Here is a 227,691-nt window from a genome sequence, read left to right as displayed (position 1 = left end):
GCCGGCGTGCGCCGCATTGCCGTCAATCGTGCCGACCCGGGGCGGCCCAAGCGTCGCGACCCGGCGGCAGCGGAACGTCGCGCTGCGGCGGTGGCAGCCGATACGGCGGAAAGCGCCAGTCGCACCAGCGATGGCCGTGTGGAGCCGGTGCGCCCTTCGGAATTCCTCGACTTCGCTCTGCCCGACCTGCCCTACCGCACCCGCAGCCAGCTGAAGCGCGGCCAGATCGCCTGGGAAGCAGGGCTGGATCTGCACGGCTACAGCCTCGACGAGGCGCGTCTGGAGCTGGAAAGCTTTCTCAAGGAGGCGGTGGGCAGTCGCATGCGCTGCGTGCTGGTGGTTCACGGCAAGGCGTGGGGCAGCACGGCGGATTACCCGGTGATCAAGAGCCACGTCAACACCTGGCTGCGCGAATGGCCGACGGTGCTGGCGTTCTGCTCGGCGCGGGAGAGCGATGGCGGCACCGGCGCCGTTTATGTACTGTTGCGCCGCCGTGGGCAAGCCTTCTAGCTTGCCTGCCCACCTCCCGACTCGCGGTCGACCGGCATCTGCGGCGGCTCGACAATAATACCGGCAGAACCGCCGTGGCCGGTATGCGTGCGCCCCTCGTAGCGGTCCAGCGCTTCCATGGCAAGGTGACGCCCCAGGCGAATCAGCGCCTCGGCGCGGTGAAACTCGAAGGCCCCGCATACCGTCTTGGGCACCTCGATCAGCACATCTGGGGGATAGCCTGCAATCTTGTACTTGGCCAGCGACGCCTGGGTGATGTCGAAAGAGGCCAGGATCATGTCGAGCCGGCCCCAGGCCCGTCGCCCGTTGGACGCGCGCTCGCTCTTGCCGTCCGCCATACTGGCTTCCTGATCCGCAGCGCCGAACCCTTCGAACAGCCAGCGCGTGGCACCGCGCACGTCCATCCAGCCCTTGGCCACGGCCTGCGCTTCCACCATCTCCTGCTCTTCGGTGGGCATCAGATCGTTCAGCGTCACCGGCCGGGCGCTGTGGGCGGTGACATTGACGGCCAGCATCATATCGGCATGAGACGATACCGTCGGCGTGATCGGCAGCGGGTTGAGCAGGCCGCCGTCCACCAGGGTGCTGTCGCCGATGTGCACCGGCGTGATGACCCCCGGTATGGCGATGGAGGCACGGATCGCACGCAGCAGCGGGCCCGACTGGAACCACACCTCACGCTGCCGCGCCAGATCGGTGGCGACGGTGGTCAGCGGGATCGGCAGCTCCTCGATCTGGATGTCGCCGATGAGCTCTTCGAGTTTGCTCATCACCTTGCTGGCCCGCATCGCCCCCATCGGGCTCCAGGTGACGTCGACCAGCTTGAGCACGTCGAAGTAGTCGAGCTTGCAGACCCAGTCACGATAGGCCTCGAGCTGCCCCGCGGCATGGACACCGGCGATGACCGCACCCATGGAGCAGCCGGAGATGGCAGCGATCTCGTATCCCCGCGCCTCGAGCACCTCGATCACGCCGATATGGGCGTAGCCGCGCGCCCCGCCGCTGCCCAGCGTCAGCGCCACGCGCTTGCCCTGTTCCACCACCTGACTGCTGCTCATCTCACCTCTCCCGGGATCATGTTCGACGCGGTTCCAGCCACGTCTCGATGGCTCGCGCCACCGCGGCCACGCTGTCAGGCTCCAGATGTAGATGGTGTCCGCCCGGCAATACCTGTCGCGTCAGATGAGGGACTGCCGCACGCGCCGCCTGGGCGTTCTCACGTTCGGCCAGTATGCCCTTCTCGCCCTCGATCAACAGCACCGGCGCCTGGATCGCACCGAGCAGGGCCAACACCTGCTCCGGACTCAGGCGTAGCGGTGAAGGCCACAGCAGCCTGCCATCGGTACGCAGACGCACGTGGCCATCGGCTTCCCACATCAGGTTGCGCTCCACCAGCGGCGTCGCGGTTTCGGCATCGATCGGTGTCACGCCACCGGCCACACGTGCCGCCACGGCGGTACTGCTATCAGGATAGCGCGGCGCTGCCGACCTCGGGCGTCTGGCGGCACGCAACCCCTTGCGCAGTTGAGTGGCGCTCTCCTCGGCAGACGTGGTGACGGCGCCCAGACCATCGATCAGGACCAGTCGCTCGATGCGCTCCGGCAGCGCCGCCGCGGTGAGACAGGCCACTCCCGCTCCCATGGAGTGGGCCAGCACGCTCACGCGCTCGAGGTCCAGCTCGTCGGCAGCATCCAGCAGGTCGTGGCAGTAGTCCCACAGGGCGTAGTCGCCTTCCCCATGCCGCGAATGGCCGTGACCGGAGAAGTCCAGCGCCACGATGCGCACATCGAGCCCAGCGCACAGCAGCGGTGCCAGGCGGGAGAAGCTCGCGGCGTTGTCCAGCCAGCCGTGCAGTGCCAGCCAGGTGGGTGCGCTCGGCTCACCCCAGGCGAGTGCCGCCAGGCGGCCGCCTGCCAGGGTCAGGGGTTGCGCCTCGCTCATACCTCACCCTCCAGCAGTTCGTCGAGCATCGCCAGCAGCGCCTGCCGCGTCTCCTCGGGGTGCTCCATGGGAAACATATGGGTACCCGGCACCGGTGCCAGCGGAATGCCGTGGGCAGCCAGCCGGCGGCGCCGCCTGGGCGTGATCAGATCGGAGTCGCTGCCGACCAGCACGCCGAAGGGAATTCTGAGCCGGCGCGGCAGGCGCGTCAGGTGATCGGGCAGGTTGCGGAATATCTCGGTCTCGATCGCCGGGTCGTAGATCAGTTCGGCACCGCCGTCGTCACGTAGCCGCGTGCCACCTTCCACATAGTCGTACAGGGCTTCAGGGGTAAAACGGCGGAACAGGCCGCGACGACGCAAGTGATTGACCATCGCCTCACGGTCGGGCCAGGATGCCCGGCGACCGTGGCTCTTGCCCGCCGGCGTGACCCGGTCGACGAAGCCAAAGCGCTTGGCCACCTTCATGCTCCAGGCATCGAGTCCCAGCATCAACGGCGGGTCGAGCATCACCACGCAGCGAAAGCGCTGCGGCGCATGCTCCGCCGCCATGGCCATCAGCACGCCGCCCATGGAGTGCCCCACACCGACGACGGGGCCGTCATCGTCGAGCACGTGCTCGAGCAGCTCATCGCGCAGCGCCAGCCAGTTGGCGCCGACCGGGTAGTCGGGATGATGACCCAGGCGGTCGACGGGGTGAATGTCGAAGCGCTCATGCAAGGGAGCCAGCAGGCTACGGTAGCTCATGCCGGGAAAACCGTTGGCGTGTGCGAAGACCAGGCGCGGTCGCGAAGCGGTGGAACGTTCAGTCATGAGGAGAATCCGGAGTCGGAGCTGGCCGGCAGTGGCGATAGCAGGCTAACGGGTTTACTCTATTCCGCCAAGTCGACCTCCGCTTCATACCGTTCGCCCTGTCCTGGAGTCCCGTCATGCCTCGCTCCCCTCGCGATACTCGTACGCGCAACCGTGTGTTCTTCGTCACCGTGACCGCCGCCATCGTCGTCGGCCTGTGGCTCGCACGCTGACATGGGCCTATACGAACTCTTTTTCGCTACCCTGGAGATCACCCTGCCGGTCTTCGCCATGGTCTTCATCGGCCTGGGCCTGAAGCGCCTGGGCTGGATCGATCAGGCCTTCATCTCCACCGCCTCGAGCCTGGTGTTCAAGGCCACCATGCCGACGCTGATCTTCCTCAGCATCATTCGCGCCGACCTGGATACCACGCTCAACCCCGCCATGCTGGCCTTCTTCGCCCTGGCCACGCTAGGCAGCTTCCTGCTCTCCTGGGGCTGGGCCATTCTGCGCGTGCCCTATGCCGACCGCGGCGTCTACGTACAGGGCGCGTTTCGCGGGAACTGCGGCATCGTCGGCCTGGCGCTGGCGGCCGGCATGTACGGCGACTACGGGCTTTCCGCCGGCGGCCTGCTGCTCGGTGTGGTGATCCTGACCTACAACGCCTTCTCGGTCATCGTGCTGGCCACCTATCAGGAAGGCAAGAGCGCAGACTGGCGCAGCATCGCCAGCCATATCGCCCGCAATCCGCTGATCCTTGCCGTGGTCGCCGCCATCCCGGTAGCGGCGCTGGAGCTGCGCCTGCCCGGCTGGGCGATGACCTCGGGACAGTACTTCGCCTCGCTGACGCTGCCACTGGCGCTGATCTGCATCGGCGCCACCCTGTCGCTGGGTTCGATCAGGGCCTCGGGCAGCCTGGCCATGGGCGCCAGCTTGATGAAGATGATCACCCTGCCCGTGGTCGCGATTCTCGCTGCCTGGCTGGTCGGCTTCGAGGGACGCGAACTGGGCGTTCTGTTCCTGTTCTTCGCCAGCCCGACGGCGGCCGCGGCCTTCGTCATGACCAAGGCGATGGGCGGCAATGCGGCCCTCTCGGCCAACATCATCGCCCTGACCACGCTGATGGCCAGCGTGACCATCACCCTGGGGGTATTTGCCCTGAAAGTCATCGGCTGGATCTAGCTATGTCTGAAAACTGCCTGCGCTTGGCCATAGAGCGTTAAAAATCGACCTCAGCAGAGGTCGTGAGGTGCCATGAAGCGCAGCAGCCGGGCGCACCCTGCCGCCCACACCTCGCTCTCGAGCTCGGCCACCGCGGCGGTGGGAAAAGCGAGACCGCGGTCGGAGCGCCCCTCCACCAGTTGCCCGGTAAGCAGCCCTACCAGCGGCATGTGGCTGACCAGCACGATGGGCCGGCCATCGCTCATGTCCAGCAGCCAGTCGCACACGGCGCCGGGCGAGTCGTCGGGGGTGATGATGGGGAGTTCCACGGCATCGATGCCAAGCGCCCCGGCGACGTGAACCGCCGTCTGCCGGGCGCGCCGGTAGGGGCTGCTGAAGAGCCGGGCGCCTTCCAGCGACTGCCGTGAGAACCATTCGGCCATGCGCCCGGCCTCGGCGTGGCCGCGGGCGGTCAGTTCGCGCTCGTGGTCCGGCCGACCCGGACTGGCTTCGCCGTGGCGCATGACATACAGACGAAGCATCATGGCTTCTCCTCGCCCGCTTCGACGCGCCGATGGGCCTGCTGCACGGCCTCCCGCGGCAGCACGAACTCCACGTCGCTGCTCTGCTCGCCGCGCATCAGCATGCGCGCCATCTCCCGCGCCGGCACGCCCTCGAACAGCACCTGATACAACCCCTCGGCCAGCGGCATGTAGACGCCGTCCTTGCGCGCCTTGTCGCGCACCAGACGCACCGTGTTGACCCCCTCGGCCACCTGTCCCAGCGCCTCGACCGCCTCGTCCAGGTTCTTGCCCTGGCCCAGGGCGTAGCCCACGCGATAGTTGCGCGAGAGCTGCGAGGAGCAGGTTACGATCAGATCGCCCACCCCGGCAAGGCCCAGAAAGGTCATGGGGTTGGCCCCGAGGCTGACGGCGAAACGCCCCATCTCGGCCAGCGCCCGGGTCATCAGCATGCTGCGAGTGTTCTCGCCCATGCCCAGCGCCGCGGCCATGCCGGCGGCGATGGCGTAGATGTTCTTCAGCGAGCCGCCCAGCTCCACACCGTAGCGGTCATTGCTGGCGTAGACGCGAAAGTAGTCACAGCTCAGCGCCTGCTGAACGCGGGTGCGGGTCAGTGCATCGTCGCTGGCCACCACGGTGGCGGTGAGCTGCTTCTGGGCGATCTCGGTGGCCAGATTGGGCCCGGAAATCACGCCGATATGGGCAAAGCCGGTCTCCTCCTCGAGGATCTGGCTCATCAGCTTGAAGCCTTCCTCCTGGATTCCCTTGGTGGTGCTGACCAGGATCTGGTCGGCGTTGAGCCAGGGCCGCGCCTGGCGCACCACGTCGCGAAAGGCCTTCGAGGGAATCGCCACCAGCACCAGCTCGGCCCCTTCGAGCACGGCCTGCATGTCGCTCGAGGCGCGCACCGCCGGGTTGATGGCGTAGTCCGGCAGGTAGCGTGAATTGCGATGCTCCCGATTGATCTGCTCCACAAGCTGCGGGTCCCGCAGCCATTGGCACACCCTGGCCCCGTTGTCGGCGGCGATGCTCGCCAGCGCGGTACCGAAGCTGCCGCCCCCCAGAACTGCTACCCGCATGGGTTCGTCTGCCATGTCTGCCCCGCGAAATCGGTCGATGGAACGGATGAAATTGCCCTGAGTGTAACGAAGAATGCCCCCTTTCGGGGGCATTCATACCAACGTTCGGTGCGGGATGACACTCCCGCGACCGACTCAGTCGATCAGCGATAGCAGGGAGTCGATGCTCTCCCGGGCGTCGCCGTAGAACATCCGCGTGTTCTCCTTGTAGAACAGCGGATTCTCGATGCCGGAGTAGCCGGTACCCTGGCCTCGTTTGCAGACGAACACCACGCTGGACTTCCACACCTCGAGTACCGGCATGCCGGCGATCGGGCTGTTGGGGTCGTCCTGGGCCGCCGAGTTGACGATGTCGTTGGAGCCGATGACGATCACCACGTCGGTCTTGGGGAAGTCGTCGTTGATCTCGTCCATCTCCAGCACGATATCGTAGGGCACCCTGGCCTCGGCCAGCAGCACGTTCATGTGCCCTGGCAGGCGCCCGGCCACCGGGTGGATGGCGAAACGCACCTCCTTGCCGGCGGAACGCAGCTTGCGCACCAGTTCGCTCACGGCGTTCTGGGCCTGGGCAACGGCCATGCCGTAGCCCGGCACGATGACCACGCTGTCGGCGTTGTTGAGCGTGCTGGCCACGCCCGCGGCGTCGATGGCCACCTGCTCGCCCTCGATCTCGGCGGCCGGGCCCTGGGTGCCGCCGAAGCCGCCCAGGATGACGCTGACGAAGTTGCGGTTCATCGCCTTGCACATGATGTAGGAGAGAATCGCCCCCGAAGAGCCCACCAGCGCGCCGGTGACGATCAGCAGGTCGTTGGAGAGCGTGAAGCCGATGGCCGCCGCCGCCCAGCCGGAGTAGCTGTTGAGCATCGACACCACCACCGGCATGTCGGCGCCGCCGATGCCCATGATCAGGTGCCAGCCGATGAAGAACGACAGTGCCGCGAGCAGCAGCAGCGTCCAGAAACCGGCCCCGTTGAGATAGAGTACTGCCAGCAGCAGACAGACCGCCGCGGCCCCGGCGTTGAGCAGATGGCCGCCGGGCAGCTTGTGCGGCTTGCCGTCGACCTTGCCGGCCAGCTTGCCGAAGGCGACCACCGAGCCGGTGAAGGTCACCGCGCCGATGAAGATGGCGAAGACCACCTCCAGTTGCAGGAAGGTGAGCTCGTCCGGCGCCTTGGTCGCCACCAGGGCGGCGAAGGCAGAGAACTCCTGATGCGCGGTATCCAGCGCCTGGGCGGCCAGCACTCGGCGCCGTTCGAGATCGGCGTTCCAGGCCACGAACACCGCGGCGAGGCCGACGAAGCTGTGCAGCGCCGCCACCAGTTGCGGCATCTCGGTCATGGCCACCTGCTTGGCCACCTTCCAGCCGATCACCGAGCCGATCACGATCATCGGGATCATCAGCCAGTAGTTGCCGATGCCGGGGCCGAAGGCGGTGAACAGCACCGCCACCGCCATACCGACGATGCCGTACCATACCGCCCGCTTGGCCTTCTCCTGATTGCTCAGCCCGCCCAGGGAGAGCACGAAAAGTATGCTTGCCGCGATGGCCGCGGCGGAAACAAAACCTTGTCCTAACATGTTCGTCACTCCGCCGCTCAGGATTTCTGGAACATGGCCAGCATCCGGCGTGTCACCAGGAAGCCGCCCACGATGTTGATGGTGGCGATCAATACCGAGATCGCCGCCAGAAGCACCACGATCCAGTTACCCGAACCGATCTGCAGCACGGCACCGAGCACGATGATGCCGGAGATGGCATTGGTCACCGCCATCAGCGGCGTATGCAGCGAGTGGCTGACGTTCCAGATCACCTGGAAACCGACGAAGCAGGCCAGCACGAAGACGATGAAGTGCTGCATGAACGAGGCCGGGGCGATCTGCCCGAGCAGCAGCATCAGCGCCCCGCCGATGCCGAGCAGCGTGACCTGACGCTTGGTCTGCTCCTTGAAGGTGGCAAGCTCCGCCGCGCGTTTCTCCTCGGGCGTCGGCTCCTTGACCTTCTCCTTGGGCTTGGCCGCGGCAATGGCCTTCACCTTGGGCGGCGGCGGCGGGAAGGTGATCTCGCCCTGGTGCGTCACGGTGGCGCCGCGAATCACGTCGTCTTCCATGTCATGCGCGATGGCGCCGTCCTTCTCCGGCGTCAGATCGGTGAGCATGTGACGAATGTTGGTGGCGTAGAGCAGCGACGACTGGGTCGCCATGCGCGACGGGAAGTCGGTGTAACCGACGATGGTCACGCCGTTGTCGGTGACCACCTTCTCGTTCGGCACGGTAAGGTCGCAGTTGCCGCCCTTCTCGGCGGCCAGGTCGACGATCACCGAACCCGGTTTCATCGCCTTGACCATGTCCTCGAGCCACAGCTTGGGCGCCGGACGACCCGGGATCAGCGCAGTGGTGATGACGATGTCGACCTCGGGGGCCTGCTCGCGGAACAGCGCCAGCTGCTTCTCGCGGAACTCGGGGCTGGAGGGCGCGGCGTAGCCGCCGGTGCCGGAGCCGTCCTGGGCCTCCTCGAAGTCGAGGAACAGGAACTCGGCGCCCATGGACTCGATCTGCTCGGCCACCTCGGGACGCACGTCGAAGGCGCGCACCACGGCCCCCAGGCTGGTCGCCGTGCCGATGGCGGCAAGGCCGGCCACACCGGCGCCGATGACCAGCACCTTGGCCGGCGGCACCTTGCCCGCTGCGGTGACCTGGCCGGTGAAGAAGCGTCCGAAATTGTTGCCCGCCTCGATCACCGCCCGGTAGCCGGCGATATTGGCCATGGAGGAGAGCGCGTCCATCTTCTGGGCTCGCGAGATCCGCGGCACCATGTCCATGGCGATCACGGTCGCGCCCTGGGCGCGACAGCGCTCCAGCAGCGCCTCGTTCTGGGCCGGCCAGAAGAAGCTGATCAGGGTCTGACCCTCGCGCAGCAGGTCGGCTTCCGCCTCGCTCGGCTCGCGCACCTTGATCACGATCTCGGCGTCGCGCCACAGCGCTTCGGCACTCTCCGCCACACTGACGCCGACGGCCCGGTAGGCCTCGTCGTCGAAGCCGGCGGCAACGCCGGCCCCGGTTTCTATCAAACACTCGTGTCCAAGCTTCTGTATGAGCTGTGCACTGTCAGGGGTGAGCGCGACGCGCGCTTCTCCCGTGGCGAGCTCCTTGGGTGCACCAATCTTCACGTTGGATCTCCCTTTATGGTTATTGAACTTTCTGGTTAGGCAATCCGACTATTCATACCTGACCTTACTGCGATGCACAACAGCAGCCCCGCCCTTTCCTTCCAGCTCGTGGGCAATACTATCCAGCTGAAATTGCGAAAAAAAAGCTTGCTGACGCTTACGTCAAGAGAGGGCGGGAAGACGCGAATAGATACGAAAAGGCCGCCCGAAGGCGGCCCAAAGTGCTATGTCGTCAGCCTTATGTCAGGCGGTCAACAGTGCGTTGAGGCGGCGTACGTAGGCCGCCGGATCGTCGAGGTGGCCGCCTTCGGCGATGATTGCCTGGTCGAGCAGTACCAGCGCCAGATCGCCGAAGCGCTCGCCCTCGGCGGCCTCGAGCCGCTCCACCAGGGCATGGCTCGGGTTGAGCTCGAGGATCGGCTTGACCTCGGGCATCTTCTGCCCGGCGGCCTCCATGATACGGCGCATTTGGAAGCCCATCTCGTGCTCCGGCAGCACCACGCAGGCCGGCGAGTCGGTTAGCCGGTGGGTCACCTTGACCTCCTGCACGGCGTCGCCCAGCGCCTCCTTGACCCGCTTGACCAGCGCCTCCTTGGCCTTGGCGGTCTGCTCCTGAGCCTTCTTCTCTTCCTCGCCCTCGATCTCGCCGAGGTCGAGCTCACCCTTGGCCACGTCGACGAAGCGCTTGCCTTCGAACTCGTGCAGGTGGCTCATCAGCCACTCGTCGATGCGGTCGTGCAACAGCAGTACCTCGATGCCCTTCTTGCGGAAGATTTCCAGGTGCGGGCTCGATTTCGCCGCGTTGAAGCCGTCGGCGACGATGTAGTAGATCTTCTCCTGCCCTTCCTTCATGCGCGCGACGTAGTCGGCAAGCGACTGGTCCTGGGTGGCGCTGTCGGTGTGGGTGCTTGCGAAGCGCAACAGGGCGGCGATCTTCTCGCGGTTGGCGAAGTCTTCCGCCGGGCCCTCCTTGAGCACGCTGCCGAACACGTTCCAGAAGGTCTGGTAGGCCTCCTGGTCCTTGGCCAGCTTCTTGAGCATGTCCAGCGCACGCTTGGTCAGCGCGCTCTTGATCTTCTCGACCTTGGGATCCTGCTGCAGCAGTTCGCGGGAGACGTTGAGCGACAGCTCCCGGGTGTCGAGCACGCCCTTGACGAAGCGCAGGTAGAGCGGCAGGAACTGCTCGGCGTCGTCCATGATGAAGACGCGCTGGACGTAGAGCTTCACGCCGCGGGAGCCGTCGCGCTCATAGAGGTCGAAGGGCGCGCGCCCCGGCACGTAGAGCAGGCTGGTGTATTCGAGCTTGCCCTCGACCTTGTTGTGGCTCCAGGTCAGCGGATCGCTGAAATCATGGGCCACGTGCTTGTAGAAGGCCTTGTACTCATCGTCGGAGATCTCGCCCTTGGAGCGCACCCACAGCGCGGTGGCTTCGTTGACGGTCTCCCAGGTGGTGACCTCGCTGCCTTCGATCTCGTTGCCCTCGTCATCCCTGGCGGTCTCGACCTTGGGCATGCGCACCGGCACCTCGATGTGGTCGGAGTACTTGCGTACCAGGCTGCGCAGGCGGAAGTCGTCGGCGAACTCCTTGGCGTCCTTCTTCAGGTGCAGCACGATCTCGGTGCCGTGCACCTCGCGCTCGAGGTCAGCGACGGTAAACTCGCCCTCGCCCTTGGAACGCCACTCGACGCCCTCGGCCTTGTCACTGCCCGCCTTACGGCTGCGCACCGTGACTTCGTCGGCAACGATGAAGCTGGAGTAGAAACCGACGCCGAACTGACCGATCAGGCGGGCATCCTTCTGCTGCTCGCCGGAGAGCTGCTTGAGGAACTCGGCAGTACCGCTGCGAGCTATGGTGCCCAGGTTCTTGATCACCTCCTCGCGGCTCATCCCGATGCCGTTGTCGCGCAAGGTCACGGTACGTGCCTTCTCGTCATGCTCGATCTCGATGCGCAGCTCGCTGTCGCCCTCGTACAGGGCGTCGTTGTCCAGCGCGGCATAACGCAGCTTGTCGCAGGCGTCGGCGGCGTTGGAAATCAGCTCGCGCAGGAAGATCTCCCGATTGGAGTACAGGGAGTGGATCATCAGGTGCAGCAGCTGCTTCACCTCGGTCTGGAAGCCGAGGGTTTCCTCGTGAGCGGTCGTGGACATGGATCGATTACCTCATCGCGTGAACCCACGGCGGTGCCCGGCGCACCGCCGCTACTGAACTGTTCAGCGATATGGGGTCCACATCCCGCTTTTCAAGCGTCGTTGGGCTCCGGCGCCCCCAGCACCAGGTGCAGGCGTGCGGTAGCCACCGGCTGGTCCTCCGCTTCCTGCCAGGCCGTGACCTGAACGTTGGCCAGTCGACGCCCCTCGCGCAGCAGCTGGCATCTGGCATGGGTGGTCACCACCCGGGCGGTGCGCAGATAGTCGATGGAGAAGTCGACGACACGGGGCAGGCGCGGCTCCCTGGCCGAGAGCATCAGGTCGAGGGTGCCCGCGGTTTCCATGAAGGCCGCCACCACGCCGCCATGCAGCGCCGGCAGCAGCACGTTGCCGACGTTGTGCTCGCGCGGTTCGAGATGAAAGATCAGGCCATCGCCGCTAGCGTCCGGCGTGGCCGTGACGCCGATGTAACGGGCATAGGGCAGCCGCTCGAGCCAGGCGGCAACGTCTCCTTCGGCGCGCGTCCTGGCCAGCCAGGCCACGTCGTGAAATCCTTCAGGCATGGTCGTCCTCCCCGAACAGCGCCTCGGCGAAACCCGGCGGCGTATTGCGCGGCCCGAGCCGCACGAAGTTACCGATGCCGCGGGCAATGGGCCGCTGCGGGTCCTGCCACAGCGTTCCTTCGGTGAAGACCATGGCACCGGTCACGCGCAGCACGCGAGCCTCGGCCATGATCGGCTGGCCGGCCAAGGCCGGGCGATAGTGATCGACCCGCAAATCGAGGGTGGGACAGACCTCCGGCGCGGGCAGCCCGCATAGCACTGCCGAGCCGCACACGGTGTCGAGCAGCATGGTCAGCACCCCGCCGTGCACCAGTCCGCGCTCGGTGTCGCCCAGCAGTTCGTCGCGCCAGGGCAGACGCATGTGCACCCTGGGCGGTGCGACTTCCAGCACCTCGAGGCCCAGCTCCCGGGTATGCGGTATGACGTTGACGAAACGGGTCAGGCCGGCTCGCCATCGTTCGGGACTTCGGTGTGCCGCGGCAGATTCCTGGCGCGACTCGTCAGATGCGCTCACTCTCTATCCTCCAACACTCACACCTCCAACAAGCGTTTGATCCAGTTTCGCAGACTAGACGCCGCCCGTCGGCGAGACAAGCGTTCCGATGACGGAACGTGAGATGCGCTGAACGAGAAAGCGACCACACGGTCTACTCAAAACGGCTCCAATGGGCCAGGATACAGAGGTTCGTCACCGCCCTTCCGGAGGCCGTTCAACATGCGCCATTTTTTCCCCTTGCACCGCGCGGCCGCCCTGCTCACCGCGGCGGCCTTGAGCTTTTCCGTCACCGCGCATGCCCAGCCCAGCGACAGCGCCATGCGCACGGCACTGGAGGCCGCGCGCAACCATCAATGGGATCGCATCGACCAGGCCGGCATCAGCGGTCATGTGCTGGAGGGCTATGTCGAGTACCATCGCCTACGCAGCCGCCTGCCCCAGGCCGAGCCTGGCCAGATACTGGAGTTCATCGAGCGCCACCGGGGCGCCCCCGTGGCCGACTGGATGCGCGGCCAGGCGATCGCCCGCTATGGTGCCGCCGGGCGTTTCGGCAGCCTGCTTGCCGTGGCCGATGGCGAGCCCAGCGGCACCGAACGGCAGTGCTACTACTACACGGCGCTACTCGGCAGCGATCCCCAGGCCGCCGCCGAAGGTGGCCGCCAGCTGTGGCACGTGGGCAGTTCCCAACCCTCGGCCTGCGACACCCTGTTCGACCACCTGCGCGCCAACGGCGAAATCAGCGAGCTCGATATCTGGGAGCGCAAGATGCTGGCCTGGGAGCAGGGAGAAACCGGCCTTGTCAGCTATCTGGGCCGTCTGTTGGGCAGCCGCTGGCAGGATGGCATCGACGCCGTGGAGCGCCTGCAGCGCAGCTACGCCGACGTCACCCGCGTCCCCTCCTGCATCGGCCCCGAGTGCCGTGGCAGCGGTCCGCTGTTCGTCTCGGCCATGCATGGCTTCACCCGTGCCGATACCGAAGCCGCCTACGAGGCGTGGCGCAAGATTGCCCCGCACCTTCCGGTCGAGGAGCGCCATCGCCACGCCATCGAGGAAGATCTGGCCTTCTACTCACTGGTGCGTGGCATCGATCACAACATGTACTGGGTCGACGAAGCCCTGCCGCGCATCGCTACCACGCGGGTCCTGGAGTTGCGCATTCGCCACGCCCTGGCCAACCGAGACTGGGCCGGTGTCCTCGATTGGGTGGAGATGCTGCCCGAGGACAGCCGTGACAACAGCCGCTGGCAGTACTGGAAGGCACGCGCTCATGAGCAGTTGGGTGACAGCGAGCGGGCCGAAGTGGCCTACGCGCAGGCCGCCCAGGGGCGCAACTTCTTCGGCTTCGCCGCTGCGGATCGCATCGGACGCCCCTACTCGCTGAACCTGGAGCGCAGCAACTTCGACGAGAGCTACCGCGCAGAGGTGGCCCGCTGGCCAGCGGTACAGCGCACCGAAGCCCTGCTGCGCATCGGTGAGGATGGGCTGGCCAACAGCGAATGGCTGCATGCGGTGGCCACCGCCTCGCCGCGCGAGGTCAGAGCACTGGCCGACTATGCCCAACGCCGAGGCTGGCATGCACGGCTGGTGCAGACCACCATCACCGCCCAGCTGTGGGACGCGCTCGACTGGCGTTTCCCCGAAGCCTATCGCGAGCATTTCCTCCACTGGGGACGGCAGACCGGGGTCGACCCCTTCCTGCTGATGGGCATCGCCCGTCGTGAGAGCGCCTACAATCCGGTGGCGCTGTCACCGGCCGGCGCCCGCGGCCTGATGCAGATCATGCCGGGCACCGCCACCCAGCTCAGCCGCCAGCTCGGCATCAGTGACCCGGGTCCCTATGGCGTACTCGACCCCGAGCTCAACATTCGCCTGGGCAGTACCTACATTCGCGACATGACCAACCGCTACCGCGGCAACCGCCTGGCCGCCGCCGCGGCCTACAACGCCGGCCCTGGCCGGGTGGACCGCTGGCTGCGCGACGCGCCGGAAGAGTTCGACCTGTTCGTCGAAGCGATCCCCTTCCGCGAGACCCGCGACTACGTACAGGCGGTGCTCTCCTACCGGGTGATCTTCGAGAGCCTGGCCAACGGTGGCAGCAGCGAGGGCGTGTCGATGCTCAGCCAGGCGGAGAAGACGGTACGCTACGACGCCTCCCTGCTGGCCCGTAACTGAGCCGTCGAGCCAACCACCACCGACACGGAATCAGGCTGGCTGCCGTTCCAGCGCCAGCCTGACACCGAAAAGAACCAGCACCGCGCCCGTTGCCCCATTGAGCGCCCGCGCAAAGAGACGGCTGCCCAGCCAGCGCCCCGCACTGCCGACCATGAAGACGATGGCGATCTGCCATACGTTGGCAATGACGAAATGCACCCCGGCCAACCACAGCGACTTGAGCAGCGCCGGATCGGTCGGTGCAATGAACTGAGGCAGAAAGGCCATGTAGAAGACCACGGTCTTGGGGTTGAGCACGTTGGAGAGCAGTCCCTCGCGCAGCGGGCGCCATAGCGGCACGGCCTGGCGCTCGCCCTGCACGGCCCCCAGCGGCAGTCCGGTGCCACGCCGCGCCGCCAGCAGGCCGTTGATGCCCAGCCAGATAAGGTACGCTGCGCCGGCCATTTTCAGTGCACTGAACGCCCAGGCCGATTGCAGCAGGATCAGCGAGATACCCAGCGCCGAGATGGTGGCATGCACGAACAGGCCGCAGCAGATGGCCAAGCTGGTTAACACGCCATCGCGGGTGCCGCCGCGGGCGGTGTTGCGGATGACCAGCAGGGTGTCTACCCCCGGGCTCATCGACAGCAGCGTGATGGCAATGAGAAAGGGCCAGAACTGGGCATCGACCATATAAGGACTCCGTTAAATATTGCCTAAGCAGGGCAATAGATTCTCTGGACGCTAGGAAATTTTCTATCTACAGTGGATTGAGCGGGCGGCCAGCCTGGGGCGAGCGACTCACTACAAACAGCGCCTTCTCCAGTGGCTTTCGCTGCGTAGGCTTGAAAGTGGAAAGACGTGACGCTGCAAGGCGAGCCAAGCATGGCGAGTCATGGTACACCCGAAGCGCACATTTTTCTCTTGCCACGCACTTCGGGCCCCGGTATTCCGAGTGCCCAGTACGATCAATCAGTAAGCAAGGAAAATCGACAATGGCAACTGGCACTGTCAAGTGGTTCAACGATACCAAGGGCTACGGCTTCATCTCTCCGGACGACGGCGGCGATGACCTGTTCGCACACTTCTCCGAAATTCAGGCTGAAGGCTTCAAGACCCTGCAGGACGGTCAGAAGGTGACCTTCGAAGTGACCCAGGGCAAGAAGGGCCTTCAGGCCTCCAACATCCGGATTGCCAACTGAGGCTCGTCCTCGGCTGGCCCTGATGTCTGCCTGACGAAAGGCCCACTCGTTCGAGTGGGCCTTTTTCGTCTTTCCAGCCGCAGCCTTTCCGGATCCGGCTGTTCAGTCCTCGATCTCGAAGCGCGGCGCCTCGCTTTCCGGTTCACGCCGCTCGGCTTCCTCGAACTGTGCCTCCAACTGACGCTGCGCTTCCTCGAAACGGCGCTCGGTCTCTTCGAGCCAGGCATCGATGTCGGACTGCGTCACCTCCCCGGTGCGCTCCGCCTCGCGATCGATTTCGGTCGTCGTATCGCGCTCGCCCCCACCTATCGGTTCGAGCCGGGTGCTGTAATCTTCGTCGCTCTCCATGGGCTCCAGGGCGGGTGGACTCTGCTCCACCTCCTCGAACTGCTGGTCGATCTGACGCTGCGCTTCTTCGAAGCGACGCTCGGTATCCTCGATGATGGCATCGATATCGGAGCGGGTCGGCTCACCGGGTAGTGCACCGCCCTCTTCGAGGGTATCGACCGGAGATTCCCCCAGCGTCTCGGCGTCGGCCTCGAGCTCGCCGTTGGCTTCCAGCTCGGCGGCGTCCTCTTCGGGGATGGCCGGCAACGACTCATCATCGGTCGGCACCTCTTCCTCGGCCGCCGGTGGCGGCGTCTCCGGCTCGTCCTCCGTCATCTCGATGTCAGGCTCGGCCTCGGTGGCCGGCTCTTCGGGCTGGGGTGTCGCGTCAGCCTCTTCGCCATTGTCGCCACAGCCCGCCAGCCCAAGGGCTAGCGTCAATGCCACGGCGGCAGGAATCCAGGGTGTCTTGGCCATCGGCTTTCTCCCATCCATATGAGACCAGCAAAAGGCCCCTATTCCAGCAGAGCCCGACAGCTGCTGCAAGCCACCGGGCCTTGCCCTCCTGGGGATTGGACAACGATAACGAGAAACGATCCCGCATCCGCCTCAATTCTGCACGGTGACCAGCGGCAGCGGGCACCCCAACGACCAGGCCACGGCCCGTAGCAGTTGGGCTTCTTCCGGCGCCACATGGCCGTCGTGCGTCACGCAGTCGAGCATGGCATCGAGCAGCCGGGCTCGCTCGGTGTCCGCCAGCCGCCGGCAGCGTGCCAAGGCGTCGTCGAGCGCCTGCGGCGAAGCCGGCTCCGGCCGCAGCGTCAGGTTCATGTCCAACCGTTCGGCCGCCTTGTCGAAGGCCGCTCTCGCCCGATCCTGTTCGTCGCTGCCTGCCAGAGCCAGGCTCGACAGTAGCAGCTCCACCGCGTCCCCAGCCTGCGCCAGCGGCAGGCGGCGACCACGCGGTAACGTCGCCCCCTGGCTGCCCACCGTCACCAGCCGGTGTAGCGCCCACTGCAGGGCGCCGGGGCGATGCTCGGCGGCCATCAGGCGCTCGAGGCATTCGTGCAGTCTTGCATATTGGGCCACCGAGAGCTGGCGCAGCATAGGTAGACAGAGTTCGATCAGCGCCAGTCGCTGACCCGGCAGCACGTCGCGCAGCGGTTGGTCGAGACGCTCAAGCTCCGCCAACACCTCCGGCATGGCAGCATCTACCAGCGCCTCGCGCTGTCGGGTTCGGCTCTCGGGCTCCGCTCCCATCAGAATGCCGTAGATGACGGCGCGTGCCGCATAGGGCTCGTGAACTGCCTCAAGCAGACGAGGATCGATCTCGGCCAGGATCCCTCGGGCGCCCTCGAGATCGGCATCGCGCGGCTCGCCGACTCGCTGTGACACTCCCCCGCCGGTGGCAAGAAAGGCGCTCCCGGTAACAGCCGCTGTCGCCGTCGCTGCAGCCGTCGCTGCAGCCGCCGTCCGCGGCGCCTGCAGCGCTTCATCGGTCCTGTCGTCCAGCGCCTGCCTCGGCTCGGGCAGCTCGCCGTCCCACTCGGGCTCGAGGCGGCGGATGCGGGTCGCCAATGGCGGGTGGGTGGCGGTCAATCCGCGCAGGCCGGACACACCGCGACCGAAGTAGAGATGACTGAACTCCTCGGCTTGCGCCGCGCGCAGCTCGGAGCCCTGCGCGTGCGCTGCCACGCGCTTCAAGGCGCCGGCCAGGCCGGCCGGGTTACGGGTGTACTGCACAGCGCTGGCATCGGCGAGAAACTCGCGCTGACGGCTGACTGCCGCCTTGATCAGATTGCCGCACAGCGTGCCGATGAAGCCCACCAGCATCAGCGCCAGGCCCGCTCCCAGCAGCACGACCTGGGCATTGTTCTGGCGCGAGCCGCGCACCATGCGCCGGGTCGCCGTTCCACGCAGCAACATGCGCCCCACCAGGCCGATCACCAGAATGCCGTAGAGCAGCGCAATCAGGCGCATGTTGAGACGCATGTCACCGTGCAACACATGGCTGAACTCATGGGCCACGACCCCCTGCAGCTCGTCCCGCGAGAGGCTCTGGATGGCCCCACGGGTGACGCCGATGGCGGCATCCTGCGGTGTGTGCCCGGCGGCAAAGGCGTTGATGCCTTCTTCTTCGAGCACGTAGACCAGTGGCACCGGCAGCCCCGAGGCAATGGCCATCTCCTCGACCACGTTGAGCAAGCGGCGCTCGTCGGGGTCACGGGTATCGGCGTTGATCGGCCTGCCGCCCAGCGCCTCGGCCACCGCCGCTCCGCCTGCGCGTAGCTGCATGTGGCGCGCCAGGCTGCCCGCCGACACCACCGCCAGGACCCCGAGGGTCACACCGCCAAGCAGCAGCGGATCGAAGGCAAGGGCCAGCGGGTCGGCTCCCGGCTGGCCGCCATCGAGCAGTGCCACTGCCAGGGTCACCACCAGGACGGTCACTACCACCATACCGATCACGGCCACCAACAGCAGAAACACCAACCACAGGGTCAAGCGGCGTGCTTGGGCCTGAGCGCCGAAGAAATCCATTGCGGCGCGCCGTCAGAAGCTGATGCGTGGCGCCGCCTGAATCTCGGCGCTGTCGTCGAACTCCAGCAGCGCCGCGTCCTCGCGATGCCCCAACGGGCCGGCCAGCAGCACCGGCGGGAAACTCTGCTTGTAGGTGTTGTACTGCATGACCGCATCGTTGAAAGCCTGGCGGGCAAAGGCCACGCGATTCTCGGTGCTGGTCAAGGTCTCGGAGAGCTGGCGCATGTTGTCCGACGCCTTCAGGTCCGGGTAGGCCTCCATCACCACGTTGAGCCGCCCCAAGGCGGCACCCAGGGCCCCTTCGGCACCGGCCAGCTCGGCCATGGCGCCGGGCTCGCCTGGCCTTGCCGCCGCCGACTTCAGCCCGGCAAGCGCAGCATTGCGCGCCTCGGTCACGGCGGTCAGGGTATCGCGCTCGTGGGCCATATAGGCCTTGGCGGTCTCGACCAGGTTGGGAATCAGATCATAACGCCGCTTGAGCTGCACCTCGATTTGGGCAAAGGCGTTCTGGTAGCGGTTCTTCAGCGCCACCAGGCGGTTGTAGATGCTGGCCCCGTAGATCACCAGCAGTGCCAGTACCACCAGAGCGACGATCACTGTCATGTTCATTCGCGTTCTCCTGTCCGCGGCCACCGTGCCCTGTTGATATAGGTCAAGATGGAGCCTGCATTAGCGCCTGCTAACTGTCATGGGCCGATGGTATAGTGTGGCAGCCACCCAGGCCAACCGCCTGATGCATCGCGCCACCAACGCTAGCCGCGACACCATAGCCCAACCGATATTGCCAGGGAGTCGGTCTTGGTAGAGCAATTCAAGGATTTTCTCCACGCATTGGCCCATGCCCTGCGCAACCTGCTGCCGATCATCATCGTGGTGTTGGCATTCCAGGCGCTACTGCTGCGCGAGTGGCCCGAGGGCGGGCTGAGCATGGCGCTGGGGCTGCTGATCGTCGCCCTGGGCGTGGCGCTGTTCCTGCAAGGGCTGGAGCTGAGCATCTTCCCGGTGGGCAAACGGCTCGCCAACCAGTTCGCCCGGCGCGGCTCGATGCCGCTGCTGATGCTGTTCGGTTTCGCCATCGGTTTTTCCGCCGTCATCGCAGAGCCGGCCCTGATCGCCGTGGCCGAGCAGGCCGCCATGATCAGCGAGGGGCGCATCGACGCCCTGACGCTGCGCCTGATCGAGGCCAGCTCGGTGGGCCTGGTGATGGCCCTGGGAGTGTTCCGCGTCATTCTCGGCCACCCACTGCACTGGTACATGATCGTCGGCTACGTGATCGTGGTGATGGTGACCTTCTTCGCCCCCGAGGAGATCGTCGGCCTGGCTTACGATTCCGGCGGCGTGACGACCAACATCGTCACCGTACCGCTGATCGCCGCGCTGGGCATCGGTCTGGCCGCCTCGATTCGCGGTCGCAACCCCTTGGTCGACGGCTTCGGCCTGGTGGCCCTGGCGGTGATGGTGCCGATGATCAGCGTGCAGCTCTACGGCATTCTGGTCTACGCCGATCCGGGTACCCTGGCCGGCGGGGCCGAGGTGCTGCGTGCCGAAGCCGACGCCGCCCCACCAGCCGGCTGGGTGACGATGATTCTCGACCTGTTCGGCATGCTGCGCGACGTGCTGCCGATCATTCTGGTGATCCTGTTCTTCCAGTACGCCGTGCTGCGCCACCCGCTGGCCAGCCCGCTCAGGGTGGGCGTCGGTTTCGCCCTGGTCATCGTCGGACTCTACGCCTTCGTGGTCGGCCTCAAGCTCGGCCTGTTCCCCATCGGCCAGAGCATGGCCGCTCAGCTGATCGGCTTCGATACCTGGCTGTGGGTCTATCTGTTCGCCTTCTGTATCGGCTTTGCCACCACCATGGCCGAACCGGCGCTGATTGCCGTGGGCCAGCAGGCCGAGGAGGCTGCCGCCGGCAAGATCCAGGGCAACGTCATTCGCATACTTGTCGCCCTGGGCGTGGCGATCGGCATTACCATCGGCGTGCATCGCATCATCAGCGGCGATTCCATTCACTACTACATCATCGGCGGCTATGTGCTGGTGATCCTGCTCACCGCCCTGGCGCCCCGCTACATCGTGGCGCTGGCCTTCGACCTGGGTGGCGTGACCACCTCCGAGGTGACGGTGCCGCTGGTCACCGCCCTGGGGATCGGGCTGGCCAGCCAGATCGAGGGTCGAAACGTGTTGATCGACGGCTTCGGGCTGATCGCCTTCGCCTCGATCTTTCCTATCGTGACCGTCATGAGCTATGCCATCGTGATGGAGAGAGTGGCAAAGCCGGGAGGCAAGACGAGATGAAGTTTTCGCTGTTGGTCGCCATCGTGCCGGAAGACCTCGAACAGGAGTGTATCGACGCTGCCACCGAGGCCGGCGCGGTGGGCATGACGCTGATGAACGGACGCGGCATCGGCGGCGAACGCAAGAAGACCTTCTTCGGCCTGACCTACGAGGGCAGCCAGAGCATCATGCTGCTGACCCTCGAGAAGGGGTTATCGCTAAGGGTGCTCAAGGCGATACGCCAGGTGCTCAACCCCACCGGCGAGGATTCGCGCGGCCTGGTCATGACGCTGCCGGTGGAACACCTGGGCGGCATCGACATGGCACAGGTCAAACGCTTCGAAGAGCGGCTCAGGCAAGACGTTTGAGCGACTGATTGACGGAGAGAACGAGATGCTGGTCAAGGACATCATGAACCGCGACGTGGTGACGGTATCCCCCTTCGCCACCCTGCGCGACGCGCTGAGTCTGATGAAGCGCCACAACATCAAGAGCCTGGTGGTGGAGCAGCAGGACCCCCACGATGCCTGGGGGTTGATCACCTACACCAATATCCTCAAGACCATCGTCGCCGAGAACGGCGACATCGACCTGATCAACGTCTATGACGTGTGCGCCAAACCGGCCATCGGTGTCGGTGAGTCGCTGGACGTGCGCCACGTGGCCAGCCTGATGACCGACAGCACGGTCAAGCGGGTACTGGTGCTGGATGACAACAAGTTGCTGGGCCTGGTCACGATGGATGATATCGTAGGCACCGTGCTCGACATGATCGAGTAAGCCGAACACGGATCTACGCATGCAAGAGTTCTTCTCCTGGCTGGGCGAAACCCTGGGCGAGATCATTCGCTTCGTGGTCGACCTGCTGATCGTCTTCTTCTACAACCTGGGCGCCTCCGCCCGGGGCTTCTTCGACGGCCTGGCTAGCGCGCTGGGCATCCCCGCCACCCTGGTCAGCCTAGCGGTACTGCTGCTGGGGCTGTGGCTGCTCTACCTGGCCCTGCGTGCCCTGCTGCGCCGGCGCATCGTCGCCACCCTGATCTGGGCGGTGCTGGGGGTAACAGTGCTGAGCTGGCTGATCTATTGATTGGGCGGTGGATTTGCTGCTGCGCTCGAGATCCTGGCCGCCGGCAGTGCTCGCTCTCCTCATGTAGCAGGCTACATTCCGGGAGCTGCGCTCCGGCGGCGACCAGCCTCTCATCGCTCGCGACGCAAATCACTCTCGCCCAATTACCTGCACATTAAGCGAGAGCTTTTTCGATCACTTCATACACATTCGGCGAGAGCTTCTCGGCGCGGATGCGTTCGAGTTCGCCCTTCATCAGCGCCTGGCGCGACTCGTCGAAGCGCTGCCAGCGAGTCAGCGGCGTGACCAGTCGCGCGGCGATCTCCGGGTTGAGCCGGTTGAGTTCGATCACCACGTCGCTCAGCAGCCGGTAGCCCTCGCCGTCGGCACGGTGGAAGTTGATGCGGTTCTGGTTGGCGAAGGCACCGACCAGGGCGCGCACCTTGTTGGGGTTCTTCAGCGAGAAGGCGGGATGAGCCATCAGATGCTTGACCCGATCGAGGGCATCCGGCTGGGGCCGGGTGACCTGAATGGTGAACCACTGATCCATCACCAGCGAGTCGTGAGCCCACTTCTCGCCGAAGGCGCGCAGCGCAGGGGTGGCCAGATCGTCGCGGCTGCTGTGGGTCAGCAGCGTCAGCGCGTGGCGCACGTCGGTCATGTTGTGGTCGGCCTCGAACTGTCGGCGCGCCAGCTCGATGGCCTGTTCGTCCTCGATGGCCATGAGATAGGAGAGGGCTACGTTCTTCAGGCTGCGCTGGGCGATCTGTTCGGGCTCCGGCGCGTAGGGCGCATCGCTCACGTTCTCCTCGTAGAGGCGCAGGAAGTCGTCGCGCAGGGTGGCCGCCAGTGACTGCTTGACGAAGTCACGCGCGGCGTGGATCGCCTCGACATCTACCAGCGGCTGCTGCTCCGCAATGTAGGCTTCGCTCGGCAGCGTCAGCATCTCGGCCAGCACCGCCTTGTCGTCGCCACCTCGCTCGAGCAGGGCACGGAAGGCCTCGACCACGCGCGGGTCCATGACCTTTTCCACGCCATTACGATGGGCGGCGATGAGGTCGTCCAGCGCCAGCATCGCCAGGCGCTGCCCTGCGTCCCAGCGGTTGAAGCCGTCCGAATCGTTGGCCAGCAGGAAAGCCAGATCCTCGCGGGCATAGGGAAAGCGCAGTTGCACCGGCGCCGAGAAGCCGCGCAGCAAGGAAGGTATCGGGGCCTCGGAGACGTCGGTGAAGACGTAGGTCTGCTCCTCTTCACGCAGATGGATAACGCCATCGCTGCCGAGCGACTCGCCGTTCAGCATCAAGGGCAGGTCGCGGCCGGTCTTGGTGCCCACCAAGCCCATGCGAATGGGAATGTGCAGCGGCTGCTTTTCCGACTGCCCCGGGGTCGCCGGCGTGCGCTGGCGCAGTGTCAGGTGATACTCGGCGTGGGCGTAGTCGTACTCGCCATAGGCATCGATCTCAGGCGTACCGGCCTGGGAGTACCAGTGCATGAACTGGGAGAGATCCTGCCCCGAGGCCTCGGCCATGCAGGCGACGAAGTCCTCGATGGTCACGGCCTGGCCGTCGAAGCGTTCGAAGTAGAGGTCACTGCCGCGGCGGAAGGCTTCCCAACCCACCAGGTTGCACAGCATGCGCACCACCTCGGCACCTTTCTCGTAGATGGTCAGGGTGTAGAAATTGCCGATCTCGATGTAGTGGTCGGGACGCACCGGGTGCGACGTGGGGCCGGCATCCTCGGCGAACTGGGCGGTGCGGAAGAAGGCCACGTCCTCGATGCGCTTGACCGGCGCCGAATTGACGTCGGCGGAGAAGCACTGATCGCGAAAGACGGTGAAGCCCTCCTTCAGCGAGAGCTGGAACCAGTCGCGGCAGGTGACGCGGTTGCCCGACCAGTTGTGGAAGTATTCATGGGCGACGATGCCCTCGACGCGCTGGAAGGTGGCGTCGGTGGCGGTATGCGGGTGAGTCAGCACCGCCGCCGAGTTGAAGATGTTGAGCCCCTTGTTCTCCATGGCGCCCATGTTGAAGTCGTTGACCGCGACGATCATGAACAGATCGAGATCGTATTCGCGTCCGTAGGTCTCCTCGTCCCACTGCATGGAACGCTTGAGCGAGGCCATGGCGTGGTCGGTCTTGCCCAGGTTCTCCTCCTCGACCCAGATCTGCAGGGTGACCTCTCGCCCGCTCATGGTCGTGAAGCGATCCTCGACTTTCTGCAGGTCACCGGCCACCAGCGCAAACAGGTAGCTGGGCTTGGGGAAGGGGTCGTCCCAGGTGACGAAGTGGCGCCCACCGGGCAGCTCGCCCCGCTCCACCGGATTGCCGTTGGAGAGCAGCACCGGCAGGCTCCCTCGATCGCCGATCACCGTGGTGGAGAAGGTGGCCATGACGTCGGGGCGATCCGGGTAGTAGGTGATACGACGGAAGCCCTCGGCCTCACACTGGGTGCAGTACATGCCATTGGAAAGATAGAGGCCTTCAAGCGCCGTGTTCTCCTTGGGCGCGATCTCGACTTCGGTGTCCAGGCGGAAACGCTGGGGCGGACGGTGTACGGTCAGCCCGCTCTCACCGAGCGTGTACTCGTCGCCGGCGAGGGGCTGACCATCGATGGCGATGGACTTCAGGATCAGTTGCTCGCCGTCGAGTTCGAGTGGCTCATCGAGCTCGCACTCAGGGTTGCGCTCCAGCTGCAGGCTCGCCTTGACGAGGGTCGCCGCGGGATAGAGCTCGAAGGTCAACCCGACATGGGTCACACGGTAAGCGGGGGGCCGATAGTCGTGGCGATACGTCGGCTTGGGTTCAGACATCGGGAAGACTCCTGTCCATGGTCGGCGCCCATTGTACGGTTGGCGGCTCCCCAACCTCAAAGGCGCATTGCGTCAGCGCCGCACGAAACGCGCCGAGTCGCCGTCCAGCCGAACGGGTTCGGGGCGCGTGGCGATCCACAGCCCCAGCAGCGCCAGACCGCTCACCAGCAGCACTTTCAGCCACACCGCACTGAGAGTGAAGAGGAGCACCAGGATCGAGAAAGCCAGCATGCCACCGGCAAGCCATTTGGCATGACGAGGAATCGCGCGCTCGCCCTCCCAGGCCACCACGGTGGGACCGAAGCGCGGGTGCTCGCGAATCCACCGAGCGAAGCTCGGCGAACCGCGAGAGGCCGCCCAGACGGCCAGGAGCATGAAACAGGTCGTCGGCATCAGCGGCACGAAGACGCCGATGACCCCGAGTCCAAAGCTGACCCATGCCAGAGCGATATAGAGAGCGCGTCGAAGCGAATGCATGCAGGTAGCTCCAATTCGGCGTTGCCAGCTCTCCTCATTGAAGCGCATCTCGGCAGTGCGAGCCAATCGGCCATCCCTATGGCCGCATTAGAAAAAAGAAAGCCCGCCCGGAGGCGAGCCGTCACTATGCACTAAGGACTAGCTCGAAGGACTAGCTCGAAGGGCTCAGTCGCGGAAATTGTCGAACTGAAGTGCCAGGTCGGGGCCGCCCTCGCCGCGCAGCATGGCGATCACGTCCTGCAGATCGTCACGCTTCTTGCCGGTGACGCGCACCTTCTCGCCCTGAATCTGGGCCTGTACCTTGAGCTTGCTGTCCTTGATGCGCTTGACGATGTCCTTGGCCTCCTTCTGCTCCAGCCCCTGCTTGAGCTTGACCTCCTGGCGGGCGCGCACGCCGGAAAGCTCGGGCTCCTGCACGTCCATGCAGCGCGCATCGATGCCACGGGCAATGAGGCGGTTGCGCAAGACGTCGAGCATCTGCTTGAGCTGGAAATCGACCTCGGCCTCGAGCAGCACCGTGTCGCCGTTCAACTCGAAGCTGGCCTTTACGCCCTTGAAGTCGAAGCGGCTCTGGACCTCGCGATTGGCCTGATCCACCGCGTTGCTGGCTTCGTGCTTGTCGTATTCGGAAACGATATCGAAAGAAGGCATGGCTTTTCCCTGTTTGCCCGGTACGCCGCAAAGTCTACCAGCCCCACGCGTCCCCTGCGCGTCTAGGAGGCTTCTTCAACCGGATCTTCGGCTGCGATGAGCGACTTGCCCATCTGCCAGCCGGCGCAGCCATCTTCGTAGTAATCAGCGAGCCAACGCTCCAGGCGAAACCCCATGCGGCGGTACAGTCCCAGCGCGATACGGTTGTCGGCTCTCACCTCGAGCCCCAGCGCCTCGGCTCCCTGGTCCACGGCCAGGCGTTCCAGCGCTTCGAGCAGGCGACGCCCCAGACCGCTTCCACGCGCCTCGGGGTGAACGCAGAAGGAGTAGAGCCGGGCACGACGGCTGCCGCGCCGGAACAGCAAGGTGCCGTAACCCAGCAGCCTTCCATTCTCCGCTTCGGCAAGCAGGTTCCCGGCATGAGCGCGATTCAACAGATGCCAAAGCTGCCGGCGGCTGAAGCGGTCGCCACTGAAAGCCAGCTGTTCCAGGCGATAGAGTGCGTCCAGATCCTGAGGACGGGCCTGACGCAACGTAACGCTCATCGAACTCTCCGCAACGGGCTGCAATCATCATGTGTCGTAGGCAAACGATCATGATCCCGACACTGCTATTGGAGAGTCGGGATCATGAAATCATTTCACCAGTCGATACGCTTGTCGACAGGAAGTTGCAACGGCATGCTGGCGGCATCTGGCAGCACCCTGCCGTCGTCTTCAACCGAAAGGAACTCACCCATGTGCCCCTTGCGAATCGTCGTCGACCGACAGGAAGACTGGCAGCCCTACTACCCCTCCGAGGATCTGATCAGCGCTGACGACTTCCTCGCCCTGGACCGCCGTCACCGCAGTGCCGCCGACCAGGATCGCAGCACCCATGTGATCAATCTGTGCGGCGAACTCGACTACCTGGGTACCGGTTACTACGTCTCGCTGCTCGCCCAGGCCCGCGGACAGCGGGTCCTGCCGAGCGTCGAGACCCTCAACGAGTTGTCACGCAAGGCGCTGGTCGATCTGCAATTGGATACCTTGGCCCCGCTTTTGGGTGAACTGGCCCGCCAGGGCCGCCTCGCCGGTGACAGCGTGACGCTGCGGGTGCTGTTCGGCGAATGTCTCGAGCCCGAGCTGGCCCGCCTAGCCCGCAAGCTGTTCGAGCGTCTGCCCTGCCCATTGCTCGAGGCACGCTTGGTGCGACGCCACGATCTGTGGCGCCTGGCACGCCTCAAGCCGGTGGCGCTGCGCGATCTCAACGTCGACGAGCAGGACCTGTTCGCCTCAGCGCTGAACCGCCACTCGCGCAAGGTATGGCGCACGCCCACGGCGCGCCGCCGCTATCGCTTCGATCTGGCCATCCTCGTCGACCCCAAGGAGGCCATGCCACCCAGCAACACCAGTGCTCTGAAGGCCTTCATTCGCGCCGGCCGCAAGCTGGGCATCGACGTCTCGCTGATCACCCGGCGCGATGCCGGCCGGCTGGCGGAATTCGACGGACTCTTCATCCGCGAGACCACCGCGCTGGACCATCACACCTACCGCATGGCCCGGCTCGCCGAACATGAGGGGTTAGTGGTGATCGACTCGCCGCGGGATATCCTGCGCTGCACTAACAAGGTCTACCTGCACGCTCTGCTTCGGGCGCGGGGGGTGCCGGCGCCCGAGGGTATCCTGCTCAAGCGCCGCGACCGACGCCCCCTGGCCGAGCGCGTCGCCGGCATGAGCTTTCCCATGGTGCTGAAGATTCCCGACGGCTCCTTCTCCCGCGGCGTGGTCAAGGTCGAATCGCTGGAGCAGCTCGAGCGCGAGAGCAAGCGGCTGTTCGATGACTCCGCCCTGCTGCTGCTGCAGGAGTGGCTGCCCACGGAGTACGACTGGCGTATCGGCGTGCTGGACGGCCAGGTGCTGTTCGCAAGCCGCTATTACATGGCCCGCGGTCATTGGCAGATCTACGACCACTCGGGAGCACGCGTAAAGAGCGGCGGTTTCACTACTCACGACCCGTCCGAGGTGCCACTTGCGGTCATCAAGGCGGCCTTGAAAGCCACTCGCCTGATAGGTAGTGGGCTCTATGGCGTCGACATCAAGCAGGCAGGAGAGCGGGTCGTGGTCATCGAGGTCAACGACAACCCCAACGTGGATGCAGGCATCGAGGATGCTCGGCTCGGGCGCCAGCTCTACGAGCGGATCATGGCCGTCTTCCTGGCACGCATGGAAGCCCGGGTAGCGGCCAGATCGGCCAGCGAGTAGGGCTTACTCAAAAAAACAAATTCCATCAATAGATTACTCGAACACCTTCTATCCTTGTCGCTGTTAGGAGACAGATCAAGCCCTTGATCTGCAAGGCTCAGTGAACTTTGCGCCTGAGATGTCTCCAAGTGGCGACACAATTGCGCCACCACTTCAGATAACAATTCTTTATCTTCACGCCAGCCCTCTGATTGGGAAGACTTTTTTCCAGTTGGCGTGGATGTTGCCTACCGTAGGGCACGCTAGCGAAGAAAACCCAGCCCTGTACGCCGTTAGCGTCGGTGAATACCGGCGCGATGGCGTTGATTGGATGAACAGGGCATTACTGCAAGGAGCGATGACGATCATGAAAATCACCATCTTCGGATCAGGCTATGTGGGACTGGTCACCGGCGCCTGCTTGGCCGATGTCGGCCACCAGGTCATGTGCGTGGATGTCGACCATGACAAGGTGGAACGGCTGAATGCTGGCGAAATCCCCATCTACGAGCCCGGCCTGGAAGATCTGATCGGCAAGAACAAGGCTGCCGGCCGTATCGAGTTCACCACCGATGCCGCCAAGGCGGTCGAATTCGGTCTGTTGCAGTTCATCGCCGTGGGCACCCCCTCCGACGAGGATGGCAGCGCTGATCTCAAGTACGTGTTGAAAGTCGCCGAAACCATCGGTCAGCACATGAACGACTACAAGGTCGTCGTCGACAAGTCGACCGTGCCGGTAGGCACGGCCAGCAAGGTGGAACGCACCATCGCCGCCGAGCTCGAGAAGCGCGGCGCGCGCCTAGAATTCGACGTCTGCTCCAATCCGGAATTCCTCAAGGAAGGTGCCGCCATCGAAGACTTCTCGCGCGGCTCGCGCATCGTCGTCGGCACCGGTTCGGAACGCGTCAAGCAGGCCATGCTGGAGTGCTATGGCCCTTATAACCGTCAGCGCGACAAGATGATGTTCATGGGCGTGCGCAGCGCCGAGCTGACCAAGTACGCCGCCAACGCCATGCTGGCGACCAAGATCAGCTTCATCAACGAAGTCGCCAACCTCGCCGAGCGCCTTGGCGCCGACGTCGAGGAAGTTCGCCATGGCATCGGCTCCGACCCGCGCATCGGCTACAGCTTCATCTACCCCGGCTGCGGCTACGGTGGCTCCTGCTTCCCCAAGGACGTCAAGGCTCTGGCCCACACCGCCGAGGAGATCGGTCATCCGGCCGAGATGATCAAGGCAGTGGAGCGGGTCAATGCGCGACAGAAGAACAAGCTGTTCGAGAAGCTCTGCCAGGCCTTCGACGGCCAGCTTGCCGGCAAGACCATCGCCATCTGGGGGCTGGCCTTCAAACCCAATACCGACGACATGCGCGAGGCGCCCAGCCGCGCGCTGATGGAAGCGCTGTGGGACGCCGGCGCGCGTGTCCAGGCCTACGACCCGGAAGCCTCCGACGAGTGTCGCCGTATCTATGGCGAGCGCGATGACCTGGTGCTGGCCGAACGTCGCGACGACACCCTGGAGGGCGCCCATGCACTGGTGATCTGCACCGAATGGAAGGCCTTCCGCACCATCGACTTCGCCGAGCTGCACGACAAGCTCGAGGAGCCGGTGCTGGTCGATGGTCGCAACCTTTTCCAACCCGATACCGTCAAGCGAGCCGGGCTCGCCTATTACGGTATCGGTCGAGGCGACTCCGTACGACCCGTGCTGGCGTGAGGAGCTGCAATGTCCTCTACTCCCCGCGACCACACCGTCGCCAGCCGAATCACGGAGCTGACTACCTTCGTGTTCGGCATGGCGCTGCTGATCCTGATCGTCAGCGAGCTGCCGACGGATGTGTTTTCGCCCGAGTCGCAGAACTTCTTCTTCGTCATCGGGACGATTGCCATCTGGCGGTACTCCTGGTGGGCAGTGCAGGCAATCCGCTCGGTCTGGTACAACCGGGTGATCTTCCCGCGCATGCGGGCCGAAGCCGATGCGGTGGACGAGCACGAAAAGCCTCCGGAGCTTTTCGTGCTGTGCACCTCGTTCCGCATCGAGGCTCGGGTCAACTTCCAGGTCTATGATGCCCTGGTCAGGGAAGCTCACGCCTACGGCGTGCCGACGACGATCTTCGCCTCCGTCTCGGACCGTACCGACGTGGATGTCATCACCCACGTCATGGACGAGCACGGCTGGCCGCAGAACGTCGAAGTGCGCTACATGTTCCAGAAGGGGGACGGCAAGCGCTCGGCCATGGCCGAGGTGCTGCGGGCGATCTCCCGGCGCCTGCCGGCGCCGGGATCGCTGCTGATCTCGATGGATGGCGATATCCGGCTCGAGCCGGGCACGCTGTCCCGTTCGCTCTCCTTCTTCGCGGCACAGGACGACCTGGGGGCACTGACTACCAACAACCGTGCCGAGGTCACCGGTAACGACGCCACCCGCGAGTGGTATGACCTGCGCTATGCGCAGCGCCACCTGATGATGAGTTCGATGTCGGTATCGCGTCGGCTGCTGGTGCTTACCGGCCGCTACAGCGTGTTCCGCGCCGACCTGGCGACCCAGCCCGACTTCATCGAGCTGATCGAGAGCGACCACGTCGACCACTGGCGCTTCGGCAACTTCAAGTTTCTTTCGGGGGACGACAAGTCGTCCTGGTACTGGCTGCTGAAGAACGGCTGGCGCATGCTCTACATTCCCGACGTCTACGTGACGGGGTTCGAGGAGCTGCCTGATCGGCGGCGTTTCTTTGCCTCGACCACCGACCTGATGCGTCGCTGGTACGGCAACATGCTGCGCACCAGTAACCGCGCCATTGCGCTGGGGCCTCGCCCGATGGGCATGTTCACCTGGTGGAGTCTGGTCGATCAACGACTCTCCATGTGGACGACGCTGGTGGGGCCCACTGTGGTGACCCTGGTATCGCTGTTCATCAGGCCCTCGTTCTTCTTCGCCTATGTGCTGTGGATCCTGATGACCCGCGGCATTGCCACTCTGATCCTTGCCTGGCAGCGCGGGCGCTTCAGCCTGCTGTGGATCCCGCTGATCTATTACAACCAGGTGTGGGGTGCGATGCTGAAGACCTATGTCAGCTTCCGCTTCAACCGTCAGAAGTGGTCGCGCCAGGGCATTTCGGCGGGCGAGCCGGACGATCCAGCAGCGGCCCGCAGGCAACGCCGAATGGGCCACCTGCTGCATGGCTTTGCCTACGGCGTGCTGCTGTTCGTGCTGATCCTGTCGACCGGTGTGATGGCCCCACCCGACCGCACGTCGCTGCATATCGCCCGGGACCAGACCTGGGAGCGCAATCAACAGCCGGAGAGGCTCGACCGCTGGATCGCCGCCGCCATGGCCGACAACAGAACGAGTGAAGCGGTGCAGCTCCCGCCAGGACACTTCCGCTTGGAAGGCGATCTGATCGACACCCTGCAGCAAAGCGCCCGGCCGAGCGACAGGCAGATCCAAGGCAATCGCCGCACCACGCTGGCGATATCGCCCGCCTTGGCGGAACTGATGCAGGGACCCGATGGCGAGCCGATCCAGGATGCCGTGCAGTGCACCGTGGATGCGTCCTGCCAGTTGGCTCTCGATGAACACAACCTGACCCTCGTCAACGTAAGACTCAGGGTCGAGCCCGCCGCCCAAACGGAAGTAGCGGCGACTCAACCCTGACGCAAGGAGCGACCTACGGATGACTGATCATTTTTCCAACGACGACCCCAAGCGACACGAGCCTACCCTCGGTGGGGATCGCGCAAGGAGGCAACCCGATGCTGCCGCCGAGCCGGGCGGCGTCGATCACGACAGCGCACGCTTGACTCGTGGCGACCGCCTGCAGCACGAACGGCGCGACGAGCGCGGCTACATTCGCGTTACCCTGCCCTTTCGCGTCGACCTGGGCGACAGCGATACGGAGCTGAGTGGCAACGACGTCTCCCTGGGCGGCTTTTCCGCCCACAGCCGGCGCGACTACCAACCCGGTGAGCGCATCTCCGCCTCGCTGCTGATGATGGCAGGCGCCACCGAGCTGATCGTCCCACTGAAGGCGGAGTGTTTGCGCACCACGCCCGCTGAGCGCGGCGAGGGTTACGACGTCAGCTTCGAGATTACCGAGATCGAGCCGCAGCACCGCGAGTTGCTGCGCCAGATCATCCGCAGCGCCCTCAGCGGCCGCTCGCCCAATGTCGAAGGATTGATTGGTGGCGAAGACCCGCAGACGCCCCGCAAGCGCCAGGCGTCCAGAGCGCTACCGCCGGCACGGCCGCCCAAGCCCATGGGGCGCTACATCCTGTTGTTTGCCGCCATCGGCGTGCTGGTCCTGGTAGGCGCCGCAACCGCCTACCGCAACTTCATGCTGATCGAGCCCAGCTTCGCCGCCGTGACGGCACCGCGCATCGACATTCGCGCTCCCAGCCCGGGCATTCTCGGCGAACATGAACTGGTGGCCGGCGACCAGGTCGAGCGCGACCAGCTGTTGACCAACGTGATCAATAGCGACCTAGAGTCCGACCTGATCCTTGCCGAGGCGGCGCTGGACTACAACAACCGGCTGCTCGACAACCTGCGCGAGCACATCGAAGGCGGCATGCAGGAAGTCAGTCTGGCCAACTCGGCCCAGCCGGCCAGCGGCGACACCATGACCTTCGAGTCCGTCTCGCCTGAGATCGCGCAGGCACGTATCGACCAGTTCGAAACGGTGCGCGACTACGAGAGCTCGCGTATCGCCGCCCTCGAAGCCCGCATGGCCAGCAACGACATCTACAGCCCCTGCGACTGCCTGGTGGCATGGGCGCTGAGCAGTGCCGACGGGGTCTACATCAACGAAAGCGAACGGATCATGACGCTGATCCGTACCGACGAGGACGACGTGCTGGTCGAGGCGCTGGTCCACATGAACGACATCAGCCGTATCGACCCCGACCAGCAGGCCTACGTTACCCTGGCCAATGCCAACCAGCCCATTCGCGCCCGAGTGCGCAACGTCGCTCTGGACGTCGAGCGCCAACCGCGCGCCGGGTTCCCCAGTTGGGTGCGACAGCAGCAGAACGTAGCCAGCGTGCTGCTGGTACCGGAGGAGCCGCTGCCGGCCGAGAGCGTCGGCCAGCCGGTGGACGTGCGCTTTACCGAAGCCCCGCTGCTGGGTGCCGCCTCGGAGCGAATCTGGCAGGGAGTACGCTCGGTCATCCAGTTCGGCGATGATATCTACCGCGCAGCCATGGAGGACAACGATGAAGTTACCGACGACAGCTAAGGAACGCGGTTCCGTCGGCATGCATTCCAGCCTGCTGCTGGGATGCCTGACCCTGCTACCGGTCGCGGTCGGCCACGCTGACGAGGGCGCAGAGGCCCTCGTCGACATTCCACAGGAGATAGCCTGCTCACAGCGCTACACGGCAATGGAGACGCCGCGGCCACGCCAGGCGGCGAATGCCACGGCTGCGGACGGCCATGCCGCCGTGCGCCAGAACTTTCATACCACGCGCCACTGGGGCACCGACGAGAACGTCGAGCGGCTGGGCGCCGGACAGACCGGCATCGGCGAACCCGGCCTACGCGTACGCTACCCCGCCGGCACCTCATCGCCGGGAGAAGAGCCCCGCGGTGGCGCCGGTTTCTACAGCGATCCGCCTTCTCTGCAGGGGGCCGACCGTGCCTGCCTGAGCTATATGGTCCGCTTTCCTGCCGATTTCGACTTCGTTCGCGGTGGCAAGCTGCCGGGGCTGTATGGCGGTGAAGCCCCCTCGGGCGGGGAAGAGGTCGACGGCGTGAACGGTTTCTCGATGCGCCTGATGTGGCGCGAGGAGGGCGAAGGCGAACTCTACCCCTATGTGGTCGGCTTCGAGGGCGCTTCGATCGGGCGCGGCTTCTGGCATTTTCCCCTTGGCCAGTGGGTGACCGTCGAGCAGGAGGTCGTACTCAACGATCCCGGCCAGGAGAACGGCGTTGCCAGGCTGTGGGTCGACGGTCGCCCGGTGCTGGAGCACCAGAACGTGGTGTTTCGCACCACGCCCGACCTCACCGTCGACGGCCTGATGTTCTCGACCTTCTTCGGTGGCACCGGCGAAGGGTGGCGCACGCCCCGCGATCAATACGTCGACTTTGCCGCGTTCCGTTTCTACACCCCCTGACACCCACGTTCGAGCGCCAATGGAGCGACGCCGATCATGCCCCTTGCCGTAGTAAAAGGACTTATTCGACACCCGCTGCTGCCGTTGCTGCCTGTCGCCCTGCTGGCGATGAGCGGCACCGCGGTAACGGCCGACACCCTCTCGCGAGAGGAGCGCATGGAACTCGACCTCTCCGAGTATCGCGTCAATGACACCGATGCCAGCTACTTCGACGTCGAGGCGCGCAAGGCCCTGCTGAGCGAGACCCGAAACCCGCTGCTGTTGCAGGTCGAGGAAGAAGCGGGGCTGGGAATCAGCTGTCGCCAGAAGCTGAACTACGAGCCGATCACCACTCGTGGCGGCATACCGGGCTTCTATCCCAGCCCCGACGAGTGGGAGCTCGCCACCGAACCGCTGTTCGCCTTCGAAGACAGCGTCTCGGAGTTGGCCGGGGCATTCGTTGCCACCGGCGACACCTTCTATGCCGACTGCCTGGTGAAATATCTGTACGGCTGGGCCAACGCCAAGGCGCTGACCACCTTCCGCTATGACTCGCTGGAACCCCAGGCGTGGTTCGCCTCGGAGTCGATGCTGTTCGCCGCGGCCATGGCCTACTCCGTCGTGCGCCCCTACGTGGAAGGGTTCGAGGAGGAGCGGGCAGAAGTGGAGCGGTGGCTGCACGGGCTCGCCCTGCAGCACTCGGCGATACCCGGGGAACCGGAAGAGAGCTGTTGCAACAACCACTTCTACCGCCGCGCGCTCTACGCCAGCATGGTTGGCGTGCTGGTCGAGGATGACGACTTGTTCCGCTTCGGCGTCAGCGCCATCTATTCCGCGCTGCACGACATGACCGAAAGCGGCGCGCTGCCCCTCGAGGTGGGCCGCGGCCGGCGCGCCATCCACTATCAGAACTACGCCCTCAACTATCTGATCACCAACATGCAGGTGATTCATCGCCAAGGCTACGACATCTTCGATCTGGAATACGAGGGTAGCACCATCCACGAAGCCATCGACTATCTGTTCGTGATTCTGGACGACCCGGCGGCGTTGGAAGACTACGCACCACTCGAGCAGTTCATGGGTTTCCTGCGTGACCCCCAGTACTTCACTTGGATGGATATCTACCTGGCCCACTACGAGCACGAACCGATGGCCGACTTCGTGACCCGAGTACGCCCCACCTACAACCGCAGTGCGGGCGGCTTCATCACCCTCTACTTCATGGCCCCCGATGCTCAGGAGCACATCTACATGGACGAGGAGCGCCGCAGCACCGAAGCGTTCCGCGGCTTGGGGAATTGAAACGGGGCCAACTGCTACACGATACGACGACACATAGAGAGGGGAACACATGGAACGAATAGCGAACAGGACTCGACTCATCCCCTCGCTGCGATTCACCGCAGCGATAACCCTGTCGGCCTGGCTGGCCGGCTGCGCCGTGACGCAGGGGACGCCGGGCGGCGAGCATGCCCAGCCCATACCCGAGGCACATGAAAGCTGGTTCTCTGGTGGCCTTGATACCAACATAGATTCGATGGACTGGGACCAAATCAATCGCGCCCAGGACCTGATCGAAACGGGCCGCTATGACGAGGCCATCGAGCACTTGCAGCCGTTGATAGAACGTTACGTGCCGCCCGCCTATTATGAGATGGCCAAGCTTTACGATCAGGGCCTCGGCGTCGAGCAAGATCCCTCTCAAGCTGCTCGCCTCTACGGTCAAGCGATTGAGCAGCCTTCGTCCATACGCGGCCATGCCTCGTTGAACCTGGGCCGCCTCTACCTCGAAGGCCGAGGCGTGGAGCGTAACGACTTACTCGCCTACTACCTGCTGTGGCAAGCCAAGGAGGCCGATCTCGACCGCAATGCCGAAGTGCTGCTGGCCCGCCTGCTGGCCGAAGGCGGCGAAGGCGTCGAGGCCGACCCCGAGCTGGCCCACCGGCTCTACAGCGAAGCGGCTGAGCGCGGAGAGCCTGAGGCCCTCGAGGCCCTGGCAGAAGCCCATGCCCCCGGCGGCTGGCTGGAAGAGGATCCGGCCCGCTCGATGGACTACGCCCAGCGCTACGCCGACATACTCGAAAGCGAGGCGGCCCAGGGCGAGGTCAACGCCATGTTGCAGCTGGCGTCGTTGCATAGCGAAGACGGACTGCTCGGCGACCAGCCCGATCAGCGTATCCACTGGTTGCAGCAGGCGGCCCAGGCCGGCGATCTCGATGCACTGGCCCGAGCCGGACGCGACCTGACCCGGGACGGGAATCGCCAGCAGGGTCTCGAGCTGCTGGAAGATGCGGCAAGCCAAGGCAGCGTCGATGCCATGACTCATCTCGGCCAGGCGCTGCTCGAGCCCGAAGCCGGCAATCCCGAACCGGTGCGCGCCGAGCGCTGGCTGCGCGAGGCGATCGAGGCCGGCTCGATCGATGCCCGAGTGATCCTGGGACGCGCCCTGGTGGAAGGCCAGGCCGGGCTCAACGACCTGCCCCGCGGCATGGGCCTGCTCGAGCAGGCCGCCGAGCAGGATCATCCGCTGGCGTTGGCACAGCTGGGCTCGCTCTACCTGAACGACGAGCGGATTGCCGGCCAGCCCTACATTGCCGTCGACTATCTCGAACGCAGCCATGAGCTCGGCCACCCCTGGGCCACCGAGCAGCTCGGCGGCGCCCTGCTCGAGGGGCGCGGCACGGCACCGGATCCCACTCGCGCCGAGGAGCTGCTGGAGCAGGCCGCCGAGCGCGGCCAGAGCGGTGCCATGCGCATACTGGGCGCCGCCTATCTCGCCGGCGAGGTGCTGCCGTATGACCCTGTCAGGGGGCGAGAGCTTCTCGAGCACGCCGCCCAGGCCGGCGACACCACAGCGCTGACCCAGCTCGGCGAAGCGTATCTGGATGGCAGCCTGGAAGGCGACCCCCGCGAAGGTATCCGACTGGTGGGTCAGGCCGCCCATGAGGGCGATGCCTATGCCATGGTGGTACTGGGCCGTGCCTATCGCCATGGCGACGGCGTGGAGCGCGATCTCGCCGAGGCCAATCGCTGGCTCACTCGCGCTCAGGAGGCGGGCCATGAGTCCGCCGACGACGCTCTGACCTATGTCCAGCGCGACCTGGGTGCCCAAGGCGATATCCAGGCCCTCGTGGCAGCGGCGGAAGACGGCCACCCCGGTGCCATGGCCGACCTTGGCCGTGCCTTCCTCAACGGTGAAGGCGTCGAACGCGATCAGGGCCGGGCGGAATACTGGTTGGGGCAGGCGCATCAGGCCGGCCATGCCGGCGCCGCCGCAAGCCTCGGCCGCCTGTACATGGATAGGGGTGACGACGCGACAGCCATCGAGTACCTGGAAGCCGCCGTGGCCCGTGGCCACACCGGCGCGCGAGCCAATCTGGGGGAGGCCTACCTGGCCGGCAACCATGTGGAGCAAGACGTCGACCGCGGGCTGGAGCTGCTGCAGCAGGCCGCCGATGCGGGCATGCCGAACGCCGCTTTCGCGTTGGGTGAGGCCTATCAGCACGGCGACGGCGTCGAGCAGAACGCCGAGGAGGCCGAGCGCTGGTATCAGCAGGCCGTCGACGCTGGCGCCGACTATGCAAGCGCCGGCCTGGGCCTCGCCCTGATACGCGGCGACGGCGCCATTGCGCAGGACGTCGAGCGCGGCTACGAGCTATTGCTCGCCGCCGCCGAACAGGGCCATCCCGGCGCTCAGGCCTCCCTCGGCCGTGAGTATCTGCGCGGGGTGAACGTGGACCGTGACCCGGAGCGAGGCGCCGACTACCTCTACGAAGCTGCCAGCCAAGGGCACCACAGTGCCCGCCTGGCCCTGGCCGAGGCCTATCTCACCTCCCGTGGCCTGCAGGCCAACCAGGAGCAGGCTCTGCTGTGGCTGGACAATGTCTTCGAAAGCGAAGGTCAGCTCGCCGTGGAAACGCTGCGCCAGCTGCTCTCCGACGAGGAGGCCATCGCTGCCGCCGGCGACGTGGAAATAGCAGAATGAACCGCTGACTCGTCAGCGAGCCGGCGCATCAGGCTCGCTGGCACTCGCCGCGGCGGCGCTTCGCGTAACGAACGAGGCCGGCGACTTGGCCGGCCTCGAATCGTTACTGCGTATACCGCACTGTCACGGTCAAGCGTCGAAGGGGTTGCGCAGCACGATGGTCTCGTTACGGTCGGGACCGGTCGAGACGATGTCGATGGAGGTACCCACCTTCTCCTCGAGGTAGCTGATGTAGGCGCGTGCATTGGCCGGCAAGTCCTCGATGCGCTTGGCCCCCAGGGTCGACTCGCTCCAGCCCGGCAGGTCCTCGTAGACCGGCTCCACCGCTTCGTAGCCCTCGGAGTCGACAGGGTTCTCCATTACCTCGCCATCCTTGCTGCGATAGCCCACACAGACGCGGATATTCTCCAGACCGTCGAGCACGTCGAGCTTGGTCAGACAGATACCGGAAACGGAGTTGATCTGCACCGCATGGCGCAGGGCCACGGCGTCGAACCAGCCACAGCGGCGCGGGCGCCCGGTGGTGGCGCCGAACTCGTGGCCACGTTCGGCCAGATGGCGGCCGTGCTCGTCGAACAGCTCGGTGGGGAACGGGCCGGAGCCGACTCGCGTAGTGTAGGCCTTGGTGATGCCGAGCACGTAATCGAGATAGAGCGGGCCGACGCCGGAACCGGTAGCGGTGCCGCCGGCGGTGGTATTGGAGCTGGTAACGAAGGGATAGGTGCCGTGGTCGATATCGAGCAGCGAACCCTGAGCCCCTTCGAACAGGATGTTCTCACCGGCGCGACGCAGCTCGTGGACCAGACCCACGGTATCGCAGACCATGGGACGCAGCTCTTCGGCCATCTCCATGGCCTCGTCGAGGATCTGCTGGAAGTCCACGGCTTTCTCGCCGTGATAGTTGACCAGCACGAAGTTGTGGTAGTCGAGCACCTCGCCCAGTTTGGAGGCGAAACGCTCACGATGCAGCATGTCGCCCAGGCGCAGGCCACGACGGGCCACCTTGTCCTCGTAAGCCGGTCCGATGCCACGCCCAGTGGTACCGATCTTGGCCACACCGCGGGCCTTCTCACGCGCCAGGTCGAGGCGCACGTGGTAGGGCAGGATCAGCGGGCACGCCGGCGAGAGACGCAGCCGCTCGCGCACCGGCACGCCCTTGGCCTCGAGTTCGCGAATCTCCTTGATCAGCGCCTCGGGAGAGAGCACCACGCCGTTGCCGATGACGCAGGTCTTGTCCTGGCGCAGGATACCGGAGGGAATCAGGTGCAGAACGGTCTTCTCGCCGTCGATGACCAGCGTGTGGCCGGCGTTGTGTCCGCCCTGGAAACGGACCACCGCCGCTGCGGATTCGGTCAGCAGATCGACCACCTTGCCCTTGCCTTCATCACCCCACTGGGTGCCCAGCACGACTACATTCTTGCCCATTGTGTCTCGTCTCTCGTGTCAGCGCCGCGTAAGTGCGCGTCGATGATCCGGCCCGCGGGCCGCGCTCGTGATCCGGCCCGCATGCCGGTGTCGTCCAAATCTGGCCTCGGCCACCGCGCCCAGGCCTAGAGTGCCTCCGTCTGCCAGCGCCCGTCGACCAGGCTCAGACGGCGGCTGCAGCGATGCACCTCGGGAGATGTCGTCTGCCCCGGCAGTGCCTGTACAACCCGCTGCCCGCCGTCGCGCAGCGCGGCAATCGCCTCGCTCAGCCCCTCTCCGGAGGCCGGCGCCCAGATGCCGTCGCAGGCCGGCTCGCTCTGCACCAGGGTAGCGAGCAGCTTGAGATCCATCGAGAAGCCGGTGGCGGGTCGGGCACGGCCGAAGGCGCGACCCGTATCGTCGTAACGCCCGCCTTTGGCCAGGGCCTGTCCGTAACCCGGCACGAAGGCCGCAAACATCATGCCGGTGTGATACTGATAGCCACGCAGCTCGGCCAGGTCGAAGTATATCTCGACCTCGGGATGCTCCTCGATCACGCCCTGATGCAGCGCACGCAGCTGAGCCAGCGCTTCGGCCACCGCCGCAGGGGCGCCGGCGAATGCCTCACGCGCGGCCTCCAGCACTTCGGCACCGCCATGCAGCCGCCCCAGCGCACGGAACATCTCTGCCAGCGCCGGGTCGGGTACGCTGACCTCGACCTGCTCGGCCAGGGCACCGGGCGACTTGAGTTCCAGCGCTTCGAACAACGCCCGCTCGCGGTCGTGATCCAGTGCTGCTGCCTGTACCAGGCTACGATAGATGCCGATGTGGCCCAGCGCCAAGTGCAGCTCGGCGGCCCCGGCCGCCTTGAGGCTCTGCAGCGCCAGGCGCAGGATCTCGAGGTCGGCTTCCAGGCCTGCGTGGCCGAACAACTCGACGCCGACCTGCACCGGGCTGCGTCCACCCTGATACTGGTCGGCCTTGGCACGCAGCACGTTGGTGCAGTAGCACAAACGCGCCGGCCCCTGGTGGCGCATGGAGTGCGCATCCATGCGCGCCACTTGGGGCGTCACGTCGGCGCTCACGCCCATTAGGCGGCCGGTGAGCTGATCGGTCAGCTTGAAGGTCTGCAGGTCCAGGTCGGTACCGGTACCGGTCAACAGTGAGTCGAGAAACTCCACCGGCGGCGGCATGACCTGGTCGTATCCCCAGCGGTAATAGAGATCGAGCAGCGTGCGGCGCAGCTCCTCCATGCGGCTCGCCTGGGGCGGCAGCACCTCATCCATGCCGTCGGGCAGCAGCCAGCGGTCAGCGATGGTCATATGGTCAATCCTGCAAGACGATTGGGCGGGGCGAAAAGGGTTCCGAAGGTAAAAAAGGCCCACAAAAAAACCGGGCCACGCCCGGTTCAAGGATTCTATCACGTTTGACGCCAGGTTGAACCCCGCCATGCGGGGGCAACGAGCGTCGGCCGGCCCGCGGCCGGCCGACGCTGCGGGTCACTCGTCGTTCTGGATCGCCGGGCTGCGCAGGTAGCGGAAGAAGTCGCTGGTCGGATCGAGTACCAGCATGTCCCGCTCGCCGTCGAAGCTCTCGCGGTAGGCATTGATGCTGCGCCAGAAGGTGAAGAATTCCTGGTTCTGGCCATAAGCCTCCGAGAAGATCGCTGCCGCTTCGGCATCGCCCTCACCGCGCAGGGTCTCGGCCCGCTCGGTGGCCTGGGCCAGCAGTACCTGGCGACGACGGTCGGCGTTGGCGCGAATCCGCTCGGCCTCTTCCTGACCCTGGGCACGCCACTCGCGCGCTTCCCGCTCACGCTCGGAGCGCATACGGTCGAAGACCGCAGCGGAGACGTCCTCGGGCAGGTCGATACGCTTGACGCGAATGTCGAGGATCGACACCCCCAGCTCCTCACGCATCAGCGCGTCGAGCTCCTGGGTCGGCCGGATCATCAGGTCGTCGCGACGCTCGGCGATGATCTGCTGCAGATCCAGACGACCGAACTCGTTACGCAGGCTCTCGTCGACCCGCGGCTGAATCAGGCGGATCGCCATCATCTCGTCGCCGGCGGTAGCCTCGTAGTAACGGGTGGGGTTGACCACCTGCCACTTGACGTAGGAGTCCACGATCACAGCCTTCTGCTCAAGCGTCAGGTAGCGGCTGGTATCGGTATCCAGCGTCAGCACACGGGTATCGAACTTGCGAACCGTCTGGGTGATCGGCACCTTGAAGTGCAGCCCGGGCTGGATGTTCTCTTCGATGACCTCACCGAAGCGCAGCTTGACGGCACGCTCGGTCTCGTCGACCACGTAGAGACTGTTGCTGGCCAGCCAGGCCACGGCAGCGAGGCCACCCACGATGATCAAGGAACGGTTGTTCACCATTTAGCGGCCCTCCCTGCGGATACCACCGGTATTGCCACCCTGCGCCGAGCTGGTCGTACGCAGGCGCTCGAGCACACGCGGGTCGAGTTCGCCGCTTTCGCCGCGAGCCGCCTCACCGTTGCCTTCGCCACCGCCAGTCTGGCCACCGGGGCGCTGGTCGAGCGGCAGGTACATCAGCGGTGCGTCGTCGCGCACGTCGATCAGCACCTTCGGTGTGCGAGCGAAGACGTCGGCCATGGCGTCGATGTAGAGACGCTCACGCATGATCTCCGGTGCGTTGCGGTACTGAGCCAGCAGCGCGTTGAAGCGGTTGACCTGACCCTGGGCTTCAGCCACCACCGACTCGCGGTAACCCTGGCCCTGCTCGACCAGACGCTGCGCCTGACCCTGAGCGGCCGGGATGATGGCGTTGGCGTAGGCCATGCCTTCGTTGATGGTCCGCTGACGATCCTCACGGGCCCGGATCACGTCGTCGAAGGCATCGATGACGGGTGCCGGCGCGGAGGTCGACTCGATGTTGATGGTCTGCAGGCGGATACCGGTACCGTAGCTGTCCAGGTAGGTCTGCAGGCGGCTCGCCACCGAGCTGCCGAGGATCTCACGACCGGAGGTCAGAATCTCGATCATGTCGGTGCCACCAACCACGTGACGCAGCGCGCTGTCCAGAGCGTTCTCGATGGAGAGCTCCGGGTTGCGCACGTTGAGCACGAAGTCGCGCGGGTTGTTGACCTGATACTGCGCCGAGATCTCGACCTCGACGATGTTCTCGTCACGGGTCAGCATCGACTGAGTCTGGGTCAGCGAGCGTACGCGGGTCACGTTGACCATGCGCACGTCGTCGATCAGCGGCGGATTCCAGTGCAGGCCGGGGCCGACGACAGTCTGGAACTCACCGAAGCGCAGGACCACACCGCGCTCGGCCTGATCGACCAGATAGAAACCCATCGCCCCCCAGATGCCCAGGGCGATGATCAGCAGCAGTCCTGGCAGCGCAAAGGTGTTGCGGGGCCGACCGCCGCCCTTGCCACCGCCGCCCTTGCCGCCGCGACCGCCAAGCATGCCGTTGAGCTTGTCCTGAAATTTCTTCAGGGCCTCGTCAAGGTCGGGTGGGCCCTGGTTGCCGCCACGGTTGCCACCGCCGCCCCCACTGCCGTTACCGCCACTGCCGCCACCGCGTCGGCCCCCACCGCTCCAGGGGTCATGCTGGTTGCCGCCACCCGGCTCATTCCAAGCCATACGTCGTCTCCACTCTGCGTTGCCTCTCTGTCGGCGCTTCGCTCAGCCGCACGGAGAAGCCGGTTGCCATCCTGTAGGGCGCCGGTAGGTTCCGCCGCCGTTATTTCTAGGGGAAGTCGATCCAGTCGATCAGGACACCGCAGTCGTCACGCATCCCATACTGGCCGCTCGTGCAGCTCGGACGGAAGATAGTCTTCCGCCCGCTCTCCCAGGCGAGCCATCAACTGCAGGAAATCACGGCGAGGCAGGCGCACGTCGAGCCGCACCTTGCCGCCTTCCTCGTAATGTTCTTCTTGTACGGCACCAAGCTCATGCATGCCTGCGCGCAGACGGCCCTGCTGCGGCGACAGCTGCATGCTGAACTCGATCACGTTATCCGCCAGACGCTCCGACAGCGCCTGGCCCAACAGCTCGAGCCCCCGCCCATCGCGGGCCGAGAGCCACACCACTTCGGGCCGACCCTGCCCGTCGCGCTCGATTCGCGGCGCACTGTCGAGCAGGTCGATCTTGTTCATCACCTTGAGCATCGGCACTTCCAGCGCACCGATCTCGTCGAGCACCTTCTCGACCTGCTCCACGTTGAGTTCGCGATCGGGATCGGCGGCATCGATCACGTGGACCAGCAGTGATGCTTCCGTTGCCTCCTGCAGGGTGGCCTGGAAGGCCTCCACCAGCTTGTGCGGAAGATGACGAATGAAACCTACCGTATCCGCCAATACCACCGGGCCGACGTCACCGACCTCCAGCCGCCGCAGGGTCGGGTCGAGCGTTGCGAACAGCTGGTCCGCCGCGTAGACCTTCGCCTCGGTCAGCGCATTGAACAGCGTCGACTTGCCGGCGTTGGTATAACCGACCAGCGACACGCTGGGAATTTCGGCTCGCTCACGGGCACGACGATTCTGGCTGCGCTGGCTGCGCACCTTGTCGAGCCGCTTGTGAATTGCCTTGATGCGCGCCCGCAGCAGGCGGCGGTCGGTCTCCAACTGGGTCTCGCCGGGCCCGCGCAGGCCGATACCGCCCTTCTGACGCTCCAGGTGGGTCCAGCCTCGCACGAGGCGGGTGGACATGTACTCCAGTTGCGCCAGTTCGACCTGCAGCTTGCCCTCGTGGGTGCGCGCGCGCTGAGCGAAGATGTCGAGTATCAGCCCGGTTCGGTCCAGCACCCGGCACTTGAGCTCCCGCTCCAGGTTGCGCTCCTGGGAGGGGCTCAAGCCGTGGTTGAAGATGACCAGCTCGGCACCGTGCACCTGCAGCGCCTCGCGCAGCTCCTCTAACTTACCGCTCCCGATGAAGGTACGCGAATCGGGGCGATGCCGGCTCCCGGTAAGCAACATGGCCGGGGCGGCTCCGGCGGAACGGACCAGCTCCAGGAACTCACCCGGATCCTCGCGCTCGCGATCGTCGTGAAAGTCCACATGAACCAATACTGCCGTTTCGCCGGCGTCGGGTCGTTCAAAAAACAATCAATACCTCACACGTTGCTGTCCGGCTGGGCCGCGGGATCCTGCGGCGGCAGCCGCACATTGCGCGAAGGTACCACGGTTGAGATGGCGTGTTTGTAGACCATCTGACTGACCGTGTTGCGCAGCAGAATCACGAACTGATCGAACGACTCGATCTGTCCCTGCAGCTTGATGCCGTTGACCAGGAAAATCGAAACCGGAATGCGCTCCTTGCGCAGGATGTTCAGGTATGGGTCTTGAAGGGATTGCCCTTTGGACATTTTACCTCTCCCTAAAACGTTCTCTTGAGGGGTGAAAGTTGTGTTCTTGGGTTGTCTGTCTCACGACATGACACCATGCCGGCTCGGCCTGGTCCCCCGGCCACTCGAAGCCATCATCTTACGCTAAGAGCCCGATTCACGCACGAATTTCAGGACTTGCTCCAGCGCCGACCGGTTCTGACTATCGACCCAGTGTAGCGCCGGCCAGCTGCGTAGCCAGGTCAATTGACGCTTGGCCAGCTGCCGGGTCGCCACGATGGTGCGGTAGCGCAGCTGCTCGACGTCACCCTGCCCGTCGAGGTATTCCCACACTTGACGATAGCCCACGCTCTTCATGGAGGGCAGGCCCGGGTGCAGGTCGCCGCGCGTACGCAGCGCCTCGACTTCTGCGACGAGACCGGCATCCAGCATGACCTCGAAACGCGCAGCTATTCGCTCGTGCAGCACGCGACGATCGAAAGGCGTGAAACCTATCGACAGCACTTCCCATGGGAAGGTTTCAGGACGTTGTCGACGCCACAGTTCGGTGAGGGTCGTACCGCTGGCGCGATAGACCTCCAGTGCCCGCATCAATCGCTGTGGATCGTTGGGGTGAATGCGCCGGGCTGCCTCGGGATCGACACGTGCCAGCTCCTCATGCAGATCCGCCAGGCCGCGCCGTTCGGCCTCTCTGGCCAGTTCGGCGCGAATGGCCGGATCGGCTGCCGGCAGGTTGGCCACCCCTTCGAGCAGCCGCTTGGCATACATCATGGTGCCGCCCACCAGCAGCGGGATACGTCCGGCTGCGGTAATTCGTCGCATCTCGCTACGCGCATCCTCGCGAAAATCCGCTGCCGAATAGGGCTCGGCCGGATCGCGAATATCGATTAGTCGATGCGGTGCGCGCGCCAGCTCCTGGGGCGAGGGTTTGGCGCTGCCGATATCCATGTCGCGGTAGACCATGGCCGAATCCATGCTGATCAGCTCGCAATCGAGCCGTTCGTGCAGCTCGATGGCCAGATCGGTCTTGCCGGCGGCGGTGGGACCCATCAGCAGAATGGCGAGAGGACGACGTTGCGACATCGGTAAGCGCTTCCTTACTACTGGCCGCGCAGGAACAGGCGGTCGAGCTGCTTGAGCGACATCTCGGTCCAGGTGGGGCGACCGTGGTTGCACTGGCCACTGCGCTCGGTGCGCTCCATGTCGCGCAGCAGCGCATTCATCTCGGCCACGCTCAGGCGCCGGTTGGCGCGCACGCTGCCATGGCAGGCCATGGTGGCCAGCAGCTCGTTGATACTGGCCTCCAGGCGATCGGAGCGACCGTAACGCTCCAGATCTCCCAGCATGTCGCGAATGAGGGGTTCGACGTCGGCATCGGCCAGCAGCGCCGGCACCTGGCGTACCAGCAGCGTCTCGGGGCCGGCCACGTCGAGTTCGACGCCCAGACGAGCAAACGCCTCGCGCTCGGCCTCGGCGGTGGCCACCTCCGCATGGCTCGCCGCCAGCGAGACCGGCACCAGCAGCGGCTGCGTCTGCAGCTCGCCGCCGTGGACCTGAGCCTTCATGCGCTCGTAGACGATGCGCTCATGGGCCGCGTGCATGTCGACGATGATCATGCCCTGGGCGGTCTGGGAAAGGATGTAGATGCCATGCAGCTGCGCGATGGCGAAGCCCAACGGAGGTATACCGCTGCCCTCTTCCACTACGGGCAGAGCCGGTGTCTGGCCCACACCAACGGCCTCCCGTACCGGCGGCGATGCCACGGCGGCATCCACCCCGGCCTCGGCCGGCTGCGGCGTCAGCAGGTGCTCCTCGTGCTCGGGGTGCAGCGCGCGATAGCCGTTCATGAAAGCGCGTACACGATCGGCCGTGACCCGCTCCGGCGACTCGCCCGTGGCATGCAGCGCCATGGGCTGCTGCTGCCAGCGCGGCGCGGGCTCGCGCACCTCAGCGGCATCGTCCTGCTCGGCTACAGCGTCATCGCCGTGGGCCTCGCGTTCCGCCGGGCGCGCCTCGGCCAGCGCCCGGTGCAGGCTAGAGAAGAGGAAGTCGTGCACCAGGCGGCCGTCGCGGAAACGCACCTCGTGCTTGGTAGGGTGAACGTTGACGTCCACCACCGTGGGGTCGACCTCGAGATAGAGCACGAACACCGGGTGCCGGCCGTGGAACAGCACATCGCGATAGGCCTGACGAATGGCGTGGGCCACCAACCGGTCGCGCACCACGCGCCCATTGACGAAGAAATACTGCTGGTCGGCTTGGGCGCGGGAGTGGGTAGGCAAGCCGACCCAACCCCACAGCCGCAGCCCGCCGGCGGCCAGATCCAGGTGCAGGGCGTTGTCGAGAAAACTCTTGCCCAGCAGCGCGGCGATGCGGCGCTCGCGGCGGGTCGGGTCATCGCCAGCCGGCAACTGGTGCACGGTCTTCTGGTTGTGACGCAGCACCCAGGTGATGTCGTAGCGCGACAGCGCTAGACGGCGAAAGGCCTCTTCCACGTGGCCATATTCGGTCTTCTCGGTGCGCAGGAACTTGCGCCGCGCCGGGGTATTGAAGAACAGGTCGCGCACCGTGACCGAGGTGCCGCGAGGATGCGGTGCCGGAGTGACGCGAGGCTCCATCTGACGCCCCTCAGCCACCACGCGCCAGCCGCCGCGCGGGTCATCCTCGACGTTGGCAACGAGCTCGAGGCGCGACACCGAACTGATCGACGCCAACGCCTCACCGCGAAAGCCGAGGCTGGCCACGCCTTCCAGGTCCTCAAGCGAGGCGATCTTGCTGGTGGCATGCCGCGACAGCGCCAGCGGCAGGTCCTCTTCGGCAATGCCGCTGCCGTCGTCGCGTACCCGGATCAGCCGGGCGCCGCCGGCCTCCAGCTCCACCTCGATTCGGCGGCTGCCGGCATCGATTGCGTTCTCGACCAGTTCCTTGACCACCGAGGCGGGACGTTCCACCACCTCGCCAGCAGCGATCTGGTTGGCCAGCCGGGGGTCGAGAACGCGGATACGCCGGGTAGCGTCGATCACCGTCATGAGCGAGGAATCCTCAACACCTGGCCGACGCGAATCACGTCACCGTTGATGTCGTTGGCCTGCTTGAGCTGCGCCACCGGCACCCCGTGACGAGCTGCGATCTGCGACAGGGTATCGCCGGGCTGGATGCGATACTCGTTACTGGAAGGCGTGCGTCGATTGTCGCGCTGCCAGGCGAGCAGGCTGGCCGGTGGCGGGTTGCTGCGGAAGTGCGCCTCGATGCCGGCGAAGATCGATTCGGCCAGCCGCTGCTGGTGCCCCGAGTCCCGCAGCCGGCGCTCCTCGTCGGGGTTTGAGATGAAGCCCGTCTCGATCAGCAGTGACGGGATATCCGGCGACTTCAATACCATGAAGCCGGCTTGTTCCACGCGTGAACGATGCAGACGGTTGACCCGGCCCAACTGGTCGAGCACCTGGCCGCCTATGGACAACGAGTCATTGAGGGTGGCGGTCATGGTCAGGTCGAGCAGCACACCGCGCAGCACCTCGTCCTTGTCGTTGAGCGAGAGATTGCCGTCGACACCGCCGATCAGGTCGGCTCGGTTCTCGCTGGCGGCCAGCCACTGGGCCGTCTCCGAAGTGGCACCGCTCTGCGACAGCGCGTAAACCGAGCTGCCGCTGGGTCGCGGGCTGTTGAAGGCGTCGGCGTGAATCGAGACGAAGAAATCGGCCTTCTGTTCGCGGGCGATGCGCGTGCGCTGGCGCAGCCCGACGTAATAATCGCCGTCGCGAATCATCACGGCGCGGAAGCCTTCAGCACCATCGACCAATCGCTGCAGGCGGCGGCTGATCTCCATCACCACGTCCTTCTCGCGGGTGCCGCCGGGGCCGATGGCACCGGGGTCCTCGCCGCCATGGCCAGGGTCGATGGCGATGATGATGTCACGCCTCGGATGCGGTGCTGCCGGCTGTTGCGCCACGACTTCGGGGTCGATGCGCGGCGTTTCGCTGGCCGCTTCGCCGCGATGCCGGTTGGCCGCCATCTCCTGCTCGCGGATCATCGCCTCGATCGGATCAATGGGGTTTTCCACCGCGCTTTCACCCGGGTACTCCATGTCCACCACCAGACGATGCCCGTACTGATCGTTGGGCGGCAGGGTGAAGTGACGCGGTTCCACTTCGCGGGAGAGTTCCAGTACCACTCGCAGGCCGCTGCCGTCGCGCACGCCGCTTCGCACGGCAGTGATGGCGCTGCCTTGCAGGTCGAGCGAGGCGAGGTCGGTATCGAGCCGGCTCTGCTCGAGATCGATCACCAGCCGTCGCGGGTTGTCCAGGGTGAAGACGCTGGCCTCGGCCTGACCGGATAGATCGAATACCAGGCGCGCATGGTCCGGCGCCGCCCACAGACGAATATTGTCGACCTGAGCCGCCTGTGCGGGCATGGCAAAGCACAACGACATCAACAGGAGCAAGCCGAGTGCACCGCGCAACATGGCGCGTAGCAGCCCATCTTGGCTCATCGGCGAGGGTCGGGTGAACATCACGGCGTATCTCGCTCTTCAGCGCTGATCAGTTCGGCCAACGCCGCCTCCTGTCGCAGCACGTCGAGCGCTGCCCGGCCATGTGCGGTATGTGCTTCGAGTACTGCCTGGCGTCCGGCGCCGTGCAGCGACAGGGTCACGTTGACATCCGGCAACGGCAACCAGCCGCGGCCTCGGCTCGGCCACTCGACGACGCACAGAGCCTCTTCGGCGAACAGATCACGCCCACCGATGAACTCGAGCTCCTCGGGATCGCCCAGACGATAGAGATCGAAATGGTAAAGGCGGCCGCTTGCCAATTCATAGGGTTCGACCAGCGTATAGGTGGGGCTCTTGACCGCTCCGGTATAGCCATAGGCACGCAGGATGCCGCGGGTCAGCGTAGTCTTGCCCGCTCCCAACTCACCTTCGAGATAGATGCGGCCGCGCCCCTGCAGGGCCCTACCCAAGCATTGCCCGAAGACGACCTGACGGTCTTCGTCCACGAGTCTTATGCGCATCAACGGCCCCCTGACAACGAATGAAGCCCCGGCTCGAAATCGGGGTTGACGATAACTCGGGCATAGGATGCCAGATCGGCCGCCAGCAGGCCACGTTCCCCCGCGTCGCGTACGGCCATGTCGGCGGCCAGGGCATGTGTCATGACCCCGACTCTGGCAGCCGCTTCGAGAGGCAACCCCTGAGCCAGCAGCGCGCCGAGCACGCCGGAGAGAACGTCGCCCATCCCCCCCGACGCCATGCCGGGATTGCCGTAGGGGCAGACCGCCAGGCCGGCGGGCCCCGCCACCAGGCTGCCAGCCCCCTTGAGTACGACCACGCCACCGTAACGCCGCTGCAGCTCGCGCGCCGCCGCGGGACGGTCGGCCTCCACCTCCGCCGCACGACATCCCAGCAGCCGCCCCGCCTCTCCCGGATGCGGGGTCAGGATCCAATCGTCACGCCGCTGACCGGTGAAGTGAGAGGCCAGCAGATTGAGCCCATCGGCATCCACCACCAGCGGACGTGAAGCAACCAACGCCGCCTGCAGCATGCCCTGCCCCCAGGCCCCCTGCCCCAGGCCCGGCCCCACCACCAGCACGTCGGCCTGCTCCGGCAGCTGGCCAAGCTCGGCGGCACCGCGCAGGCCATGCACCATCACCTCGGGACGATAGGTCAGGCAGGCCGTGACATGCGCCGGCGCCGTGGCCAGGCTTATCTTGCCGGCGCCCAGTCGCGCCGCCGCCTCGCTGGCAAGCAACGCCGCACCGCCAAAGCCCGGGGCACCGCCCAGCACCAGCACATGGCCCATGACGCCCTTGTAGGCATCGCGGGCTCGCGACGGCAGCCACGCCTTGATCAGCTCCTGATCGAGCAGCTCCGCCTCCGGCAGCAGGTCGGCATATTGGCGGGCATCGACGCCCAGGGAGCGAAAGTGGACCTCACCGACCAACGCAGGGGCGCGTCCGGTATGCAGGCCGACTTTGTCGCCGATGAAGGTGACGGTGCGGCTGGCCCGTACGGCCACACCGAGCTCCGCCCCAGTGTCGGCGGCAAGGCCACTGGGTATGTCGATGGCCAGCACCGGAAGCCCGCTGGCGTTGATCGCCTCGATGGCCTCGCGGAAAGCACCGCGCACCTCGCCGCTGAGCCCGGTGCCGAGCAGCGCATCGACGATCACTTCACCGTCGAAGGCGATACCCTGCCGCCAAGGCTCGCAGCCGACGCCGGCTGCCGTGGCCATCTCCGCGGCCCGTGCGGCATCGCCCTCGAGCTCCTCGAGGGGCTTTACGGCGATACGCTGCACCGCCACGCCTGCCACTGCCGCCAGCGCAGCCAGCACATGGCCATCGCCGCCATTGTTGCCGCCACCGCACAGCACGCTGAGACGCTTGATGCCGGGCCAGCGCGCCCTGAGGCTCTGCCAGGCGGCGGTGGCGGCGCGCTGCATCAGGGCGAAGCCCTCGATGCCCCCCGCGATGGTGCGCCGGTCGAGCTCACGCACCTGTTCGGCACGATACAACGGGCGCAGCGCGACCTGCGGTTCGCTTGAATGATTCCCGGACATCCCGTGTCTCCCTGCCGGCATTGCTTTATCATGGGAGTGTAAGCGCCGTGGCGCTTTCGCCAATCCCCCCGCTTCATTTTTGCCCGGTTTTTTCTCGATCATGACCCTTCCCGCGATCCTGGAAGACAGCGCGCTGGACCAGTTGGCCACCACCATCAAGACCTGGGGACGGGAACTTGGTTTCCAGCAGGTGGGCATCGCCGACGTCGACCTCTCCGAGGACGAACGTCATCTGCAGCGCTGGCTGGATGCCGGCTACCACGGCGAAATGGGCTTCATGGCCAAGCACGGCACCAAGCGCACCCGGCCCGAGGAACTGGTTCCCGGCACGCTGCGGGTGATCAGCGTGCGCCTGGACTACCTGCCGGCCGAGGTCGAGAGCGCCAAGGTGCTGGGGCAGCCGCAGACGGCCTATGTGTCGCGCTACGCGGTGGGCCGCGACTACCACAAGCTGATGCGCAAGCGCCTGGCCACCCTGGCCAAGTGGATCGAGGACGAGATCGGCCCTTTCGGCTACCGCGCCTTCGTCGACTCGGCGCCGGTGATGGAGCGCGCCCTGGCACGCAAGGCCGGGCTCGGCTGGGTGGGCAAGAACGCCATGCTGCTCAATCCCCGGGCCGGCTCGCTGTTCTTTCTTGGCGAGCTCTACGTCGACCTGCCACTAACCGTCGACCCGCCCTTCGACAGCGAGCACTGCGGCAGCTGCAGCGCCTGCCGCACGGCCTGTCCTACCGGCGCCATCGTCGAGGACAAGGTGGTCGACTCCCGCGCCTGCATCTCCTATCTCACCATCGAGCTGTTCGGCGCCATCCCCGAACGCTATCGCGAAGCCATGGGCAACCGCGTGTTCGGCTGCGACGACTGTCAGCTGGTCTGCCCCTTCACCCGCTTCACCCGGGCAACGCAAGAAGAGGACTTCGCCCCGCGCCACGACCTGGATCGCGCCAGCCTGGTATCGCTGTTCGCCTGGGGCGAGGAGGAGTTCCTCGACAAGACCGCCGGTAGCCCGATCCGCCGCATCGGCTACGAGCGCTGGCTACGCAATCTGGCGGTGGGGCTGGGCAACGCTCCCTGGAGCGAGAGCGTGGAGGCGGCACTGCGCGCCCGCCTCGCCTACCCCTCCGACCTGGTGCGCGAGCACGTTCGCTGGGCGTTGGAGCAACAGCGGGAGAAGCGTGACCGACTGATAGCAAGCGCCTGACCGTGGTGGGCCGCGCTTTACCGGCGACAGTCCTTCGATACGGCCGCGGCTTTACCGGCGACAGCCCTGCGAGGAGGCGCTGTAAACCCATCCCTGGGCGCTATATTTGCCCTGCTTCGCTCTCGCATCCTGCTCCGCTTGCAGGACCGGGGCTGGCCATCCATGGCCAGCCCGTTCGGCGGAATCCGCCTCACCCATGGCAAATAACCTCCTCTTCGAGCTGTCCCCGGCGCCGCTCACCCTTGGTGGTGCCAGCCTGGGGCGCTCCTACTCCTCTTCGTCGCGCTCGCTGCCGGCCAGGCGCAAAAAGGTATTGCGGTAGTGCGCCAGCTCCGCCAGCGATTCGCGGATGTCGTCCAGCGCCTGGTGAGTGTTGCGCTTGCTGAAGCCGGCCAGCGCCCCCGGGTTCCAGCGCTTGGCCAGTTCCTTGAGGGTGGAGACGTCCAGGTTGCGGTAGTGGAAAAAGCCCAGCAGCTCGGGCATCTCGCGTTCGAGGAAGCGCCGGTCCTGGTGCACGCTATTGCCGCACATGGGCGAGGAACCCGGGGCGACGTAAGCCTTGAGGAATTCCAGGGTCTGCCGCTCGGCCTCGGCAGTATCGATACGACTCTGCTTCACTCGCTCGACCAGGCCCGATTCGCCGTGAGTCTTCTGGTTCCAGTCATCCATCGCCGCGAGCAGGCTGTCGGGCTGGTGCACCGCGATCACGGGCCCCTCGGCCACCAGGTTGAGTTCGTTGTCGGTAATCAGGGTGGCCACCTCGATGATACGCTCGCGCTCGGGGTCGAGTCCGGTCATCTCGAGGTCGATCCACACCAGCAGGTCCTCGCGTGGTGCGGCAGTGTTGGGCATCGGTCAGGCTCCAGAGTTGAAGGGCGCGGCAGGACAGGCCGGACCACGCTGGGTACAATGACGCTATTGTAACGATCTTCGGGCGCCCATGAGCAAACGCAAGTTGAGCCGTCAGCAGCGCTGGCGAATCGAGAAGGTACAGGCCGAGCGAGCCAAGCGCGCCGAGCAGCGCGACGTCAAGGACTCGCAGAAGCTCGCCGCCGGCGAATACGGCTCCGAGCGCCCCGGGCGCGTCATTGCCCATTTCGGGCGCACCCTCGACGTGCAGGAGGACGGCGACGGGCCGACGGTGCGCTGCCACCTGCGCGCCAATCTCGAGGGGCTGGTGACCGGCGACCGGGTCATCTGGCGCGCCGCCGAGGACGCCGAAGGCAATATCACCGAGGGCGTGGTGGTGGCGCGCAGCGAGCGCCAGAACGTGCTGGAACGCCCCGACGCTCGCGGCCAGCTCAAGCCGGTGGCGGCCAACATCGACCAGATCCTGATCGTCTTCGCTGCAGAGCCGGCGCCGCACCCCAACCTGATCGACCGCTACCTGGTGGCCGCCGAGGCCACCGGCATCGCCCCGGTACTGGTACTCAACAAGATCGACCTGCTGCCCGAGGACGGCGGCGAGCTGCGCGCCCTGCTGACCCGCTACGAGGCGCTCGGCTACCCGGTGGTATCCACCACCACGGCCCGCGCCGAGGGGCTCGATGCGCTGCATGCGCGCCTGGCCGAGCGCACCTCGGTCTTCGTCGGCCAGAGCGGCGTGGGCAAGTCGTCGCTGATCGACCGGCTGCTGCCCGGCGAGTCGCTGCGTATCGGTGCACTGTCGAAGGATTCGCGCAAGGGCACCCACACCACCACCACCGCCCGCCTCTACCGGCTGCCGACGGCCGACGACGCCGAGCTGATCGACTCGCCCGGCATTCGCGAATTCGGCCTCGTGCATCTGAACGAACAGCAGGTGGCCGAGGGCTTCATCGAGTTTCGCGACCTGCTCGGTCACTGCCGCTTTCGCGACTGTCGCCACCGCCTTGAGCCGGGCTGCGCCCTGCTCGAGGCCGTTGAGCGCGGCGACATTCACCCCGAGCGTTTTGCCAGCTACCGTCATATCGTCGATAGTCTGAGCGAGACCTGATTCGGCCGCATCGCGACAACGAGATGCATCGCGACAACGAGATAAGGAGAGCGCCATGAGTTCCGAAGAGAATCTGCTACCGCTGATCATCGAACCCGAGCAGCTCGCCGAGCATCTGGACGACCCCCAACTGTTGATCGTCGACGTGCCGCTGAGGTCGGAGAGCCATGAGGAGGGCCACGTGCCCGGCGCCGTGTTCCTCGATTTCCGCCGCCTGATGCGCGGCGAGGGCGAAGTACCCAACGAGGTGCCGAGCCCCGAGGCGCTGTCCCGGCTGTTCTCGTCACTGGGCCTGACCCGCGACACTCACGTGGTGGCCTACGACGACGAGGGCGGCGGCTGGGCCGGGCGCCTGCTGTGGACCCTGGAGCTGATCGGACATAACCGCTACTCCTACCTCAATGGCGGCATCCACGCCTGGCGCCAGGCCGGTCAACCCGTGTCCCATGAGCCGAGCGCACCAACACCCAGCGAGTACGAGGCCGAATTCCTGCATCCGCAGGTCGCCATCGACCGGCTGGAGCTGCAGGAGCGGCTGGGCGAAAAGGGCTTTGCGGTATGGGACGCCCGTTCGCCGGCGGAGTATCGCGGCGAAAAGGGCGAGAACAGGCAGCTCGGGCACATTCCCGGCGCGGTCAACATGGAGTGGACCGAGGCCATGGACAAGGAGCGTGCGCTGCGCATTCGCGACTACGCCGAGCTGATCACCGAACTCGAGGCGCTGGGGCTCACCCCGGATATGGAAGTGGTCACTCACTGCCAGAGCCATCACCGCAGCGGCTTCACCTGGCTGGTGGGCAAGGCGCTGGGCTTCGAGAAGATACGCGGCTACGCCGGCTCCTGGAAGGAGTGGGGCAACCGCGACGATACGCCGATAGAGAAGTAAACTACGCCCTCATCGCTGGGCGGTCATGCGAGGCGATTCGCGACAATCGAGAACGAAACCCTGGCCTTCGGGAGCCGGGTGACGCGCCGGGCAGGATCAAGGTCCCTCTTGCCTGCCTTAAATCGACATCCCTATCGATTTGCGCTACCCGGCTCCCTCAGGCCAGCGTCCTCGATAAGGTCGCGTCACTGCCTCACAGACCGCGCAAAATTTGCCTGCATGGAATGGACTTACCTTGTCTCTCGCCAAGTTCTTCGCCCTGATTCAGTATCCGATTCCCCATCACCTGCTCTCGCGGCTGGTGGGCTGCCTTGCCGAAACCCGCGTGGCCTGGCTCAAGAATGCGCTGATCCGCGCCTTCATCAAGGTCTTCAAGGTCGACATGGGCGAAGCCGCCGAGCCGGATCCCACCGCCTACGCCACTTTCAACGACTTCTTCACCCGCGAGCTGAAGCCGGACGCCCGCCCGCTGGGCGATGGCCTGCTGTGCCCCGCCGACGGCAACCTGTCCCAGTTCGGCCCCGTCGAGGCCGACAAGCTGCTGCAGGCCAAGGGGCACCGCTTCTCGATGATCGACCTGCTGGGCGGCGACGCCGAGGCAGCCAAGCGCTACAGCGGCGGCAGCTACGCCAACGTCTACCTCTCGCCCAAGGATTACCACCGCGTGCACATGCCGCTGGCCGGCACCCTGACCGAGATGGTCTACGTGCCGGGTCGGCTGTTCTCGGTCAACGCCGCCACCACCGACCACGTGCCCAACCTGTTCGCCCGCAACGAGCGCTTGGTGTGCCACTTCGATACCGAGCATGGCCCCATGGCCGTGGTGCTGGTCGGCGCCATGATCGTGGCCGCCATCGAGACGGTGTGGGCCGGTCAGGTCACGCCGCTCTCGGGTCAGGTACAGCGCATCCGCTTCGACCAGCCGATCCACCTGGAGCGCGGTGCGGAAATGGGCCGCTTCAAGCTCGGCTCCACGGTGGTGCTGGCCTTCGGCGGCAAGGTCGATTTCGACGCCGCGCTGGCACCCAAGACCAAGGTCAGCATGGGTCAGTCGCTGGGCGGGGTGCCCGATCCTGGCCCGGAGTTCGTCTAGGCCCAGAACCGCTGAACAAATTGCCGAGCGAGATGAAGCGCAAGGCGCACGGAGCACAGAACCGAGCGAAGCGACAAACAGCCGTAGGCTGGCCCCGAAGGGGCGAGTAGCCGAAGGCTGCGAGTCAACCGGAGCATATGGGGTATATGTGAGGATTCCGCGCACCGCGCAACGCAGCGATTCGCTCGCGCAGGCAGTTGTGCAGTGGTTCTAGCAATTGGGCGTGGCAAAGGCCATCACCTCCGCCACGCTCGCTTTTCCTAGAGCCAGCTGAATCAGCCGGTCGATGCCCAGCGCCACGCCGCTGCCGGCCGGCATGCCGTGTTCCAGCGCCGCCAGCAGACGCCGGTCGATGTCCACTTCGGGCAGGCCCAGTTGTCGCCGGGTGGCGTTGTCCTCGGCGAAGCGTGAACGCTGCTCGTCGGCATCGGTGAGTTCGTCGTAGCCGTTGGCGAGCTCCAGCCCGGCGAGATAGACCTCGAAGCGCGAGGCGACCCACTCGCCGTCCTCCGGGTCGCGATGGCGCCGTGCCAGGGCCGCCTGACTCGCCGGGTAGTCCACCACCACGTCGATTCCATCGCGCCCCAGAGTGGGCTCGATGGCCAGGCTCATCAGCAGGTCGAGGCAGTCGTCGCGGGCGGCATCGCTCATGTCGAGCCCGCCGCGCTCGCCGGCCAATCGCCGCAGCTCATCGAGCTCAATGCCGAAGGGATCGAACCCCAGCCCCTCGCGGAACAGCTCGCGGTAGCGCCGTCGGCGCAGCGACCCCGCCTCACCCCCCAGTTCTGGACCAAGCACCTGACGAACTAGCGCCACGGTCTCCTCGATCAACTCGTCGAGGGAGAAGCCCGGGCGATACCACTCCAGCATGGTGAACTCGACGTTGTGGCGGCTGCCCACCTCGCCGTCGCGGAAGCTGCGCGCCAGCTGAAAGATCGGCCCTGAGCCTGCGGCCAGCAGTCGCTTCATATGAAACTCGGGAGAAGTCTGCAGCCACAGCCGCTCGCGCCCGGCAGGCGTCGTCGCCTCGAGCGACAGCGAAGCCAGGTGCACGTCGGTGCTGCCGCCGTGGCCTAGCACCGGCGTCTCCACCTCCAGCACGCCGCGCGCAGCGAAGAAACCCCGCACCTCGGCCAGCAGCCGCGCCCGCTCGCGCAGCGTCTCGATACTCGCCGTGGGGCGCCAGTCAGTTGCCATGACACGGTCTCCAGAACGATGAAGGCCACGCCGAATCAGCGTGGCCTACTTTGGGCGGCGTGGAACCGCGGCTTGCCGGCGACAGGGCTATACGGACACGCTGTGAACCCATCCCTGGGCGCTAACTTTTTCGTCCCTGAAAAAGATGTCCGCTGCGCCCTGTCCCCTATGCCGCTCGTGTCCCGGTAAAATCAAGCACGCGACACATACTCGCCGGAGCGAGTATCGACTTTCAGCACTTCACCCTGGTTGATGAACAGCGGCACCCGCACCACGGCGCCGGAAGAGAGCGTAGCCGGCTTGGAGCCGCCCTGGGCGGTGTCGCCCTTCAGGCCCGGGTCGGTCTCTACCACTTCCAGCTCGATGAAGTTGGGCGGCGTCACGCTGATGGCATTGTCGTTCCACAGGGTCACGGTGTAGACCACCTGCTCCTTGAGCCACTTGGCGGTATCGCCCAGCGCCTTCTTCTCCACCGCGTACTGCTCGAAGGAGCCGTCGGTCTTCATGAAGTGCCACATGTCGCCGTCGGTGTAGAGATATTCCATCTCCAGGTCCACCACGTCGGCACCTTCCAGGCTCTCGCCCGACTTGAAGGTGCGCTCCCACACGCGGCCGGTGATCAGGTTGCGCAGCTTCACGCGGTTGAACGCCTGGCCCTTGCCCGGCTTGACGAATTCGTTCTCGACGATCGCACAGGGGTCGCCGTCCAACATCACCTTCAGACCGCCCTTGAATTCGTTGGTAGAATAGTTAGCCATGTTACCTCTCGAATGATCGGACGCGCCGCAGCAGGCTCTGGGCGCGCAAAAGTACCGAATCGACGAGGATTCGAGCCCTCGCCCCATTGTGACTGGTGTGCCGCATGATAACCCGAAGCTCCGCCCTTTTGCAGAGAGCGGAATCGACCCCCGCCGACGTTGCCCCTCTGACGCTGCAGAGCCCCTGGCAGACCCAGCTGTCGCGGGCGGTCCGAGACCCACGCGAGCTGTGCCGCCGACTGGGGCTGGACGACACCTGGCTGCCCGGCGCCGAGGGCGGCCATGCCCTGTTCGAGGTGCGCGTACCCGAGGCCTTCCTGGCGCGAATGCGTCCCGGTGACCCGCACGACCCCCTGCTGCGCCAGGTGCTGCCTCTCAGTGCCGAGAGCGAGAGCGTACCCGGCTACGTGACCGATCCGCTGCAAGAGGCCGCGCACACGCCGGGGCCGGGGCTGATTCATAAATACGCCGGTCGCGTGCTGCTGATCGCAAGCCCGGCCTGCGCGGTGAACTGCCGCTACTGCTTCCGCCGCCACTTTCCCTACGACGACAACAGCCCCTCTCGCGCGCAGTGGGAGAGCTCGCTGGACACGCTGCGCAGCGACTCGAGCATCCGTGAGGCGATTCTCTCCGGCGGCGACCCGCTGGCCGCCAGCGACCGCCAGTTGGCCTGGCTCGTCGAGCGCCTCGAGGCGATTCCCCACCTCAAGCGCCTGCGCCTTCACACCCGCCTGCCGGTGGTGATCCCGGACCGCATCGATGACGCCCTGCTCGGCTGGCTCGGCAACACGCGGCTGCAGAAGGTGATGGTGCTGCACATCAACCATGCCAACGAGATCGATCAGGCGGTGGTCGAGGCCTGCGCACGGCTGAAGGCGGCCGGGGTCACCCTGCTCAACCAGAGCGTGCTGCTGCGTGGCATCAACGACTCGGTGGCGTCGCTGGCCGAGCTCTCGGAGCGGTTGTTCGAGGCCGGCGTGCTGCCCTACTACCTGCACGTGCTCGACCCGGTGGCGGGCGCGGCGCATTTCGACGTGCCCGACGAAGAGGCCCGCGAACTGGTCGCGGGCCTGCGGGAGGTGCTGCCGGGCTTCCTGATGCCACGCCTGGTCAGGGAGATCCCCGGCGAGGCAAGCAAGACGCCGCTGTAGCCGACAACCACGGCACAAGCAGCGTCGGGGACAGGTCGGAGAGGAGGTATTTTTCCAGGGAAGGAAAAAGTAGCGCCCAGGGATGGGTTTACAGCGCCTCCTCGTAGACCTGTCGCCGATCAAGCTGCGAGGCCAGGGCGGTTACTTTACGTCTGCTAAGCTCTCCGCCGTTACATTGGCGGCCGCCGGCTGGTTGGAGACATGGCGGTTGATGGCGCTCATCACCGCTTTCATCGAGGCGCTGGTGATGCTCTCGTCGGTGCCCACACCGAACACCGCCTTGCCGTCGATGCGCACCTCCACGTAGGCGATCGCCTCGGCGTCGGAGCCCTGACCGCGGGAGTGCTCGTGGTAATCGATGATCTCCACGTCGTGGCCAGCCGCCGCCAAAGCCTTGATGAAGGCCGCCAGCGGACCGTTGCCCTCGCCGCCGATGGCGCGCCGCTCGCCGTGCTCGTCGATGTTAGCCTCGAGCTTGACCCTCGGGCTATCGGCCTCGGAAGCGAGGCGATGGTTGATCAGCGCATAGGGTGAGGTGCGCTCCAGGTACTCGTCGGCAAAGGCCTGATAGATCATCTGCGAGGTGATCTCCTTGCCGGTACGGTCGGCCACCTCCTGCACCACCTGGCTGAACTCGATGGAGAGGCGGCGCGGCAGCTCGATACCGTGCTCCTGCTCCAGCAGGTAGGAGACCCCACCCTTGCCCGACTGGCTGTTGACGCGAATCACCGCCTCGTAGCTACGCCCCACGTCCAGCGGGTCGATGGGCAGGTAGGGCACCTCCCACATGGCCTCCGGATTGGCGCGACGCTCGGCCATGCCCTTCTTGATCGCATCTTGGTGAGAGCCGGAGAAGGCGGTGAAGACCAGATCGCCCACGTAGGGGTGGCGCGGATGCACGGGCAACTGGTTGCAGTACTCCACCTCACGCATGATCGGCGTGATGTTGGAGAAATCGAGCCCCGGGTGCACGCCCTGGGTGTAGAGATTCATGGCCAGGGTGACGATATCGACATTGCCGGTACGCTCGCCGTTGCCGAACAGCGTGCCCTCGACGCGGTCGGCGCCGGCCATCACGGTGAGCTCCGCCGCCGCCACGCCGGTGCCGCGGTCGTTGTGCGGATGCACGCTGACGATCAGGTGATCGCGGTTCTTGACGTTGCGACAGAACCACTCGACCTGATCGGCATAGTTGTTGGGCGTGGCCGCCTCCACCGTGGCCGGCAGGTTGACGATCATCGGCTTCTCGGCCGTGGCACCGTAGGCCTCCATCACCGCCTCGACCACTTCCTTGGCAAAGTCCATCTCGGTGGTGGTGAACAGCTCCGGCGAGTACTGGAAGGTCCAGTTGGTTTCCGGTGCCGCCTGCATCAGCTCGCGGATCTGGGTGGTGGCGTCCACCGCGATGCCGATGCACTCCTCCTTGCTGACGTTGAACACCACGCGGCGGAACACCGGGTCGGTGGCGTTGTAGACGTGCACGATGGCGTTCTTGGCGCCCTTGAGCGACTCGAAGGTGCGCTCGATCAGGTGCGGACGCGCCTGGGTCAGCACCTGGATGGTGACGTCGTCAGGAATCCTATTCTGCTCGATCAGAGCCCGCACGAAGTCGAAGTCGGTCTGCGAGGCCGAGGGGAAACCGACCTCGATCTCCTTGAAGCCGATTTTCACCAGCAGGTCGAAGAAGCGCTGCTTGCGCTCCTGATCCATGGGATCGATCAACGCCTGGTTGCCGTCGCGCAGGTCGACGCTGCACCACAGCGGCGGCGTCTCGATGCGTCGGTTCGGCCACTGTCGGTCGGGCAGATCGACGGCGACGAAGGGGTGGTACTTGGCGGCGGGGTTGTCGAGCATCATGGCGGTGGTCTCCCTAGCTGGCGGCTCTGATTCGGACAGACGGCATTCAGAAACGACGACGCCCCGGCTGCATGGAGCATACCGGGGCGTCGTGGCGATAGACGGAACGGTGCACGCGGCCCTTTACCATCATGGTAAATACGGTCACGGCAAAACGGCGTACGTAGCGGAAAGCAATTCGGTTGGTTGACATCTCGGTACCTCGACTGACCTGGACAAAAACGCGATGCGCAGCGCATCGCCCGACTCTCAAAGGCCGGGTAGTAGTCGTAGGTTCAGGCTGAGGTAGCAGAATGTCGTGTTCATGCTCTCTAGAAAATCAGCCTGCGTGATGCTTGTCAAGGGTCGCCCTCGTTTTTGGCTTCGTCATCGGCCCGCCGCCACCACTCGAGCAGCCCCTCGGGGAGCGCTTCCTCGGTCACCGTCAGGCTCCAGAGCGAAGCACCGCCGGCATCCTCCACGCTCAGGCAGAAGCGGCGCCGGTCGGCACCCTGCGCCTCTTCACGCCCCGCTGCCCGCCCCGCTTCCGCACTCGACAGCAGGCGCCAGAGCTCGTCACGCTGTGCCTCGCTGTAGCGGGCACAGCGGATACAGCGTGGGCGCGCCAGGCCGGGGAAATGCGCCACGCCCCCCTCTCGGCGCAGCCAAACCACACTGGCCGGCGTCAGGGGTGGCGGCTGGCTCACGGCAACACTCCCACGCGCCGCCAGCCTTCGCGTACCGCTGTCGCTTCCCGGCTTGCGGCACCGTAACGACGCTCGGCGTTGTCATGGGTCAGCGAGGCAAAGGTGACGAAGTCGCTATCATGACTCAGGCGGCGATCGACGAGGGTGTCGTACCAGATCCGTCCGGCCCGCTCCCAGGCATGACCGCCCAGCGCCATGGCCACGAGATGAAAGGCGTGATTGGGAATGCCCGAGTTGATGTGCACCCCGCCATGATCCGCTTCGGTAACCACGAAAGCCTCCATGTGATCGGGCTGCGGGTCGCGTCCCAGCAGCGGGTCGTCGTAGGCAGTGCCCGGCCTCGCCATGGAGCGCAGGGCGCGGCCGGCAACCCGCTCGGTGAACAGCCCCTTGCCGATCAACCAGTCCGCCTCATCGACGCTCTGCCCCAGTTCACGCTGCCTGACCAGACTGCCGAACACGTCGCACAGCGACTCGTTGAGCGCCCCGGACTGCCCCGCATAGGCCAATGCGGCTTCGTGCTGGATGACGCCATGGGTCAGCTCGTGGGCAATGATGTCCGGCGCGATGGTGAAGCGGTTGAACAGCTCACCATCACCGTCGCCGAACACCATCTGACGGCCGTCCCAGAAGGCGTTCTCGTAGTCACGACCGTAGTGAACCGTGGCCAGCAGCGCCATGCCGTCATCGTCGATGGAGTGCCGTTCGTAGACCTCCCAGAACAGCCGGTAGGTCGCTCCCAGGCCCCGATACGCCTCGTCGACGGCGGGTTCGCCGCTCTCCCCCTGCCCCTCGCTTCGCACCAGCCTGCCGGGCAGCACTTGGCGCTGCTCGGCGGAGTGGACGTAGCGGGCCGGCTCGCCGCGCCGGGCGCTGCCCTGCGGCAGGGCCACACTGCCCGCCCGGGCGCGAAAGCGGTCGTCCGCAAGCAGGGTCTGCCGAGCGCACTCCCGCTGGTGGGCCGAGCCGCTACTGGCGACGCGCTCGAGCAGATAAGGCGGCAGAAAGGTGCGCGCCTCCGAGGCTGAATGGTCGGTCATCCCTTACTCTCCTTCTGCCAGACGTTCTGCCACTTGTTTCTGCCACTTGGCTCGGCCACCGAGCCCGCTCATTTGAGCATAGCGGAAGCGCTATTTTTCGCGCCGCTCGAGCATCGCCTCCATGCGTGAAAGCTGATCGCGCAGCTGACGTACGTCGTTGCGCAGGCCGTGCAGCTCCGCCGCTTCGCCCTCGCCGCTCTCCAGCTCGATCTGGATGCTCTCCTTCTGCATCACGTCGAGCACGATGCCGATCATCATGTTGAGGAAGATGAAGGCGTTGAGAAAGATGAAGGTGAGGAAGAAGATCCAGGCGTAGGGGTAGTGCTCCATGGTGGGATAGAGCACCGCCGTGGCCCAGCTCTCGAAGGTGGCGACCTGGAACAGCGTGAGCATGGCCAGCGAGATGTTGCCCCACAGCCGCTCGTCGACGTCATGGAACAGGAAGCTGCCGATGGCCGCGTAGATGTAGAAGATGATGAACATCAGCAGCGCCACGTAGCCCATGCGCGGAATCGACTTGAACAGCGCCGCCACCAGCAGGCGCAGCTCGGGAATCATCGAGACCAGTCGCAGTACGCGGAAGATGCGCAGCAGCCGCGCCAGCAGCACCATCTCGGAGTCGTCCATGGGGATCAGGCTGGCGGTGACGATGAGAAAGTCGAAGACGTTCCAGCCCTTCTTGAAGAAGTCGGTCAGACGCCGCTCCGCCGCCATGCGGATGAGGATCTCCACCAGGAAGAAGATCGTGACCGCCACGTCCAGCACCCGCAACCATTGCTGGAAATGGGTGATCTCGTCGTAGGTTCTCGCCCCGATCAGCAGGGCCGAAAGCACGATGATCGCAATCACCGTGAGCTCGAAGATCTTGTTGGCCCGCAGCCGCTCGAAGCGCTCGCGCCAGGTATCGAAGGAAGCGCTCATGGACATTCTCGGAAACACGCTCTGTGAAACTCCAACCCGTTGCCACATGCCGGACCGCCGGCCGGGCGCAGCGATGGTATCACGAGCACGAAGCGCGCAACGCCCCATCGCGGCGAATGGCAACACCGGACGTTACGACAACGAAACCTTTATTCACGCTCCCCGCCTTGTCCTGCTTCCATCCTCCCGCCTACTTTCTATTCATCACGTGCAAGGGAAAAGGAGTCCAGCACATGAGCGAAGAGAAGCAACCCCCACAGGAGCAATCCCACCAGCCCGGCGCCGAGTACAAGATGGACCCGCAGCCGGAATACATTCGTGAGAGCTACCGCGGCGCCGACAAGCTCAAGGACAAGGTGGCGATCATTACCGGCGGCGATAGCGGCATCGGTCGTGCCGTGGCGGTGCACTACGCCCGCGAGGGTGCCGACTGCGTCATCGTGCACCTGGAAGAGGACACCGACGCCCGCGACACCCAGCGTCTCGTGGAAGCCGAGGGGCGCCGCTGCCTGGTACTCAAGGGCGACGTGGGCGAGCCGTCGTTCTGCGACGAGATCGTCGACAGGACCCTGGCAGAATTCGGCAAGCTCAACATCGTGGTGCACAACGCCGCCGAGCAGTATGACTGGGACGACATCACCGAAATCCCCCCGGATCAACTGCAGCGCACCTTCCAGACCAACGTGTTCAGCCACTTCTACCTGACCAAGGCGGCCCTGCCCCACATGGGCGAGGGCGATACCATCATCTGCACCTCGTCGATCAACGCCTTCAAGGGCAACCCGACGCTGATCGACTATACCGCCACCAAGGGCGCGATCCAGGGGCTGGTGCGCTCGCTGGCGGTGCCACTGGCCGAGAAGGGTATCCGCGTCAATTCGGTGGCCCCTGGGCCGGTGTGGACGCCGCTGATTCCGGCCAGCTTCGACGCCGAGAAGGTCGCCTCCTTCGGCGGCCAGGTGCCGATGAACCGTGCCGGACAGCCCTCCGAGATGGGACCAGCGTACGTCTACCTGGCCTGCGAGGAGTCCTCCTACATGAGCGGGCAGACGCTGCACCTGAACGGCGGTGTGGTGTTGAATACCTGAACCGAGCACCTGACGCGCGACGGCCGCCCGAATGGGCGGCCGTCGTCGTTTTGGGCGGATAGAATGGTCAGCCCGAGTGGTTCGCTCAGGTGGTCAGCTCGGCAGGATCCAGCAGTCCGGTGAGTTCCTGGGCGTGGTGAGCGGCCTCGCGCCCGCGCGGGGTGAGGTAGCCACCGTCGGCCTGGGTCACCAATCCCTTCTCATACAGCCGCTCGGCAGCGGCCACAGCGCCGGGAGATGCGCTACCGGCATGCACCTTGAGGCCTGCCTGGGTAGTATCGAGGTTGTACAGGCAGAGCAGGTTCAGCTCGTCCAGCAACTCGGCGGAGAAATGCGCTTGGGCCATGGCGACCTCCGATTCAATGGGGTCCTTCGAAGGTACGCCACTTCCCATGGCTTCACCAGTGTCCGCGCTTTACCCGTTTACGGTCAGCCCGCGCGGCTGTCGTCTTCCAGATCCCCTTCGCGATAGCCCATCAGGTAGAGCACGGCGTCGATGCCCAGCGTCGAGATCGACTGGCGCGCCTGGCTGCGTACCAGGGGCTTGGCACGGAAGGCGATGCCGAGGCCGGCGGCGGCCAGCATCTTGAGATCGTTGGCACCATCGCCCACGGCGATGGTCTGCTCCATGGCGAGTCCCTCTCGGGCGGCGATTTCGCGCAGCAACTCGGCCTTGCGACTGGCATCCAGGATCGGCTCGCGCACCTCGCCGGTGACCTTGCCATTCTCGATCACCAGCTCGTTGGCGTGAATCTCGTCGAAGCCGAGCGTCTCCTGCAGATGACGGGCGAAGTAGGTGAAGCCACCGGAGAGAATGGCGGTACGATAGCCCAGGCGCTTGAGGTGCTTCATCAGCCGCTCGACGCCATCCATCAGCGGCAGTTCCTCGGCAATCTCGGCCAGCACCGCTTCGTCGAGGCCCTTGAGCTTGGCCATGCGCTCACGGAAGCTCTGCTGGAAATCGAGCTCGCCGCGCATGGCCCGCTCGGTGACCGCCGCAACCTCCTCGTAGACGCCATGCCGGCGGGCCAGCTCGTCGATCACCTCGGCCTGGATCAGGGTCGAGTCCATGTCGAAGCAGACCAGGCGACGGTGGCGGCGCCAGATCGAATCCTCCTGAATGGCGATATCGACCCCGTGCATAGCACCCAGCGCCAGCGCCTTCTCGCGCAGGCTGTCGAGATCGATCTCTTCGCCACGCAGCCAGCACTCGACGCAGGAGCCGAAGCGCGGCACGCCACCATCCAGCGGCTCACGGCTGGAGAGGCGATGGATCAGCTCCACGGTGAGGCCGTGCTCGGCGGTCAGAGCCCCCATCTCGGCCAGAATACCGGCGGGCAGGTGCGGTGCCAGCAGCGTCAAGATCAAGCGCGGTTCGCTGGCCTGGCTGCTCCAGCGCTGATAGTCCTCGGCGCTGACCTGAATCGCCTGCACGTCGAGGCCCAGGCTGTCACCCGCCTCGTTGAGGGCTCCTTCCAGGTCGCTGTCGTGCTCGAGGCCGACCAGGGCTTCCAGCGAGACCATACCGAAGGTCACGCTTTGGTTGATGTCGAGCAGCCGTGCGCCGCTGCGCGCCAGGGCCTGGCCAAGGCCGGCCAGTTGGCCGGGTCGTGCCGCGCCGGTGGCGCGTATCAGCAGTCGTCGTGTCATTCCCCACACTCCAGGCGGTCGACCTTCTGCAGGCCGCGAGGCAGCTTGCTGCCGCGTCGACCGCGCTCGCCGCGATAATAGTCCAGTTCGGCGTCTTTCAGCGTCAGATGCCGCTTGCCGGCATGAATGATCAGTGACCCTCCTGCAGGCAGCAGCGCGATGTCACGCACCAGTTCCTCACGCCGCGCGGCGCGGGCGCCGGGAATATCGATCATCTTGTTGCCCTTGCCCTTGGCCAGCTCGGGCAGTTGCTCCAGCGGGAACAGCAGCAGCCGCCCTTCGTTGGAAACCGCCGCCACCCAGATGTCCTCACCTTCGGGCACGCGCACCGGCGCCATCACGCGACAGCCCTTGGGCACCGATAGCACCGCCTTGCCCGACTTGTTCTTGCCGATCAGCTCCTCGAGCTTGGCCACGAAGCCGTAGCCACCATCGCTGGCCAGCAGGTAGCGGTTCTCTGGCGGGGCCAGCATCAGCCCGGCCATGTGCGCACCGGCCACCACGTTAACCCACTTGGTGACCGGCTCGCCCTGGCTGCGGGCGCTGGGCAGGTTGTGGGCGGCCAGGGTGTAGGCACGGCCGGTGTCGTCGAGCAGCACCAGCGGCTGGTTGGTCTTGCCGCGGCCGGCCAGAGCGAAGCGGTCGCCGGACTTGTAGGAGAGACCTTCCGGATCGATTTCGTGGCCCTTGGCGGCACGAATCCAGCCCTTCTCGGAGAGCACCACGGTGATGGGGTCGGCGCCCATCAGCTCGACCTCGGAGAGCGCCTTGGCCTCCTCGCGCTCGACGATGGGTGAACGGCGCTCATCGCCGTGCTCACGGGCCGCCTCGCGCAGCTCCTCCTCGATCAGGTCGGTGAGCTTGGCTTCGCTGCCGAGCAGCTCCTTGAGGCGCTTGCGTTCGGCTTCGAGGGCGTCCTGCTCGCCGCGGATCTTCATCTCCTCGAGCTTGGCCAGGTGGCGCAGGCGCAGCTCGAGGATCGCCTCGGCCTGGCGGTCGGAGAGACCGAAGGCGGCCATCAGCGCGCTCTTGGGCTCGTCCTCCTCGCGGATGATGCGGATCACCTCGTCGATGTTGAGGTAGGCGGTCAGCAGGCCTTCGAGGATGTGCAGGCGATCCTCGACCTTGCCCAGGCGATGCTCCAGGCGCCGGCGCACGGTCTTGCGGCGGAAGGTGAGCCATTCGCCGAGCATGTCCGGCAGCGGCATCACTCGCGGCCGGCCGTCGAGACCGATCACGTTGAGGTTGACGCGAATGTTCTTTTCGAGATCGGTGGTGGCGAACAGGTGCGCCATCATCGCCTCGATGTCGACCCGGTTGGAGCGCGGTTCGATCACCAGCCGGGTCGGCTCCTCGTGGGTCGATTCGTCACGCAGGTCGGCCACCATGGGCAGCTTCTTGGCCTGCATCTGGGCGGCGATCTGTTCGAGCACCTTGGCCCCGCTGACCTGATAGGGCACGGCGGTGACCACCACCTTGCCCTCTTCCAGGGTGTAGCGAGCGCGCAGCTTCACCGAGCCGCGCCCGCTCTCGTAGAGTTTACGCAGGTCGTCGCGGGAGGTGATGATCTCCGCCGCAGTGGGGAAATCCGGGGCCGGCAGGTGCTGCATCAGGTCGGCGGTGGTGGCCTCGGGGTTGCGCAGCAGGTGACAGGTGGCCTCGACCACTTCATTCACGTTGTGTGGCGGGATGTCGGTGGCCATGCCCACGGCGATGCCGGTACCGCCATTGAGCAGCACGTGGGGCAGGCGTGCCGGCAACACCACCGGCTCGTTCATGGTGCCGTCGAAGTTGGGGGTCCAGTCGACGGTGCCCTGGCCCAGCTCGGCGAGCAAGACTTCGGCGAACTTGGAGAGCCGCGACTCTGTATAGCGCATCGCCGCGAACGACTTGGGATCGTCAGGGCTACCCCAGTTACCCTGGCCATCCACCAGCGGATAGCGGTAGCTGAACGGCTGCGCCATCAGCACCATCGCCTCGTAGCAGGCGCTGTCGCCGTGGGGGTGGAACTTGCCCAGTACGTCGCCGACGGTACGCGCCGACTTCTTGTACTTGGCGCTGGCGTTCAGCGCCAGCTCGCGCATGGCGTAGACGATGCGCCGCTGCACCGGCTTCATGCCGTCGCCGATGTGGGGCAGCGCCCGGTCGAGGATGACGTACATCGAGTAGTCGAGGTACGCCTTCTCGGTGTATTCGCGCAGCGAGAGGCGCTCAACGTCGCCCTCCGCCACCTGGATATCCATGGTCATACGATATGCCCTTGGTCAGGGTTCAATGTCTCTCGTTCCGGCCGCGGCTATCCCGGCGGCAGGCCTTCGCGGAGGCGCTGTGAACCCATCCCTGGGCGCTACATTTGCCATCCATGGCAAATGACCTCCGCTACGGCCTGCCCCCGGCGCCGCTCGTGCTGGCGCTATACTTCGATATCCGCCAGGTTGCCATAATCTTCGAGCCAGCTCTTGCGGTCGGCGGCGCGCTTCTTGGCCAGCAGCATGTCCATCATCTCCATGGTGCCGTCGCCGACCTCGCGGGTGAGCTGTACCAGGCGCCGGGTCTCCACCGCCATGGTGGTCTCGCGCAGCTGCAGCGGGCTCATCTCGCCGAGGCCCTTGAAGCGCTGCACGTTGGGCGTGCCGCGCTTGCCCTCGAGCTTGCGCAGGATCGCCGCCTTCTCGCTCTCGTCCAGGGCGTAGTGCACCTCCTTGCCCAGGTCGATGCGGTAGAGCGGCGGCATGGCGACGTAGACGTGGCCGGCGTCCACCAGCGCCGGGAAGTGGCGCACGAACAGCGCGCACAGCAGCGTGGCGATGTGCAGGCCGTCGGAGTCGGCGTCGGCGAGAATGCAGATCTTGTGATAGCGCAGTTGGCTGAGGTCGTCGCTGCCCGGGTCCATGCCCACCGCCACGGCGATGTCGTGGACCTCCTGGGAGCCGTAGATGTCGTGGCTGTCGACCTCCCAGGTGTTGAGGATCTTGCCGCGTAGCGGCAGGATCGCCTGGGTCTCGCGGTTGCGCGCCTGCTTGGCGCTGCCGCCGGCCGAGTCGCCCTCGACCAGGAACAGCTCGCTCTGGGCCGGGTCCTGGCCGGAGCAGTCGGCCAGCTTGCCGGGCAGCGCAGGGCCGGCGGTGACCTTCTTGCGCGCCACCTTCTTGGCACTCTTCTGGCGCCGCTGGGCAGCACTGATCACCAGTTCGGCCAGCGCCTCGGCCTGGTCGACGTGATGGTTGAGCCACAGCGAGAAGGCGTCTTTCACCACGCTCGAAACGAAGGCCGCCACGGTGCGCGAGGAGAGACGCTCCTTGGTCTGACCGGCGAACTGCGGGTCGAGCATCTTTACCGAGAGCACGTAGGCGACCCGCTCCCATAGATCCTCGGGAGTGAGCTTGACCCCCCGCGGCAGCAGGTTGCGGTATTCGCAGAACTCGCGCAGCGCCTCGAGCAGGCCCGAGCGCAGCCCGTTGACGTGGGTGCCGCCCTGGGGCGTGGGGATGAGGTTGACGTAGCTTTCCATCAGCGTCTCACCGCCTTCGGGCAGCCACTGCACTGCCCAATCCACCGCCTGATCGTCGTCGGCGAAATGACCGATTAGCGGCGAGGCAGGCAAGACTTCGAAGCCGTCTGTGGCCTGGGCCAGGTAGTCGCGCAGGCCGTCCTCGTACTGCCATACGCTCTCGGCACCGTCGGTTTCCACCAGGGTGACCTTGAGCCCCGGGCACAGCACCGCCTTGGCGCGCAGCACATGCTTGAGCCGGCCCATGGCGAGCCTGGGGCTGTCGAAATAGGACTCGTCGGGCCAGAAGCGCACCAGGGTACCGGTGGTACGCTTGGCCACGCTGCCGATCTCGGCCAGCTCCGAGACCTTGTCGCCGTGCTCGAAGGCCATGGCGTGGCGGGCGCCGTCGCGCATCACCTCGACCTCCAGGCGCCGCGACAGGGCGTTCACCACCGACACCCCGACGCCGTGCAGACCGCCGGAGAAGCGATAGCTGGACTGGGAGAACTTGCCGCCGGCATGCAGCCGGGTGAGGATCAGCTCGATTCCGGAGACGCCGTGTTCGGGATGGATGTCGATGGGCATGCCGCGGCCGTCGTCGGCCACTTCGATACCCCCATCCTCCAGCAGGCGCACGGTGACTTCCCGGGCATGCCCGGCCAGTGCCTCGTCGACGCTGTTGTCGATGACTTCCTGGGCCAGGTGGTTGGGGCGGGTGGTGTCGGTGTACATGCCGGGGCGCTTGCGCACCGGATCGAGACCGGAGAGTACTTCGATTGAGCTGGCACTGTACTGTGTCATGCGTGTCCCAAAGCCATTACGAATTCGATTGCGCTCCCAGCGTGACCTCTGCGCATCCCTGTCGCCCGCCCTGCTGCCGCTCGGTTCACCCCTGCCGGCATGATACCCGTTCCGGCGGCAGGCCGTGTCCACCATGGGCCATGATGGCCGGCAGATACGCCTCCAGGGCGCTGAACACATGATCGCCGCCCGGGTGCAGCACGGTCCTGGCGCCCCGGTAGAGCGCGAAGGCATACGCCGGATCCAGCGTCTCGTCGGCGCTACCCAGCAGCAGCAGGTAGCGCTCGGGCGTCACCCGCTGCGGCGTCAGCGCATCGAGCTCTTCCCGATGAGCGGTTTCGATGGTGAAGCGCTCGCCGGTATGCTCGTTGACGAAGGCTTCGCCGACCCACTCCGATACCAGCCGCGCCGGACGGACCGCCGGATTGATCAGCACGGCGCGAAGATCGTGACGCTCGGCCAGACAGCTGGCCAGAAACCCGCCCATGGAGCTGCCTACCATCAGCGGCCTCTCCCCCAGCCCCTGCAGCAGCGCCTCGGCCTGCTGTAGTGCCGCCCAGGGCCGATGCGGCAGCTGCGGCGTTTCGCAGGGTAGCGCCAGCGCCGCACAGGCGGCGCGCATCAGCACCGCCTTGGGCGAGCCGTAGCCGCTGTTGAAGCCGTGCAGATAGAGCACACCGCTGGCCGGTGGCGCTGTCAGCGGCGTGCTCAGCATACCCAAGCCACTGTATACATTACCAGCCCTACTGAGGCCTGATACGGATATCGCTTCAACGCTCGCCCCCCTGCTCGGCGCGCCACACCGCTTCGATCAAAGCCCGGCTTGAGGCATCCATCCTGTCGAGGCCGTCGCGCTCGGCCAGAATCCGCTCGGTCTCGCCGGCGATCTGCTTGCCCAGCTCCACGCCCCACTGGTCGAACGGGTTGATACCCCAGATGGCGGCCTGGACGAACACCTTGTGCTCGTAGAGCGCGATCAGCGCCCCCAGCGTGGCGGGCGTGAGACGGTCGAGCAGCAGCGTGGTGGAAGGCTGGTTGCCGCGGTAGCGCTTGTGTCCCGGTCGTTCGCCCGGCTCGTCGATGGCGTCGTCGCCGAGCATCAGCAGGCGCGACTGGGCGAAACAGTTGGCCAGCGTCAGGCGATGCTGGGCCATCAGGTGATCGCGGGTCGCCGCGTCCTCGACGTCGTCGTAGCGCGTGAGCGGCGCGATGAAGTCGCACACCACGGGCTGAGTGCCCTGGTGCAGCAGCTGGTAGAAGGCGTGCTGGGCATTGGGACCGAGCTGCCCCCACAGCACCGGACAGGTGGAGTAGCCGACCTGACGGCCGTCATGGGTGGCCGACTTGCCGTTGGACTCCATCTCCAACTGCTCGAGATAGGCGGCGAAGTGCTCCAGGCGGCCATCGTAGGGCAGGATCGAGTGGGCGCGGATATCAAGGAAATTGACGTTCCAGATCCCCGCCAGGGCCAGCAGCACCGGCAAGTTGTCGTCAAGCGGCGCCTGGGCGAAGTGCTCGTCCATGGCATGGGCGCCGGCCAACAGCTCGCGGAAGTTGGCCATGCCGATCACCAGGGCGATGGGCAGCCCGATGGCGCCCCATAGCGAATAGCGCCCGCCGACCCACTCCCAGAACAGCAGCTGGTTGGCCTCGGCGATGCCCCACTCGCTCATCTTCTCGGGCTTGGCCGAGACGCCGACGAAGTGCTGGCGCATCACCATGGCCTCGTCCACGTCCTTGCCATCCTCCACCAGCCGCGCCATCAGCCAGTCGCGGGCGGTACGTGCGTTGGACAGCGTATCGATGGTAGTGAAGGACTTCGACGAGATCACGAACAGCGTGGTCTCGGGGTTGAAGCGGGTGAGGTAGTCGGCAAGCTGCGAGCCGTCCATGGTCGAGGCGAAGTGCACTGCGACGTGATGGGCATCGGCGGGGCGGTAGTCTGCCAGGGCGTGAGTCACCATCAGCGGGCCCAGGTCGGAGCCGCCGACGCCGAGATTGACCACGTCGTGAATCGGCCGGCCGGTGGCGCCGCGCCACTGACGGGCATGCAGCCGCTCGACCATGGTCGCCATACGATCCAGGGAGGCATGCACGCCAGGCACCACGTCCTCGCCCTCGACGAGAAGCGAGGCCTCGGGGGGCAGGCGCAGCGCCGTGTGCAGCGCCGGACGATCCTCGCTGACGTTGACGTGCTCACCGCTCAATAGTGCCTGAATGCCTTCAGGCACCCCGGCCTCTCGCGCCAGGTCCAGCAGCAGCGCAAGCGTCGCATCGCTCCAGCGCTGCTTCGACAGATCGAGGGTCAGGCCCGCCGCCCGTCGCGTGAAAGCGCTACCTCGCGCTTGGTCGACGAACAGCTGGCGCAGGTGAGCGCCGCGCATCTGCTCGGCATGTTCCATCAGCCGCTGCCAGGCACCGGTCCGGTCGATGGGTGCTTGGTTCATGGCAATCCTCCTTGACGTCTTTGCGGGAGCCGCCGCATCTGGGAAGGCTCTCGTCGAAACCGGGCAAAGTTCCACCGCTCTCAGGCTAGCCTTGTATCCGCCTGTAAATCCACCGCTCCATCGCTGTGGCGCTATCCGTGCAGCCGGCCGGCAGCAAGCGTAGAATGTCCGCCTGTTCCACGCTACCGGCCTGACCTGCTCATGAGTGACGCATCTTATCGTGACGCGATCTTTTCGACACCCCTGGACCGGGTGGCGCGCTTCTCCTTCGACGAGCAGGTGGTGGCCTGTTTTCCCGACATGATCCGCCGCTCGGTACCCGGCTACGGCCAGATTCTGGGCATGCTGGGGCTGATCGCGGCACGCCATCTGCGCCACGGCGCTCACGTCTACGACCTGGGCTGCTCGCTGGGCGCCGCCAGCCTGGCCCTGGCCGGTCAGCTGCCGCCGGACGCCTTCCGGCTCACCGCGGTGGACATCTCCCCAGCTATGGTGGAGCGTGCCCGCGAGACCCTCGCCACGGAGTGTCCCGAGCATGCCATCGAGGTGATCGAGGGCGATATCCGCACCCTCGACTATCGCCCCTCGGGTCTGGTGATCCTCAACTTCACCCTGCAGTTTCTGCCCCCCGAGGATCGCGAAGCCCTGCTCACTCGGCTCTATGCGGCGCTGGAACCGGGCGGGGTGCTGGTGCTCTCGGAAAAGGTGGTCGATCCCGACGAGCGCGACAACGCCTGGCGGGTGGAGCGCTACCACGACTTCAAGCGCGCCAACGGTTACAGCGAGCTGGAGATCAGCCAGAAGCGTACGGCGCTTGAGAACGTGCTGGTGCCGGACACCCTGGAAGCCCACCATGCGCGCCTGGCGCGGGCCGGCTTCCCGCGCTCGCTGACCTGGTTCCAGTACCTCAACTTCGCCTCGCTGATCGCGTTCAAGGAGGCCTGAGGTGGCGATCCCTGCCGAACACCGCCCGCTCTATCGCGCCTTCATCGATCAGGGGCTGGACACTTGGCTCGCCCGCCTGCCGGAGCAGCTGGCCCGCGGCCTAGACCGCAAGCGCTACGGCGATCTGCCGGCCTGGGAGAAGGCGGTGGCCAAGCTGCCCGATCTGCCCGAGGCTCGCGACGTCCAGTTGGACGTCGATACCGTGACGGTGGACTGCGCCCTCGACGACAGCCGGCGGCGCCAATGCGAGAACCTGCTGCGCAAGCTGATGCCGTGGCGCAAGGGCCCCTACCGGCTCGCCGACATTCCTATCGACACCGAATGGCGCTCCGACTGGAAATGGCAGCGGGTCACCCCCCACCTGGCCCCGCTGAGCGGCAGGCGCGTGCTCGACGTGGGCGGCGGCAGCGGCTACCACGCCTGGCGCATGGCCGGCGCCGGTGCCGCCTTCGTGCTGGTGATCGACCCCTCGCCGCGCTTCTATTACCAGTTCCAGGCCCTGCGCCACTTCGTCGGCGATGCCGATGGCGGACGCACTCACTTCCTGCCGGTAGGCATCGAGGACGTGCCCGAACGGCTCGAGTTCTTCGACACGGTGTTCTCCATGGGCGTGCTCTATCACCGCCCTTCCCCACTGGAGCATCTGGTGCAGCTGAAGGACGCCCTGCGCCCCGGCGGTGAGCTGGTGCTGGAGACGCTGGTGGTGGAAGGCGACGCCACCACGGTGCTGCTGCCCGGCGAACGCTACGCCGCCATGCCCAACGTCTACTTCCTGCCGTCGTCCCTGGCGCTGTGCCAGTGGCTCGAGCGCTGTGGCTTCGTCAACGTGCGGGTGGTGGACGAAGCGTTCACGTCGCTGGAGGAGCAGCGTTCTACCGAGTGGATGACCTTCCAGTCGCTGGCCGACTTCCTCGATCCGACCGACCCCACACGCACCCGCGAGGGCTACCCGGCGCCGCGGCGGGCGGTGGTGATGGCGGAACGGCCACGCTGAGCCACAGGTCACCGCGGTAATAGCACGGCTTCTATGATCGACGCCTGCCCTGCTTCCCCACGACTCACTTGAGTCGTGGGGAATGCCTACGCATATATCTGCCGTGCGCACCCATAAAAGCGACGTTTCTTGCGGTTTCCCCCCCACGCATCGAAACCATCTGTTTGCAACCCCATGGTGTAATGGGTTTACGGCGCAAAGTGAATGACCCCATTCGTGAGGCATGCCTCGGGATACAACTGACGACGCCGAAGGGCTTTTTTTCACCATCGTAAAAAAACAGGAAACCCAACTCATGAGCACATTCAAGCCGAAGTACATCACCTTCGATTGCTATGGCACGATGACGAACTTCCAGATGGGCCCGTCGGCGCGCAGGATCTTCGCGGATCGCATCCTTCCGGAACAGATGGAAGCCTTCGTCGAAGATTTCCGCGTCTACCGCCTCGACGAAGTCCTCGGCGACTGGAAACCGTTCAAGGAAGTCGTTCACAACTCGGTCGAGCGCACCTGCCGCAAGTGGAAGCTCGAATTCCGCGAGGAAGAAGCACTGGAGATCTACAACTCCGTGCCGACCTGGGGCCCGCACCCGGACGTGCCGGCAGGCCTGCTGAAGGTCGCCCACGAAATTCCGCTGGTGATCCTCTCCAACGCCGACAACGACCAGATCTACCAGAACGTCGAAAAGCTCGGCGCCCCGTTCGCTCATGTCTTCACCGCCGAGCAGGCCCGCGCTTACAAGCCGCGCCTCCAGGCCTTCGAATACATGTTCGACCAGCTCGGCTGCTCACCGGCAGAGTGCATGCACGTCTCCAGCAGCTTCCGCTACGACCACATGTCCGCCTCCGACATGGGCTACGGCGCTCGAGTGTTGGTCGATCGCAACCATGAGCCGAACCTGGCGCCGAATTACGTGACCCACGTGATCAAGGACATGGGCGGCCTGGCCGGCCTGGTGGGTCTCTAAACACGAAGCCACCGTCCTCGACGCGACCCCACGCATCGCCCGGCGAAGCGTGGGGTCGTCGGTTATCGCACGTCGGTTATCGCAGGAAGTGAATATGTGGCCTTGCATGATGCGGCGAGGTTTCCACATGAGCTTCCACCGAGAAGACCTCGCGTAACAGGTCCCGCGTCAGTACCTCCTCGGGCACACCAGCGGCGACGACCTTTCCCGCCTGCATGACGATCAGCCGATCGCAGAACATCGCGGCGTGATTGAGGTCGTGGAGCGCGATGATGCTGGTAATGGGCAGGCTGGAAACGAGCCGCAGCAGGCCGATCTGATGCTGGACGTCGAGATGGTTGGTCGGCTCGTCGAGGATCAGCTCCTTGGGCGACTGTGCCAGCGCACGCGCCAGGTGGGTACGCTGCTTCTCGCCTCCCGAAAGGCTCTGCCAGGCATCATGGCGCTTCGCGCTCATCCCGGTGCGCTCAAGTGCCTCACTAACCGCCGCATCGTCTTCACGGCTCCAGCCGGAAAACATCGAGCGGTGCGGGAAGCGACCGAGCTTGACCACGTCTTCGACCTTGAGATTGGCATTGGTGGTGGCGTGCTGCTCGATGAAGGCGACCCGCTGCGCAATGGCACGACGGCGAAACTTGGAGAGGTCCCGATCATCGAGCATGACCCGCCCGGCATGCGGGCGCTTGAGCCTCGTCAGCAGCCGCAACAGGGAGGTCTTACCGGAGCCGTTCGGGCCCAGCAGCCCAAGCATCTTGCCCGGCTCCGCCTCGAAAGAGACGCCGTTGATGACCGTTTTCCCACCGATCTTCCAGACCAGATTGTCGGCCTTGATACTCATGATGCCCGCTGCATTCTGTAGAGGATGATGGAGAAGAACGGCACGCCCACCAGCGCCGTCACCACGCCGATCGGCAACGACTGCCGGGGAATGAGCGTGCGCGACGCAATGTCGGCCAACACCATGAAGATCGCCCCCACGATGGCGCAGGCCGGCAGCAGCCTTGCATGACGTGGGCCGACCACGAAACGCGCGGCATGGGGAACGACGAGACCGACGAAACCGATGGTGCCTACCATGCTGACGATGGTGGCCGTCATGACCGCGGTGAGGGCGAACAGGATGATCCGTGTTCGACCGACATTGACCCCTAGGGAAGCGGCAGCCTCGTCGCCGAAGGCGAAGGCATCCAGCACCCGCGCATAGAAAAGGCACGCCACCAGCCCCAGCCCGACCACCACCGATACCAGGAAGAACTCCGGCCAGCGCACGCCGCCGAAGCTGCCGAGCAACCAAAACATCACGTCGCGTGCCTGCTGAGCATTGCCGGCAGTGGTAACGATATAGGAGGTCGCGGCATTGAACAGCTGCGATGCCGCGACGCCGGCCAGTATCGTGCGGTCGGCCCCGCCGCGTGCACCGTTCGAGAGCAGTGCAACGAACAGGAAGGCGGCAAAAGCCCCGGCGAAGGCGCCCGACGAGAGCGATACCGCCCCGGCCCCCAGCCCCAGGATCACGACCAGGACCGCGCCGGTCGAAGCCCCGGCGGAAATGCCCAGCACGTAGGGTTCTGCCAGCGGGTTGCGCAGCATCGATTGCATGATGGCGCCGGCAAGGGCCAGGCCCGCACCGCACAACGCGGCCACCAGCGCCCGGCTCAAGCGATAATCCCAGACGATGGTCTCGTGGATACGGTTGAGTTCGATCGACGTCCAACCCAGCTTGTTGGTTATCGTGGCGAAGGTGGTGGAGAGCGGGATCGGCATATCGCCGATCCCGACGCTGATCCCGACGACCAGGGCGATGGCCACCAGTGAGGCCAACAGCAACCCGGCAGACCAGACGAACCGTGACAAGCGCTCATCTGGCCGGTTGACACTAACCGCCATACTCATCTCAGACCGAGCGCCTGCAGCTGTTCGGCCACCTGCTCCGCGCCGAAAATCGTCCTGAGCGTCGGGTCCATGGCATTACCGTCCATGACCACGATGGCCCCGTTCTTGACCGCTCTCATTTCGCGGGTGGCCGAGTCCGAGTTGAGATATTCGATCTTTGCTTCCGCCTTGTCCAACTCCCAGCGGTTACGGTCGACGCGGGCTACCACGATGACGTCCGGATCGGTCGCGATGATGCTTTCCCAGCCTAGCGCCGGCCATTCGGCCTCTGCGTCGATGGCGTTGGTGCCGCCCAGCACGTCGGCGATGAAGCCGGAAGCACCGTGCTTCCCACCCAGATAAGCGTCGGCAGAGGGCGCCGGGCTGGAGAACCAGAAGACATAGGAGAGCGGGTCTTCACCTTGAGGAGACTCGGCTCGCAGCGCGGCTTCACGGCGCCTGAGGTCCTCGATCAATGCCTGGCCCCGGTCGTTCACGTCGAAAATCTGGGCGAGCTCTTCGATCTCCTGGTAGAGAGAATCCATGCTCCAGAGCTGGGCACGATTGCCGTAACCGAACTTGTCCTTGTCCATACCCTCAGCGACGCAGGTGTTGGGTGACAGGTAGGTCGACACACCCACCCTGTCGAAGTCCTCCCGCGTCGCCACTCTGCTGGATGGGCCTATCAGGCTAGGCAGCGCCGCCGTTACGAAATCCGGCTCTTTGGCCAGAATGGACTCGAAGGTGGGGAACTCGACCGTCAGCACTTCCACCTTGGCATTGGCTTCGGCCAGCTGCGGCAAGACACTATTGGGCCAGAAGGCGGTGCCCACCATCTTGTCTTCGAGGCCAAGCATCAGCATGATCTCCGCACTGGCCTGGCCAAGGCCGACTGCCCGCTCCGGGGCCGTGTCAAAGGTCACCTCTGCGCCGCAATTATTCAGAGTAAGCGGATACTGCGTGGCGTCGGCAAAGGCAGGGCTCATCGTCAGACCAAGCGCCATGCCAAGTCCGGAGAGGGCAAGAAGACGTTTCATAGACCACCCATCGCTCTTTCGTTAAGAATCCCGGCCGGCCGTTGTGGCGTCCTGCCAGTCATGAATACGATTCCGCATGATCCTCGAGACCGGCACAGCCTCACCACCGGGGTAGCGACTACCAGAAATGAAGATACAGATACTACTGATACGCATTATCACACGCGGCGAAAAATAACCGCAAATCATGCTCGCTGCAATATGCTGCTCTACCGTTGTCGGAACAAACTTGCTCATTGCACTTCGAGCCGATGTTTAGCGCCGTCTGGCCACCCGCAGACAGCTTTCAGGCACAGCCCAGATGGCGTTCGACGAGCGCGGCATGCAGGCGGATTCCGGTCGCCAGTACCTCATCGTTGAAGTCGTACTGGGGATGATGCAACGGAACTTCATCGCCACCGCGGCCCTGCCCCAGCCAGATATAGGCGCCCTCGCAGGCCTGGAGAATGAAGCCGAAGTCCTCCGAGGTGAAGGCCGGCTGCGGTGCCAACTCCGTGCGGGCAAAGCCGGCCGCGGCAGCCAGGGCTGCCTCGGCGGCGTCCGAGCTGTTGATCGTCGCCGGATAGTAGCGATCATAATTCACGGCGATACGCGTGCCGCTGGCCAGGGCCACACCCTCGGCGACCTGGCGCAGGGCTTCCTCGATCCTGTCCTGTACCTCGATATCGAAAGTACGCACCGTGCCGACGACGCGCACGGCGGCGGGAAGCACGTTGTGCGAACTGCCGCCCTCGATACGGGTTACCGAAAGCACGGCCGTGGACATGGGCGGAATGCGACGGGATACCAGGCTGTTGAGCTGAGTCACGAGATCGCTGGCCGCCAGGATCGCATCCGGTGTCTTGTGCGGCATGGCGGCATGGGCACCGCGCCCCTCGACCACAATCTCGAACTTGTCCGCCGCCGCCATGATTGGGCCAGGGCGCGTCGAAACCGTGCCGGCCGGAAGATCCGGCCAATTGTGGAAGGCGAACACCCGGTCGCAGGGAAAACGCTCGAACAGTCCGTCCTCGATCATGGCCCGGGCACCACCCTGCCCCTCTTCGGCCGGCTGGAAGATGAAGTGGACCGTGCCGTCGAAGCGGCGGGTACGGGCGAGATAGCGGGCAGCGCCCAGCAGCATCGCCACGTGCCCATCGTGACCGCAGCCGTGGAAGACCCCCGGATTGCGGCTGGCATAGGGAAGCCCGGTCTCCTCATGGATGGGCAGTGCATCCATGTCGGCGCGCAGGCCGATAGTACGCGGAGAGTTGCCCACCTTCAGCGAAGCGACGATACCGGTACCGCCAATGCCGGTGTGCACCTCCAGGCCGAGCTCGCGCAGCGCCTCTTCGATCTTCTTTGCCGTACGGTGCTCTTGATACCCAAGTTCGGGATTGGCATGCAGGTCGCGCCGAAACGACACCAGCGGCGCCACCAGATCGTCGATTTCCACACTGTCACTGTTTTTCATGGCATGACTCGGATAAGTGGGTTGTCTACTTGAAAAACTCGTAGGGCGTACCGAGCCCCTTTTCCAGAGCTGCCTCGTACAGCATGGCAACCGTCACGGTGTCTTGAATGGCCATGCCGACCGAGTCGAAGATCGTTATCTCATGCGGGTTTTCGCGACCGGCCTTTTTCCCCAGCAGGATCTCCCCGATTTCCGCATGGATGTCTTCTGTCTTGATGATGCCTTCTTTAACGGCATGCTGGGTATCGCCGTACTTGATACACAGCTCGACAGCGTCGTTGACCACCTTGGCCTCTTTGAATATGTCGGCGCCAATCTCCTGCTTGCCCGGCATGTCGGAGCCAATGGCAACGATATGCGTACCCGGCTTCAGCCACTCCTTCTTGACGACAGGCCCTCTGAGGGCCCGCGTGGTAGTGACGACGACGTCGGCTGCGCGAACGGCTTCCTCCGCGGTTTCGCACTTCCGAATGTTGAGGCCCGTTTCCTCGGACATTTCCCGAACGTACTCGTCGAGCGCTTGCGAGGAAGCGTTCCACACCACAATCTCGTCGAAATCCCTCACCCGGATAATGGCCCGAAGCTGTCTGCGTGCCTGGTTTCCCGCACCGATGACACACAGCGTCCTGGCATCTTCGCGTGCCAGGTATTTCACCGATATGGCGCCCGCGGCGGCGGTACGACAGCCGGTGATCCAGGTGCCGTCCATGACGCACTTGAGGGCGCCGGTACTGGCATCGAACAGCAACACGGTGTTCATGCCCGTCGGCAGGCCCAACTCAGGATTTCCCTTGTATCCACCGGCAGAGGACTTGATGGTGATATACCCCCCAGCGAGGTCGAGGCCGCCCTTGAAATCGATGCACGCATGTGAGCCAGGGAGCTCTATGCTGATGAAATCAGGCTGAACGACTTTCCCGCTATTAAATGCTTTGTAGCCGTTTTCTACGGCTTCGAGCACCGCATCCAGGTCGATGAGCGATCCCACTTCGTCCTTGTTCAGCAGTAGCGTCTTCATATGCGATCTCTTCTTTAAAACCGCTAAAAAATGCCTGCCACACGCTCCCCCTTGAGGAGCTTGCCGATCATGTCTATACCCCAGTTACCGGAGGTAAGGACCACGCAGACCTTTTCATCCGGACGAGTCGTCACGGCACCTGATTGAAGGGCGGCGATTCCAACACAGGCCGAGGGCTCTGCGACGAGCTTGGCATCGTTTGCCACCATTCTTACCGCCTCCTCGATGGCTTCTTCCGAGACGGTGACGATGTCATCCACATACTTCTCGATGATGGGGTAGGTGTTGTTGCCGGGCCAGTCGCAGGCAAGGCCGTCAGCCAGGGTCTGCTTGACCGTTGCCTTGGTTCGCTCACCGTTTTGGCGACTCAAATAGTAAGGACAGCAGGCCTCGGCCTGAACGCCAATGACTCTTATAGAGGGATTGGTCTCTTTGATGGCGGTGGAAATACCCGAGATGAGCCCGCCGCCACCGATGGGAACCAGCACGGTTTCCACATCGGCCAGATCCTCCAGTATCTCGAGCGCAATCGTCCCTTGCCCGGCCATGACGTCGAAGTCTTCATAGTTGTGCACTATGGTGTAGCAATGCTCCTCGACCTCGGCATGAACCTTTTTCCAGCGCTCCGTATAGGCCCGGTCCCACAAGATGACATCCGCCCCCATCGATCTGGCATTGTCGACCTTGAGCTTGGGCGTGTCTTCTGGAACGATGACGGTCGCACGAATGCCGAGCACTTTTCCGGCATAGGCGCATGCCTGGCCATGGTTACCCGATGAGCTGGTGATGATGCCTCTGTCCCGTTCGGCCTGCGTCAAGGACAGAATCTTGCTCAATGCCCCTCTGACCTTGAAAGCGCCGGTCACCTGAAGCATTTCGGGTTTGACATAGACCTGGCAGCCCAGAGCCTCGTCCATATTGCTTTCTCTGAGCAGCGGTGTGCGGCAAATGTAAGGCCGGATACGCACAGCCGCGTTTTTTATGTCCTCGAGCGTTACCGCTGTCTTTTCCACGACTACCCCCTTGAGCTGCCGCCGGTTTCACTGACCTGCGGACTGTGTACAGCGCGTTCTGTATTGACGCGGGGTCATCCCGCAGAGGCGCTTGAAATGCCTCGCCAGATGACTCTGGTCGAAGAAGCCGGTTTCGCTGGCAATGTCCGTCGGTCGCAGCCCCTGCTCCATCATCGTTTGTGCCTGCCGGACACGCACCTGACAGACATAGCGATAGGGGGAAATGCCGAATCGCTTGCGAAACCGCTTGGCCAGACTGAAACGTGTCATGCCGACGAGCTCGGCCAGATCGTCGAGATTGATCGGCTCGCAGAAGTGCTCATCGATGTACTGCTTGGCCGTTGCCATCGCCACGGCCGTTTCGTCAGCGTCTCGCCGCCCGTCAGGGTCGGGCTCACCCGCTTGCCACATCGGGGAAATGCCGCTCTTGTCGTTCATGCTCCACACTCCCTACGCCAGCGCCCGTAGACCCGACACCGGCGTGACAGAACGCAACGTCAGTTGCTGACCGCCATGGCGGGCACAGGCTCGTCGAGCTGCCGCAGTTCGATATCGCTGTGGTGACAGAGGATCTCGTTGCCTTTGTCGAGCCGCACCCGCGGCGGCGAGACCTTGTTGCACTTGCCGTCGATCCTGACCGGACAGCGTGACAGGAACGGACAGAGTGGCGTCGCCGAGGCCGGTGGAGCGATCTGCGGCAGCGCACCGCGTCCCGCCCGGGTCTCCTCCAGCCAGCCCTGGTGCATCTCCGGCACCGACTCGATCAGCAGATGGGTGTACGGATGGTACGGCGGTGCCTGGAACGTCGAGCGCCCCCCCTGCTCCACCTTGTTGCCGGCATACATCACCACCACCTCGTCGCAGATCGCGCGTACCGTGCTGATGTCGTGGCTGATGAAGAGGTAGGTAACGTTCAGCTCCCGCTGCAGTTGCGCCATGAGTTCGAGGATTGCAGCACCGACCACCGTATCCAGGGCTGAGGTGACCTCATCGCAGAGGATCAAATCCGGCTCGGCCGCCAGCGCACGCGCCAGGTTGATGCGCTGCTTCTGGCCACCGGACAGCTCACTTGGGCGTCGCTTCGCCAGGCTCGCCGGCAGTTGCACCAGCTCCAGCAGCTCGGCCACCCGGCGGCGGCGCTGCACGCTGCGCATGCCGTGGTAGAAACGCAGCGGTCGCGCCAGGATCTCCTCGATGGTGTGCTGCGGATTCAGCGCCGTATCGGCATTCTGGAATACGTACTGGACGCGCCGGAACTCATCCCGCGTACGCCCCGACAACGACCTGCTGAGCAACTGGCCATCCAGCAGGACTTGCCCGGCCGAGGGCTCCACCAGGCCGGCAATGGCCCGAGCAACGGTGGTCTTGCCCGACCCGGATTCACCGATGATCCCGACCGTGGCTCCGCGACGGACCTTCAGGTCGATATTCTGCACGACCCGTTTGCTGCCATAGCAGATCTCGAGATCACGCACCTCGAGCAACAGATCCTCGTCGATATCGGAAGCTGCTGGCGCCGCTTCAGCTACTTGCCCCGTCGGTCTCATCGCTGCCAGCAGGCTGCGGGTATAGGGGTGCTCGGGCTCCACCAGGATCTGCTCGGTGCGGCTGTCCTCCTGGATCTCGCCGTTGCGCAGCACCACGATGCGGTCGGCCATCTGCGCCACCACCGCCAGGTCGTGGGAGACATATACCGCTGTGGTATCCAGGTCGCGCACCACCTTCTTGAACGCCCGCAGCACCTCGATCTGGGTAGTGACGTCCAGCGCGGTGGTCGGCTCGTCGAGGATGACCAGCGCCGGATCGGTGATCAGTGCCATTGCTGCCATCAACCGCTGCAGCTGCCCGCCCGACACCTGATGCGGATAGCGCGCGCCGATGTTCTCGGGGTCCGGCAGCGCCAGCGCCCGGAACAACTCGACCGCCTTGGCCTGCGCCTCTCGCCGCGACAGCACGCCATGGATCAGCGCACTCTCGATCACCTGCTCCATGATGGTCTTGGCGGGGTTGAACGCCGCCGCGGCGCTTTGGGCGATATAGGCCACGGTGCGTCCACGCAGCTTCGCCAGCTCACTATCCGACAGCTTCAGCACGTCGACGTCGCCGATGCGCACCGAGCCGCCAACGATACGACAGCCGGCGCGGGCATAGCCCATCAACGCCAGGGCGATGGTGGTCTTGCCGGAGCCGGACTCACCGATCAACGCCAGCACCTCGCCCTTCTTCAGAGTGAAATCGGCACCGTGCACGATCGGCACATCGACGCCGGCATCGTTACGCGCCGCTACGCGCAGCCCGCTGACCTTGACGATATCGTTCATCTCAGTTCTCCATCTCGCGCTTGGCCCGTGCACCGAAGCTGTCGATGATCAGGTTGACCCCGACGGTCAGGGTTGCGATGGCAACCGCCGGTGCCAATACGGCCGGAGCGCCTTCACCCAGGCCCTGGATGTTTTCCCGTACCAGAGAGCCCCAGTCCGCATCCGGCGGCTGTACGCCCAGACCGAGAAAGCTCATCGCGCTCAGCAGCAGCACGACGTAGACGAAACGCAAGCCGAAGTCGGTCAGCACCGGACGGAGCATGTTCGGCAGCACCTCGATGAACATGATGTACGGCATGGCCTCACCCCGCGCCCGCGCGACCTGAACGAAGTCCATCGTCATGACGTTGACGGCGACCGCACGCGCGATGCGGTAAGAGCCGGGCATATAGGCAAAGGCGGCCATGACCAGCAGCAGAGGCACCGAAGAGCCGAAGGCGGCCACCATGATCAGCGCGAAGATCTTGTTGGGAATGGCGATCAGGGCATCCTGAGTGCGACTGATGGCAGCATCGATCCAGCCACCGGAGGCTGCTGCCACCAGGCCCAGCACCACGCCGAACAGGCAGGCCAGTACCGTTGCAGCCAGTGCCACGCCGATCGTGTAGGGCGCGCCGTGCAACAAGCGACTGAGGATGTCCCGGCCCAGGAAGTCCGTGCCAAGCGGGTATTCCAGGCTGATTGGGCCGAATATCTCGAAGCTGACCAGCGCGTTGGCACCATGGGGCGCCAGCCAGGGGCCGACCAGGGCCATCAGCAGCCAGAACCCGACGATCAACAGCCCCAGGGCACCGCTGATCGGCCGCTTGGCACGGCGGCGCACGGCCTTCGGCGGCTGGTCGCCGAACGCCACATCGAGCGCGGCCTCGGCTCGAGCACCCGAGGTGCTCAATTTCGGTGACGGCGGAAGAGTGTTCGGGTTCATGTGCGCAGCCTCGGGTTGGATAGGATGGCAATGATGTCGGCGATCAGCACCAGCAGCAGAAAGCCCAGGGAGAACAGCATCACGCACGCCTGCACCAGCGGCATGTCGCGGGTCACCACGGCGTTCACCATCAGCGTCGCAATGCCCGGATAGTTGAAGATCGTCTCGACGATGACTACACCGCCAAGCAGATACGACAGGCTCAGCGCCACGGCATTGGCAATCGGACCGATCGCATTCGGCAGCGCATGCCGGAGCACCACCCGCATCGGTCGGGCGCCCTTGAGTACCGCCATTTCAACGTAGGGGGAGCTGAGCTGATCGATGACGGCCGCACGGGTCATGCGCGCCATCTGAGCGACCAATACGCAGCACAGGGTCAGCACCGGCATGGCATAGACACTGAGCAGCTGCAGGAAAGAGTCGACTTCCACAGAGCGCGACAGCGCTGAGAGCCAACCCAACTTGACCGCGAAGATCAGCACCGCGACGGTGGCAATCAGGAACTCGGGAACCGACACCAGAAACACCGCCAGCATGTTGGTATAGCGGTCGAAGATCGATCCGCGATACATCGCCGAGAGAATGCCGATGGATAGCGCCAGGGGCACGGCAATCAGAGCAGTGGCCGCTGCCAGCTTCAGAGAGTTGGGCAGCCGGCTCGCGATCAGATCGTCGACCGGCATGCCGTTGACCAGCGAAACACCGGGGTTGCCCGTCACCAGGCCACCCAGCCAGCTCAGGTAACGCATGTAGACGGGCAGGTCCAGACCCAACTTCGCACGCAGTGCCGCCACCGCTTCCGGCGTCGCCTCCTGGCCGAGCTGTTCCTGGGCCGCGTCGCCCGGTAATAGGCTGGTGAGAATGAAGACCACCAGCGAGACGATGAGCAGGGTGAGCACGCCGATACCCAGCCGGCCGATGATGAGCCGTGGAATGCTGCTGTTCATGGTTTGCCCTTCTTATTGTGGCGTCACCTCACTCCCGCCAAGGTGACGCCTTCATGGTTGAGTTGTCGTTAGAGGGATTCGCTCAGGCGTCCAGCCAGACGTGTTCGGCGAACATGTAGCCCATCAGGCCACCCAGCGGATGGGGGGTCAGCCCCCGCAGCTTGGTGTTGTGGCCGTCGATGCTGCTCCTGAACTGCGGGATGCCGATGCCGCCGTGCTCGTGGATCAGTACCTGCATGTCGCCGTACATCTGCTTGCGCTTGGCTTCGTCGGTCTCGCCGCGTGCCGCCAGCAGCAGCTGGTCGAACTGTTCGTTGCGCCAGCCCGACTCGTTCCAGGCGGCCTCGGACTGGAAGAACAGGCTGAACATCAGGTCGGCGGTCGGCCGCGCACTGATGGCGCCGAAGCCCAGCGGATGCTTCATCCAGTGGTTGGACCAGTAGCCGTCCGACGGCACCCGCCGAATATCGAGCCTGAGCCCGATTTGCTGTGCCGAGAGCTGCATCAGCTGGGCCATGTCCACCGAGCCGGTGGCGGCCTCGGAGGCCACCAGGGGAATCGAACGGTTCCCGATGCCGGCGCGCTCCAGGTGGTACTTCGCCCGGTCCAGGTCGAAGGTGCGCTGCGGCAGGTCGGCGAGGTGGTAGCGGTGGCTGGGCGCGATCGGCTGGTCGTTGCCGAGAGTGCCGAAGCCGCCGAAGGCGAGCCGCTGGATCTGCTCACGATCGAGCATGTACTTCATCGCCAGCACGAAGTCCGGGTTGTTGACCGGCCCCAGCTCGTCGCGCATCACCAGGTTGGTATAAGCGCCGGTCGGGGATTCCATCGCCGTGGCGTTGGCGCTGTTGAGGATGCGTGGGATCGAGCGCGCATTGACCGGGTTGATGAGGTCGACGTCCCCGGCGAGCAGGGCGTTGATGCGCGCGGCCTCGTCGGGGATCGCGAAGAACTCGATCTCGTCGAGGTAGGGCTGACCCGGCTTCCAGTAGCTGTCGTTGCGCACGGCGACCGAACGCACTCCCGGCTGGAACTCCGCGCACTCGAAGGGCCCGGTGCCGTTGGCGAGGCTGAAGTCCGTGGCGCCGTCGCGCACGATGAGGAAGTGGGAGGTGGCGAGGATCGCCGGCAGGTCGGCGTTGGGACTGGTGAGCCGGATGTGCACTTCATGCGGGCCGGCGGCGCTGACCTCTTCGAGCTGCTCAGCGACGCTGAGGGCGCGGGAGGCGGTATCCGGATCCTTGTGGCGGTTCAGCGAGTAGACCACGTCGGCCGAGGTGAACGGCTGACCGTCGTGGAAGACGACGTCCCGACGCAGCTTGACGACCCAGGTGAGGGCGTCGTCGGTGTCGAACGACTCCGCCAGCGACATGCGCGGCACCAGCGCCTCGTCCAGTGTGGTCAGGCCGTTGTAGAACATGAAGTGACGGCAGTAGTCGGTGTAGTTCGCCCCCTTGGCCGGGTCCAGCGTGTCGGCGGTCGAGCTGGTCGCACTCGCGACCTTGATACGTCCGCCGCGCTGGGGCGTCTGGGCGAAGGCGGACGACGCGCCGGTCATCAAGCCGCCGGCGGTGGCGGCCAACACGGTACCGGCGGCCATGCCGCGCAGCACATCGCGCCGGGTGAAGCCATGGCCGCCTTGGCCGGCTGTCCGCATCAGCTCCGTCATGGCCCGCCGATCATGGCCAGGGAAGTTCCTGTTCTTCATATCGTGCCTCCGTCTATCCGCTATCATTGCTTGCTGTTGTTATATCGGCGCGCCGTTATCCAGGGGGCTACTTCAGGCAATCCGGGGTATTACCGTTATCTCGCGTGACGCTTTCTGCCTAAGCCGATACTCTCGCTCCCGCCCTTCGTAACAAGCTGAAGACTCGACTCGCATGCCTCATCGGATACGAACAAGCCGTTGAAACAATTACAGCACCAATGCACAACGCTTTTGGTTCGTTTTGGCCCCACTCGCACATACAATCGTTGGCATTGGCCGCACCATACGGCAGAAGCTGCCGCACGCCCGAAGCCACCCCAGCGACAAGGCAGTCACACCGGCTGTGCAGCCTGGGAGAGGAATTTTCACTGGCCATAGCCATGCGCGCGGCATGATTCACCTGGCTTCGCGGTGCACCAACCTTACAGGTGCGGCAAGAACGTCCTAGTCATGACCGCTATCAGCTGCCAAACTGCCATTGCCAGGGAAAGCCACTTATGGAGAGCCAGGTGTCCAAAGAGACGTCAAAGCGCCTGCAGACTTATGAGCTGACGCTGCGAAACCTTCAGGAGAACGATATCGGCAAGCTGCATCAGCTGTCGGTGGGTGTCGGCTGGCCGCACCGGCCAGACGATTGGCGCATGCTGCTCAAGATTGGCAAGGGATTTGCCGGCTGCGACAAGATCGGCCGGATCGTCGGCTCGGCAATGTGGTTTCCCATGGGCAACGATTTCGCCACCATCGGCATGGTCATCACCACGCCACAGCTACAGGCCCAGGGCGGCGGCGGCTGGCTGATGGATCACGTGATGCAGCAGTGCCACGGCCGTCGTCTTCAGATCATTGCGCCCCGGGTCGCCTATCGTCTCGCCCATGCCCTTGGCTTCAAGGCCGTGAGCGTCGTGCATCAACACCAGGGCACGGCTATCGATCCAGACGAGGTTTCGCTGCCGGCCGACAGCCGGGTTCGCCCATTGAAAGCGACGGATCTCCCCGACATTGCCCACCTCGACCAGGCCGCCTTCGGCGCCGATAGAGCAGCCATCCTGGAAGAGCTGGTCGGCCGTTCCGCCGGCACGGTGCTCGAGCGGGAGGGCCGTATCGCTGGCTTTGCCCTGTGCCGCAGATTCGGCCGCGGGCATATCGTGGGACCGGTCGTCGCGAAAAGCTCCGCCGACGCCATCGCACTGGTCGCCCCTCATGTACAAAAACATGCAGGAAGATTTCTCCGGGTCGATACCACCCGACCCGAGGGCGACTTCACCGAATTTCTCGAACGCTGCGGAATGCAGGAGTATGAACAGGTGTCGGTCATGACCCTACCCACCACAAAGGAACCGGTGGATACCGAGGTCCATACGTTTGCACTGGTGAACCAATCCCTGGGTTAGCCGACTTTCCACAGCATCCCTGAACACGTGTCGCTCCGTCTGAAAAGACGCAGCATGTGTCGCCTGCTCAGCAGCAAGAAAAAGCCTACCCATATCGTGCTAAAAACACGGCTGAGGGCGGCACTATCCTTCGCTATGACTTCCCTCTGCAAACATTACTACCGAATTTTCCCGCCACCATAATCAGCCCTCCATATCGGCAAGAACATCCTAGTAATGCCCCTGTGCAGACGCCAGAGTACGAAGAGCTATGGAGGAACTTCTTATGGCAGTCCAGAACCTTGATACCGACATTACCTATCGGCCCATGTTGGGGAGCGACCTACCTGCCGCTCATCGACTCTCGCAAGCGGTACGCTGGCCACATCGCCTGGAAGACTGGCAGCTCGTGCATCGTCTCGGCAGCGGTTTCGTTGCCGAGCGCAATGGTGAGGTCATCGGCACTGCCATGTGTTGGAGTCATGGCAGCGACCATGCAACGCTCGGCATGATCATCGTATCGCCGGAAGCCCAGGGGAAAGGCATCGGGCGCGCATTGATGGAGTCGATTCTCCACCTGACCGGCGAGCGCAATACGCTCTTGCTCGCCACCCCAGAGGGTCAGCCGCTGTACGAGCGACTCGGCTTCAAGCCCATCGGCACGGTCCACCAGCACCAGGGCACCGTCGTTCAGCCCGAAATCGTTGCGCCACCGCCCGGTGAGCGCATACGGCCGGCAGGCGTGAACGATCGCGCCAAGCTGATCGAGCTGGCGACAGCCGGTACCGGCATGCCCCGGGCAGCGGCGCTGAACGAACTGCTTCAGGTCGCCGATGGCGTGGTGCTCGACAACCAGGGGGAGCTCACCGGATTCGCCCTGATGCGGCGTTTCGGCCACGGCTACGTGATCGGACCGGTAGTGGCATCCTCTGCCGAGCGGGCCAAGGCCATGATCAGCTACTGGATGGGGGCGCGTGTCGACTCCTTCATCCGCATCGACGTCCACGATTCCGGTCACCTGAGCCCCTGGCTGCAGGAGCTCGGCCTGTTGCAGGTCGATACCGTCGTTGCCATGGTCAAAGGCGAAGCACCGGTACCGGCATTCGGCCTGCAGCAGTTCGCCATCATCAACCAGGCGCTGGGCTGATCCGGAACGTCATCACTCATCACGGCCAACAGAAGAGGAGGTGGCGGATGCGCCCCTCCTCTCCTTTCTCGACACCGGCAAAAATCATTGGCGATTAGCGCTGCCCGGACATGCCATGACAGTGCAGGGACCTCTTGCATAGGGCACGGATCGATATATCAACAGCGGCACCGTTTTCGGTGTTTCCTGCCGCCTACCCCTCGAGTTTCGGCGACTCTACGGAAAACTAAAGCGCCATACTTCTTATCATGACGGGCCGCTGGCCCGGGAAACTCTCGATATCAATCCTCGCCTGATACTCGACGTGAGGCCTTCCCATGCACGAACGCAGCATCGCCGAACAGAGCACGTCCTTTTGGTGGGAAACGGCACCCGTCAAACCGCTGCCGCAACAAACACCGCTCAGGCAACTCGATGTGTTGATCGTGGGCGCCGGCTACGCCGGTCTGGCGGCGGGGCTGGAACTGGCACGCGCAGGTCGGTCGGTGGCAGCATTCGACGCCATGAGTCCGGGCGAAGGCGCCTCATCGCGCAACGGCGGGATCACCAGCGGCAGCATTCGCCCGGACTACGCCACGCTCAGCCGCCGCTTCGGCGAGCAGAAGGCGCTGGCCATCGAGGCGGAAGGCAAGCTCGCCCGGGAGTTTCTCTACGATTTCATCGCGACCGAAGGGCTCGACTGCGACCTCCAGCTCAGCGGCCTGTTCCGCGGTGCCATCGGCCATGAACAGTACGAGAGCATGGCCCGCGGTGCCGAGGCGCTGGCGAAGCGACTGGGCATCGAGTCCTACGCCGTTCCGCACGGCGAACAGCGCGACTATATCGGCACCGACTTCTACCGCGGCGGCACGGTCAGGATGGACATCGGCGGTCTGACCCCGGCCAAGTTCCATGCCGAACTGCTGCGCGTGGCATTGGCCGAGGGGCTGACGGTCCACTCACATACCGCCGTGACGTCGATAGCGCGGGAAGGCGCTGGATTCCGCGTCACGACCTCGGCCGGTACGGTTCAGGCGCGGCAGGTTCTGGTCTGCACCAACGGCTACACCGATGGCGCTACGCCCTTCCTGCGCCGTCGCCTGGTGCCGGTGCGCAGCCGCATCATCGCCACCGAGGAGCTTCCTCCCGAGCTGATGGCGCGGCTGATGCCCAAGCGGATGATGATGGGCGAGGGCCTGCAGCTGGGCTTCTATTACCGCCCCTCACCCGACGGCAGGCGCATCCTGCTGGGCGGCCGCGACAGCTCCCGGGTCGGCGACCCGACGGCACCGACGCTGCGCCTGCGCAAGGGGTTGGTGACGCGCTTTCCCGAACTCGAGAACGTGCGCCTCTCCCACAGCTGGTTCGGCAACGTGGCGATGAACCGCGACATGCTGCCGCGAATCTTCGAAAAGAACGGCGTGCTCTACGCCACCGGCTTTTGCGGCTCAGGCGTGGTCTGGGCACCGTGGGTTGGTACCCGCGCGGCCCACAAGCTGCTGCGAAGCAGCGAGCACGCCTGCTCGGCCTTCGACTTCAGGCCGCCGCCCTGCATCCCTTTCTATCGTGGCAATCCGTGGTTCATGCCGGCCGTCATCCAGGGCTATGGAATGCAGGACCGAATCGCAATGTGGCGCGCCAGCCGATGACTCGCACCGATGCAGTCATCCGCCGGCCCTGCCAGCCAGGCCTCGGGCTTCGTACGCCCCGGCTCACCCAACTGTCGAGAGAACTGTCGAGAGGATGTTGTCATGGAAAGCTTTGACCCGAACCGGATAACGGTACGCAGTGCACACTTCATCGGCGGCCGTTACATCGCCGGCAGTTCGAGTGCGATCGATGTGCAACGGCCTTCCGACGGCGTTACCTACGCAGGTCTGCCGGTGGCGGACGCCGACCTCGTCGACCGGGCGGTACAGGACTCGTGGAACGCCTACAAGTACAGCGACTGGGCACGCTGCGCACCGCGTGACCGCGCACGCATCCTGCGGCGCTGGGCGGATCTGATCGAGGCCGACGTCAAGACGCTGGCACCGCTCGAAGCCGTCGGCTCGACCCGGCCGATCCGTGATGCGGCAGGCTGGGACGTGCCATTTACCGCCGAGGGCATCCGCTTCTATGCGGAGTGGGCGGACAAGATCGGCGGCGAGGTGGCTGCGACACGCAACGACCATCTCGGCATGACGATCGCGGAACCCTACGGTGTCATCGGCTCCATCGTGCCCTGGAATTTTCCGCTGGTGACCTCCTCATGGAAGGTGGGCCCCGCCCTGGCCGCCGGTAATGCCATGGTGCTCAAGCCATCCGAGATGACGCCATTCAGCGTGCTGCGGATGGCGGAACTGGCCGTCGAAGCCGGCGTGCCGGAAGGCATCTTCAACGTCGTGCAGGGCGATGGTCTCACCACCGGCGATGCACTGTGTCGCCATCCCAAGATTGCCAAGATGACCTTCACCGGTTCGACCCGAACCGGCGCGGCCATCATGGCGGCATGTGCCGAGAGCGGTACCAAGGCGGTAACGCTGGAGCTCGGCGGCAAGAGCCCGCAGGTGGTCTTCGCCGACGTCCACGACCTGGAAAGAACGGCGCGCACCGTGGCGCGGGCGATCACCACCAACGCCGGCCAGGTATGCGTTGCCGGCTCGCGTCTGATCGTGCAGCGCTCCATCGCCGACAGGTTCATCGAGCGGCTCGTCGCCATCGTGGCGGAACTCAAGGCCGGTTACACCTGGGAGCCGGACACCACCCTGTGCCCGATCATCTCCAGCCGCGAGATGGAACGTATCGATGGCATCGTGCAGCGCAGCACAGCACAGGGGGCACGTATCGTCACCGGTGGGCAGTGCCTCTCGATGGGTAACGCTGGCGGGTTCTACCAGCCGACCATCCTGAGCGACGTCGACCAGCAGATGGAAGCCGTGAAGAACGAGATCTTCGGCCCGGTGCTCACCGTGCAGACCTTCGACGACGAAGAGGAAGCCCAGGCCCTCGCCGACCACCCCGAATATGGCCTGGCCGCCGGTGTGCATACCGCGGACATCGGCCGGGCCCTGCGGCTGGCGCGCGGCATCGAGGCGGGTACCGTGTGGATCAACCGCTATGGGCGTACCGCCGACTTCGTGATACCCACCGGCGGCTACAAGCGCTCCGGCATCGGCAAGGACCTCGGACGCCAGGCGTACGAAGCGAACCTCAGAATAAAGAGTGTGCTCGTCGACTTCTCGCAGGAGATGCAGCAATGAAATTCGTATCCTACTGGCACGACACCTCGGCTTCCTTCGACCAGGCCGCGGCTGGCCCTGTCTCGGGAGAGTTCGAGGTAGCGGTGATCGGCGCAGGCTTCACCGGCCTCAATGCCGCCCGGCAGCTGGCGAAATCCGGCCTCAAGGTCGCCCTGCTCGAGGCCGAACATGTCGGCTATGGCGCATCGGGACGTAACGGCGGGCACCTCAACAGCGGTCATTTCGCCAGCTTCGGCGCCATCAAGGCGCGTTTCGGCGACGCCCAGGCGCGCCGCCTGTGGCAAGCCTATGACGATTCGATCGACATGATCGAGGCGATCATCGACGAAGAGAAGATCGACTGCGGCTTCCGCCGGGGCGGCAAGATCAAGCTGGCCTCCAAGCCCTCCCACGTGAAGAAGCTGCAGGCCATGTGCGACGAGCTCCGCCGCGAGGTCGACCCCACGGTGGAGTGGCTGTCACGCGAGGACGTGCGCAAGGAGCTGGGCTCGGACGCCTTCCACGGCGGCGTGCTGTCGCCGAAATCCGCCATGATGCACATGGGACGCTACGTCACCGGCATGGCCCAGGCCGCCCATCGTCACGGCGCGACCATCTGGGAGCACAATCCCGTCATTGCCCGCGAGCGGGTACCGAACGGCTGGCGACTGACCACGCCGACCGGCTCCCTCGTCGCCCGGCAGGTCATCCTGGCCACCGATGCCTACACCACGGAGACCTTCGGCTATTTCCGTCGGCGGATGATGTCGGTCGCCTCCTTCATCATCGTCACGCGCCCGCTCACCGCGGAAGAGGTCGCGGCGACGATGCCGGGCAACCGCAACTACACGAACTCGCTCAACATCGCCAACTACTTCCGCCTCACCCCGGACAACCGCGTGCTGTTCGGCGGCAGGGCCCGCTTCTCCTCGGCGTCGAATCAGAAGACGGACGTCAGCTCCGGGCAACTGCTGCGCAAACAAATGCTCGAGGTCTTCCCGCAGCTGGCCGACGTGGAGATTGACTACTGCTGGGGCGGTCTCGTCGGCTGCACCCAGGATCGCTACCCGCGCGCCGGCACCGCCGATGGGGTGATCTACGGCATGGGCTATTCGGGACATGGCGCGCAGGTCTCGACCCTGATCGGCAACGTGCTCGCCGATATCGCCATGGGCCGCAAGGGCACCAATCCGCTCGAGGGCCTGTCCTGGCGAGCCGTTCCCATGCACACGGGCAAGCCCTGGTTCCTGCCCATCGTGGGTGCCTATTACCGCATGAAAGACATGCTTCCCTGAAGACTTCCACCCATAATCGATCCGAGGTTCTCATGCTGCACTCTCTCGACCCACGCCAGCTCGACTCGCGCCAGGCTTCCAGCCTGCCAGCCCACCCTTCCATCATCGACCTCCGCCAGTTCGCCAGGGAGGTCACTGCCGACACCGCTGGCCAAGCCGACGGCCAGACGGATGCCTTCCTGGCAAACCGCTACCCTCTGGCAATCCCCGCCTGTCCGGTCGAAATCGGCGCCATCCGGCTGGAAGCGGGCACGGGCAGCGTGGCCGAACTGCCTACCGACGAGTTCATCATTCTTTGCGACGGCAGCCTGACACTGAACCGCCAGGGCCAGACTCTCGCGCTGGCCGACAGCGCCAGTGCCGTGCTGAGTGCCGGCGCCGGCTTCGACTGGCACTGCCCGCAACCCACCACCCTCCTCTATATACGCTACCTGGGTGAAAGTGCCGGCGAGGGCAATCTGATCGCCGTCGACGAAGCGGCAACGTTGGAGCCCTCCGGCACTCCCCTGGTGGAGCTGCTGATCGGTCCGACGCCCTCTTGCCGCAACCATACCGACTACCGCTCCGCCGACGAGGAATTCATGTGCGGCACCTGGGATTCGACTCCCTACCACCGTCGTGCCATGGAATCGCGGCAGTACGAACTGATGCACCTGCTGGCGGGGGCCGTCACGGTCGTTGAGCAGAACGGTGCCACTCGTACCTACACCAAGGGCGACATCTGCCTGGTCGAGAAAGGGGCGGTATGGAGCTGGGAAAGCCGCGAAGATGTGAAGAAGGTGTACGCGATTTACCGCCCGGCCTGAGAATTCGTTACACAATTGGCTGCGCGCCAGCAATAAATATCCAGCGATAATAACCAGCAATAAAAAGAAGGGAGCGCCCAGTGTGGCCGCTCCCTTCTTCTTTCTCATTTCTCGCTTCTCACGTTCCACGCTTCACCGGGATGCCGACTCCTCAGGCATCCGGCTCCTCAGGCGTCCAGCCAGACGTGTTCGGCGAACATGTAGCCCATCAGGCCACCCAGCGGATGAGGGGTCAGCCCCTGCAGCTTGGTGCTGTGGCCGTCGATGCTGCTCCTGAACTGCGGGATGCCGATGCCGCCGTGCTCGTGGATCAGTACCTGCATGTCGCCGTACATCTGCTTGCGCTTGGCTTCGTCGGTCTCGCCGCGTGCCGCCAGCAGCAGCTGGTCGAACTGTTCGTTGCGCCAGCCCGACTCGTTCCAGGCGGCCTCGGACTGGAAGAACAGGCTGAACATCAGGTCGGCGGTCGGCCGCGCACTGATGGCGCCGAAGCCCAGCGGATGCTTCATCCAGTGGTTGGACCAGTAGCCGTCCGACGGCACCCGCCGAATATCGAGCCTGAGCCCGATTTGCTGTGCCGAGAGCTGCATCAGCTGGGCCATGTCCACCGAGCCGGTGGCGGCCTCGGAGGCCACCAGGGGAATCGAACGGTTCCCGATGCCGGCGCGCTCCAGGTGGTACTTCGCCCGGTCCAGGTCGAAGGTGCGCTGCGGCAGGTCGGCGAGGTGGTAGCGGTGGCTGGGCGCGATCGGCTGGTCGTTGCCGAGAGTGCCGAAGCCGCCGAAGGCGAGCCGCTGGATCTGCTCACGATCGAGCATGTACTTCATCGCCAGCACGAAGTCCGGGTTGTTGACCGGCCCCAGCTCGTCGCGCATCACCAGGTTGGTATAAGCGCCGGTCGGGGATTCCATCGCCGTGGCGTTGGCGCTGTTGAGGATGCGTGGGATCGAGCGCGCATTGACCGGGTTGATGAGGTCGACGTCCCCGGCGAGCAGGGCGTTGATGCGCGCGGCCTCGTCGGGGATCGCGAAGAACTCGATCTCGTCGAGGTAGGGCTGACCCGGCTTCCAGTAGCTGTCGTTGCGCACGGCGACCGAACGCACTCCCGGCTGGAACTCCGCGCACTCGAAGGGCCCGGTGCCGTTGGCGAGGCTGAAGTCCGTGGCGCCGTCGCGCACGATGAGGAAGTGGGAGGTGGCGAGGATCGCCGGCAGGTCGGCGTTGGGACTGGTGAGCCGGATGTGCACTTCATGCGGGCCGGCGGCGCTGACCTCTTCGAGCTGCTCAGCGACGCTGAGGGCGCGGGAGGCGGTATCCGGATCCTTGTGGCGGTTCAGCGAGTAGACCACGTCGGCCGAGGTGAACGGCTGACCGTCGTGGAAGACGACGTCCCGACGCAGCTTGACGACCCAGGTGAGGGCGTCGTCGGTGTCGAACGACTCCGCCAGCGACATGCGCGGCACCAGCGCCTCGTCCAGTGTGGTCAGGCCGTTGTAGAACATGAAGTGACGGCAGTAGTCGGTGTAGTTCGCCCCCTTGGCCGGGTCCAGCGTGTCGGCGGTCGAGCTGGTCGCACTCGCGACCTTGATACGTCCGCCGCGCTGGGGCGTCTGGGCGAAGGCGGACGACGCGCCGGTCATCAAGCCGCCGGCGGTGGCGGCCAGCACGGTACCGGCGGCCATGCCGCGCAGTACATCGCGCCGGGTGAAGCCATGGCCGCCTTGGCCGGCTGTTCGCATCAGGCTCGAAGCGAGCTGAGCACCGGGCAGTTTGTTGTTTTTCATCTGAATGCCTCCAAGTGTTTTTTCGTTGTACTGCTAACGTTTCACTATCATCATTGCGCTTCTAGCAGGGAAAGCCTCCTGGAAAACATTCCAATCGCTCCGTCACTCATTACAGCACCCACGTTCTGCATGACTGCCCCGTTTTCCGTAGGTTCAATCACACAATCCACGGCATTTAGGCCGCTTTCCGGCACATCATGCCGCCAATGTTCACTGAGCTTTGGCTAGACGTGTCATGCGAAACTGCAGGCAAGATTGTCCTAGTTTTGGTCATTCGATGTTGTCAGAGTTGATCGATCCATCACCTCTGACCAGATTGCATTGGAGACAAATTCATGAGCTTTCTCTACAAGTCAGAACCGGTTCGCGGCGCACGCTGGGCAGAGCTGTTCGCCGAGCGAGCGCCAGATATCGATTTCCATATCTGGCCCTCCATTGGCGATCCAAGACAGGTGCGCTACCTCGCCGCCTGGGAGCCACCGGAAGATATCCTGCAGACCTTTCCCAATCTGGAGCTGGTATTTTCGGTGGGGGCCGGCGTCGACCAGTTCGACCTTTCTCAAATACCGGAGCACATTCCGGTCGTGCGAATGATCGAGAGCGGTCTGGTCGCGGGAATGGTCGAATACGCCACGCTGGCCGTGTTGGCGGCCCACCGTGACTGGCTCACCTATGCCAACCAGCAGCGCAGCGGGATATGGAAGCCGATGCCGGTGCGCACGGCGAACACGCGCCGCGTCGGGGTACTCGGCATGGGCGTGCTGGGCCAGGCCGTGCTCGAGAAGCTGCGCGACTTCTGCTTCCAGTGTGCCGGCTGGAACCGTTCGGAACGCAGCCTCCCTGGCGTCGCATGCTTCACCGGCGAACGGGGCCTGGTGGATTTCCTGGCACGCACCGATATCCTGATCTGCCTGCTGCCACTGACCGCCGAGACACGAGGCATCCTGTCACAGGAGCTGTTCCGGCAACTGCCGCAAGGGGCCATGTTGATCAATCTGGGACGCGGCGATCACCTGGTCGAAGAGGACCTGCTGGATGCCCTGGACCGCAACCATCTCTCGACGGCAATTCTCGACGTATGCAGCGTCGAACCGCTGCCTGAGGGGCACCCCTTTTGGCATCACCCGCGCATCATGCTGACCCCTCATATTGCCAGCATGACCCAGCCGGACACATCCGCCGAGGCCGTGCTGGACAACCTGCGCCGCCACCGGGAAGGACTTCCATTGAAAGGGTTGGTCGATCGCACGCGTGGTTATTAGATGCATGCCGCAGAAAATGTCACGCAGGATTCAGATCGAAAAGGAAACTGCTCGAGTCTTGCGGCAATAAAGCATCGCCATGGATCTGGCCGCCATAGACTTGTCAGTGAACCCGAATGCCTGCCCCAGGCCACCACGATGAAGCGAGGTACGTGATGGTGGAGAATCTTACGCTTGCGACAGCGGCGCTGAGCACGGCAGTGCCCAACCTTGCACCCGACGAGGTAAGCGCACTGGTCAGACGCCTATACGGCATCCATGGCAGCATCAAATCACTGGTGGGCGAACGCGACCAGAATTGTCGCATCGAGACCGCCGACGGCAGGCGTTACGTTTTCAAGATCAGCAATCCATCCGAGCCGGTCTCGGTCGTCGATTTCCAGATCGCCGCACTCGACCACATCGCCCGCGTCACGCCGGGCCAGCCGGTGCCCCGCGTGGTACGGACGCTCGATGGACTGTCGCGGGATACGGTGACCTTGCCCGACGGGGTCCAGACCAGCGTACGGATGCTGACCTATCTCGACGGCACTCAGATTCGCGAGACGACCCGGACCGCCGCGCAGCGTCGGGCCATGGGGACCATGCTCGCCGAATTGAACCTCGCGCTGCGCGATGTCTCGCACCCTGGGGCAACGCATGACCTGCTGTGGAACGTCTCCACCGCGCACCGGTTGGTCGACAAGCTGGATGCCATCGTGGACGCCCCACGTCGTGCGCTCGCCGAGTCGTTCATGACACGCTTCACCGAGCATGTCCTGCCGCGTCTGGCCTCGGTGCGGGCTCAGGTCATCCACAACGATTTTCACCTCTACAACGTGCTGGTGGCGCCCGAAGATCATGAACGCATCGTGGGGATCATCGACTTCGGCGACATGCTGCATGCGCCACTGGTCGGCGAGGTAGCAACGGCGGCAGCCTTCCACACGGCGGGCCACACCGACCCGTTCGAGGGGGCGGCGCAGTTCGTCGGGGCCTATCACGCAACGCTGCCGCTTACCGACATCGAGCAGGAGATCGTTGCCGATCTGATGGCGACACGCCATCTCATCACCGTCTTGATTTCGGAATGGCGCGCCAAACGCTACCCCGAGAATCGCGACTACATCATGCGCCACAACCCCGCGTCCTGGGAGGCACTCTCCCAGATGGCCGACCTTTCCCGAGATGAGGCGCGCGACCGCCTGCTGGCCGAAGTACGAAAAGGAGAAAGTCGATGAAAAGCACCACCGACCTCAACATGGTCAACGCCTATATCCCCGGGCGCGCCGACGTGGGCCCCGTCACTGCGGCGATGATCGAGCGGCGCGACGCCTTGCTCGGCCCGGCCTATCGGCTGATGTACGAACATCCGCTGCATATCGTGCGCGGCGAAGGCGTGTGGCTGATGGATCCGGATGGCCGCCGCTACCTCGACATCTACAACAACGTCGCCTCACTCGGACACTGCCACCCGGCGGTGACCGAGGCGGTCTGCAATCAGGTGAAGGTTCTCGCGACCAACACCCGCTATCTGCACGACACGATTCTCGAACTGGCCGAACGTCTGCTGGCCACCGTACCCGAGACCGAACTTGCCCATCTCATGTTGACCTGTACCGGCAGCGAGGCGAACGATATCGCCTATCGCATCGCCCAGGTCCGTACCGGCGGCACCGGTGTGATCGTGACTGAAACCGCCTACCACGGCTTCACCGATGCGGTATCGAAATTCTCACCATCCCTCGGTACGACGGTCGACCTCGGCGCTCACGTGCGCACGGTCCCTGCACCGTGCCTCTATCATGCCGAGGGCGCCGATCTCGCCGAGCGCTTCACCCGCGACGTCGAGGCGGCTATCGCCGATCTCAAGCGTCACGGCATCAAACCGGCGATGCTCCTGGTCGACTCCGTGTTCACCAGCGACGGCATCCTCCCCGAGCCTGCGGGCTTCCTGAAGGGCACGGTCGATGCGATCAAGCGGGCCGGCGGCCTCTTTATCGCCGACGAAGTGCAGCCCGGCTTCGGCCGCACGGGCGAGCACATGTGGGGCTTCCAGCGTCACGGCATCTCGCCGGACATCGTCACCATGGGCAAGCCGATGGGCAACGGACAGCCCATCGCAGGGCTGCTGGCCACCGCCGATGCGCTGGCGGAGTTCGGCAAAAAATCACGCTACTTCAACACCTTCGCCGGCAACACCGTGTCCTGTGCAGCGGCGCTGGCGGTGCTGGATACCATCGAAAAGGAAGGCCTGATACAGCATGCCGCCAGAGTCGGAAAGCTCCTGCGTGACGGCATCGCCGAGCTTGCCAGCCGGCACGAGGCCATCGGCGACGTACGCGGCGTGGGCATGTTCGTCGGTGTGGAACTCGTCTCGGACCGTGCAACGCGCACACCCGACCGCGAACTCACTACCCGGGTCGTCAATCGCATGCGCGAAAAGGGCGTGCTGCTGAGCGCCTGCGCAATGGGCCACAATGTGCTCAAGATTCGACCGCCACTGGTGCTGTCAGCGGAACAGGCCGGGATGGTGATCGAAGTGCTCGACGAAGCGCTGAGCTTCGCGGCACGGGCACGGTAACCGACGGCCTCGAAGGTAATCGACCATGCGATCTGCAGCCTCCCTCGATCAGTTCGACATGAAGATTCTCGTGCATCTTCAGCGCGAGGGACGCTGCTCCAATGTCGAGCTGTCCGCGGCCGTCGGCCTCAGTGAAAGCCCATGCCTCGCCCGTACCAAGCGGCTTCAGGAGATCGGCGTCATTCGGGGCTACGGCGCGGACGTCGTGCTGGAGAAGTTGGGCAGTCACGTCATCGTGTTCTCCGAGGTGACCATCAGCAACCATCGGCCGCACGACTTCCGCAAGTTCGAAACCGGGGCCGGCAAGTACGACGAGATCGTCGAATGCTACAACGTCAGCGGCGGCTACGATTACCTTCTGAAAATCGTGGCGCCGGATATCGCGCATTTTCAGGCGCTCATGGAGCGGCTATTGGAAGACGACATCGGCATCGAGAAGTTCTCCAGCCGGGTCGTATTGCGCCGACCACTCGCTCAACGCGGAGATCCACTGACCGTTATCGCAACAGGAAAACCAAGCTGGGCATGACACTGGCCCGTTCGGCGCATGTACCGCCGTGCGCAGTGCATGAAGCAACGCGCGACAGCGGCCCGATGACAGCGATAGAGCGGTGCCGACAGTATCTTCCGAAACAGTGACGATTACGAAACTATCGGTTCCGGCGAAGCGAATAGTCGCAATAAAACGTTGCGCCCGGCTGACTATCATGGTCGTGGGTGCAGCGTGTCCACCGCCGAGGATAACTGGCAGGCCGACACCCGCGCCAAATCGGCGCGGCTCGCACCAGGCCCAACGTTCAGGAAGCGCTGAAGAAATCGGCGAGCGGAATGAAGCACTAGGCGCACGCAGCGCAGGCACCGGAGCCTATGGGGTATAGGTGAGGATGTCGAGCAGCGCGCAACGCAGTGATTCGTCCGCGCAGACATTTATGCAGCGTTTCCTTCATTCGATATTCGGCGGACTGACCATGCAAACTGATAATCTCGTCACCCTGGATCGCGACCACCTCGTCCATCCGGTCGTCAACTACCGTACCCATGAACAGCGCGGCGTAACGGTACTCACGTCGGGGCGCGGTGCCTACCTGCAGGACAGCAGCGGCCGCGAGCTCCTCGATGCCTTTTCCGGCCTCTGGTGCGTCAACACCGGCTATGGCCATGAGAGCATCGTGCGTGCCGCCGAGGAGCAGATGCGCCAACTGCCCTACGCTACCGGCTATTTCCATTTCGGCTCCGAGCCGGCCATTCGCCTGGCCGCCAAGCTGGTGGAATTGACCCCGGCATCGCTGCAGCGCGTCTATTTCACCATGGGCGGCTCCGACGCGGTGGACTCGGCGATCCGCTTCATCGTCAACTACTGGAACGCCCAGGGCAAAAGCGAGAAGAAGCACTTCATCACCCTCGAGCGCGGCTACCATGGCTCCTCGTCTCAGGGCGCGGGACTGACCGCCCTGCCGGTGTTCCACCGCAACTTCGATCTGCCGCTGCCCAACCAGCATCGCATTCCCTCGCCCTACCCTTACCGCAACCCGCTCGGCTCGGATCCCGCTGCCATCATCGAATCCTCCGTTGCGGCACTGCGTGACAAGGTGCATGAGCTCGGCGCCGACCGCGTCGCGGCCTTCTTCTGCGAACCCATTCAGGGCTCCGGCGGCGTGATCGTGCCGCCCAAGGGCTGGCTGAAGGCCATGCAGGAGTGCTGCCAGGAGCTGGGCATTCTGTTCGTGGTCGACGAGGTGATCACCGGCTTCGGTCGTACGGGGCCGATGTTCGCCTGTGAGGCCGAGGGCGTCACGCCGGACCTGATGACCCTGGCCAAGGGCCTGACCGCCGGCTATGCCCCCATGGGAGCCGTGATGATGAGCGACGCCGTCTACCAGGGCATCGCCGAAGGCGCTGCGGACCTGCCGATCGGGCATGGCCACACCTACTCCGCCCACCCCGTCAGTGCCGCCGTTGCCCTGGAGGTGCTGCGTCTGTATCAAGAGGGCGGCCTGCTGGAGAACGGCATCGCCCTGGCACCGCGCTTCGAAGAAGGCCTGCGCGCCATGCTCGACCATCCCCTGGTCGGCGATGCACGCAGTCGCGGCTTCCTTGGCGCTCTCGAACTGGTTGCCGACAAGCAGAGCAAAGAGCGCTTCGATCCCTCATTGAAATTGGCCGATCGCCTCTTTGAAGCCGCTTATGACAACGGCATCATCCTGCGGGCTTTCGCCGACAACGTCCTTGGCTTTGCCCCCGCACTTTGCTATACAAGTAATGACTTCGACTTACTGTTCGAGCGCCTCGAACGTACGCTGAATGCGGTGCTTGACCAGCCCGAAGTACGCCAGGCCCTGCGCTGACGGTCGCATGCGACGCACGCAGGTAATGGTGCGTCGCATTTTTCTGTCATTGCCGGACCGACAGACCGAACCACCGGAGCCTTGGATGATCGGCGCACCCAAACTGGACCGCCTCGACATACGCATTCTGAGCCATTTGCAGCGCAACGGCCGGATTTCGAATGTCGCTTTGGCAGACGCCGTCGGACTCTCCCCCAGTCCCTGCCTGACTCGTGTCAAACGTCTGGAAAAAGCCGGTTACATCATCGACTATGGTGCGCATCTGCAGCTCGAGAAGCTCGGCAGCATTCAACGGGTCTTTACCCAGCTAACGCTCTCCGATCACCGCCTCGAAGACTTCGCACGCTTCGAGGCTTATATACGCAAAGTGGATGAAGTTCTCGAGTGTCATCTGGTGAGTGGTGGCTTCGACTATCAACTGACTTTCCTTACCCGCAATGTCGTCCATTACCAGAGCGTCATGGAGGACATGCTCGAGCATAATATCGGCATCGACAAGTACTTCAGCTACATCGTGATCAAGTCTCCCGTGGTAAAAAAATACTACCCGATCGAGAAGCTGATCTCCGACCACGACTGACCCTGCCCTACCCCCTCACGGCATAAGCTTCCGTGCACCCCCTCGAAAACGTCCGAATCTGCGACGACAGGCCCCCATTACGAAAGCCTGCACCGGGGCGAGACGCCTAATATAGGTTCATTGCAGCAGCCGGCATCGTCTCGGGGCAAGGCTCTTTGGCTGCCCCGGCTTCGACATCCTAAAAACCAGCGAGGCAGCAGCCATGTCTTTCAACCTCGATCGCCCCGAACTCGTACGCTCCGACAACTTCATCGATGGCCGGTGGCAACCCGCTGTCACCGGCGAACACTACGCCGTCGACGACCCGGCAACCGGTGAAACCCTGATCAGCGTCGCCGACAGCACCGCCGCCGACGCACAGGCCGCCACCGCAGCCGCCTATCGCGCCTTCGACAGCTGGCGCCAGCAGCCGGCAGCGGCGCGGGCACGACTGCTGCGGCGCTGGCATACCCTGATCCAGGAGCACACCGAGGATCTCGCCCGCCTGATCTCCAGCGAGCAGGGCAAGCCCCTGGCGGAAGCGCGTGGCGAAGTGGCGTATGGCGCCTCCTACGTGGACTGGTTCGCCGCGGAAGCGGTGCGCAGCTACGGTGACATCATCCCCGCCGCGGTGGGCAGCAAGAGAATGCTGGTGACCAAGGAGCCGGTCGGCGTGGTGGCGGCGATCACACCGTGGAACTTCCCGCTGGCGATGATCGCCCGCAAGATCGCGCCGGCCCTCGCTGCCGGCTGCACCGTGGTCGCCAAGCCGGCCGAGGACACCCCGCTGACCGCGCTGGCGCTGGTCGCGCTGGCCGAGGAAGCCGGCATCCCCGCCGGCGTGCTGAACATCGTCACCTCCTCGCGGGAGCGGGTCGGCGATGTGGTCGGCGCCTGGCTGAGCGACTCCCGGGTGCGCAAGATCACCTTCACCGGCTCGACGGCGGTCGGCAAGCTGCTGGCCCGCGATTCGGCTCCCACGCTCAAGCGCCTCTCGCTCGAGCTCGGTGGTAACGCCCCCTTCATCGTGTTCGAGGATGCCGATCTCGACGCAGCGGTCGAGGGCCTGATGGCGGCCAAGTTCCGCAACGGCGGCCAGACCTGCGTCAGCCCGAATCGGGTCTATGTCCAGGAATCGGTCTATGAGGCCTTCGCCGACAAGCTGACGGCGCGCGTTCAGTCGCTTCGCGTCGGCCCCGGCGACCGTGACGACAGCCAGATCGGCCCGATGATCAACGCCCGCGCCGTCGACAAGATCGAACGTCACGTGCAGGATGCCCTGGCCCGCGGCGCCACGCTGCTCACCGGTGGCCAGCGCCTGAGCGGCGGCGTCACTGCCGGTCCCAACTACTACGCGCCCACCGTGCTCGGCGACGCCAGCCACGACATGGAGCTGGCCCAGGACGAAACCTTCGGCCCGGTGGTGCCGCTGTTCCGCTTCGCCGATGAAGAAGAGGTAGCAACGGCAGCCAACGATACGCCCTACGGCCTGGCCGCCTACTTCTTCTCCCGCGACGTGGCACGCATCTGGCGCCTCGCCGAGCGTCTGCAGACCGGCCTCGTCGGCATCAACGAAGGCGCGCTCGCCGCCGAATCGGCGCCCTTCGGCGGCATCAAGGAGTCGGGCTACGGTCGCGAAGGTTCGCGCTACGGTCTCGACGACTACATGGCGACCAAGTACCTGTGCCAGGGCAACCTCGCCTGAAGCGTCGCGTCACGGTCGTCCGTTCCGGCGAGCTGCAGGGCTGAACGGACGAATCGAGCATTGTCGCAGCTTACCGCTTTGGCGGCGCTGGCCGCATCGGCACGCTGAAGCGGTACAACCATCGATAGTCTGGCCAGGAGAAGCCCTCATGCCGGCTCCATTGTTAGCGATTCCATCCACGCCGGACCTGCCGGAGCGCGCCGATGCCGTGGTCATCGGCGGCGGCATCATCGGCGTATGTGCTGCCTATTACCTGGCCCGCCAGGGCGTGAGTGTGGCGCTGCTCGAAAAGGGCCGCATCGGCGCCGAGCAGTCCAGCCGCAACTGGGGCTGGTGCCGCCAGCAGAATCGTGACGCACGCGAGCTGCCACTATCGACCAAGAGCCTCGAGCTGTGGGAAGAGATCACCGCCGACCTCGGCGAGGACCTCGGTTTCCGCCGCTGCGGGCTGTTCTATCTATCGGACAGCCAAGCCGAGCTGGATGGCTGGGCCAAATGGCGCGACTTCGCCATCACCCAGGGGGTCACCACCCATATGCTGAGCGCCGCCGAAGCCACCGAGCGCGGCGCGATGACCGGAAAATCCTGGCTGGGGGGCGTGTTTTCGCCCACGGACGGCATCGCCGATCCGGCGCGAGCGGCGCCGCTGATCGCCAAGGGCGTCATCAAGCATGGCGGCACGATTCATCAGTTCTGCGCGGCACGCGGGGTCGAAACCGAAGCCGGGCGCGTGTCCGGGGTGATCACCGAGAAGGGCGTGATCAAGACGTCGCAGGTGGTGATGGCCGGCGGCGCCTGGGCCTCCTCCTTTTGCCGCCAGCTGGGCATCCGCTTTCCGCAGGCCTCGGTGCGCTCATCCATACTCTCGGTCATGCCAGGCGCCAAGGGCTTGCCCGATGCGCTGCACACGGCAGAGGTAACGGTCACCCGACGGGGAGACGGCGGCTATACGCTGGCCACCTCGGGGCGCGCCTGCCTGGACCTGACGCCGCAGCAGTTTCGCTTTTCGACGCATTTCCTGCCGATGTTCGCCAAACGCTGGCAACTGCTCTCCCCCGGCGACCTGCAGGGCTGGCAGTCCGGTCATGAAACGCGCAGGAAGTGGGCGCTCGACCGGCCCACGCCGATGGAGCGGGTGCGCATTCTCGATCCGCGCCCATCGGAGCGAATCCTGAGAGAAACCCTGGCCCGTGCGCGCCTACTGTTGCCCGCCCTGGGCAGCGTGCCCGTGCAGGCTGGCTGGGCCGGCTACATCGACAGCACGCCCGACGGCGTTCCGGTCATCGACGAGGCGGCGAACCTGCCCGGCTTTCTGCTGGCAGCCGGCTTTTCCGGCCACGGTTTCGGCATCGGCCCGGGGGCCGGCCGCCTGATCGCGGAAATGGTCACCGGCAAGACGCCGTTCGTCGAGCACCGTCAGTACCGGCTTGCACGCTTGAACAAGGGCGCCTGGGGCAAGGTCTCGGAGTTTTGAGGACCGGCCGGATCCATCCCTGGCATCAGACGCCGAAGGGATAGGTATCCGGCACCTCCTCCGGTCGCCACAGCTCGCCCTTGTCGAACGGCTCCACGGCGCGGGTCTCGTCGAGGTGGAACACGGCGTCGAACTGCTCGGCCACGGCAGCCTTGAAGTAGTGGCTGATGCGCTCCGACTCGGGTCGGTAAATCACGCCGATGGCGCGCTCCCATAGCGGCTCCTTCAACGGAGCGGCACGCTCGCCCAGCGGCAGGTAGAAGTCGCCGGGACCGCTGTCATGGAACAGCCGCTCGATGCTGCCTTCCATCGCCGGCCGAACCCGACGATGCTCCACCGGCCCACCCCAGTCGCGGGCCGCCGAGACGAAGCCGGTATGGGTGGTGAAGCCCACCAGCAGCGCCTGGTCGGCACCGAAGCGGTGGCGCACCAGTTGGCCGACGTTGTGCTGGCCACGATGCCAGCCCATGTCGGTGAAGGATGCGTCGCCCAGGTGGGAGTTGTGCGCCCACACCACCAGCTTGCCCTGCCCACCCTGCCGACGCAGATGCTCGCGCAGCTCGGCGAGAGTGTCGGTCATGTGCTCGTCACGCAGGTTCCAGGTATCCACCCGCGAGCCGAACATGGCGCGATAGTAGTGCTCCGCATTGACCACCACGCGGGCGTTCTGCTCGGCGAAGAACTGCTCGTCGCGGGCACTTCGACCATCCTCACGTAGATACTCGCCGGACTTCCCGAGCAGATCGGCGAGCAGGCGCACGGCAGCGTCCTCGCAGATACGGCTGAGACCGAAGGCGGCATCGTGGCCATAGCGTACCGGATCGCCGCCGTGGTCGAGGCAGGCGTAGCCCTCGCGGGCGATGCGCGCCTGCTCCGGGTCGATGCCATCGAGGTACTCGATCACCGCCTCCGCCGAGCGATGCAGGCTATAGATATCCAGGCCATGAAAGCCCACCTGCCCCGTCTCGCCCTGCCCGGCGTTGTGCCGTTCGAGCCAGCCGATGAAGTCGCGCACTTCGGTATTGCGCCACATCCACCGCGGGAAACGCTGGAAGTCGTCGAAGGCGCTCTTGAGGGTGTCGGCGCCGCTCCCGCGCACGTAGCGGTCGAGCCGCAGCGCGTCGGGCCAGTCGGCCTCGACGACCACCGCCTCGAAGCCCTTTTCGTGGATCAACCGTCGGGTGATCTCGGCGCGCATGCGGTAGAACTCGGCAGTGCCGTGAGAGGCCTCGCCGAGCAGCACCAGTGAGCGCTCACCAACCTGCTCGAGCAGGCGGTCGTAGTCACGGCTCTCGCCGGCAAGGGGGATGGCATGGTCGCGAACGTAGTCCTGAGGAGTCGTCATATTGCACCTCCTCCATGAAGGCAGAGACTGTCCCAAAACTGTAGAAACCGCTCCCGCTTACGCTCAAGGTTTGGAAGGGTCAGCGCCGTAGAATCACGAGCCAGCGCCCCAGATTGAGGATGCTCGCCAACGAGGCTGCCACGTAGGTGAAGGCGCAGGCCGTGAGCACATGGCGAGCGCCGGGCATGTCATAAGGCGGCACGTACTCGCGCAACAGCGGCAGGGCGCGATTGAAGCTGGCGTCGAACTCCACCGGCAGGGTTACCAGGTGCACCAGCGCTGCGGTGCCGAAACTGATCACCGCCATGACGATCACCATGGCCAGCCCCCCCGGCAGGCGGGTCAGGATGAACAGGAAGGGAGCGGCCATCATCAGCAGTGCGCCGATCTTCTCGGCCCGGTGCGCCACCCCCACCATGCGCGACCGGGCGATCAGCGGCGCATAGCCTTCGTGATGCTGAATGGCATGGCCGACCTCGTGGGCGGCCACGGTCACTGCGGTGAGCGAGCGGCCTTCGTAGTGCTCGCGGGAGAGCCGTACCCGGCGCGCCTCCGGGTCGTAGTGATCGCCCTGCTCGGTCATTTCCACCTTGACCCCTTCGATGCCCAGGCGTCGCAGCAGATGGTCGGCCAGCTCGGCGCCAGTGCCGGGATAGTCGTCCCGCCCTTTGGCATGGCGCGCCAGCACCCACTTGGCCCAGACGTTGGGCAGCACGAAGATAGCCAGCAGAAAGGCGATCAGCAGCACGATCATGGCGTTTGGGATCTCGCTTCAGCGTCTCGAATTTGGACCAAGCCTACCCGTTTCGGGTTCATGCGTCGCCCCAGGTCTTGATGCCGTTACTGACACCGGTACTTGACGCTGCCCCATGCCACAAACAATAATTATTCGCGTTTGATACAACAACCCATTCAGGCCGACACCATGTGCGCAACCTCCCCCGATCCGACCAAGGCCCGCGCGCAGGCCGCTGAGCCGTTCGATCCAGCGGGCCAACCCGGTTACGTCACCAGCAGCGCGCTGCTCGACGAGCGCGGCCAATTGATCATCGAGCATCGCGGCAAGCGTTACCAACTGCGCGAAACGCGTAATGGAAAACTGATACTGACCTCATAACTTCGACGAGAAGAACGCCAGCCAGGTAGCCTTCGCCACCCAGCCAGCCGCTCATCGCCTGATACGACAAGGGAACTTCAGGAACATGAAGCGAGCATCGAGCTGCACCGGCGCCCTGGCGCTGCTGGTACTGTCACCTATCACCCTGGCCCAGACGCCCACCGGGCCGGCCAGCGTGCCCGACCTTGCGCCCCTGGTGGTAACGGGCACGCGCACCCCCGCGGATACCTTCTTCGCCCCGCTGATCGTCGACACCATCGATCGCCACGACCCTACACTGGCCTCCGCTTCTCGGGTCGAGGACATCCTTGCCGACCAGCCCGGCCTGCATGTGGCCGGCCAGGGGCGGCGCAACGGCCAGACCCTGAGCCTGCGCGGCTTCGGCAGGAACGGCGTGCTGGTACGCCTCGACGGCGTGCGCCAGGACATCAATACCGGCCATCTCGGCAACTTCTATCTCGACCCTGCGCTGCTGCGCGAGGTGCAGGTGGCCCGCGGTGCGCTGTCAAGCCTCTACGGCAGCAACGCCATGGGCGGGGTGGTCAGCTTCGAGACGGTGGACGCCGCGGATCTGCTGCGCCCGGGTGAAAACAGCGGCGTGCGGCTTTCGCTGCGCGGCGCCACCGCCAACGACGAGCTCGGCGTCACGCTGAGCCTGTTCGGCAGGCGCGATCTGGCCGACGGCAGCAGCCTCGACGGCCTGCTCGCCCTGGGCCGCAGCGAGTCCGGCGACATCCGCCGCGCCGGCGGTCAGACCACACCGGAAGATGCCAGCCTCGACAGTCTGCTGGCCAAGGGTGGTTGGCAGCTCAACGACGACCACCGCCTGTTCGCCAGTTGGCAGCACTATGCCGAAGACGCCAACCAGCCGCCCAACCCCCAGCAGTTGGTGATCGAGAGCGAGCTGCGCGACCGCGACACCACCAGCGACAACCTGCAGTTGGGTCACCGCTGGTCGCCGGCACCGGAAACCCAGATCGACACTCGCCTGACCTTGAGCCGTCAGCAGATCGAGGAGCCTACGGCGGAGCGCACTTTGGAGCGCCTGGGCGTGCAGAGCGACGGCTACCACCGCCTGGATCACGGCTGGCTGTCGCAGACGCTGGCCTTCGGCGCCGAGGCGAGCCGCGCCACCCAGCGCCCGGGCGGCACGGCCTCGGGCTTCCCCGAAGCCGACATCGACAGCGTTGCGCTCTATCTCGACGACACCTTGACGGTGGGTCGCTATCTCGACCAGGGCGGCATCGGCGAGTTCGATCTCGGGCTCGGCGCCCGCCACGACGGCTACCGCGCCGAAGACAGCCAGGGCCGCGAGAGCGACCGTAGCCGGGTTTCGCCACGCCTGCGACTGGCCTGGCGCCCCAGCGGCGATCTGATGCTCTACAGCGGCTATGCCGAGGCCTTCCGCGCCCCCACGCTTTCCGAGCTCTACGCCGACGAGCGCCACTTCGGCGGCTTCTGCATGGGCCCCTTCGTCTGTGTGCCCGACAACTTCTGGGTACCCAACCCCGACCTGCGTCCGGAAACCAGCAAGAGCTGGGAGAGCGGCCTGGCCTGGCACTTCGGCGATTGGGGCCTGCGTGCCAGCTATTTCGACACCCGTGCCGAGGACTTCATCGACACCGAGGTCGACATCTTCGCCGGCACCACCCGGGCCACCAACGTCAGCCGCGCCCGGCTGTGGGGCTATGACGCCCGCCTCGACTGGTCGCCTTCGGACACACCCGTCACGGCCTTCCTGGGCCTGGCCGAAGTGAGCGGTCACGACCGCGACAGCGGTGACCCACTCGGCAGTCTGACCCCGCTGGAAGCGCTTACCGGCCTCGATTACCACCTGTCCGGCCCCGACCTGACTCTGGGTTGGCGCGGCCGCTTCGCCCGCTCCTTCGACAAGCAGGGCGAAGACGAAGCGCTGCCCGGCTACGGCCTGCACGACGTGCAGCTCGCCTGGCAGTTCTCGCCGCTGCTTTCCGCCTCGCTCAAGCTGCGCAACGTTGCCGACAAGGAGTGGTACCGCCCCGACGGCAACCTCGGCGACGGACGCAGCCTGCTCGCCAACGTCAGCCTTCAATGGTGACAAGGAGATACGCATGAACGCTTCGACCCAAACCCGCCAAGCCATCCTCGACGCCCTCGACGCCGCCCGCGAGGCCACCCCTCACCTGCCGGCGCTGGATATCGCCCGGCGCCTGGACATCAGTGAGGGTGAGCTGCAGGCCGCCCGCCTCGGCCGCGACGTGTTCACCCTGCCGCTGTCGCCCCATGCGCTGGCCTCGCGTTTTCACCAACTGGGCGAGGTCAAGGCGCTGACCCGCTCACGCCACGCGGTACTCGAACAGCAGGGGATCTACCCGACCCTGCGCGGCTCGGAGCAGGCTGGCCTGCTGCTCGCCCCGGGCGGGCTGGATCTGCGCCTGCACCTGAGCCAGTGGCATTGGGCCTGCCTGATCCGCGACCGCATGCCTAACAAGGAGAGCGGCACCGTCCAGCGCCTGAGCGTGCAGATCTTCGATCGTCATGGCATTGCCCTGCACAAGCTGTTCTCGCTGGCAGCGGAACCCCCCAGAACCTGGCAGGAACTGCAAGCACTGGGCAGCACGCAGGAGCCCGCTTTCACCCAGGCTGCCGAGCCGCTGCCACGCGCCCTGCCGACTGTGCCCACCCTGGCCGAGGAGTGGGCGCAGATGAGCGACGTGCATCAATTCTTCGGCCTGTTGAACCGCCACCAACTGCGTCGCCACGAGGCCAACGCCCTGATGGAGGGCCGCTTCACCCGGGCGCTGCGCCCCGGCGCCTGCGAAGCGGTGCTGAGCGAGGCCGCCAGCGGCGAGCTGCCGCTGATGCTGTTCGTGGCCAGCCCGGGCTGCGTACAGATCCGCACCGGCAAGATCCCGGCACCGCAGCGCATGCGCGGCTGGCTGAACCTGTTCGGCAAGGACTTCACCCTGCACCTGGACGATGCCAACATCGCCCGCGTGTGGCAGGTGCACAAGCCCAATCGCGATGGCGGCGTGACCAGCCTCGAGGCCTTCGATGCCCAGGGCGGGCTGGTACTGCAGATCTACGCCGAGCGCTGCGAGGGCCAAGGAGAACGCCTTGAATGGCGTCAGCTGCTGGACGGCCTAGATGCCCGCGAGGCCGCGGCATGAGGTTACCGTCCTGGCTGCCGTGGCTGGCCAGCCTGGCTTTGCTCATTTGGCACATGCAGGCGTCTGCCGCACCGCCGCGCACCGTAGTGATCGGCAGCGACGTGGCTGAGATCCTCGCTGCCCTCGATGCACTGGAAGGCGTGGTGGGACGCGACGACACCAGCCAGTATCCCGAGAGCGTGGCTGCACTGCCCTCGGTAGGCTACCTGCGGCAGTTGGCAGCGGAAGGCATCCTGTCGCTCGCTCCACAGCGCTTGATCGTTGCCGCCGCGGCCGGGCCGCGGGAAGTACTGGCCCAGCTCGAAGCCGTGGGCGTCGACGTGGTGCGCATCGAGCAAGGCGCCAATCTTGCCTCGCTGCCCGACAAGATTCTTGCGGTGGCACATGCCCTCGGCCGCACGGCCGACGGCGAAGCGCTGGTCGCCGACATCGAAGCACAGCTCGCCCAGCTTGCCGAGCTGCGTGAAGATGCGCCCGAACCGCCACCAAGTGCGATGTTCCTGCTCAGCCACAGCGGCATGACGCCCATGGCAGCGGGACGCGACACCGCCGGTCAGGCCGTGATCGAAGCGGCCGGGGGACGCAACGCCTTCACCGGCTTCAACGGCTACAAGGCGGTGGGGGCGGAAGCCCTGGTCGACGTGGCGCCCGAGGTGGTGATCGCGACCCGCAGCGGACTCGAGGGCATCGGCGGCGCGGCCAGGCTGTGGCAGCTTCCCGGCCTGGCCATGACCCCGGCCGGACGCGAGCGACGCCTCATCGTCTGCGACGATCAGGCACTGCTCGGCTTCGGGCCGCGTACGCCTGCCGCACTGATGGCGCTGTACGAGGTGCTTCATGGAGAACAAGAGCGCGCCGGGGCCGCCTGCGGGGAAGTAGCGTCATGAGTCGCACCCTGCCCTTGGCCGGACCCTGGCGACGCCGGGTGGAAGGGCGGCGAAAGCAGCCTCGCTCGCCCGGTCAGGTGCTCGCCCTGCTGGGCCTGGCGGTACTGGCGGCGCTGCTGGTGGCGGCGATGAGCGGCAGCGTCGGGCTCTCGCCCCGGGTACTGCTCGGCGAGTGGCCCAGCCCGCTGGCCTGGCAGGTATGGTGGCAACTGCGCCTGCCACGGCTGCTGCTGGCGGCGCTGGTCGGCGCCATGCTGGCCGGCAGCGGCGCGGCCATGCAGGGACTGTTTCGCAACCCGCTGGCTGACCCTACCCTGCTGGGCCTGGCCAGTGGCGCCGGCCTGGCCGTGGCGCTGTGGATCGTACTGTTGGGCGGTGCCGGCAGCAGTCTCGGGCTCTATGGACAGTTCCTGGCTGGCTTTCTCGGTGCGCTCGGCGTATGCGTGCTGGTGTTCGCCCTGGGCCAGCGCCAGCACGGCCAGGAGGCACTTTTCACCCTGCTGCTGGCGGGGCTGGCGATCAATACCCTGGCGGGAGCCATGGGCGGTGTGATGGCCTTCATCGCCAGCGACGAGCAGCTGCGCCAGCTCAGTCTGTGGGGTATGGGCAGCCTCTCACACGCGCTATGGAGCGCCACCCTTGGTGCTCTGATAGGCATCCCACCGGCGCTATGGTGGCTGCTGCGCTGCGCCCGCGGGCTCGACCTGCTGCAGCTCGGCGAGCTGACCGCCCACGGCGCCGGGCTCGATGCACCGCGACTCAAGCGCCACGTGGTGGTGGCCACCGCGTTGGGGGTTGGCTTGTGCGTGGCGCTGGCCGGGATCATCGGCTTTCTCGGTCTACTGGTGCCCCACTGCCTGCGCCTATGGCTGGGGCCAGGGCATCGCCTGCTGCTGCCCGCCTCGATGCTGGGCGGCGCCCTGCTGCTGATCGTGGCCGACACCCTGGCTCGCACCCTGGCGAGTCCGGCCGAGGTACCGGTAGGGCTGCTCACCAGTCTGCTGGGTGGCCCCTACTTCCTGTGGCTGCTGCTGAAGCGGAGAGCGCGATGCTGAGTCTGATCGAGGCCGGCTTCGCCCGACCGCCCACCCTCGCCCCGTTCAGCGATAGTCTGCAGCCGGGGGAGCTGCTCGCCATCGTCGGGCCCAACGGCGCCGGCAAGAGCACCCTGCTGTCGCTGCTTTCCGGTTTTCGCCGCCCCGAGCGTGGCTCCGTCTGTCTGGACGACACGCCGCTGTCGGGCTGGGAGCCCGCCGCCCTGGCCCGACGCCGGGCGCTGGTGGCCCAGAGCCTCACCCTGGGCTTCGACTGGCCGGTGCGTGAGCTGGTGGCCTTGGGCAGCGCAGCCACTGCGTCGGAAATCGACGCGGTACTGGCCCTGCTCGACCTCGAAGCGCTGGCCGAACGCGGCGCCATGAGCCTTTCGGGCGGTGAAGCCCAGCGGGTGATGATCGCCCGTGCTCTGTGCCAGTTGGGCCTGGGACGCAGCGAGCAGACCGAACCGGGCCAGGTGTTGCTGCTGGACGAGCCCACCAGCGCCCTGGACATCGGCCAGCAGCAACGCCTCATGCGTCTGCTGCGCCACCTGGCACAGGCACACCGACTGGCCATCGCCTGCGTGCTGCACGATCTCAACCTGGCGGCGCGCTATGCCCATCGCGTCTGGCTGCTGGAGCGCGGCCACCGCATTGCCGCGGGCACGCCGGCCGAAGTGCTAGACGGTCGCACTCTGGCCCGGGTCTTCGAAGCCGAGCTGACGGTGGGTAGCCGTCAGGACGATGGCTCACCGCTGGTACTGCTGGCGCCCTGAACTCAATCGCCATCGCCCAAACGCCGCCGCCCCGGCCAAGGGCCGGGGCGGCGTATGCAAAACAGCGCTTCAGGTCGTGACGGGGGTCGCTTCGACGTCGCGCATCAGGGCGTCGAAGGCCACCGAGGCCTTGACCCTGGGCGTGACCGACTGTACCTCACCACCGCTGTCGTGATCGCGGCCGATGGCGTACTGCACCGCCTCGACGGCGCTCTTGCCGTGGTCGATGGCAGCCAGCGCCCACTTCCAGCCGGTGCCGTAGGCGACGGGGCCATTGACGGGAATGCGTACCAGCTTGTTGAACATCTCGAAGACACCCTCGGGGCCGGCGATGATCATCTCGACCCGGCTGACGTTCGGCTTGTCGTTACGCGGCGCCCCGGCCTGGAGCCATTCCAGCACTTCCCACCACTCCTGCTGCTCGCCGGCGAAGGCAACCCACTCGCCGTTGTCGAGCTGGAACAGCTTCTGCGCATGGTTGTAAGTCGAGCCGTTGACACTGATCAGCGAATCCGTCGCAAGCGTCGTTCCATCCCATACGATTGTGGTCATGCTGGATACCTCGGGTGATGAAGGGCGCGGGCCTCAACGAGATTTAAACGAGGCCCTTGCATCAGGCGCAGGGTAGGAGCGAAATACGCAAGAAATCGACACACAGAATAACGGATTTGTAACCCACCAAAGCGATGTAGTAGCGCCCAGGACAGCGCCAGATCAGTCCCTGAGTACAACCTAAGACTGCGACGTCCGGCGCACCTGCTCAAGCCCCTCCTCGGCAATCAGCCCCTGAGCGCAGGCATGCTCGGCCATGGTGGCGCTGTCCTCGGCCAGCACCAGATCACAGCCGGTATGACGGATCTCTTCGCGCAGCGCATGAATGGCGCGTTCACGGTCAGGCTTGCGTTCGACCCGGCGAATGTAGACCGCACGAATGCGTTCGGGGTATTCGTGCACGATCCGCGCATAGACTTCCGGGTCGTGCTGCCCGCTGTCGCCGATCAGCACGCAGGGCAGCTCATCGCGCATCTCCAGCATGTGCTGGATCAGGTCGTACTTGTGGTCTTCCGCGCGACGCGGCCAGGGTTTGCGCCAGGAGATGCCCCACTCGCGCAGGAACAGTATCGGCCCGACGGGAATACGGTTGAGCTGGAAGAACTCCTCGAGCATCTCGTAGATGCTCCAGGGGCCGCGCGACACGTAGAGAATCGGCCTTTTAGCCTTGCCGCTACGGCCCACGTGCAGCGCCTGATAGAACGCCGCCACGCCGGGAAAGGCCATGCGCTGATGGGCCTGCTTGACGAACAGACGGTGCAACATGCGCAGCTTGTTGGCCACCCCGGTGTACATCACCGTGTCGTCGATGTCGCTGATCACCAGCAGGTCGGCTTCAGCCGGCGGAATGTACACCTCGGTGAACGATTGCACCGGCTCCACCCCCGGCAACACCACGTGCAGTTCCGCATGGTGCCAGGCGCTGTCTTGGGGCAGGGGGTGCTCGATAGGCAGGAGTACGTCGAAGTAGCCGTCACGGTCGGTGGACACGGTGGTGACGTTGTCCCCCAGGGTGACCTCGACGGTGACCTGCGGCAGGCCGCGGCGAAAGACTCGCCGAATCACATCGGCCAGATCGCGCAGTACGCCGTAGCGAGGTATCACGTCACCCAGCGCGGCCTGACGAAACACCCGGCCCATCAGCAGCACCTCATGCCGTGAGCCATAACCACGATAGGGGTGCACCACGTAGCCACCCTGCCCGCGGTCGCGCCGCATGGGGCGGGCAGCGATGTGCAGCAGACGCCGGAGAAAACCGCTCATGGGCCCCTCCGAATCAACCACAGCCGATCCTGGCAATACGTCATCGTTTCCTCCCTGAAACTCGACAGGGTCCGGCTTACGCCGGACCCTGTCTATAGTGTGGAGGATGTTTCAGCAGAATCAACCGCCTATGTATTGCTTAGTTACGCTCGGTCAACGCAGCAGGTCACGCACGTCCTTCGCCTCCCAGTGCGGGAAGTGGCGGCGCACCAGCGCATTGAGCTCGAGCTCGAAGGCGGCCCAATCCACCTGATGACCGCTGCCTCCCCCCGCCTCGGCAGTACTTCGCACCATGCCCGCGCCGACGGTGATGTTGGAGAGCCGGTCGATGACGATGAAGCTGCCGGTGCCCGGGCTCTGGTCGTAGCTGTCGAGTGGCACCTCCGCAGTCAGCTCGACCCGGCAGCGAGCGATGGCATTGAGTTCGAGCCGGTCGGCAGCGTGACGCTCCAGAGTGTTGACGTCCACCTGATGGTGAATGGCTTCCACACGACCGGCCACCGAGCGGCCGGCCAGACGAATGTCATACTGCCGGCCCGGCGTCAGCGGCTGCTCGTGCATCCAGACGATGTCGGCATCGAAGGCGTTGGTCAGCGTGACCTCGGCGTCCTCGGCGACGATCCAGTCGCCGCGGGAGATGTCGATCTCGTCCTCCAGGGTGACGGTCACCGCCTGACCCGGCCACGCTGCGTCCAGATCGCCATCGAAGGTCACCACACGCTCGACCCGACTGGTCTTGCCCGAAGGCAGCGCCTTGATCGCCTGCCCCGGGCGCAGCACACCGGCTTCCAGGGTGCCGGCATAGCCGCGGAAGTCGAGATTGGGGCGATTGACGTACTGTACCGGGAAGCGCAGATCGGTGAGGTTGCGGTCGCGGCTGACCTCGACACTTTCCAGCAGCTCCAGCAGTGCCGGTCCCTGTTCGCCCGCGACCCGGTACCAGGGCGTGCGGTCGCTGCGGTTGACCACGTTGTCGCCTTCCAGCGCCGACATCGGCACGAAGCGCAGGTCGTTGACCGAGAGCTGCTCGGCGAAGCGCCGGTAGTCGGCGACGATCTCGTCGAAGCGCGCCTCGTCGAAGCCCACCAGGTCCATCTTGTTCACCGCGATGACCAGGTGCTTGATGCCCAGCAGGTCGGCGATGAAACTGTGACGCCGGGTCTGGGTCTGCACGCCGTAACGGGCGTCGATCAGGATGATCGCCAGGTTGGCGGTGGAGGCGCCGGTGGCCATGTTGCGGGTGTACTGCTCGTGCCCCGGGGTGTCGGCGATGATGAACTTGCGCTTGTCAGTGGAGAAGAAGCGGTAGGCCACGTCGATGGTGATGCCCTGCTCGCGCTCCGACTGCAGACCGTCGACCAGCAGCGCCAGGTCCACGGCATCGCCGGTGGTGCCGCTCTTCTTGGAGTCGCGGGTCAACGCCGCCAGGTGATCGTCGAAGATCATCTTGGAGTCGTGCAACAGCCGACCGATCAGGGTCGACTTGCCGTCGTCGACGCTGCCGCAGGTAATGAAGCGCAGCAGGTCCTTGTTCTCGTGCTCGTGCAGGTACTGCTCGATGTTGTCGGCGATCAGTGTCGATTGATGTGCCATCAGAAATAGCCCTCGCGCTTCTTCTTCTCCATCGAGCCCGCCTGGTCATGGTCGATGGCCCGGCCGCTGCGCTCGCTGGTGCGGGTCAGCAGCATCTCCTGGATGATCTCGGGCAGCGTGTCGGCCTTGGATTCCACCGCGCCGGTCAGCGGGTAGCAGCCCAGGGTACGGAAGCGCACCCACTTCTCCTCCGGTACTTCGCCAGGGGCCAGCGGCAGGCGCTCGTCGTCGACCATCACCAGCATGCCGTCGCGCTCCACCACCGGACGCGGGGCGGCGTAGTAGAGCGGCACGATGGGGATCTGCTCGAGGTAGATGTACTGCCAGATATCCAGCTCGGTCCAGTTGGAGAGCGGGAAGGCGCGGATCGATTCGCCCTTGTTGACCCGGGCGTTGTACAGGTTCCACAGCTCGGGACGCTGGCTCTTGGGGTCCCAGCGATGGAACTTGTCGCGGAAGGAGAAGACCCGCTCCTTGGCGCGGCTGGCCTCTTCGTCGCGGCGAGCACCGCCGAAGGCGGCATCGAAACCGTACTTGTCCAGCGCCTGCTTCAGCCCCTGGGTCTTCATCACGTCGGTGTAACCGCTGGAGCCGTGATCGAAGGGGTTGATGCCGGCAGCCCGTCCCTCTTCGTTGATGTGCTCGATCAGCTCCATGCCCACCTCACCGGCCATGCGGTCGCGGAAGGCGATCATCTCGCGGAACTTCCAGGTGGTGTTGATGTGCATCAGCGGGAACGGCGGCGGCCCGGGGAAGAAGGCCTTGCGCGCCAGATGCAGCATCACCGAGGAGTCCTTGCCGATGGAATAGAGCATTACCGGGTTGCGGAACTCGGCGGCCACCTCGCGGATGATGTGGATCGACTCGGCTTCCAGTTGCTGCAGGTGGGTCAGCCGGCGTGGCGACACGACGCTCTTGTCGGCCGCCTGGGATACCGGCTGTTGCTCGGGAGCTTTGAGACTGGTCATCGGCCCGGGTACCTCGCATGACGATGGGCAGTAAGAATCATGCGGACAGGGTAACGCCGGGTCGATAATAACGTAAAAGAATGATTACCTATCTTTTTAGATCAAAAACGAATCGAAGCTTTAGATATCGACGCGCTCGATCCAAGTCAGCCACTCGTCGCCGTGGATGTCGAACACCCGATAGCCCGGGCGTGATGCCTCGTCGATGGCGAAGTCGTCAGAGCCGGCCAGGAACTGGTCGGTGGTGGAGGGACAACCATAGACCGTCACCTCGCCCTGCTCTAGCGGCTGCCGACCGACGAAGGCCTGGTGCACGTGCCCGCAGAGAATGGCCTTGACCTGCGGAAAGGGCAGCAAGGCCTGCCACAGGGCATCGCTGTCCTTGAGTCCGATCCCGTCGAGCCAGGCCGAACCGACAGCAAGCGGCGGATGGTGCATGACCAGCAGCGTGGGGCGCTCTTCTTCCGCCAGCCGCTCGACCAATTGACCGATCCGCTCCTGCCCCAGCTCACCGTGAGCATGACCCTTGACGCAGGTATCGGCGACCACGAACCGCCAATCGCCCAGATCGATGTCATCGTGAATGGCCTTGAGGTCCTTCATCAGCTCCTGGCGGTCGTGATTGCCACCCAGCCAGAACCAGGGACACTCCAGCGTCGATAGAACGCGATGGGCATGTTCGTAGGAGGCTGCAGTCTCATCCTGGCTGATGTCGCCACTTACGATGACGATATCCGGACGCTCGGTCCGAATCGCTTCCACCACGGCTTCGAGCTGGCGCAGCGGAAAGCCGGCGCGGGAGCGGGCGTGGGGATCGGCATGCAAGTGGCAATCGGTGAGCTGTACCAGGCGTGTCATCCCGGCAGTTCCGTCAGATTGGTGGGATGGCCGTGCTCCAGGCCGTGGGCCAGCCACTCACCGAGAAAGCGGTTGAGCTGCAGCTTCTCGTCGGGTTGGTACATGCGCACGTTGGGATAGCGATAGCGACCGTTGAAATGGCGCTCGCGCTGGAAGTCGGTGACTTCGGCCATGCGCACGTCGTGATAGAGGTGCACCCGCATGCGTGGCGGCTCGATGACGCCATCCATCAGGCTGCTCTGGCTGACCCGGGCAATGGTGGTATAGGGCGCCAGCTCGAGCACCGACAGCCACAGGGTGCCGAAGCGGCCGCGCTGGCCGGTCAGCTCCAGTTCGCGCGTCTCGCCCGCGCCAAGGTCACCCAGCAGCCGGGTCAGGCGCAGGTAGTTGGCGCTGCATTCGCCCTGCAGGCCTTTCAGATCGGTGACATAGGCGGTTCTCGCCACGCTACCCCCTTGCTCGTAGAGATGCCCGTTCGGCCGCCAACCAGTAGAAGGCAACCAGGCACATGGCATTGTCGAGTCTTCCGGCCTGCAAGAGTTCCCAGGCCCGAGTAAACGGTAACACGTGGACGCGGATGTCTTCATGTTCCTCGTCCAGGCCGTGCACACCGCCCAGCCCTTCGCAGTCGACCAAGCCACAGAACAGCGTGACCCGCTCCGTGCAGGCACCGGGACTGGGATAGTAGGTGTGCAGCTCGATCAGCTCATCGACCGTGCAGCCGGCTTCCTCCATGGCCTCGCGGCGTGCCACTTCGGCAGCGCTCTCGCCCGCTTCGACCAGCCCGGCGACGATTTCGAGCTTCCACGGCGATTCCGGATCGCCCAATGCACCGGCGCGGATCTGCTCCACCAGTGCCACGCAATCGCGCTCGACGTCGTAGAGCAGCACGCCCACGGCATCGTGCCGCACGTGCACTTCACGCGTCATCTCACGGCTCCAGCCGCCCTCGAACAGGCGATGACGCAAGTGCACCTCGTCGAGCCGGAAGAAGCCCCGATGCAGGCAGCGACGCTCGATCAGCTCGACATCGGCACCGCTGAAGGCGGGCAGGCGGGCGGCATCCCGGCCGCTATCGTGATTGTCGGTCATGCAGGCCTCCGAGTCTGCGAATGGCGACCATTATCGTGAGCGGAGCCGGGAATGCCAAGCGGTGCCTGCCGACGCCATGCGCTTCGCAGTCGAAGCGCATGGCGGGTGTCGGACTCGAAGCGATGGGAATCAGAGCTGGGAAAGAAGCGCCCTGGCCTGCTCGCGCAGCGCCTCGTCCGAGGCCTGACGATCCTCGCGGGCTGTGCCGTCTACGGCACGCTGCGCATGCTCGCGCGCCTCGTCCCGCCGGCCTTCGTCCTCGAGGAAGGTGGCGTAGTAGTAGTTGACGTCGATACCGTCGGGGCGAATCTGCAGCGCGCGCTGGAACATGCGCTCGGCGGTCGCGCTGTTGCCGAAGCCCACGGGGCGGCCCGGGGCACGGTCGTACAGTGCGCCCAGGGTGACGTAGGCCGAGCCGTTGCCGCCCTGGGGGTCGATCTCGATGGCACGCTCCAGCGCATCGCGGGCGGAACGCGCGCTGCCCAGCGCGCCCAGGCCACTGCGCTCACGGGCGTGCGAAGCCTCGATGATGCCGTACCAGATCAGCGGCTGCGCCTCGCCGGGGTTGGCCTGAACCAGCCGCTCGGCTTCGTCGGACAGCGATTTCAGCGAATGGCGGCGCTGTCCTTCCGCCCGCAGTGTGGTGATCTGCTCCCAGCGCTGCTTGAGCGCCTCGACTTCGCTCTCCCAGGCCTGGGCAACGGTGAAGGGGGCGATCAGAAGCGCAGTGCCGAGGGCGGCGGCGAGTAGCTGGCGTCGAAACATGTCCAGACTCCTTTCTCGAAAAGGATTGTTGTTGGATCCCGGCGTGGAGCCGTCACTCAAAATGTAACGAACGTTTGAATGATACGCCAGCCCGAACGGCGAGATACTGTCGCGTTAGCGACGAATGGCGTATGTTGCCCTTCTCGCCAAATCAAGGAGGCCGTGCATGAAGGGCCGCAACATGACGCGCTGGCGCGATCCCGCCAAGGATCCGCGCCAGGAACCCAGGAGCAATCTGATCACCGCCGAGGGGGCGGCGCGCCTGCGCGGCATTCTCGATCATCTCTCGCGGATCAAACGGCCGGAGCTCTCGGCCAAGGTGGGCGAAGCCGCGGCGCTGGGCGACCGCAGCGAGAACGCCGACTACACCTACAACAAGAAGGAGCTCAATCGGGTCATCGCGCGCATCCGCTACCTGACCAAGCGGCTCGACGAGCTGCAAGTGGTGGACCGCCTGCCGGCGGATACCGACAAGGTGTACTTCGGCGCCTTCGTCACCCTCGAGGACGAAGAGGGCGAAGAGATGCAGATCCGTATCGTCGGCCACGACGAGACCGACACCACCAAGCGCTGGATCAGCGTCGATGCCCCGCTGGCCAAGGCACTGCTGGGCAAGGCGCTGGACGATGAGATCACGGTAAGGGCCCCGGCGGGCGATAGCGTCTACATCATCACCGATATCGCCTATCGCACGCCGGGCAGTTGAGCTCAGGCTCTATCTGAAACGCCGGAATCAGTCTTCCAGCGCGTAATCCACTGTGGTCACCACCCGCACCCGCTTCACGTCCGGCGTGTAGCTGTCGAGATCCTCGATGGAGAAGTAACCTTGGGTGGCCTGGCGAATCTGCCCCACCCGACTGCCGGAGTCCTCGGCGAACTGCTGCGCGGCGCGGCGTGCGTCGGCGGTGGCCGCGGCGATCATCTCGGGCTTGATGGCATCGAGGCCGGTGAAAAGGTATTCGGTGCGGTATTCATAGTTGGGCGACAGCAGCACACCCTGGCGCACCAGCGCGGTGACCTCCGGCATTGCCGCCTTGACCCCCGCCACGTCCGGCGAGCGCAACAGCAGCGTAGCCTCACCGCGATAGCGCTCATCCGGGCGTTGGCCGCCATAGAGATTGCTGAACTGATCGGTGATACGCGGCGGCGTCACGCTGACGTGCTCGGGGTCGAAGCCGCGTTGGGCGAGAAAGTCACGAATCGTCTGCTCATCGCGCGAGAGGATGCGCTCCAGCTCTCCCAGCGTATCGGCGCTGGCGCTGTAGTTGAACGGCCATAGCACCAAGTCCGCCGGCATCTCACGCTCGGCCAGACCGCGCACGGTCACGCTGCGCGACGACTGCTGCCAGACCTCGGCCGCCTGCCTGATGAAGCTGCCTCCCACGATCAACCCCACCGCCAACAGCACACCCAGAACCGCTGCACTGCGCAGATTCCCCGCCATGACCGAATCACTCAGTTGAAGGCTTAGCGCCTGAGCGCATGATAAACCCGAAATCTCCGGTCGTCGGCAACAATCTGGAAGCCGCCGAAAGCGCTTTCGAGCAGGTCGGGATAGGGCAGGAAGGCGTTGGCGACGAGCCAAAGCTCACCTTCCGGCTGCAAGTGCCCCGGCGCCTCGCGAATCAGGCGTCCGGCGGGACCGTAGTCGATACTGCGCTCCTGATGAAATGGCGGATTGCTGACGATGGCGGCAAAGCGACTCTCGCCGAGCGCCGAGTAGACGTCGCTGGCCAGAGCCTGCCCTTCCAGCCCATTGGCCGCCAGGGTGCGCCGGGTGGCCTCCACGGCGAAGGCGTTGACGTCCACCGCCGTCACGGCATGGCCGCGGCGAGCCAGCCAGGCGGCGAGAATGCCGTCGCCGCAGCCCATGTCGAGCACGTCGCGTGCCCTCTCGGGCCCCGGCAGCCCAGCCTCGAGCTGCTCGAGCAGCAGCTTGGTACCGGCATCCAGCTTGCCGTGGCCGAACACGCCGGGATGAGTGGCCAGCACCAGCCCCTCGGCCTCGAAGGTGGTCCAGGCCGCATCCGGGTCGATGCCGACGTCACCGAGGCGGGTCTCGAACAGGATGCAACGCCGCGCGCTGTCGAGCTTGCGGCAGCCCAGCCCCAGCGCCGCCAGCACCTTGAGCACCCGCTTGATACCGCCCTGATTCTCACCCACCAGTTGTAGGCGCGTGCCCGATGGCAGGTTGGCGCACAGCCACAGCAGCCACCACTCACCCAGGGCATGAGCCTTGGGCCAGAACAGCACCGCCCCGGGGGGCTCGCCGACGGCGCCGGCATCGAACGGCGAGAAAGCCTCACGGCCATGCTCCCGCCAGGCCTCGAGCACGCCATGATCGGCGCTGACGGTGCTGCCCTGCCCCTGCTCGAGCCACGCATCCCGCGGTGGGGCCACCCACAGCCAGCCGCGATAGTCGCCGTCCTGACGCTCGAGCAACTGGCATACCGGCGTTTGCGCACTCATCGGGGGGTCTCCTCGGGCGAGCGTCTGTCGTGGACCAGCGTATAGAGCAGGTAGCGTCCCAGCCGCCAGTGCGGTTCGGCCTGGCAGTAGCGGCGCTCCAGCTCCACCAGGCGCTGCCAGTCGTCCTCGTTGGCCGGCGGGTGGCGCAGGTAGTCGTGAAAGACACGAATGCCCGCCACCGAGCGAATCGCCAGACCGCATTCGCGGCTCCAGGCGGCGACCTGCTCATGGCGCAACGGCGAGATGGGAGTCAGACGCTGACGCTTGCCGGTACCCTCGAGGCGGTCGTCCAGCGCCTTCTGCAGATTGCCCTTCACCACGTTGGAAAAGCGCAGCGCATCGCGGTTGAACACCATCAGCGACAGCTGGCCACCGGGAGCGAGGCGCTGCGCCAGGGTGGCAAAGGCCGCGTGGGGGTCATTGAGCCACTCCAGCACGGCGTGACAGGCGATCAGCGGCCAGGGACCGGCGGCATGTTCAGGAAGCGCCTGTAGCGGCGCCTGCACGAAGCTCACCGGCAGGCCGTCGAGGTTCTGGCGAGCCTGGTCGAGCATGTCCCCGGCCGGCTCCAGCAGAGTCACCGCATGGCCGCGCCGGGCAAACCAGGCGGATAGCTGACCCAGACCGCCGCCCACGTCCAGCAGCGGCTGGCCGTCGAGTACGAGCATGCGCGGCAGCAGCTCGTCGAGCAGGGCCAGACGCAGCTCACCGCGCGGGCCACCGTAGAGGCTGCCGGCGAACTTGTCTGCCAGGCCGTCGAAATGACGGTCCCCGGCAGGCGAAAGAGGAGCGGAGTCTGACATTTCCTGACCTGATGCAAGGCATGTGGCGCGCATTCTACCCGCCTTGCGCCACCCTGGGCAGATGCCGCTGCCACTGCACCTCGGCCTCGAGCTGGGCCGCCAGCGCCAGCAGGCGACGCTCGTCGCCCATGGAGCCCACCACCTGGACGCCGACCGGCAGGCCCTGTGGGGTGACGTGCAGCGGCAGCGACATGGCCGGCTGGCCGGTGAGGTTGGCCAGTTGGGTATAAGGCGTGCGTGACAGCGCATCCCGCGCCAGCTGACCGAGCATGCCCGCCTTGAGCGCCAGCCTGGGAAGGGCGGGAATGGCCAGCAGAGCCATCAGGCGCTGCTGCCATGCCGGTGGGTAGAGTTCGCCCAGGCGCGGCGCAGGTGCCGCCGTGACGGGCATCAGCAGCACATCAAAGCGGCGGTGGAACGCCCCCATGGCCCGCGCTGCCGCGTTCCAGTCGCGCTTGGCCAGTTCGTAGTCGCGTACCGGCAGGTGGTTGCCCAGACGGGCGATCGCCCGGGTCGAGGGCTCGATGTCCAGGCGTGACACGGGCACGCCGGTTTCGCGGGAGATCCAGGCCAGGTCGGCGGTAACATGCCCTAGATAGAGCGTCAGGTAGGCGTTGGCCAGGCGCTCGCCGTCGACGGGCGGATCGGCCCACTCCACGTGATGGCCGAGCCCCTCCAGGGTACGTGCGGCCTCTTCCACCGCCAGGCGCACCTCGGGATCGAGCCGGGTGCCCAGCGGCTTGCTCAACGGCTCGCCCAGCGAGACGGCAATACGCAGCGGCTCGGGTGGACGCTCCAGCGCGGCAAGAAAGCCCCGTTCACGGGGCACCGGGTAGGGACCGCCCTCGTCCATGCCGTTGATCGTCTCGAGCAACGCAGCACTGTCGCGCACCGAGCGGGTCACGGCGTGCTCTACCACGGCACCCCGCCACACCTCACCATGCAGTGGCCCCTGCGGCACGCGGCCGCGCGAGGGCTTGAGACCGAACAGCCCGCAGTAGGCCGCGGGAATACGGATCGAGCCGCCGCCATCACCGGCCATCGCCAGCGGTACCAGCCCGCCGGCCACCGCCGCCGCCGCCCCGCCGCTGGAGCCGCCAGGGGAGTGCTGGGGATCCCAGGGGTTGACGGGATGAGGAAAGGCACGCGGTTCGGTGATGCCCATCAACCCCAGCTCGGGGGTGGCGGTCTGCCCCAGGATGGCCAGACCCGCTGCCCGCACGCGGGCGACCAGGGTCGACTCCACCGGCGCCTTCCACTCGGCCAGGGCGGCACTGCCGAAGGCCAGCGGCTCGCCTTCCAGCGCCATCAACAGATCCTTGGTCAGGGTCGGCACGCCCGCCAGCGGGGCTGTGAGGTCGATGCCCTCCGCCTCGCTCCTGGCGCGTTCGAAGCGTGTCCGCACCAGCGCCCGCAGATGCGGGTTGTCGCGCTCGATGGCCGCAGAGGCGGCATCGAACACCTCGCCCCGGCTCACTTCACCACGCCGGATCAACTCGGCCAGCCCCAGGCCGTCATGACGACGGTACTCATCGACTTCCATGTGGACTCTCCTCGTTTGTCGTCACGGGTGACGCGTATCACCCTTCCCACCGCTCCCGGCCATGCTCCGCCAGGAGAGCAGCGCACCGATCAGCGAGAAGGGGATGAACGCCCTGACGATCAGCGGCAGGCTCCAGGAAGCGAAGCCCCAGGTCAGCACGGCGTAGATCAGCCCCAGACGATGACCCGGTAGATCAGCTACTGGCGCCTCCAAGGCATGACCTCTTGGGTATCGAGCATGCCGGGCAAGCTTGCAAGTGATCGTCGTAGGGAATCATAACGGTCACCTAGGAGCCTGTCGGGTTTGACCAATCGTCACGAGAGGCTTGGATTTCAAGACAAGTTTATCGATCTGTTGAGGCGGATAGCCCGCTATTTAGCGAAGCAGATCGAATGAAATTGGCCGAAAGGCCGGATATAGCAGTAGATCAGCGTTAAGTCCGACAGGCTCCTAGTCACTGCAATGCCCATCATGGCGCCACATGGCCTGAAGGAAAATCCGTGCTGTTTCGGGCAAGGACGCCAACTCATCCTGGCTGAACCTGGATGCACGAGCAGAAAACATCAACTCAGCTTTTCGAAAGCGCCGGCTTTGTAATCGCATGACCGTCAGTGCCAGTTGCGCCTGCTCCTGATCCAACTCTCCCTTTTTCACATAGTCATCGAGCGCCCAGCTGACGAAAAGAAAGGCCTTGACGCGACGTGAAAAGGAGAGCACCCCGATACCCGGCATCCTCGCAAGGCAATCCCGGGCAGCGCGCTCGGCGTCGGGCCACAACGCGGCCAGACGACACCGCTCCGCCGCCGACAGGCTTACCTGAGCCTGCATCTCTGCCAGAAAATCATCCAAGCTTGCCATGCCTACCCCTTGCCGAACATCCGGTGCGACCAAGTGGCCAACCCGGATGTCACACTACCAAAAAAATCCCCAGTGACCACCTCCGTTCCCCTGAAATGGAGGCGGATCATCTCCGCCACGACGGGTGACTTAGCCGTCCCACCTGTCACATAAATGGTATCGGGCCGAACCCCCGCTTGCGCCTCCACCTCACGCATCAAGGAGACAAACTTCCTGAGTTCTAGCTCGGCCGCGTCGCGCAGCTGACTGCGGGTGACAGGCACTGACAAGTCCCGTTCGATATCACTCAGGTGACTGGTGACCTCCTCCGCCTCGGACAGGGCAATCTTGGCCAGTTCCGCGTGACGCACCACGCTATGGCTGAGACGCTCTTCGCGCAACCGGATCAGACGCCCAACCTTCTGCTTGTCCGCGCAGATATTGTAATACCCCTGCAACTCGAGCGGCGTCGTCTTGGCATAGAACCGCGCCTGGGCATTGATATCGTTGACCATCAGGGCATCCCACAGAAAGTGGTTAGGGAACGGCAGGCCATTGTTGAGAAGTACGTCCTTGCCGAAACTGGGCATCAAGGCATTCATCGCCAGCTTGATATCAAAATCGATACCGCCGATACGGGTACCGGAAGAGCCGAGCAAACTCGACGCCCGGTCCCGGAGATGACGGTAACTGGGGCCGACCTTTATCATCGAGCAATCGGTGGTGCCGGCCCCGGCATCTAGCACCAGGACAATCCGATCTCTCTCCAGGGTGCGCTCATAGTCCAGTGCCGCCGCTATCGGCTCGTAGAGAAAGGCGGTCTCGACGAAACCTGCCGCGGTGGCGGCCTGCTCCAGAATCTGCACTGCTTGCCGGTTGCCCCGCTCCCCACGGGTACCGTGAAAATTGACGGGGCGCCCCACCACGACCCGGTCGAGGGGTTGCCCGGCAGACACCTCGGCCCGCTGCTTGATATGCGCCATCAGGCGCGTGATGATCTCGGTGAATAGGCCCAGCTGCCGGCCTTGCAGGTCGGCGCCCAGGAACGACTTCGGAGACTTCGCATAGAACCCATGCTGAGGATCGAACAGGTAATTGGCCAATGCCGCCTGACCGAAGACGATGTCGGGGTCGAAGTACAGCGGTGCATTATCACCCTGCTGTCGCCTGACCCGCTCGGCCATCTCTCGACGCATCCGCCCGCGTTGAATTGCCTCGGCCCGCTGCCGATCGGCAGCATCCCCGATCCCGCTCAGCACTTCCTGCCGGTCAAAATGGGGGACGGGAAGGGCTCCGTTGCTCGAATGCAAGGCCGAAAGCATGTGCGTGCCGTGATCCTCCAATGGAATCAACTCGGGCGCGTCATGATGCCAAATGGCGACGGCACAGCTTGAAGTGCCAAAATCCATACCCGCATACATCCCATTACCCTCTCATCTCCAATCTTTTCGCAAAAGCATCCGGTGTCGATGGCGGCCTCATTGCCGCGGGCCACACCGCTCACTCGCACGCCCTCGCCCCTCTCTCAGCGCCTCAATCACGCCGCGCGATCCAATAATGCACGACACTGAAAATCGGCCCCATCAAGCCGTTGATCATGAATACCCTGGCAAGGTGAAAGGCAATAACCAGCTGGAATTCGGCACCTAGCGATACCGCGGTGACCGCCATTTCCACCGACCCGGCAGGTGACATGGCAATCACCGATGTGATCCCATCCAGATCGAATAGCCAGCTCAGATACAGGGCAATCGTCAGGCTCATCGACATCAATAGTGCCGTGACACTGACCGCCGGCAAGGCATATGTCTGCAGGGCCGACATGCGCTCACGGGTAAACTCCATGGCCAGGGTGGCTCCCAGCAGCACCTGCCCGAAGGCAAACAATGCCTCGGGAATCGCCGGCAGCGGAATGTCCAGCAGCTGCACGCTGGCACCAAAACAGATACTGCCCAGAATCAGTGCATTGGGGATGCGCAAGCGCTGGAACAGTAAGGCAACCAGCACGGCCCCTGCAACGGTGATGGGCAGCCACCCGAGGTGGGAGACACCATTGGGCCGAACGATGGTCAGATCCTGCCAATCGCCGCCATACAAGAGGACGAAGCCCAGGGGGACGAGGCAAACGATACTCACCACACGCAGCACATGGCAGGTAATGATGATCACGGGATTGCCGCCATGACGCGCGCCCAGCAGAGACATCTCGGCAAGCCCTGCCGGCATCGCCGCGAAGTAAGCCGTTGCCCAGTCGCCGACCAGCGTCCTTCTCAGTACAACCGCCGTCACCAGTCCCGACAGTATGGAAAGGCTGGCACCCAGCAGTATCGGGCCCGCCATGGCGACCACTTGCGCCAGCACGTCCTGAGTAAAGGCAAAGCCAAGGGTACTGCCGACCAGCACCTGCCCGAGAGCCCGTCCATGCCACGGAGATTCCCAGCACACGCCCAGGAACATGGCTACGATGCCCGCAAACAAGGCCCCAAGCAACCAGGGCACCGGCAGCCCCAGCACCATGAAGAGCGCACCTCCAATCCCCCCGATGCCAAGCGTGCGCAGCCATCCTCGCTGCAGGTTGCCCATGTCAACGCCCATCTGAAGCCGAGGCATTCAGATTTGCATTTGGAAGCCTTTGAGTAGCCAAGATTTTTTTCCTTTCCAGTCGCAACCCTTTGAGCTGCTTGATTGACCTCACCCCGCCACACAGGCAGCGGCCGGCCCTCGCAGCCATCAGGCCTCTCCCATGCCGCTTTCATGCCGCTTTTATGCAACTTTCACGCAACTTCGGCGCAAGCGGTCAATCCAAGGCTTGCATTCTTAAAGTTATATAATATATAAAATTAAGCGAGAGGCCAATAAGGCCTGCGCACCGTCGAACCTCCCCCGCCATCCCGCCGCCTGCGCAAGACCACGTGCGGCCCCTACGCAACCCAGGAGAAGAAAATGACACAGCCAACTGGACAACGCCCCCTGGAAGGTCGCGTTGCCATAGTCACCGGCAGCGCCAGGAACATCGGGAAAGCCATTGCTGTCCGCCTGGCGGCAGAGGGTGCCGCCGTCGTGGTCAACGCGCGCTCTAGCCGGGAACAGGTCGAGCAGGTCGTCCAGGAGATTCATGACAGCGGCGGCAAGGCAGTCGGCTGCCTGGCCGACGTCACCAACGAAAGCGATGTCGAGCGCCTGACCAGTTGCGCAATCGAGACATTTGGGGGCCTGGACATCCTGGTCAACAATGCCGCGGTGAGACGGGAAGCCAAGCTGCAGACCGTGAGCTTGGAGGACTGGAAGGAGATCCTGTCCATCATCCTCGACGGCGCCTTCCTGTGCGCCAGGGCGGCCACTCCGCACCTGATCAAGAGCAGCGCAGGCGCCATTGTCAACATCGGCGGCATGACAGGCAGCTCCGGTGGCAGCGACAGGGTTCATGTAGTCACCGGCAAGGCCGGGCTGATGGGGCTCACAAAGGCACTGGCCTGGGACCTGGCCGACTACGGTGTCACCGCCAACCTAGTATCTCCAGGCATGGTGGAGACAAAGCGCGACACCTCCACCGTGGCCGCCAAGCCCAAGCATCATGCGATACATAAGCCACTGCTAGGGCGTCGCGGTACGGCCGCGGAGATTGCCGGGGTCGTGCAGATGCTGTGCGGACCGGATGGCCGTTTCATGACTGGCCAGACTGTGCACGTCAATGGTGGAACCTACCTCAACTGAGTGCCGACAGATGAACAATCGGCTGCAGTCGACAAATTAATAGCAGTATCAGTTTGACAGCCTCAATTTTGTATCTTATATATAATACACAAATAAAACGCCTGATCTCGCCTGATCTCACACAACGACAATCGATGGCTGCCCGCCAGCCACACCCGAGAGGAGAGGGTACTGATGAAATTGATATTCAGCCGCACCCGTAGAATGAGCAAGCTTGCCACCGCAGTCGCCATGGCAAGCGCCATGGTCATCGGCGCCAATAGTGTGAGCGCGGATGAGTTCCCCGATAGACCGCTCACCATGGTCGTCCCGGCGGGAACCGGCGGCACCAATGACCGAGCCGCGCGCCTGATCTCGCGATACCTGGCCGAAGAATTGGGCCAACCCATCCAGGTGGTCAACCGCCCTGGTGGCGGCAACATGCTGGGCCATGTCTACTTCCACCAGCAGCCCGCCGACGGCTACACCCTGATGCGAACCACGGGCTTCCCCTACATCACCGTCAACCAACTGGTTCAGGGGGCTAACTTCGAGATCGAAGATTTTCAGCCGGTGAATCTGAGCGATATCGGCACCTCCATCATCGCCACCTCAAATGACAGCCGCTTCTCCAGCATCGAGGAACTGATCGCCGAGATCCGCGAGAATCCTGGCACCGTCAGCATCGGCGTCCAGCCCACTTCAACGGACATGATCAATCTGGCCATTTTCCTGGAAGCCCTCGGAGTAAACCGTGACGATGTGAGGGTCGTCACCTATGACAGCGGTGGCCCGGTGCGCAATGGCATCATCGGCGGTCAGTTCGACGTCGGAGCGATCGGCGACCAGGGCATGCAAGCTCGCAGAGACGAGTTCCGCACACTGATGGTCTTCTCCGAAGAACCCTCCCAGGTCTGGGATGCCCCCCATGTCCTCGAGGTAGCTGAGTCAGAAGGAATCGAGTATCCCCGCGTTGTGTCTGGCCATATACAGGGTTACTTCGTCCATACCGAACTGATGGAGGCCTACCCTGAGCGATACGCCAAGATCGTCGAAGCCTTCCAGAGGGTTTCTGAAAACCCCGAGGCCATCGCGGACCATGAGGGTCAAGACCTGGGCATCGACTGGGTTGGACCGGACGCCTCCCGCGAATTGATGCTGCGCCAGCACGAGGTAATCAACGATCCGGAGCTTCTGGAACTGGTGCGACCCAACTAAGCGAAGCAAGAGGCGCAGCCCGGACTGCGCCTCTTGCTTTTTGACTACCTAAGTCACTCCCCAACTCCACGAGAGGTGCCGCTATGCGCCTTGGCCCCTGGAAGATAGAGGTCGAGTATGGACACCTGGCCCTGGTCGTCGTTATTGCCGGGGTAACCGGTTTCTATCTCGCCGATACCCTGCAGGTTTCCCGCAACACCAATAACATTATCCTGGTGGTTCCACTCTCACTGCTGCTGCTGGGACTGTGCCTGCTGGTCTTCACCCAATGCATTCGCCCACACAAGGCCGACACCCCCAAACCGGCAGAGGAGCCTGCCGATGAGGCAGACGGCCTGGAGCAGGAGCAGTCTCCCATGGACCTGCTGCGCGCCTTCCTGCTGTTGGTGGGTGTCGGAGCCCTGGTGATGTTCTACCCCCTGATCGGACTGGACGTCGCCACCCTGCTCTTCATGATCTTCGCCCTAGTGCTGCTGGGCGTTCGCGGCTGGCTCTTCGTCCCGATCTATGCGACCAGCTTTACCTTGGTAGTGGTGGGGGGGGCCTCCTGGCTGCTGCCATACCCGCTGCCGACCCTGCTCTTCTGAAGAGTGCTACATCATGCTTGATTCCTCGGCTTTCCTGGGCGCCATGTCGCTGCTGGGCAGCGATATCAATATCTGGCTGGTCATAATACCGGGCCTGTTGATTGGCTTGATTGCCGGTTCCATCGCCGGTGTCTCCAACACCATGGCCATGGCCATCTGTCTGCCCCTGACCCTTTACATGGATTTCCTTCCGGCGGTGATGTTTCTGACCGCCATCTTCACCGGCGGTGGCTATGGTGGAGCGGTGACCTCGATACTTATGGGTATCCCCGGCACCACCTCCTCGGTGGCCACCACCTTCGATGGCTACCCCATGGCTCGCAAGGGCCTGCACAACGAAGCCCTGGGCCTGGCGCTGATGAGTTCTGTTCTGGGCGTACTGGTGGGCTACATCATCCTACTGTTTGTGGTCGCCCCTTTGGGTAACTGGGTCATCCGTCTCGGCCCGGCGGAGATGCTGCTGGTCGCCCTGTGGGGCCTGACGATGATCGCCGCCCTGGGCGGCAAGCGATTGTCCCGCGGTTTGATCGCCGGCGGCTTTGGGCTGCTGCTCGGCACCGTCGGTATGAATACCAGTGGCTACGTTCGCGGCACCATGGACATTCCTTTCCTGCTCGACGGCATCCCCGTGGTACCGGCCATGATGGGCATGTTCGCCGCCAGCCAGCTCTTCACCTTGGTCGGCAGCCAATTCCTGATCAAGGACAAGGCGGCACGCCGTGCCGACTACCGACGTGTGCTGTCAGGTTTCCTGTCGGTGCTGCGCTATCCGTTCTTCCAGCTGCGCGGCACCCTGATCGGTGTCTTCGTCGGCGCCATCCCCGGTGTAGGCTCCTCGGTAGGCAACCTGATCGCTTACGCCCAGGCCAAGCGCACCGACAAGGACCCCGACAGCTACGGCAAGGGCAACCCCAAGGGTGTCATGGCCGCCGAGTCCGCCAACAGCAGCTCGGAGGGCGGCTCGATGGTCACCATGCTGGCCCTGGGCCTGCCCGGCGGCGGAGGCACGGCCATGCTGCTCGCGGCCTTTGCCATGCACAACGTCACCGGCGGCCCTCAGTTCATCAACCAGAACATGGACATCGTCTACACCATCATCTTCGGCAATTTCATCCAGGCTGCCCTACTCCTGATCGTTGGGCTAGGTTTTCTGGCCGTCGCCGGCAACATCGTTCGCGTGCCTCTGACTATCCTGATCCCCTCGGTGTTGATCCTAGCTTTGATCGGTTCCTTCGCGGTAACCGGCGATCACGCCGGCCCGATCACCCTTTTCGTCTTCGCTGGGCTGGGTTGGCTGATGAAGCGCTACGGCTACCCTGTCGCCGCCTGCGTCGTCGGCCTGCTGCTGGGGCGAATGGTCGAGAGCGAACTGATACGTACCTGGCAGATCAGCGGTGGCGGTGAACTCGCCTTTTTCCTGGGCCGGCCGGTGGCCATGGCCTTCGCGATCCTGCTGGTGCTGTCCCTGCTGCAGCCGCTGATCATGCGCAAGTTCACCGCGTGGCGCACCCGCAACCGCAGCGCTTAGCCAGAACATTTCAACGCGAGGCTGCAGCAGGGAGCACTGACGGCACCTGTTACCACCACGCCTAACACCAGAAACAAGGAGATAGCATGTCCACGCCAAACAACGAGCTTCACTACCTGACAGTCACCGAGCAGGCCCGCCTGATTGAATCCGGCCAGCTGTCACCGGTCGAACTGCTGGAAACCTACCTGGAGCGCATCGAGCGCTATGACGACACCCTACGCGCCTGGATCACGGTCGACCGCGAGTTCGCCATGAAGCAGGCACACCAGGCGGAACGGGAAATTGCCCAGGGTCACTATCGCGGTCCCCTCCATGGCCTGCCGTATGGCGTCAAAGACCAGATGCATGCCCTGGGGCTACCGACCACCCTGGGTACCAAGGTGCTAGATCCGGAAGAGATGAAGCCCCCCCATGACGCCACTATCATCTCCCGACTGCATGATGCAGGTGCCGTGCTCATCGGCAAGCAGAATCTGCATGAGTTCGGCAAGGGCGGCACCATCGAATTCCCTTACGGCCAGCCCCGCAACCCCTGGAACCCTGCCCACACGGCCTCAAGCTCCTCCACCGGATCCGGCAGCGCCACGGCGGCGGGCCAGTGCAGCTTCTCCATAGGCGAGGACACCGGTGGCTCGGTGCGCGGCCCGGCCTCCTGTAACGGCGTAGTGGGTCTGCGTCCCACACATGGTCGCGTCAGCCGGCACGGTGGCGTGATGGCCGCCTATACCAGCGACACCTATGGCCCGCTGACGCGCAGCGTCGAAGACTGCGCCGCGGTGCTACAGGCCATTGCCGGGCATGATCCCAAGGATCCGCTGTGCATCCCCCGAGAGGTGCCGAACTTCAGCGCCCAGTTGGGCCGCGATTTGAAAGGGTTGAAGCTTGCGGTGGTCAAGGAGATCGCCTGGGGCGAGGCCACCCACCCCGAGGTGCGCGCGGCTATGTTACAAGCCATCCAGACCTTGCGTGAACAAGGCGCCGTGGTAGAGGAAATCTCCCTGCCGCTAGCGAAATGGGCGGTTCCCTTGCAGCTGTTGAGCGCCGATGCCGATGTCGGAGCCTACTTCCTGGCCAACTACCTGCGCGACCGCTACCAACGCTTCGATGTCGGCACGCGCACCCGGCTGGCCGCCGCAAGCTTGATACCGGCCAGCGTTTACAATCGCGCCATGCGCGCCCGGGTGCTGGTGAGACGACAGGTCCTGGATGCGCTGCGCCGCTACGATGCCCTGATCACCCCCACCAATGTGACGCCGCCCAAGCTCATCGAGGCCACCCAGGAGCGGGTCGATGGCGACCAGCAGGACGTGGTAGCCCGATTGATCGAGCGACGCATCTGTCACTACCCCTTCAGCCTGTCGAACGTACCGGCGCTCTCAGTGCCGGCCGGCTTCTCAAGCGAAGGCCTCCCCCTGGCCCTGCAGATTGCCGGGCGACCCTTCGATGAGGCGACCGTGTTCCGAGTGGGCCATGCCTTCCAGCAAGCCTCCGCGTGGCATCGTCACCATCCAGCCCTCGACACCACGCTCAAGGGCGTCGCCTGAACCGATAGCGAACTGGAGATACCGATGAACCTCAGCATCGAACAAGTCAAAGTCATGGCACAGTTACAGGGTCTGACGATTCCCGACGATGAACTCAGCAATATCGCGACTCGCCTCTCCACCTGGCTGACCGCCATGGAGCAGATCGAGGCCGAGCTCGGTGACCAGATGAATGCCGTCGACCCGATCCCCCCCGTCTTCCCACGTGAGGAGTTCTGATGGCCACACCGCTCGTGGATCACCTGGAAGGCAAGGCACTGAGCGTGGTACGCCTCCCCGGCCGCATCGCCAAGCCCCGCCAGGACGGTCTGACCATCGTCGCCGACCGCGGCCTGGGACGCCACGCCCAGGAAGACCTGCTGGAGCTGGCGGCGGACTACATCGACATCGCCAAGCTGGCCATGGGCGTGGCACGCCTGCTGGACCCGGAGGTGCTGCACGCCAAGCTGGCGAGCTACGCGCGCCATGACATCCCGACCTTCTTCGCCGGCGAGATCTCCGAGCTGGCGATCGTGCAGGGGATGGCCGGCAACTACTACCAGGCCATTCACGATCTCGGCGGCTGGGGAGTGGAGATCTCCAACGCCCAGGTCGCCATGGGTATCCGCGAGAAATGCGAGTTCATTGCCCAGGCGCGCGAAGTCGGCCTGGAAGTGATCGCCGAATGCGGACGCAAGGGCGGGGTGTCATGGGCCGGCAGCAAGCGCCTGGTGGCCGCCGAGGTCCAGGCGTGCCTGGCGGCCGGCGCCCATCGTGTGCTGATCCAGGCTGAGGGCCTCAATGAAGGCGTCGAGGAAGTCAACGAGTCACTGATCCAGGACTTGGTGGGTGAATTCGGCCTGGAGACGCTCATCTTCCAGGCCAAGGAGTCTGCATTGCGCTCCTGGTTCCTGACCACCTTCGGCGCGCGCGTGAACCTGGACGTGGACAGCGACCAGGTCCTCGACCTGGAGTCCCGGCGCCGCGGGATGCGCAAGCGCGGCGTCTTCGGGCTAATGTCAGGTCTCTGACCTCTCGACGGCGACACCCCAGAACAACAGCGATACCAAGGGAGGCACTATGGTGGAGCACATGGAACACTCAGGACCGACGCTCTCCGAGCAGATGGCTGAGGCCTTTAGCCGGTGGACACTGGATAGCGTATCGGACACGGCCAAGGCCGTGGCGATCAAGGACCTCATCGACATGGCCGGGCTGTGCGTGTCCGCACGCCGGCAGCCCTATGTGCAACAACTGGTGGCCGGCTGGGACAGCGACGGGCCCTGCACGGCCTTTGGCCACGCCCGCGGCTTCGACACCGCCGGCGCGGCAGTCGTCAATGGCACCGCCACCCATGGCGAAGACTTCGATGACACTCTGGAGGGGGCGCCCATCCGCGTCGGCGCCATGGTCATACCGGCCGTGCTGGCGGTGGGTGAGCGCTTCCAACTGTCCGGCGAACACGTACTTACCGGGATCATCGCCGGTACCGAAGCGGTATGCCGACTTAACCACGTGGCTGCCGGCCATATGCATAAGGCCTGCTTCCACCCAGTGGGAGTTATCGGCGCGTTGGGCGCTGCCATGGGGGCCGGCACCGCCCTCGGCCTCGACCGCCGCCAGCTGGCAATGGCCATGGGTGTGGCCGGCAGCTTCTCTTCCGGCATCATCGAGTTCCTTACCGATGGGGCCTGGACCAAGCGCCTGCATCCCGGCTGGGCCGCCCAATCCGGAGTGCGCGCCGCAGTGATAGCCCAGCAGGGTTTTTTCGCGCCGCGCACCATACTGGAAGGTGGGCACAACTTCTTCCGCGCCTTCGCCCCCACCGCCACCCCGGACTACCGCCATGTGACGGAAGGCCTCGGTAAAACATTCTACATGGAACGCATTGCCTTCAAGCCCTACGCTTGCGGCACCATGATCCATCCTTATATCGACTGCATGATCCGCCTCGCCGAGCAGGGCATCGACGCGGACGAGATCGATTCGATCCTGTGCCCGACGGGGGAGGGCCTGGTTCACCGCCTTTGGGAGCCCCTGACCGCCAAGTACGCCCCTCCTTCCGGCTATGCCGCCAAGTTCAGCATGCCCTATTGCATGGCCGTCGGTTTTTTCGAGCGCGATGCCGGGCTCGAGCAGTTCACCGACGCCAAGGCCAAGGACCCGCGAATCCTGGCACTGGCGCGCAAGATCTCCTACCAGATCGATCCGGCCAACGAATACCCACGCAACTACTCCGGGCACCTGCGGGTGCGGCTCAAGAATGGCGAGCAGATCGCTCTGGACCAGCCGCATATGCGTGGCGGCGTCCACGAGCCGCTGACCCTCGAGGCAATCATCGCCAAATATCGCGCCAACGTCGCCTACGGCGGCTGGCCCGCCGAGCGCGGCGAGCAACTGCTGGACTACCTGCAAGAACTTCCTAAAGCAGATGATCTCACAGGCTTAGCGATCTTCAGGGGTTGACGAAGGCTGTGGTATTCGTTGCCTTATGGTATATTTTCTTTTATTTTATATAAAATATCATTATGGAGCCCAACATGACGAAAGTATCGACGGCGAGCGCTCCACGCTCCCTATCCGAGCAATTGGCAGAGTGGGCCGCCAATCTGGATGAACACGATGTTCCCGATACGGTTCGCAGCGCCGTAGCCAACACGGTCCTGGATACCGTCGCGCTCGCCATCGCCTCGCTGGATACCGATTACGGTCGGGCGGTCAGTCAAGCCGCCGACACACCCGGCAATTGCACCGTCTTCGGTAGCGACACGCCGCGCAGCCCCTACGATGCCGCCCTGATCAACGGCACCACCGGCCATGGCGAAGACTTCGACAACACCTATGAAGGCTGCCCAGTGCACTCCGGGGTCGTCGTGGTCCCGGCCCTCTTCGCCGCCGGCGAGGCTTATGGCCTGTCCGAGGGCCGGGTCGCCCTGGGCATGGCGGTGGCCATCGAAGTGATGTGCCGACTGGGGGCGATCGCCAAGAAGGGGGTTCATGCCGCCGGCTTCCATCCTACCTCTGTGCTGGGCACCGTGGCAGCGGCAATCGGCGTCGGTGTCGCCCGGGGCCATGATGCCGAACAGCTCAAGAATACTCTGGGCGTCTCGGCCAGCATGTCGGCTGGCATCATCGAATACCTGGCCGACGGCTCCTGGACCAAGCGCATGCATGCCGGCTGGGCCGCCCAATCCGGGATTCGGGCAGCGGCGATGGGCGGGGCCGGCTTCCATGGACCGGTCAGCGTCTTCGAGGGTATACACGGCCTCTACAAGGCCTTTGCCCCGTCCATCGAGCCCGATCTCTCGCTCCTTGTCGACGGCTTGGGCCAGCACTGGGAGGCCGCGCATGTCGCGTTCAAGCCCTATGCCTGCGGCACCATGACCCAACCGTATATCGATTGCGCAGTACGCCTGGCGCAGCGCGGCATCAAGCCCACCGATGTCGAGGAGATCGTCTGCCAGGTCGGGGAAGGTACGGTTCACCGTCTCTGGGAGCCACTGCCGCTCAAGCAGAGCCCGCCAACTCCGTATGCGGCCAAGTTCAGCGGCCCCTATACGGTGGCCGCAGGGTTCTGCTATGGCGATGCCGGCCTGGCCCAGTTCACCAATGCGTCTATTCGCGATCCCGAGGTACTGGAACTCGCCGCCAAGGTGCGCTTCGAAGTCGATCCCGAGAACGAATACCCCAGAAACTACACCGGCCATGTCGTCGCGCAGCTGAAGAACGGTGAAACCGTAACGGAGTTCCAGGGGCAGTTACGCGGCGGCTTGCGCGAACCCTTGAGCCGGGATGACCTGCTCGCCAAGTGCCAGGCCAACCTCAGCTTCGGCAACTGGTCCGGCCCCGGAGCGACTGACCTGGCGAGCTATGCCGACGAGCTGTTCGGCAGCCATGCCATTTTCTCCGCCAAGCTGCTGGGCAAGTAACCAATTCGCCCCTGACACCCGCCCCTGCGGGCTGCGGTGGCAATCATTTTGACAAGAGGTAAACCATGACCACGGAAACCAACATCACGCAGGATGCCGTACAGTTCATCCAGAACGTGACCTTTGCCGACCTTCCCGCCGAAGCCCTGGAAATCGGCAAACGCTGCATGTTGGATACCATGGGGCTATATGCCGCTGGCGCCACCGAGCATTCGGTGCACATCCTGATGGAGGAAGCCGTCTACCAGGGGGGGCGAGAAGACGCCCTACTGCTGGCCGGTGAGGGACAGCGTGTTCCTACCCCCGCTGCCGCCCGCATCCTGGGCACCTCGGGCCATGCCCACGACTGGGATGACACCCAGGTCAGCCATGACCCACGCCACGTGTACGGCCTGCTCACCCACCCCTCTGTGCCACCGCTGACCGCCGCTCTGGTCGTGGCCCAGCAACTGGGCGGCGTCTCCGGTGAAGCCCTGATGCTGGCCTTCCAGACCGGCGTCGAAGTGGAGTCCAAGATCTCCGAATGGATGCTGCCGGACCACTACCGCCGCGGTCACCACACCAGCGGTACGGTTGGTACCTTCGGCGCTTGCGCCGCCGCCGCCAAGCTGTTGCAACTGACCGATGACCAGGTGGCCAATGCTCTGGGCATCGCCGCCAGCTTCGCCGCCGGCATCCGCTGTAACTTCGGTACCATGACCAAGCCGCTGCATGTGGGCCGTGCCGCCGAGAACGGGGTGACGGCGGCCATGCTGGCCAAGCGCGGCTTCACCGCCGACCCGACCGCCCTCGATGGGCGCTGGGGCTTCCTCCAGGTGCTGGGTGGCGGCTACTCCGAAGAGAAACTGAGCCAAGGCTTCGGCAAGACCTTCACCATCGTCTCGCCCGGCGTCAGCATCAAACCTTACCCCTCCGGTATCGTCACCCATCAGTCCATGGATGCCATGCGCAACCTGGTACTCGAACACGATATTCAGCCGGAGCAGGTTGATAAGATCGACTTCTACGCAGCCAACAATATCCTCGAACCAATCCGTTACCCCATCGCCAAAAATCATCTCCAGGCCAAGTTCTGCATGAATGCCCTGCTGGCCATGCTGGTGCTGCGTCGCCAAGCCGGCGCCAAGGAGTTCACCGATGAGTTCGTCAGCAGCGATCCCATGCAGGACATGCAGAAGCGCATCAGTCTCCATCTCGATCCCGAGATCGAGGCCATGGGCTTCGACCGCATTCGCTCGCGTATCGTGCTGCAGACCAAGGATGGCAAGACGTTCGAGAAGTGGGCCGATGAACGCTATCGCGGCGGCCCGAGCAACCCCATGACGAATGGCGAGGTCGAGGAGAAATTCCGCGTCTGCGCCCAGGGCCTGTTGGACGAAGAGAGCCAGAAGGCCCTCATCGCATCCATCTGGGCGGTGGATACGCTGGCCGACAGCGCGGCCCTCACCGACTGGATGGCCAATGTCGCCAGCGAGGCATGAGGCGCGCTCCCCATGGCAGACCGCCCCCGGGCAATGATCCGGGGAGGGGAACGCAATGCGCATGCCCCACCCGGCCATCGTCATGAATGAGCTGATCACCGAGTGACGCTCAGCCGTCAACTGCCCGCGACTCGCGGGCAGTACTAGTTCGGGGTTGCACTAACCCGATCATGGGCCAGGCAGCGATCGCCGGCATCACCTGAACGGATCGGAGTACCTTTCGCTTGGACTTTCTCGCCCTGGGGGCTTTCAGCGCCGGCGAACTGATCGCCATCCTGCTCGCGGCACTCGTTGCCGGCACTTTAGGCGGTATGACGGGGTTCGGCGGCGGACTGATCCTGCCTCCGGTACTGGCGCCGATCATCGGCGTCAAGGCCGTCATCCCCATCATGAGTGTGGCGATGCTGCTGGCCAATGCCCACCGGTTCTGGCTGTACCGCAAGCTCATCGATGTCCGCTTGACCGGGCTGGCCCTGATGACCGCCATTCCCGGGGTGCTGATCGGCACCTTCGTATACGTGCGCCTGAGCAGCGAAGCGGTCTCGATCATGCTCGGCCTGTTCCTGCTGATAGCCGTTCCCCTGGGGCGCTATTGCGCAAGGCGCAAGATGCAGCTCAGCCCTAGGGGCCTTGCCATCGGCACCGGCCTGTTCGGTATCGGCTCGGGCACCACCACCGGCATGGGCATGTTCCTGGTCCCCATGCTGCTGGGTGCCGGGATCAAAGGGCAAGCCTTCCTGGCCACCGATGCCGCCATTTCCACCGCGGTCAACACCACCAAGGCCATCGCCTTCAGCAATCATGCCCTGCTGACGCCCAGCATGCTCCTGGCCGGCCTCCTGCTCGGGCTCTGTACCATCCCCGGCAATTACCTGGGCCGCTGGGTGGTGAGCCACACCTCGGTCAAGCTGCATACCACCATCATGGAGGGTATCATCATGCTCGGGGGCATATCCCTGCTATGGCGCCCGGTCATCGACCTGCTGGAATAAACCGGCAACGCCGCCCAACGCTGAATGGCTGAGGCATCTTAGCCATTCGGGTACCGGTCGGATTGCTCGACGAGGAACACCTTGAAGGCCTGCCACAGCGGGCTTCGATAACGTTCCGGATGCCACACCAGGGAGAAGCGTCGTGTCAGGCACAAGTCGCTACTCAGGGCGATCAATTCACCGCGCTCGATCTCCCCAACCACGCTCAGCCACGACAAACATCCCAGGCCCAACCCCGCTCGCACAGCCTGCTTGATGGCCTCGTGCTGACCGAGCTCCATGCGAATCGCCAGACGGTCGACATCTGCGCCCAGGGCGATCTCGAATACCTCACGGGTCCCCGAACCCTTCTCACGCATGATCCAGCTCACGTCGCTCAGGTCATGCCTCTCGAGGCGGCCAGCCCGGGCCAGCGGATGCTGCGGGGAGCAAATGATCACCATCCTGTCCTGGCACCAGGCCTCGCTGGCCAGTCGTGGCTCATGGCATTGCCCCTCTATCAATCCCAAGTCGGCATTCAGCCTGAGCAGATCCATTACCACTTCGCCGGTATTGCGCAGATTCAATCTCAGGTCGGCCCCAGGATGCCGCTCGCTGAAGCGTCCCGCCAGCGCAGGCAGCAAGTAGGTCCCGATGGTCGCGCTGGCCGATACATTCAGGGTACCACTCAACCTCCCTTCCGGCTCCTGCGCCGACCTCACGAAGACCTCCATTCCATCCAGCAGGCGTTCTGCCTGTGGCAGCAGGTGGCGGCCGATATCGTTGAGGCATAGACGGCGCCCCAGGCGCTCGAAAAGGGCAACGCCAAGCTGTCGCTCCAGGTCAGACAGCGCCTGGCTGGTGGCGGATTGTGACAGATGCAACTGCTGCGCCGCGGTAATGACGGTACCGTTGCGAGCCACGGCGGCAAACACCTGAATCTGGCGAAAAGTGACGGGAAGCGACATAGCGATCCTAGCGAAAAGATAACAAGGAGATCATGGCAACACTTTGGTGAGAGCAACGAGCACCCTCAACGAATCGGTCGTTGCTTGTCGAGAACAGCCATCCCTGCACGATAGCTCCGTGCAATGGGCATCGCGCTCAAAATCCTATAAAATAAATGATACAATGAAACGGAGGGAAATTTCGCTTTAAGCCGGCAACCGAGAGGCATGCGCCCCATGGAAAAATCACGTCACGCCCCCCAGGCCACGCCCCCCCCAGACGTCGCCATGCCTCGCAAGCGGGCGACGACCACTCCTCACCAGGAGCCGCCTACCGGCATGAATGAGACCAGACCCAGCTCTAAACCCTTGTATCAGCAGGTCAAGCAACACCTTGTCTATCGGGTGCTCAAAGGTGAATGGAAACCGGGCCAGTGCCTGCCCAGCGAAATGCGACTTGCCGAAGAATACCATCTCAGCCAAGGCACGGTACGTAAAGCCATCGAGGAAATGGCGAGTGAAGGCCTGGTGACGCGACAGGCCGGCAAAGGCACTTTCGTCACCTCGCATAACGGCGATTACCAGCCCTTCCGCTTCCACCGCCTCTATCGCAACGCTGGGGGTAAGGTAGCAGGTAACGAGGCGACCTACCTGGAGACACGCCAGGCCGAGGCCGATGAACGTATCGCCCACGGCCTGCATATCGCTCCCGGGTCGACGGGCACCGAATCCCTGCGCCTGCGTCACCTCGATACACAGCCCGTCCTGCTCGAGCGAATCTTCCTGTCCGACGATCTGTGCCCCGAGGCCTGGCGAATCCTACAACAGCACTCGCCGGGCTCCATTTACCTGATTCTGGAACAGGAATACAACCTGCTAATCACCAAGGTCGTGGAGCAGGTTCGGGCACGGGCGGCCACCGCGGAAGAGGCCCGCTTCCTGTCCATCGAGCCAGGCGTTGCGGTACTGGAAGTCGAACGCGTTGCCTACAGCCTGGGCGGCGAGCCGGTGGAATGGCGCACCATGGTCGGCATGACCGATACCATCCACTATCGCAACGAAATGGGCTAGCTACTTCTAGCGCCCCCCAAACAGCCGCAACACGAAGGGTGCCATAGCGTTCAGCAAGATGCTGCGAGCGATCTGGTGGAACGTCACGAAGACGGGGTCGACACCCAAGGCCGCTGCCAGCAAGGCCATCTCAGCAAGCCCGCCGGGGATCACCGCAAGCAGCGCCACCGCCAGGGGAACGCCCAGCACAGCATGCATGACGACCGCCACTGCCACTGCCGTGGCCAAAGTGACGAGGGTCCCCAGCAGCGCATGGCGACCGGTGCCCACCAGCAGTGACAAGGGCATGTGGTAAAAGCGTGCTCCGATCGTGGTACCGAGCACCAGGAAGGTCCCGGCGAGCAGCCACTCGGGCAGCGCGAGGCGATACCCCATCAGTGACAGTATCGCCGCGGTGATCATCGGACCGATCATCTCGGGAACCGGCAGGCTCAGCCGGCGAGCCAGAAACCCGGCCGGGAGGGCCACCGGCAGGATCCACAGATGCTCCCCCAGCAGGTTCCACGATGTGGGATTACCGCCCTCCAGACTAGCGTCGAGGCCCTGCCACGCCATATACAGCGGCGGCACGACCATAATCACCAACGTGACTCTTGCCAAGTGCGAGAGAACGACCTTGGGCCCGTTTGCCCCCATGCGTATGGCTATTGCCGGAATATTGCTAATCGCCCCCGGCAACGAGGCCGACACAGCCGAGAGCCGATCGAAGCCGCCAATGCCCCGGTAGTAACTCGCGGTCAACACGGACATCAACAGCAGTCCCAACACCATCAGCATCAGGCTGAAAGGCCATTGGCCCACGCGATCAAAGGTCTCGGGCGTCACCGCCGAGCCCAACAGCATGCCGACCATGCCGCGAGAGCCAATACGCAAGGGGCTGGGCATCGACAGCGAAATTCCGGCTAGGGATATCAGCATGGCGGCAAACAGCGGCCCCAGCATCCAGGCCAGCGGTATCCCGGCCCAGCTTGCCAACCCACCGCCCACCAGGCCGATGCCCCAGGCACGAAAGAATTCGCTGTATGACTGTCGGCGTGTCCCGGGGGTTGGTGGGCTCATGACACAAGCATCACATGCATGAGCTATCGCCACCGCACCCGAGTAAAAAGAGCTTCATCTATCAAGCCTGACGACGCTTAGCCCGTTGCCGGCTCACGACCTCACGAATTATCGGGTAGAAGAAGGACAACAAAGCCACACAGAGAATTACCGCCGAAATAGGCCGCGTGAAGAATACTGTCCAGTCACCATCCGACATGATGAGCGCCCGGCGCAGCGAGGTCTCGATCATGAAGCCCAGTACGAGGGCCAAAATCATTGGTGCCGGTGGGAAATCCAGCTTGCGCATTACATAGCCTAGGACACCGAAGAACAGTACCAGCCTCACATCGAACAGCAGCCCAGTGATCGCCATAGCGGCCATGAAGGCAATTCCCGTGACCCCCGTAATAAGATAGGGTTTGGGAATTCGCATAACCAGGGCCAGGTAGGGCGTCAACAGCAGCCCGAGCACCAACAATACCACAGCACCGATGGCCAGGCCGAAAAACAGGCTATACACCAACACCGGTTGTTCCGTAAATATCTGCGGGCCCGGGCGCAGGCCATAGAGGATCATCGAAGCCAGGATGACGGCGGCAGCCCCCGATCCCGGCACCCCCAGCGCCAGCAGGGGCACCATGGCCCCACCTTCGGTGGCATTGTTGGCAGCCTCGGGTGCCGCCACGCCCTCTTGGGAGCCGTGCCCGAAGTCCTCGGGATGCTTCGAGAAACGCTTGGCTTCGTTGTACGCGATGAAGGCTGCGATCGACCCCCCAGCCCCCGGCGCCGTGCCGACCAGCATGCCGATACCCGAGGAACGGAAAATCGTCGGCAGTAGAGCTCGAACTTCCTTCCAGGTTGGCAGTTCACGCGAGAAAGCCTGCACTTTCGCCTGGACATTGGGCTTCTGTGCCTGCACCAGCACTTCCGCGATGGCGAAAACCCCGATCATCACAATCAGAAAATTGATGCCATCCATGAGTTCGAAGCGACCGAAGGTGAAACGCGGCAGGCCGCTGAAGGGATCGGTGCCGATGGTCACGATCAACAACCCCATCAAGGTAGCAATAGCCCCCTTGAAAATGTTCTTTGTCGCCATGCTGGCCACCATACTCAGGCCGAAGATGCCTACTGCAAAATACTCGGGGGCGCTGAAGCGTAAGGCAAAAGCGGCTAGCGGCAGGGCGATCACCGCCAACAAAATGGTGCTGAGAAACCACCCGAACGCGGAAGAAATACAGATGATGCCCAAGGCCTTGCCGGCCTGCCCCTTCTGTGCCATCGGATAGCCGTCGAAGAGTGTTGCCGCCCCCGAAGCTGCCCCCGGCGCATGCACAAGCGCCGCCGTCACCCCGCCACCAAAGTTTTGCCCGCCCCAGAGCCCGAGCATCATGATAAGAGCCGTTGCGGGGGGCATGCCAAAAGTGAATGGCAGGATAAGGCTGATCCCGATAGCCCCATTGATGCCTGGCAGTATTCCGGCAATGATGCCTATGAATACACCAAGGACAAGAAAAAATAGAGTATATGGCGACAAAACATTGAGTAAAGCCTCGCCAATTGCGGCAACCTCTATCATAGTGGTTTCCTCTAGAGCCTGGTTGTTTTTTAACCGTAAACTGAAAGTTACGACTAGAGAGTAGGTCGCTAGAAAAGCGAAGCCGTTGGCACATTCATTCCGAAGATAGCGGCAAAAAGCAGATAAAGCACCGCGGTGATACCAATAGTGCCAAGCAGAACCCGTAGAGGCCGGTATTCTCCGGCGATCATGATCAAGGCCGCAAAGACCACCAGTGAAGCGGGGATGTAGCCGATCAGTGGAAGAATCATCGTGTAGACGGCCATGACGGCGATAAAGCCGAACAGCCTCAGGGTCCCGGGGCGCATTCCGCCGATGGTCAGCGCGTCGCTGGGTTCATCATCCGGGACTCGTTCGTCCTCATCCCTGGGTACCGACTTCCCCTTGCCACCACCGACCTGGCCACCCTGGATCTCGATATTCATCCAGCCCGTGATGACCAACCCCAGGCTTGCAAGCATGAACAGGACCGAGATCAAACGTGGGAAGAAACGCCCGCCCAGCTCATCGGTTGCCGTGAACGAGGGCACGTCAGCCGACAGCCAGAAGACGAAGGCGCCAATAGCAAAGCAGACGATCCCGGAAAGCACATTGGTACGATTCATCAGGCGTACCCTTATCGAAATACCGAATTGAGCGCGGCGGCAGGCATGACCGACTCACTATCGGCCATGCCTGCTCAACCAGCTAGCGAGGAGTGCAAATTGAACAAGTACCGCCGAAGCCTACTGCAATCCCTCAACGAACTCGCGGAGCTCTTCATTGGCCACGTGCAGGAACTCGGTAAATTCTTCGTGTCCAAGATATGACGGTGTCATGCTGCCCTCGCCCCAGTACGTCTTCCACGGCTCGTCATTGACGATATCGCGCAGCGTGTGGCCTATCTCCTCAACCAGCTCCGGATCCATATCTGGCGGACCAAAAACACCGCGAAACTTGTTGGAAATCACTTCGTAGCCCAGCTCCTGCAAGGTGGGCACCTCTGGATAGGTCTCAAGGCGCTCTTCCTGGAAGACGGCCAGCATGCGCAAGGTGCCGGACTCCAGATGGGTCAGGGCCTGGCCAGGTTCACCGATCACGGCATCGACATGCTCGCCCAGCAGGGCTACGACCGCATCGCCGCCCCCCTCATGAGGGATGGTGCGCACATCAATATCGGTCTCCCTGGCAAAATTCTGCAGTACCAGCTGATCCAGCGACCCCGCACTACCGATGCCAATACTCAGGCTGCGCGGATTTTCCCGTGCATGCTGGAGAAGTTCTTCGATGGACTCAAACTGGCTGTTCTCGTGTACATACAGGGTAGTGGGGTCCGTCAGCAAGCGCGCAATGGGCGTCAGATCCTGATAGGTGGGAATACCTGGGGCTCGCAGCGGTGTAATCAACTGAGTGGGCGTGACGGACAGGATGGTATATCCATCGTTGGGGGCTTGGTTGGCCATCCAGGACATGGCCACGGCCCCCGAGCCACCGACACGGTTATCCACCACGGTATTGATGCCAAACTTTTGCTCCAGGGTACGCCCCATGTTGCGCAGCATCACATCCCCGCCCCCGCCGGAGCTGGAGTGGGTAACCAATGTCACGTCCTGCGTGGGCCACTGAGTGTCGGCCACCACTGGCATGGCCAGGGGCAGTACCACCAACGTCGATAGAAGCATTGTTGTTTTTCGCATTGTCATCCTCCTCCTCTGACGGTGAGCCTCTAGGTGCTGCGGCCAGCACCTGCGGGCATTGCTCTTTCCTTATTTATATTTTATATAATTTACAAAACCAAGATAACAACACCACTTCGCTGACGCAAGGGGCCGTTGAGAGCGAATGACCAGCCTACGACTAAAGGACGAACACGCACAGCAGTTGCCCAAACAACCCGACGCTCCGCGGCGAACTCCGCCCAGAGAACGTGGAGCGCTATGGCCCATGGCCACCGCAAGAGCAACCTGTGCTCGCCCTTGCGGCGACAAGACGCTCGCAATAATCGAAAGCCGTCTCGAAGGTCGCTGGACGGTATAGCCTGTCGCGCTTGGCCCGGGCGTCGGCAGCAGCCGGAAGAACCAGCCCCCCTCCAGCCGACATCGCCAGCAGCTGCACACGGCAGGCCTTCTCGAGCAGCAAAGCCGTCATCACCGCCTCGCCGATGCTCTGTCCCACCGTGACGATGCCATGGTTGCGCATCAGCGCCGCCCGCTCCACGCCCAGCGTGCTCGCCAAAGCCCGCCCCAACTCGGCATTGACGATCAGGTCGGAGGTCTGACTGAACACCGGCAACCCATCGATGAACAGTGCCCCTTCATGACCCACCGGCTGCAGCGGGACCCCCAGGGCACTGAAGGCCACGGCATGGCTGGGATGCGTATGCACGACCGCCTGGACATCGGCACGCCGGCGGAAAATCTCGGTATGAATGAAGACCTCGGCATGCATCGGCCAGCGGCCGGTCAGTCGGTTGCCATCCAGGTCAGCCACGATCAGGTGCTCGTCGTCGATCTCTTCAAGCCCCAGCCCAGCCGGCTTGATGAACAGCTTGTCTGGCTCGCCGGGCATGCGAACGGACAGATGCCCCCATATCAAATCGCCTTGACCATGCCCGGCCAGCACCCGGCAGCCGTTGACCAGACGCTTGCGCACCGCCCTCACCATCGCCGATGACATGGCCCCTCCTCAATAGACTGAGTGTGATCTCTAGACAAATTACTATAATTTATATAATATACCAATGCCTGAGACAGGACGTCCTGGCATCTTCCACGACAAGAATCCATTGGCAAGCAGCGACGTAGGCGCGGCATTGCCTGAACAATTTTAATAATCAGGAGGAAACGCCATGCGCATTGCTCACCTTGCAATCAAAGTGGATGATCTGGACGCTGCGGGTGAATTCTACGAAAAGGTTTTTGGCCTGCGGGATGTCAGGCAGGGCCATAACCGGGATCACTATTCCCGCCACATGACCGACGGCAACATCGATATTGCCCTGCTCAAGTACGATGACGAACAGGCATCCCGAGAAGGAAGCGCCAGCGGCACGGGGCCCGGCATCCACCACTTCGGCTTCGAGGTGGAGGACGTAGACGCCTTTTTGAAGATGGTGGAAGCGCATGGCCTGGAAGTGGTCAGCGCCCCGGGCGTCATTCCGGTCAAGTTCCGCCTGCCTGGAGGTGGCGTCGCCGAGTTCGCCCCCCAGGGGCATTTCGATATCTCCTGACGGCACGCAATGCCCCGTCGTGACGGACGGGCAGAAGTCTCTCCCCGATCGCCGGCGGTACCTCACCGCCGGCGCTCGACTGTGTAGGTAAGAACACGGGAGAATGAAGCACCGAAAAATAGCGCAGGACAATGCGATGCCCTAGGCGTGAAACCCCAGGTTCGAACAGTCGGCGAGTGCAGGCGCTAAAGGCTGACTCCACCAGCCAGAATGAACGCCAGCACCAGAACGAGCAGAAAGGCGGTTTCGGCTACCATCAGAATCACCGGCCTCCACCCCACCACGGCCAGCTTCTGAAAAGACGTCTTGATCCCCAGCGCGGCAATGGCCGTCACCAGGCACCAGCGGGAAAGATCTGTCATACCATCGGCAAGGCTCGCAGGTATTGCCCCCGTGCTGTTGAGGATCACCAGCATCACGAAGACCACCAGAAAGCCGGGCAACCTGGGCAGCCCACCTTTGCGTTCTCTGGCTTGCGCCTGGCGAAACAGAAACATGAAACACATCACGACCGGCACCAGCATCGCCACACGCATCAGCTTGACGAATGTCGCCACATCTCCGGCACCTTCCGAGATCATGTATCCCGCTCCGACGACCTGAGCCACATCGTGGATCGTTGCCCCCAGAAACACCCCGGCCTGCTGGTCCGTGAGGCCGAGGACACCGACGATCAATGGATAGAGCACCATCGCTGCCGTTGACAGTGTGGTGACACCGACAACCGTGAGAATGGTGTTGCGCTCACTGTTAGCCTCACGGGGCATGACGGCGGACAGGGCCAGTGCCGCAGACGCCCCACAGATTGCCACAGCCCCCCCCGTCAACAAACCAAGGTCTCGATGCAGGCCGAGCAGCCTGGCCAGGAGGGCTCCCGCCAGGATGGTCAAAACCACCCCCGCTACCGCCATGACAATTGGCCCGCCACCCAGAGAAACCACCTGCTCAAGGGTGATTCTCACCCCGAGCAGTGCGACGCCAATACGCAGAATGACTCGCGCGGTGAACTCGATCCCGGCCACGCAACGCCCTTCTTCAGAAAGAAAGTGGAGCGCCATGCCAAACAGCAACGCGTACAGCAGGGTAGGGCCACCGTAATAATCGGCAATAAAGGTGGTCGCCAGCGCAATGGTGATGCAGATCATCACACCAGGCATCACCTGCGGAAACCCTTTGAGCGCCGCTCGAGACAAGGCAGCCGGGCTACGAAGAATTCGCCTGCCACGCTCTATCATCATCTTCGCCATCTCCCGGTGTACGTCCCCCAAGTACAGGGAAGACGCCGCGAAGAGCGGCACTTGACTTGGCAGGGGGAACTTCAAATTCGTCTGCGTCAGGCAGCTTATGACGGTATATGTCCATCTTCTATTGGGTAATAAAGATATGACTATTCAGCTGAGCCGATGGCCACTGACAGTCGGCGAGGGCCAGCGGCTGCGCTCCTACCCCACCGCCTCTACCGGCTCCGGACGCGTGAGTCGCAGCGCCAGGAAGCCAGCCACGCCGATGGCCAGAATCAGAACGGGAAGGAGACGCTTGATCATGTGGGCTTTCTGGAACATGCAAATAACGCATCGGAATGAAAAAGCACTTCTATAATCGCCCAAGCGAAGGCGGTGGACAGGTCTGTGACGGGGTGTGACAGTGTTACCCAAGCAAGGGTCTCGGCCGTTACGGTTTATCTTGCCGCCTCAAGCCCTTATAATGCGCAGCCGTGCTGCCCCCATAGCTCAGCTGGATAGAGCGTCCCCCTCCTAAGGGGAAGGTCTCAGGTTCGAATCCTGATGGGGGCGCCATTCTCTCCAAGCCTTACGCTCAAGCCGCGTGTCGCCCCTGCAGGTGAAGATAGAGCGGATCGAATTCCCCAGCCTCCTGCAACTTGCTCCAGCTCGGCACGGTCACTCGTTTCCTTGCGGTTTCAATCAGCCCGTCGCCACGCAGCGCCTGTAATGTGCGGCTGACGTGGACGGCACTGATGCCGAGGGTGTCGGCCAGCTCATCCTGCGTGATCGGCAATTCGAAGGTACGCTCATCGGTCAGCCCCACTGCACTCAGCCTCGTATATAGCTCGCACATCAAGTGGGCCAAGCGCGTGTAGGCGTCTCGCTGTCCGACATTGAGCAGCCACTCACGGTAGATGGAAGCGTCGACCAGAGTCTCACGCCAGAAGGCAGCAGTCAGCCTTGGGAAACGCTCGCATACGCGGCGCAGATCTTCGTGCTGGATGAAGCCGACCGTACAGGAGCTGACCGATGCGATGCTGATATCCATGACCGCCAGGTGGAGGCTATGAAGGTCCGGCATGTCACCCGGAACGTGCAAGGCCATGATTTGTCGCCTGCCCGCATAGCTCAGCTTGTAGACGCAGGTGAGCCCCTCCAGTACCAGGCAGCACTGCTGGGGACGTTCGCCAAGGCTGACGATCTCCTGGTCGGCCTTGAGGCGCTTGACCAAGACCGGCAAGTGCTCGAGCACCTGCCTCTCTTCCTCGGACAGCGGGAAGATGCTGTCCAGCTTGCAAATCATTCGAGCATTGGGCGTTGGCGGCGGTTCCGGCATACTGCCCCTCCATCTGGAAAATGTCCTCCGTGGCCCTCACCGTAGGACTTTTCTTCGCTACCGGCGAAAAAAACGTGGCTTCGTTTCTTGCCAGTAGCTGTCGTTGCGCTGCGAGCAAGGCAACTATTCTTAACAATTAAATTGGCACAGCCAGGAACGGATGTGGCATCTTGTACAAGGTGTGTTGAGGAGACCATTTCACTGCATGAGCATCAGGCAGGAGGCCAGAATGTTTCAGCGTTCAAGGAAAGTGGTGTGTCCCGAATGCAGCGGCAGCAATTTCTGGAACGGCAACCCGAAGCCAACGGACGTGCTTCAGTGCCGCTATTGCCAGACGGCCATTGCGACATACGAGGAGTACGTGCGCGTCGCCGCACAGCAGGAAGCCGAACGCCTGCTGGCGGAGTTCGTCGAAACCGATGTCTCGCGTGACCTCGCCCACCTCAAGGCCGTACTGGCCCAGCCGGGAGAGCGAGCAAGCGCCTGATGCATAGTGCTTCGGACATAGTACTCCGGAAAACGGCCACCTTCGGGTGGCCGTTTTCGTATGCCCTGCCGAACCGGAACTACAGCAGCTGACAGGCCTGCTCGAAGGTGAGCCGCGGGCCCCGCGGATGCAGCTTGGCCGGGTCGCCGTAGCCCAGATTGCACAGGAAGTTGCTGCGGTAGTTGGGGTAACGCTCGGCGAAGAACAGCCCGTCGACCATGTCGTTGTCGAAGCCGGATAGCGGCCCTACATCTAGCCCCAGCGCGCGGGCGGCGAGAATGAAGTAACCGCCCTGCAGGCTGGCGTTGCGAAAGGCGGTTTCCTCGCGGTAGGGCTCGTCGCCGACGAACCAGGCCCTGGCATCCACATGGGGAAAGAGCTCCGGCAGGTGGTCGTGGAAACGTCGGTCGTAGGCCAGAATGGCCGTGACCGGTGCCTCCTCCACCTTGCGCCGGTTGCCCTCCTTCAGCGCGGGCATCAACTTCTCCTTGGCCTGCCGGGTGCGCAGGAACAGGATGCGCAGCGGATTGCAGTTGACGCTGGTGGGCGCCATCTTCACGAGGTCGTAGAGCTCGCGCAGGGTAGCGTCGTCCACGGGTCGGTCCTGCCAGTAGGCGTGGCTTCTCGCCTCGTGGAACAGCTGGTCCAGCACCGGCTGGCTCAAGACGCCTGAAGTCATGAATTCTCTCCCTTGTCGTCGGTCTTTACGGTTCAGTAGCGGTAGGCCAGATGGGTGGAAAGCACGGGGAACAGCGTGAGGATGAACAGCACCACCAGCATCGCGACGAAGAACGGCACCACGCCCTTGAAGATCTCCTTGACCGGCACGCTGCGGTCGTTCAGCGCCGCCTTCACCGTGTAGACCGATATGCCGAACGGCGGCGTGATCAGGCCGATTTCCACCGCCACCACGGTGATGACGCCGAACCAGATCAGGTCCATGCCGAAGAACTGGGCGATGGGCAGCACGATGGGCAACACGATCAGCATGATCGACACCGAGTCGATGATGCAGCCCATCAGGATCACCACCAGCAGGTAGAGAAACAGGAAGTGGTAGGCGGTCAACTCCATGGCCGTGACCCACTGGGCGATGGCCATCGGCAACCCGGTCAGCGCCAGCATGCGGCTGTAGAGCGAGGCGGCGAGAATCAGGAACAGGATCGACACCGCCACGTGCCCGGTCTCGCCCAGCACTTGGTAGAACTTGGCCGGGCTCAGGCGGCGCTTGAGCAGTGCCAGCAGCAGCGCGCCGCAGGCGCCCACGCCGCCCGCCTCGGTCGGCGTGAAGAAACCGCTGTAGAGCCCACCCAGCACCAGTGCCATCAGCGCCAGGATGGGCACCAGCTTGAGCGCCAGCACCAGGCCCGATTCCGCTTCGCCCGCGGTGGGCGCAGGCGCTGCAACGCCGCCCATGCCAGCCGCTCCCTGCATCATGAAGCCGGGACGCAGGTGAGCGAGCAGCAGGATCGTGATGCAGAAGGTCGCCGCCAGCAGGATGCCCGGAATGATGCCGGCGATGAACATGCGCCCCACCGACTGCTCGGCCAGCACACCGTAGACGATCATCAGCAGCGAAGGGGGAATCAGCATGCCCAGCACCGAGCTGCCCGCCACCACGCCCACCGAGAACTTGGGCGTATAGCCATGCCGACGCATCTCCGGCACCGCCACCTTGGTGAATACCGCCGCCGAGGCCACGCTGATGCCGGTGATCGAGGCGAAGATGCCGTTGGCACCGACGGTGGCCACCCCCAGCCCACCGCGAATCCGGCGGGTCAGCCACTGAAAGACGTCGAAGGTGTCCCGCCCTACCCCCGATATCACCACCAGCAACCCCATCAGCACGAACAGCGGTACCACACCGTAGAGGTAGCTGCTGAGCGAGTCGTTGGCCGCCGCGGCCACCATGCGCGTAGCCAGCTCCGGATTGCGCAGGGTCGAGATGGCCAGGAAGGAGACCAGCATCAGGGCGATGCTGATATGCATGCCGAAGTAGATCAGCGCCAGCATCATGACCACCGCCACGATGCCGATTTCGATACCGCTCATGGGCGATCCTCCTCGGCGTGCGGCGCTCCACCCTTGACCGTCCACACCAGCGCCTGGGCCGCCAGCAGCAGATACTGCAGCAGCGTGATGGCCGCACAGGCGATCACCACCAGGCGGATGGGCCAGACGGGAAAGGTGAACACCCCCTCCACGCCCATGAACTGGTTGCGTTCCCAGGCGCGCAGGAAGGTCGGCAGTGTGCCCTGGTAGATCACCATCAGCATGTAGGCACCGGCCAGATAGAACAGGGTCTGCAAACCGTGGCCGAGGCGCGGGTGACGCTCGGTGAAGCCCTGAATGAAGATGTCGGCCTGGGCCATGCGGCCGTGGCGCAACGTGCTGGGTAGCTGCAGGAACACGATCATGACGATGGAGGCCGCTACCAGCTCCGCCACTCCCGCAATGGGCTTGTTGAGCAGATTGCGCGACAGCACGTCCACCACGATCATCGCCATGATCGAGAAGATCAGCAGCGAACCCACCGCGTTGAGGCCGTCCACCAGGTAGCCGAACAGGCTGTTGTGACGGCCGCCGCCGAGCCGGCGCCCCAGCACCAGCGTCTTGAAGGAAAAGGTCATTGCCACGACTCCTCAGGCCCGACCGGCAACGCCGGCCGGGCATTACCGATCAGTTGCGGTCCCAGGCCAGTTCCGGCTCGTGACCGCGCTCGCGCATGGCATCCATATAGGTACTGAGGAGTTCGCGGGCCGGCAGCCCCCGGCCTTCGTTGCGCTCGACCCACTGCTGCGCCAGGCCGGGCATGCCGTCGATCCACTGCTGGCGCTCCTCGTCGGATAGCGCCTGGACCTGCACCGGCGTGCTCTGGTCGGCACCCAGTTCGACCATCCGCTCGAGAGAGCTCTCGTAGCGCTCGGCCAGGTCGCGGCCGTGGGCGCGGGTGTAGGCCTCGCCCGCCTCCATCAGCGCCTGCTGCACCGGCTCGGGCAGGCCGTCCCAGGTGAACTGGTTGATGGCGAGCCCGCCCGAGAACACCACGCCCAGATTGACCTGGGTGACGTAAGGCGCCACCTCGTAGATGCGCGCCGGCAGGTTGCCGGTGGCAAGCCCCACCACGCCCTGGGAGACACCGGTCTGGATGTCGGTGTAATAGCTCGCCAGGGTACCGTCCACGGGCACCGCACCCACCGGCTCGAGCCATACGCCGAGCACGCCGGGGGCGGAAATGCGCGCCCCTTCCAGATCGTCGAGGCTCTCCACCGGGAAGTTGGTGTAGATGTCGTAGGTATCCGAGGCGGTGGCACCGAGGAATACCAGGTCATGCTCCTCCCATTCGGCGCGGAATTCCGGCACCGAGCGCACCAGGTCGTTCATCACGTCGAGCATCAGCTCGGGGTCGCTGGTGGTGAACGGCGTATAGGCGCTGATCTGGGCCAGCGGCATACGTGAGGGCTCCAGGTAGCTGAACACCCAACCAATGTCGGCGATGCCGTCCTGAATCGAGGTGAGGGTGGCGTTGGTGCCGTAGAGCTGACCGGCATAGGCTTCGGTCCAGCGCACCTCGTATTCGCCCTCTTCCGCCAGGATCTCGTTGACCTTGGGGATGAAGACCTGGGGAATCATGCCCACCCAGGGAATGGTGGTCGGGTGGCTGGAGCCCACGGTCAGGTTGATCGTTTCCACTGCGGAAGCGCTGGCGGGAAGCAGTGCGGCGGCCAGCGTCGCGGCAGTGAGAGTTTTGAGGGGGAAGACAGTCGATGACTTGATGGTGTTGTGCTTTGGATGTGTCATGTTGGCGTCTCGTATTGGCTTGTTGTTATGGAAACCGGATATGGAAACCGGTTATGGCAACTGGTTATTGCCACTGGTTACGGCAACGACGCTTCAGCGTGCGGGCATCACGAATCGATGGGCGATGCCGGCAGACGCGAAACGCCGGGCGACAGGTCGAAATCCACTTCCAGCGTGCAGTAGCGGCCACGCACGTCGGGGTCGGGCGCCCGGCCGTCGTCGTGGATGGGGAACTCCATGGCCAGGTCGGCGCTGGTGACGCCGAACACGCAGTCCGATTCGAGGAAGGGGTCGTCCTTGGGGAAGATCTGCGTCACCAGCGTCTGGTGGCCCTCGGCCGAAACGGTGAAGTGCAGATGCGCGGCGCGGAACGGATGGCGGCTCTGCGCCTTGAGCATTTCGCCGACGATGCCGTGGGTCGGAATCGGGTAGCTGGCCGGGCGAATGGTGCGGAAGTGGTAGCGCCCATCGGCGTCGGTGCGAAACTTGCCGCGCAGGTTGAGGTACGGCTGGGAGTCGTCCTGGTTCTCGTAGAGCCCCTCCGGCGAGGCGTGCCACACCTCCACCAGCGCGCCCGGCAGCGGCTTGCCGTCGCGGCTCGTCACCCGGCCGGAGACGAACAGCGGAATGTCGCTCTCCTTCGGCGTATCGCGGGAGATGTTGAAGCCGAGCGGGTACTCCGGATCCTTGCGGCTGTAGAAGGGCCCCAGCAGGGCCGGCGAGATCTGCTCCGGCGTGCGCGCCTGATTGAGGATCATCACCAGGGTGGAGAAGCCCAGGGCGTCGGACATCACCATGGTTTCGTTGTGGCGGTCGCGGGTGAGGTGGCCGAGCCGGGTCACGGCGTTGATCGCGGCCATGAACTCCTCTTCGTTCAGCTTCACCTCGCGGCCGAAGGCGTGCAGATGCTTCACCAGCGCGGTGAGTATCTCGCGCAGCCGGTCGTCCTTGGTATGGCTCATCGCCTTGAGCACGATCTCGGTGATGTCGTCCGGGGTCTGCGGAATGCCGTGTGGAACGATCTCGTCTTGGTTGGGCAATTCGAACATGACTGGGCTCCTGTTCGGCCTGGGCTGGCAGCGCCCGCCCGGCCTGATGATTGTCGTTGTGTCATGGTGCCACTGCGCCGCGCGCTGGCTTCAACGTTGGCGGCGCTTCACTTCTGCCAGAATTTCGTCACGGTGTTCGTCCAGTACCGGCGGCGCCGTCACCTCCAATGGCTTCACGCCGTCGTAGGAGACCGGCGAACGCAGGGTGCGGAAGGTGCCCACCGTGGGGTGCTCGGTGCTCACCTCCAGCTGCAGATGCTTGACCTGAGGATCCTCGAGCACCTCGTCGGTGTCGTACATGGGGGCGTGGGGCACGTCCTCGGCTTCCAGACGGCGGCACCATTCGTCACGCGCTCGGCGCTTGAAGACACCCTTGAGCACCTCGATCATCTGCTCCTGGTTGTCGATGCGCCCCTCACGGGTAGCGAAGCGTTCGTCCTGCAGCAGTTCGGGGTACTCCATGGCGTTGGCCAGCCCCTGCCAGAACTTCTCCGGCGAGGACATGTGCAGTGCCACCCACTTGCCGTCGGCGCACTGCATCACGTACGACTGCGACACCTGTGGCCGGCTGTAGGGCCCCATGATCTCGTTCTCGGAGAGATAGTGGGTGAAGGCGTCGAGGTTGAAGTGACACATCGCCTCCAACATGGAGACGTCGACCCGACGCCCTTGGCCGGTACGGCCACGCTCCACCAGTGCGCCGAGAATACCGTAGGCGGCGTAGAAGCCCGACAGCGCATCGGCCATGGCCGGCCCCACCACCCGTGGGTTCTCGGGATTCACCAGCAGCTTGAGAAAACCACTGGCGGCCTGAGCCACGGTGTCGTAGCTGGGGCGCCCGGCGTAGGGGCCGTCGTTGCCGAAACCGCTGATGGCGCAGTAGATCAGCCGCGGGTTGAGCTCGCGCAGGCGCTCTTCACCCGCCCCCAGCCGCTCGGCGGTACCGGGGCGGAAGTTCTGGATGTAGACGTCGGCATCGCGGATCAGCGCATCGAAGGTGGCGAGATCCTCCGGCTCCTTGGTGTTGAGGGCGATGCTGCGCTTGTTGCGGTTGTAGGTCTGATAGTGGGGGCTGTAAAGCCCGCCCTTGAAAGCGCGGAAGGGGTCGCCCTTGCCGGGCATTTCGACCTTGATCACGTTGGCGCCCAGGTCGCCCAGCAGCATGCCGGCGGCGGGTCCGGTGATGAAGGTGCCCTGTTCGATGACGGTAATGCCTTCGAGTACCTTGCTCATGACTGCCCCCCTTCCTGGGTGAAGCCCGGCGGAACCTCGCCGGTGTACTCGACCCGCTGGGCCGCCTGATAGGAGAGCGCGAAGCCGCAGGGCTGCTCGGACTCCTCCAGCAGATGGGCGATCAGCCCGGCGGTGCGTGCCAACAGCGGCACACCGCGCAGCGCCTTGAGCGGAAAGCCCGCCCCCAGCAGCACGGCGGGAATGGCAGCGGAGACGTTGAGCTTGAGCTCCTTGCCGACGATGCCGGGAATGGCCCGCTCCACGGCTTCGGCGATCTCCACGTAGCGCAGCTCGGCGCCCGCCTCCCGCGCCACGCCGAACAGCGCCTCGACGCGAGGGTCGCGGGCCTTGTGCAGCGGGTGTCCGTAGCCGGGAATCGCTTCGCGGCGGGCGCGACGCTGACTGACGACATCGTGCACGGCACTTTCCAGGGACTTGCCCCCGTCGATCTCACCGGCGATTTCGGCAAACAGCTCCCCCGCCGCCTGAGAGGCACCGAGGATCACCGAGCCGCAGCCCAGCAGCCCCGCCGCCACCGCACCCTGCAGCGCCTCGGGGGCGGCGGCATAGGTCATGCGACTGGCCTGCACGCTGGGTACCAGGCCGTGTTCGGCGATGGCCACCAGGGTGGCGTCCAGCACCCGGCGGCGCACGTCGCTCACCGGCTCGCCGTCGAGCAGCATCAGGAAATAGTCAGTGAAGGTTGTGTGGCCGATCAGCTCGGCGCTGAGGTCCTTGCCGCGCACCACGATGGTGTCGGCGTTGGAGGTACTGATGGCGGTTCTTGGAATTGTCTCGCGCCCGATCTTCATGCTTTGGCTCCGCGTGGCAGATGCGAGCGAGTCATGCCGGAGCGGCACCCACGCTCGTGATGTGTAACGCTTGTGTTGGAACACCATAAGACGCCATCACGATGGACAAAAATGATAAATTTACATAAAAATGATTGATGTCATCGATTGTTGATGCCACGACAAGCGGAGCTTGCATGGAACTTCGCCACATCCGGTACTTTCTGGCCATTGCGGAGACGCTCAACTTCACCCGGGCCGCCGAGAAGGTGCACGTCACCCAGTCGACGCTCTCCCACCAGATCCGTCAGTTGGAAGAGGAGCTGGGCCAGCCGCTGTTCGCACGTATCGGCAAGCGGGTGACGCTCACCGAGGCGGGCCAGAGCTTTCACGAGCACGTGGTGCCTATCCTGCGCCAGGTCGATCAGGCCGTGGGCGCCTTGAAGGAAGCCCCCGACGACCTGAGCGGCGAGCTGCGCATCGCCGCCACCCACAGCTTCAACGTGCAGTTGATTCCACTTTGCCTCTCGCGCTTCATGCAGCGTCTGCCGCGGATGAAGGTGGTGGTCGAGGAGCTTTCGGGGGATCGGATCAGCGAGGGGCTGGTCGACGGCAGCCTGGACCTGGGCATCTCCTATCGTCCGGCCATACCCCGCGGCTTGCGCTTCGAGCCGCTCTACAACGAGGAGCTCAAGCTGATCGTGGCCAGCGACCATGCACTGGCCCGGCGCAAGCGGCTGCGCATGGTCGAGCTGAATGGCGCGCGCATGACACTGCTGGCACCGCACTTCTCGACCCGCCAGATGCTCGACGAGTGCTTCGCCGCTGCCGGCGCCCGCCCGCAGATCGTTGCCGAGCTCAATGCCATCTCCCCCATGATCGAACTGGTGCGACGCACCGATCTATGCAGCATCGTGGCGGAGAATGCGCTGGGCAACGAGCCCGGGGTGAAAGCCATCCCGCTGGAGAGCCCCACGCCGGTACGCACCCCGGGCCTGCTGTGGTCGCAGCAGGCCCAGCGCTCCCCCGCCAGCCGCTTCATGGCCGAAACGATTCGTCAGGTAGTGATGCAAGGGCCGCTGGTTCGTCGCTAGCTTTCAGGCAAGCTGCCAGCGCCGCTCACTCACGGGCACAGCGCATGGTACGAACGTTCATGTCAGTGGCGACCCTCTTCCTCGGAGAAGAGCAGACTGCCGGCTTTCAGCGCCTGCTCGAGCCGCTCGCGGGGCATGGGGCGTGCCAGCAGGAAGCCCTGGAAGAGCTGGCAGCCGTAGCGTTTCAACAGGCCGAGCTGCTGCTCGGTTTCGACGCCCTCGGCGACCACGGTCAGCCCCAGATGGTGGGCCATGGAGACGATGGCCTGGACGATGGATGCATCGTCCAGGTTCTCGGTCACTTCCTTGATGAAGCTACGGTCGATCTTGATCTTGCTGATGGGAAGATGCTTCAGGTAGTTCAAGCTGGAGAAGCCGGTACCGAAGTCGTCGATGGAGACATCGACCCCCATGTCACGCAGCGCATGAAGGATGTCGACCGCATCTCCCGCATCCTTCAACAGCACGCCTTCGGTCAGCTCCAGCTCCAGCCGGCTGGCCGGAAGCGCGGTCGCAGCCAATATCTCCCTGAGCGCTTCCAGAAAACCGGCTCGGTGAAACTGCATCGGTGAAAGGTTGACCGCCACCTTGAACTCACCGTAGCCTCGCGCACCCAGCCACTCCATGTCGAGGCAGGCACGCTCGAGTACCCAGCGACCGATCGCCATGATCTGGCCGGTCTTCTCGGCCAAGGGGATGAATTCCGCCGGTGACACGAAGCCTCGGTCGGGGTGAGGCCAGCGCAGCAGCGCTTCCACACAGACGATCTCGCCGGCCTGGTCGCATAGCGGCTGGTAGTGGAGCTCGAGCCGATTGCCGTCGATGGCATCCTGAAGTTCGTTGCGCAAGGCGAGACGCTCGTTGACACGCAAGGTGATGTCACGGGTGAACCACTGGTAAGCGTTACGCCCCTGCTGCTTGGCCAGGTACATCGCCATGTCCGCCTGCTGAATCAGCTCCATGGGTTGAACGGTGGTCTCGTCACTGATGGCAATGCCGATACTGGCCGACAGATGAAGCTCGTGATGCTCGATGCCGTACGGCAGAGCCACGAGCCGCAGCAGGCTCTCCGCCATGTCTGCCTGCTCTTGCAAGGTGGCGCCCGGCATCAGCACCACGAACTCGTCCCCACCCAGGCGCCCCACGGTATCGCCAGGCCCCATGGCAGCGCAGAGTCGGCCGGCCACCTCGATCAGTACCTGGTCGCCGATGGCATGGCCCAGGCTGTCGTTGATCGGCTTGAAGTCGTCCAGGTCGACGAAAAGCACGGCCAGGTTGCGGCCCTGGCGCTGCGCCATGGCGAAGGAGACATTCAGCCGCTCCTCCAGCAGCGAGCGGTTGGCCAGGCCGGTCAAGGCATCGTGACTGGCACTGTGAGCGAGACGCTCCTCGTAGGCATGACGTTCGGACACATCTCGCAGTTCGCCGACGAAGTGCGTTACACCACCGTCTCCATCGAGCACCGGCGACACGTAGAGCGCGTTCCAGAAGGTGCTGCCATCCTTGCGATAGTTGAGCAGCGTGACGTGGCAATCGCGTCGTTCGACCACGCAGCGGCGCAGCCATGCCACCGCATCGGGTTCGGTTTCCACTCCCTGCAGCATGCGACAGTTGCGGCCCAGCACCTCCTCCTCCCGGTAGCCGGTCAGGGCCAGAAAGGCCTCGTTCACGTAGCTGATGGGAAGATCGTGCTGGCTGGCATCGGTAATCACGATGCCGTTGATGCTGGCCTGGACGCTGCGTTCCAGCACGCGCAGGCGGGTCTCGTTGCGGTGCTGTTCGGTCACGTCCTTGGCAATGCCGAAGACCCCCTGGGCAACGCCCTCCACCAGGATCGGCAGAAGAGTCACATAGAGCATTCGCGTCTCACCGGCCTGGTCGAGGATGGTGACCTCATGGCGCAGCGCGTTACCCTTCAACGCCTCGTCGATACTCTGCTGAATGCGCTCGCGCTCGCCGGGTGGGCTGAGCGGGGAAAAATGCATGCCGACGACCCGCTCCACGGGCAGGCCGGTGATGGCGGCAAAGGTCGGGTTGGCGGTAGCGATGATGCCCTTGGGATCGACGGAGAACACCCCATCCGGGTTATAGGCGAAGAGGGAGCGGTAGCGCTGCTCGCTCTCCCATAGCGAGCGCCGATCCCTATTTCGCTGATGAGCCAGTCCCAGACTGAATGCCATGAGATAGCTGAGCAGGAGTCCGGCGAGAGCGACTCCGCCGGGTATCAACCCGGCCTCGAGCATGTCGCTGACCGAGTCGGGATAGAGCTCCAGCGTCAGCTCGACGCCGCCGGGCAGCTCGATGGTGCGCTGGGCCATGAGCGGGTAGCTCAACTCACTCGGCGTACGTCCGGGTACCCGCATGTCGAGCAGCAGGGTTCCCTCGCGCAGCACGCGCAGCTTGTAGGTCCCCAACTGGACACGCAGCGCCTCTTCGAACAGCACCGCCAGATCCATGCTGCCCAGCAACTGCTGCGTCGACGCCAGCGGTACCGCCGTCAGCACTCTACCGCTCTGCTCCGGGCCGGTGGCCAGCAGACGTGGCTGGGTGGCGTCGAGCTGCAGCCATGCCTCGACCCCGGGCTCATTCGGCTGCGCCTCCAGCCACTGCCCTGCTGCTGCATGGCGAGCGTTCAGCCATCTCCACTCCCCCCGATCCCACAAGCCGACAGCCTGCATGCCGGGAGCATCGCTCAAGTAACGCTCTACAAGGTACTCGCGCATCGCCTCGTCGTGCCGCACAGCCGGGCCGTCCAGGCGCTCGGCCATGTATTTCGCCAGGAGAAGCTGCGCGGCCATGACCTGTTCGGCGTTGTATTGCAGGTTGTCCAACAGGTGGCCGGCTTGCAGCCGCTTGTTCTCCTGGTACTGCCAGTTCAACAGGTACCAGACCGTACAGCTCAGCAAGACCCCGAAGAGACCACAGGCCAGCGCCAGCCGGCCCAGACGCGGCTGCGGACGCTCGACGCTCGCTACCATGCACAGCATCGATATGCCCAGCAGCAGAGCCAGAACGGTTCCCAGCAGAGGTGAAGAGGCGTTGTTCAGCGTCCAGGCTATCTCACCACCCGGCAGGAACAGCCGGAGCAATGCCAGCAGGCTACTACTCAGTAACAGGACACCCACGCCGGCCCACAGCCCGCGCGAGAAGCGCCGGCCCACACCAAGCAACAGACAGAGCGCCACCAGCAACAGCATGGCCGACGCCAGAGAGCCCATGCGCACATCGCCCGTCAGCCACGACACCCCCACCTCGCGGCCGCCTGCCAAGGTGTTGTGCACCAACAGGTAAGTGACGTGAGCAAGCAGGATGAAAGCACTGAAGCGGCGCAGCAACGACCAGCGCAGCATGAGTGCCAGCAGACCGCAGCCCACCATCAGCACCGCCAGTGCATTGTCGGGCAGCAGTACGCCACGCAGTGGGTAAACGATGTCCAGCCAGTAGGTCAGCAACCCCGTGCCGCCCATCAGGATGAACACGGCGGCCGCCATATGGAGCGTGGCACTCCTGGCAATATCCAGCGTCTTGTAAGACATGCGTGGGCGCACTCCTCTGGACAGCCAAAAGCGAGGCGGCCTTCCTGCAAAGGGGCTCTGTCAGCATTGGATATCGGCAGGCAAAAGGGAAGGTTTAATCGAAGAGTCGGGCCGCCCTGGTGGCGCCTGTGCTTTCTGCCGCCAGCGCTTCGAGCGCCTCGATGTCGCTGATGGTGAGTTCGCGACCGGCCACGGCAATGGCTCCCTGCTCCTGAAAGCGTGCCAGCACCCGGCTGACGGTCTCCAGCGCCAGGCCCAGGTAGCTGCCGATGTCCGAGCGCGACATGGAGAGAAAGAAACGATAGGGCGACAAACCCCGGGAACTGAAGCGCTCGGAAAGCCCCAGCAGGAAACTCGCCAGGCGCTGGTCGGCGGTACGCCCCGAGAGCAGGCACATCATGCGCTGGTCGCGGCGCAGCTCGCGGCTCATGCAGCGATAGAGCCGCCCGCGCAGCTCCGGCAGCCGCTCGGCGAGAACTTCCAGTCGCGTGAACGGCAGCTCGCAGACGAAGGCGCTCTCCAGCGCCACCACGCTGCCGTGGCACTCCTCCTCACCGATGGCATCCAACCCGACGATCTCCCCGGGCAGATAGAAGTGGGTGACCTGAGCGCGCTGCTCGGGCTGCGCTACCGTTTGCTTGAGGCTGCCGGAGCGCACCACATAGAGACTGGTGAAGGGTGCGCCTTGGCGCATCAGCGCCTGGCCGCGCTTGAGCGCCTGCGGCAGCCGGATGATGTCATCGAAGGACTGCAGGGCATCGAACTCGAGCCCGAGCGGCAGGCAGCGGGCATGCAGCGTACAGCGCTCGCAGCGGGGCACGGCGGAGCGTGGCCGCTGGGCGGGCCGGGGTTTCATGAGCGCACTCCTTACCTCGGTCTCACGGTGGATCGCACTGGGAGACTTCGATTCTGGCCTGCTGCGTTGCGCTTGTCCCACCGCGCCGCCCCGCTTGGCGACAAAACGTTACTTCCGTTGATCTGTATCAAGAGCTTCATGGAACGAAAGCAAAGGTATCAGGCAGTGAACACGGTATATACCATCTGCAGCGCCAGCCCCATCATCATGACCGCGAAAATCCGCTTGAGTATCGTCACCGGCAGGCGATGCGCCAGTCTGGCCCCCACCGGCGCCATCAGCATGCTGAAGGGAGCCATCAACAGCAGTGCGGGCAGGTAGACGAAACCCAGCGCGGCGCCAGGCAGGCCGGGGGTACCCCAGCCGTTGATCACGTAGCCCAGGGCGCCGGCCAGGGCGATGGGCAGGCCGACGGCGGCAGAAGTGCCGATGGCCTGGGGCAGCTTGACGTTGCACCAGGTCAGGAACGGCACGGTCAGCGAGCCGCCGCCAATGGCCACCAGCGCCGAGATGCCGCCGATCCCCAGCCCTGCACCGCCGAGGCCGACTGCCCCTGGAAGGTTACGCGTCGGCTTGGGCTTGATGTTGGCCAGCATCTGCAGCGACATCAGGATCATGAAGCAGGCGAAGAAGATCGCCAGGCCCCGGGTCGGCAGCAAGGCGGCAATGAAGGTGGCCAGGAAGGTGCCCACCAGAATGCCGGGGGTCAGGTAGCGCACGGTCTCCCAGCGCACGGCACCGTGGCGCCGGTGAGAGAGCAGGCTCGCCGTGGAAGCGGGAATGATGGCGGCCATCGAGGTACCCAGCGCCAGATGAGCCAGGTGCTCGAGGGGCACGCCCTGGGCGAGGAACAGCGCGGTCAGTATCGGCACCATGATGCCGCCGCCGCCAACGCCCAACAGGCCGGCCATGATACCGACCACCGCACCCAAGGCCACGTAGGCCAACCAGATAAGCTCCAAGGTCATTCCTCAAGTGATCGGGAACGATAAGGCGAGCCAGTCTATCAGAAAAGCGTCATCGGCAGCCCATATCCAGCACGGCCTGGCCGGCAGACGAGACCACAGTCGAAAAAAAACCGGCCCCGAAGGGCCGGTTTCGTCGTCGACGAATCGACGTGTCTTCTATCGATCGCTTGCCGTAAGGCAGAACGATTAGAAGTGGTAGCGAGCGCCAAGCAGCCAGAACAGGTTGTCGCTGTTCTCGTCTACAGATACGCCATCGGCAGTGCTGACAGTGATGTCACCCTGATCGGCGCGATGCAGCTCGGCGAAGACGTCGAAGTTGTTTGACAGCTTGTAGTAGCTACCCAGGGCCCAAGCAGTGCGGTTCTCTTCGTTGTCCGGACGAACGCGGTAAACGTCGGCGTTGAAGGCCAGTTGCCCCAGAGAGTAGGTAGCACCCAGACCCCAAGTGCTGAAACCGGAGTAGTCTTCAACCGCGCCACCAGCGTCGATGGCAGAGTCGTTGGTGTCCTGAGTTTCGTAACCCAGACGAGCAGAGAACTGATCGTTGAAGGCGTAGGAAACGGTAGCACCGTAGATGTTCTCGTCGACACCGCGCAAATCACGGCTGTCGTAACGATGGCGAGTTCCGCGAGCGCTCAGAGCATTATCGTCACGATCCTGGACGAAACCGGCGGCCAGACGCAGACCTTCCCACTGATACGTCACGCCACCTTGGACGTTGAGCACGGAAGAACGATCTTCGCCAGTCTCGGGCAGGCCGTTACCGGTGTAGTGCTTGGCCATCAGGAAGGCCTGGAAGCCTTGCAGATTCGGGGTGATGTAGCCGATGGAGTCACCGCGAGCCTGCAGGTCACTGCCCTCACCAGCAGCGAACTCGTAACCGCGATCGATGTAGACATCGAACGGAGACATGACGCGGCTGCTGTAGAAGCTGTCGAAGTTACCCGCCATCACGGTACCGAACTGAGTGCTTTCCAGACCGATGAAGCTGTGACGCACTTCGGCGAAGCCGCCGGACTGGTCACGCTCGTCGCCCTTGAAGCGCCACTCGACGCGACCGAAGGCGCGCAGAGCGGGATCGATCTGGTGGCTCATGGAAATGCCGAGACGGGAGTAGACGTCACGGAACTCAGTGCCGCCAGCTTTGTCTTCGCCCGGCTGGACATCCTGGTGACCGCCACCGGAGATACCCATAGCAATACGGCCGTTAATATCCAGACGAGTGCCGTCCTGGTCGTAAACGGTTGCGGCCTGAGCGGCAGCGGTGACGCCCAGGGCGCCGGCAATGGCAGTCGCTAACAGTGTCTTTTTCATCGCGATAGTTCCTTTCACTAGCTTACTGTTTCGATCGTTACTGCACGGATCGGTGATCGGTGCAGGTAGCTTGCCGGGCATGGGTCCCGCCGTGCTTGGCTCGGTTCCTTCCCAGGAAGGGCCGGGGGCCGGTCATGACCGCAGCGAAGCCTTGTTATAGTCCAATGCTCGCAGGTAGAACTCTATACCGGGAAAAATCGGAACGCAATAAGAAAAAACACTGTTTTCCTATGATGCCCGCCTCCCCGACGGAACTTTGCCCTGCTTTTGCGGTCCTGGGCGCTCCCGCTCCCTGAACCGCGTGCTGCAGGCATGGCAGTCGATCTGCCTGGCAGCGATGAGCCCGCACATCATGCCTCGCTGATACAGCGCTGACAAGCGACGGACTTTCTACGCTTCGGCTGGGCCGGCTTCAACTCCCCTTGCGGCTGCTGCCGTGCTTGGCCAGCAATGCCGAAAGCTTGGCCTCCATGCGCTCCTCGGGGTCCGCCGTTGCGGCGATGGGATCGGCTGCTCCCGATGCGGGGCTGGCGGCCTTGGGTGGGGCATTCTCATGAGACTGACGGGCGGCCTTGTCGGCCGGCTGGGCGCCTGTTGCAACGGCGCGGCTGCGGCCGGAGTTCGCCTTGCCACTGCCCCGCTTCGGGGCGGCACCTGCCGGACGGCTGCGCTCGAGCCGTTCGCTCTGCAACCGCTCCAGCTTGCGCTTGGCATGTTCGGCGGCCTGGGCATCGACGTCACCGGCAGGCGCACCGTCGAGGTCGATACGCTCGGCGCCTTCACGCACCGCCTTCAGGTAGCGCGGCAGATTGACGTAGCCGGCCAGCGCGCGGCGCACCAGCTTTTCGGGCCAGGGCTCGCGTGCAGCGAGGTCGTGGTGAATGCCGACCTTGAGCGGCCGTGTATGCCCCTTGAAGAAGGTGTGGGGATAGCGCTGGTACCACTGCTTCAGCAGGGCATCGGCGGAGGGCGCCTGCTCGATGGCAAGCTGGCCCTGACGCTCGTCGGCGGTGCGCTCAGTCGAGGCCACCCTGGCCGAAGCGTACGCTGGAGCGAAGGGAGCGACGGCTACGCCCCCTGCCGGAGCGAACGCTGTTGATGGCTTGATTGTTGCTTCTTTATCTTTACCGCCACCATCTTTACCGCCATCGCCTTTACCGCCGGCTGCCGACGCTTTGTCTATATCGTCTTTACCGCCAGCGGCCTGGGAGTCGGGCGACTCGCCGTGCTGAGCGGCCTCCGCCCGCGGTCGCTGGCCGATCAGCGCCGCCAGGCCTTGGGCGCGCCGCGCGGGGCCGGGAAACGCCGGGGTCGGCTCGCCCTTGCGCAGTCGTTCGCGCAGACGGGCGTTGTCCTCCTCGAGCTCGCGATTCTGCTCATCCAGTTCGCGGTTCTCTTCCATCAGCTCCAGGCGAGCCGCTTCCAGCTCCTGCTGCCGCGCCTCGGATTCTGCGAGACGGGACTCCAGTTCCTGGATCCTTGCGCGATAGCTGCGCAGCTCATGGAGCGCCGTGTCGGCACAGGTCTCCAAGACATCGAACAGTTGACGTGAACGCTCTTCGATCAAACCGGCATCCTCCTGGCGGGCTCACGTTGACGACACGACGATCGAACGGGGTGGCGAGAACGGGGCAGCTCCATGCCTCAGCCTAGTGTGTGCCACAAGCGAGGCGCTGACAACGTGCAGTTCAGCGGCGTTGGTACTGCACGAAACTGTAGCTCGGCTGGCCCGGGTTGGGCGAGCCCGGTACCCGCTGCACCTCCTGCCATTCACTCTCGTCCAGCTCGGGAAAGCGGGCATCGCCCTCCACCTCGACATCCACCTCGGTGAGGTAGATACGGCTGGCGTGGGGCAGCGCCTGGACATAGATCTCGCCGCCGCCCATCACCATGATCTCCTCGCTGGCATCGATGGTGGCCTGCTGGTCGGCCAGGAAAAGCGCCGATTCGAGATCGTGGCAGACCCGCACGCCGTCGTGGTGAAAGCTCTCATCCCGGGTCACCACGATGTTGAGGCGGCCCGGCAGCGGGCGGCCGATGGAAGCGAAGGTCTTGCGCCCCATGATCAGCGGCTTGGCCTGGGTCATGCGCTTGAAGAACTTGAGGTCCTCGGGCAGATGCCAGGGCAGCTTGTTGTCGACGCCGATCACGCCGTTGCGCGACACCGCGGCGATCATCGCCACCGGCACCAGAGTCTCGTCGGTCATACTGCCACCTCGGCCTTGATATGGGGATGGGGGTCGTAGCCTTCGATGGCGATATGCTCGAAGCGGAACGCGAACAGGTCGTCGACGCCGGGATCGAGCACCAGCCGGGGCGCCGAACGCGGGGTGCGCGAGAGCTGCAGCTCGGCCTGCTCCAGGTGGTTGAGGTACAGGTGCGCGTCGCCCAGGGTGTGGATGAAGTCGCCAGGCTCGAGGCCGGCGACCTGGGCGATCATCATGGTCAGTAGCGCGTAGCTGGCGATGTTGAACGGCACCCCGAGGAAGATATCGGCGCTGCGCTGATAGAGCTGGCAGGAGAGCCGCCCTTCCGCCACGTAGAACTGGAACAGGCAGTGGCACGGGGGCAGCGCCATCTCATCGACCAGCGCCGGGTTCCAGGCCGAGACGATCAGCCGCCGCGAGCCGGGGTTGGTGCGCAGCTGCTCGAGCAGCTTGGCGATCTGATCCACGTGGCCGCCGCGGGGGGCGGGCCAGCTGCGCCACTGATAGCCGTAGACGGGGCCGAGATCGCCGTTGTCGTCGGCCCACTCGTCCCAGATGCTGACCCCGTTCTCCTTGAGATAGGCGATGTTGGTATCGCCACGCAGGAACCATAGCAGCTCGTGGACGATCGAGCGCAGGTGCAGCTTCTTGGTAGTCACCAGCGGAAAGCCGCGGGAGAGATCGAAGCGCATCTGGTGGCCAAACAGCGAGCGCGTGCCGACCCCGGTGCGATCGCCGCGCTCCACGCCCTGCTCCAGCACCTGCCGCATCAGATCCAGATACGGTTGCTCGAGAGCGGACTGTTCGGGTTGCGATTGGAGAGCGACCCGTTCGGTAGCGGGCCGCCCGAGCTGGGCGTTGTCGTCAGGCATCTTGGCAAGGCTCTATATATAAGATGGTCGATTGGCAGTCGATCGATTGACCAGAGAGTCTACCGCCTCCGCTCACGCACTCCTACTCTTGGCGAGTATCACTGCCCCGCTGTCGTCGAGCTTCACTGCATCGTCTTGTCGCCCACCAGCGGCTGACGCCGCGACCAGGCGATGAGCAGGATACCGAAGAGAATCATCGGCAGGGTCAGCAGCATGCCCATGGTGAACCAGCCGAAGGCCAGGTAGCCGATGTGGGCATCCGGCAGGCGGTAGAACTCCACGCCGAAGCGGAACACCCCGTAGAGCAGCAGGAACAGACCGGAAACCAGACCGCGCCGACGCGGCTGGGCCGACACCCACCACAGGATGACGAACATCACCAAGCCTTCGAGAAAGGCCTCATAGAGCGCGGTGGGGTGCCGCGGCTCCGGCCCCATACCGGGGAACGGCATGCCCCAGGGCATCTCGGTGACCCGACCGGGCAGTTCGCGGTTGATGAAGTTGCCGATGCGCCCGGCGCCCAGGCCGATCGGCACCATGGGTGCGAAGAAATCGGTGAGGCTGAAGAAGGCCATGCGCTTCTTGCGGGCGAACCAGAGCGCGGCCAGCAGCACGCCGATCAAGCCACCGTGGAAGCTCATGCCGCCGTCCCAGACACGGAACACCCATAGCGGGTCGGCGGCCCACTGGCCCATGCCGTAGAACAGCGCATAGCCGAGGCGGCCGCCGGCCACCACGCCGATGGCGAGATAGAACAGCAGATCGCCGACATCCTCATGGGTAAGGCCGAAACGATGGGCCCGCTGGCGCCCCAACCACCAGGCACCGACGAAGCCGATCACGTACATCAGGCCATACCAGTGCACCTGAAAGGGGCCGAGCGAGATGGCGACAGGATCGATATCGGGATAGTTCATGTACACCTCGGAACGGGAAACGGAGCCTTACGACGGCCAGCGGGCCGAAAGCACAGACCGGGGCCGGCATGATGACGGGGCCGCCGTCGATGACAGATGAAAGATGAAAGATGAAAGATGAACGCAACACGGTCATGTCGCTGCGGTATCTTGGAAGGCGTCCGGCCGCCACTGCCGAAGCAGGTCGATGAGCTCACGCGGGCCATAGGGTTTGGCCAGGTAGTCGTCCATGCCCGCTTCGACGAAGCGCTGGCGGTCGCTGTCGGTGGCATTGGCGGTGAGCGCCACCAGAATGCTGCGACCGGCCTCGGGAGCGAGTGCCTCCTGTTCGCGCCAGCGTCGGGCTGCCTCGATGCCATCCATGTCTGGCATGAAGATGTCCATCAGCACCAGGTCGTAGAACAGACGCTGCTGGCGTTCCAGCGCTTCCGGGCCGCTGGCAACGCTGTCGACCCTGAGCCCCTGGGCCTCGAGCAGCTGGCTGGCCAGCATGCGGTTGACCGGCCCGTCATCGACCACCAGTACCCGCAGCGGCTCGTCCTGGACGGCGCTGGCCGAAGGCATCAGCTCGCCCCGCTCTCCGGCCAGACTGTTGATCAGCAGCAGGATGTCGGCGATACGCTCGCGCAGGTGGGCGTAACGCGACGAATCTCCAGCGCCTGCCTCACGCTCCATGCTCCCGGCCAACTCACTCAGCAGCGGCTCCAGCTCGCGCTGCAGCAGCGTCAGGTAGTGGGACTTCAGCCGCGAGTCTTCCCTCGCCCGCTCGCGGGCCGCCAGCAGATTGCCGAATTCGTGCATGCCGGCGCGTTCGAAGAGCAGCAATTGATAGGGCGAGGCCTCCAGCCACTCCGCCCGGAAGGAGCGCCAGCGCCCCTCGCCATCGAGCACCTGCACCTCGACCAGCCTGTCACCCGCATCGCCTCGCTCGATCAGCCGAGTCGCGGGATCCTGCCCCCTGAGCTTGGCCAGACTTTCTCCCAGCACCTGCTCCATGGCCAGGTTGGCGCCGACGATCCGCCCCTGGTAGAGCAGCAGCGCCGGCCGCTGACTGCTCGCCAGCAGCGCATCGGGGCTCGGTACCAGCTCGAGCCGCGACTGCAGCTCGATCATGCCATCATGCAGGCGCTCCATGCGCCCCATCATCGAGTCGTCATGGGTCTCGAGCCGTCCCGGCTGTGCCAGCCAGCCCGGCAGCATCTGTTCGGCTTCCAACAGCAGACGCTCGATGCGCTCGAGGCGGCTCTCGGCCTGAGCTTCACATTCGCGAATGCGGTGGCGCAATTGCAGGAGAAAGGCCGAGGTGGTGAGGGTCGTGCCGACCAGCAGGGCCAGCAGCAGCCAGGCGGGACCCGTCCAGGTGGCAGGATCGGGAGTGGCCAGCCACAATACGGCGCCTGCCAGCAGACACAGCAGCACCAGGGCTGCCTGGGCCAGCAGCAGCGGCCACAGCAGGGGCCATATCAGGTAAGACCATAAGCGGTCCTTGTGTACTACCACGGGCTTGCGTCCCTGTGCCGAATGCCGATGGGTGAGTTTACGCCGCTACGTCCTGGCTGTCATGGCGACGCCAGGAACGAGTTGAGATGCAAGGTAATTTGCTCCCGCGTCACCCCCTGGGGCTGTCCAGCAGGGCCGAAGCGACGCTCTTCCAGCACCACGGCGCCCTCGCCGGCGTCCCACTCCAGCCAGGTAGTGGCACGGGTGCCGTACTGCTCGCCGACGATGAAAGGCGGCGACAGCCGGCGCTCCAGCTCCAGCCCCACGCCGGTATCGGGCAGATGGCCATCGTCGGCCGGCAGTGTCTGGCCAAACGCTTCCAGCGCGTCCTCCGGCCAGCGGCGACGCTGCGCGGTCGCCAGCCCTTGTCGGGCGGCGATCAGCTTGGGCCAGGGCGTATCGAGAGTGGCATTGGAAAGGCCGTGGATGCCGGGCGCGACCTGGGTGAGCAGCAGCTCGTCCCGACCGCGGTGCAGATGCCAGAGGCGCTCACCATCGCCCGCCAGCAGGTTGAAGCCGGCATAGCGCCAACCCTCGCCCCCGGCGAGCCTGAGCAGCCAGGCAGCGAGGTCGGGGCACTCCAGTGCGTCGCGCACGAGCTGTCCCCGGCTCGGCGCACCGGGCGCCACGGCGAGGGCAGGATCGCGCACGTTGGTCACCGCCGCGAATCGCCCGCGACGATGCACCGCCAGCCAGCTGCCGCCGGCCTCGAGATCGCGGCCGCCGACGATGTCGGGAGCATCCTGCCACGCCGCCAGTGCAGCCGTCGGCCGTTGGTAGAACTCGTCGCGGTTGGCCACCAGGCGCAGCGCTATCGGCGCCTGCGGTCGAAAATCGAAAGCGATGAGACACATGAGTCGCGCTCAGTCCCGTGGCGGCAGCAGGTGCGCCAGCTGCCATTCGCTGAGACGCCCGAACAGATGGCTGCGAACCGCCACCGGAGAATTGAGCGCCAGGGTTTCCCGAACCAGCGCCTTGGCGGCGTCGATCGATACCCGACGAATGGCCGCTCTGACCCGGGGCAGGCTGGGGGCGTTCATGGAGAGGGAATCGAAGCCCATGCCCATCAGCAGCAGCGCGCCGGCCGGGTCGCCGGCCAGTTCGCCGCACACCGAGATCGGCTTCTTCAACCGCCGTGACTCCTCGGCCAGCCGCGCCATGGCGCACAGCACGGCGGGATGGCAGGAGTCGTAGAGGCTCGCCACCCGGGGGTTGTTGCGATCCACCGCCAGCAGGTACTGGGTCAGGTCGTTGCTGCCGACGGAGAAGAAGTCGACCCGCTCGGCCAGGGCATCCAACTGATAGAGCGTGGCAGGGACCTCCAGCATCACGCCTACCCGGGGCCGCGGCGAGACCACGCCCTCTTCGCCCAGCTCGCGAATGGCACGGTCCAGCAGGCGCAGCGCATCGTCGACTTCGTCGACGTTGGTCACCATGGGCAGCAGGATCTGCAGATTGTCGAGCCCCTGGGCGGCACGCAGCATGGCGCGCAGCTGTACCATCAGCACTTCAGGATGATCGAGCGTGACCCGGATGCCGCGCCAGCCGAGAAAGGGATTGGCTTCCTCGATAGGGAAGTAAGGCAGGTCCTTGTCGCCACCGATGTCGAGCGTGCGCATGACCACCGGCAGCGGTGCAAAGCTTTCCAATTGATCGCGGTAGAGACGCGCCTGCTCCTGCTCGCCAGGAAAGCGCTCGGCGATCATGAACGGCACTTCGGTGCGGTACAGACCTACGCCGCTGATGCGCTTCTTCAACGACACCGCGGTATCGAAGGCCAGGCCGGTGTTGACCATCAGCGGCATCACGTGGCCGTCGGGCGTCTCGCTGGGCAGGTCCTGCTCGTGCTCCAGCACTTCCGTCAGCGCCGCTTCTTCTGCGATCAGGCTGCCGTAGCGGGCCTTCAGTTCATCGGTTGGCCGCACGAAGAGCCGCCCACGGTGCCCGTCGAGGACCACCTCGGCACCGGAGAGTCGCGGCAACGGCAGGTCGACCATGCCCGACACGGTGGGAATGCCCATGGCCCGCGCCACGATCGCCACGTGAGAGGTGCTCGAGCCACGCATCGAGACCAGCCCGGCAAGCCGCTCCCGCGGCACTTCGCCCAGCGTGGCGACGCTGATCTCGTCGCCCACCAGGATGGTGCTCTCGGGGAAGTTGGCGGGGGTCTGGGGAGTCTCCTCCTGCAGATGCGCCAGCACCCGGCGGCCCAGGTCGCGCACGTCGGCGGCCCGCTCGCGCAGGTAGTCGTCGTCGACCCGCTCCAGGTACTGCACGTGACGCCGCACCACGTCGGCCAACGCCCCCGGCGCCCACTGCCCTTCGCGAATGCGCTTCTCCACTTCCTGAGAGAGCGCGGCTTCGCTGAGCATCTGCTGGTAGACCTCGAACAGGGCCAGCTCCTGGGCCGAGATACGGTTGGCCAGACGCTCGCCCGCGGCGCGAATCTCCTCGCGCACGCACTCGATGGCCTCCTTGAGGCGCGCGATCTCGTGCTCGACGTCGGTGGGAATCAGGTCGGGAACGCTGTCCAGGTCGGCCAGCGGCGCCACCACCACCACCTCGCCGATGGCCATGCCGGGCGAGGCGGCAACGCCGGTGAACATGGCCTGCCCGCCAGGCAGTGCGGGCTTGCTGAGACTGCCCGTAGCCAGAGCGTGAGCCAGCACACCGGCCAACTGCGCGCCCATGGTGATGAGGAAGGCTTCATCCTCCTCATCGTAACGCCGCTTCTCACTCTGCTGTACGACGAGAACGCCGAGCATGCGCCGCTGGTGAATGATCGGCACGCCGAGAAAACTGGAGTAGCGCTCTTCGCCGGTGGCCTCGAAGTAGCGGAAGCGCGGGTGCGACGGTGCATCCTCCAGGTTGAGCGGCTCCTCGCGCTCGGCCACCAGGCCGACCAGCCCCTCGCCCACCCGCAGGGTCACCTGCCCCACCGCCTGGCTGTGCAGGCCGATGGTTTCCATCAGCACCAGCGCTTCGACCTCGGCATCGAAGAGATAGAAGGAGCACACGTCGGTGCGCATGGCCTTGCGGATACGGCGAACCATGGTCGCCAGCGCCGCATCGAGATTGCGTGCCCCGTTGACCTCCTGAATGACCCGGCGCAGCACCTCGAGCATCGGCGTCTTGCTTTCCATCGTTGTCGTCCCTCGCCTGCTCAGGAGTCAAGGCCAAGCACCGCCAGTGGTGGCAGCACTTACTAACGGGGCCCTGCGTTGCCCCTCTCGTACCGAACAGCGGTCTTATCCGCTCAGCGCCCTTCCAGCGCCAGCCGCTGCGCCCGCGGCGACAGCTCGCTCAGCGCGCGGCGATACACCTCGCGCTTGAACGGCACCACCTGACCCAGCGGATACCAGTAGCTGACCCAGCGCCAGTTATCGAACTCGGGCTTCTCCGAGCCGTCCATGCAGATACGGCTCTCCTGACAGCGAATCCGCAGCAGGAACCACTTCTGCTTCTGGCCGATACACACCGGCCTCGAGTTCATGCGCACCATGCGTCGCGGCAAACGGTAGCGCAGCCATCCCCGGGTACAGGCGAGCAGTTCGACGTCATCGGCGGTCAGGCCGATTTCCTCCTCCAGCTCTCGATAAAGCGCCTGTTGCGGTGTTTCGGTTGACTTGATGCCTCCCTGGGGAAACTGCCACGCATTCTGTCCTACCCGACGCGCCCAAAGCAGCTGCCCCCTTGCGTTGGCGATGATGATGCCAACGTTGGGGCGAAAGCCGTCAGCGTCGATCACGGACGTCACCTTGTGAAATTCATCGTTGCTTGCATTCTTCCACAAGGGCGCGAAGCGCATCAATACAACGTTGGGGCCGAACCGGCGGCAGGAGAAAAAGCTGTGGCAGGCTTAGCAGCGAGGACGTTGTCTGACATAATCGCCAGCTTTCACGAAACCTAGCAAGTCATTACTCACCAAATCGCAAGGGGTAAGCCGTGAGTCTGGCCATCTTCGACCTGGACAATACCCTGCTCGCCATCGACAGCGACCACGCCTGGGGCGAGTTTCTGCTCGAACAGGGAGCAGTGGATGCCAAGGCCTACCGTGAAGCCAACGACCGCTTCATGGCCGACTATGAGGCGGGCACGCTGGACATCCATGCCTTTCTCGCCGTGGCGCTCAAGCCGCTCGCCGACAACAGCCCCGAGCAGCTGGCTGCCTGGCATCAGCAGTTCATGGCCAGCAAGATCGAGCCCAACATCCTGGCCAAAGGCGAAGAGCTGCTGGCGCGTCACCGCAGTCGTGGCGACACCCTGCTGATCGTCACCGCCACCAACCGCTTCATCACCGGCCCCATCGCCGAGCGGCTGGGCGTGGATCATCTCATCGCGGTGGAGCCGGAGGTGCGCGACGGCCGCTACACCGGCCAGGTCAGCGGCACGCCGAGCTATCGCGAAGGCAAGGTCAAGCGCCTGGAGGCGTGGCTGGCGGACAAGGACTACACCCTGGACGACGCCTGGTTCTACAGCGACTCCCACAACGACCTGCCGCTGCTGGAGCTGGTGGAGCACCCGGTGGCGGTGGACCCCGACGCCACCCTGCGCGAGGTGGCCGAACGGCGCGGCTGGCGCATCATGAGCCTGCGCGACTGACCCAGGCCCGCCCTGCCATACGCAAAACCCCGAAAGCCTGGGCTTTCGGGGTTTTTCTTTACTGCCTGCCGACTACACTGCGCGGCGATTCGCTCGCGCAGGCATTTGTCAGCCCAGAAGGTGCTCGACCGCGGCGCGCTCTTCCCGCAGCTCGTCTTCGGTGGCCTTCATCTTGCCACGGCTGAACTCGTCGATCTCCAGACCCTGGACGATCTCGTAGTCGCCGTTCTGGCAGCGCACCGGGTAGGAGTAGATGATGCCCTCGGCGATGCCGTAGCTGCCGTCGGAGGGAATCGCCATGCTCACCACCTGATCGGTGCCCAGCGCCCAGTCGCGCATGTGGTCGATGGCGGAGGAGGCAGCGGAAGCGGCAGAAGAAGCACCGCGCGCCTTGATGATCGCCGCGCCGCGCTGCTGCACGGTGGGGATGAAGTCGTTCTCGTACCAGTCGCGCTCGACCAGATCGAAAGCCGGCTTGCCGGCCACCTTGGTGTGGGCCAGATCCGGGTACTGGGTAGCGCTGTGGTTGCCCCAGATGATCATGCTGTCGACATCGGTAACGCGCTTGCCGGTCTTCTGCGCCAGCTGGGTCAAGGCGCGGTTGTGATCCAGACGGGTCATCGCGGTGAACTGACGCGGGCTCAGGTCGGGCGCGTTGCAGGAAGCGATCAGGGCGTTGGTGTTGGCCGGGTTGCCCACCACCAGCACGCGCACGTTGCGGCTGGCATTGTCGTTGAGCGCCTTGCCCTGCACGGAGAAGATCGCCGCGTTGGCTTCCAGCAGGTCCTTGCGCTCCATGCCCGGGCCGCGCGGACGGGCGCCGACCAGCAGAGCGAAATCGGCATTCTTGAAGGCGACGTTCGGGTCGTCGGTGGCGACGATGTCCTGCACCAGCGGGAAGGCGCAGTCGTTCACTTCCATGACCACGCCGTTGAGCGCGTCCATGGCCTGGGGAATCTCGAGCAGCTGGAGAATGACGGGCTGATCCGGGCCCAGCATGTCGCCTGCGGCAATACGGAAGATAAGGGAGTAGCTGATCTGGCCGGCACCGCCGGTAATGGCAATACGTACGGGATCTTTCATCGTTGCTCCTTCGGTTGAGCCGCCGTGAGGAAAACGCCGCTACGAATGGCTGCGCGAGCGAATCGTTCAGCATTTTCCTGAGGATGAGCCTTGCGAGCGCTTGCCCGCCCTGGCCGGGATTCGGACCGCAAGATGTTATGCTTGCGGTGCACAAAACTCAATCCGACCTCCGGCTAGGGAAAATCCCGCACAGTGACTGCGCGAGCGAATCTCTGCGTTGCGCTTCATCTCGCTCGCCGAGCGTGCAGGGCTTCCCCATGGTACAACTGCCACCCTTTTCGGCTTTTGCGCTATCATGCAATGCTTGATTAGCCGAGTAGGCGTCACGATTCAGCCAGCTCGGCTCCGCGCGACGCAGCACTCGCTGCGCAGGCTCGTCTACCGTACTCCTGCTATCGAACCAGGGAAGGCCGCATGCTCAGACGTCCCCCTATTTCCGCGCTGCTGGCCGCTCTGGTGCTGCTGGCTCTGCTGCTGTGGCTGGCACTCGGCGACGTGCAGCGCTTCCAGCAGCAGGCGCCCACCGCGGAAGCGCCACCCGCCGAGACCCTGCCCCGGGTCGAGTACCGTCACAGCAGCGCCGTCGCCTACCAGCCACAGCGGGTGGTCCAGGGCCAGCTGATGGCCTTTCGCGAGGTCGAGCTGCGTACCCGCCATGCCGGCCGGGTCGTCGAATTGCCGGTCACCCAGGGCAGCACGGTGGAAACCGGCTCGCCCCTGCTGGCGCTGTCGCGCGACGCCCTGGAAGCGCAGCTGCAGCGCGCCGAGGATCGGCTCGAACTGGCCAGGGCCGAGCTGACCGGGGCCGACAGTTTACGTCAGCGCAACCTGATCTCTCAGCCCGAACTGCTGGGCCTTCAGAGCAGCGTCAGCGTGGCAGCGGCGGAGCTGGCCGAGCTGCGCCAGGCGCTGGAGGAGACGCGCCCCGCGGCCCCCTTCGACGGCGTCGTGGACCGTCTTCACGTGGCACTGGGCGAGGTGCTGCAGGTCGGCGACCCCTATGCCAGCCTGGTCGACGACCGCCGTCTCAAGGCCAGCGCCTGGGTGGCCCAACGCGATGCGCCCGACCTTGCCCCCGGGCTGCCCGTCGAGGCGCGCCTGCTGGACGGCAGCCGCCTCGACGGCGAGCTGACCCACGTCGCCAGTCGTGCCGATGAGTCCACTCGCTCCTTCTATATCGAAGCCGAATTCGACAACGCGGAGCGGCGCCGTCTGGCCGGCGCCAGCGCCACCCTGGCGATCACCCTGCCCGAGCGTGAGGTACACCACTTCTCCCCCGCCCTGCTCGAGCTGGACGATGAGGGCCGGCTGCGGGTCAAACACCTGGACGAGGAGGACCGGGTGGTGAGCACACCCATCAGCCTGGTCGCCGCCGACGCCACTCAGGCCCGTGTGGCCGGGCTGCCCGAGACGATTCGCCTGATCACCCTGGGCAGCGGCTTCGTCGCCCCCGGCGAGGAGGTCATCGCCGTGCCGGCGCCAAATGAGAGCGACAACGGCACCCTCGACGAAGATGCCGCCAACGCCATTACCGACGAAGCCATTACCGACGAAGACGGCACGATCAGCGAACGCGCAGAACAGGAGACTCCCTGATCATGCGTACCCTGATCGAGGCCGCACTGGACCGGTCGCGCACCACTCTACTGCTGCTGCTGGCCCTGCTGCTGGCGGGCCTCGCCGCATGGCAGGCAGTGCCCAAGGAGGCCAACCCGGACGTACCGATCCCCATCATCTACGTCTCGCTGGCGCTGGAGGGGGTGAGCCCCGAGGATGGCGAACGGCTGCTGGTGCGGCCAATGGAGCAGGAGCTGCGCACCATCGAGGGTGTGCGCAAGATGACCTCCCAGGCCAGCGAAGGCCACGCTGCGGTGACTCTGGAGTTCGACGCCGGCTTCGACCCGCGCCAGGCGCTGGCCGACGTGCGCGAGCGGGTCGACATCGCCAACGCCTCGCTGCCCGACGAGGCCGAGGAGCCGCGGGTCTTCGAGGTCAACGTCGGCCTCTTCCCGGTGCTGACCCTGGGGCTCTCGGGTCCCATCGAGGAGGTCCGGCGGCTGGCCATCGCCCGCCAACTGCAGGATGCCTTCGAGGGCGTGCCCGAAGTGCTCGAAGTGGAGATCGGCGGCGAGCGCGAGGAGCTGATGGAGATCGTCATCGACCCGCTGGTGCTCGACAGCTACGGCGTCGACTTCGACACCCTGTTCAACCTGATCACCCGCAACAACCGCCTGGTGGCCGCCGGCAGCCTGGATACCGGCGCCGGCCGCAGCCCGGTCAAGGTGCCCGGCATCATCGAATCATTGGACGACGTGCTCAACATGCCGGTGAAGGTCGACGGCGACCGGGTGGTCACCTTCTCCGACGTGGGCTGGATCCACCCCACCTTCAAGGAACCAGCGGGCTTCGCCCGCATCGACGACGAGCCGGCCCTGGTACTGGAGATCTCCAAGCGTGCCGGCGCCAACCTGATCGCCACCATCGAGGGGGTGCGCGAGATCCTCGACCAGGCCGCGCCGCTGCTGCCCGAGGAGCTCTCGATCACCACCATCATGGACCAATCGGTGACCGTCGATCAGATGCTCTCGGAGCTGCTCAACAACGTGCTCACCGCCGTGGTGCTGGTACTGATCGTGATCCTGGCCGCCATGGGCGTGCGCTCGGCGCTGATGGTGGGGCTGACCATTCCCGGCGCTTTCCTCACTGGCATCCTGCTGATCTGGGCCATCGGTTACACCCTCAACATCGTGGTGCTGTTCGCCCTCATCTTGGTCGCCGGCATGCTGGTGGACGGCGCCATCGTGGTCAGCGAACTGGCCGACCGCCACCTGCGCGAAGGTCAGCCGCCGCGGCAGGCCTGGATCAACGCCGCCTCACGCATGAGCTGGCCGGTGATCGCCGCCACCGCCACCACTTTGGCGGTGTTCTTCCCGCTGCTGTTCTGGCCCGGCGTGGTGGGTGAGTTCATGAAGTACCTGCCGGCCACGGTGATCCTGTGCCTGATCGCCTCCTTGGCCATGGCGCTGATCTTCCTGCCCACCCTGGGCGGTGTGTTCAGCGTACGCGCCAGCCGGGCCGTGCACGGCGAAGAGATGATCACCGCCGGCGGACGTCTGTATCGCACCACCCTGGCCCGGCTGCTGGCCTGGCCGGGCATGACGCTGACGATCGCCCTGCTGCTGATGGCGCTGATCTTCGTCGGTTACGGTCGCTTCAATCACGGCGTCGAGTTCTTTCCCGCCGTCGAGCCGGAAAATGCCCAGGTGATGGTACGCGCCCGCGGGGATTTTTCCGCGTTGGAGAAAGACGCCATCGTGCGTCGGGTGGAAGCGCGGCTGGCCGGCATGAGCGAGGTGCAAGCGCTCTATGCCCGCTCCTACGCCATTCCCAACGAGCAGCTCGGCAGCGACGTGATCGGCACGGTGCAGTTCCAGTTGATCGACTGGCAGGAGCGCCGCCCGGCCCAGGTGATCATGAACGAGATGGCCGAGCGCACCGCCGATCTGCCCGGGGTGGTGCTGGAATTCCGCGAGCAGGACATGGGCCCCGGCGCCGGCAAGCCGATCGTGCTGGAGGTGAGCGCCCAGCAGGAGGCCGATAGCGCGGCCACGGTGGAAACCATCCGGCGCGAAATGGAGCGCCTGGGCGGTTTCCGCGACATCGAGGACAACCGCAGCCTGCCCGGCATCGAGTGGCGGCTCAACGTCGACCGTGCGGCCGCCGCCAGGCTCGGCGCCGACGTGGCCGCGGTGGGCAGCGCCGTGCAACTGGTCACCAACGGCCTGCAGGTGGCGAGCTACCGGCCCGCCCACGCCCCCGACGAAGTCGACATCAGCGTGCGCTTCCCCCATGACTGGCGCAGCATCGATCAGTTGGACCGGCTGACCCTCAACACCTCCCGCGGGCAGGTACCGATCTCCCACTTCGCCAGCCTCGAGCCTGCGCCACGGGTCGGCACCCTGCACCGCATCGACGGCCAGCGTGCCATCACCCTCGAGGCGGACGTGGCCGCAGGCTACCAGCCCGATGAGCGTCTGCGCGCGCTGCTGGCCTCGCTGGGCCCACCGCCGGAGGGCGTGCGCGTCAACGTGGCCGGTGAACAGGAGGACCAGGAGGAGGCCAGCCGCTTCCTGATCACCGCCTTCCTCGTGGCGATCGGGCTGATGCTGCTGATCCTCGTCACCCAGTTCAACAGCCTCTACCAGGCGCTGCTGGTGCTCTCGGCTATCGTCTTCTCCACCGCCGGCGTGCTGATGGGCCTGCTGATCAACGGCCAGCCGTTCGGCATCGTCATGGTGGGCATGGGCATCATCGCCCTGGCGGGCATCGTGGTGAACAACAACATCGTGTTGATCGACACCTACAACGAGCTGCGCCACGCGGGGCTGGCGCCCTACGACGCCGCTCTGGAGGCCGGCGGCCTGCGCCTGCGCCCGGTGCTGCTCACCGCCATCACCACCGTGCTGGGACTGATGCCGATGGTGCTGGAGATCAACGTCAACCTGTTCGCCCCGAGCCTGGGATTCGGCGCCCCCTCCACCCAATGGTGGACCCAGCTCTCCAGCGCCATCGCCGGCGGCCTGGTGTTCGCCACCGGGCTGACACTGCTGCTGACGCCATGCATGCTGGTGCTGTGGCAGCGCCGCTCGACGCGGGAAGCGACCGAGCCCACGGACATCGCAACGCCGAGCGCGCAGACATAAACGCCGCCCCGGGGACAAACCGGGGCGGCGTCAAAATGGGTCGGCCCGCAGGCCTGCTAGAGAACGGTTCGTAGAACCAGAACCATTCGGTAGCGCTATTCGGTTTCGGTTTCCGGGCGCGGCGTATGCGCGGCGTGCAACCTGGCGATCAGTTGGTCTTCCAGGGCGAAGCGTTCGGTCAGCCCCTTGGCGAGACGATCGAGCCATGCGGGCAAGCGCGGCAGGAAATGCTGGCAGCGCACCGGGGTCGAGAAGTCGGCGTCGAAGGCCAGCACCAGTTCGGTGGAGAGCTCCAGGCGCTCCAGCAGCTTGGCGGCGATTTCCAGCGCTTCGTGATCCTCGAAGGCGTTGGCCTCCTCACGCAGCTGCGGATAGATCTCGAAGTGACCGGCACTGATGTAATCCATCAGTAGCTCGCTGAAGCGATCGATCTGGGGCTTGCACACGGCCTCGAGCTCAGTATCGCAGGCCTCCTTGAGCTCGATGAAACTGACCAGCAGCTCACGGCGCTCGTCGAGCCAGCGGTCGATCAGCTGATGCACGCCACCCCAGCGTTCCCTGGCAGTCTTGCACTGTTCCAGCATGGAGAGCCTCCTTCCCCTGTGAAGCCGGTTGCAGCCCGGACCCTGCCGAACCCGAAACCCCAGACTCACCCTTGCCAGCCTGACTGTCAATCCTTGGCCGAGGGAAAAACGTTCTTCAACGATTTACTTCAAGCTTGAAATTTTAAGCTTGAAGTATTTCTTCGGCGGGTCTAGCCTGATATCAACTACAACAACCAAACGGTTCCGCCTCATGAGAATCGCCTGCCTGGGCGGTGGCCCCGCCGGCCTCTACTTCGCCATCAGCATGAAGTTGCACGACCCGGCGCACGAGATCGTGGTGATCGAGCGCAACCGCCCCGACGACACCTTCGGCTGGGGCGTGGTGCTCTCCGACGAGACGCTGGACAACCTGGCCGCCAACGATGCCGTCAGCGCGGCGCGCATCCGTAAGCACTTCGCCTATTGGGACGACATCGCCGTGATCCACGACGGCGTCAAGACCGTCTCCACCGGTCACGGCTTCTGCGGTATCGGCCGCCGCCAGCTGCTGTTGCTGCTGCAGGCGCGCGCCCGGGAGCTCGACATCGAGCTGCGCTTCGAGAGCGACGTCGCCGAATCCGCCATCGATGAGCTGCGCCGCGAGTTCGACCTGGTGCTGGCCGCCGACGGCCTCAACTCACGCACCCGTCAGCGCTATGCCGAGCATTTCCAGCCCGACATCGACGTGCGCGCCTGCAAGTTCGTCTGGCTCGGTACCCGTCAGACCTTCAACGACGCCTTTACCTTCATCTTCGAAAAGACCGAGCACGGCTGGGTGTGGGCCCACGCCTACCAGTTCGACGCCGACACCGCGACCTTCATCGTCGAGTGCAGCGAAGCCACCTGGCGGGCCTTCGGCTTCGGCGAGATGAGCCAGCAGGCGTCCATCGCTCTGTGCGAGCGCATCTTCGCCCGACATCTCGACGGCCACGCGCTGATGAGCAACGCCAACCACATTCGTGGCTCGGCGTGGATCAACTTCCCCCGCGTGCTGTGCGCGCGCTGGAGCTTCGACAACGTGGTGCTGATGGGCGATGCCGCGGCCACCGCGCACTTCTCCATCGGCTCCGGCACCAAGCTGGCGCTGGAGAGCGCCATCGCGCTGGCCGAGTACCTGCACAGCGAGCCCGACATGGCCAGCGCCTTCGCCCGCTACGAGGAGGAGCGCCGCCTGGAGGTGCTGCGCCTGCAGTCGGCGGCACGCAACTCCACCGAGTGGTTCGAACAGGTGGAGCGCTACCTGGACCTCGACCCGGTGCAGTTCAACTACTCGCTGCTGACCCGTTCCCAGCGTATCAGCCACGAGAACCTGCGCCTGCGCGATCCGGCCTGGCTCGAGAGCGCCGAACGCTGGTTCCAGGCTCAGGCCGGCAACGCGGGCAGCGCACGGGCGCCGATGTTCGCCCCCTACCGGCTGCGCGACATGCAGCTGATCAACCGGGTAGTGGTTTCACCCATGGCCCAGTACAAGGCAATGGACGGTTGCCCCACCGACTGGCATTTCGTGCACTACGCCGAACGCGCCAAGGGCGGCGCCGGGCTGGTCTACACCGAGATGACCTGTGTCTCGCCGGAGGGCCGTATCACCCCGGGCTGCCCCGGCTTCTACGCCCCCGAGCACGAGGCGGCATGGAAGCGGTTGTGCGACTTCGTCCACGCCGAGACACCGGCCAAGCTGTGCGCCCAGATCGGCCACTCCGGACCCAAGGGCTCGACACAGCTCGGCTGGCAGGAGATGGACGCGCCGCTCGCCGAAGGCAACTGGCCGATCATGGCGGCTTCCGCCGTGCCCTGGTCGGCGCGCAACCAGACGCCGAAAGCCATGGACCGCGCCGACATGGAGCGGGTGCGCGACGAGTTCGTCGCCGCCGCCCGCATGGCCGAGCGCGCCGGCTTCGACATGCTCGAGGTGCATGCCGCCCACGGTTACCTGCTCTCCTCCTTCATCACTCCGCTGACCAACCGCCGCGACGACGAGTACGGCGGTTCGCTCGAGAACCGCATGCGCTATCCCTTGGAGGTGATCCGCGCAGTGCGCGCCGCCTGGCCGGCCCACAAGCCGCTCTCGGTGCGCATCTCGGCCAACGACTGGGTCGGCGACGAAGGCGTCACCCCCGATGAGGCGGTCGAGATCGCCCGCCTGCTCCAGGCCGCCGAGGTCGACATCGTCGACGTCTCCGCCGGGCAGACCTCGACCCGGGCCAAGCCGCAGTACGGGCGCATGTTCCAGACGCCCTTCTCGGATCGCATCCGCAACGAGACCGTTATGGCCACCATGGCGGTGGGCAACATCTACCAGGCCGACCACGTCAACTCGATCCTGATGGCCGGACGCGCCGACCTGGTGTGCCTGGCTCGCCCCCACCTGGCCGACCCCTACTGGACGCTGCACGCCGCCGCCGGCATCCAGGACGGCGAATGCGAGTGGCCGTCGCCCTATCGGGCCGGGCGCGATCAGCTGCAGCGCCTGGCCGAGCGCGGCGAAGGGTGGGTGTGAGCATGAACACGACCCTGCCTCCCCTCGACGGCAAGCGCGCGGTGATCACCGGCGGCGGCAGCGGCATCGGCGCCGACATGGCGCTGGCCTTCGCCGAGGCCGGCGCGAAGGTGACCATCACCGGGCGCCGCATCGCTGCGCTCGACGCCTTGGCCGAGCGACACCCCAACATCGCTACCGCTGTCGCCGACGTAACCCGCGAGGCCGATATGGTCGCTCTGTTCGAGCGCCTGGGCGAGGTCGATATCGTGATCGCCAATGCCGGGGCCGCTGAGAGCGCGCCGCTGGCCAGAACCGGCCTCGACCAGTGGCAGCGCATGCTCGATGTCAACCTGACTGGCGTGTTCCTGACCCTGCGCGAGGGCCTCAAGCGCGTGCGCGACGGCGGCCGGCTGATCGCCGTGGCCTCCACCGCCGGGCTCAAGGGCTATCCCTACGTGGCGCCCTACTGCGCCGCCAAGCACGGCGTGGTGGGTCTGGTGCGCGCCCTGGCCCAGGAAGTGGCGGGACGCGCTATCACCGTCAACGCACTGTGCCCCGGCTTCACCGAAACCCCGCTGCTGGAAGAGAGCATCGCCACTATCGTCGCCAAGACCGGGCAGACGGCGGAGCAGGCCCGCGCCCACCTGCAATCGACCAATCCCAGCGGCAGGCTGATCCAGCCCGCCGAGGTCACCGCCACCGCGCTGTGGCTGTGCGGTCCGCACAGTAGCGCCATCCACGGCCAGGCGATCTCCATTTCGGGAGGCGAGACATGAGCGCACCAAAGGCAAAATCCGACGCCCTGAGCAAGGAGCGCCTGCGCCTGTGGCTGCGCATGCTCAGAGTGACCCGTCAGGTGGAAGCGGCGCTGCGCGAGAAGCTGCGCCTGGAGTTCGACTCCACCCTGCCACGCTTCGACGTCATGGCCGCGCTCTATCGCGACCGCGAGGGGCTGAAGATGAACGAGCTCTCCAAGCGGCTGCGCGTCTCCAACGGCAACGTCACCGGTATCGTCGACCGCCTGGCCGAGGACGGCCTGGTGGAGCGCATCGCCATCGAAGGGGACCGCCGCGCCACCCTGGTACGCCTCACCTCCGCCGGCTGTGATGCCTTCACCGTCATGGCCGAGGCCCACGAGGGCTGGGTCGACGAACTGCTGGATGGCGTCGATGCCGAGGATGCCCACCACATCGGCGAGCTGCTGCACCGCTTGCCGGCCGACACGGGAGCACGACCATGAAACTGGCCGACCTGACGCCCAGGCATTTCCTGTGGCGCATGGAGGGCGAAGTGGCGGTGATCCGCCTCGACCGCCCCGAACGCAAGAATCCGCTCACCTTCGACAGCTACGCCGAGCTGCGCGACACCTTTCGCAATCTGGTCTATGCCGAGGACGTCAAGGCCGTGGTGTTCGCCGCCAACGGCGGCAACTTCTGCTCCGGCGGCGACGTCCACGAGATCATCGCCCCGCTGGTAGGACGTGACATGAAGGGCCTGCTCGAATTCACCCGCATGACCGGCGACCTGGTCAAGGCAATGATCCACTGCGGCAAGCCGGTGATCAGCGCGGTGGACGGCGTCTGCGTCGGTGCCGGCGCCATCATCGCCATGGCCTCGGACATCCGCTTCGCCACGCCCCGGGCCAGCACTGCCTTCCTCTTCACCCGGGTGGGCCTGGCCGGCTGCGACATGGGTGCCTGCGCCATGCTGCCACGCATCATCGGCCAGGGCCGCGCCGCCGACCTGCTCTACAGCGGGCGCAGCATGAGCGCCGAAGAGGGCTATCAATGGGGCTTCTACAATCGCCTGGTACCGGAACAGGAGCTGGAAGCCGAGGCCATCGCCTACGCTACCCGCCTGGCCCAGGGGCCCACCTTCGCCCACGGCATCACCAAGACCCAGCTCAACCAGGAGTGGTCGATGAGCCTGGAGCAGGCCATCGAGGCCGAGGCCCAGGCCCAGGCGATCTGCATGCAGACCCGCGACTTCGAGCGCGCCTACCGCGCCTTCGCCGCCAAACAGAAGCCGGTCTTCGAGGGGGATTGATGAGCGATACGAGCTTTCTCGACTGGCCCTTCTTCGAGGCCCGCCATCGCGACCTGGCCAAGCGCCTGGAAGCATGGTGCCAGCGCGAGTTGCCCCGCGACCACGCCGACGTCGACGCTACCTGCATCCAGCTAGTGCGCGACCTGGGTCGGGCGGGCTTCCTCGAGGGCACTGCGGGGGACGCCATCGACGTACGCAGCCTGTGTCTGATCCGTGAAACCCTGGCCCGCCACGACGGCCTGGCCGACTTCGCCTTCGCCATGCAGGGGCTCGGCACCGGGGCCATCAGCCTGTTCGGCAGCGCCGAGCAAAAGCAGTGGGTGGACAGGACCCGCCGCGGCGAGGCGCTTTCCGCCTTCGCCCTGAGCGAGCCGCGCTCGGGCTCCGACGTGGCCCAGTTGGATACTACCGCCGAGCGCGACGGCGACGGTTACCGCATCAACGGCGAGAAGACCTGGATTTCCAACGGCGGCATCGCCGATGTGTACACCCTGTTCGCCCGAACCGGCGAGGGGCCGGGGGCCAAGGGGCTCTCCTGCTTCCTGGTGCCGGCCGACACGCCGGGGCTCGAAATCCGCGAACGGCTGGGGACCATCTCGCCCCACCCGCTGGCCCGGCTCGGCTTCGCCGACATGCGCCTGCCGGCCAGCGCCATGATCGGCCAGCCCGGCCAGGGCTTTCGCATCGCCATGGCGGTGCTCGACGTGTTCCGCTCCACGGTGGGCGCCGCCGCCCTGGGCTTCGCCCGCCGCGCGCTGGACGAGTCGCTGGACCGGGCCAGGAACCGCGAGCTGTTCGGCGCCAGCCTGGCCGACCTGCAGATGGTGCAGGGCCACCTGGCGGAGATGGCGCTGGACGTGGACGCCGCCGCGCTGCTGGTCTATCGCGCCGCCTGGACCAAAGACATGGGCGCCGAGCGGGTCACCCGCGAGGCGGCCATGGCCAAGCTCTACGCCACCGACCGCGCCCAGCAGGTGATCGACAAGGCGGTGCAACTGCACGGCGGCGACGGCGTGCGCAAGGGCCACATCGTTGAGAGCCTGTATCGCGAGATCCGCGCGCTGCGCATCTACGAAGGCGCCTCGGACGTGCAGAAGGTGGTGATCGCCCGCAGCGCACTGGCGGAGAACCGACCGGGCACGAACTGAGCAAACGAAACAAGACCAATAACCAAAGCGACGAGACACGCCAGCCAGACCCGTATCCCCTGTCGACGCTTCGGCGCCGAACAACAACAACGACGTACGGAGAATGGTCATGAACGCACCGTCGGCTCACGCCGATACCTTTGCCCGGGACAACCTGCCTCCCGTGCATGAATGGCCCGAGCTCAGGCTCGACGGCTTCGACTATCCCGAGCGGCTCAACGCCGCGGTGGAGCTCTGCGACCGCTGGCTCGAGCGTGGCCATGGCGAACGCGTGGCGCTGATCGGCAACGGCCGACGACGCAGCTACCGCGAGCTTGCCGAGTGGAGCAACCGCCTGGCCCACGCCCTGGTGGAAGAGCTCGGCGTGCGCCCCGGCAACCGGGTGCTGATCCGCTCGGCCAACAACCCGGCCATGGTCGCCTGCTGGCTGGCCGCGACCAAGGCCGGCGCGGTGGTGGTCAACACCATGCCGATGCTGCGCGCGAGCGAACTGACCCAGATCGTCGACAAGGCCAAGATAGCTCTGGCCCTGTGCGATACCCGCCTGCTCGACGAGCTCGAGGCCTGCGCCGCCGGGAGCGCCTTCCTGAAGCGAGTGGTCGGCTTCGACGGCACGGCCAACCACGATGCCGAACTCGACCGACTGGCGCTGGACAAGCCCACCGAGTTCGAGGCGGTCGCCACCGCCGCCGACGATGTCGCCCTGCTCGGCTTCACCTCCGGCACCACCGGCCAGCCCAAGGCCACCATGCACTTCCATCGCGATCTGCTGATCATCGCCGACGGCTACGCCCGCGAGGTGCTGCAAGTGAGTGCGGACGACGTCTTCGTCGGCTCGCCACCGCTGGCCTTCACCTTCGGCCTCGGCGGGCTGGCCATCTTCCCGCTGCGCTTCGGTGCCAGCGCCGTGCTGCTGGAGAAGGCCACGCCGCCCAACATGATGGAAATCATCCGCGAGCATCGTGCCACCGTCGTATTTACTGCCCCCACCGCCTATCGCACCATGCTCGCCTCGCTCGAAAGCGGCGAGGAACTCGACAGCCTGCGCCTGGCGGTCTCGGCCGGCGAAACGTTGCCGGCACCGATCTACCATGAATGGATCGAGAAGACCGGCAAGCCGATCCTCGACGGCATCGGGGCCACGGAGATGCTGCACATCTTCATCTCCAACCATCTGGACGACCATCGCCCGGGCTGCACCGGCAAGCCGGTGGCCGGCTACGAGGCCAAGGTCGTCGATGCCGAGATGAACGAGCTGCCCCGCGGCGAAGTGGGACGCTTGGCGGTGCGCGGTCCTACGGGCTGTCGCTACCTGAACGACGTACGGCAGCTCAAATATGTTCGCGACGGCTGGAACATCACTGGCGATGCCTTCTACCAGGACGAGGAGGGTTACTTCCACTTCGCCGCGCGCAACGACGACATGATCGTCTCGGCCGGCTACAACATCGCCGGCCCCGAGGTGGAAGCCGCCCTGCTGGCCCACGAGGCGGTGGCGGAGTGTGCCGTAATCGGCGCACCGAATGGAGAGCGTGGGCAGATCGTCGAGGCCTTCGTGGTACTGTCTCCCGGGGTCGAGCCGGATGCCGAGTGCGTCGAGCGGTTACAGCAGTTCGTCAAGCAGCGCATCGCCCCCTACAAGTATCCGCGCTCGGTGCGCTTCGTCGAGGCGTTGCCGAAGACGGCCACCGGCAAGGTGCAGCGCTTTCGGCTGCGCCAGGAGCATTATCCTGGCGATTGATGACCGAGCCAGGCGATTAATGGCCGAGCCAGGCGATTGATGGCCGGACATTGGAAGGCCCGATGGTGGATCAGACTGACGGCGGAAAACGGCCCGACAGCCATGGCTGACGGGCCAACCTAACGAGGCGCTGGACACGTTGCGCCGATGAGACAAAAACGAGAGCGAAGAGGGGTATCCTCATGAAGAAACTAGCCAGCCTTGGCCTCGGCCTGCTGATGACCGCCAGCATGACGGCAGCCCAGGCCGATGAGGTCAGAATCGGCATGATCACGACACTTTCCGGCGGCGGCTCGCACCTGGGCGTGGACGTACGCGACGGCTTCATGCTGGCCATGGAGCGCTCGGGACGTGATGACGTGCGCGTGTTGATCCAGGACGACGCCAACCGTCCCGACCTGGCGCGCAGCCTCTCCAACGAGTTCATGCAGCGCGACAACGTCGACATTCTTACCGGCATCATCTGGTCGAATCTGGCCATGGCGGTTGTGCCGGCGGCCGTGCGCCAGGGTACCTTCTACATTTCCCCCAACGCCGGGCCCTCAGACTTGGCCGGGCGCATGTGTCACGAGAACTACTTCAACGTCGCCTATCAGAACGATAACCTGCACGGGGCCATGGGCGCCTATATGCGCGAACAGGGCTTCGAGCGGCCCATCCTGCTGGCGCCCAACTACCCCGCCGGCACCGACGCCCTGGCCGGCTTCAAGCATCTCTACGAAGGTGAAGTCGTCGACGAGATCTACACCCAGATGGGACAGACCGACTACGCCGCCGAGATCGCCCGGATCCGTGCCAGCAACGCCGACAGCCTGTTCTTCTTCCTGCCCGGCGGCATGGGCATCTCGTTCATGAAGCAGTGGGAGAACTCCGGCGTCGACCTGCCGGTGTTCGGTGCCGCCTTCTCCTTCGACGAGACCATCATCAAGGCGGTGGGCAGCGCCGCCATCGGCGCCATGAATACCTCGCTGTGGGCCTACGATCTCGACAACGAGGCCAACCACGCCTTCGTCGAGGCGTTCCGTGAGGCCTACGGCCGCACGCCGACGCTGTATGCCGCCCAGGGCTACGACACCGCCAACCTGATCCTGAGCGCGCTGGAGAAGGCCCACCCGAGCGATCAGGATGCCTTCCGCGAAGCGCTGCGCGAAGCCGATTTCGACACGGTGCGCGGCAAGTTCCGTTTCGGCCCCAACCACCATCCGATCCAGGACATCTATGTACGCGAGGTGGTCGAGGGTGACGACGGCCAGCCCACCAACCGTCTGATCGGCATCGCCGTGGAGGACATCCAGGACATCTATCACGAGCAGTGCCAGATGTGATGCAACGCCAGTGCCGCCGGGCCGAGGGTTCGGCGGCGCCTTCCTTGCCTTTCACGGTTGACGCTTCATGACATTATTCATCGAACAGCTCATCAACGGCCTTCAGCTCGGTACCATGCTGTTCCTGATGGCCAGCGGCCTGACCCTGGTGTTCGGGGTCATGGGACTGATCAACCTGGCCCATGGCTCCTTCTACATGGTGGGCGCCTACGCCACGGCGCTGGTGACCGCCGCCACCGGCTCCTTCTTCGTCGGCCTGGTCGCGGGTATCGCCGTGGCCGCCGCGGTGGGCGCCCTGGTGGAGCTGATCGTGATCCGCCGGCTCTATCACCGTCCGCACCTGGACCAGGTGCTGGCCACCTTCGCCCTGATCCTGATCTTCTCGGAGGGCACGCGCTGGGTGTTCGGCTCCTCGCCGCTGTGGCTCAACCCGCCGGCCATGCTGTCGGGCTCGGTCACGCTGCCCGGCGGGCTGCGCTACCCCATCTACCGGCTGGTGATCATCGCCGTGGGCGTGGCCGTGGCGGTGGGCATGTACTTTCTGATCACCCGTACCCGGCTCGGCATGCGCATCCGTGCCGGCGAGAGCGACCGCGAGATGATCGGCGCCCTGGGCGTCAACATCGCCCGGCTCTACACCCTGGTGTTCGCCATGGGCGCGGCGCTGGCCGGCCTGGCCGGCGCAATGGTCGGTGCCCTGCAGTCGGTGCAGGTGGGCATGGGCGAACCGGTGCTGATCCTGGCCTTCGTGGTGATCGTGATCGGCGGCATCGGCTCGATCAAGGGAGCGCTGTACGGCGCCATCCTGGTCGGCGTGGTGGATACCCTGGGGCGAGTGTTCCTGCCCGCCTTCTTCCGCCAGTTCATGAGCCCCTCGGAGGCCGCCGGCGTCGGCTCGGCCATCGCCGCCATGCTGATCTACATCATGATGGCCGCCATCCTCGCCTTCAAACCCAAGGGACTGTTTGCCGCCAATGAATAAGTCCAACACCTCGACGCTCGCGCCCCAGCCGGGGCTGCCGACACCGGCGGCCAGCTGGTACGACCGCAAGGGGCTGGTGCAGATCGGCCTGCTGGCCTTCCTGCTGCTGGTGCCCCTGGCGCTCTATTTCCTCGGTCACATCTACTACGTCAATCTGGCCTCGCGCATCACCCTGATCGCCATGGCCGCGGTGGGCCTCAACCTGGCCATCGGCTACGGCGGCATGATCAGCTTCGGCCACGCCGCCTACTTCGGTCTGGGCGGCTACGTGGCCGGCATCAGTGCCTATCACGCCTTCGATTTCACCCCGGTGATCGGCTGGCCCGTTGCCATTCCCGGCAGCGACAGCATGCTGGTGATCTGGCTCGCGGCGATCCTGCTGTGCGGCCTGCTGGCGCTGGCCATCGGTGCCATCTCGCTGCGCACCACCGGGGTCTACTTCATCATGATCACCCTGGCCTTCGCCCAGATGATGTACTACTTCGCCAACTCCTGGCCCACCTACGGCGGAGAGGACGGCCTGCCGATCTTCCTGCGCAACGGCCTGCCGTGGGTGGATACCAACGACGCCCTGACCTTCTTTCTGATCTGCTTCGGCGGGCTCGTGCTCTCGCTCGCCCTCACCTCGCGGATCATGAAGTCGCGCTTCGGCGCCGCACTCACCATGGCGCGGCTCAACGACACGCGCCTGGCCACCGCCGGTGTCTCGCCCTACCCCATTCGCCTGGTCGCCTTCGTCATCTCGGCGATGATCACCGGGCTGGCCGGAGCACTCTACGCCGACCTCAACGGCTTCGTCAGTCCCACCATGCTGAGCTGGCACATGTCCGGCGAACTGATGGTGATCGTGATACTCGGCGGCGTGGGCCGGCTCTACGGGCCGCTGGCCGGCGCGCTGCTGTTCGTGATGATGGAGACGCTGCTGGGCGGCATGACCGAGTACTGGCAGCTGTTCCTCGGCCTGGTGCTGCTGTTCGTGGTGCTGTTCGCCAAGCATGGGGTGATGGGCTGGCTGGCCGGGAGGGAGCGTCATGAGTGAAGCCGTGCTCGAACTCATCGATCTCAACAAGCGCTTCGGCGCTCTGCAAGCCACCCGCGACGTCTCGCTGGACCTGTACCCCGGCGAGATCCATGCCCTGATAGGCCCCAACGGCGCCGGCAAGTCGACCCTGATCGGCCAGATCGCCGGCAGCCTGAAACCCGATTCCGGCCGTATCGTGCTGGCCGGCCAGGAGATCACCTCGCTCAGCGTGGCGCAGCGGGCCCGGCTGGGGCTGGGGCGCAGTTTTCAGGTCTCATCGCTGGCCGAACCGCTGTCGGTAAAACGCAACGTGATGATCGCCGTACAGGCGCTGCAGGGCCACAGCTTCCGCTTCTGGAAACCGGTGCAGCGCGACGAAAGCCTGCTGGCCCCGGCGCTGGAGGCGCTGGAACGTATGGCGCTCACCCACCGCGCCGACACCCAGGTGGCCGAACTCTCCCACGGCGAGCGCCGTCAGGTGGAAGTGGCCTGCGCGCTGGCGCTCAAGCCCCGGGTGCTGCTGCTCGACGAACCCATGGCCGGACTGGGCCCGGAGGGCACGGCGCACCTCACCGAGCTGCTCGAGGCGCTCAAGCACGAGGTGCCGATCCTGCTGATCGAGCACGACATGGACGCCGTGTTCCGCCTGGCCGACCGCATCTCGGTGCTGGTGGCCGGCGGCGTAATCGCCCAGGGCGACAGCGCCGCTATCCGCGCCAACCCGCAAGTCCGCGAAGCCTACCTGGGAGAGGCGACATGCTGAACGTCACCGCGATCGAGACCTTCTACGGCCCTTCCCAGGCGCTGTTCGGCGTCGACCTGAGCGTCCAGGCCGGCGAGATGATGGCGCTGATGGGGCGTAACGGCATGGGCAAGACCACCACCATCCGCTCCATCTTCGGCCTCACTCCCGCGCGCAGCGGCAGCATCACCTTCGAGTCCCACGATCTGCGCCGCCTGCCGTCGTACCGCATCGCCCAGGCCGGTCTCGGTCTGGTGCCCGAAGGGCGGCGCTGCTTCCCCAACCTCTCGGTACGCGAGAACCTGGTGGTCACGGCGCGTCCCGGCTACTGGAGCCTGGCGCGGGTGGAAAAGCTCTTCCCGCGTCTGGCCGAGCGGCGCACCCAGATGGCGCGCACCCTCTCCGGGGGCGAACAGCAGATGCTCGCCATCGGCCGCGCGCTGATGACCAACCCCAGGCTGCTGGTGCTCGACGAAGCCACCGAAGGTCTCGCCCCGGTGATTCGCCACGAGATCTGGGCCGCTATTCGCGAGCTCAAGACCCAAGGTCAGTCGACCCTGATCGTCGACAAGTCGCTGGCCGAGCTGCTGCCGGTGGCCGACCGCTGCACCATCCTGGAGAAAGGGCGCACGGTGTGGACGGGGGAGCCCACCGCGCTCGACGACGAGCTGCGCGACCGTTACCTGGGCGTTTGAGGGAAGCCGCCATGCCATTCGTCACCCAGCGCAAGGTGCGCTTCCAGCACTGCGACCCGGCGGGCATCGTGTTCTACCCGCGCTACTACGAGATGCTCAACTCGGTGGTGGAGGACTACTTCGCCGAATCGGTGGGCCACGACTTCAACCGTCTCCACGTGGAGAGCCGCACCGGCGTGCCCACGGCGCACATCGAAACCGACTTCCATGCCCCCAGCCGGCTGGGCGAGACGCTCACCTTCGAACTCACGCTGCGTGACGTCGGACGTACCAGCCTGACCCTGCGCACCCTGGCCCACTGCAACGGCGAACCGCGCCTGACCAGCCATTTCACCCTGGTGTACGTCGACCTGGACAGTGGCCGCCCCCTGCCCTGGCCCGACGACATGCGCCGACACTTCGCCAAGGACTGCCAACAAGGATATCAAGATGAATGACGCCATCTCCCACCAGCTGCTTCACCCCTCTCACTGGAAGGCCGCCGTGGGCTATGCCAACGGCGTGCTCGCCAGCGGCCGCACGATCTTCGTCGGCGGCCAGATCGGCTGGAACGGCGATCAGGTCTTCGAGAGCGACGATTTCGTCGCCCAGGTCCACCAGGCCCTGGCCAATATCGTCGAGGTGCTCCAGGTCGCCGGCGCCGGCCCCGAACACCTGGTGCGGCTGACCTGGTACGTGACCGACAAGCAGGAGTATCTGGCCCGACTCAAGGAGGTGGGTGCCGCCTATCGCGAGGTGATAGGCAAGCACTTCCCGGCCATGACCATGGTCCAGGTAGCCGACCTGATCGAGGACCGGGCCAAGGTGGAGATCGAAGCGACCGCCGTCATTCCCGACGCTTGATCAGCCGCCGTGAAAGGCCGCGATACGTTGAACGAAACGTCCGCCCGGCGCGTAGTGGTCGAGAATGGTGAAGTGATCGTCGCCGGGTGAGAGCTCGGCGCTCACCGCCATGCCCTGGGCCTCGAGATGCTCGGCATGGGCCTGCATCTGACGGGCGAACTCCATGGACTCCTCGCCCCCCGCGACCAGATGCACCGGGGCGGCTACCCGACAGGGCAGGAACAGCGGGCTGTAGGTCTGCACGTCACGGCCGGTAAGCTGCAGCTTGGGCTGCAGCCACGACCAGGGGAAGGGGCGCAGGTCATAAAGTCCGCTGATGCACAAGGCACCCTCGAGCAGATCGTCGGGCAGGCCGTACACGCCCTGCCAGTCGGTGGCCAGCAGCATGGCGGTCAGGTGGCCCCCGGCGGAGTGGCCGGAGACGCTGAGCCGTGACGGATCGACGCCCAGCGAGGCGCCATGACGGTAGGCCCAGGCCACGGCGGCGCGCGCCTGCCTCACCACTTCGCCGAACGCCACCGTGGGGCACAGCGCATAGTTCACCACCGCCACGTTGATGCCCGCCGCCACCAGCCCTTCGGCCACGAAGCCGAACTCCCGATGGCCCAGCGAGCGCCAGTAGCCGCCGTGCAGGAACAGGTGCAGCGGCGCACCCTCGGCATCGGCTTGGTAGACGTCCATGCGTTCGGCCAGGGTCGGCCCGAAGGCGACGTTCTCGGTGACGCGACAGCGCTCACGCAGCGCGTCGCTGCGTGCCTGCCAGTCGCCAAGCAGCGCGGCCGGGTCGCGGCCGTGCATGGGATCGTATTCCCGGTCGATGGCTTCCTGGGTGGCAAAGTCACGATAGAGCATGCGTTTCCTTATTCTTGTTGTGTCATTTCACTCCGGTCACGCCGGGCGATGGCGACCGTTCAGGTTCGGGTGGCGCTGGCGAAAGGCGCCCAGCAGGATGCCCAGCGGCGCCACGGCCAGGATCACGAAGCCGATCAGGGTCCAGCCCGGCAGCGAGATGCCCAGCAGGAGGAAGTCGATCTCGGCGCACTCGCCGGAGCCGGAGAGCACCATGCCCACCACGTCACGCATGGGCAGGATGTCCATCATGTAGTCGAGACCTGGACCACAGCTCGGCACCTGGTCCGGCGGCAGCGACTGCAGCCACAAGTGACGCCAGGCCACGCCGATGCCGCCCAGCACCGCGGCCAGCGACAGACCGCCGTAGAGCGCGGCCCCGACTCGTCCGCGGGGGTTGTGAATGGCGGCAACGAGGAGCACCGCCGCCGCCGCCAGCACGGCGACCCGCTGGAAGATGCACAGCGGACAAGGCTCGAGGCCGCCGATGTGCTCCAGGCCCAGCGCGACGCCCATCATCAAGACGCAGAAGGCCAATCCGGCCAGGCTCCACTGGCGCACGGAGAGGCGCCGCAAGGTATCGGGCATCACCTGCCTCCCTGACTCGCCATGGCCACTCGCGGTTCACGGGCGCTGGCGAAGTAGTCATCGAGAAATGCGTCGAAGTGCAGCGCATCGGCGTCTTCGATATCGCGCTGCTGCTGATGCGAAGTGCCGACCAGCTGTTCGAAGTTGGCCGCTCGTGCCGGACCGATGGGCTCCCGGCGAAACCGCTCGGCATGCCCGCCGGCGAGGGCGAGGATGGCCTCGATGAACTCCTCGCCGGTCGACTCCAGCCGCGCCAACAGCCGGCCGGAGGGTGTCAGCGACGGATCCTCGAGCCAGGGGGCCAGCGAGGCGACGGCATCCGCATGGGGCGTGCCCTCTTCCAGCGCATCGAGCAGCTCGGCGGCCTGAGAGATCTCGGCGAAAATCTCTCCGCCCCAATCGGCCACGCTACGCTGCGCGCCGTTCTGGACCAGCCTGAGCTCGGGGTCGCGGCCGCGCTCGACGACCAGGCGCCGGTTGTCGTCCAGCCGGTCGCACTCTTCGTCCGGAATCCAGGGGCTCTCGGCCAGCAGGCACCACACCAGGAAGGCGTCGATGAAGCGCAGCCGCGCCTCGTCGATGCCCAGCGGCAGGAAGGGGTCGAGATCGAGACAGCGCACCTCGATGTACTCAACGCCGCGCGCCTCCAGCGCCTGGCTGGGGGTCTCGTCGTGACGGGTGACACGCTTGGGCCGGATGTCGCTGTAGTACTCGTTCTCGATCTGCAGGATGTTGGCGTTGAGCTGCTGCCAGTCGCTGCCGCTGCGCACGCCCAGCGCCTCGTAGGCGGGCCACGGCGTCTGGATGGCATGGCGCAGGGTACCGACATAGTTGGCCAGCGAGTTGAAGCAGATCTTCAGCTGCGCCTGCACCTTGTTCTGGTAGCCGAGGTCGGACATGCGCAGGCTGGTGGCATAGGGCGACACCAGGGTATCGCGCCCATGCGCGTGCAGCTTGTCGGGAATGTTGCCATCAGGCAGGAAGCTGCGGTCGAGCGCCGGCGAAGCGCCGAACAGGTAGAGCAGCAGCCAACTGTGACGGCGGAAATTGCGGATCAGGCCGAAATAGCGGCTGGAGCGGTAGTCGTCGAGGTCGACGTCGTGGGCTCCATCGCGCTCGCGCAGCAACGTCCACAGCTCGTCGGGCAGCGAGACGTTGTAATGGATACCGGCGATGGCCTGCATGATGCGGCCATAGCGCACGTCGAGCCCCTTGCGGTAGACGTGCTTCATGGTACCCACGTTGGAGCTGCCGTAGTCGGCGATGATCACGCTGTCGTTGCCATCGAGACGAGCCGGCATGCTGGCCGGCCAGATCAGCTCCTCGCCCAGGTGGCGATAGCTGAAGCGGTGCAGGTCGGCAAGGAAGTCGACCGCATCGCCGGGGCGGCAATACACCGGCGTGATGTACTCCAGCAGCGCCTCGGAATAATCCGTGGTGATGTGCGGATGCGTCAGCTTGGAGCCCAGCGCGTACGGGTGCGGCGTGGCGGCGATACGCCCCGCACCATCGACCCGCAACCCCTCCTTCTCCAGGCCGCGGCGCAGGCGCCCGAAGCGACCCTGAGCTGCCAGCTCGGTGAGGCGTGTAACGGTAGCAGTGTAATTTTCAGACAAGGCGTGGACCCCGTGTCTAGGAGGCCTTCAATGGGCCTCTCGGTCGAAGCATGTCGGCCGCCTACGACGGCCGAACACGCCAATGATGTCGAGAGTATGGCGACACAGGCGCCAGGATCAAGATTTGCCCTTTCTGGCCTTGAGCAGAGCCGCTCCCAGCGCCCCCATCTGGTTGGGCTGAGACTGCTCCCGGGGCGCATTGTTGCGCGGTGCCTTGCCCTGACCGCCACGCCGTTCGCCCTGGCTGGCGCGCGACGATCTGCCGCTGCTCTTGCCACCCTCTGCCTCGCCGGGCTGATCGTCGAGACGCATCGAGAGCCCGATGCGCGCGCGTTCGAGATCCACGCTCATCACCTTGACCTTGACGATGTCGCCGGCCTTGACCACCGAGCGAGGATCCTCGACGAACTTGTCCGATAGCGCCGAGATGTGCACCAGGCCATCCTGATGCACGCCGATGTCGACGAAGGCTCCGAAGTGAGTGACGTTGGTCACGCTGCCTTCGAGAATCATGCCCGGCTCCAGGTCCTTGAGCGTCTCCACCCCCTCGCGGAACTCGGCGGCCTTGAACTCGGGGCGCGGGTCACGGCCCGGCTTGTCGAGCTCCTTGAGAATGTCGCTGATGGTCGGCACACCGAAGCGTTCGTCGGCGAACTCGACGGGCTTGACCGACTTCAGCGTGGCGCTGTCGCCGATCAGGCTGGCCACCGGGCGACCGCTGCGGCTGGCGATACGCTCCACCACCGGGTACGCCTCAGGGTGCACGGCGCTGGCATCGAGCGGGTTGTCGCCGTTCATGATGCGCAGGAAGCCGGCGCACTGCTCGAAGGTCTTAGGCCCCAGGCGGCTAACATCGAGCAGCTGCTTGCGGCTGGCGAAGGCGCCCTCAGCGTTGCGCCGGGCGACGATGGCCTCGGCCAGCGCCGGGTTGAGGCCGGCCACCCTCGAGAGCAGCGCGCTGGAGGCGGTATTGAGGTCGACCCCGACGGCGTTGACGCAGTCCTCGATCACCGCTTCCAGACTCTTCGACAGCTGCAGCTGCGAAACGTCGTGCTGGTACTGACCCACGCCAATGGATTTGGGTTCGATCTTGACCAGCTCGGCCAGCGGATCCTGCAGGCGTCGGGCGATGGACACCGCGCCGCGGATGGTGACGTCGAGTTCGGGCAGCTCGCGGGCGGCATACTCCGACGCCGAGTAGACCGAGGCCCCGGCCTCGCTGACCATCACCTTGGAGAGCTGTTTCTTGCCAGCGAACAATTTGAGCAGGTCGCCGGCCAGCTTGTCGGTCTCGCGGCTGGCCGTGCCGTTGCCCACGGCGATAAGCGCCACGTCGTGCTTGTCCACCAGCTTGGCCAGCAGTGCCAGGGACTCGTTCCAGGCGTTGCGAGGCGCATGGGGGAAGATCGTGGCGTGCTCGAGGAACTGGCCGGTGGCGTCCACCACCGCCACCTTGCAGCCGGTACGCAGGCCCGGGTCGATGGCCAGCGTCGCCTTCTGCCCCGCCGGAGCGGCCAGCAGCAGGTCCTTGAGGTTGGCGGCGAAGACCTCGATGGCATCGAGCTCGGCGCGTTCGCGCAACCGCCCCATCAGCTCGGTCTCGAGGTGGGTGTAGAGCTTGACCCGCCAGGTCCAGCGCACCACGTCGGCCAGCCACTTATCGGCGGCACGGCCCTCGTCACGGATGTCGAAATGCCTGGCGATGGCCACCTGGGCGGGATGGACCAGCGCCTCGTCCTCGCCGGGCAGGCGGATGGCCAGGGTCAGCACGCCCTCGTTGCGCCCGCGGAACATCGCCAACGCGCGATGCGACGGCGTCTTGGCCAGCGCCTCGTCGTGCTCGAAGTAGTCGGAGAACTTGGCGCCCTCGCGCTCCTTTCCGGCAATCACCCGGGCGCTGAGCTCGCCTTCGTTCCACAGCCGCTCGCGCAGCGCACCGACCAGCTCGGGATCCTCGGCAAAACGCTCCATGAGGATCTGGCGCGCGCCGTCCAGCGCCGCCTTGGCGTCCTCGATAGCCGGAATGTCGCCCTCGGCGGGGCGCAGATAGTTGGCGGCCTCGCTCTCGGGGTCGAGGGTGGGATCGGCCAGCAGCGCATCGGCCAGCGGCTCGAGGCCGGCCTCGCGGGCGATCTGGGCCTTGGTGCGGCGCTTCTTCTTGTACGGCAGGTAGAGGTCTTCCAGGCGCTGCTTGGTATCGGCGGCCTGGATCTGCCCCGCCAGCTCCGGTGTCAGCTTGCCCTGTTCGTCGATGGCGGCAAGCACGGCGACCCGGCGCTCCTCCAACTCACGCAGGTAGCGCAGGCGTTCGTCGAGATTACGCAACTGGGTGTCGTCGAGGCCGCCGGTGACCTCCTTGCGGTAGCGGGCGATGAAGGGCACGGTAGCGCCGCCATCGAGCAGTTCCACGGTAGCGGAGACCTGCTGCGGGCGAACGGCGAGTTCCTCGGCGAGGCGCGAAATGATCCGGGTCGTGGCGTCCATGACTTCCTTGGTATTGCGACAGCGAAAGATCGCGCCAAGGTACCACAAACGCCACGCCCTCGCCGCCAGGATCAGCGTCGCCAGCCGATGTCGTCCCAGAAGTGACGGCGGGCCTCGCGAGCCGCCTCGTGCCGGGTCAGGCCGATGTCGCGCAGCTGGTGGTCGCTGAGCTCGAGCAGCTGGCTGCGCTCGTGGCGCAGCTGCACCAGGCGATCCATGCGCCGCGCCCAGCGCCACAGCTCGACGATGAAGCGCAAACGTCCGCGGGAGCGGGGTACGCAGTGGGGTGAGGCATGCTCACAGACTATCGCTGCCTTCATGTTCATGCGGTGCTTCCTCCTTCCGATGATGCGATGGAGAAAGTCTCGACGAAGCGCTAGAATCAATCCAACGAATAGTTGTTATGCCCATCATCACACTGCTTGATGGAATAACCTGCGAAACCGCTGGGAAAAACGGCCATGCTCCACACCATCGACCATGAACTGCTGCGCACCTTCGTCGCCATCGTCGACCACGGCGGTTTCACCCGCGCGGCCCAGGCGGTCAATCGCACCCAGTCCGCCGTCAGCATGCAGATCAAGCGGCTCGAGGAGGACGTGATCCAGCGACCGCTGTTCGAGCGTCAGGGACGCCAGATGCATCTGACCAGCGAAGGTACCACGCTGCTCGGCTACGCTCGCCGCATCCTCGCACTGCAGGGCGAGGCGCTCAACATGCTGCGCGAGCCGGATATGGTGGGACGGGTACGCATCGGCGTGCCGGACGACTTCGTCATGCGCTTCCTGCCGGGCATCCTGAAATCGTTTTCGCAGACCTGGCCACTGGTAGACGTCGAAGTGCAGTGCGCCCCCTCCTCGGAACTGCTCGGGCGCCAGCAGGGCAGTCTGGATCTGAGCATCGTGACCCGTGAAGTGGGTCAGGAGATCGGCACCATCCTGCGCCGTGAGGAGACGGTCTGGGTGGTGGCGGAGAGCCACCCGGTGCACCGCCAGTCGCCGCTGCCCCTGGCGCTGTTCGAGGAGCCCTGCTTCTGTCGCCGGCACGCCTGCAACGCCCTGACCCGCGCCGGGCGTCAGTATCGCATCGCCTACTCCAGCCCCAGCCTGGCCACGCTGCAGGCGGTAGTGGGTGCCGGGCTTGCCGTCTCCGCACTGATGAAGAGTCTGGTTACGCCCGGGATGCGGGTGCTCGACGAGGCGGACGGTCTGCCCCCGCTGCCGGACGGTTCCATCGTGCTGCTGCGCTCGCCCGAGGCCAGCTCACCGGCAGTGGATGGGCTGGCGCAGCACATCGTCGAGGGCTTCAGGTAGCCGCCGGCACGAAGGTCAGCGCCAGGCCGTTGTTGCACCAGCGCAGGCCGGTAGGCTCGGGGCCGTCGCTGAACACATGGCCCTGATGCCCGCCGCAGCGAGCGCAGTGATATTCGCGCCGCGGCCAGATCAGGCTGAAATCGAGCTGGCTGAGCAGATGCCCCTCGATGTGATCGAAGAAGCTCGGCCAGCCGGTGCCGGAGTCGTACTTCATGGCGCTCTCGAACAGCGGCAGATCGCAGCCGGCGCAGCGGTACTCCCCATCGCGCCACTCCTTGTCGAGCGGACTCGAAAACGGCGGCTCGGTACCGTGGTCGCGCAGGATCTCGAACTGCTCGGGCGTGAGACGCTCGCGCCATTCGTCCCGTGACAGCTCGATGCGCTCGAGATCCGGCGCCGGTTCGAGACTGAGCCTCGGAAACCCCCAGCCGACTCCCGGCAGCAGCCAGGCGGCACCACCCGCACCCAGCGCGCCGAGAAAGTGACGACGTTTCATTGTTCTCCCCCAGCGCCGCTGCGCGACGCCACCAGACATGAGTGAGTGCCCTTTACGCTCAGACCCGCGACGTATTGAGCGGTTCGCTATTGGCCGGACCTCGCTTCTCGTCTAGAGTCGAACGTCTCTCACAAGGCGCCGTGGGCTCGATCGTGCACCGATTCATGACACGCTGGCACTCCCTGATGGCCTGTCTCGGCCTGCTGGCCCTGACGCTGGCTATCGGCGGGCCATTGCTGAGCCAGACCCAGCGCCTGCTCGAAGCCCAATCGGCGCCTCATCCCACGCATCATCAGACCGCACATCACCACCACGCCACCACAGCAGCTCATGCCAATGCGCACTCGCATGGGCACGCCACCGCCGCAAACGGCCATGACGATCACCTGGCGGCCTGCGGTTACTGTCCGCTCTTCCTGCACATGCCGGGGATGCTGGTACAGGACGCCGTCACTCTTGCCCGGCCCGCTGTTTCCCCCGCTCCCCTTGGCGCCGGCATTTATCGCCCGCACACAGGCCAGCGGTATCGGCTCTATCATGGCCGCGCTCCACCGCTTCGCTCCCTCGTTTGATCTTCGGTTCGTCGCGAGGACTCCCAGCTCTGGGCAGCTCTCGTGACCGTTCGTCCCCTGATCAGGAGCGTTTCTCCATGTCTCGACAACCGGCGACGGCTCCCCGTCGCACCGGCAGGCTACTGCTTGCCTTGGTAACCCGGCTGCACGCCTATATCGGCCTCTTCGTTGCCCCCTTCATGCTGGTGGCGGCACTCTCCGGCATTGCCTACGTCCTGACGCCCTCGCTCGAGGCCTGGCTCTACCGCGATGCATTGAATGGTGTACAGGGCGGGACGGCACAGCCGCTTGCCCTGCAGGTCGAAGTGGCACAGCGTGCGCTGAGCACGGGCGACATGCCGGCAGTCGTCCGACCGGCGCCGCATCCGGGCGGAACCACTCGGGTCATGTTCGCGTCAGCCGAGCTCGGTCCCTCGCAGCATCGTGCCCTCTTCATAGATCCAGTAAGCCTCGAGATCAAGGGCGACATGCCGGTGTATGGCACCAGCGGCGTGCTGCCTCTGCGCACTACCATCGACCTGTTCCACCGTGAGCTGCTGATGGGCGACATCGGCCGGTACTACAGCGAACTCGCCGCCTCCTGGCTGTGGGTAGCTGCCTTCGGCGGGCTGGCCCTGTGGCTGCAGCGCCGCCGAGCGCTACGAGCCCAGCAAGGGCCGGCGGCCCTGCGCCGCCGGCATGCCACCCTGGGCATGGTGGCAGCACTAGGGCTGGTGTTCTTCTCAATTACCGGCCTGACCTGGTCGCAGTGGGCGGGCGGCAACATCGCCGAGCTGCGCCACGCCTGGGGCTGGGGTACGCCTAGCGTAACCACACAGCTCCCCGAGGCGGTGCCCCAGGCGCACGACGCTCATGGCGAGCACGGTGAGCACAGCCATGCTCAAGCGCCGGATGCGGGGGTGAGCCTGGCGGACTTCGATCTCGCCCTGAGCGCTGCCCGCACGGCCGGCATCGATGCAGCACTGCTGCAGATCGAGCCGCCACGCAGCGCAGACAGAGCCTGGCGAGTGGTGGAGATCGATCGCAGTTGGCCAACCCAGGTGGATCAGGTCGCCCTGCATCCACAGACCATGGCCGTCATCGACCGTACCGATTTCACCACCTTCCCCCTGGCCGCCAAGCTCACCCGCTGGGGCATCGACCTACACATGGGTGTGCTCTTCGGCCTGCCCAACCAGTTGGCCCTGGCGGCGATGGCCGGCTGCCTGGTGGTGCTGGTGTGCTGGGGCTATACGATGTGGTGGCGACGTCTGCGAGCAGCCCGGCACAGAAGCCGGGAAACGCTGAGTGAGATCTTCGTGGCGCTGCCTTGGGGCGCTCGGCTGGGCGTGCTGATGACGGCCGTGGCGCTGGGCCTGGCGCTACCGGTACTGGGCGCGAGCCTGGCCCTGTTCGCGGTGGTGGATGTGCTGCGCTGGCGGTCGGACCGGCGACGAGAGCCTCGGCTCGCCTAATCCCGATAACGCAACGGGGGAGAGGCTAGCGCCTCTCCCCCGTTGTCAACGCCAGAGCTTTCGGCTTCAGGTCAGGCTGGGCCCGGCCTTGACGATGGCTTCGCTGACGCCGTCGAACTTCTTGAAGTTGTCGACGAACTTGGCGGCCAGGTCACGCAGCTTGCGGTCATAGGCGGCCTGGTCTTCCCAGGTCTCGCGCGGGTCGAGCAGGCTCGAGTCGACGCCGGGCACTGCAACCGGCACGTCCAGGTTGAGGCCCTCGATGCGCTTGGTCTCGACTTCGCGCAGCACGCCGGACTGGATGGCGCTGATGATGGCGCGAGTGGTCGGGATGGAGAAGCGCGAGCCGCCTTCACCGTACGAGCCGCCGGTCCAGCCGGTGTTGACCAGGTAGACCTGGGCGTCCTTGGCCTCGACGCGCTTGATCAGCAGGTCGGCGTAGACACGTGCCGGGCGCGGGAAGAACGGCGCACCGAAGCAGGTGGAGAAGGTCGCCGCCAGGCCTTCGGAAGAGCCCATCTCGGTGGAACCCACCTTGGCGGTGTAGCCGGAGAGGAAGTGGTAGGCCGCCGCCTCCTTGGACAGCACCGACACCGGCGGCAGCACGCCGGACATGTCGCAGGTCAGGAAGATGATGGCGTTGGGTTCGCCGGCACGGTTTTCCGGTACGCGCTTCTCCACGTGCTCCAGCGGATAGGCGGCGCGGGAGTTCTGGGTCAGGCTGTCGTCGGTGTAGTCGGGCTCGCGACGGTCGTCGAGCACCACGTTCTCGAGTACGGTGCCGAACTTGATGGCATTCCAGATGACCGGCTCGTTCTTCTCGGAAAGGTCGATGCACTTGGCGTAGCAGCCACCCTCGACGTTGAACACGGTGCCGGGGCCCCAGCCATGCTCGTCGTCACCGATCAGGTAGCGTGCCGGGTCGGCGGAGAGCGTGGTCTTGCCGGTGCCGGAAAGGCCGAAGAACAGTGCCGTGTTGCCGTCCTCGCCGACGTTGGCCGAGCAGTGCATGGGCAGCACGTCGGAAGCCGGCAGCAGGAAGTTCTGCACCGAGAACATCGCCTTCTTCATCTCACCGGCGTAGCGCATGCCGGCGATCAGCACCTTCTTCTGGGCGAAGTTGATGATCACGGTGCCGTCGGAGTTGGTGCCGTCACGATTCGGGTCGCACTCGAAGTGGGGTGCGTTGAGGATGGTCCACTCCGCCTTGGCGGCGGGGTTGTAACCTTCCGGACGCACGAACATGGTGCGACCGAAGAGGTTGTGCCAGGCCGTCTCGGTGGTCACCCGCACCGGCAGGTAGTGGGTCGGGTCGCTGCCCACGTGGAGTTCGGAAACGAAGCGGTCGCTGCTGTTCAGGTAGTCCTCGACACGCGCCCAGAGAGCATCGAACTTGGCGGCCTCGAAGGGACGGTTGACGCTGCCCCAGTCGATGTCGCCGCTGGTGGAAGGCTCGTCGACGATGAAGCGATCCGTGGGCGAACGGCCGGTACGCAGGCCGGTGTTCACCACCAGGGCGCCGTTTGCAGCCAGGTGGCCCTCTCCGCGTGCCACGGCACGCTCGATGAGCTCTGCGCTGCTGAGATTGACGTGTGCTTGAGGAGCGGCTTGGGATGTGGTCATGTCGTTTCCTGGGCCTTGCGGCCGGTTCTCTCTCGTGTGCCAGGCGTCGATACGCCATTGCGTTGCGTTTCCGATCGTCCCTGTGCGGATGCATGCCGTCTTGTAATGAAGGCGATCGGCCATTAAGCGGGCGCCATTATGGCAAAAAGGAAGCCATCAGGAAACGAGAACTTTGACCGAAGTTCTTGTAGTTTTACTACTACATCGAGACATATCGCCGCAGGTTGACGACGCCCGAACTTGTGCATTGCAGCATCGTCAGGCGAACGAACGAGACGCCCTCGAGACATCTCGTTCGTCGTGTTAGACAGGCGGGTCAGTGCAGCGTGGGAGCAGCACCACCCTGCTCGTGCAGCAACGCCTCGACTTCGCTCTCGCCGAAGCGGTAATGGGTGTGGCAGAAGTGGCACTGGGTCTCGATCTCGCCCTGCTCGGCCAGCACGTTGCGCAACTCGTCGCCCCCCAGGGTCAGCAGCGCTTCCGCGATGCGTTCCCGCGAGCAGGTGCAGCCGAAGCGCAGCGCCTTGGGCTCGAACACCCTCACCGTCTCTTCGTGGTAGAGCCGGTGCAGCAGCTCACGCTGTTCGAGCCCCAGCAGCTCGTAGGTTTTCAGGGTCTTGGCCAGTTGCACGGTGCGCTCCCAGGCGTCCTCGTCCTGGTTCTGCGACTCGTCCGGCAGGCGCTGCAGCAGCAGCCCGGCGGCACGCTGGCCGTCGGCGCGCAGCCACAGCTGAGTGGGCAACTGCTCGGACTGCGAGAAATAGGCCTCGAGACAGCCGGCCAGGCTGTCGTGGTCGAGCGCCACGATGCCCTGGTAGCGATTGCCTTCGCGGGGGTCGAGGGTGATGACGATATGACCCTCGCCCACCAGCTCACGGAAGGCCGCCTCGCCCTCCGGCAGGCTGGCGTCTTCGGCCAGACGAGCGATGGCGCGCAGCTCGCCGCCGGGGTTGGACTCCGCCATCAGCAGCGACAGCTCTCCCTGCCCGCGTACCTCGATGCTGAGAATCCCGTCGAGCTTGACGGTGTCGGTGAGCAGCGCCACAGCCGCCAGCAGCTCACCCAACAGGCGGTTGACGGCCGGCGGATAGCCGTGCCGCTCGAGCACTTCGCCGTAGGCCCGCTCCAGCGTGACGATCTCGCCACGGACGTTGGTGCGTTCGAAAAGAAAGCGCTGGATCTGATCGGTCATCATCGATTCCGGAAAAGTCATTCGTCATGCTGGCGCTGGAAGCGCTGGATGTCCCGACGCTGTTTCTTGTCGGGTCGTTTGAGCGGATGCTGCATGGCCTGATTGGTCAGGCGCCGGCCTTCGGCCTCACGCGCACGGCGCTCGGCGCTCTCGTCGGTTTCGCGGTAGAGTTCACGAGCCTCGGGGGCGCCGCGGCGCTGATCGGAGAGCGCCAGGACTTCCACCTCCCACACGTCCCAGCCCTGGGGTACGCGAATCAGCGCCCCCACCTCCACGTTCTTGCTGGTCTTGGCGCGGCCGCCATTGTAATGCACCTTGCCGCCCTCGATGGCCTTCTTGGCCAGGGCCCGGGTCTTGAAGAAGCGGGCGGCCCACAGCCACTTGTCGAGTCTTACGTTATCCACCGACGCCTCCTGTCTCGCCAGGCTTGCCCTTGTCGCCACGCATCTTGTCGCCACGTGTCATGTCTCCACGTACCTTGTCGCCACGTACCTTGTCGGCACGTACTTCAGAGGGTAGCGCTTCGGGTAGGATCGTGGCGAAGCGGTCCAGGGCAATGAACTCCTTGAGCTCCTTTTCCGGCTGCGTGCTGTCAGGCTGCTTGATACCCAGCAGATGGCGGATGCCGAACTCCCGGGCGCTCTCCAGCACCTCGGGGTTGTCGTCGATGAACAGCGTGCGGGCCGGATCGAAGGGCTCGACGTCCTGCAGCGCGAACCAGAACTCCTGGGCCTCCTTGGGCACGCCGAGATCCGCCGAGGAGACGATGGCGTCCAGGTACTCCTCGAGGCCGGTGAGGGGCAGCTTGAGTTCGAGGCTTTCGCGATCGGCGTTGGTGGCCAGCACCACCCTGGGGTGTGCCTGCTTGAGCCACTTGAGGAAGTCCAGCGCGTCGCTGCGCAGGCCGATCAGGTGCTGGATCTCGCGCTTGAGCGCGACGATGTCCACGCCCAGCTCCCGGCTCCAGTAGGCCAGGCTGTACCAGTTCAAGGTGCCCTTCTCGCGAATGATGCGCGAGCGCAGCTGCTCCTGCGTGGCCTCGTCGAGGCGATGCAGCTCGACGTAGCGGCGTGGCAGATGCTCCAGCCAGAAGTGGCTGTCGAAGTGAAGGTCGAGCAGTGTGCCGTCCATGTCCAGCAGAACGGTATCGATGGCGCGCCAATCGATCATGGCGACTCCCGGTAGCATCTGAGCGGTGGAAGGCGTGATATTGTACCCAAAGGACAATGGCGGCGCATTCCCGGCTGGATGCCATGCCGACGGTCACCCGCACGAAACGGAGCCTTCATGTCAGACAAGCTGCCCTTGCAAAAACCCCAGGTGCTCTCCCGCCAGTCGGTGGCACGCAGCCGCCTGTTCCACATCGAGTCGCTGGAGCTGCGTTTCGCCAACGGTGCCGAGCGCACCTTCGAGCGCCTGACCGGCAGCGACCAGGGCGCAGTGATGATCATCGCCATGCCCGACCCCGACCACGTCCTGCTGATTCGCGAGTACGCAGCGGGCTTCGAGGACTACGTGCTGACCCTGCCCAAGGGCCTGGTCGACCCGGGTGAGGACATCGTAACCGCCGCCAATCGCGAACTGATGGAAGAGTGCGGCTTCGGCGCCCGACGCATCGAGCCGCTGGTGGAACTGTCGCTGGCGCCCAACTACATGCGTCATCGCATGCAGGTGTTGCTGGCCACCGAACTCTATCCCAAACGCCTGCCGGGCGACGAGCCGGAGCCGCTGGTGGTCGAAACCCATGCGCTGGAGGAGCTACCGGCCCTGCTGATGCGCGACGACTTCCACGAGGCCAGGGCCATCGCCGCGCTGTTCATCGCCCGGGATACCCTGCGCCAGCGCCGTTACGACGAACCGCGCCTGGGCTGGTAGCGCCTGCTGTCGCGCTCAACCGTGGCGATGCAGGTGAGGTAGCGTGGCGCCGTTCTCCTTGAAGCGTATCCAGCGGCTCTGACGATAGCTGTCGAGTCCGGCCTCCAGCAGGGTCATGACCTCGATCGCCTCTTCCACGCTGACTGGCGGCAGGCCACCACCATCGAGCGCTTCGACGATGCCTGTGTAGTAAGCCAGATAATCTCCCGGCAGGCCGCCGTGCTCACGACGCACCATGCCCCCCTCGCCGCTTTCGTCGACCAGCGTCAGTTGGCCCGGACGCGGATCGATGCCCCAGTCGCGGGTCGGCATACGCCCCTCACGCAGCCAGTTCTCCTGCGGGTCGCGGCCATACTTGACGAAGCTTCCGCGGGTGCCGTGCAGCGCCAGTTGAGGCGTCGGCTCCGCCACCAGTGAGCTGGCGCGCAGGGTTACCCGCAGCCCGTCGTAATCGAGCAGAGCGTGAAAGTCGTCGTCCACCTCGGCGCCGTCGCGGGCCGCCATCAGGTCGAGCAGTATCGCCCGCGGCATGCCGAACAGCGTGCGGGCCTGATCGAGCAGGTGCGAGCCGAGGTCGTACCAGATACCGCTGCCGGGCTTGTGCTGCTCGCGCCAACGCTCGGCGACTTGCGGGCGAAATCGGTCGAAGCGCAGCTCCAGCGACACCGGCCGGCCGACGCCCTCCTCCTTCACCAACGCCTGCAGCGTGCGGAAGTCGCTGTCCCAGCGGCGGTTGTGGAACACGCTGACCAACCGCTCGGCCTTGTCGGCCTCGGCCTTGAGCAGCCGCGCCTCGGAGAGCGACACCGTGAACGGCTTGTCGATCACCACATGCTTGCCGCCAGCGAGCGCTGCCTTGCCCAGGGCGAAGTGGGTCTCGTTGGGGCTGGCAATCACCACCAGATCGATGTCTGGCCGGCTCAGCAACGCCGCCGCCTTGGGCAGCACTTCGACGTCGGGCAGTACGGCATGCACTCGCTCGGGCGCACTGCTGACCACGGCCAACAGTTCGAGGCCCGGTGTGGCCTGGATCAGCGGGGCATGAAAGAAGCGGCCGGCGGTGCCGAAGCCGATCAGGCCGACGCCGAAGGTCTGCTTGCGCATGTCGTCGTTCCTTCTTGCTGAGGGAGAGCCCAAAGCCGACGAACCGGGCCTGGGCCCGGTTCGTCGCATACGTCAGTCGAGCTTGCTGAGGTCGCGCACCGCCCCCTTGTCGGCGGAGGTGGCCAACAGCGCATAGGCCTTGAGCGCGGCCGAGACCTTGCGCACGCGCTGGATGCTGGGCTTCCAGGCCTGACTTCCGCGTGCCTCTTCCGCCTCGCGCCGTGCCGCCAGCTCGCTGTCGGAGAGCTGCACGTCGATACGGCGGTTGGGAATGTCGATGCGGATGATGTCGCCCGACTGCACCAGGCCGATGGCGCCGCCGGCAGCCGCCTCAGGAGAGACGTGACCGATGGAGAGCCCCGAGGTGCCGCCGGAGAAGCGACCGTCGGTCAGCAGCGCGCAGGCTTTGCCCAGCCCCTTCGATTTGAGGTACGAGGTGGGATAGAGCATCTCCTGCATGCCCGGACCACCCTTCGGCCCCTCGTAGCGAATGACGACGACCTCGCCCTCCTTCACCTTGCCGGCCAGGATGTGCTCCACCGCCTGGTCCTGGGACTCGACCACGTGGGCCGGCCCTTCGAACACCAGAATGGAATCGTCGACGCCGGCGGTCTTTACCACGCAACCGTCCACGGCAATGTTGCCGGAGAGCACCGCAAGACCGCCCTCTCTGGAGAAGGCGTGTTCGAGGTCACGGATACAGCCGTTGGCCCGGTCGCCGTCAAGGGTGGGCCAGCGCGCGCTTTGGGAGAAGGCCACCTGGGTCGGCACCCCGCCGGGGCCGGCCTTGAAGAACTCCACCACCTCGGGTGACGGATTGCGCATGATGTCCCACTCATCCAGCGCCTCCTTGAGGCTGTCGCCGTAGACGGTGGGTACACGGGTATCGAGCACTCCGGCACGATCCAGCTCGCCGAGGATCGCCATGATGCCGCCGGCGCGATGCACGTCCTCGATGTGATACTTCTGGGTGTTGGGCGCCACCTTGCATAGCTGCGGCACCTCACGCGACAGCCGGTCGATGTCGGCCATGCCGAAATCGATCTCCGCCTCCTGGGCAGCGGCCAGCAGGTGCAGGATGGTGTTGGTGGAACCGCCCATGGCGATGTCCAGGGTCATGGCGTTCTTGAACGCCGCCTTGGAGCCGATGGCGCGCGGTAGCAGGTGCGCTTCGTCGCCCTCGTAGTAGCGCTTGGCCAGCTCGACGATGCGGTGACCGGCGGTCTCGAACAGGCGGCGGCGGTCGGCATGGGTAGCCAGCACCGTGCCGTTACCCGGCAGCGCCAGGCCCAGCGCCTCGGTCAGACAGTTCATCGAGTTGGCGGTGAACATGCCGGAGCAGCTGCCGCAGGTGGGGCAAGCGCTGCGTTCCACCTCGGCCAAGGTCTCGTCGTCCACCGAATCGTCGGCGGCCATGACCATGGCGTCGACCAGATCGAGACCGTGATCGAGCAGCTTGGTCTTGCCGGCCTCCATGGGACCGCCGGAAACGAAGATCACCGGGATGTTGAGGCGCATGGCTGCCATCAGCATGCCGGGAGTGATCTTGTCACAGTTGGAGATACACACCAGGGCGTCGGCACAGTGGGCATTGACCATGTACTCGACGCTGTCGGCGATGATGTCACGGCTCGGCAGCGAATAGAGCATGCCGTCGTGGCCCATGGCGATGCCGTCGTCCACGGCGATGGTGTTGAACTCCTTGGCCACCCCACCGGCCTTCTCGATCTCCCGCGCCACCAGTTGGCCCATGTCCTTGAGGTGCACGTGCCCGGGCACGAACTGGGTAAAGGAGTTGGCCACGGCGATGATCGGCTTGTGGAAGTCCTCGTCCTTCATGCCGGTGGCGCGCCACAGGGCGCGGGCGCCGGCCATGTTGCGGCCGGCGGTGGTGGTACGGGAGCGATATTCGGGCATGGTGTCCTCTTCGTGCGCATTGCGCTATACGGTTGACGCCGTCTTTGCCATCCAGGAGTGGCGACGATCTAGGCCATGATTCTGTCATGCACGAGCCGAGGCGGCTAGACCACGAGGGGATGAGCGTCTGAAAGCGGCTCGGTGCCATACAGTACCCAGACGTCCAGCGCCGGGCCCAGCTCCTCGACCAGGCGCAGCTTGTCCGGATGGGCTTCCAGGGTCTGGCGGGCGCAGATGCCCGCCTCGAAGCGCCCTTCCAGCAGCCCCTCGGCCACCGCCACCGTGGTGGGTGCGTCGATCTCTTCGGCAAAACCCGAAAGGTCGGTGTAGTAGCGGGTGGCCGGCTGACGTGCCACCTGGCGCGGCGTGGCGATGTCGCGCTGCGCCAGCAGCACTAGCGGATGGCTGCCGGCGACGAAGACATCCACCGGAAAGACGCGGTGCATGTATCGTCCCACGCAGTCGGCGTGGCTGAAGTGGGCCGTGCACTGCAGCACCTGGTCAACCTCGCCCGCTACCAGCGCCGCGAAGGCCGTCGGGAAATCGTCGAAAAACCTCACCTCGGCATCGGCCAGACCGCGAGTCGCGAGATAGCGGCCCAGCACCAGCACATGGTTGTTCCCATCAGGCCCCAGCGTGGCAACGATCATGACATGACTCCTCAGTCAGCGATGCAAAAGGTCAGCGGCTCAAAAGGCGAAGATCACCAGCGACCCGACAATCACCAGCACCACCCGCAGCCAGGCCGCGCGCCGTGCGATCACACCATAGGAAATCGCCATCAGGCCCAGGGCGATCTTCACTGCATCGAAGATGGCGCCGAACGGGTCGAAGGCCAGACGAATCACGTCGGGGTTGGCGACCATGGCCAGCGGGATGATGTAGAGCCCGATGCCCAGCGCCATGGCCTTCAGCGCCACCTTGAGCCAGTTCTCCCCGACCATGCCGGCGGCGATGAATACCCCGCCGCACACCGGCGGCGTGATGGTCGAGAGCAGCGCGAACCAGAACACGAACAGGTGGGCCAGCAGCGGTTCGAGGCCCAGCGCCGTGAGTGCGGGTCCCGCCACCGAGACGCAGATCACGTAGGCTGCCGTGGTCGGCACCTCCATGCCCAGCACCAGGCAGGCCAGCGCCGTGAGCAGCAGCGCCGGCCACAGCATCTCGTTGGAAAGCGACAGGATGCCCGAGGTGATCTTGACCCCGAGACCGGTGAGCGACAGCACACCGATCACCAGCGAAGCGCAGATGATGATGGCACCGATCACCGCCACCTGACGTCCCGCGGTGACCATCGCCTCGGCCATTCGCGAGGCGAAGCCGCGCAGGGAGAAGGTCAGCGTCACGTCGAAGAACAGCAGCAGCATACCGGCAAAGATGGCGATGCTGGCGGCGTACTGCGGCGTGTAGCCGCCGAGGAAGATGCGCTCGAGCAGCAGCACGAAGGGCACGGCGAAGAACAGCGAGGTGATCGCCACCTCCTTGCCGCTGGCGCGGTCCTCCGCCGCCATGGGGCGCAGATCGTGGCGGGTGGCGTAGGCGTTGATGCCCATCCACACGGTAGCGAAGTAGAGGATCGCCGGCAGCAGCGCCGCCGCCATGATCTGGGTGTAGGGCGTGCCGGTGAGCTCCACCATGACGAAGGCGCCCGCCCCCATCAACGGCGGCATGATCTGCCCGCCCGAGGAGGCCACCGCCTCGACCCCGCCGGCCAAGGTGCGCGGATAGCCCAGGCGCACCATGGTGGGAATGGTAATGGCGCCGGTAGAAGCCACGTTGGCCGAGGCGGAGCCGGAGATGGAGCCCATCAGCGCCGAGGAGATCACCGAGACCTTGGCCGCGCCGCCGGTCAGGCGTCCGGCGAAGGCGCTGGCCATGTTCATGAAGCCGCGCCCCGCCTCGCCGGCGTTGAGCACCGCACCGAAGATGACGAAGATTGCCACCACGCCGACGCTGACCCCGGTGAGCGAGCCCCACAGGCCACTCTCGGCGATGGTCAGGGTGCCGACGAAGCTCTGCATCGGCAGACCAGGATGGCCGAACTGGCCAGGAATGTGCTCACCGAATACCGCGTAGGCCAGCGCCGCCACCGCTACCAGCGGCAGCGGCCAGCCGATCGCCCGACGCGCAGTCTCGAGGGTCAGCACGATCAGGAAGACCCCTAGCGCCATCTGAAAATTGTTGTCGATGAAGCCGTACTGGTTGGCCAGCGCCTCCTCGTTGAAGGCGATGTAGCCGCAGGCGGCGATACCGAGCACGGTCAGCAGCCAGCCGCTCCAGCGCTCGAAGGGGGTGCGGGCGGCCAGGATGAGTATCCACGGCAGCGCCAGCGCCAGGTGAATGGGCCGGCTGACCAGGGCCGGCGTCAGGCCGTAGAAGATCAGCCCGAGATGAAAGCAGACCGTTACAGTGCCGAGCACCACCCAGGCGGGGTGCAGGCGAGGTACGCCCTCGGCGTCGCTGCCCGTCGTTGAAGAAGAGAGTGTCGATAACATGAAAATGGGGATGCCTTGCGACCGCAGCGGGGGCATCCTTGCCCGCGCCGCCAGCCTTGGTTAACGCAGCTCGTCGGGAATCTCGATGCCGGCTTCGTCGTAATAGCGCACGGCACCGGGATGCAGGGTGCCGGCAATGTTGCCGATCATGTCGTGGGTGATGCTGCCCCACCAGGCGGTCTCGTCCGCCATGGCATCGCGACGCTCCCAGAAGGTCTTGGTCAGCGTGTAGGCGGTGTCATCGTCCATGCCGGTAGTGGTATAGGCGATCACCGGCAGCGAGGTGGTCTCCACATCCTGATCGACGCCGGAGTAGGTGCCGGCGGGGATGGTCTGGCGTGCCGCGCCGGTCTGCTCGATCTGCTCGTCGGTGAGGCTGACCAGGCTGATCGGCATGCTGGCGGCGGTTTCGATCACGTTGGGCGTGGGAAAGGAGCTGGCGGTGACGAAGGCATCGATCTGACCGTTCTTCAGCGCATCGGGGCCGCTGCCGATCTCGGCGTTGGCCACACGCACCTTGTCCAGCATGCCGAACAGCTCGAGATAGCGCTCCGCCTCACGCGCGCCGAAGGTGCCGCGCCCGATCAGGACATGCTTGCCTTCGAGATCCTCGAGCCCGATCACGCCCTCATCGCCTGCCGCCACGAAATGCATGGTGATGGAGGGAATGGGGAACAGGCCGCGAATCTCCTGGAAGCGCGGGCTCTGACGCTCGGCGAACGGTCCCTCGCCGGCCATGGCCTGTTCGACCAGACCGGGCGGCGTGGTGAACACATAGTTGCCCTGGCGCGCCATCACTTCCATGACGTTCTGCACCGAGCCCTGGCTCTCCTCAAGGGTCAGCACGACTTCGCCTCCGGTACCCCGGCGAATCGACTCGGACAGCTCGACGCCCATCTGATAGTAGGCGGTACCCGCCGACGCAGACTTGTAGGTGACCCGGGTTTCGGCCTGGGCGGAAAGCGCAGTGGCACCCAAGAGTACGGCCGTGGCCGAAGCCAGCAGAGTGCGGGTGAAGGTGAGCTTGCGGTTTGACATCTGTCTCTCCCTTATGGCGTCCAGCATCGCTGCGCGATGGCGTGCGTTTGTTGTAGTGGTCGATTCGTTATAAAGAAATGTCGTGCAAACGTCTATAATGCCGATTTTTTCAGACGAAGAATACCTAGGACATAGGATGCGAATCACGGCTGTACTGGGCGCCACCGGGGGAATCGGCAGCGCCGTCGTCACAAAGCTGATGGAAGCGGGCGATTTCGTCTTTCTGCTCGACCACGAACGGGCAGAAGCCCGGGCCAGCGCGCTACTGACAAGATGGCCGGAGCAAGGCGCCTTCCTTGCCTGCGACCTGGCCGAACCGGCCAGCATCGAGGCGGCCTTCGCCCATATCGCGGCCCATGGCGCGGGCCTCGACACCTGTATCAACGCCGCGGGCACGATTCGTCGGGGGCGCTTCGTCGAGGTGCCGAGGGCAGAGCTCGGGGAGATGCTGCAGGTCAACGTCGGCGGCGCCTATCTGGCACTGCAGGCCGCCGCCAGGCTGATGATGGCGGGTCACGGCGGACGCCTGGTCATCCTTGCCTCGGCCCATGGCTTGCGCACCACCGCCGAGCGCTCGACCTACGCCATGTGCAAGGGTGCCATGCTGGCGCTCGCCCGGGCGCTGGCGGTGGAACTCGGCCCCCACGGCATTCTGGTCAACGCCGTGGCACCCGGTCCGGTGAGCGCCGGCATGCAGGACGCCGAGTCCGAGTCACGGCGCCGCTGGCAAGCGGCCACGCCGCTCGGCCGGGTGGCCACCGCCGACGAGGTGGCCGCGGCCGTGGCCTTCCTGGCCTCAGCCGAGAACACTTTCGTCAGCGGCGAAACCCTGGTGGTAGACGGCGGCGCCAACGTTGCCATGTGAGGAGTGTCGGCGCCGCGCCGTCAGATACCGAAGGCAACCCTGGCCACGTCCTTGTAGCGCTTGGCGAAGTGCACCGTCATACCCTCCTTGAGGAAGTCGGGCAGTTCGTCATAGTCGCGGCGGTTGGCCTCAGGCAGGATCACCTCGAAGATCTTGCTGCGCCGCGCGGCGATGATCTTCTCGCGAATGCCGCCCACCGGCAGCACCTGGCCGGTCAGGGTCAGCTCACCGGTCATTGCCAGCGGCCGGTCGATGCCCTGGTGCCGCGCCAGCGACAGCAGCGCCGTGGTCATGGTCACCCCCGCCGAGGGGCCATCCTTGGGCGTGGCCCCTTCCGGCACGTGCAGATGCACGAAGGCCGAATCGAAGAAGTCGGCATCGACGCCATTCTCGGCGAGGTGGCCCAGGGTGTAGCTGTAGGCGATGTTGGCCGACTCCTGCATCACCTCGCCGAGCTTGCCGGTGAGCTTGAAGCCGCGGGTCAGCGAGTGCACTTTGCCCGCCTCGATGGGCAGCGTGGCGCCGCCCATCGAGGTCCAGGCCAGCCCGGTGACCACCCCTTCCCCCTTGAGCACCTGCTCCTGACGGAACAGCGGTGCGCCGAGGAACTCCTCGAGGTTCTTGACCGAGATACGCACCGAATCTCGATCGCCCTCCAGCAGCTTGACCGCCGACTTGCGGACGATGCTGTGCAGCTGCTTCTCTAGCTGACGCACGCCGGCCTCGCGGGCATAACCCTCTATCACCTGGCGCAGGGCGGCATCGGTGAGATTGATACGCTTGCGCGGGATCTTGTCGCGCTCGAGCAGTTTGGGCCATAGGTGGTGCTTGGCGATGGCCACCTTCTCCTCGGCGATGTAGCCCGAGAGGCGGATCTGCTCCATGCGGTCGAGCAGCGGCCCCGGGATCGAATCGAGAGTGTTGGCGGTACACACGAACAGCACCTTGGAGAGGTCCAGGCGGACGTCGAGATAGTGGTCGAGGAAGTCGACGTTCTGCTCGGGGTCGAGCACCTCGAGCAGGGCCGAAGCCGGGTCGCCCTGGAACGACTTACCCAGCTTGTCAATCTCGTCGAGCATGATCACCGGGTTCTCGACCTCGACCTCCTTGAGCGCCTGCACCAGCTTGCCCGGCATGGCACCGATGTAGGTGCGCCGATGGCCCTTGATCTCGGCCTCGTCACGCATGCCGCCCACCGAGAAGCGGTAGAACTCCCGGCCCAGCGCTTCGGCGATGGAGCGGCCGACGGAGGTCTTGCCCACCCCGGGCGGGCCGACCAGCAGCAGAATGGAGCCCCCCACGTCGCCCTTGAAGGTGCCCTCGGCGAGGAACTCGATGATGCGCTCCTTGACGTCCTTGAGACCGTCGTGGTCGCGGTCGAGCACCGTCCGGGCATGGGTCAGGTCGAGCTGGTCCTGGCTGCGCACGCCCCACGGCATCGAGGTGAGCCAGTCGAGGTAGTTGCGCGTGGTGCCGTACTCCGGTGAGCCGGTCTCCAGCACCGAGAGCTTGTCGAGTTCCTCCTCGATCCGGGTCAGCACCTTGGGCGGCACCACCAGCCCTTCGAGGCGGTCGCGGAAGGTATCGACGTCATTCTCGCGGTCATCCTTGGAGATGCCCAGCTCGCGCTGGATCACCTTGAGCTGCTCGCGCAGGAAGAACTCACGCTGACGCTCCTGCATCTGGGCGTTGACCTGCTCGCTGATCTCGGTCTGCAACTGGGCGACGTCAATCTCCTTGCGCAGCAGCGGCAGCACCTTCTCCATGCGCGCCTGCACCGGCAGAGTCTCCAGCACGGTCTGCAGCTCACGCCCCTTGGCCGAGGTGATGGCGGCGGCGAAGTCTGTCAGCGGCCCCGGCTCATGGGGGCTGAAGCGGTTGAGATAGTGCTTGAGCTCCTCACCGTAGAGCGGGTTGATCGGCAGCAGCTCCTTGATGCCGTTGATGATCGCCATGGCATAGGCGCGGGTCTCGTCCTCGTCGGCCTTGACCGGCTCGCGAGGGTAGCTGACCTCGACCAGATAGGGCGGCTTCTTCGACAGCCAGCGCTGGATGCGGAAGCGGCGCAGGCCCTGGGCAATGAACTGCAGCTGCCCCTCCTCGCCGTGCATCTTGTGCACCTTGACGGCGGTGCCGATCTCGGGGAAATGATCGTGGCCGAGCTCATCGACCGAGGTGTCGCCGACGAAGGCAACGCCCAGGGTGTGGTGAGGCGTATTGCCGACCCGGCGCATGGTCTCCTCCCAGCGCTCACGGTTGATCACCAGCGGCTGGACCTGGGCAGGAAAGAACGGGCGGTTGTGGATCGGCAGCAGATAGATACGTTCGGGCAGATAGTCGCTCGCCGGCACCACGGCGTGGTTGGCGACCTCGTCCACTTCGCCGTCGGAGCCCAGCGCCTCGTCGGATTCCCTTCGCGCCTGCCAGCTGTGCTCGTCCTGATCGTGTTCGCTCATGAAGACCTCGTCCTGAAGCTGTTGAAGCCGATTGTTCACTGCCCTGTGGAATGCGGGCAGCAGAGTCGAACTTCAAGTCGGCTCATGCAACGAGGTGGCCGGGAGTTAGGGAAACGCTGAACAAATCGACGAGCGAGATGAAGTGGCTAGGTTCGTTCCCGACGAACCAACGCACTTCCCACATCCCTGTGGGTCGCAAGGCGCACGGAGCACAGTACCGAGCGAAGCGACAAACAGCCGTAGGCTGGCCCCGAAGGGGCGAGAAGCCGAAGGCTGCGAGTCAACCGGAGCATATGGGGTATATGTGAGGATTCCGCGCACCGCGCAACGCAGCAATTCGCTCGCGCAGGCATTAGTGCGGTGTTTCCCTAGCGCCAAAGCGGGGGCAATGGACGACTATTGACCCGCACCTGCCCACGGCCGACGTCGACTTCCAGCGTGCGCGTGTCCAGCGGCAAACCGAGCCACAGCGCCACCACGGTAGGCAGCTCGTACCAGGTGAAGTCGCCATCCAGGCGCCGTCGCCAGCGCGCCTTGACGGTGGGTTCGTCGAGGCCGACCAGGCTCAGCTCTTCGAGCCGGCGACCGTCGAAAAACAGAGATCCGTCGACCCGGGCCGATAGCCCCAGCATCGGACTGTCCAGCTCCAGACGCTGAAGGTCGAGACGCGGCGAGTCCTGCAGTACTGCCAGCAGATAGGGTTCGAGTTCACCCAGCAGTGCCTTTTGCTTCATGCCGTGGTGCCCACTGGCCGCCAGCTTGCGCAAACGCAGCATGCTGCTGCGAATCGCATCGGCGTTGAAGCGCGAAAGCTCCACATCCACCTGACCGGTCAACAGTACCTGTTCCGCGGTATGGATCTCGCCCAGGTCCAGCGCCAGCTGCATCCTCAGCTCCTGCTCGTCCAGCGAGGTGCGGTTCGACAGACGGATACCGTTTCCATCGAGTCTGAGCTGGGGCTGATGCCAGGTGAAGGATTCGATCTGCAGGCGGTCTTCCTGGGTGAAGGTGTGCGCGTCTTCGGTATAGGCATACTGGCTGTTGAGAATGGCCGGCCCCACCTCCAGGCGAGCCGCGCCGTCACTCAGCGACCAGGCGTCGAGATGGGCACGCATCCGCCAGTTGCCCTGCTCGCCGCTGAAGCGCAGCCTGCCGCCGCCGAAGACGAGCTCCCGCTCCTGCTGGGTGATGCGCAGCGGCGCCAGCTGCAGCCCGCCTTCCAGGGTGCCGGTCAGGGAGTGATAGCTGGCCTCCCACAGGGGCGGAGAGGTGGCCAGGGAGTCGCCGAAGAGATGCACGGCATTGGGGCCGTGGCGCAGCATGGCCTCGCCGTCCAGGTGAGTGCTGAGCACCCCATGGCGGGCACGATAGGTCAGCTCCAGTTGCCAGAGGTGGCCGAACAGCGGCGCCAGGTAGATACGTCCGGAAGAGGACCACCAGCCCTGCTCCACCTCGACCCGTTCGATGTCGATCTCCCCCCGCGCCTCGAGATCGGCGAGGGTACGCGCCATCTCGCGCTCGAACAGCCAGCTCGATACTGCCTGCGCGCTCAACCAGGCGAGCAGCAGCACGACCAGCAGCGGGACGATGAGACGTTCCTTGCGCATAGCTTCGCCTCCCTGTGGTGATACATGCGCCAGACCGGTTAACCGTACCGGATGTAAACTAGTGCAACCAGAGCCACAGGTGCATAGTACTCCAGGCGTAGATACCGGCCAGAACGTCATCGATCATGATGCCGAACCCGCCCGCCACGCGCCTGTCGGCCCAGCGGATCGGCCACGGTTTGAAGACGTCGAAGATACGGAACAGCACGAACCCCCACAGCGCCGCCTCCCAGGAGAACGGTACCGCTGCCATGGTGATCCAGTAGCCGACGAATTCGTCCCACACGATACCGGAATGGTCGTGAACGCCGAGATCCCGCGAGGTCTTGTCGCACAGCCAGACGCCCACCACGAAGGCGACCGCCACCAGCGTCAGGTACCAGCCCAGCGGCAGTTCGGAGAGCAGCCAGTAGAAGGGAATCGCGGCCAGGGTGCCGAAGGTGCCCGGTGCCCAGGGCACGCCGCCGCTGCCCAGGCCGAAGGCGAAGAAGTGAACGGGGCGCCGCCAGACGCTCGGTGGACAGCGGTTCATGGCTCGCCTCCCGGGAAGTGCTGCCAGCCGTGGGCACCGCCGACATCGACACCTCTCACGCCCGGCTCGGCGCTGACCGTGCCGATCGGAGTCAGTGCCAGCCCCTGCTCCGCCAGACGTCGACGTGCCTCGGCGAGGCTCTCGCCGGGCAGGCTGACCAGCAGCTCGTAGTCGTCGCCGCCGCACAGCGCGGCGCGATAGGCGCCTTCTTCACCCAGCGCCTCGCGCAATCCTGTCGCCAAGGGCAGTGCCTCGGGCTCGAGCCGCGCCCCGACGCCGGAAGCTGCCAGCACGTGTTCGAGGTCGGCCAGCAGCCCGTCGGAAACGTCGATGGCGGCATGCGCCAGGTCACGCAGCGCCATACCGGCCACGAGCCGCGGTGTCGGCTTGAGATAGCGGGCCAACAGCGGGTGGCCGAGGTCGCGTTCGCCGCGCTGCCACAGCGCCAGCCCCCCGGCTCCGCCGCCCAGGGCGCCGGTCACGGCCAGGGTGTCGCCGGGGCGCGCACCGGCGCGGGTCAACGCCTCGCCTGCCGCCACTTCGCCCATCACCGTCACGCCGATGGCCAGCTGACCCCGTGTCACGTCACCGCCCACCAGGGCGGTATTGCTGGCCTCGCACAGCGCATGGAACCCTCTCGCGAACTGCGCCAGCCAGGCTTCCTCGTTGTGCTCGAGCGCCAGCGCCATGAGGCACCAGCGCGGCTCCGCGCCCATCGCCGCCAGATCGCTGAGACTCACCGCCAACGCCCGATAGCCGATCGCCTCGGCCGGGGCATCGGCGGGAAAGTGGACGTTCGCCACCGAGGTGTCGACGCTTACCGCCAGTTGCCGCCCCGGGCGCGGGGCGAGCAGCGCGCAGTCGTCACCCACACCCAGCGGCACGCCGGCATCGGGGCCGGGTGCAACGGGAGTGAAATAGCGGGCGATCAGTTCGAATTCACTGGCCACCGGGGCACCTTCAGCCGCGACGGGCCCTGACCTCGGCGCTACGCAACCGGGCGGCCAGCTTGTCGAGGATGCCATTGACGTACTTGTGGCCATCGGTGGCGCCGAAGGACTTGGCCAGCTCGACGCCTTCGTTGATCGCCACACGATAAGGCACGTCCAGTCGACGACTCAGCTCGTAGGCGCCCAGGCGCAGAATGGCCAGCTCGATGGGGTCGAGTTCCACCAGGCGGCGGTCGAGCAGCGGTGCGATGGCGGCGTCCAGGTCCTCACGGAAGCGCACCACGTTGTGCAGCAGTTCATGGAACAGAGCCAGGTCGGCGATCTGCATCACCTTGGCCCAGTTCTCGTGATCCTCGAGGTCGTCGTCGGGCAGCTGGCTGCGGAACTCGGCCTCGATGGCGGTGGTCGACTTGCCGGTCATGTGCCACTGATAGAGCCCCTGGACGGCCAGCTCACGGGCCGCTCGCCGCGCTTGCTGGCCCGCGGATGGGGGGCGTTGCGGGCGCGTTCCACTCATGAAGCGTCTCCGTTCTCGCCGCTGTCGCCGAAGCCGCGCAGCAGAGAGACCATTTCCATGGCGGCCATGGCCGCTTCGGCGCCCTTGTTGCCGGCCTTGGTGCCGGAGCGCTCGATGGCCTGTTCAATGGTGTTGACCGTCAGCACGCCGTTAGCGATGGGTGTATCGAACTCGAGCTGCAGATTGCCCAGCGCTGCATTGCAACCGCCCGCCACGTACTCGAAGTGGGGCGTGCCGCCACGGATCACCGCTCCCAGGGCGATCACCGCGTCGGGGCGCGCCACCTGCAGGGCACGCTTGACGGCCAGCGGCAGTTCCCAGGCGCCGGGTACGTGGACGATATCGATGTTCTCGGCGTCCACACCATGGCGCACCAGGCTGTCCACGGCGCCCTCGACGAGGCTGTCGACCACATGATGGTTGAAACGGCCTACCACGATCACGTAGCGACCATCGACGTCGACGAAGTTGCCTTCCAGTTGAGACAGGGTATGCATTGCTAGTTCCTGATGAAAATGGTCCTGCTGGATACGGTATCAATCCCGCTGAAGCCGAGCGAGCCGGTGCAAGCGAACACCCCACCGGCCCTTTGTTTTTTGGCGCGCCGCTCAGCCTTCGGCGTCGATTTCCCGCTCGCCCGGCGCGATCAGCTCGACCACTTCCAGGTCGAAGCCGGAGAGTGCCGAGAACTTCCACGGCGAGCTGAGCAGACGCATGCGCCCCACACCGAGATGGCG

206 protein-coding genes and 1 tRNA gene (2 of these 207 running past the window's edge) are annotated in these 227,691 nt (G+C 65.0%); 82 read left to right on the top strand and 125 right to left on the bottom strand.

The features are described 5' to 3' along the window. A protein-coding gene (locus HOP59_RS10165) for a Smr/MutS family protein (RefSeq protein ID WP_010627357.1) crosses the window boundary here: on the top strand, positions 1–510 show its 3' portion. It extends 69 nt beyond the left edge of the window; 510 of the gene's 579 nt are visible here — the last part of the coding sequence; its start codon lies beyond the left edge, outside the window; the stop codon is at positions 508–510. Here HOP59_RS10165 and HOP59_RS10160 read toward each other — a convergent pair. Genes HOP59_RS10160 through HOP59_RS10150 form a run of 3 tightly spaced genes read right to left on the bottom strand, consistent with a single transcriptional unit; the run spans position 507 to position 3,263 of the window. After that, positions 507–1,568: a patatin-like phospholipase family protein gene (locus HOP59_RS10160; protein ID WP_234253889.1), complete on the bottom strand. Its 1,062-nt coding sequence runs from the start codon at positions 1,566–1,568 to the stop codon at positions 507–509. The two genes, HOP59_RS10165 and HOP59_RS10160, sit on opposite strands and share 4 nt — an antisense overlap. A 16-nt stretch (positions 1,569–1,584) precedes the next feature. Next, a complete protein-coding gene (locus HOP59_RS10155; RefSeq protein WP_234253888.1) occupies positions 1,585–2,451 on the bottom strand; it encodes an alpha/beta fold hydrolase in 867 nt (288 codons plus the stop codon). Next, positions 2,448–3,263, bottom strand: a complete 816-nt coding sequence (locus HOP59_RS10150) for an alpha/beta fold hydrolase (RefSeq protein WP_234253887.1) — start codon at positions 3,261–3,263, stop codon at positions 2,448–2,450. Before HOP59_RS10150 ends, HOP59_RS10155 begins: the two co-directional genes overlap by 4 nt. Before the next feature lie 213 nt (positions 3,264–3,476). Here HOP59_RS10150 and HOP59_RS10145 point away from each other — a divergent pair, with 213 nt between their 5' ends. Next, on the top strand, positions 3,477–4,424 hold the full coding sequence (locus HOP59_RS10145; RefSeq protein ID WP_234253886.1) for an AEC family transporter: 948 nt from the start codon (positions 3,477–3,479) through the stop codon (positions 4,422–4,424). A gap of 50 nt (positions 4,425–4,474) precedes the next feature. Here HOP59_RS10145 and sixA read toward each other — a convergent pair whose 3' ends face one another. The 7 genes from sixA to HOP59_RS10110 all read right to left on the bottom strand — a co-directional run bounded on the left by sixA (position 4,475) and on the right by HOP59_RS10110 (position 12,395). Next, positions 4,475–4,948, bottom strand: coding sequence for a phosphohistidine phosphatase SixA (gene sixA / locus HOP59_RS10140; protein ID WP_234253885.1), 474 nt, complete (start codon positions 4,946–4,948; stop codon positions 4,475–4,477). Continuing rightward, entirely contained in the window at positions 4,945–6,018 is a 1,074-nt protein-coding gene (locus tag HOP59_RS10135; RefSeq protein ID WP_234253884.1) for an NAD(P)H-dependent glycerol-3-phosphate dehydrogenase, read from the bottom strand. The genes sixA and HOP59_RS10135 overlap by 4 nt, the downstream gene beginning before the upstream one ends. 120 nt (positions 6,019–6,138) lie before the next feature. After that, positions 6,139–7,581, bottom strand: a complete 1,443-nt coding sequence (locus tag HOP59_RS10130) for an NAD(P)(+) transhydrogenase (Re/Si-specific) subunit beta (protein WP_234253883.1) — start codon at positions 7,579–7,581, stop codon at positions 6,139–6,141. A 17-nt stretch (positions 7,582–7,598) separates the two neighbouring features. Next, positions 7,599–9,170 carry a Re/Si-specific NAD(P)(+) transhydrogenase subunit alpha gene (locus tag HOP59_RS10125; RefSeq protein ID WP_234253882.1) on the bottom strand — a complete coding sequence of 524 codons (1,572 nt, stop codon included), beginning with the start codon at positions 9,168–9,170 and terminating at the stop codon, positions 7,599–7,601. A 243-nt stretch (positions 9,171–9,413) separates the two neighbouring features. Next, entirely contained in the window at positions 9,414–11,318 is a 1,905-nt protein-coding gene (htpG, locus tag HOP59_RS10120) for a molecular chaperone HtpG (RefSeq protein ID WP_010627348.1), read from the bottom strand. 92 nt (positions 11,319–11,410) lie between these two features. Next, positions 11,411–11,881: a PaaI family thioesterase gene (locus tag HOP59_RS10115; RefSeq protein WP_010627347.1), complete on the bottom strand. Its 471-nt coding sequence runs from the start codon at positions 11,879–11,881 to the stop codon at positions 11,411–11,413. Beyond that, complete coding sequence (locus HOP59_RS10110) at positions 11,874–12,395, bottom strand: PaaI family thioesterase (protein ID WP_010627346.1); 522 nt, start codon at positions 12,393–12,395, stop codon at positions 11,874–11,876. The genes HOP59_RS10115 and HOP59_RS10110 overlap by 8 nt, the downstream gene beginning before the upstream one ends. Positions 12,396–12,596: 201 nt before the next feature. On the opposite strand from HOP59_RS10110, the gene HOP59_RS10105 reads away from it, so the two are divergent. Beyond that, on the top strand, positions 12,597–14,549 hold the full coding sequence (locus tag HOP59_RS10105) for a transglycosylase SLT domain-containing protein (RefSeq protein WP_010627345.1): 1,953 nt from the start codon (positions 12,597–12,599) through the stop codon (positions 14,547–14,549). Between the two features lie 30 nt (positions 14,550–14,579). Here the strand turns inward: HOP59_RS10105 and HOP59_RS10100 are convergent, their stop codons facing one another. Beyond that, the gene (locus HOP59_RS10100) at positions 14,580–15,221 is read right to left on the bottom strand and encodes a LysE family translocator (protein ID WP_010627344.1); all 642 of its coding nucleotides are present in this window, start codon (positions 15,219–15,221) and stop codon (positions 14,580–14,582) included. Positions 15,222–15,523: 302 nt separating this feature from the next. Between HOP59_RS10100 and HOP59_RS10095 the strand changes: the two genes are divergently transcribed. Then, positions 15,524–15,730 carry a cold-shock protein gene (locus HOP59_RS10095; RefSeq protein WP_010627343.1) on the top strand — a complete coding sequence of 69 codons (207 nt, stop codon included), beginning with the start codon at positions 15,524–15,526 and terminating at the stop codon, positions 15,728–15,730. A gap of 102 nt (positions 15,731–15,832) precedes the next feature. Here the strand turns inward: HOP59_RS10095 and HOP59_RS10090 are convergent, their stop codons facing one another. The 3 genes from HOP59_RS10090 to HOP59_RS10080 all read right to left on the bottom strand — a co-directional run bounded on the left by HOP59_RS10090 (position 15,833) and on the right by HOP59_RS10080 (position 19,204). Continuing rightward, positions 15,833–16,534, bottom strand: a complete 702-nt coding sequence (locus HOP59_RS10090) for a hypothetical protein (RefSeq protein WP_010627342.1) — start codon at positions 16,532–16,534, stop codon at positions 15,833–15,835. A 132-nt stretch (positions 16,535–16,666) separates the two neighbouring features. Continuing rightward, positions 16,667–18,595, bottom strand: coding sequence for a M48 family metallopeptidase (locus HOP59_RS10085; protein WP_234253881.1), 1,929 nt, complete (start codon positions 18,593–18,595; stop codon positions 16,667–16,669). A 12-nt stretch (positions 18,596–18,607) separates the two neighbouring features. Beyond that, entirely contained in the window at positions 18,608–19,204 is a 597-nt protein-coding gene (locus HOP59_RS10080; RefSeq protein WP_010627340.1) for a LemA family protein, read from the bottom strand. A gap of 189 nt (positions 19,205–19,393) precedes the next feature. Here HOP59_RS10080 and HOP59_RS23600 point away from each other — a divergent pair, with 189 nt between their 5' ends. From HOP59_RS23600 to HOP59_RS10055, 4 genes are read left to right on the top strand one after another with little or no spacing between them, the layout of a single operon-like run. Then, the gene (locus HOP59_RS23600; protein WP_338073327.1) at positions 19,394–20,890 is read left to right on the top strand and encodes a DUF1538 domain-containing protein; all 1,497 of its coding nucleotides are present in this window, start codon (positions 19,394–19,396) and stop codon (positions 20,888–20,890) included. Further along, positions 20,887–21,237 (top strand): P-II family nitrogen regulator, encoded by a 351-nt coding sequence (locus HOP59_RS10065; protein WP_234253880.1) that lies wholly within the window; start codon positions 20,887–20,889, stop codon positions 21,235–21,237. Before HOP59_RS23600 ends, HOP59_RS10065 begins: the two co-directional genes overlap by 4 nt. Positions 21,238–21,262: 25 nt before the next feature. Next, entirely contained in the window at positions 21,263–21,649 is a 387-nt protein-coding gene (locus HOP59_RS10060) for a CBS domain-containing protein (RefSeq protein ID WP_234253879.1), read from the top strand. 19 nt (positions 21,650–21,668) lie between these two features. Next, a complete protein-coding gene (locus HOP59_RS10055; protein ID WP_086511594.1) occupies positions 21,669–21,956 on the top strand; it encodes a hypothetical protein in 288 nt (95 codons plus the stop codon). Positions 21,957–22,110: 154 nt separating this feature from the next. On the opposite strand, the gene pepN is transcribed toward HOP59_RS10055, so the two are convergent. From pepN to HOP59_RS10035, 4 genes are all read right to left on the bottom strand, one after another. Next, entirely contained in the window at positions 22,111–24,744 is a 2,634-nt protein-coding gene (gene pepN / locus HOP59_RS10050; RefSeq protein ID WP_234253878.1) for an aminopeptidase N, read from the bottom strand. A gap of 72 nt (positions 24,745–24,816) precedes the next feature. Beyond that, positions 24,817–25,221, bottom strand: coding sequence for a YbaN family protein (locus tag HOP59_RS10045; RefSeq protein ID WP_234253877.1), 405 nt, complete (start codon positions 25,219–25,221; stop codon positions 24,817–24,819). A 165-nt stretch (positions 25,222–25,386) separates the two neighbouring features. Beyond that, positions 25,387–25,872 carry a YajQ family cyclic di-GMP-binding protein gene (locus HOP59_RS10040; protein ID WP_234253876.1) on the bottom strand — a complete coding sequence of 162 codons (486 nt, stop codon included), beginning with the start codon at positions 25,870–25,872 and terminating at the stop codon, positions 25,387–25,389. 62 nt (positions 25,873–25,934) lie between these two features. Then, on the bottom strand, positions 25,935–26,417 hold the full coding sequence (locus HOP59_RS10035) for a GNAT family N-acetyltransferase (protein WP_234253875.1): 483 nt from the start codon (positions 26,415–26,417) through the stop codon (positions 25,935–25,937). Between the two features lie 192 nt (positions 26,418–26,609). Here HOP59_RS10035 and HOP59_RS10030 point away from each other — a divergent pair, with 192 nt between their 5' ends. The 7 genes from HOP59_RS10030 (at position 26,610) to HOP59_RS10000 (ending at position 38,169) form a co-directional block, all read left to right on the top strand. Beyond that, a complete protein-coding gene (locus HOP59_RS10030) occupies positions 26,610–28,115 on the top strand; it encodes a RimK family protein (protein WP_234253874.1) in 1,506 nt (501 codons plus the stop codon). Positions 28,116–28,461: 346 nt separating this feature from the next. After that, complete coding sequence (locus HOP59_RS10025; RefSeq protein ID WP_010627328.1) at positions 28,462–29,808, top strand: UDP-glucose dehydrogenase family protein; 1,347 nt, start codon at positions 28,462–28,464, stop codon at positions 29,806–29,808. A gap of 9 nt (positions 29,809–29,817) precedes the next feature. Beyond that, positions 29,818–31,746: a glycosyltransferase gene (locus tag HOP59_RS10020; protein WP_234253873.1), complete on the top strand. Its 1,929-nt coding sequence runs from the start codon at positions 29,818–29,820 to the stop codon at positions 31,744–31,746. 19 nt (positions 31,747–31,765) lie between these two features. After that, positions 31,766–33,325, top strand: coding sequence for a PilZ domain-containing protein (locus HOP59_RS10015; RefSeq protein WP_010627326.1), 1,560 nt, complete (start codon positions 31,766–31,768; stop codon positions 33,323–33,325). Continuing rightward, complete coding sequence (locus HOP59_RS10010; protein WP_026037981.1) at positions 33,303–34,202, top strand: polysaccharide lyase; 900 nt, start codon at positions 33,303–33,305, stop codon at positions 34,200–34,202. The genes HOP59_RS10015 and HOP59_RS10010 overlap by 23 nt, the downstream gene beginning before the upstream one ends. A gap of 36 nt (positions 34,203–34,238) precedes the next feature. Next, the gene (locus tag HOP59_RS10005) at positions 34,239–35,486 is read left to right on the top strand and encodes an alginate lyase family protein (RefSeq protein WP_010627324.1); all 1,248 of its coding nucleotides are present in this window, start codon (positions 34,239–34,241) and stop codon (positions 35,484–35,486) included. A 49-nt stretch (positions 35,487–35,535) separates the two neighbouring features. After that, entirely contained in the window at positions 35,536–38,169 is a 2,634-nt protein-coding gene (locus HOP59_RS10000) for a tetratricopeptide repeat protein (protein WP_234253872.1), read from the top strand. Between the two features lie 129 nt (positions 38,170–38,298). Here HOP59_RS10000 and HOP59_RS09995 read toward each other — a convergent pair whose 3' ends face one another. The 11 genes from HOP59_RS09995 to HOP59_RS09945 form a co-directional block, all read right to left on the bottom strand. Next, positions 38,299–39,594: an adenylosuccinate synthase gene (locus HOP59_RS09995; RefSeq protein WP_010627322.1), complete on the bottom strand. Its 1,296-nt coding sequence runs from the start codon at positions 39,592–39,594 to the stop codon at positions 38,299–38,301. 125 nt (positions 39,595–39,719) lie between these two features. Further along, positions 39,720–40,895, bottom strand: coding sequence for an ATP phosphoribosyltransferase regulatory subunit (locus tag HOP59_RS09990; protein WP_234253871.1), 1,176 nt, complete (start codon positions 40,893–40,895; stop codon positions 39,720–39,722). A gap of 177 nt (positions 40,896–41,072) precedes the next feature. Further along, positions 41,073–41,957: a protease modulator HflC gene (gene hflC / locus HOP59_RS09985; protein ID WP_010627320.1), complete on the bottom strand. Its 885-nt coding sequence runs from the start codon at positions 41,955–41,957 to the stop codon at positions 41,073–41,075. Next, positions 41,958–43,193, bottom strand: a complete 1,236-nt coding sequence (gene hflK, locus HOP59_RS09980) for an FtsH protease activity modulator HflK (protein ID WP_234253870.1) — start codon at positions 43,191–43,193, stop codon at positions 41,958–41,960. Positions 43,194–43,339: 146 nt separating this feature from the next. Next, positions 43,340–44,656 (bottom strand): ribosome rescue GTPase HflX, encoded by a 1,317-nt coding sequence (gene hflX, locus HOP59_RS09975; protein ID WP_026037979.1) that lies wholly within the window; start codon positions 44,654–44,656, stop codon positions 43,340–43,342. An 8-nt stretch (positions 44,657–44,664) separates the two neighbouring features. Then, a complete protein-coding gene (gene hfq / locus HOP59_RS09970) occupies positions 44,665–44,916 on the bottom strand; it encodes an RNA chaperone Hfq (protein WP_010627317.1) in 252 nt (83 codons plus the stop codon). A 123-nt stretch (positions 44,917–45,039) separates the two neighbouring features. Then, positions 45,040–45,978 (bottom strand): tRNA (adenosine(37)-N6)-dimethylallyltransferase MiaA, encoded by a 939-nt coding sequence (miaA, locus tag HOP59_RS09965; protein ID WP_234253869.1) that lies wholly within the window; start codon positions 45,976–45,978, stop codon positions 45,040–45,042. Positions 45,979–45,995: 17 nt separating this feature from the next. Next, positions 45,996–47,924 carry a DNA mismatch repair endonuclease MutL gene (mutL, locus tag HOP59_RS09960; RefSeq protein WP_234253868.1) on the bottom strand — a complete coding sequence of 643 codons (1,929 nt, stop codon included), beginning with the start codon at positions 47,922–47,924 and terminating at the stop codon, positions 45,996–45,998. Beyond that, entirely contained in the window at positions 47,921–49,357 is a 1,437-nt protein-coding gene (locus tag HOP59_RS09955) for an N-acetylmuramoyl-L-alanine amidase (protein WP_035590524.1), read from the bottom strand. Before HOP59_RS09955 ends, mutL begins: the two co-directional genes overlap by 4 nt. Before the next feature lie 47 nt (positions 49,358–49,404). Further along, positions 49,405–49,905, bottom strand: a complete 501-nt coding sequence (tsaE, locus tag HOP59_RS09950) for a tRNA (adenosine(37)-N6)-threonylcarbamoyltransferase complex ATPase subunit type 1 TsaE (RefSeq protein ID WP_010627313.1) — start codon at positions 49,903–49,905, stop codon at positions 49,405–49,407. Then, positions 49,905–51,449: an NAD(P)H-hydrate dehydratase gene (locus HOP59_RS09945; protein ID WP_234253867.1), complete on the bottom strand. Its 1,545-nt coding sequence runs from the start codon at positions 51,447–51,449 to the stop codon at positions 49,905–49,907. Before HOP59_RS09945 ends, tsaE begins: the two co-directional genes overlap by 1 nt. 100 nt (positions 51,450–51,549) lie before the next feature. Between HOP59_RS09945 and queG the strand changes: the two genes are divergently transcribed. After that, complete coding sequence (gene queG / locus HOP59_RS09940; protein WP_234253866.1) at positions 51,550–52,650, top strand: tRNA epoxyqueuosine(34) reductase QueG; 1,101 nt, start codon at positions 51,550–51,552, stop codon at positions 52,648–52,650. A gap of 267 nt (positions 52,651–52,917) precedes the next feature. On the opposite strand, the gene orn is transcribed toward queG, so the two are convergent. Continuing rightward, positions 52,918–53,502 carry an oligoribonuclease gene (orn, locus tag HOP59_RS09935; protein ID WP_234253865.1) on the bottom strand — a complete coding sequence of 195 codons (585 nt, stop codon included), beginning with the start codon at positions 53,500–53,502 and terminating at the stop codon, positions 52,918–52,920. Between the two features lie 88 nt (positions 53,503–53,590). On the opposite strand from orn, the gene rsgA reads away from it, so the two are divergent. The 3 genes from rsgA (at position 53,591) to asd (ending at position 56,604) form a co-directional block, all read left to right on the top strand. Further along, on the top strand, positions 53,591–54,625 hold the full coding sequence (rsgA, locus tag HOP59_RS09930; RefSeq protein WP_234253864.1) for a small ribosomal subunit biogenesis GTPase RsgA: 1,035 nt from the start codon (positions 53,591–53,593) through the stop codon (positions 54,623–54,625). A 55-nt stretch (positions 54,626–54,680) separates the two neighbouring features. After that, positions 54,681–55,511 (top strand): sulfurtransferase, encoded by an 831-nt coding sequence (locus tag HOP59_RS09925; protein ID WP_234253863.1) that lies wholly within the window; start codon positions 54,681–54,683, stop codon positions 55,509–55,511. Between the two features lie 235 nt (positions 55,512–55,746). Beyond that, positions 55,747–56,604: an archaetidylserine decarboxylase gene (gene asd, locus HOP59_RS09920; protein WP_234253862.1), complete on the top strand. Its 858-nt coding sequence runs from the start codon at positions 55,747–55,749 to the stop codon at positions 56,602–56,604. Between the two features lie 210 nt (positions 56,605–56,814). On the opposite strand, the gene epmA is transcribed toward asd, so the two are convergent. Next, on the bottom strand, positions 56,815–57,801 hold the full coding sequence (gene epmA / locus HOP59_RS09915; RefSeq protein WP_234253860.1) for an EF-P lysine aminoacylase EpmA: 987 nt from the start codon (positions 57,799–57,801) through the stop codon (positions 56,815–56,817). 191 nt (positions 57,802–57,992) lie between these two features. Continuing rightward, positions 57,993–58,559 (bottom strand): elongation factor P, encoded by a 567-nt coding sequence (efp, locus tag HOP59_RS09910; protein ID WP_010627305.1) that lies wholly within the window; start codon positions 58,557–58,559, stop codon positions 57,993–57,995. A gap of 104 nt (positions 58,560–58,663) precedes the next feature. On the opposite strand from efp, the gene epmB reads away from it, so the two are divergent. Beyond that, positions 58,664–59,710: an EF-P beta-lysylation protein EpmB gene (epmB, locus tag HOP59_RS09905; RefSeq protein WP_234253857.1), complete on the top strand. Its 1,047-nt coding sequence runs from the start codon at positions 58,664–58,666 to the stop codon at positions 59,708–59,710. Between the two features lie 141 nt (positions 59,711–59,851). Here epmB and leuA read toward each other — a convergent pair whose 3' ends face one another. The 5 genes from leuA to HOP59_RS09880 form a co-directional block, all read right to left on the bottom strand. Beyond that, on the bottom strand, positions 59,852–61,567 hold the full coding sequence (leuA, locus tag HOP59_RS09900) for a 2-isopropylmalate synthase (protein ID WP_234253855.1): 1,716 nt from the start codon (positions 61,565–61,567) through the stop codon (positions 59,852–59,854). A gap of 46 nt (positions 61,568–61,613) precedes the next feature. Next, positions 61,614–61,760 carry a hypothetical protein gene (locus HOP59_RS09895; protein ID WP_234253853.1) on the bottom strand — a complete coding sequence of 49 codons (147 nt, stop codon included), beginning with the start codon at positions 61,758–61,760 and terminating at the stop codon, positions 61,614–61,616. Positions 61,761–61,905: 145 nt separating this feature from the next. Beyond that, positions 61,906–62,253 (bottom strand): protealysin inhibitor emfourin, encoded by a 348-nt coding sequence (locus HOP59_RS09890; RefSeq protein ID WP_234253851.1) that lies wholly within the window; start codon positions 62,251–62,253, stop codon positions 61,906–61,908. Continuing rightward, positions 62,250–63,293 (bottom strand): M4 family metallopeptidase, encoded by a 1,044-nt coding sequence (locus HOP59_RS09885; protein ID WP_234253849.1) that lies wholly within the window; start codon positions 63,291–63,293, stop codon positions 62,250–62,252. The genes HOP59_RS09890 and HOP59_RS09885 overlap by 4 nt, the downstream gene beginning before the upstream one ends. A 90-nt stretch (positions 63,294–63,383) precedes the next feature. Further along, entirely contained in the window at positions 63,384–64,214 is an 831-nt protein-coding gene (locus tag HOP59_RS09880) for an ion transporter (RefSeq protein ID WP_234253847.1), read from the bottom strand. Positions 64,215–64,447: 233 nt separating this feature from the next. Between HOP59_RS09880 and HOP59_RS09875 the strand changes: the two genes are divergently transcribed. Then, positions 64,448–65,302, top strand: a complete 855-nt coding sequence (locus HOP59_RS09875) for an SDR family oxidoreductase (RefSeq protein WP_234253845.1) — start codon at positions 64,448–64,450, stop codon at positions 65,300–65,302. 85 nt (positions 65,303–65,387) lie between these two features. Here the strand turns inward: HOP59_RS09875 and HOP59_RS09870 are convergent, their stop codons facing one another. The 6 genes from HOP59_RS09870 to pgi all read right to left on the bottom strand — a co-directional run bounded on the left by HOP59_RS09870 (position 65,388) and on the right by pgi (position 73,693). Further along, a complete protein-coding gene (locus HOP59_RS09870) occupies positions 65,388–65,648 on the bottom strand; it encodes a TIGR02647 family protein (protein ID WP_086511902.1) in 261 nt (86 codons plus the stop codon). 83 nt (positions 65,649–65,731) lie between these two features. Then, on the bottom strand, positions 65,732–66,952 hold the full coding sequence (serB, locus tag HOP59_RS09865) for a phosphoserine phosphatase SerB (protein WP_234253842.1): 1,221 nt from the start codon (positions 66,950–66,952) through the stop codon (positions 65,732–65,734). Continuing rightward, entirely contained in the window at positions 66,949–69,201 is a 2,253-nt protein-coding gene (parC, locus tag HOP59_RS09860; RefSeq protein WP_234253838.1) for a DNA topoisomerase IV subunit A, read from the bottom strand. The genes serB and parC overlap by 4 nt, the downstream gene beginning before the upstream one ends. 164 nt (positions 69,202–69,365) lie before the next feature. After that, the gene (parE, locus tag HOP59_RS09855; protein ID WP_234253835.1) at positions 69,366–71,246 is read right to left on the bottom strand and encodes a DNA topoisomerase IV subunit B; all 1,881 of its coding nucleotides are present in this window, start codon (positions 71,244–71,246) and stop codon (positions 69,366–69,368) included. 85 nt (positions 71,247–71,331) lie between these two features. Continuing rightward, entirely contained in the window at positions 71,332–71,961 is a 630-nt protein-coding gene (locus HOP59_RS09850; protein WP_010627294.1) for a YqiA/YcfP family alpha/beta fold hydrolase, read from the bottom strand. A gap of 55 nt (positions 71,962–72,016) precedes the next feature. Further along, positions 72,017–73,693, bottom strand: a complete 1,677-nt coding sequence (pgi, locus tag HOP59_RS09845) for a glucose-6-phosphate isomerase (RefSeq protein WP_010627293.1) — start codon at positions 73,691–73,693, stop codon at positions 72,017–72,019. A 201-nt stretch (positions 73,694–73,894) separates the two neighbouring features. Between pgi and cmoA the strand changes: the two genes are divergently transcribed. From cmoA to HOP59_RS09830, 3 genes are all read left to right on the top strand, one after another. Next, positions 73,895–74,638, top strand: coding sequence for a carboxy-S-adenosyl-L-methionine synthase CmoA (cmoA, locus tag HOP59_RS09840; RefSeq protein WP_010627292.1), 744 nt, complete (start codon positions 73,895–73,897; stop codon positions 74,636–74,638). A 1-nt stretch (position 74,639) separates the two neighbouring features. After that, positions 74,640–75,632: a tRNA 5-methoxyuridine(34)/uridine 5-oxyacetic acid(34) synthase CmoB gene (cmoB, locus tag HOP59_RS09835; RefSeq protein WP_010627291.1), complete on the top strand. Its 993-nt coding sequence runs from the start codon at positions 74,640–74,642 to the stop codon at positions 75,630–75,632. 295 nt (positions 75,633–75,927) lie between these two features. Then, positions 75,928–76,599, top strand: coding sequence for a haloacid dehalogenase type II (locus tag HOP59_RS09830; RefSeq protein WP_010627290.1), 672 nt, complete (start codon positions 75,928–75,930; stop codon positions 76,597–76,599). A gap of 76 nt (positions 76,600–76,675) precedes the next feature. On the opposite strand, the gene HOP59_RS09825 is transcribed toward HOP59_RS09830, so the two are convergent. The 11 genes from HOP59_RS09825 to HOP59_RS09775 all read right to left on the bottom strand — a co-directional run bounded on the left by HOP59_RS09825 (position 76,676) and on the right by HOP59_RS09775 (position 88,893). Further along, the gene (locus tag HOP59_RS09825; protein WP_010627289.1) at positions 76,676–77,437 is read right to left on the bottom strand and encodes an ABC transporter ATP-binding protein; all 762 of its coding nucleotides are present in this window, start codon (positions 77,435–77,437) and stop codon (positions 76,676–76,678) included. After that, positions 77,434–78,453 (bottom strand): FecCD family ABC transporter permease, encoded by a 1,020-nt coding sequence (locus tag HOP59_RS09820; RefSeq protein ID WP_026037975.1) that lies wholly within the window; start codon positions 78,451–78,453, stop codon positions 77,434–77,436. Before HOP59_RS09820 ends, HOP59_RS09825 begins: the two co-directional genes overlap by 4 nt. A gap of 35 nt (positions 78,454–78,488) precedes the next feature. Continuing rightward, complete coding sequence (locus tag HOP59_RS09815) at positions 78,489–79,508, bottom strand: ABC transporter substrate-binding protein (protein WP_010627287.1); 1,020 nt, start codon at positions 79,506–79,508, stop codon at positions 78,489–78,491. 286 nt (positions 79,509–79,794) lie between these two features. Then, positions 79,795–80,961 (bottom strand): M20 aminoacylase family protein, encoded by a 1,167-nt coding sequence (locus HOP59_RS09810; protein WP_234253833.1) that lies wholly within the window; start codon positions 80,959–80,961, stop codon positions 79,795–79,797. Positions 80,962–80,986: 25 nt separating this feature from the next. Continuing rightward, the gene (locus tag HOP59_RS09805) at positions 80,987–81,979 is read right to left on the bottom strand and encodes an ornithine cyclodeaminase family protein (protein WP_234253831.1); all 993 of its coding nucleotides are present in this window, start codon (positions 81,977–81,979) and stop codon (positions 80,987–80,989) included. Positions 81,980–82,002: 23 nt separating this feature from the next. Then, positions 82,003–82,992, bottom strand: a complete 990-nt coding sequence (locus HOP59_RS09800) for a threonine ammonia-lyase (RefSeq protein WP_234253829.1) — start codon at positions 82,990–82,992, stop codon at positions 82,003–82,005. 27 nt (positions 82,993–83,019) lie between these two features. Further along, positions 83,020–83,430: a helix-turn-helix domain-containing protein gene (locus HOP59_RS09795; RefSeq protein WP_234253827.1), complete on the bottom strand. Its 411-nt coding sequence runs from the start codon at positions 83,428–83,430 to the stop codon at positions 83,020–83,022. A 59-nt stretch (positions 83,431–83,489) separates the two neighbouring features. Further along, positions 83,490–85,313 (bottom strand): ABC transporter ATP-binding protein, encoded by a 1,824-nt coding sequence (locus tag HOP59_RS09790; RefSeq protein WP_234253825.1) that lies wholly within the window; start codon positions 85,311–85,313, stop codon positions 83,490–83,492. A 1-nt stretch (position 85,314) separates the two neighbouring features. After that, the gene (locus tag HOP59_RS09785; RefSeq protein ID WP_234253823.1) at positions 85,315–86,238 is read right to left on the bottom strand and encodes an ABC transporter permease; all 924 of its coding nucleotides are present in this window, start codon (positions 86,236–86,238) and stop codon (positions 85,315–85,317) included. Continuing rightward, positions 86,235–87,188, bottom strand: a complete 954-nt coding sequence (locus HOP59_RS09780; RefSeq protein ID WP_234253820.1) for an ABC transporter permease — start codon at positions 87,186–87,188, stop codon at positions 86,235–86,237. Before HOP59_RS09780 ends, HOP59_RS09785 begins: the two co-directional genes overlap by 4 nt. 82 nt (positions 87,189–87,270) lie before the next feature. After that, positions 87,271–88,893, bottom strand: coding sequence for an ABC transporter substrate-binding protein (locus HOP59_RS09775; RefSeq protein WP_234253817.1), 1,623 nt, complete (start codon positions 88,891–88,893; stop codon positions 87,271–87,273). A 509-nt stretch (positions 88,894–89,402) separates the two neighbouring features. Here HOP59_RS09775 and HOP59_RS09770 point away from each other — a divergent pair. From HOP59_RS09770 to HOP59_RS09745, 6 genes are all read left to right on the top strand, one after another. Continuing rightward, a complete protein-coding gene (locus HOP59_RS09770) occupies positions 89,403–90,284 on the top strand; it encodes a GNAT family N-acetyltransferase (RefSeq protein WP_234253814.1) in 882 nt (293 codons plus the stop codon). 265 nt (positions 90,285–90,549) lie between these two features. Beyond that, positions 90,550–91,410: a GNAT family N-acetyltransferase gene (locus HOP59_RS09765; RefSeq protein WP_234253812.1), complete on the top strand. Its 861-nt coding sequence runs from the start codon at positions 90,550–90,552 to the stop codon at positions 91,408–91,410. A gap of 317 nt (positions 91,411–91,727) precedes the next feature. Next, positions 91,728–93,038, top strand: coding sequence for an NAD(P)/FAD-dependent oxidoreductase (locus tag HOP59_RS09760; protein ID WP_234253810.1), 1,311 nt, complete (start codon positions 91,728–91,730; stop codon positions 93,036–93,038). A 102-nt stretch (positions 93,039–93,140) separates the two neighbouring features. After that, entirely contained in the window at positions 93,141–94,631 is a 1,491-nt protein-coding gene (locus HOP59_RS09755; RefSeq protein WP_234253808.1) for an aldehyde dehydrogenase family protein, read from the top strand. Continuing rightward, a complete protein-coding gene (locus HOP59_RS09750) occupies positions 94,628–95,905 on the top strand; it encodes an NAD(P)/FAD-dependent oxidoreductase (protein ID WP_234253806.1) in 1,278 nt (425 codons plus the stop codon). Before HOP59_RS09755 ends, HOP59_RS09750 begins: the two co-directional genes overlap by 4 nt. Before the next feature lie 32 nt (positions 95,906–95,937). Continuing rightward, complete coding sequence (locus HOP59_RS09745) at positions 95,938–96,711, top strand: cupin domain-containing protein (protein WP_234253804.1); 774 nt, start codon at positions 95,938–95,940, stop codon at positions 96,709–96,711. A gap of 167 nt (positions 96,712–96,878) precedes the next feature. Here HOP59_RS09745 and HOP59_RS09740 read toward each other — a convergent pair whose 3' ends face one another. After that, a complete protein-coding gene (locus HOP59_RS09740; protein WP_234253801.1) occupies positions 96,879–98,495 on the bottom strand; it encodes an ABC transporter substrate-binding protein in 1,617 nt (538 codons plus the stop codon). A 335-nt stretch (positions 98,496–98,830) separates the two neighbouring features. On the opposite strand from HOP59_RS09740, the gene HOP59_RS09735 reads away from it, so the two are divergent. The 8 genes from HOP59_RS09735 to HOP59_RS09700 all read left to right on the top strand — a co-directional run bounded on the left by HOP59_RS09735 (position 98,831) and on the right by HOP59_RS09700 (position 108,403). Further along, positions 98,831–99,757 carry a 2-hydroxyacid dehydrogenase gene (locus HOP59_RS09735; protein ID WP_234253798.1) on the top strand — a complete coding sequence of 309 codons (927 nt, stop codon included), beginning with the start codon at positions 98,831–98,833 and terminating at the stop codon, positions 99,755–99,757. A 155-nt stretch (positions 99,758–99,912) separates the two neighbouring features. Then, complete coding sequence (locus HOP59_RS09730; protein WP_234253795.1) at positions 99,913–100,977, top strand: phosphotransferase; 1,065 nt, start codon at positions 99,913–99,915, stop codon at positions 100,975–100,977. Continuing rightward, on the top strand, positions 100,974–102,320 hold the full coding sequence (locus HOP59_RS09725; RefSeq protein ID WP_234253793.1) for an aspartate aminotransferase family protein: 1,347 nt from the start codon (positions 100,974–100,976) through the stop codon (positions 102,318–102,320). The genes HOP59_RS09730 and HOP59_RS09725 overlap by 4 nt, the downstream gene beginning before the upstream one ends. 25 nt (positions 102,321–102,345) lie before the next feature. Continuing rightward, positions 102,346–102,849, top strand: a complete 504-nt coding sequence (locus HOP59_RS09720; protein ID WP_234253791.1) for an Lrp/AsnC family transcriptional regulator — start codon at positions 102,346–102,348, stop codon at positions 102,847–102,849. Positions 102,850–103,288: 439 nt separating this feature from the next. Beyond that, positions 103,289–104,665, top strand: a complete 1,377-nt coding sequence (locus tag HOP59_RS09715; RefSeq protein WP_234253790.1) for an aspartate aminotransferase family protein — start codon at positions 103,289–103,291, stop codon at positions 104,663–104,665. 7 nt (positions 104,666–104,672) lie between these two features. Beyond that, a complete protein-coding gene (locus HOP59_RS09710) occupies positions 104,673–105,245 on the top strand; it encodes an Lrp/AsnC family transcriptional regulator (protein ID WP_234253788.1) in 573 nt (190 codons plus the stop codon). A gap of 202 nt (positions 105,246–105,447) precedes the next feature. Continuing rightward, a complete protein-coding gene (locus HOP59_RS09705) occupies positions 105,448–106,929 on the top strand; it encodes an NAD-dependent succinate-semialdehyde dehydrogenase (protein WP_234253786.1) in 1,482 nt (493 codons plus the stop codon). Between the two features lie 148 nt (positions 106,930–107,077). Further along, positions 107,078–108,403 carry an NAD(P)/FAD-dependent oxidoreductase gene (locus HOP59_RS09700; protein ID WP_234253784.1) on the top strand — a complete coding sequence of 442 codons (1,326 nt, stop codon included), beginning with the start codon at positions 107,078–107,080 and terminating at the stop codon, positions 108,401–108,403. A gap of 25 nt (positions 108,404–108,428) precedes the next feature. On the opposite strand, the gene HOP59_RS09695 is transcribed toward HOP59_RS09700, so the two are convergent. Then, entirely contained in the window at positions 108,429–109,748 is a 1,320-nt protein-coding gene (locus tag HOP59_RS09695) for an erythromycin esterase family protein (protein WP_234253782.1), read from the bottom strand. Positions 109,749–109,827: 79 nt separating this feature from the next. Further along, on the bottom strand, positions 109,828–110,502 hold the full coding sequence (locus tag HOP59_RS09690) for a zinc metallopeptidase (RefSeq protein ID WP_234253780.1): 675 nt from the start codon (positions 110,500–110,502) through the stop codon (positions 109,828–109,830). A gap of 102 nt (positions 110,503–110,604) precedes the next feature. Between HOP59_RS09690 and hemP the strand changes: the two genes are divergently transcribed. The 6 genes from hemP to HOP59_RS09660 all read left to right on the top strand — a co-directional run bounded on the left by hemP (position 110,605) and on the right by HOP59_RS09660 (position 116,711). Beyond that, positions 110,605–110,865, top strand: coding sequence for a hemin uptake protein HemP (gene hemP / locus HOP59_RS09685; protein WP_234253778.1), 261 nt, complete (start codon positions 110,605–110,607; stop codon positions 110,863–110,865). Positions 110,866–110,950: 85 nt separating this feature from the next. After that, positions 110,951–112,942, top strand: coding sequence for a TonB-dependent receptor domain-containing protein (locus HOP59_RS09680; protein ID WP_234253776.1), 1,992 nt, complete (start codon positions 110,951–110,953; stop codon positions 112,940–112,942). 13 nt (positions 112,943–112,955) lie between these two features. Continuing rightward, a complete protein-coding gene (locus tag HOP59_RS09675; protein ID WP_234253774.1) occupies positions 112,956–114,014 on the top strand; it encodes a ChuX/HutX family heme-like substrate-binding protein in 1,059 nt (352 codons plus the stop codon). After that, the gene (locus tag HOP59_RS09670) at positions 114,011–114,901 is read left to right on the top strand and encodes a heme/hemin ABC transporter substrate-binding protein (RefSeq protein WP_234253773.1); all 891 of its coding nucleotides are present in this window, start codon (positions 114,011–114,013) and stop codon (positions 114,899–114,901) included. Before HOP59_RS09675 ends, HOP59_RS09670 begins: the two co-directional genes overlap by 4 nt. Next, the gene (locus HOP59_RS09665; RefSeq protein ID WP_234253771.1) at positions 114,898–115,956 is read left to right on the top strand and encodes a FecCD family ABC transporter permease; all 1,059 of its coding nucleotides are present in this window, start codon (positions 114,898–114,900) and stop codon (positions 115,954–115,956) included. Before HOP59_RS09670 ends, HOP59_RS09665 begins: the two co-directional genes overlap by 4 nt. After that, complete coding sequence (locus HOP59_RS09660) at positions 115,950–116,711, top strand: ATP-binding cassette domain-containing protein (protein WP_234253769.1); 762 nt, start codon at positions 115,950–115,952, stop codon at positions 116,709–116,711. Before HOP59_RS09665 ends, HOP59_RS09660 begins: the two co-directional genes overlap by 7 nt. Before the next feature lie 69 nt (positions 116,712–116,780). Here HOP59_RS09660 and HOP59_RS09655 read toward each other — a convergent pair whose 3' ends face one another. From HOP59_RS09655 to HOP59_RS09620, 8 genes are all read right to left on the bottom strand, one after another. Next, positions 116,781–117,263, bottom strand: coding sequence for a 20S proteasome subunit A/B (locus HOP59_RS09655; protein ID WP_234253768.1), 483 nt, complete (start codon positions 117,261–117,263; stop codon positions 116,781–116,783). Positions 117,264–117,443: 180 nt separating this feature from the next. Further along, the gene (locus HOP59_RS09650; RefSeq protein WP_234253766.1) at positions 117,444–118,526 is read right to left on the bottom strand and encodes an App1 family protein; all 1,083 of its coding nucleotides are present in this window, start codon (positions 118,524–118,526) and stop codon (positions 117,444–117,446) included. 153 nt (positions 118,527–118,679) lie between these two features. Beyond that, positions 118,680–120,119: a sulfate adenylyltransferase subunit CysN gene (cysN, locus tag HOP59_RS09645; protein WP_234253765.1), complete on the bottom strand. Its 1,440-nt coding sequence runs from the start codon at positions 120,117–120,119 to the stop codon at positions 118,680–118,682. Further along, the gene (gene cysD / locus HOP59_RS09640) at positions 120,119–121,087 is read right to left on the bottom strand and encodes a sulfate adenylyltransferase subunit CysD (protein ID WP_234253763.1); all 969 of its coding nucleotides are present in this window, start codon (positions 121,085–121,087) and stop codon (positions 120,119–120,121) included. Before cysD ends, cysN begins: the two co-directional genes overlap by 1 nt. Positions 121,088–121,207: 120 nt before the next feature. Further along, complete coding sequence (locus tag HOP59_RS09635) at positions 121,208–121,945, bottom strand: phosphodiesterase (RefSeq protein WP_234253761.1); 738 nt, start codon at positions 121,943–121,945, stop codon at positions 121,208–121,210. Continuing rightward, positions 121,942–122,391: a DUF1249 domain-containing protein gene (locus HOP59_RS09630; RefSeq protein WP_234253759.1), complete on the bottom strand. Its 450-nt coding sequence runs from the start codon at positions 122,389–122,391 to the stop codon at positions 121,942–121,944. Before HOP59_RS09630 ends, HOP59_RS09635 begins: the two co-directional genes overlap by 4 nt. 1 nt (position 122,392) lies before the next feature. Further along, complete coding sequence (locus HOP59_RS09625; protein WP_234253758.1) at positions 122,393–123,037, bottom strand: NUDIX domain-containing protein; 645 nt, start codon at positions 123,035–123,037, stop codon at positions 122,393–122,395. Positions 123,038–123,166: 129 nt separating this feature from the next. Next, positions 123,167–123,802 carry a tetratricopeptide repeat protein gene (locus HOP59_RS09620; protein ID WP_103968343.1) on the bottom strand — a complete coding sequence of 212 codons (636 nt, stop codon included), beginning with the start codon at positions 123,800–123,802 and terminating at the stop codon, positions 123,167–123,169. A gap of 166 nt (positions 123,803–123,968) precedes the next feature. Between HOP59_RS09620 and greB the strand changes: the two genes are divergently transcribed. Further along, positions 123,969–124,508 carry a transcription elongation factor GreB gene (gene greB, locus HOP59_RS09615; protein ID WP_234253756.1) on the top strand — a complete coding sequence of 180 codons (540 nt, stop codon included), beginning with the start codon at positions 123,969–123,971 and terminating at the stop codon, positions 124,506–124,508. 27 nt (positions 124,509–124,535) lie between these two features. Here the strand turns inward: greB and HOP59_RS09610 are convergent, their stop codons facing one another. The 8 genes from HOP59_RS09610 to HOP59_RS09575 form a co-directional block, all read right to left on the bottom strand. Then, positions 124,536–125,246, bottom strand: a complete 711-nt coding sequence (locus HOP59_RS09610) for an SIMPL domain-containing protein (RefSeq protein ID WP_234253755.1) — start codon at positions 125,244–125,246, stop codon at positions 124,536–124,538. Positions 125,247–125,269: 23 nt separating this feature from the next. Beyond that, positions 125,270–126,271 carry a methyltransferase gene (locus HOP59_RS09605; RefSeq protein ID WP_234253753.1) on the bottom strand — a complete coding sequence of 334 codons (1,002 nt, stop codon included), beginning with the start codon at positions 126,269–126,271 and terminating at the stop codon, positions 125,270–125,272. Next, entirely contained in the window at positions 126,268–127,074 is an 807-nt protein-coding gene (locus tag HOP59_RS09600) for a methyltransferase domain-containing protein (RefSeq protein WP_234253752.1), read from the bottom strand. Before HOP59_RS09600 ends, HOP59_RS09605 begins: the two co-directional genes overlap by 4 nt. Before the next feature lie 34 nt (positions 127,075–127,108). After that, complete coding sequence (locus HOP59_RS09595) at positions 127,109–128,617, bottom strand: amidase (protein ID WP_234253750.1); 1,509 nt, start codon at positions 128,615–128,617, stop codon at positions 127,109–127,111. Positions 128,618–128,638: 21 nt separating this feature from the next. Further along, positions 128,639–128,830 (bottom strand): hypothetical protein, encoded by a 192-nt coding sequence (locus tag HOP59_RS09590; protein WP_234253749.1) that lies wholly within the window; start codon positions 128,828–128,830, stop codon positions 128,639–128,641. Positions 128,831–129,067: 237 nt separating this feature from the next. Further along, on the bottom strand, positions 129,068–129,475 hold the full coding sequence (locus tag HOP59_RS09585; RefSeq protein WP_234253747.1) for a hypothetical protein: 408 nt from the start codon (positions 129,473–129,475) through the stop codon (positions 129,068–129,070). A gap of 2 nt (positions 129,476–129,477) precedes the next feature. After that, positions 129,478–130,863: a molecular chaperone gene (gene yegD, locus HOP59_RS09580; protein WP_234253745.1), complete on the bottom strand. Its 1,386-nt coding sequence runs from the start codon at positions 130,861–130,863 to the stop codon at positions 129,478–129,480. Between the two features lie 124 nt (positions 130,864–130,987). Further along, positions 130,988–132,037, bottom strand: a complete 1,050-nt coding sequence (locus HOP59_RS09575) for an AbrB family transcriptional regulator (RefSeq protein ID WP_234253744.1) — start codon at positions 132,035–132,037, stop codon at positions 130,988–130,990. A 360-nt stretch (positions 132,038–132,397) separates the two neighbouring features. Between HOP59_RS09575 and HOP59_RS09570 the strand changes: the two genes are divergently transcribed. The 11 genes from HOP59_RS09570 to HOP59_RS09520 all read left to right on the top strand — a co-directional run bounded on the left by HOP59_RS09570 (position 132,398) and on the right by HOP59_RS09520 (position 144,408). Continuing rightward, the gene (locus HOP59_RS09570) at positions 132,398–133,168 is read left to right on the top strand and encodes an SDR family NAD(P)-dependent oxidoreductase (protein ID WP_234253742.1); all 771 of its coding nucleotides are present in this window, start codon (positions 132,398–132,400) and stop codon (positions 133,166–133,168) included. Between the two features lie 174 nt (positions 133,169–133,342). Next, a complete protein-coding gene (locus tag HOP59_RS09565) occupies positions 133,343–134,365 on the top strand; it encodes a Bug family tripartite tricarboxylate transporter substrate binding protein (RefSeq protein ID WP_234253740.1) in 1,023 nt (340 codons plus the stop codon). An 83-nt stretch (positions 134,366–134,448) separates the two neighbouring features. Further along, positions 134,449–134,952 carry a hypothetical protein gene (locus HOP59_RS09560; RefSeq protein WP_234253739.1) on the top strand — a complete coding sequence of 168 codons (504 nt, stop codon included), beginning with the start codon at positions 134,449–134,451 and terminating at the stop codon, positions 134,950–134,952. Positions 134,953–134,965: 13 nt separating this feature from the next. Further along, positions 134,966–136,480 carry a tripartite tricarboxylate transporter permease gene (locus HOP59_RS09555; protein WP_234253737.1) on the top strand — a complete coding sequence of 505 codons (1,515 nt, stop codon included), beginning with the start codon at positions 134,966–134,968 and terminating at the stop codon, positions 136,478–136,480. 86 nt (positions 136,481–136,566) lie between these two features. Further along, the gene (locus HOP59_RS09550; RefSeq protein ID WP_234253736.1) at positions 136,567–138,027 is read left to right on the top strand and encodes an amidase; all 1,461 of its coding nucleotides are present in this window, start codon (positions 136,567–136,569) and stop codon (positions 138,025–138,027) included. A gap of 24 nt (positions 138,028–138,051) precedes the next feature. Then, positions 138,052–138,246, top strand: a complete 195-nt coding sequence (locus HOP59_RS09545; RefSeq protein WP_234253735.1) for a hypothetical protein — start codon at positions 138,052–138,054, stop codon at positions 138,244–138,246. After that, on the top strand, positions 138,246–139,037 hold the full coding sequence (locus HOP59_RS09540; protein WP_234253733.1) for a phosphosulfolactate synthase: 792 nt from the start codon (positions 138,246–138,248) through the stop codon (positions 139,035–139,037). The genes HOP59_RS09545 and HOP59_RS09540 overlap by 1 nt, the downstream gene beginning before the upstream one ends. Before the next feature lie 61 nt (positions 139,038–139,098). After that, complete coding sequence (locus tag HOP59_RS09535; protein ID WP_234253731.1) at positions 139,099–140,472, top strand: MmgE/PrpD family protein; 1,374 nt, start codon at positions 139,099–139,101, stop codon at positions 140,470–140,472. A gap of 74 nt (positions 140,473–140,546) precedes the next feature. Then, on the top strand, positions 140,547–141,935 hold the full coding sequence (locus tag HOP59_RS09530) for an MmgE/PrpD family protein (RefSeq protein ID WP_234253729.1): 1,389 nt from the start codon (positions 140,547–140,549) through the stop codon (positions 141,933–141,935). 65 nt (positions 141,936–142,000) lie between these two features. Further along, positions 142,001–143,416: an MmgE/PrpD family protein gene (locus HOP59_RS09525; RefSeq protein ID WP_234253727.1), complete on the top strand. Its 1,416-nt coding sequence runs from the start codon at positions 142,001–142,003 to the stop codon at positions 143,414–143,416. Between the two features lie 224 nt (positions 143,417–143,640). Beyond that, positions 143,641–144,408: a sulfite exporter TauE/SafE family protein gene (locus tag HOP59_RS09520; RefSeq protein WP_234253725.1), complete on the top strand. Its 768-nt coding sequence runs from the start codon at positions 143,641–143,643 to the stop codon at positions 144,406–144,408. Between the two features lie 38 nt (positions 144,409–144,446). On the opposite strand, the gene HOP59_RS09515 is transcribed toward HOP59_RS09520, so the two are convergent. Continuing rightward, positions 144,447–145,355, bottom strand: a complete 909-nt coding sequence (locus HOP59_RS09515) for a LysR substrate-binding domain-containing protein (RefSeq protein ID WP_234253723.1) — start codon at positions 145,353–145,355, stop codon at positions 144,447–144,449. Positions 145,356–145,673: 318 nt separating this feature from the next. Between HOP59_RS09515 and HOP59_RS09510 the strand changes: the two genes are divergently transcribed. Continuing rightward, positions 145,674–146,405 carry a GntR family transcriptional regulator gene (locus HOP59_RS09510; protein WP_234253721.1) on the top strand — a complete coding sequence of 244 codons (732 nt, stop codon included), beginning with the start codon at positions 145,674–145,676 and terminating at the stop codon, positions 146,403–146,405. Between the two features lie 6 nt (positions 146,406–146,411). On the opposite strand, the gene HOP59_RS09505 is transcribed toward HOP59_RS09510, so the two are convergent. The 5 genes from HOP59_RS09505 to HOP59_RS09485 form a co-directional block, all read right to left on the bottom strand. After that, positions 146,412–147,464 carry an AbrB family transcriptional regulator gene (locus HOP59_RS09505; protein ID WP_234253719.1) on the bottom strand — a complete coding sequence of 351 codons (1,053 nt, stop codon included), beginning with the start codon at positions 147,462–147,464 and terminating at the stop codon, positions 146,412–146,414. Between the two features lie 61 nt (positions 147,465–147,525). After that, the gene (locus HOP59_RS09500; RefSeq protein WP_234253717.1) at positions 147,526–149,025 is read right to left on the bottom strand and encodes a tripartite tricarboxylate transporter permease; all 1,500 of its coding nucleotides are present in this window, start codon (positions 149,023–149,025) and stop codon (positions 147,526–147,528) included. Between the two features lie 68 nt (positions 149,026–149,093). Further along, positions 149,094–149,630 carry a tripartite tricarboxylate transporter TctB family protein gene (locus tag HOP59_RS09495; RefSeq protein WP_234253716.1) on the bottom strand — a complete coding sequence of 179 codons (537 nt, stop codon included), beginning with the start codon at positions 149,628–149,630 and terminating at the stop codon, positions 149,094–149,096. Positions 149,631–149,750: 120 nt separating this feature from the next. Then, on the bottom strand, positions 149,751–150,701 hold the full coding sequence (locus HOP59_RS09490) for a tripartite tricarboxylate transporter substrate binding protein (RefSeq protein WP_234253714.1): 951 nt from the start codon (positions 150,699–150,701) through the stop codon (positions 149,751–149,753). A gap of 238 nt (positions 150,702–150,939) precedes the next feature. Then, positions 150,940–151,680, bottom strand: a complete 741-nt coding sequence (locus HOP59_RS09485; protein ID WP_234253712.1) for a class II aldolase/adducin family protein — start codon at positions 151,678–151,680, stop codon at positions 150,940–150,942. A gap of 172 nt (positions 151,681–151,852) precedes the next feature. Between HOP59_RS09485 and HOP59_RS09480 the strand changes: the two genes are divergently transcribed. After that, positions 151,853–152,233, top strand: coding sequence for a VOC family protein (locus tag HOP59_RS09480; RefSeq protein WP_234253711.1), 381 nt, complete (start codon positions 151,853–151,855; stop codon positions 152,231–152,233). Between the two features lie 185 nt (positions 152,234–152,418). On the opposite strand, the gene HOP59_RS09475 is transcribed toward HOP59_RS09480, so the two are convergent. Continuing rightward, a complete protein-coding gene (locus tag HOP59_RS09475) occupies positions 152,419–153,480 on the bottom strand; it encodes a YeiH family protein (protein ID WP_234253709.1) in 1,062 nt (353 codons plus the stop codon). 472 nt (positions 153,481–153,952) lie between these two features. Here HOP59_RS09475 and HOP59_RS09470 point away from each other — a divergent pair. After that, positions 153,953–154,029 (top strand) — tRNA-Arg (locus HOP59_RS09470). A 19-nt stretch (positions 154,030–154,048) separates the two neighbouring features. Here HOP59_RS09470 and HOP59_RS09465 read toward each other — a convergent pair. Further along, positions 154,049–154,792, bottom strand: coding sequence for a Crp/Fnr family transcriptional regulator (locus HOP59_RS09465; protein WP_234253708.1), 744 nt, complete (start codon positions 154,790–154,792; stop codon positions 154,049–154,051). A 229-nt stretch (positions 154,793–155,021) separates the two neighbouring features. Here HOP59_RS09465 and HOP59_RS09460 point away from each other — a divergent pair, with 229 nt between their 5' ends. Next, the gene (locus HOP59_RS09460) at positions 155,022–155,279 is read left to right on the top strand and encodes a hypothetical protein (protein ID WP_234253707.1); all 258 of its coding nucleotides are present in this window, start codon (positions 155,022–155,024) and stop codon (positions 155,277–155,279) included. Between the two features lie 79 nt (positions 155,280–155,358). Here the strand turns inward: HOP59_RS09460 and HOP59_RS09455 are convergent, their stop codons facing one another. The 8 genes from HOP59_RS09455 to HOP59_RS09420 all read right to left on the bottom strand — a co-directional run bounded on the left by HOP59_RS09455 (position 155,359) and on the right by HOP59_RS09420 (position 162,352). Next, positions 155,359–155,958 carry a malonic semialdehyde reductase gene (locus HOP59_RS09455; RefSeq protein WP_234253705.1) on the bottom strand — a complete coding sequence of 200 codons (600 nt, stop codon included), beginning with the start codon at positions 155,956–155,958 and terminating at the stop codon, positions 155,359–155,361. Between the two features lie 32 nt (positions 155,959–155,990). Next, positions 155,991–157,331, bottom strand: coding sequence for a TRAP transporter large permease (locus HOP59_RS09450; RefSeq protein WP_234253703.1), 1,341 nt, complete (start codon positions 157,329–157,331; stop codon positions 155,991–155,993). Next, a complete protein-coding gene (locus HOP59_RS09445; protein ID WP_086509476.1) occupies positions 157,328–157,909 on the bottom strand; it encodes a TRAP transporter small permease subunit in 582 nt (193 codons plus the stop codon). Before HOP59_RS09445 ends, HOP59_RS09450 begins: the two co-directional genes overlap by 4 nt. Positions 157,910–157,958: 49 nt before the next feature. Next, positions 157,959–159,080 (bottom strand): C4-dicarboxylate TRAP transporter substrate-binding protein, encoded by a 1,122-nt coding sequence (locus HOP59_RS09440; protein ID WP_234253702.1) that lies wholly within the window; start codon positions 159,078–159,080, stop codon positions 157,959–157,961. Positions 159,081–159,187: 107 nt separating this feature from the next. Continuing rightward, positions 159,188–160,129, bottom strand: coding sequence for a dioxygenase family protein (locus tag HOP59_RS09435; protein ID WP_010627235.1), 942 nt, complete (start codon positions 160,127–160,129; stop codon positions 159,188–159,190). A 90-nt stretch (positions 160,130–160,219) separates the two neighbouring features. Next, complete coding sequence (locus tag HOP59_RS09430) at positions 160,220–161,362, bottom strand: CaiB/BaiF CoA transferase family protein (RefSeq protein ID WP_010627234.1); 1,143 nt, start codon at positions 161,360–161,362, stop codon at positions 160,220–160,222. Beyond that, positions 161,359–162,174: a citryl-CoA lyase gene (locus HOP59_RS09425; RefSeq protein WP_010627233.1), complete on the bottom strand. Its 816-nt coding sequence runs from the start codon at positions 162,172–162,174 to the stop codon at positions 161,359–161,361. The genes HOP59_RS09430 and HOP59_RS09425 overlap by 4 nt, the downstream gene beginning before the upstream one ends. A gap of 31 nt (positions 162,175–162,205) precedes the next feature. Then, a complete protein-coding gene (locus HOP59_RS09420) occupies positions 162,206–162,352 on the bottom strand; it encodes a hypothetical protein (RefSeq protein ID WP_234253701.1) in 147 nt (48 codons plus the stop codon). Between HOP59_RS09420 and HOP59_RS09415 the strand changes: the two genes are divergently transcribed. Beyond that, positions 162,351–163,247, top strand: a complete 897-nt coding sequence (locus tag HOP59_RS09415) for a LysR substrate-binding domain-containing protein (protein WP_010627232.1) — start codon at positions 162,351–162,353, stop codon at positions 163,245–163,247. The two genes, HOP59_RS09420 and HOP59_RS09415, sit on opposite strands and share 2 nt — an antisense overlap. A gap of 62 nt (positions 163,248–163,309) precedes the next feature. Here HOP59_RS09415 and HOP59_RS09410 read toward each other — a convergent pair whose 3' ends face one another. The 12 genes from HOP59_RS09410 to HOP59_RS09355 form a co-directional block, all read right to left on the bottom strand. Next, the gene (locus tag HOP59_RS09410) at positions 163,310–166,783 is read right to left on the bottom strand and encodes a putative bifunctional diguanylate cyclase/phosphodiesterase (RefSeq protein WP_234253699.1); all 3,474 of its coding nucleotides are present in this window, start codon (positions 166,781–166,783) and stop codon (positions 163,310–163,312) included. A gap of 94 nt (positions 166,784–166,877) precedes the next feature. Beyond that, entirely contained in the window at positions 166,878–167,639 is a 762-nt protein-coding gene (gene fnr / locus HOP59_RS09405; RefSeq protein ID WP_010627230.1) for a fumarate/nitrate reduction transcriptional regulator Fnr, read from the bottom strand. Positions 167,640–167,797: 158 nt separating this feature from the next. Beyond that, the gene (locus tag HOP59_RS09400; protein ID WP_010627229.1) at positions 167,798–168,607 is read right to left on the bottom strand and encodes a sulfite exporter TauE/SafE family protein; all 810 of its coding nucleotides are present in this window, start codon (positions 168,605–168,607) and stop codon (positions 167,798–167,800) included. Between the two features lie 186 nt (positions 168,608–168,793). Next, positions 168,794–169,921: a porin gene (locus HOP59_RS09395; protein WP_234253698.1), complete on the bottom strand. Its 1,128-nt coding sequence runs from the start codon at positions 169,919–169,921 to the stop codon at positions 168,794–168,796. Between the two features lie 412 nt (positions 169,922–170,333). Then, entirely contained in the window at positions 170,334–171,488 is a 1,155-nt protein-coding gene (locus HOP59_RS09390) for a ProQ/FINO family protein (protein WP_234253697.1), read from the bottom strand. A gap of 121 nt (positions 171,489–171,609) precedes the next feature. Next, a complete protein-coding gene (locus tag HOP59_RS09385) occupies positions 171,610–172,128 on the bottom strand; it encodes a dihydrofolate reductase (RefSeq protein WP_234253695.1) in 519 nt (172 codons plus the stop codon). Continuing rightward, positions 172,125–172,898, bottom strand: coding sequence for a thymidylate synthase (locus tag HOP59_RS09380; protein WP_234253928.1), 774 nt, complete (start codon positions 172,896–172,898; stop codon positions 172,125–172,127). Before HOP59_RS09380 ends, HOP59_RS09385 begins: the two co-directional genes overlap by 4 nt. 224 nt (positions 172,899–173,122) lie before the next feature. Beyond that, complete coding sequence (gene lgt / locus HOP59_RS09375; RefSeq protein WP_234253693.1) at positions 173,123–173,917, bottom strand: prolipoprotein diacylglyceryl transferase; 795 nt, start codon at positions 173,915–173,917, stop codon at positions 173,123–173,125. Positions 173,918–174,049: 132 nt separating this feature from the next. Further along, positions 174,050–175,417 (bottom strand): response regulator, encoded by a 1,368-nt coding sequence (locus tag HOP59_RS23595; RefSeq protein WP_234253691.1) that lies wholly within the window; start codon positions 175,415–175,417, stop codon positions 174,050–174,052. A 59-nt stretch (positions 175,418–175,476) separates the two neighbouring features. After that, the gene (locus HOP59_RS09365) at positions 175,477–176,271 is read right to left on the bottom strand and encodes an NRDE family protein (RefSeq protein WP_234253689.1); all 795 of its coding nucleotides are present in this window, start codon (positions 176,269–176,271) and stop codon (positions 175,477–175,479) included. A 9-nt stretch (positions 176,272–176,280) separates the two neighbouring features. Then, positions 176,281–178,542 (bottom strand): phosphoenolpyruvate--protein phosphotransferase, encoded by a 2,262-nt coding sequence (gene ptsP, locus HOP59_RS09360; protein ID WP_026037964.1) that lies wholly within the window; start codon positions 178,540–178,542, stop codon positions 176,281–176,283. 131 nt (positions 178,543–178,673) lie between these two features. Further along, on the bottom strand, positions 178,674–179,165 hold the full coding sequence (locus HOP59_RS09355; protein WP_026037963.1) for an RNA pyrophosphohydrolase: 492 nt from the start codon (positions 179,163–179,165) through the stop codon (positions 178,674–178,676). 197 nt (positions 179,166–179,362) lie between these two features. Between HOP59_RS09355 and HOP59_RS09350 the strand changes: the two genes are divergently transcribed. Beyond that, positions 179,363–180,019, top strand: a complete 657-nt coding sequence (locus HOP59_RS09350; RefSeq protein ID WP_010627219.1) for a histidinol-phosphatase — start codon at positions 179,363–179,365, stop codon at positions 180,017–180,019. A gap of 108 nt (positions 180,020–180,127) precedes the next feature. Here the strand turns inward: HOP59_RS09350 and HOP59_RS09345 are convergent, their stop codons facing one another. Further along, positions 180,128–181,102 (bottom strand): malate dehydrogenase, encoded by a 975-nt coding sequence (locus HOP59_RS09345; protein ID WP_234253687.1) that lies wholly within the window; start codon positions 181,100–181,102, stop codon positions 180,128–180,130. A gap of 414 nt (positions 181,103–181,516) precedes the next feature. Between HOP59_RS09345 and HOP59_RS09340 the strand changes: the two genes are divergently transcribed. Further along, positions 181,517–182,698 (top strand): efflux RND transporter periplasmic adaptor subunit, encoded by a 1,182-nt coding sequence (locus HOP59_RS09340; protein WP_234253685.1) that lies wholly within the window; start codon positions 181,517–181,519, stop codon positions 182,696–182,698. Between the two features lie 2 nt (positions 182,699–182,700). Then, positions 182,701–185,805: an efflux RND transporter permease subunit gene (locus HOP59_RS09335; protein ID WP_234253683.1), complete on the top strand. Its 3,105-nt coding sequence runs from the start codon at positions 182,701–182,703 to the stop codon at positions 185,803–185,805. A 95-nt stretch (positions 185,806–185,900) separates the two neighbouring features. On the opposite strand, the gene rsd is transcribed toward HOP59_RS09335, so the two are convergent. Next, positions 185,901–186,389, bottom strand: a complete 489-nt coding sequence (rsd, locus tag HOP59_RS09330; RefSeq protein WP_010627212.1) for a sigma D regulator — start codon at positions 186,387–186,389, stop codon at positions 185,901–185,903. A gap of 211 nt (positions 186,390–186,600) precedes the next feature. On the opposite strand from rsd, the gene HOP59_RS09325 reads away from it, so the two are divergent. The 13 genes from HOP59_RS09325 to HOP59_RS09265 all read left to right on the top strand — a co-directional run bounded on the left by HOP59_RS09325 (position 186,601) and on the right by HOP59_RS09265 (position 199,411). After that, positions 186,601–188,886, top strand: coding sequence for a bifunctional salicylyl-CoA 5-hydroxylase/oxidoreductase (locus HOP59_RS09325; protein WP_234253681.1), 2,286 nt, complete (start codon positions 186,601–186,603; stop codon positions 188,884–188,886). Between the two features lie 2 nt (positions 188,887–188,888). Continuing rightward, positions 188,889–189,644 (top strand): SDR family NAD(P)-dependent oxidoreductase, encoded by a 756-nt coding sequence (locus HOP59_RS09320; protein ID WP_234253680.1) that lies wholly within the window; start codon positions 188,889–188,891, stop codon positions 189,642–189,644. Further along, a complete protein-coding gene (locus HOP59_RS09315) occupies positions 189,641–190,108 on the top strand; it encodes a MarR family winged helix-turn-helix transcriptional regulator (RefSeq protein ID WP_103968315.1) in 468 nt (155 codons plus the stop codon). The genes HOP59_RS09320 and HOP59_RS09315 overlap by 4 nt, the downstream gene beginning before the upstream one ends. Further along, on the top strand, positions 190,105–190,914 hold the full coding sequence (locus HOP59_RS09310) for an enoyl-CoA hydratase family protein (protein WP_234253679.1): 810 nt from the start codon (positions 190,105–190,107) through the stop codon (positions 190,912–190,914). Before HOP59_RS09315 ends, HOP59_RS09310 begins: the two co-directional genes overlap by 4 nt. Further along, positions 190,914–192,062, top strand: a complete 1,149-nt coding sequence (locus tag HOP59_RS09305; RefSeq protein ID WP_234253677.1) for an acyl-CoA dehydrogenase family protein — start codon at positions 190,914–190,916, stop codon at positions 192,060–192,062. Before HOP59_RS09310 ends, HOP59_RS09305 begins: the two co-directional genes overlap by 1 nt. A 109-nt stretch (positions 192,063–192,171) precedes the next feature. Beyond that, positions 192,172–193,803, top strand: coding sequence for a benzoate-CoA ligase family protein (locus HOP59_RS09300; protein ID WP_234253675.1), 1,632 nt, complete (start codon positions 192,172–192,174; stop codon positions 193,801–193,803). Positions 193,804–193,985: 182 nt separating this feature from the next. Further along, the gene (locus HOP59_RS09295; protein ID WP_010627205.1) at positions 193,986–195,128 is read left to right on the top strand and encodes an ABC transporter substrate-binding protein; all 1,143 of its coding nucleotides are present in this window, start codon (positions 193,986–193,988) and stop codon (positions 195,126–195,128) included. Between the two features lie 67 nt (positions 195,129–195,195). After that, on the top strand, positions 195,196–196,110 hold the full coding sequence (locus HOP59_RS09290; RefSeq protein WP_010627204.1) for a branched-chain amino acid ABC transporter permease: 915 nt from the start codon (positions 195,196–195,198) through the stop codon (positions 196,108–196,110). Next, a complete protein-coding gene (locus HOP59_RS09285) occupies positions 196,103–197,149 on the top strand; it encodes a branched-chain amino acid ABC transporter permease (RefSeq protein ID WP_234253674.1) in 1,047 nt (348 codons plus the stop codon). The genes HOP59_RS09290 and HOP59_RS09285 overlap by 8 nt, the downstream gene beginning before the upstream one ends. Then, entirely contained in the window at positions 197,142–197,894 is a 753-nt protein-coding gene (locus tag HOP59_RS09280; RefSeq protein ID WP_234253672.1) for an ABC transporter ATP-binding protein, read from the top strand. The genes HOP59_RS09285 and HOP59_RS09280 overlap by 8 nt, the downstream gene beginning before the upstream one ends. After that, positions 197,888–198,568, top strand: coding sequence for an ABC transporter ATP-binding protein (locus HOP59_RS09275; protein ID WP_234253670.1), 681 nt, complete (start codon positions 197,888–197,890; stop codon positions 198,566–198,568). Before HOP59_RS09280 ends, HOP59_RS09275 begins: the two co-directional genes overlap by 7 nt. Before the next feature lie 11 nt (positions 198,569–198,579). Beyond that, complete coding sequence (locus HOP59_RS09270; protein WP_234253668.1) at positions 198,580–199,005, top strand: acyl-CoA thioesterase; 426 nt, start codon at positions 198,580–198,582, stop codon at positions 199,003–199,005. Beyond that, positions 198,998–199,411 carry a RidA family protein gene (locus HOP59_RS09265; RefSeq protein WP_234253666.1) on the top strand — a complete coding sequence of 138 codons (414 nt, stop codon included), beginning with the start codon at positions 198,998–199,000 and terminating at the stop codon, positions 199,409–199,411. Before HOP59_RS09270 ends, HOP59_RS09265 begins: the two co-directional genes overlap by 8 nt. Here the strand turns inward: HOP59_RS09265 and HOP59_RS09260 are convergent, their stop codons facing one another. The 5 genes from HOP59_RS09260 to HOP59_RS09240 form a co-directional block, all read right to left on the bottom strand. Continuing rightward, positions 199,412–200,263 (bottom strand): alpha/beta hydrolase, encoded by an 852-nt coding sequence (locus HOP59_RS09260; RefSeq protein WP_234253664.1) that lies wholly within the window; start codon positions 200,261–200,263, stop codon positions 199,412–199,414. A gap of 36 nt (positions 200,264–200,299) precedes the next feature. Continuing rightward, positions 200,300–200,848, bottom strand: coding sequence for a disulfide bond formation protein B (locus tag HOP59_RS09255; protein WP_234253663.1), 549 nt, complete (start codon positions 200,846–200,848; stop codon positions 200,300–200,302). Next, complete coding sequence (gshA, locus tag HOP59_RS09250; protein WP_234253662.1) at positions 200,848–202,464, bottom strand: glutamate--cysteine ligase; 1,617 nt, start codon at positions 202,462–202,464, stop codon at positions 200,848–200,850. Before gshA ends, HOP59_RS09255 begins: the two co-directional genes overlap by 1 nt. 117 nt (positions 202,465–202,581) lie before the next feature. Further along, positions 202,582–204,948, bottom strand: coding sequence for a Tex family protein (locus HOP59_RS09245; RefSeq protein WP_234253660.1), 2,367 nt, complete (start codon positions 204,946–204,948; stop codon positions 202,582–202,584). A 71-nt stretch (positions 204,949–205,019) separates the two neighbouring features. Then, positions 205,020–205,274, bottom strand: a complete 255-nt coding sequence (locus tag HOP59_RS09240) for a DUF1127 domain-containing protein (protein ID WP_010627194.1) — start codon at positions 205,272–205,274, stop codon at positions 205,020–205,022. A gap of 135 nt (positions 205,275–205,409) precedes the next feature. On the opposite strand from HOP59_RS09240, the gene HOP59_RS09235 reads away from it, so the two are divergent. Then, the gene (locus HOP59_RS09235) at positions 205,410–206,261 is read left to right on the top strand and encodes a LysR substrate-binding domain-containing protein (protein ID WP_010627193.1); all 852 of its coding nucleotides are present in this window, start codon (positions 205,410–205,412) and stop codon (positions 206,259–206,261) included. On the opposite strand, the gene msrB is transcribed toward HOP59_RS09235, so the two are convergent. Next, complete coding sequence (gene msrB, locus HOP59_RS09230) at positions 206,254–206,757, bottom strand: peptide-methionine (R)-S-oxide reductase MsrB (RefSeq protein ID WP_010627192.1); 504 nt, start codon at positions 206,755–206,757, stop codon at positions 206,254–206,256. The genes HOP59_RS09235 and msrB overlap by 8 nt on opposite strands. A 164-nt stretch (positions 206,758–206,921) precedes the next feature. Here msrB and HOP59_RS23685 point away from each other — a divergent pair, with 164 nt between their 5' ends. Both HOP59_RS23685 and HOP59_RS09220 read left to right on the top strand, forming a co-directional pair. Further along, positions 206,922–207,329 carry a DUF2946 family protein gene (locus HOP59_RS23685; protein WP_083861799.1) on the top strand — a complete coding sequence of 136 codons (408 nt, stop codon included), beginning with the start codon at positions 206,922–206,924 and terminating at the stop codon, positions 207,327–207,329. A 77-nt stretch (positions 207,330–207,406) separates the two neighbouring features. Beyond that, positions 207,407–208,783, top strand: coding sequence for a PepSY-associated TM helix domain-containing protein (locus HOP59_RS09220; protein WP_010627190.1), 1,377 nt, complete (start codon positions 207,407–207,409; stop codon positions 208,781–208,783). Positions 208,784–208,849: 66 nt separating this feature from the next. On the opposite strand, the gene HOP59_RS09215 is transcribed toward HOP59_RS09220, so the two are convergent. From HOP59_RS09215 to yrfG, 4 genes are all read right to left on the bottom strand, one after another. Then, entirely contained in the window at positions 208,850–210,406 is a 1,557-nt protein-coding gene (locus HOP59_RS09215; protein WP_234253658.1) for a phosphoenolpyruvate carboxykinase, read from the bottom strand. 316 nt (positions 210,407–210,722) lie between these two features. Beyond that, positions 210,723–211,598, bottom strand: a complete 876-nt coding sequence (gene hslO, locus HOP59_RS09210) for an Hsp33 family molecular chaperone HslO (protein WP_234253656.1) — start codon at positions 211,596–211,598, stop codon at positions 210,723–210,725. A gap of 17 nt (positions 211,599–211,615) precedes the next feature. Further along, positions 211,616–212,002, bottom strand: coding sequence for a ribosome-associated heat shock protein Hsp15 (gene hslR / locus HOP59_RS09205; RefSeq protein WP_010627187.1), 387 nt, complete (start codon positions 212,000–212,002; stop codon positions 211,616–211,618). Further along, positions 211,995–212,768 (bottom strand): GMP/IMP nucleotidase, encoded by a 774-nt coding sequence (gene yrfG, locus HOP59_RS09200; protein ID WP_010627186.1) that lies wholly within the window; start codon positions 212,766–212,768, stop codon positions 211,995–211,997. The genes hslR and yrfG overlap by 8 nt, the downstream gene beginning before the upstream one ends. Before the next feature lie 117 nt (positions 212,769–212,885). Here yrfG and nudE point away from each other — a divergent pair, with 117 nt between their 5' ends. Further along, positions 212,886–213,473: an ADP compounds hydrolase NudE gene (gene nudE / locus HOP59_RS09195; protein WP_010627185.1), complete on the top strand. Its 588-nt coding sequence runs from the start codon at positions 212,886–212,888 to the stop codon at positions 213,471–213,473. Positions 213,474–213,488: 15 nt separating this feature from the next. On the opposite strand, the gene HOP59_RS09190 is transcribed toward nudE, so the two are convergent. The 5 genes from HOP59_RS09190 to HOP59_RS09170 form a co-directional block, all read right to left on the bottom strand. Beyond that, positions 213,489–214,577, bottom strand: coding sequence for an oxidoreductase (locus tag HOP59_RS09190; protein ID WP_010627184.1), 1,089 nt, complete (start codon positions 214,575–214,577; stop codon positions 213,489–213,491). A 72-nt stretch (positions 214,578–214,649) separates the two neighbouring features. Next, on the bottom strand, positions 214,650–216,494 hold the full coding sequence (gene ilvD, locus HOP59_RS09185) for a dihydroxy-acid dehydratase (RefSeq protein WP_234253654.1): 1,845 nt from the start codon (positions 216,492–216,494) through the stop codon (positions 214,650–214,652). Positions 216,495–216,598: 104 nt separating this feature from the next. Then, the gene (locus HOP59_RS09180; RefSeq protein WP_234253653.1) at positions 216,599–217,144 is read right to left on the bottom strand and encodes a hypothetical protein; all 546 of its coding nucleotides are present in this window, start codon (positions 217,142–217,144) and stop codon (positions 216,599–216,601) included. A 39-nt stretch (positions 217,145–217,183) separates the two neighbouring features. After that, positions 217,184–218,989: a TRAP transporter permease gene (locus tag HOP59_RS09175; RefSeq protein ID WP_010627181.1), complete on the bottom strand. Its 1,806-nt coding sequence runs from the start codon at positions 218,987–218,989 to the stop codon at positions 217,184–217,186. Between the two features lie 60 nt (positions 218,990–219,049). After that, on the bottom strand, positions 219,050–220,027 hold the full coding sequence (locus HOP59_RS09170; RefSeq protein WP_010627180.1) for a TAXI family TRAP transporter solute-binding subunit: 978 nt from the start codon (positions 220,025–220,027) through the stop codon (positions 219,050–219,052). A gap of 136 nt (positions 220,028–220,163) precedes the next feature. On the opposite strand from HOP59_RS09170, the gene HOP59_RS09165 reads away from it, so the two are divergent. Next, positions 220,164–220,892, top strand: coding sequence for an SDR family NAD(P)-dependent oxidoreductase (locus HOP59_RS09165; protein ID WP_010627179.1), 729 nt, complete (start codon positions 220,164–220,166; stop codon positions 220,890–220,892). 20 nt (positions 220,893–220,912) lie between these two features. Here HOP59_RS09165 and lon read toward each other — a convergent pair whose 3' ends face one another. From lon to ribBA, 7 genes are all read right to left on the bottom strand, one after another. Further along, positions 220,913–223,348: an endopeptidase La gene (gene lon / locus HOP59_RS09160; protein WP_010627178.1), complete on the bottom strand. Its 2,436-nt coding sequence runs from the start codon at positions 223,346–223,348 to the stop codon at positions 220,913–220,915. Positions 223,349–223,716: 368 nt separating this feature from the next. Continuing rightward, positions 223,717–224,955 carry a DUF945 family protein gene (locus tag HOP59_RS09155; protein ID WP_010627177.1) on the bottom strand — a complete coding sequence of 413 codons (1,239 nt, stop codon included), beginning with the start codon at positions 224,953–224,955 and terminating at the stop codon, positions 223,717–223,719. A gap of 58 nt (positions 224,956–225,013) precedes the next feature. After that, entirely contained in the window at positions 225,014–225,487 is a 474-nt protein-coding gene (locus HOP59_RS09150) for a phosphatidylglycerophosphatase A family protein (protein WP_010627176.1), read from the bottom strand. After that, entirely contained in the window at positions 225,484–226,437 is a 954-nt protein-coding gene (thiL, locus tag HOP59_RS09145) for a thiamine-phosphate kinase (RefSeq protein ID WP_234253652.1), read from the bottom strand. The genes HOP59_RS09150 and thiL overlap by 4 nt, the downstream gene beginning before the upstream one ends. 10 nt (positions 226,438–226,447) lie before the next feature. Next, positions 226,448–226,954, bottom strand: coding sequence for a transcription antitermination factor NusB (nusB, locus tag HOP59_RS09140; protein WP_010627173.1), 507 nt, complete (start codon positions 226,952–226,954; stop codon positions 226,448–226,450). Then, positions 226,951–227,451, bottom strand: coding sequence for a 6,7-dimethyl-8-ribityllumazine synthase (gene ribH, locus HOP59_RS09135; RefSeq protein WP_010627172.1), 501 nt, complete (start codon positions 227,449–227,451; stop codon positions 226,951–226,953). The genes nusB and ribH overlap by 4 nt, the downstream gene beginning before the upstream one ends. Positions 227,452–227,562: 111 nt before the next feature. Then, a protein-coding gene (gene ribBA, locus HOP59_RS09130) for a bifunctional 3,4-dihydroxy-2-butanone-4-phosphate synthase/GTP cyclohydrolase II (RefSeq protein WP_010627171.1) crosses the window boundary here: on the bottom strand, positions 227,563–227,691 show its final stretch. It continues 1,026 nt past the right edge of the window; the window shows 129 of its 1,155 coding nt (coding positions 1,027–1,155); its start codon lies off the right edge, out of view; it ends in the stop codon at positions 227,563–227,565.

Source organism: Billgrantia aerodenitrificans (assembly GCF_021404405.1).
GTDB classification, from domain to species: Bacteria; Pseudomonadota; Gammaproteobacteria; order Pseudomonadales; family Halomonadaceae; genus Halomonas; species Halomonas aerodenitrificans.
Note: the sequence above shows the minus strand (reverse complement) of the source record. Positions and strands in the feature narration are given on the sequence as shown.

Excerpts from the sequence above, each read along its gene's own strand:
- HOP59_RS10160 (WP_234253889.1), bottom strand. The coding sequence starts at position 1,568 with ATGAGCAGCAGTCAGGTGGTGGAACAGGGCAAGCGCGTGGCGCTGACG.
- HOP59_RS10155 (WP_234253888.1), bottom strand. The coding sequence starts at position 2,451 with ATGAGCGAGGCGCAACCCCTGACCCTGGCAGGCGGCCGCCTGGCGGCA.
- HOP59_RS10150 (WP_234253887.1), bottom strand. The coding sequence starts at position 3,263 with ATGACTGAACGTTCCACCGCTTCGCGACCGCGCCTGGTCTTCGCACAC.
- HOP59_RS10145 (WP_234253886.1), top strand. The coding sequence starts at position 3,477 with ATGGGCCTATACGAACTCTTTTTCGCTACCCTGGAGATCACCCTGCCG.
- sixA (WP_234253885.1), bottom strand. The coding sequence starts at position 4,948 with ATGATGCTTCGTCTGTATGTCATGCGCCACGGCGAAGCCAGTCCGGGT.
- HOP59_RS10135 (WP_234253884.1), bottom strand. The coding sequence starts at position 6,018 with ATGGCAGACGAACCCATGCGGGTAGCAGTTCTGGGGGGCGGCAGCTTC.
- HOP59_RS10130 (WP_234253883.1), bottom strand. The coding sequence starts at position 7,581 with ATGTTAGGACAAGGTTTTGTTTCCGCCGCGGCCATCGCGGCAAGCATA.
- htpG (WP_010627348.1), bottom strand. The coding sequence starts at position 11,318 with ATGTCCACGACCGCTCACGAGGAAACCCTCGGCTTCCAGACCGAGGTG.
- HOP59_RS10115 (WP_010627347.1), bottom strand. The coding sequence starts at position 11,881 with ATGCCTGAAGGATTTCACGACGTGGCCTGGCTGGCCAGGACGCGCGCC.
- HOP59_RS10105 (WP_010627345.1), top strand. The coding sequence starts at position 12,597 with ATGCGCCATTTTTTCCCCTTGCACCGCGCGGCCGCCCTGCTCACCGCG.
- HOP59_RS10100 (WP_010627344.1), bottom strand. The coding sequence starts at position 15,221 with ATGGTCGATGCCCAGTTCTGGCCCTTTCTCATTGCCATCACGCTGCTG.
- HOP59_RS10095 (WP_010627343.1), top strand. The coding sequence starts at position 15,524 with ATGGCAACTGGCACTGTCAAGTGGTTCAACGATACCAAGGGCTACGGC.
- HOP59_RS10090 (WP_010627342.1), bottom strand. The coding sequence starts at position 16,534 with ATGGCCAAGACACCCTGGATTCCTGCCGCCGTGGCATTGACGCTAGCC.
- HOP59_RS10085 (WP_234253881.1), bottom strand. The coding sequence starts at position 18,595 with ATGGATTTCTTCGGCGCTCAGGCCCAAGCACGCCGCTTGACCCTGTGG.
- HOP59_RS10080 (WP_010627340.1), bottom strand. The coding sequence starts at position 19,204 with ATGAACATGACAGTGATCGTCGCTCTGGTGGTACTGGCACTGCTGGTG.
- HOP59_RS10065 (WP_234253880.1), top strand. The coding sequence starts at position 20,887 with ATGAAGTTTTCGCTGTTGGTCGCCATCGTGCCGGAAGACCTCGAACAG.
- HOP59_RS10060 (WP_234253879.1), top strand. The coding sequence starts at position 21,263 with ATGCTGGTCAAGGACATCATGAACCGCGACGTGGTGACGGTATCCCCC.
- HOP59_RS10055 (WP_086511594.1), top strand. The coding sequence starts at position 21,669 with ATGCAAGAGTTCTTCTCCTGGCTGGGCGAAACCCTGGGCGAGATCATT.
- pepN (WP_234253878.1), bottom strand. The coding sequence starts at position 24,744 with ATGTCTGAACCCAAGCCGACGTATCGCCACGACTATCGGCCCCCCGCT.
- HOP59_RS10045 (WP_234253877.1), bottom strand. The coding sequence starts at position 25,221 with ATGCATTCGCTTCGACGCGCTCTCTATATCGCTCTGGCATGGGTCAGC.
- HOP59_RS10040 (WP_234253876.1), bottom strand. The coding sequence starts at position 25,872 with ATGCCTTCTTTCGATATCGTTTCCGAATACGACAAGCACGAAGCCAGC.
- HOP59_RS10035 (WP_234253875.1), bottom strand. The coding sequence starts at position 26,417 with ATGAGCGTTACGTTGCGTCAGGCCCGTCCTCAGGATCTGGACGCACTC.
- HOP59_RS10030 (WP_234253874.1), top strand. The coding sequence starts at position 26,610 with ATGTGCCCCTTGCGAATCGTCGTCGACCGACAGGAAGACTGGCAGCCC.
- HOP59_RS10025 (WP_010627328.1), top strand. The coding sequence starts at position 28,462 with ATGAAAATCACCATCTTCGGATCAGGCTATGTGGGACTGGTCACCGGC.
- HOP59_RS10020 (WP_234253873.1), top strand. The coding sequence starts at position 29,818 with ATGTCCTCTACTCCCCGCGACCACACCGTCGCCAGCCGAATCACGGAG.
- HOP59_RS10015 (WP_010627326.1), top strand. The coding sequence starts at position 31,766 with ATGACTGATCATTTTTCCAACGACGACCCCAAGCGACACGAGCCTACC.
- HOP59_RS10010 (WP_026037981.1), top strand. The coding sequence starts at position 33,303 with ATGAAGTTACCGACGACAGCTAAGGAACGCGGTTCCGTCGGCATGCAT.
- HOP59_RS10005 (WP_010627324.1), top strand. The coding sequence starts at position 34,239 with ATGCCCCTTGCCGTAGTAAAAGGACTTATTCGACACCCGCTGCTGCCG.
- HOP59_RS10000 (WP_234253872.1), top strand. The coding sequence starts at position 35,536 with ATGGAACGAATAGCGAACAGGACTCGACTCATCCCCTCGCTGCGATTC.
- HOP59_RS09995 (WP_010627322.1), bottom strand. The coding sequence starts at position 39,594 with ATGGGCAAGAATGTAGTCGTGCTGGGCACCCAGTGGGGTGATGAAGGC.
- HOP59_RS09990 (WP_234253871.1), bottom strand. The coding sequence starts at position 40,895 with ATGACCATCGCTGACCGCTGGCTGCTGCCCGACGGCATGGATGAGGTG.
- hflC (WP_010627320.1), bottom strand. The coding sequence starts at position 41,957 with ATGGTGAACAACCGTTCCTTGATCATCGTGGGTGGCCTCGCTGCCGTG.
- hflK (WP_234253870.1), bottom strand. The coding sequence starts at position 43,193 with ATGGCTTGGAATGAGCCGGGTGGCGGCAACCAGCATGACCCCTGGAGC.
- hfq (WP_010627317.1), bottom strand. The coding sequence starts at position 44,916 with ATGTCCAAAGGGCAATCCCTTCAAGACCCATACCTGAACATCCTGCGC.
- miaA (WP_234253869.1), bottom strand. The coding sequence starts at position 45,978 with ATGTCGCAACGTCGTCCTCTCGCCATTCTGCTGATGGGTCCCACCGCC.
- mutL (WP_234253868.1), bottom strand. The coding sequence starts at position 47,924 with ATGACGGTGATCGACGCTACCCGGCGTATCCGCGTTCTCGACCCCCGG.
- HOP59_RS09955 (WP_035590524.1), bottom strand. The coding sequence starts at position 49,357 with ATGTTGCGCGGTGCACTCGGCTTGCTCCTGTTGATGTCGTTGTGCTTT.
- tsaE (WP_010627313.1), bottom strand. The coding sequence starts at position 49,905 with ATGCGCATAAGACTCGTGGACGAAGACCGTCAGGTCGTCTTCGGGCAA.
- HOP59_RS09945 (WP_234253867.1), bottom strand. The coding sequence starts at position 51,449 with ATGTCCGGGAATCATTCAAGCGAACCGCAGGTCGCGCTGCGCCCGTTG.
- queG (WP_234253866.1), top strand. The coding sequence starts at position 51,550 with ATGACCCTTCCCGCGATCCTGGAAGACAGCGCGCTGGACCAGTTGGCC.
- orn (WP_234253865.1), bottom strand. The coding sequence starts at position 53,502 with ATGCCCAACACTGCCGCACCACGCGAGGACCTGCTGGTGTGGATCGAC.
- rsgA (WP_234253864.1), top strand. The coding sequence starts at position 53,591 with ATGAGCAAACGCAAGTTGAGCCGTCAGCAGCGCTGGCGAATCGAGAAG.
- HOP59_RS09925 (WP_234253863.1), top strand. The coding sequence starts at position 54,681 with ATGAGTTCCGAAGAGAATCTGCTACCGCTGATCATCGAACCCGAGCAG.
- epmA (WP_234253860.1), bottom strand. The coding sequence starts at position 57,801 with ATGGCAACTGACTGGCGCCCCACGGCGAGTATCGAGACGCTGCGCGAG.
- efp (WP_010627305.1), bottom strand. The coding sequence starts at position 58,559 with ATGGCTAACTATTCTACCAACGAATTCAAGGGCGGTCTGAAGGTGATG.
- epmB (WP_234253857.1), top strand. The coding sequence starts at position 58,664 with ATGATAACCCGAAGCTCCGCCCTTTTGCAGAGAGCGGAATCGACCCCC.
- leuA (WP_234253855.1), bottom strand. The coding sequence starts at position 61,567 with ATGATGCTCGACAACCCCGCCGCCAAGTACCACCCCTTCGTCGCCGTC.
- HOP59_RS09895 (WP_234253853.1), bottom strand. The coding sequence starts at position 61,760 with ATGTCAACCAACCGAATTGCTTTCCGCTACGTACGCCGTTTTGCCGTG.
- HOP59_RS09885 (WP_234253849.1), bottom strand. The coding sequence starts at position 63,293 with ATGACCGACCATTCAGCCTCGGAGGCGCGCACCTTTCTGCCGCCTTAT.
- HOP59_RS09880 (WP_234253847.1), bottom strand. The coding sequence starts at position 64,214 with ATGAGCGCTTCCTTCGATACCTGGCGCGAGCGCTTCGAGCGGCTGCGG.
- HOP59_RS09875 (WP_234253845.1), top strand. The coding sequence starts at position 64,448 with ATGAGCGAAGAGAAGCAACCCCCACAGGAGCAATCCCACCAGCCCGGC.
- HOP59_RS09870 (WP_086511902.1), bottom strand. The coding sequence starts at position 65,648 with ATGGCCCAAGCGCATTTCTCCGCCGAGTTGCTGGACGAGCTGAACCTG.
- serB (WP_234253842.1), bottom strand. The coding sequence starts at position 66,952 with ATGACACGACGACTGCTGATACGCGCCACCGGCGCGGCACGACCCGGC.
- parC (WP_234253838.1), bottom strand. The coding sequence starts at position 69,201 with ATGACCATGGATATCCAGGTGGCGGAGGGCGACGTTGAGCGCCTCTCG.
- parE (WP_234253835.1), bottom strand. The coding sequence starts at position 71,246 with ATGACACAGTACAGTGCCAGCTCAATCGAAGTACTCTCCGGTCTCGAT.
- HOP59_RS09850 (WP_010627294.1), bottom strand. The coding sequence starts at position 71,961 with ATGCTGAGCACGCCGCTGACAGCGCCACCGGCCAGCGGTGTGCTCTAT.
- pgi (WP_010627293.1), bottom strand. The coding sequence starts at position 73,693 with ATGAACCAAGCACCCATCGACCGGACCGGTGCCTGGCAGCGGCTGATG.
- cmoA (WP_010627292.1), top strand. The coding sequence starts at position 73,895 with ATGAGTGACGCATCTTATCGTGACGCGATCTTTTCGACACCCCTGGAC.
- HOP59_RS09830 (WP_010627290.1), top strand. The coding sequence starts at position 75,928 with ATGAGCACATTCAAGCCGAAGTACATCACCTTCGATTGCTATGGCACG.
- HOP59_RS09825 (WP_010627289.1), bottom strand. The coding sequence starts at position 77,437 with ATGAGTATCAAGGCCGACAATCTGGTCTGGAAGATCGGTGGGAAAACG.
- HOP59_RS09815 (WP_010627287.1), bottom strand. The coding sequence starts at position 79,508 with ATGAAACGTCTTCTTGCCCTCTCCGGACTTGGCATGGCGCTTGGTCTG.
- HOP59_RS09810 (WP_234253833.1), bottom strand. The coding sequence starts at position 80,961 with ATGAAAAACAGTGACAGTGTGGAAATCGACGATCTGGTGGCGCCGCTG.
- HOP59_RS09805 (WP_234253831.1), bottom strand. The coding sequence starts at position 81,979 with ATGAAGACGCTACTGCTGAACAAGGACGAAGTGGGATCGCTCATCGAC.
- HOP59_RS09795 (WP_234253827.1), bottom strand. The coding sequence starts at position 83,430 with ATGAACGACAAGAGCGGCATTTCCCCGATGTGGCAAGCGGGTGAGCCC.
- HOP59_RS09790 (WP_234253825.1), bottom strand. The coding sequence starts at position 85,313 with ATGAACGATATCGTCAAGGTCAGCGGGCTGCGCGTAGCGGCGCGTAAC.
- HOP59_RS09785 (WP_234253823.1), bottom strand. The coding sequence starts at position 86,238 with ATGAACCCGAACACTCTTCCGCCGTCACCGAAATTGAGCACCTCGGGT.
- HOP59_RS09780 (WP_234253820.1), bottom strand. The coding sequence starts at position 87,188 with ATGAACAGCAGCATTCCACGGCTCATCATCGGCCGGCTGGGTATCGGC.
- HOP59_RS09775 (WP_234253817.1), bottom strand. The coding sequence starts at position 88,893 with ATGAAGAACAGGAACTTCCCTGGCCATGATCGGCGGGCCATGACGGAG.
- HOP59_RS09765 (WP_234253812.1), top strand. The coding sequence starts at position 90,550 with ATGGCAGTCCAGAACCTTGATACCGACATTACCTATCGGCCCATGTTG.
- HOP59_RS09760 (WP_234253810.1), top strand. The coding sequence starts at position 91,728 with ATGCACGAACGCAGCATCGCCGAACAGAGCACGTCCTTTTGGTGGGAA.
- HOP59_RS09755 (WP_234253808.1), top strand. The coding sequence starts at position 93,141 with ATGGAAAGCTTTGACCCGAACCGGATAACGGTACGCAGTGCACACTTC.
- HOP59_RS09750 (WP_234253806.1), top strand. The coding sequence starts at position 94,628 with ATGAAATTCGTATCCTACTGGCACGACACCTCGGCTTCCTTCGACCAG.
- HOP59_RS09745 (WP_234253804.1), top strand. The coding sequence starts at position 95,938 with ATGCTGCACTCTCTCGACCCACGCCAGCTCGACTCGCGCCAGGCTTCC.
- HOP59_RS09740 (WP_234253801.1), bottom strand. The coding sequence starts at position 98,495 with ATGAAAAACAACAAACTGCCCGGTGCTCAGCTCGCTTCGAGCCTGATG.
- HOP59_RS09735 (WP_234253798.1), top strand. The coding sequence starts at position 98,831 with ATGAGCTTTCTCTACAAGTCAGAACCGGTTCGCGGCGCACGCTGGGCA.
- HOP59_RS09730 (WP_234253795.1), top strand. The coding sequence starts at position 99,913 with ATGGTGGAGAATCTTACGCTTGCGACAGCGGCGCTGAGCACGGCAGTG.
- HOP59_RS09725 (WP_234253793.1), top strand. The coding sequence starts at position 100,974 with ATGAAAAGCACCACCGACCTCAACATGGTCAACGCCTATATCCCCGGG.
- HOP59_RS09720 (WP_234253791.1), top strand. The coding sequence starts at position 102,346 with ATGCGATCTGCAGCCTCCCTCGATCAGTTCGACATGAAGATTCTCGTG.
- HOP59_RS09715 (WP_234253790.1), top strand. The coding sequence starts at position 103,289 with ATGCAAACTGATAATCTCGTCACCCTGGATCGCGACCACCTCGTCCAT.
- HOP59_RS09710 (WP_234253788.1), top strand. The coding sequence starts at position 104,673 with ATGCGACGCACGCAGGTAATGGTGCGTCGCATTTTTCTGTCATTGCCG.
- HOP59_RS09705 (WP_234253786.1), top strand. The coding sequence starts at position 105,448 with ATGTCTTTCAACCTCGATCGCCCCGAACTCGTACGCTCCGACAACTTC.
- HOP59_RS09700 (WP_234253784.1), top strand. The coding sequence starts at position 107,078 with ATGCCGGCTCCATTGTTAGCGATTCCATCCACGCCGGACCTGCCGGAG.
- HOP59_RS09695 (WP_234253782.1), bottom strand. The coding sequence starts at position 109,748 with ATGACGACTCCTCAGGACTACGTTCGCGACCATGCCATCCCCCTTGCC.
- HOP59_RS09690 (WP_234253780.1), bottom strand. The coding sequence starts at position 110,502 with ATGATCGTGCTGCTGATCGCCTTTCTGCTGGCTATCTTCGTGCTGCCC.
- HOP59_RS09680 (WP_234253776.1), top strand. The coding sequence starts at position 110,951 with ATGAAGCGAGCATCGAGCTGCACCGGCGCCCTGGCGCTGCTGGTACTG.
- HOP59_RS09675 (WP_234253774.1), top strand. The coding sequence starts at position 112,956 with ATGAACGCTTCGACCCAAACCCGCCAAGCCATCCTCGACGCCCTCGAC.
- HOP59_RS09670 (WP_234253773.1), top strand. The coding sequence starts at position 114,011 with ATGAGGTTACCGTCCTGGCTGCCGTGGCTGGCCAGCCTGGCTTTGCTC.
- HOP59_RS09665 (WP_234253771.1), top strand. The coding sequence starts at position 114,898 with ATGAGTCGCACCCTGCCCTTGGCCGGACCCTGGCGACGCCGGGTGGAA.
- HOP59_RS09660 (WP_234253769.1), top strand. The coding sequence starts at position 115,950 with ATGCTGAGTCTGATCGAGGCCGGCTTCGCCCGACCGCCCACCCTCGCC.
- HOP59_RS09655 (WP_234253768.1), bottom strand. The coding sequence starts at position 117,263 with ATGACCACAATCGTATGGGATGGAACGACGCTTGCGACGGATTCGCTG.
- HOP59_RS09650 (WP_234253766.1), bottom strand. The coding sequence starts at position 118,526 with ATGAGCGGTTTTCTCCGGCGTCTGCTGCACATCGCTGCCCGCCCCATG.
- cysN (WP_234253765.1), bottom strand. The coding sequence starts at position 120,119 with ATGGCACATCAATCGACACTGATCGCCGACAACATCGAGCAGTACCTG.
- cysD (WP_234253763.1), bottom strand. The coding sequence starts at position 121,087 with ATGACCAGTCTCAAAGCTCCCGAGCAACAGCCGGTATCCCAGGCGGCC.
- HOP59_RS09635 (WP_234253761.1), bottom strand. The coding sequence starts at position 121,945 with ATGACACGCCTGGTACAGCTCACCGATTGCCACTTGCATGCCGATCCC.
- HOP59_RS09625 (WP_234253758.1), bottom strand. The coding sequence starts at position 123,037 with ATGACCGACAATCACGATAGCGGCCGGGATGCCGCCCGCCTGCCCGCC.
- HOP59_RS09620 (WP_103968343.1), bottom strand. The coding sequence starts at position 123,802 with ATGTTTCGACGCCAGCTACTCGCCGCCGCCCTCGGCACTGCGCTTCTG.
- greB (WP_234253756.1), top strand. The coding sequence starts at position 123,969 with ATGAAGGGCCGCAACATGACGCGCTGGCGCGATCCCGCCAAGGATCCG.
- HOP59_RS09610 (WP_234253755.1), bottom strand. The coding sequence starts at position 125,246 with ATGGCGGGGAATCTGCGCAGTGCAGCGGTTCTGGGTGTGCTGTTGGCG.
- HOP59_RS09605 (WP_234253753.1), bottom strand. The coding sequence starts at position 126,271 with ATGAGTGCGCAAACGCCGGTATGCCAGTTGCTCGAGCGTCAGGACGGC.
- HOP59_RS09600 (WP_234253752.1), bottom strand. The coding sequence starts at position 127,074 with ATGTCAGACTCCGCTCCTCTTTCGCCTGCCGGGGACCGTCATTTCGAC.
- HOP59_RS09595 (WP_234253750.1), bottom strand. The coding sequence starts at position 128,617 with ATGGAAGTCGATGAGTACCGTCGTCATGACGGCCTGGGGCTGGCCGAG.
- HOP59_RS09585 (WP_234253747.1), bottom strand. The coding sequence starts at position 129,475 with ATGGCAAGCTTGGATGATTTTCTGGCAGAGATGCAGGCTCAGGTAAGC.
- yegD (WP_234253745.1), bottom strand. The coding sequence starts at position 130,863 with ATGGATTTTGGCACTTCAAGCTGTGCCGTCGCCATTTGGCATCATGAC.
- HOP59_RS09575 (WP_234253744.1), bottom strand. The coding sequence starts at position 132,037 with ATGGGCAACCTGCAGCGAGGATGGCTGCGCACGCTTGGCATCGGGGGG.
- HOP59_RS09570 (WP_234253742.1), top strand. The coding sequence starts at position 132,398 with ATGACACAGCCAACTGGACAACGCCCCCTGGAAGGTCGCGTTGCCATA.
- HOP59_RS09565 (WP_234253740.1), top strand. The coding sequence starts at position 133,343 with ATGAAATTGATATTCAGCCGCACCCGTAGAATGAGCAAGCTTGCCACC.
- HOP59_RS09560 (WP_234253739.1), top strand. The coding sequence starts at position 134,449 with ATGCGCCTTGGCCCCTGGAAGATAGAGGTCGAGTATGGACACCTGGCC.
- HOP59_RS09555 (WP_234253737.1), top strand. The coding sequence starts at position 134,966 with ATGCTTGATTCCTCGGCTTTCCTGGGCGCCATGTCGCTGCTGGGCAGC.
- HOP59_RS09550 (WP_234253736.1), top strand. The coding sequence starts at position 136,567 with ATGTCCACGCCAAACAACGAGCTTCACTACCTGACAGTCACCGAGCAG.
- HOP59_RS09545 (WP_234253735.1), top strand. The coding sequence starts at position 138,052 with ATGAACCTCAGCATCGAACAAGTCAAAGTCATGGCACAGTTACAGGGT.
- HOP59_RS09540 (WP_234253733.1), top strand. The coding sequence starts at position 138,246 with ATGGCCACACCGCTCGTGGATCACCTGGAAGGCAAGGCACTGAGCGTG.
- HOP59_RS09535 (WP_234253731.1), top strand. The coding sequence starts at position 139,099 with ATGGAACACTCAGGACCGACGCTCTCCGAGCAGATGGCTGAGGCCTTT.
- HOP59_RS09530 (WP_234253729.1), top strand. The coding sequence starts at position 140,547 with ATGACGAAAGTATCGACGGCGAGCGCTCCACGCTCCCTATCCGAGCAA.
- HOP59_RS09525 (WP_234253727.1), top strand. The coding sequence starts at position 142,001 with ATGACCACGGAAACCAACATCACGCAGGATGCCGTACAGTTCATCCAG.
- HOP59_RS09515 (WP_234253723.1), bottom strand. The coding sequence starts at position 145,355 with ATGTCGCTTCCCGTCACTTTTCGCCAGATTCAGGTGTTTGCCGCCGTG.
- HOP59_RS09510 (WP_234253721.1), top strand. The coding sequence starts at position 145,674 with ATGAATGAGACCAGACCCAGCTCTAAACCCTTGTATCAGCAGGTCAAG.
- HOP59_RS09505 (WP_234253719.1), bottom strand. The coding sequence starts at position 147,464 with ATGAGCCCACCAACCCCCGGGACACGCCGACAGTCATACAGCGAATTC.
- HOP59_RS09500 (WP_234253717.1), bottom strand. The coding sequence starts at position 149,025 with ATGATAGAGGTTGCCGCAATTGGCGAGGCTTTACTCAATGTTTTGTCG.
- HOP59_RS09495 (WP_234253716.1), bottom strand. The coding sequence starts at position 149,630 with ATGAATCGTACCAATGTGCTTTCCGGGATCGTCTGCTTTGCTATTGGC.
- HOP59_RS09490 (WP_234253714.1), bottom strand. The coding sequence starts at position 150,701 with ATGCGAAAAACAACAATGCTTCTATCGACGTTGGTGGTACTGCCCCTG.
- HOP59_RS09485 (WP_234253712.1), bottom strand. The coding sequence starts at position 151,680 with ATGTCATCGGCGATGGTGAGGGCGGTGCGCAAGCGTCTGGTCAACGGC.
- HOP59_RS09480 (WP_234253711.1), top strand. The coding sequence starts at position 151,853 with ATGCGCATTGCTCACCTTGCAATCAAAGTGGATGATCTGGACGCTGCG.
- HOP59_RS09475 (WP_234253709.1), bottom strand. The coding sequence starts at position 153,480 with ATGGCGAAGATGATGATAGAGCGTGGCAGGCGAATTCTTCGTAGCCCG.
- HOP59_RS09465 (WP_234253708.1), bottom strand. The coding sequence starts at position 154,792 with ATGCCGGAACCGCCGCCAACGCCCAATGCTCGAATGATTTGCAAGCTG.
- HOP59_RS09460 (WP_234253707.1), top strand. The coding sequence starts at position 155,022 with ATGTTTCAGCGTTCAAGGAAAGTGGTGTGTCCCGAATGCAGCGGCAGC.
- HOP59_RS09455 (WP_234253705.1), bottom strand. The coding sequence starts at position 155,958 with ATGACTTCAGGCGTCTTGAGCCAGCCGGTGCTGGACCAGCTGTTCCAC.
- HOP59_RS09450 (WP_234253703.1), bottom strand. The coding sequence starts at position 157,331 with ATGAGCGGTATCGAAATCGGCATCGTGGCGGTGGTCATGATGCTGGCG.
- HOP59_RS09445 (WP_086509476.1), bottom strand. The coding sequence starts at position 157,909 with ATGACCTTTTCCTTCAAGACGCTGGTGCTGGGGCGCCGGCTCGGCGGC.
- HOP59_RS09440 (WP_234253702.1), bottom strand. The coding sequence starts at position 159,080 with ATGACACATCCAAAGCACAACACCATCAAGTCATCGACTGTCTTCCCC.
- HOP59_RS09435 (WP_010627235.1), bottom strand. The coding sequence starts at position 160,129 with ATGTTCGAATTGCCCAACCAAGACGAGATCGTTCCACACGGCATTCCG.
- HOP59_RS09430 (WP_010627234.1), bottom strand. The coding sequence starts at position 161,362 with ATGAGCAAGGTACTCGAAGGCATTACCGTCATCGAACAGGGCACCTTC.
- HOP59_RS09425 (WP_010627233.1), bottom strand. The coding sequence starts at position 162,174 with ATGAAGATCGGGCGCGAGACAATTCCAAGAACCGCCATCAGTACCTCC.
- HOP59_RS09415 (WP_010627232.1), top strand. The coding sequence starts at position 162,351 with ATGGAACTTCGCCACATCCGGTACTTTCTGGCCATTGCGGAGACGCTC.
- HOP59_RS09420 (WP_234253701.1), bottom strand. The coding sequence starts at position 162,352 with ATGCAAGCTCCGCTTGTCGTGGCATCAACAATCGATGACATCAATCAT.
- HOP59_RS09410 (WP_234253699.1), bottom strand. The coding sequence starts at position 166,783 with ATGTCTTACAAGACGCTGGATATTGCCAGGAGTGCCACGCTCCATATG.
- fnr (WP_010627230.1), bottom strand. The coding sequence starts at position 167,639 with ATGAAACCCCGGCCCGCCCAGCGGCCACGCTCCGCCGTGCCCCGCTGC.
- HOP59_RS09400 (WP_010627229.1), bottom strand. The coding sequence starts at position 168,607 with ATGACCTTGGAGCTTATCTGGTTGGCCTACGTGGCCTTGGGTGCGGTG.
- HOP59_RS09395 (WP_234253698.1), bottom strand. The coding sequence starts at position 169,921 with ATGAAAAAGACACTGTTAGCGACTGCCATTGCCGGCGCCCTGGGCGTC.
- HOP59_RS09385 (WP_234253695.1), bottom strand. The coding sequence starts at position 172,128 with ATGACCGACGAGACTCTGGTGCCGGTGGCGATGATCGCCGCGGTGTCG.
- HOP59_RS09380 (WP_234253928.1), bottom strand. The coding sequence starts at position 172,898 with ATGCGGCAGGTGCTGGAGCAGGGCGTGGAGCGCGGCGATCGCACCGGG.
- lgt (WP_234253693.1), bottom strand. The coding sequence starts at position 173,917 with ATGAACTATCCCGATATCGATCCTGTCGCCATCTCGCTCGGCCCCTTT.
- HOP59_RS09365 (WP_234253689.1), bottom strand. The coding sequence starts at position 176,271 with ATGTGTCTCATCGCTTTCGATTTTCGACCGCAGGCGCCGATAGCGCTG.
- ptsP (WP_026037964.1), bottom strand. The coding sequence starts at position 178,542 with ATGCTCGAGGTGCTGCGCCGGGTCATTCAGGAGGTCAACGGGGCACGC.
- HOP59_RS09345 (WP_234253687.1), bottom strand. The coding sequence starts at position 181,102 with ATGAAAGATCCCGTACGTATTGCCATTACCGGCGGTGCCGGCCAGATC.
- HOP59_RS09340 (WP_234253685.1), top strand. The coding sequence starts at position 181,517 with ATGCTCAGACGTCCCCCTATTTCCGCGCTGCTGGCCGCTCTGGTGCTG.
- HOP59_RS09335 (WP_234253683.1), top strand. The coding sequence starts at position 182,701 with ATGCGTACCCTGATCGAGGCCGCACTGGACCGGTCGCGCACCACTCTA.
- rsd (WP_010627212.1), bottom strand. The coding sequence starts at position 186,389 with ATGCTGGAACAGTGCAAGACTGCCAGGGAACGCTGGGGTGGCGTGCAT.
- HOP59_RS09325 (WP_234253681.1), top strand. The coding sequence starts at position 186,601 with ATGAGAATCGCCTGCCTGGGCGGTGGCCCCGCCGGCCTCTACTTCGCC.
- HOP59_RS09320 (WP_234253680.1), top strand. The coding sequence starts at position 188,889 with ATGAACACGACCCTGCCTCCCCTCGACGGCAAGCGCGCGGTGATCACC.
- HOP59_RS09315 (WP_103968315.1), top strand. The coding sequence starts at position 189,641 with ATGAGCGCACCAAAGGCAAAATCCGACGCCCTGAGCAAGGAGCGCCTG.
- HOP59_RS09310 (WP_234253679.1), top strand. The coding sequence starts at position 190,105 with ATGAAACTGGCCGACCTGACGCCCAGGCATTTCCTGTGGCGCATGGAG.
- HOP59_RS09305 (WP_234253677.1), top strand. The coding sequence starts at position 190,914 with ATGAGCGATACGAGCTTTCTCGACTGGCCCTTCTTCGAGGCCCGCCAT.
- HOP59_RS09300 (WP_234253675.1), top strand. The coding sequence starts at position 192,172 with ATGAACGCACCGTCGGCTCACGCCGATACCTTTGCCCGGGACAACCTG.
- HOP59_RS09295 (WP_010627205.1), top strand. The coding sequence starts at position 193,986 with ATGAAGAAACTAGCCAGCCTTGGCCTCGGCCTGCTGATGACCGCCAGC.
- HOP59_RS09290 (WP_010627204.1), top strand. The coding sequence starts at position 195,196 with ATGACATTATTCATCGAACAGCTCATCAACGGCCTTCAGCTCGGTACC.
- HOP59_RS09285 (WP_234253674.1), top strand. The coding sequence starts at position 196,103 with ATGAATAAGTCCAACACCTCGACGCTCGCGCCCCAGCCGGGGCTGCCG.
- HOP59_RS09280 (WP_234253672.1), top strand. The coding sequence starts at position 197,142 with ATGAGTGAAGCCGTGCTCGAACTCATCGATCTCAACAAGCGCTTCGGC.
- HOP59_RS09275 (WP_234253670.1), top strand. The coding sequence starts at position 197,888 with ATGCTGAACGTCACCGCGATCGAGACCTTCTACGGCCCTTCCCAGGCG.
- HOP59_RS09270 (WP_234253668.1), top strand. The coding sequence starts at position 198,580 with ATGCCATTCGTCACCCAGCGCAAGGTGCGCTTCCAGCACTGCGACCCG.
- HOP59_RS09265 (WP_234253666.1), top strand. The coding sequence starts at position 198,998 with ATGAATGACGCCATCTCCCACCAGCTGCTTCACCCCTCTCACTGGAAG.
- HOP59_RS09260 (WP_234253664.1), bottom strand. The coding sequence starts at position 200,263 with ATGCTCTATCGTGACTTTGCCACCCAGGAAGCCATCGACCGGGAATAC.
- HOP59_RS09255 (WP_234253663.1), bottom strand. The coding sequence starts at position 200,848 with ATGCCCGATACCTTGCGGCGCCTCTCCGTGCGCCAGTGGAGCCTGGCC.
- HOP59_RS09245 (WP_234253660.1), bottom strand. The coding sequence starts at position 204,948 with ATGGACGCCACGACCCGGATCATTTCGCGCCTCGCCGAGGAACTCGCC.
- HOP59_RS09240 (WP_010627194.1), bottom strand. The coding sequence starts at position 205,274 with ATGAACATGAAGGCAGCGATAGTCTGTGAGCATGCCTCACCCCACTGC.
- HOP59_RS09235 (WP_010627193.1), top strand. The coding sequence starts at position 205,410 with ATGCTCCACACCATCGACCATGAACTGCTGCGCACCTTCGTCGCCATC.
- msrB (WP_010627192.1), bottom strand. The coding sequence starts at position 206,757 with ATGAAACGTCGTCACTTTCTCGGCGCGCTGGGTGCGGGTGGTGCCGCC.
- HOP59_RS23685 (WP_083861799.1), top strand. The coding sequence starts at position 206,922 with ATGACACGCTGGCACTCCCTGATGGCCTGTCTCGGCCTGCTGGCCCTG.
- HOP59_RS09220 (WP_010627190.1), top strand. The coding sequence starts at position 207,407 with ATGTCTCGACAACCGGCGACGGCTCCCCGTCGCACCGGCAGGCTACTG.
- HOP59_RS09215 (WP_234253658.1), bottom strand. The coding sequence starts at position 210,406 with ATGACCACATCCCAAGCCGCTCCTCAAGCACACGTCAATCTCAGCAGC.
- hslO (WP_234253656.1), bottom strand. The coding sequence starts at position 211,598 with ATGACCGATCAGATCCAGCGCTTTCTTTTCGAACGCACCAACGTCCGT.
- yrfG (WP_010627186.1), bottom strand. The coding sequence starts at position 212,768 with ATGATCGATTGGCGCGCCATCGATACCGTTCTGCTGGACATGGACGGC.
- nudE (WP_010627185.1), top strand. The coding sequence starts at position 212,886 with ATGTCAGACAAGCTGCCCTTGCAAAAACCCCAGGTGCTCTCCCGCCAG.
- HOP59_RS09190 (WP_010627184.1), bottom strand. The coding sequence starts at position 214,577 with ATGCGCAAGCAGACCTTCGGCGTCGGCCTGATCGGCTTCGGCACCGCC.
- ilvD (WP_234253654.1), bottom strand. The coding sequence starts at position 216,494 with ATGCCCGAATATCGCTCCCGTACCACCACCGCCGGCCGCAACATGGCC.
- HOP59_RS09180 (WP_234253653.1), bottom strand. The coding sequence starts at position 217,144 with ATGATCGTTGCCACGCTGGGGCCTGATGGGAACAACCATGTGCTGGTG.
- HOP59_RS09175 (WP_010627181.1), bottom strand. The coding sequence starts at position 218,989 with ATGTTATCGACACTCTCTTCTTCAACGACGGGCAGCGACGCCGAGGGC.
- HOP59_RS09170 (WP_010627180.1), bottom strand. The coding sequence starts at position 220,027 with ATGTCAAACCGCAAGCTCACCTTCACCCGCACTCTGCTGGCTTCGGCC.
- HOP59_RS09165 (WP_010627179.1), top strand. The coding sequence starts at position 220,164 with ATGCGAATCACGGCTGTACTGGGCGCCACCGGGGGAATCGGCAGCGCC.
- lon (WP_010627178.1), bottom strand. The coding sequence starts at position 223,348 with ATGAGCGAACACGATCAGGACGAGCACAGCTGGCAGGCGCGAAGGGAA.
- HOP59_RS09155 (WP_010627177.1), bottom strand. The coding sequence starts at position 224,955 with ATGCGCAAGGAACGTCTCATCGTCCCGCTGCTGGTCGTGCTGCTGCTC.
- HOP59_RS09150 (WP_010627176.1), bottom strand. The coding sequence starts at position 225,487 with ATGAACCGCTGTCCACCGAGCGTCTGGCGGCGCCCCGTTCACTTCTTC.
- nusB (WP_010627173.1), bottom strand. The coding sequence starts at position 226,954 with ATGAGTGGAACGCGCCCGCAACGCCCCCCATCCGCGGGCCAGCAAGCG.
- ribH (WP_010627172.1), bottom strand. The coding sequence starts at position 227,451 with ATGCATACCCTGTCTCAACTGGAAGGCAACTTCGTCGACGTCGATGGT.